At 29.9% G+C, this 189,842-nt stretch carries 180 protein-coding genes, 9 tRNA genes and 3 riboswitches (1 of these 192 cut by a window edge); of the genes, 83 read left to right on the top strand and 106 right to left on the bottom strand.

The window, feature by feature from the left end:
• Positions 1 to 135 precede the first annotated feature (135 nt).
• The 3 genes from BUA86_RS10625 to BUA86_RS10615 are packed head-to-tail and all read left to right on the top strand — an operon-like array spanning position 136 to position 4,701.
• Positions 136 to 1,215 carry an HlyD family secretion protein gene (locus BUA86_RS10625; protein WP_072932515.1) on the top strand — a complete coding sequence of 360 codons (1,080 nt, stop codon included), beginning with the start codon at positions 136 to 138 and terminating at the stop codon, positions 1,213 to 1,215.
• A 22-nt stretch (positions 1,216 to 1,237) separates the two neighbouring features.
• A complete protein-coding gene (locus BUA86_RS10620; RefSeq protein WP_072932513.1) occupies positions 1,238 to 3,397 on the top strand; it encodes a peptidase domain-containing ABC transporter in 2,160 nt (719 codons plus the stop codon).
• Between the two features lie 2 nt (positions 3,398 to 3,399).
• Positions 3,400 to 4,701, top strand: a complete 1,302-nt coding sequence (locus BUA86_RS10615; protein WP_072932511.1) for a TolC family protein — start codon at positions 3,400 to 3,402, stop codon at positions 4,699 to 4,701.
• 28 nt (positions 4,702 to 4,729) lie between these two features.
• Here BUA86_RS10615 and trxA read toward each other — a convergent pair whose 3' ends face one another.
• From trxA to BUA86_RS10590, 5 genes are all read right to left on the bottom strand, one after another.
• Positions 4,730 to 5,077, bottom strand: a complete 348-nt coding sequence (trxA, locus tag BUA86_RS10610) for a thioredoxin (RefSeq protein ID WP_072932510.1) — start codon at positions 5,075 to 5,077, stop codon at positions 4,730 to 4,732.
• A 227-nt stretch (positions 5,078 to 5,304) separates the two neighbouring features.
• Complete coding sequence (locus BUA86_RS10605) at positions 5,305 to 5,940, bottom strand: suppressor of fused domain protein (protein WP_072932508.1); 636 nt, start codon at positions 5,938 to 5,940, stop codon at positions 5,305 to 5,307.
• A 201-nt stretch (positions 5,941 to 6,141) separates the two neighbouring features.
• Positions 6,142 to 6,214, bottom strand: a tRNA-Met gene (locus BUA86_RS10600).
• A 6-nt stretch (positions 6,215 to 6,220) separates the two neighbouring features.
• Positions 6,221 to 6,293: transfer RNA gene (locus BUA86_RS10595), tRNA-Met, on the bottom strand.
• A 61-nt stretch (positions 6,294 to 6,354) separates the two neighbouring features.
• Positions 6,355 to 7,515, bottom strand: a complete 1,161-nt coding sequence (locus BUA86_RS10590) for an LOG family protein (protein ID WP_072932506.1) — start codon at positions 7,513 to 7,515, stop codon at positions 6,355 to 6,357.
• A gap of 112 nt (positions 7,516 to 7,627) precedes the next feature.
• Positions 7,628 to 7,773, top strand: a riboswitch (adenosylcobalamin (AdoCbl) riboswitch).
• Positions 7,774 to 7,852: 79 nt separating this feature from the next.
• Between BUA86_RS10590 and BUA86_RS10585 the strand changes: the two genes are divergently transcribed.
• On the top strand, positions 7,853 to 8,266 hold the full coding sequence (locus BUA86_RS10585; RefSeq protein ID WP_072932505.1) for an acyl-CoA thioesterase: 414 nt from the start codon (positions 7,853 to 7,855) through the stop codon (positions 8,264 to 8,266).
• A 71-nt stretch (positions 8,267 to 8,337) separates the two neighbouring features.
• Here BUA86_RS10585 and BUA86_RS10580 read toward each other — a convergent pair whose 3' ends face one another.
• Both BUA86_RS10580 and BUA86_RS10575 read right to left on the bottom strand, forming a co-directional pair.
• Positions 8,338 to 10,203: a GNAT family N-acyltransferase gene (locus BUA86_RS10580; protein ID WP_072932503.1), complete on the bottom strand. Its 1,866-nt coding sequence runs from the start codon at positions 10,201 to 10,203 to the stop codon at positions 8,338 to 8,340.
• Complete coding sequence (locus tag BUA86_RS10575) at positions 10,204 to 11,445, bottom strand: aspartate kinase (protein ID WP_072932502.1); 1,242 nt, start codon at positions 11,443 to 11,445, stop codon at positions 10,204 to 10,206. It abuts the gene before it with no gap.
• 192 nt (positions 11,446 to 11,637) lie between these two features.
• On the opposite strand from BUA86_RS10575, the gene fbp reads away from it, so the two are divergent.
• Complete coding sequence (gene fbp / locus BUA86_RS10570) at positions 11,638 to 12,654, top strand: class 1 fructose-bisphosphatase (RefSeq protein ID WP_072932501.1); 1,017 nt, start codon at positions 11,638 to 11,640, stop codon at positions 12,652 to 12,654.
• Positions 12,655 to 12,782: 128 nt separating this feature from the next.
• Here the strand turns inward: fbp and BUA86_RS10565 are convergent, their stop codons facing one another.
• Together BUA86_RS10565 and BUA86_RS10560 are read right to left on the bottom strand one after the other, a co-directional pair.
• The gene (locus tag BUA86_RS10565; RefSeq protein WP_072932500.1) at positions 12,783 to 14,165 is read right to left on the bottom strand and encodes a DUF5689 domain-containing protein; all 1,383 of its coding nucleotides are present in this window, start codon (positions 14,163 to 14,165) and stop codon (positions 12,783 to 12,785) included.
• Positions 14,166 to 14,192: 27 nt separating this feature from the next.
• Entirely contained in the window at positions 14,193 to 16,922 is a 2,730-nt protein-coding gene (locus BUA86_RS10560; protein WP_072932499.1) for a carboxypeptidase regulatory-like domain-containing protein, read from the bottom strand.
• A 109-nt stretch (positions 16,923 to 17,031) separates the two neighbouring features.
• Between BUA86_RS10560 and BUA86_RS10555 the strand changes: the two genes are divergently transcribed.
• On the top strand, positions 17,032 to 18,237 hold the full coding sequence (locus BUA86_RS10555) for an endonuclease/exonuclease/phosphatase family protein (RefSeq protein WP_072932498.1): 1,206 nt from the start codon (positions 17,032 to 17,034) through the stop codon (positions 18,235 to 18,237).
• 1 nt (position 18,238) lies between these two features.
• Entirely contained in the window at positions 18,239 to 19,006 is a 768-nt protein-coding gene (gene trpA / locus BUA86_RS10550) for a tryptophan synthase subunit alpha (RefSeq protein ID WP_072932497.1), read from the top strand.
• Positions 19,007 to 19,110: 104 nt separating this feature from the next.
• On the opposite strand, the gene tyrS is transcribed toward trpA, so the two are convergent.
• The 3 genes from tyrS to BUA86_RS10535 all read right to left on the bottom strand — a co-directional run bounded on the left by tyrS (position 19,111) and on the right by BUA86_RS10535 (position 24,824).
• On the bottom strand, positions 19,111 to 20,406 hold the full coding sequence (gene tyrS / locus BUA86_RS10545; RefSeq protein ID WP_072932496.1) for a tyrosine--tRNA ligase: 1,296 nt from the start codon (positions 20,404 to 20,406) through the stop codon (positions 19,111 to 19,113).
• Positions 20,407 to 20,569: 163 nt separating this feature from the next.
• The gene (locus tag BUA86_RS10540; RefSeq protein WP_072932538.1) at positions 20,570 to 22,069 is read right to left on the bottom strand and encodes a RagB/SusD family nutrient uptake outer membrane protein; all 1,500 of its coding nucleotides are present in this window, start codon (positions 22,067 to 22,069) and stop codon (positions 20,570 to 20,572) included.
• Positions 22,070 to 22,082: 13 nt separating this feature from the next.
• Positions 22,083 to 24,824, bottom strand: coding sequence for a SusC/RagA family TonB-linked outer membrane protein (locus BUA86_RS10535; protein ID WP_072932495.1), 2,742 nt, complete (start codon positions 24,822 to 24,824; stop codon positions 22,083 to 22,085).
• Between the two features lie 177 nt (positions 24,825 to 25,001).
• Here BUA86_RS10535 and BUA86_RS10530 point away from each other — a divergent pair, with 177 nt between their 5' ends.
• From BUA86_RS10530 to BUA86_RS10510, 5 genes are all read left to right on the top strand, one after another.
• On the top strand, positions 25,002 to 25,910 hold the full coding sequence (locus BUA86_RS10530) for a CorA family divalent cation transporter (protein ID WP_072932494.1): 909 nt from the start codon (positions 25,002 to 25,004) through the stop codon (positions 25,908 to 25,910).
• A 5-nt stretch (positions 25,911 to 25,915) separates the two neighbouring features.
• Positions 25,916 to 26,917: an NAD-dependent epimerase/dehydratase family protein gene (locus BUA86_RS10525; RefSeq protein ID WP_072932537.1), complete on the top strand. Its 1,002-nt coding sequence runs from the start codon at positions 25,916 to 25,918 to the stop codon at positions 26,915 to 26,917.
• Positions 26,918 to 26,931: 14 nt separating this feature from the next.
• On the top strand, positions 26,932 to 27,999 hold the full coding sequence (locus tag BUA86_RS10520) for a diphosphomevalonate decarboxylase (RefSeq protein ID WP_072932493.1): 1,068 nt from the start codon (positions 26,932 to 26,934) through the stop codon (positions 27,997 to 27,999).
• Positions 28,000 to 28,297: 298 nt separating this feature from the next.
• On the top strand, positions 28,298 to 28,735 hold the full coding sequence (locus BUA86_RS10515; protein ID WP_072932492.1) for a hypothetical protein: 438 nt from the start codon (positions 28,298 to 28,300) through the stop codon (positions 28,733 to 28,735).
• A gap of 178 nt (positions 28,736 to 28,913) precedes the next feature.
• Positions 28,914 to 29,324 carry a hypothetical protein gene (locus BUA86_RS10510; protein ID WP_143147301.1) on the top strand — a complete coding sequence of 137 codons (411 nt, stop codon included), beginning with the start codon at positions 28,914 to 28,916 and terminating at the stop codon, positions 29,322 to 29,324.
• Between the two features lie 66 nt (positions 29,325 to 29,390).
• On the opposite strand, the gene BUA86_RS10505 is transcribed toward BUA86_RS10510, so the two are convergent.
• The 9 genes from BUA86_RS10505 to BUA86_RS10465 all read right to left on the bottom strand — a co-directional run bounded on the left by BUA86_RS10505 (position 29,391) and on the right by BUA86_RS10465 (position 38,254).
• Positions 29,391 to 32,207, bottom strand: coding sequence for a TonB-dependent receptor (locus BUA86_RS10505; protein ID WP_072932489.1), 2,817 nt, complete (start codon positions 32,205 to 32,207; stop codon positions 29,391 to 29,393).
• A 4-nt stretch (positions 32,208 to 32,211) separates the two neighbouring features.
• A complete protein-coding gene (locus tag BUA86_RS10500) occupies positions 32,212 to 33,156 on the bottom strand; it encodes a hypothetical protein (RefSeq protein ID WP_143147300.1) in 945 nt (314 codons plus the stop codon).
• A 70-nt stretch (positions 33,157 to 33,226) separates the two neighbouring features.
• On the bottom strand, positions 33,227 to 34,036 hold the full coding sequence (locus BUA86_RS10495) for a fimbrial biogenesis chaperone (RefSeq protein ID WP_072932485.1): 810 nt from the start codon (positions 34,034 to 34,036) through the stop codon (positions 33,227 to 33,229).
• Between the two features lie 74 nt (positions 34,037 to 34,110).
• On the bottom strand, positions 34,111 to 34,650 hold the full coding sequence (locus BUA86_RS10490; protein WP_072932484.1) for a hypothetical protein: 540 nt from the start codon (positions 34,648 to 34,650) through the stop codon (positions 34,111 to 34,113).
• Positions 34,651 to 34,826: 176 nt separating this feature from the next.
• Positions 34,827 to 35,693, bottom strand: coding sequence for a helix-turn-helix transcriptional regulator (locus tag BUA86_RS10485; RefSeq protein WP_072932482.1), 867 nt, complete (start codon positions 35,691 to 35,693; stop codon positions 34,827 to 34,829).
• 192 nt (positions 35,694 to 35,885) lie between these two features.
• Positions 35,886 to 36,629 (bottom strand): deoxyribose-phosphate aldolase, encoded by a 744-nt coding sequence (deoC, locus tag BUA86_RS10480; protein ID WP_072932481.1) that lies wholly within the window; start codon positions 36,627 to 36,629, stop codon positions 35,886 to 35,888.
• Positions 36,630 to 36,635: 6 nt separating this feature from the next.
• Positions 36,636 to 37,109 carry an Lrp/AsnC ligand binding domain-containing protein gene (locus tag BUA86_RS10475; protein ID WP_072932479.1) on the bottom strand — a complete coding sequence of 158 codons (474 nt, stop codon included), beginning with the start codon at positions 37,107 to 37,109 and terminating at the stop codon, positions 36,636 to 36,638.
• Positions 37,110 to 37,133: 24 nt separating this feature from the next.
• Positions 37,134 to 38,081, bottom strand: a complete 948-nt coding sequence (locus BUA86_RS10470; RefSeq protein ID WP_072932478.1) for an endonuclease/exonuclease/phosphatase family protein — start codon at positions 38,079 to 38,081, stop codon at positions 37,134 to 37,136.
• 91 nt (positions 38,082 to 38,172) lie between these two features.
• Positions 38,173 to 38,254, bottom strand: a tRNA-Leu gene (locus BUA86_RS10465).
• Positions 38,255 to 38,371: 117 nt separating this feature from the next.
• Between BUA86_RS10465 and BUA86_RS10460 the strand changes: the two genes are divergently transcribed.
• Both BUA86_RS10460 and aat read left to right on the top strand, forming a co-directional pair.
• Entirely contained in the window at positions 38,372 to 38,743 is a 372-nt protein-coding gene (locus BUA86_RS10460) for a DUF3127 domain-containing protein (protein ID WP_072932476.1), read from the top strand.
• A 74-nt stretch (positions 38,744 to 38,817) separates the two neighbouring features.
• A complete protein-coding gene (gene aat, locus BUA86_RS10455) occupies positions 38,818 to 39,456 on the top strand; it encodes a leucyl/phenylalanyl-tRNA--protein transferase (RefSeq protein ID WP_072932475.1) in 639 nt (212 codons plus the stop codon).
• Between the two features lie 11 nt (positions 39,457 to 39,467).
• Here the strand turns inward: aat and BUA86_RS10450 are convergent, their stop codons facing one another.
• Together BUA86_RS10450 and BUA86_RS10445 are read right to left on the bottom strand one after the other, a co-directional pair.
• Positions 39,468 to 39,839: a MerR family transcriptional regulator gene (locus BUA86_RS10450; protein WP_072932473.1), complete on the bottom strand. Its 372-nt coding sequence runs from the start codon at positions 39,837 to 39,839 to the stop codon at positions 39,468 to 39,470.
• Positions 39,840 to 39,848: 9 nt separating this feature from the next.
• Entirely contained in the window at positions 39,849 to 40,799 is a 951-nt protein-coding gene (locus BUA86_RS10445) for a M23 family metallopeptidase (RefSeq protein ID WP_072932471.1), read from the bottom strand.
• 100 nt (positions 40,800 to 40,899) lie between these two features.
• Between BUA86_RS10445 and alaS the strand changes: the two genes are divergently transcribed.
• Positions 40,900 to 43,509 carry an alanine--tRNA ligase gene (gene alaS, locus BUA86_RS10440; protein WP_072932470.1) on the top strand — a complete coding sequence of 870 codons (2,610 nt, stop codon included), beginning with the start codon at positions 40,900 to 40,902 and terminating at the stop codon, positions 43,507 to 43,509.
• 117 nt (positions 43,510 to 43,626) lie between these two features.
• Here the strand turns inward: alaS and BUA86_RS10435 are convergent, their stop codons facing one another.
• From BUA86_RS10435 to BUA86_RS10425, 3 genes are read right to left on the bottom strand one after another with little or no spacing between them, the layout of a single operon-like run.
• Complete coding sequence (locus BUA86_RS10435; protein WP_072932468.1) at positions 43,627 to 45,471, bottom strand: LysM peptidoglycan-binding domain-containing protein; 1,845 nt, start codon at positions 45,469 to 45,471, stop codon at positions 43,627 to 43,629.
• Between the two features lie 42 nt (positions 45,472 to 45,513).
• Positions 45,514 to 47,112 carry a bacillithiol biosynthesis cysteine-adding enzyme BshC gene (gene bshC / locus BUA86_RS10430; RefSeq protein WP_143147299.1) on the bottom strand — a complete coding sequence of 533 codons (1,599 nt, stop codon included), beginning with the start codon at positions 47,110 to 47,112 and terminating at the stop codon, positions 45,514 to 45,516.
• A gap of 1 nt (position 47,113) precedes the next feature.
• A complete protein-coding gene (locus BUA86_RS10425; protein ID WP_072932466.1) occupies positions 47,114 to 48,010 on the bottom strand; it encodes a glycerophosphodiester phosphodiesterase family protein in 897 nt (298 codons plus the stop codon).
• Positions 48,011 to 48,089: 79 nt separating this feature from the next.
• On the opposite strand from BUA86_RS10425, the gene BUA86_RS16055 reads away from it, so the two are divergent.
• Both BUA86_RS16055 and BUA86_RS10415 read left to right on the top strand, forming a co-directional pair.
• Positions 48,090 to 49,022, top strand: coding sequence for a hypothetical protein (locus BUA86_RS16055; RefSeq protein ID WP_072932464.1), 933 nt, complete (start codon positions 48,090 to 48,092; stop codon positions 49,020 to 49,022).
• A 114-nt stretch (positions 49,023 to 49,136) separates the two neighbouring features.
• Complete coding sequence (locus tag BUA86_RS10415; RefSeq protein ID WP_072932462.1) at positions 49,137 to 50,111, top strand: hypothetical protein; 975 nt, start codon at positions 49,137 to 49,139, stop codon at positions 50,109 to 50,111.
• A 36-nt stretch (positions 50,112 to 50,147) separates the two neighbouring features.
• Here the strand turns inward: BUA86_RS10415 and BUA86_RS10410 are convergent, their stop codons facing one another.
• The gene (locus BUA86_RS10410; RefSeq protein ID WP_072932461.1) at positions 50,148 to 51,242 is read right to left on the bottom strand and encodes a mannose-1-phosphate guanylyltransferase; all 1,095 of its coding nucleotides are present in this window, start codon (positions 51,240 to 51,242) and stop codon (positions 50,148 to 50,150) included.
• Positions 51,235 to 51,843, bottom strand: coding sequence for a hypothetical protein (locus BUA86_RS10405; protein ID WP_072932459.1), 609 nt, complete (start codon positions 51,841 to 51,843; stop codon positions 51,235 to 51,237). The genes BUA86_RS10410 and BUA86_RS10405 overlap by 8 nt, the downstream gene beginning before the upstream one ends.
• A 53-nt stretch (positions 51,844 to 51,896) precedes the next feature.
• Between BUA86_RS10405 and BUA86_RS10400 the strand changes: the two genes are divergently transcribed.
• The 6 genes from BUA86_RS10400 (at position 51,897) to BUA86_RS10375 (ending at position 56,220) form a co-directional block, all read left to right on the top strand.
• Positions 51,897 to 52,643, top strand: coding sequence for an MlaE family ABC transporter permease (locus BUA86_RS10400; RefSeq protein ID WP_072932457.1), 747 nt, complete (start codon positions 51,897 to 51,899; stop codon positions 52,641 to 52,643).
• Positions 52,643 to 53,413: an ABC transporter ATP-binding protein gene (locus BUA86_RS10395; RefSeq protein WP_072932456.1), complete on the top strand. Its 771-nt coding sequence runs from the start codon at positions 52,643 to 52,645 to the stop codon at positions 53,411 to 53,413. The genes BUA86_RS10400 and BUA86_RS10395 overlap by 1 nt, the downstream gene beginning before the upstream one ends.
• 19 nt (positions 53,414 to 53,432) lie before the next feature.
• On the top strand, positions 53,433 to 54,056 hold the full coding sequence (locus tag BUA86_RS10390; protein ID WP_072932454.1) for a porin family protein: 624 nt from the start codon (positions 53,433 to 53,435) through the stop codon (positions 54,054 to 54,056).
• A 74-nt stretch (positions 54,057 to 54,130) separates the two neighbouring features.
• Complete coding sequence (locus BUA86_RS10385; RefSeq protein ID WP_072932452.1) at positions 54,131 to 54,838, top strand: tetratricopeptide repeat protein; 708 nt, start codon at positions 54,131 to 54,133, stop codon at positions 54,836 to 54,838.
• Between the two features lie 113 nt (positions 54,839 to 54,951).
• Positions 54,952 to 55,470: a 6,7-dimethyl-8-ribityllumazine synthase gene (ribH, locus tag BUA86_RS10380; RefSeq protein WP_072932450.1), complete on the top strand. Its 519-nt coding sequence runs from the start codon at positions 54,952 to 54,954 to the stop codon at positions 55,468 to 55,470.
• Between the two features lie 12 nt (positions 55,471 to 55,482).
• Positions 55,483 to 56,220: an acyl-[acyl-carrier-protein] thioesterase gene (locus BUA86_RS10375; protein WP_072932449.1), complete on the top strand. Its 738-nt coding sequence runs from the start codon at positions 55,483 to 55,485 to the stop codon at positions 56,218 to 56,220.
• A 103-nt stretch (positions 56,221 to 56,323) separates the two neighbouring features.
• Here the strand turns inward: BUA86_RS10375 and BUA86_RS10370 are convergent, their stop codons facing one another.
• From BUA86_RS10370 to BUA86_RS10360, 3 genes are all read right to left on the bottom strand, one after another.
• Complete coding sequence (locus BUA86_RS10370) at positions 56,324 to 56,773, bottom strand: copper resistance protein NlpE N-terminal domain-containing protein (protein ID WP_072932448.1); 450 nt, start codon at positions 56,771 to 56,773, stop codon at positions 56,324 to 56,326.
• Positions 56,774 to 56,874: 101 nt separating this feature from the next.
• On the bottom strand, positions 56,875 to 57,291 hold the full coding sequence (locus BUA86_RS10365; RefSeq protein ID WP_072932447.1) for a nucleoside-diphosphate kinase: 417 nt from the start codon (positions 57,289 to 57,291) through the stop codon (positions 56,875 to 56,877).
• A gap of 131 nt (positions 57,292 to 57,422) precedes the next feature.
• Positions 57,423 to 57,869, bottom strand: a complete 447-nt coding sequence (locus BUA86_RS10360) for a DUF805 domain-containing protein (protein WP_083580348.1) — start codon at positions 57,867 to 57,869, stop codon at positions 57,423 to 57,425.
• Positions 57,870 to 58,072: 203 nt separating this feature from the next.
• Between BUA86_RS10360 and BUA86_RS10355 the strand changes: the two genes are divergently transcribed.
• Positions 58,073 to 58,146 (top strand) — tRNA-Arg (locus BUA86_RS10355).
• Between the two features lie 170 nt (positions 58,147 to 58,316).
• On the opposite strand, the gene BUA86_RS10350 is transcribed toward BUA86_RS10355, so the two are convergent.
• Both BUA86_RS10350 and BUA86_RS10345 read right to left on the bottom strand, forming a co-directional pair.
• Positions 58,317 to 59,054, bottom strand: a complete 738-nt coding sequence (locus tag BUA86_RS10350) for an SDR family oxidoreductase (RefSeq protein ID WP_072932446.1) — start codon at positions 59,052 to 59,054, stop codon at positions 58,317 to 58,319.
• 63 nt (positions 59,055 to 59,117) lie between these two features.
• Positions 59,118 to 59,999 carry a helix-turn-helix domain-containing protein gene (locus BUA86_RS10345; RefSeq protein WP_072932445.1) on the bottom strand — a complete coding sequence of 294 codons (882 nt, stop codon included), beginning with the start codon at positions 59,997 to 59,999 and terminating at the stop codon, positions 59,118 to 59,120.
• A gap of 169 nt (positions 60,000 to 60,168) precedes the next feature.
• Here BUA86_RS10345 and BUA86_RS10340 point away from each other — a divergent pair, with 169 nt between their 5' ends.
• Both BUA86_RS10340 and BUA86_RS10335 read left to right on the top strand, forming a co-directional pair.
• Positions 60,169 to 60,978 carry an oxidoreductase gene (locus tag BUA86_RS10340; protein ID WP_072932444.1) on the top strand — a complete coding sequence of 270 codons (810 nt, stop codon included), beginning with the start codon at positions 60,169 to 60,171 and terminating at the stop codon, positions 60,976 to 60,978.
• A 2-nt stretch (positions 60,979 to 60,980) separates the two neighbouring features.
• The gene (locus BUA86_RS10335) at positions 60,981 to 61,550 is read left to right on the top strand and encodes a Crp/Fnr family transcriptional regulator (protein ID WP_072932443.1); all 570 of its coding nucleotides are present in this window, start codon (positions 60,981 to 60,983) and stop codon (positions 61,548 to 61,550) included.
• 55 nt (positions 61,551 to 61,605) lie between these two features.
• Here BUA86_RS10335 and der read toward each other — a convergent pair whose 3' ends face one another.
• The 4 genes from der to BUA86_RS10315 form a co-directional block, all read right to left on the bottom strand.
• Complete coding sequence (gene der / locus BUA86_RS10330) at positions 61,606 to 62,913, bottom strand: ribosome biogenesis GTPase Der (RefSeq protein WP_072932442.1); 1,308 nt, start codon at positions 62,911 to 62,913, stop codon at positions 61,606 to 61,608.
• 105 nt (positions 62,914 to 63,018) lie between these two features.
• Positions 63,019 to 63,447 carry an adenylyltransferase/cytidyltransferase family protein gene (locus BUA86_RS10325; protein ID WP_072932441.1) on the bottom strand — a complete coding sequence of 143 codons (429 nt, stop codon included), beginning with the start codon at positions 63,445 to 63,447 and terminating at the stop codon, positions 63,019 to 63,021.
• A 23-nt stretch (positions 63,448 to 63,470) separates the two neighbouring features.
• Entirely contained in the window at positions 63,471 to 63,821 is a 351-nt protein-coding gene (locus BUA86_RS10320) for a phosphomannose isomerase type II C-terminal cupin domain (protein WP_072932440.1), read from the bottom strand.
• A gap of 114 nt (positions 63,822 to 63,935) precedes the next feature.
• A tRNA-Phe gene (locus BUA86_RS10315) sits at positions 63,936 to 64,008 on the bottom strand.
• A gap of 335 nt (positions 64,009 to 64,343) precedes the next feature.
• Here BUA86_RS10315 and BUA86_RS10310 point away from each other — a divergent pair.
• The 3 genes from BUA86_RS10310 to BUA86_RS10300 all read left to right on the top strand — a co-directional run bounded on the left by BUA86_RS10310 (position 64,344) and on the right by BUA86_RS10300 (position 67,475).
• Positions 64,344 to 65,669 carry a hydroxymethylglutaryl-CoA synthase family protein gene (locus tag BUA86_RS10310; RefSeq protein ID WP_072932439.1) on the top strand — a complete coding sequence of 442 codons (1,326 nt, stop codon included), beginning with the start codon at positions 64,344 to 64,346 and terminating at the stop codon, positions 65,667 to 65,669.
• Between the two features lie 329 nt (positions 65,670 to 65,998).
• Positions 65,999 to 66,322, top strand: a complete 324-nt coding sequence (locus BUA86_RS16050; protein WP_143147298.1) for a hypothetical protein — start codon at positions 65,999 to 66,001, stop codon at positions 66,320 to 66,322.
• Positions 66,323 to 66,350: 28 nt separating this feature from the next.
• Complete coding sequence (locus BUA86_RS10300) at positions 66,351 to 67,475, top strand: hypothetical protein (protein ID WP_072932436.1); 1,125 nt, start codon at positions 66,351 to 66,353, stop codon at positions 67,473 to 67,475.
• Positions 67,476 to 67,562: 87 nt separating this feature from the next.
• Here BUA86_RS10300 and BUA86_RS10295 read toward each other — a convergent pair whose 3' ends face one another.
• The gene (locus BUA86_RS10295) at positions 67,563 to 68,354 is read right to left on the bottom strand and encodes a glucose 1-dehydrogenase (RefSeq protein WP_072932434.1); all 792 of its coding nucleotides are present in this window, start codon (positions 68,352 to 68,354) and stop codon (positions 67,563 to 67,565) included.
• Positions 68,355 to 68,515: 161 nt separating this feature from the next.
• On the opposite strand from BUA86_RS10295, the gene BUA86_RS10290 reads away from it, so the two are divergent.
• From BUA86_RS10290 to BUA86_RS10275, 4 genes are all read left to right on the top strand, one after another.
• On the top strand, positions 68,516 to 70,630 hold the full coding sequence (locus tag BUA86_RS10290) for a prolyl oligopeptidase family serine peptidase (RefSeq protein WP_072932432.1): 2,115 nt from the start codon (positions 68,516 to 68,518) through the stop codon (positions 70,628 to 70,630).
• 72 nt (positions 70,631 to 70,702) lie between these two features.
• Positions 70,703 to 71,560: a hypothetical protein gene (locus BUA86_RS10285; protein WP_072932431.1), complete on the top strand. Its 858-nt coding sequence runs from the start codon at positions 70,703 to 70,705 to the stop codon at positions 71,558 to 71,560.
• A gap of 53 nt (positions 71,561 to 71,613) precedes the next feature.
• Entirely contained in the window at positions 71,614 to 72,555 is a 942-nt protein-coding gene (locus BUA86_RS10280) for a hypothetical protein (RefSeq protein WP_143147297.1), read from the top strand.
• A 195-nt stretch (positions 72,556 to 72,750) separates the two neighbouring features.
• Entirely contained in the window at positions 72,751 to 73,800 is a 1,050-nt protein-coding gene (locus BUA86_RS10275) for an NAD(P)-dependent alcohol dehydrogenase (RefSeq protein ID WP_072932427.1), read from the top strand.
• A 67-nt stretch (positions 73,801 to 73,867) separates the two neighbouring features.
• Here BUA86_RS10275 and BUA86_RS10270 read toward each other — a convergent pair whose 3' ends face one another.
• Positions 73,868 to 74,068, bottom strand: a complete 201-nt coding sequence (locus BUA86_RS10270) for a hypothetical protein (protein ID WP_072932426.1) — start codon at positions 74,066 to 74,068, stop codon at positions 73,868 to 73,870.
• A 278-nt stretch (positions 74,069 to 74,346) separates the two neighbouring features.
• Between BUA86_RS10270 and BUA86_RS10265 the strand changes: the two genes are divergently transcribed.
• The gene (locus BUA86_RS10265; RefSeq protein ID WP_072932424.1) at positions 74,347 to 75,405 is read left to right on the top strand and encodes a hypothetical protein; all 1,059 of its coding nucleotides are present in this window, start codon (positions 74,347 to 74,349) and stop codon (positions 75,403 to 75,405) included.
• Entirely contained in the window at positions 75,395 to 76,018 is a 624-nt protein-coding gene (locus BUA86_RS10260) for a hypothetical protein (protein WP_072932422.1), read from the top strand. The genes BUA86_RS10265 and BUA86_RS10260 overlap by 11 nt, the downstream gene beginning before the upstream one ends.
• Here BUA86_RS10260 and BUA86_RS10255 read toward each other — a convergent pair.
• From BUA86_RS10255 to BUA86_RS10245, 4 genes are all read right to left on the bottom strand, one after another.
• Positions 75,955 to 76,515, bottom strand: coding sequence for a 5-formyltetrahydrofolate cyclo-ligase (locus tag BUA86_RS10255; RefSeq protein WP_072932420.1), 561 nt, complete (start codon positions 76,513 to 76,515; stop codon positions 75,955 to 75,957). The genes BUA86_RS10260 and BUA86_RS10255 overlap by 64 nt on opposite strands.
• A gap of 51 nt (positions 76,516 to 76,566) precedes the next feature.
• Complete coding sequence (locus BUA86_RS16360) at positions 76,567 to 76,701, bottom strand: hypothetical protein (protein ID WP_262891201.1); 135 nt, start codon at positions 76,699 to 76,701, stop codon at positions 76,567 to 76,569.
• 187 nt (positions 76,702 to 76,888) lie between these two features.
• The gene (locus BUA86_RS10250) at positions 76,889 to 77,119 is read right to left on the bottom strand and encodes a ferredoxin (RefSeq protein ID WP_072932418.1); all 231 of its coding nucleotides are present in this window, start codon (positions 77,117 to 77,119) and stop codon (positions 76,889 to 76,891) included.
• A 14-nt stretch (positions 77,120 to 77,133) separates the two neighbouring features.
• Positions 77,134 to 78,426 (bottom strand): peptidase U32 family protein, encoded by a 1,293-nt coding sequence (locus BUA86_RS10245; protein ID WP_072932416.1) that lies wholly within the window; start codon positions 78,424 to 78,426, stop codon positions 77,134 to 77,136.
• 154 nt (positions 78,427 to 78,580) lie between these two features.
• On the opposite strand from BUA86_RS10245, the gene BUA86_RS10240 reads away from it, so the two are divergent.
• Positions 78,581 to 79,354 carry a TrmH family RNA methyltransferase gene (locus BUA86_RS10240; protein ID WP_072932414.1) on the top strand — a complete coding sequence of 258 codons (774 nt, stop codon included), beginning with the start codon at positions 78,581 to 78,583 and terminating at the stop codon, positions 79,352 to 79,354.
• A 456-nt stretch (positions 79,355 to 79,810) separates the two neighbouring features.
• Here the strand turns inward: BUA86_RS10240 and BUA86_RS10235 are convergent, their stop codons facing one another.
• From BUA86_RS10235 to recF, 3 genes are read right to left on the bottom strand one after another with little or no spacing between them, the layout of a single operon-like run.
• On the bottom strand, positions 79,811 to 80,767 hold the full coding sequence (locus BUA86_RS10235) for a YheT family hydrolase (protein WP_072932412.1): 957 nt from the start codon (positions 80,765 to 80,767) through the stop codon (positions 79,811 to 79,813).
• A gap of 2 nt (positions 80,768 to 80,769) precedes the next feature.
• Positions 80,770 to 81,072, bottom strand: coding sequence for a DciA family protein (locus BUA86_RS10230; RefSeq protein WP_072932410.1), 303 nt, complete (start codon positions 81,070 to 81,072; stop codon positions 80,770 to 80,772).
• Positions 81,069 to 82,148, bottom strand: coding sequence for a DNA replication/repair protein RecF (gene recF, locus BUA86_RS10225; protein WP_072932408.1), 1,080 nt, complete (start codon positions 82,146 to 82,148; stop codon positions 81,069 to 81,071). Before recF ends, BUA86_RS10230 begins: the two co-directional genes overlap by 4 nt.
• A 396-nt stretch (positions 82,149 to 82,544) precedes the next feature.
• Between recF and BUA86_RS10220 the strand changes: the two genes are divergently transcribed.
• A complete protein-coding gene (locus BUA86_RS10220; RefSeq protein ID WP_072932406.1) occupies positions 82,545 to 83,408 on the top strand; it encodes a M12 family metallopeptidase in 864 nt (287 codons plus the stop codon).
• 60 nt (positions 83,409 to 83,468) lie between these two features.
• Here the strand turns inward: BUA86_RS10220 and BUA86_RS10215 are convergent, their stop codons facing one another.
• Positions 83,469 to 84,362, bottom strand: coding sequence for a DMT family transporter (locus tag BUA86_RS10215; RefSeq protein WP_072932405.1), 894 nt, complete (start codon positions 84,360 to 84,362; stop codon positions 83,469 to 83,471).
• A 91-nt stretch (positions 84,363 to 84,453) separates the two neighbouring features.
• Between BUA86_RS10215 and BUA86_RS10210 the strand changes: the two genes are divergently transcribed.
• The 9 genes from BUA86_RS10210 to BUA86_RS16270 all read left to right on the top strand — a co-directional run bounded on the left by BUA86_RS10210 (position 84,454) and on the right by BUA86_RS16270 (position 92,343).
• Positions 84,454 to 84,900 (top strand): Lrp/AsnC family transcriptional regulator, encoded by a 447-nt coding sequence (locus BUA86_RS10210; protein WP_072932404.1) that lies wholly within the window; start codon positions 84,454 to 84,456, stop codon positions 84,898 to 84,900.
• A gap of 57 nt (positions 84,901 to 84,957) precedes the next feature.
• Entirely contained in the window at positions 84,958 to 86,328 is a 1,371-nt protein-coding gene (gene hisS, locus BUA86_RS10205; protein ID WP_072932403.1) for a histidine--tRNA ligase, read from the top strand.
• Between the two features lie 50 nt (positions 86,329 to 86,378).
• Complete coding sequence (locus BUA86_RS10200; RefSeq protein WP_072932402.1) at positions 86,379 to 87,299, top strand: PfkB family carbohydrate kinase; 921 nt, start codon at positions 86,379 to 86,381, stop codon at positions 87,297 to 87,299.
• 154 nt (positions 87,300 to 87,453) lie between these two features.
• Positions 87,454 to 87,891 carry a hypothetical protein gene (locus BUA86_RS10195; RefSeq protein WP_072932401.1) on the top strand — a complete coding sequence of 146 codons (438 nt, stop codon included), beginning with the start codon at positions 87,454 to 87,456 and terminating at the stop codon, positions 87,889 to 87,891.
• A 162-nt stretch (positions 87,892 to 88,053) separates the two neighbouring features.
• Positions 88,054 to 88,932, top strand: coding sequence for a helix-turn-helix domain-containing protein (locus tag BUA86_RS10190; RefSeq protein ID WP_072932400.1), 879 nt, complete (start codon positions 88,054 to 88,056; stop codon positions 88,930 to 88,932).
• Between the two features lie 90 nt (positions 88,933 to 89,022).
• Complete coding sequence (locus BUA86_RS10185; RefSeq protein WP_072932399.1) at positions 89,023 to 90,069, top strand: alpha/beta hydrolase; 1,047 nt, start codon at positions 89,023 to 89,025, stop codon at positions 90,067 to 90,069.
• Positions 90,070 to 90,324: 255 nt separating this feature from the next.
• On the top strand, positions 90,325 to 90,708 hold the full coding sequence (locus tag BUA86_RS10180) for a DapH/DapD/GlmU-related protein (protein WP_308419239.1): 384 nt from the start codon (positions 90,325 to 90,327) through the stop codon (positions 90,706 to 90,708).
• A gap of 3 nt (positions 90,709 to 90,711) precedes the next feature.
• Positions 90,712 to 91,272: a cupin domain-containing protein gene (locus tag BUA86_RS10175; protein WP_221405195.1), complete on the top strand. Its 561-nt coding sequence runs from the start codon at positions 90,712 to 90,714 to the stop codon at positions 91,270 to 91,272.
• A 72-nt stretch (positions 91,273 to 91,344) separates the two neighbouring features.
• Positions 91,345 to 92,343 (top strand): carboxymuconolactone decarboxylase family protein, encoded by a 999-nt coding sequence (locus BUA86_RS16270; RefSeq protein ID WP_229731724.1) that lies wholly within the window; start codon positions 91,345 to 91,347, stop codon positions 92,341 to 92,343.
• A gap of 69 nt (positions 92,344 to 92,412) precedes the next feature.
• Here the strand turns inward: BUA86_RS16270 and BUA86_RS10165 are convergent, their stop codons facing one another.
• The gene (locus tag BUA86_RS10165) at positions 92,413 to 92,781 is read right to left on the bottom strand and encodes a winged helix-turn-helix transcriptional regulator (protein WP_072932395.1); all 369 of its coding nucleotides are present in this window, start codon (positions 92,779 to 92,781) and stop codon (positions 92,413 to 92,415) included.
• A 149-nt stretch (positions 92,782 to 92,930) separates the two neighbouring features.
• Here BUA86_RS10165 and BUA86_RS10160 point away from each other — a divergent pair, with 149 nt between their 5' ends.
• The gene (locus tag BUA86_RS10160; RefSeq protein ID WP_072932393.1) at positions 92,931 to 94,028 is read left to right on the top strand and encodes an NADH:flavin oxidoreductase; all 1,098 of its coding nucleotides are present in this window, start codon (positions 92,931 to 92,933) and stop codon (positions 94,026 to 94,028) included.
• 83 nt (positions 94,029 to 94,111) lie between these two features.
• Here BUA86_RS10160 and BUA86_RS10155 read toward each other — a convergent pair whose 3' ends face one another.
• Positions 94,112 to 94,933 carry an alpha/beta fold hydrolase gene (locus tag BUA86_RS10155; RefSeq protein WP_072932386.1) on the bottom strand — a complete coding sequence of 274 codons (822 nt, stop codon included), beginning with the start codon at positions 94,931 to 94,933 and terminating at the stop codon, positions 94,112 to 94,114.
• 311 nt (positions 94,934 to 95,244) lie between these two features.
• Between BUA86_RS10155 and BUA86_RS10150 the strand changes: the two genes are divergently transcribed.
• The 5 genes from BUA86_RS10150 to BUA86_RS10130 all read left to right on the top strand — a co-directional run bounded on the left by BUA86_RS10150 (position 95,245) and on the right by BUA86_RS10130 (position 99,577).
• Positions 95,245 to 96,177, top strand: coding sequence for a ring-cleaving dioxygenase (locus BUA86_RS10150; RefSeq protein ID WP_072932384.1), 933 nt, complete (start codon positions 95,245 to 95,247; stop codon positions 96,175 to 96,177).
• Positions 96,178 to 96,231: 54 nt separating this feature from the next.
• The gene (locus tag BUA86_RS10145) at positions 96,232 to 96,528 is read left to right on the top strand and encodes a GNAT family N-acetyltransferase (RefSeq protein WP_072932382.1); all 297 of its coding nucleotides are present in this window, start codon (positions 96,232 to 96,234) and stop codon (positions 96,526 to 96,528) included.
• A 63-nt stretch (positions 96,529 to 96,591) separates the two neighbouring features.
• Positions 96,592 to 97,212, top strand: coding sequence for an alpha/beta hydrolase (locus tag BUA86_RS10140; protein ID WP_072932380.1), 621 nt, complete (start codon positions 96,592 to 96,594; stop codon positions 97,210 to 97,212).
• A gap of 111 nt (positions 97,213 to 97,323) precedes the next feature.
• The gene (locus tag BUA86_RS10135; RefSeq protein ID WP_244891556.1) at positions 97,324 to 98,877 is read left to right on the top strand and encodes a Na+/H+ antiporter; all 1,554 of its coding nucleotides are present in this window, start codon (positions 97,324 to 97,326) and stop codon (positions 98,875 to 98,877) included.
• Between the two features lie 115 nt (positions 98,878 to 98,992).
• Entirely contained in the window at positions 98,993 to 99,577 is a 585-nt protein-coding gene (locus BUA86_RS10130; protein WP_072932376.1) for a Crp/Fnr family transcriptional regulator, read from the top strand.
• Between the two features lie 102 nt (positions 99,578 to 99,679).
• On the opposite strand, the gene BUA86_RS10125 is transcribed toward BUA86_RS10130, so the two are convergent.
• Positions 99,680 to 99,753, bottom strand: a tRNA-Arg gene (locus tag BUA86_RS10125).
• Positions 99,754 to 100,109: 356 nt separating this feature from the next.
• On the opposite strand from BUA86_RS10125, the gene BUA86_RS10120 reads away from it, so the two are divergent.
• The 3 genes from BUA86_RS10120 (at position 100,110) to BUA86_RS10110 (ending at position 102,875) form a co-directional block, all read left to right on the top strand.
• Positions 100,110 to 101,174 carry an ABC transporter substrate-binding protein gene (locus BUA86_RS10120; protein WP_072932374.1) on the top strand — a complete coding sequence of 355 codons (1,065 nt, stop codon included), beginning with the start codon at positions 100,110 to 100,112 and terminating at the stop codon, positions 101,172 to 101,174.
• 97 nt (positions 101,175 to 101,271) lie between these two features.
• Complete coding sequence (locus BUA86_RS10115; RefSeq protein WP_072932373.1) at positions 101,272 to 102,291, top strand: phenylalanine--tRNA ligase subunit alpha; 1,020 nt, start codon at positions 101,272 to 101,274, stop codon at positions 102,289 to 102,291.
• Positions 102,292 to 102,440: 149 nt separating this feature from the next.
• Positions 102,441 to 102,875: a hypothetical protein gene (locus BUA86_RS10110; RefSeq protein ID WP_072932371.1), complete on the top strand. Its 435-nt coding sequence runs from the start codon at positions 102,441 to 102,443 to the stop codon at positions 102,873 to 102,875.
• 69 nt (positions 102,876 to 102,944) lie between these two features.
• Here the strand turns inward: BUA86_RS10110 and BUA86_RS10105 are convergent, their stop codons facing one another.
• Positions 102,945 to 103,640 carry a hypothetical protein gene (locus BUA86_RS10105; protein WP_072932369.1) on the bottom strand — a complete coding sequence of 232 codons (696 nt, stop codon included), beginning with the start codon at positions 103,638 to 103,640 and terminating at the stop codon, positions 102,945 to 102,947.
• A gap of 123 nt (positions 103,641 to 103,763) precedes the next feature.
• Positions 103,764 to 103,967, bottom strand: coding sequence for a hypothetical protein (locus BUA86_RS10100; RefSeq protein WP_072932367.1), 204 nt, complete (start codon positions 103,965 to 103,967; stop codon positions 103,764 to 103,766).
• An 87-nt stretch (positions 103,968 to 104,054) separates the two neighbouring features.
• Between BUA86_RS10100 and metG the strand changes: the two genes are divergently transcribed.
• The gene (metG, locus tag BUA86_RS10095) at positions 104,055 to 106,091 is read left to right on the top strand and encodes a methionine--tRNA ligase (RefSeq protein WP_072932365.1); all 2,037 of its coding nucleotides are present in this window, start codon (positions 104,055 to 104,057) and stop codon (positions 106,089 to 106,091) included.
• A 159-nt stretch (positions 106,092 to 106,250) separates the two neighbouring features.
• Complete coding sequence (locus tag BUA86_RS10090) at positions 106,251 to 108,680, top strand: alpha/beta hydrolase family protein (RefSeq protein WP_072932363.1); 2,430 nt, start codon at positions 106,251 to 106,253, stop codon at positions 108,678 to 108,680.
• 47 nt (positions 108,681 to 108,727) lie between these two features.
• On the opposite strand, the gene BUA86_RS10085 is transcribed toward BUA86_RS10090, so the two are convergent.
• From BUA86_RS10085 to BUA86_RS10075, 3 genes are read right to left on the bottom strand one after another with little or no spacing between them, the layout of a single operon-like run.
• Positions 108,728 to 109,018, bottom strand: a complete 291-nt coding sequence (locus tag BUA86_RS10085; RefSeq protein ID WP_072932361.1) for a hypothetical protein — start codon at positions 109,016 to 109,018, stop codon at positions 108,728 to 108,730.
• A 10-nt stretch (positions 109,019 to 109,028) separates the two neighbouring features.
• On the bottom strand, positions 109,029 to 110,324 hold the full coding sequence (locus BUA86_RS10080) for a dicarboxylate/amino acid:cation symporter (RefSeq protein ID WP_072932359.1): 1,296 nt from the start codon (positions 110,322 to 110,324) through the stop codon (positions 109,029 to 109,031).
• Between the two features lie 31 nt (positions 110,325 to 110,355).
• Positions 110,356 to 111,699, bottom strand: a complete 1,344-nt coding sequence (locus BUA86_RS10075; RefSeq protein ID WP_072932357.1) for a putative porin — start codon at positions 111,697 to 111,699, stop codon at positions 110,356 to 110,358.
• Positions 111,700 to 112,078: 379 nt separating this feature from the next.
• On the opposite strand from BUA86_RS10075, the gene BUA86_RS10070 reads away from it, so the two are divergent.
• The 3 genes from BUA86_RS10070 to BUA86_RS10060 are packed head-to-tail and all read left to right on the top strand — an operon-like array spanning position 112,079 to position 113,834.
• Complete coding sequence (locus BUA86_RS10070; protein ID WP_072932355.1) at positions 112,079 to 112,924, top strand: DUF5777 family beta-barrel protein; 846 nt, start codon at positions 112,079 to 112,081, stop codon at positions 112,922 to 112,924.
• Between the two features lie 2 nt (positions 112,925 to 112,926).
• Positions 112,927 to 113,283 carry a hypothetical protein gene (locus tag BUA86_RS10065; RefSeq protein WP_072932353.1) on the top strand — a complete coding sequence of 119 codons (357 nt, stop codon included), beginning with the start codon at positions 112,927 to 112,929 and terminating at the stop codon, positions 113,281 to 113,283.
• Between the two features lie 5 nt (positions 113,284 to 113,288).
• Complete coding sequence (locus BUA86_RS10060) at positions 113,289 to 113,834, top strand: YceI family protein (RefSeq protein WP_072932351.1); 546 nt, start codon at positions 113,289 to 113,291, stop codon at positions 113,832 to 113,834.
• A 67-nt stretch (positions 113,835 to 113,901) separates the two neighbouring features.
• Here BUA86_RS10060 and BUA86_RS10055 read toward each other — a convergent pair whose 3' ends face one another.
• From BUA86_RS10055 to BUA86_RS10045, 3 genes are all read right to left on the bottom strand, one after another.
• A complete protein-coding gene (locus BUA86_RS10055) occupies positions 113,902 to 114,876 on the bottom strand; it encodes a DUF4421 family protein (protein WP_083580346.1) in 975 nt (324 codons plus the stop codon).
• Positions 114,877 to 115,062: 186 nt separating this feature from the next.
• Positions 115,063 to 115,566 carry a 5-(carboxyamino)imidazole ribonucleotide mutase gene (gene purE / locus BUA86_RS10050; RefSeq protein ID WP_072932348.1) on the bottom strand — a complete coding sequence of 168 codons (504 nt, stop codon included), beginning with the start codon at positions 115,564 to 115,566 and terminating at the stop codon, positions 115,063 to 115,065.
• Between the two features lie 6 nt (positions 115,567 to 115,572).
• On the bottom strand, positions 115,573 to 116,703 hold the full coding sequence (locus BUA86_RS10045; RefSeq protein WP_072932346.1) for a 5-(carboxyamino)imidazole ribonucleotide synthase: 1,131 nt from the start codon (positions 116,701 to 116,703) through the stop codon (positions 115,573 to 115,575).
• A 386-nt stretch (positions 116,704 to 117,089) separates the two neighbouring features.
• On the opposite strand from BUA86_RS10045, the gene BUA86_RS10040 reads away from it, so the two are divergent.
• Complete coding sequence (locus BUA86_RS10040; protein WP_229731725.1) at positions 117,090 to 117,797, top strand: endonuclease/exonuclease/phosphatase family protein; 708 nt, start codon at positions 117,090 to 117,092, stop codon at positions 117,795 to 117,797.
• Between the two features lie 60 nt (positions 117,798 to 117,857).
• Here BUA86_RS10040 and BUA86_RS10035 read toward each other — a convergent pair whose 3' ends face one another.
• From BUA86_RS10035 to BUA86_RS10010, 6 genes are all read right to left on the bottom strand, one after another.
• Positions 117,858 to 118,517, bottom strand: a complete 660-nt coding sequence (locus BUA86_RS10035; RefSeq protein ID WP_143147296.1) for a hypothetical protein — start codon at positions 118,515 to 118,517, stop codon at positions 117,858 to 117,860.
• Between the two features lie 208 nt (positions 118,518 to 118,725).
• Positions 118,726 to 120,240, bottom strand: coding sequence for a RagB/SusD family nutrient uptake outer membrane protein (locus BUA86_RS10030; RefSeq protein WP_072932338.1), 1,515 nt, complete (start codon positions 120,238 to 120,240; stop codon positions 118,726 to 118,728).
• An 11-nt stretch (positions 120,241 to 120,251) separates the two neighbouring features.
• Positions 120,252 to 123,257: a SusC/RagA family TonB-linked outer membrane protein gene (locus tag BUA86_RS10025; protein WP_072932336.1), complete on the bottom strand. Its 3,006-nt coding sequence runs from the start codon at positions 123,255 to 123,257 to the stop codon at positions 120,252 to 120,254.
• 392 nt (positions 123,258 to 123,649) lie between these two features.
• Positions 123,650 to 125,089 (bottom strand): RagB/SusD family nutrient uptake outer membrane protein, encoded by a 1,440-nt coding sequence (locus tag BUA86_RS10020; protein ID WP_072932530.1) that lies wholly within the window; start codon positions 125,087 to 125,089, stop codon positions 123,650 to 123,652.
• Between the two features lie 10 nt (positions 125,090 to 125,099).
• Positions 125,100 to 128,186, bottom strand: a complete 3,087-nt coding sequence (locus tag BUA86_RS10015; protein WP_072932334.1) for a SusC/RagA family TonB-linked outer membrane protein — start codon at positions 128,184 to 128,186, stop codon at positions 125,100 to 125,102.
• A gap of 388 nt (positions 128,187 to 128,574) precedes the next feature.
• Positions 128,575 to 129,270, bottom strand: coding sequence for a YjjG family noncanonical pyrimidine nucleotidase (locus BUA86_RS10010; RefSeq protein WP_072932330.1), 696 nt, complete (start codon positions 129,268 to 129,270; stop codon positions 128,575 to 128,577).
• Positions 129,271 to 129,322: 52 nt separating this feature from the next.
• Here BUA86_RS10010 and BUA86_RS10005 point away from each other — a divergent pair, with 52 nt between their 5' ends.
• The 5 genes from BUA86_RS10005 to BUA86_RS09985 are packed head-to-tail and all read left to right on the top strand — an operon-like array spanning position 129,323 to position 135,406.
• Positions 129,323 to 130,582 (top strand): lipopolysaccharide biosynthesis protein, encoded by a 1,260-nt coding sequence (locus BUA86_RS10005; RefSeq protein ID WP_072932328.1) that lies wholly within the window; start codon positions 129,323 to 129,325, stop codon positions 130,580 to 130,582.
• Positions 130,572 to 131,708, top strand: a complete 1,137-nt coding sequence (locus BUA86_RS10000) for a glycosyltransferase (protein ID WP_072932326.1) — start codon at positions 130,572 to 130,574, stop codon at positions 131,706 to 131,708. The genes BUA86_RS10005 and BUA86_RS10000 overlap by 11 nt, the downstream gene beginning before the upstream one ends.
• The gene (locus tag BUA86_RS09995; protein WP_072932324.1) at positions 131,705 to 133,318 is read left to right on the top strand and encodes an asparagine synthase-related protein; all 1,614 of its coding nucleotides are present in this window, start codon (positions 131,705 to 131,707) and stop codon (positions 133,316 to 133,318) included. The genes BUA86_RS10000 and BUA86_RS09995 overlap by 4 nt, the downstream gene beginning before the upstream one ends.
• Positions 133,311 to 134,558, top strand: a complete 1,248-nt coding sequence (locus BUA86_RS09990) for an oligosaccharide flippase family protein (RefSeq protein ID WP_072932322.1) — start codon at positions 133,311 to 133,313, stop codon at positions 134,556 to 134,558. Before BUA86_RS09995 ends, BUA86_RS09990 begins: the two co-directional genes overlap by 8 nt.
• A 44-nt stretch (positions 134,559 to 134,602) precedes the next feature.
• Positions 134,603 to 135,406, top strand: a complete 804-nt coding sequence (locus BUA86_RS09985; protein ID WP_072932320.1) for a class I SAM-dependent methyltransferase — start codon at positions 134,603 to 134,605, stop codon at positions 135,404 to 135,406.
• Here BUA86_RS09985 and BUA86_RS09980 read toward each other — a convergent pair.
• A complete protein-coding gene (locus BUA86_RS09980) occupies positions 135,403 to 136,278 on the bottom strand; it encodes a polysaccharide deacetylase family protein (RefSeq protein ID WP_072932318.1) in 876 nt (291 codons plus the stop codon). The two genes, BUA86_RS09985 and BUA86_RS09980, sit on opposite strands and share 4 nt — an antisense overlap.
• 28 nt (positions 136,279 to 136,306) lie before the next feature.
• Between BUA86_RS09980 and BUA86_RS09975 the strand changes: the two genes are divergently transcribed.
• Positions 136,307 to 137,089: a class I SAM-dependent methyltransferase gene (locus BUA86_RS09975; protein ID WP_072932316.1), complete on the top strand. Its 783-nt coding sequence runs from the start codon at positions 136,307 to 136,309 to the stop codon at positions 137,087 to 137,089.
• Here the strand turns inward: BUA86_RS09975 and BUA86_RS09970 are convergent.
• Both BUA86_RS09970 and nth read right to left on the bottom strand, forming a co-directional pair.
• Entirely contained in the window at positions 137,068 to 137,940 is an 873-nt protein-coding gene (locus tag BUA86_RS09970; protein WP_072932314.1) for a hypothetical protein, read from the bottom strand. The two genes, BUA86_RS09975 and BUA86_RS09970, sit on opposite strands and share 22 nt — an antisense overlap.
• Before the next feature lie 41 nt (positions 137,941 to 137,981).
• Complete coding sequence (nth, locus tag BUA86_RS09965) at positions 137,982 to 138,602, bottom strand: endonuclease III (protein ID WP_072932312.1); 621 nt, start codon at positions 138,600 to 138,602, stop codon at positions 137,982 to 137,984.
• Positions 138,603 to 138,770: 168 nt separating this feature from the next.
• Between nth and bcp the strand changes: the two genes are divergently transcribed.
• Positions 138,771 to 139,226 carry a thioredoxin-dependent thiol peroxidase gene (gene bcp / locus BUA86_RS09960; RefSeq protein ID WP_143147295.1) on the top strand — a complete coding sequence of 152 codons (456 nt, stop codon included), beginning with the start codon at positions 138,771 to 138,773 and terminating at the stop codon, positions 139,224 to 139,226.
• An 11-nt stretch (positions 139,227 to 139,237) separates the two neighbouring features.
• Positions 139,238 to 140,299 (top strand): recombinase RecA, encoded by a 1,062-nt coding sequence (recA, locus tag BUA86_RS09955; protein ID WP_072932309.1) that lies wholly within the window; start codon positions 139,238 to 139,240, stop codon positions 140,297 to 140,299.
• An 80-nt stretch (positions 140,300 to 140,379) separates the two neighbouring features.
• Here recA and BUA86_RS09950 read toward each other — a convergent pair whose 3' ends face one another.
• From BUA86_RS09950 to BUA86_RS09925, 6 genes are all read right to left on the bottom strand, one after another.
• Positions 140,380 to 141,318, bottom strand: coding sequence for a T9SS type A sorting domain-containing protein (locus BUA86_RS09950; protein ID WP_072932307.1), 939 nt, complete (start codon positions 141,316 to 141,318; stop codon positions 140,380 to 140,382).
• Positions 141,319 to 141,489: 171 nt separating this feature from the next.
• On the bottom strand, positions 141,490 to 142,773 hold the full coding sequence (locus BUA86_RS09945) for an APC family permease (protein WP_072932305.1): 1,284 nt from the start codon (positions 142,771 to 142,773) through the stop codon (positions 141,490 to 141,492).
• Between the two features lie 100 nt (positions 142,774 to 142,873).
• Entirely contained in the window at positions 142,874 to 145,267 is a 2,394-nt protein-coding gene (locus BUA86_RS09940) for a TonB-dependent receptor plug domain-containing protein (protein WP_072932304.1), read from the bottom strand.
• Positions 145,268 to 145,328: 61 nt separating this feature from the next.
• Positions 145,329 to 145,432, bottom strand: a riboswitch (SAM riboswitch).
• A 60-nt stretch (positions 145,433 to 145,492) separates the two neighbouring features.
• Positions 145,493 to 146,089 carry an aminotransferase class IV gene (locus BUA86_RS09935; RefSeq protein WP_072932302.1) on the bottom strand — a complete coding sequence of 199 codons (597 nt, stop codon included), beginning with the start codon at positions 146,087 to 146,089 and terminating at the stop codon, positions 145,493 to 145,495.
• Positions 146,073 to 147,002 (bottom strand): aminodeoxychorismate synthase component I, encoded by a 930-nt coding sequence (locus BUA86_RS09930; protein ID WP_244891555.1) that lies wholly within the window; start codon positions 147,000 to 147,002, stop codon positions 146,073 to 146,075. Before BUA86_RS09930 ends, BUA86_RS09935 begins: the two co-directional genes overlap by 17 nt.
• 45 nt (positions 147,003 to 147,047) lie before the next feature.
• Complete coding sequence (locus tag BUA86_RS09925; RefSeq protein WP_072932298.1) at positions 147,048 to 147,812, bottom strand: hypothetical protein; 765 nt, start codon at positions 147,810 to 147,812, stop codon at positions 147,048 to 147,050.
• Between the two features lie 75 nt (positions 147,813 to 147,887).
• On the opposite strand from BUA86_RS09925, the gene BUA86_RS09920 reads away from it, so the two are divergent.
• From BUA86_RS09920 to BUA86_RS09910, 3 genes are all read left to right on the top strand, one after another.
• Positions 147,888 to 148,460, top strand: a complete 573-nt coding sequence (locus tag BUA86_RS09920; protein ID WP_072932296.1) for a nitroreductase family protein — start codon at positions 147,888 to 147,890, stop codon at positions 148,458 to 148,460.
• A gap of 144 nt (positions 148,461 to 148,604) precedes the next feature.
• Positions 148,605 to 149,429, top strand: coding sequence for an alpha/beta hydrolase (locus BUA86_RS09915; RefSeq protein ID WP_072932294.1), 825 nt, complete (start codon positions 148,605 to 148,607; stop codon positions 149,427 to 149,429).
• A 21-nt stretch (positions 149,430 to 149,450) separates the two neighbouring features.
• Positions 149,451 to 150,518 carry a Kelch repeat-containing protein gene (locus BUA86_RS09910; protein WP_072932292.1) on the top strand — a complete coding sequence of 356 codons (1,068 nt, stop codon included), beginning with the start codon at positions 149,451 to 149,453 and terminating at the stop codon, positions 150,516 to 150,518.
• Here the strand turns inward: BUA86_RS09910 and BUA86_RS09905 are convergent.
• The gene (locus BUA86_RS09905) at positions 150,515 to 151,018 is read right to left on the bottom strand and encodes a GNAT family N-acetyltransferase (RefSeq protein ID WP_143147294.1); all 504 of its coding nucleotides are present in this window, start codon (positions 151,016 to 151,018) and stop codon (positions 150,515 to 150,517) included. The two genes, BUA86_RS09910 and BUA86_RS09905, sit on opposite strands and share 4 nt — an antisense overlap.
• A 3-nt stretch (positions 151,019 to 151,021) precedes the next feature.
• On the bottom strand, positions 151,022 to 151,483 hold the full coding sequence (locus BUA86_RS09900) for a DinB family protein (protein ID WP_072932291.1): 462 nt from the start codon (positions 151,481 to 151,483) through the stop codon (positions 151,022 to 151,024).
• 134 nt (positions 151,484 to 151,617) lie between these two features.
• On the opposite strand from BUA86_RS09900, the gene BUA86_RS09895 reads away from it, so the two are divergent.
• Entirely contained in the window at positions 151,618 to 152,718 is a 1,101-nt protein-coding gene (locus BUA86_RS09895) for an Mrp/NBP35 family ATP-binding protein (protein ID WP_072932290.1), read from the top strand.
• Between the two features lie 19 nt (positions 152,719 to 152,737).
• A complete protein-coding gene (locus BUA86_RS09890; protein ID WP_072932289.1) occupies positions 152,738 to 153,031 on the top strand; it encodes a NifU family protein in 294 nt (97 codons plus the stop codon).
• Between the two features lie 263 nt (positions 153,032 to 153,294).
• Here BUA86_RS09890 and BUA86_RS09885 read toward each other — a convergent pair whose 3' ends face one another.
• The 3 genes from BUA86_RS09885 to bamG all read right to left on the bottom strand — a co-directional run bounded on the left by BUA86_RS09885 (position 153,295) and on the right by bamG (position 157,450).
• Entirely contained in the window at positions 153,295 to 155,454 is a 2,160-nt protein-coding gene (locus BUA86_RS09885; RefSeq protein WP_072932288.1) for a peptidylprolyl isomerase, read from the bottom strand.
• A gap of 113 nt (positions 155,455 to 155,567) precedes the next feature.
• Positions 155,568 to 156,095 (bottom strand): LPS export ABC transporter periplasmic protein LptC, encoded by a 528-nt coding sequence (lptC, locus tag BUA86_RS09880; protein WP_229731726.1) that lies wholly within the window; start codon positions 156,093 to 156,095, stop codon positions 155,568 to 155,570.
• 74 nt (positions 156,096 to 156,169) lie between these two features.
• Complete coding sequence (gene bamG / locus BUA86_RS09875; RefSeq protein WP_229731727.1) at positions 156,170 to 157,450, bottom strand: BamG family beta-barrel-assembly machinery protein; 1,281 nt, start codon at positions 157,448 to 157,450, stop codon at positions 156,170 to 156,172.
• 249 nt (positions 157,451 to 157,699) lie between these two features.
• On the opposite strand from bamG, the gene BUA86_RS09870 reads away from it, so the two are divergent.
• Positions 157,700 to 157,772 (top strand) — tRNA-Phe (locus tag BUA86_RS09870).
• 143 nt (positions 157,773 to 157,915) lie between these two features.
• Here BUA86_RS09870 and BUA86_RS09865 read toward each other — a convergent pair.
• From BUA86_RS09865 to BUA86_RS09815, 11 genes are all read right to left on the bottom strand, one after another.
• On the bottom strand, positions 157,916 to 158,698 hold the full coding sequence (locus tag BUA86_RS09865; protein WP_072932285.1) for a nitrilase-related carbon-nitrogen hydrolase: 783 nt from the start codon (positions 158,696 to 158,698) through the stop codon (positions 157,916 to 157,918).
• Complete coding sequence (locus BUA86_RS09860; RefSeq protein ID WP_072932284.1) at positions 158,682 to 159,383, bottom strand: phosphatase PAP2 family protein; 702 nt, start codon at positions 159,381 to 159,383, stop codon at positions 158,682 to 158,684. The genes BUA86_RS09865 and BUA86_RS09860 overlap by 17 nt, the downstream gene beginning before the upstream one ends.
• Before the next feature lie 120 nt (positions 159,384 to 159,503).
• On the bottom strand, positions 159,504 to 159,848 hold the full coding sequence (gene rplT, locus BUA86_RS09855) for a 50S ribosomal protein L20 (protein ID WP_019976847.1): 345 nt from the start codon (positions 159,846 to 159,848) through the stop codon (positions 159,504 to 159,506).
• Between the two features lie 95 nt (positions 159,849 to 159,943).
• On the bottom strand, positions 159,944 to 160,141 hold the full coding sequence (rpmI, locus tag BUA86_RS09850) for a 50S ribosomal protein L35 (RefSeq protein ID WP_072932283.1): 198 nt from the start codon (positions 160,139 to 160,141) through the stop codon (positions 159,944 to 159,946).
• A gap of 57 nt (positions 160,142 to 160,198) precedes the next feature.
• Positions 160,199 to 160,708 (bottom strand): translation initiation factor IF-3, encoded by a 510-nt coding sequence (gene infC / locus BUA86_RS09845; RefSeq protein ID WP_072932282.1) that lies wholly within the window; start codon positions 160,706 to 160,708, stop codon positions 160,199 to 160,201.
• A 59-nt stretch (positions 160,709 to 160,767) separates the two neighbouring features.
• Positions 160,768 to 162,690, bottom strand: a complete 1,923-nt coding sequence (thrS, locus tag BUA86_RS09840) for a threonine--tRNA ligase (protein ID WP_072932281.1) — start codon at positions 162,688 to 162,690, stop codon at positions 160,768 to 160,770.
• A 144-nt stretch (positions 162,691 to 162,834) separates the two neighbouring features.
• Positions 162,835 to 164,397, bottom strand: coding sequence for an SGNH/GDSL hydrolase family protein (locus tag BUA86_RS09835; RefSeq protein ID WP_072932280.1), 1,563 nt, complete (start codon positions 164,395 to 164,397; stop codon positions 162,835 to 162,837).
• An 8-nt stretch (positions 164,398 to 164,405) separates the two neighbouring features.
• Positions 164,406 to 165,638 (bottom strand): OmpP1/FadL family transporter, encoded by a 1,233-nt coding sequence (locus tag BUA86_RS09830; protein ID WP_072932278.1) that lies wholly within the window; start codon positions 165,636 to 165,638, stop codon positions 164,406 to 164,408.
• A 137-nt stretch (positions 165,639 to 165,775) separates the two neighbouring features.
• Positions 165,776 to 166,987: a BaiN/RdsA family NAD(P)/FAD-dependent oxidoreductase gene (locus tag BUA86_RS09825; protein WP_072932277.1), complete on the bottom strand. Its 1,212-nt coding sequence runs from the start codon at positions 166,985 to 166,987 to the stop codon at positions 165,776 to 165,778.
• Positions 166,988 to 167,055: 68 nt separating this feature from the next.
• Positions 167,056 to 167,886: a universal stress protein gene (locus tag BUA86_RS09820; RefSeq protein ID WP_072932275.1), complete on the bottom strand. Its 831-nt coding sequence runs from the start codon at positions 167,884 to 167,886 to the stop codon at positions 167,056 to 167,058.
• Positions 167,887 to 167,988: 102 nt separating this feature from the next.
• On the bottom strand, positions 167,989 to 168,816 hold the full coding sequence (locus tag BUA86_RS09815) for a universal stress protein (RefSeq protein ID WP_072932273.1): 828 nt from the start codon (positions 168,814 to 168,816) through the stop codon (positions 167,989 to 167,991).
• 173 nt (positions 168,817 to 168,989) lie between these two features.
• On the opposite strand from BUA86_RS09815, the gene BUA86_RS09810 reads away from it, so the two are divergent.
• Entirely contained in the window at positions 168,990 to 169,493 is a 504-nt protein-coding gene (locus tag BUA86_RS09810; RefSeq protein ID WP_072932271.1) for an acyl-CoA thioesterase, read from the top strand.
• Between the two features lie 9 nt (positions 169,494 to 169,502).
• Positions 169,503 to 170,564: a thiamine-phosphate kinase gene (thiL, locus tag BUA86_RS09805; protein WP_072932269.1), complete on the top strand. Its 1,062-nt coding sequence runs from the start codon at positions 169,503 to 169,505 to the stop codon at positions 170,562 to 170,564.
• A 304-nt stretch (positions 170,565 to 170,868) separates the two neighbouring features.
• On the opposite strand, the gene rpmA is transcribed toward thiL, so the two are convergent.
• Positions 170,869 to 171,126 carry a 50S ribosomal protein L27 gene (gene rpmA / locus BUA86_RS09800; protein WP_072932267.1) on the bottom strand — a complete coding sequence of 86 codons (258 nt, stop codon included), beginning with the start codon at positions 171,124 to 171,126 and terminating at the stop codon, positions 170,869 to 170,871.
• Between the two features lie 43 nt (positions 171,127 to 171,169).
• Positions 171,170 to 171,475 (bottom strand): 50S ribosomal protein L21, encoded by a 306-nt coding sequence (gene rplU / locus BUA86_RS09795; protein ID WP_072932265.1) that lies wholly within the window; start codon positions 171,473 to 171,475, stop codon positions 171,170 to 171,172.
• Between the two features lie 170 nt (positions 171,476 to 171,645).
• Between rplU and BUA86_RS09790 the strand changes: the two genes are divergently transcribed.
• The 4 genes from BUA86_RS09790 to meaB all read left to right on the top strand — a co-directional run bounded on the left by BUA86_RS09790 (position 171,646) and on the right by meaB (position 175,937).
• Positions 171,646 to 171,894 (top strand): FeoA family protein, encoded by a 249-nt coding sequence (locus BUA86_RS09790; RefSeq protein ID WP_083580342.1) that lies wholly within the window; start codon positions 171,646 to 171,648, stop codon positions 171,892 to 171,894.
• Positions 171,894 to 173,993: a ferrous iron transport protein B gene (gene feoB, locus BUA86_RS09785; RefSeq protein ID WP_072932263.1), complete on the top strand. Its 2,100-nt coding sequence runs from the start codon at positions 171,894 to 171,896 to the stop codon at positions 173,991 to 173,993. Before BUA86_RS09790 ends, feoB begins: the two co-directional genes overlap by 1 nt.
• A 297-nt stretch (positions 173,994 to 174,290) precedes the next feature.
• Positions 174,291 to 174,890 carry a helix-turn-helix domain-containing protein gene (locus BUA86_RS09775; protein ID WP_072932259.1) on the top strand — a complete coding sequence of 200 codons (600 nt, stop codon included), beginning with the start codon at positions 174,291 to 174,293 and terminating at the stop codon, positions 174,888 to 174,890.
• Between the two features lie 87 nt (positions 174,891 to 174,977).
• Entirely contained in the window at positions 174,978 to 175,937 is a 960-nt protein-coding gene (gene meaB / locus BUA86_RS09770; protein WP_072932257.1) for a methylmalonyl Co-A mutase-associated GTPase MeaB, read from the top strand.
• Between the two features lie 10 nt (positions 175,938 to 175,947).
• On the opposite strand, the gene BUA86_RS09765 is transcribed toward meaB, so the two are convergent.
• The 11 genes from BUA86_RS09765 to mutY form a co-directional block, all read right to left on the bottom strand.
• Positions 175,948 to 176,889, bottom strand: coding sequence for an alpha/beta hydrolase (locus tag BUA86_RS09765; RefSeq protein WP_229731728.1), 942 nt, complete (start codon positions 176,887 to 176,889; stop codon positions 175,948 to 175,950).
• The gene (locus BUA86_RS09760; protein ID WP_072932255.1) at positions 176,882 to 177,754 is read right to left on the bottom strand and encodes a hypothetical protein; all 873 of its coding nucleotides are present in this window, start codon (positions 177,752 to 177,754) and stop codon (positions 176,882 to 176,884) included. The genes BUA86_RS09765 and BUA86_RS09760 overlap by 8 nt, the downstream gene beginning before the upstream one ends.
• Positions 177,751 to 178,338, bottom strand: a complete 588-nt coding sequence (locus tag BUA86_RS09755) for a hypothetical protein (protein WP_342351376.1) — start codon at positions 178,336 to 178,338, stop codon at positions 177,751 to 177,753. The genes BUA86_RS09760 and BUA86_RS09755 overlap by 4 nt, the downstream gene beginning before the upstream one ends.
• 391 nt (positions 178,339 to 178,729) lie before the next feature.
• On the bottom strand, positions 178,730 to 179,311 hold the full coding sequence (locus BUA86_RS09745) for a hypothetical protein (protein WP_072932250.1): 582 nt from the start codon (positions 179,309 to 179,311) through the stop codon (positions 178,730 to 178,732).
• A gap of 66 nt (positions 179,312 to 179,377) precedes the next feature.
• Complete coding sequence (locus tag BUA86_RS09740; protein WP_178300413.1) at positions 179,378 to 180,646, bottom strand: voltage-gated chloride channel family protein; 1,269 nt, start codon at positions 180,644 to 180,646, stop codon at positions 179,378 to 179,380.
• A gap of 30 nt (positions 180,647 to 180,676) precedes the next feature.
• Positions 180,677 to 180,745: riboswitch (Fluoride riboswitch) on the bottom strand.
• Positions 180,746 to 180,840: 95 nt separating this feature from the next.
• Positions 180,841 to 180,914: transfer RNA gene (locus BUA86_RS09735), tRNA-Asn, on the bottom strand.
• A gap of 52 nt (positions 180,915 to 180,966) precedes the next feature.
• Positions 180,967 to 181,040 (bottom strand) — tRNA-Asn (locus BUA86_RS09730).
• Between the two features lie 65 nt (positions 181,041 to 181,105).
• Complete coding sequence (gene rseP, locus BUA86_RS09725) at positions 181,106 to 182,416, bottom strand: RIP metalloprotease RseP (RefSeq protein WP_072932248.1); 1,311 nt, start codon at positions 182,414 to 182,416, stop codon at positions 181,106 to 181,108.
• A gap of 73 nt (positions 182,417 to 182,489) precedes the next feature.
• The gene (gene gldD, locus BUA86_RS09720; protein ID WP_083580341.1) at positions 182,490 to 183,098 is read right to left on the bottom strand and encodes a gliding motility lipoprotein GldD; all 609 of its coding nucleotides are present in this window, start codon (positions 183,096 to 183,098) and stop codon (positions 182,490 to 182,492) included.
• A gap of 12 nt (positions 183,099 to 183,110) precedes the next feature.
• Positions 183,111 to 183,560 (bottom strand): single-stranded DNA-binding protein, encoded by a 450-nt coding sequence (locus BUA86_RS09715; protein WP_072932246.1) that lies wholly within the window; start codon positions 183,558 to 183,560, stop codon positions 183,111 to 183,113.
• Positions 183,561 to 183,596: 36 nt separating this feature from the next.
• Positions 183,597 to 184,637 carry an A/G-specific adenine glycosylase gene (mutY, locus tag BUA86_RS09710; protein ID WP_072932244.1) on the bottom strand — a complete coding sequence of 347 codons (1,041 nt, stop codon included), beginning with the start codon at positions 184,635 to 184,637 and terminating at the stop codon, positions 183,597 to 183,599.
• Between the two features lie 83 nt (positions 184,638 to 184,720).
• Here mutY and BUA86_RS09705 point away from each other — a divergent pair, with 83 nt between their 5' ends.
• Together BUA86_RS09705 and BUA86_RS09700 are read left to right on the top strand one after the other, a co-directional pair.
• A complete protein-coding gene (locus BUA86_RS09705; protein WP_072932242.1) occupies positions 184,721 to 185,017 on the top strand; it encodes an HU family DNA-binding protein in 297 nt (98 codons plus the stop codon).
• Positions 185,018 to 185,231: 214 nt separating this feature from the next.
• Positions 185,232 to 186,803: an Rne/Rng family ribonuclease gene (locus BUA86_RS09700; RefSeq protein WP_072932240.1), complete on the top strand. Its 1,572-nt coding sequence runs from the start codon at positions 185,232 to 185,234 to the stop codon at positions 186,801 to 186,803.
• Between the two features lie 68 nt (positions 186,804 to 186,871).
• Here the strand turns inward: BUA86_RS09700 and rfbD are convergent, their stop codons facing one another.
• From rfbD to bamA, 4 genes are all read right to left on the bottom strand, one after another.
• Positions 186,872 to 187,729: a dTDP-4-dehydrorhamnose reductase gene (gene rfbD, locus BUA86_RS09695; RefSeq protein ID WP_072932238.1), complete on the bottom strand. Its 858-nt coding sequence runs from the start codon at positions 187,727 to 187,729 to the stop codon at positions 186,872 to 186,874.
• Positions 187,730 to 187,794: 65 nt separating this feature from the next.
• Entirely contained in the window at positions 187,795 to 188,310 is a 516-nt protein-coding gene (locus BUA86_RS09690) for an OmpH/Skp family outer membrane protein (protein WP_072932236.1), read from the bottom strand.
• 27 nt (positions 188,311 to 188,337) lie between these two features.
• Positions 188,338 to 188,919, bottom strand: coding sequence for an OmpH/Skp family outer membrane protein (locus BUA86_RS09685; protein ID WP_072932524.1), 582 nt, complete (start codon positions 188,917 to 188,919; stop codon positions 188,338 to 188,340).
• Between the two features lie 59 nt (positions 188,920 to 188,978).
• Positions 188,979 to 189,842, bottom strand: partial view of an outer membrane protein assembly factor BamA gene (gene bamA / locus BUA86_RS09680; protein WP_229731730.1) — the 3' end only. It continues 1,659 nt past the right edge of the window; only the last 864 of its 2,523 coding nucleotides appear in the window; its start codon lies off the right edge, out of view; the stop codon is at positions 188,979 to 188,981.

The following is a 189,842-nucleotide window of genomic DNA, read 5'->3' as shown; positions in this document are numbered from 1 at the left end:
ATTGTTCTTTGTTAAACTATCATACCAATTTATTATTCAGACTATTAAAAGCATTTAATAAAAAATGAAAGCTATTATTTACTAAAGCCATCCTATAACATAAATTAAAACTATAAGATAATTTTAATCTTAGTTATGAAAAAAATCTACCTACCTATTCTATTATTCATATTCGTAATACTTTTCCTATTACCTATAATTAGAATACCCATTACATCTTCCTCTCGTGGGATTGTACGTTCCTACACAGAAAATACAAAACTAACATCTGTAGTTAACGGAAGAATTATAAAAACTTCTCTTTCTCAAAATAATCAAATTGTTAATAAAGGAGATACACTTTTAGTTGTAACTGCAGAACAATTAGAAACACAAAAAAACTTACAGAATAATCAAGCGTCAGATTATCATGCTCAATTAGCTGATCTAAATAAACTGGTAATGGGAAATTACTCCTCATTGCAAACAGGACAATATCAACGAGAACTTTCTGCAATGAACGAAAAAATTGCGCAAATAAATGCACAATTAAAATTAGCTGAAAAAGATTTTAATCGAACAAAAAAATTATTTGAACAAGATATTTTTTCACAAGCTGAATATGATAAAAATTTATTTAATGTTGAAAATTTAAGACGACAAATAGCAACAATTAAAGAAGAACAAACTGCACAATGGCAAGCTCAAAAAAGAGAGATTGAACGTCAAATTCGTTCATTAAATGCAGAGTCTACAAGAATACATCAAGAATCAAAAAATTATATTGTAACAGCTCCTATGAATGGTAGGTTAGTTAACTTTTCTGGTATACAAAAAGGAAACTATATAATTCAAGGACAAGAGATAGGAAGTATTTCTCCCGATGAGTCTCTTATTATAGAAACTTATGTATCACCTAAAGATATTGGTTTTATTCATATTAATCAGCTCGTTAAAATACAAATGGATACTTATAATTACAATCAATGGGGTTTGTTAACAGGGAAAGTAATACAAGTAGATCAGAATATAACTGTAGATCAACAAACAGGAAATACTTTTTTTAGAGTGCTTTGCTCAATGGACAAGAATTATCTTCAACTAAAAAACGGTTATAAGGGAAATATTGAAAAGGGAATGACTTTAACCACACGCTTCCACTTAATAGACCGCACATTATGGCAACTTTTATTTGATAGAGTTGATAATTGGTTCAATCCGAGATTAAAAGAATAAAATACAACTAAACCAACAACTTATGAAAAAAGCAACTCTTGTTAAGCAACATGATTATAAGGATTGTGGTGCAGCTTGTTTAGCTTCTATTTGTGCACATTACGGGAGATTAATTCCTATTGCTAGAGTAAGACAAATATGTCATACTGATACAAGAGGAACCAATGTTTTAGGAATGATTCAGGGATTAAACGAACTTGGATTTAATGCCAAAGGCGTAAAAGGAGATATTTCTGCAATTCCTCAAATTCCTTTACCTGCCATTGCACATATTGTTGTAAATGGAACAATGCATCATTATGTAGTCATTTATAAAGTTCAGAAAGAGATTATATCTGTTATGGATCCAGGGACAGGAAAAATAGAGACTTATAGCTTAGAAGAATTCTCAAAAATATGGACTGGTGTTTTAATTCTTTTAGAACCAAATGAATATTTTGAACAACGAAATGAAAAAACAAGCATATATACTCGTTTTTGGCATCTAATACAACCGCATAAAACAGTTTTAATACAAGCATTACTAGGTGCAATAGTTTACACTTTACTTGGTTTATCTAGCTCTATTTATATTGAAAAAATAACAGATTATGTTTTAATAGATGGTAACACACGCTTATTAAACATCTTATCTATAGGAATGATTATCATTCTTATTTTTCAGATATACATTGGTTCTATGAAAAGTGTTTTAATGGTACATACAGGACAGAAAATTGATAAACATTTAATTTTAGGATACTATAAACATCTTTTAGATTTACCACAACGTTTTTTTGATACGATGAAAATTGGGGAAATTACCTCAAGAATAAATGATGCTGTAAAAATTAGAAGCTTTATTAACGATGCTTCAATTCAAATTTTTGTCAACATTTTTACAATAATTTTCTCTTTTGCTTTAATGTTTACCTACTATTGGAAACTCGCTTTAATTATCGCAATTGTTATTCCTTTCTATTTTATAATATATTGGATTACCAATAAACTGAATAAAAAAGTAGAACGTCAATTAATGGAGGATTCTGCGGACTTAGAGTCTCATTTAGTAGAATCCATTAATTCAGTTAGAACAATAAAGCAATTTGGTTTAGAAACATTTGAAAATAATAAAACAGATAATTTATTTTCAAAACTTTTAAAAACCATTTATAAGTCTATACTTAATTCTTTATTTTCTGGAAGTTCTACAGAATTTTTATCTAGAATTTTCACCATTATATTACTTTGGGTTGGATCTAGTTATGTTATCGATCAAACCATTACTCCTGGTGAATTATTGTCATTTTATGCTCTAATTGGTTATTTCACTTCTCCTGTAACAGAGTTAATAGGCTTAAATAAAACTGTTCAAAATGCAGTTATTGCAGCAGATCGTTTATTCGAAATAATGGATTTAGAAAGAGAAGAAATGACTGATAAATTCGAATTAACACGAGAAAATATTGGAGATATATCATTCAAAAATATAGAGTTTAGCTACGGAAGTAGAGTCGATGTTTTTAAAGACTTTAGTTGTTTTATTCCGAAAGGAAAAACAACTGCTATTGTAGGTGAAAGTGGATCTGGAAAAACAACTATAGCAGCATTATTACAAAATTTATATCCTCTGAAAAGTGGAAAAATAACTATTGGAAGTTATGATTTAAATTACATTTCGAATTATTCTCTTCGAAATTTAGTTTCTACCGTTGCCCAACAAATCGATTTATTTTCAGGAAATGTAATAGAAAATATTGCTTTAGGTGAAGATTTCCCAGATGTTCAACGAATTTTAGACATTTCAAAGTCGATTGGTATTTTAGAATTTATAGAAAATTTACCTAATGGATTTCAAACACATTTAGGTGAAAATGGAGCAATGCTATCTGGAGGTCAAAAGCAACGTATTGCAATTGCAAGAGCTCTATACAAAGACCCAGAAATATTAATTTTAGATGAAGCTACCTCAGCCTTAGATACAGAATCAGAACAAATTATTCAAAAAACTTTAATTGACTTTAAGAATAAAGGAAGAACAATGATAATTATTGCTCATCGATTAAGTACAATTGCTTTTGCTGATAATATTCTAGTATTAGAAAAAGGAAATTTAATTGAAGAAGGAAGTCACGAAGAACTGATTAAGGTTGATGGTAAATATGCTTCACTTTGGAAGAAACAAACATTAAGCATCAATTAATTATGTTAAGATTACTTATTTGTTGTTACTTTTTGACTTGTTCTTTTTTAAGTGCGCAAACATGGACTTTAAAAGACTGCGTAGAATATGCTTTAAAAAGCAATATTGATGTAAAAAAGAATAATATAGAACAACATATTAAACAAAAAGATGTAGAAATTAATAAAAGGGAGCGACTACCAAATGTTGCTGCCTCAAATACGAGCACATTTTCTTTTGGGCAACAGCAAGATATTTTTGGAACCAATAGAAGAAATGATAATTTAAATGCTTCAACTTCTATCTCTTCTGAATTTATTCTTTACAATCATAAACTAATTGATAAGAATGTAAAAAAATCAATTTATGAAACTGATGTTTCTTTCTACAAAGGAGAAACTTTTAAACAACAATTATCTATTAAAATTATTGAACATTATCTCTCTGTATTATTAAACAAAGAAATAGAGAAAGTTAATTATAATAATATGCTGTATGCTCAAGATATTTTTAAAAAAGTAGAAAAATCTCAAAAGGTTGGAGTAAGTTCTAAAAAGGATTTAAAAGAAGCTGAAGCAGAATTCATAAAAGAGAATTTTAATTATACAAAGGCAAAATTAGAAAAAAAAAAATCTATTCAAGCACTTACTCAAACGCTACAAATAGATTATTCAGACAATTTTGAAGTTGTGCCAATAGATGACGATATAAATATTCAATTAATCGATTTTGAGGAAATTATTCGCAAAGTAAAAGAGGATAATCCATCTATAAATCAATCAAAGTTGAATATCAATATTGAAGTGTTAAATAAAGAGATTATAAAAACAAGACAATATCCTAAATTATCTTTTAATGCAGGAGTAGGATCTTTTTATTTTAATTCTTTTGTAAATCAATCAATGAACAGAAATTTTTTAAAACAAAATTTAGATAATTTCACACAGCAATTAGCATTTAATCTTACCATTCCTATATACAGTAAAGGAATTATAAAAAATCAGATTGAACAAGCTGATATGAATCGTTTATATGCACAAGAATCTTATAAATTACAAACTCTAACTATCGAACAAGAACTTCGGAATATATTTTTGAATATTGAATTGTTTTATGAAACTTATCTCGCTTCAAAAAAATTGGTAGAAACTAGCCAAGTAACGCATGATTATGGTGTCATAAGTTTTGATGCGGGAGTGTCTACTATATATGATTTAAATATTTTACGAAATAATTTAAAACAAGCTGAAGCAGAATTAATAAAAGCTAAATATAGTTATTCATTTAATTTAGAGTTACTTAATATTTATTTAGGAAAACAATAAAAAAAGCGTCTCAAATGAGACGCTTTTTTTATATATGCTTTTTTAATTCGTTTACTAAATATTCTTTTGGTTTAGCACCACTCTCTTTCCAAAGTAATTGGCTATTTTTAAAAATAGCAAAAGTAGGAACACTTTGTACTTGGTATTTCGCAGCTAAATCTCTATACTTATCTATATCTACTTTTAATATTTTAACTTCATCTCCCAATTCTTCTTTTACTTGTTGTAAAATTGGTCCCATCATTTGACATGGTCCACACCATGTCGCAAAAAAGTCTAACAATATAGGTTGTTCCGAATCTATTATTTCTTCAAATGTCATGGTCTTTTGTTCTTGGTTAACTGAATTATTTTTCTTGAATAAATTTTTAAACATGGTCTTTTATATTCTCATCTAAAGATATAAAAAAAGCACTTCCGAAGAAGTGCTTCATAATTAGTTTTACCTAACTACTAACCTAACCTATGAAAAATTTACTCTACCGTTAGTGCTACTAACACTTTATATAAAGCAAAATAAATACCAAGTTTAATTAGTTGATAACGTTAAGTTTACATTTAACAATATTTAAGACAGAATACTATCTAGTGTTAAAAATTTAACTATAATTCTGTCACAAATTTTGGGTTAACTGACTTAATTTCATTTAGTACTGTCATTATTTCTTCTTTTGTAGAGTTATCTTCTAAACGCTTTAATTGTTTAGAATTTAGTCCTATCATTTGTAGAAAAATAACTTTACCATGCGGTGTATCTATTTCGTCTAAATCATCATCTTTTACAAAAGCAATTCCTACAATATCTGTATCAGAATCTGCACGGATTGGGCCTCCTAATGGTAAAAATTGATATTCCTCGAACCAAACTTTCGTTTCATTGACAAATCTTCCTAAGTTATTCATTAATTGAATTACCCAAAAAGGATCTTCACCTTCATCTTCTTTTACAGGTTTTACACGAAAGGAGAATTCAAATCCCCATTTGCTAAATTCTGCACCAGCACTTTCTTCTGAATAATATAAATGAGACATACCGTAACTTACTAAATGGTGATAACCATTTACATCAAAAACGGCAACACCATCAATTGGTTCCTCTCCACCTTGGAAAGACATCACTTGCGGTGAATAAAATCTTGGTTCCAAGTTACCATATACTTGTTTTAAGCGTTTTTCTATAGATAATGCTCCAACAGCTTGGTCTTTTTTATATTGTTCTTTATATTCTTCTATATTCATTTTACAAATATAGTGATTAAGGAAGTTTAAGACATAAGACTTGAGGATGTTGTGATGTTATGTTTTTATGTCTTTTAGTTTTTAAGCTAAATCAATATCTAATATCTAATATCTAATATCTAATATCTAATATCTAATATCTAATATCTAATATCTAATAATAAAAAAAGAGAGTTTCTAATTAAGAAACTCTCTTTGTAGTAGCGAGGACCGGACTCGAACCGATGACCTTCGGGTTATGAGCCCGACGAGCTACCTACTGCTCCACCTCGCGATTTAGTAGCGAGAACAGGACTCGAACCTGTGACCTTCGGGTTATGAGCCCGACGAGCTACCTACTGCTCCATCTCGCGTTATTGGATTGCAAATATACAAACTATTTTTAATCTACAAAATATTTTTTCATTTTTTTTATTAATCACCCAATTTTACTCTAATTGGAGGGTTTTTCTCAATAAAATCAATGACGTGTTCAGCATTGTCTGTTAAAAACAACAATTCTTTATACGGTTTACCTATCGCTAATTGATGCAAAACAGAATAAATTGATGTGTCTTCAACGTATCTTTTTTTACTTAAAAAAACCATTGGACTATAATAACCTGATGTTCCATAATGGTTTTGTGCAGCTTCCTGAAAAATTTCTTGGGTTGTTCCCGCACTTCCAGGTGCATAAACCAATCCAAATAAACTTATTGTTAATAACATATCCTCTCTTATACTGTTCGAGAAATATTTTGCAATATGTGTTGCAAATAAGTTACTTGGCTCATGTCCATAAAACCATGTCGGAATTGCTAAACTTTCTTGCCCATTAGGATAAATTTCTAAAACTCTTTTTGCATTTGTAATATAATTCGTAGCTAAATATTCGGTCTTATTTTCATCAGTGAAATCTAATTCAGATAAAATAAAAATAGCTTTCATTAAATCTTCATCAGAATAATTTGCCATGTAAGCACCTAAGTTTGCCGCTTCCATAATACCAGGTCCTCCACCAGAAACAACATAATATCCTTTTTCTGTTGCTCTTTTTGCTGCCAGTGCTGTCTCATTATAAAATACGGAATTTCTTGCAGTAGAATGTCCTCCCATAAAGCCTACGACTTTCTTCTTTGTCATTCCTAATTCATCATACTCTAAAATACGACGTAAACCATCATCAATAGACAAATCGTGTAAACGTTGTGCCATTGCTTCCGAAACAGATGGGTTATACTTATGTTTTACAAAATGTTTATAGATTTCTAAGTCTTTACTTTTATCAACAACTGGACTATATCCTTCCATCAATTCTTCCCAAGTATATAGTTTTCCTCTATATGGATTATAGGGTATATCTGAAAATTTAGGATAAACAAAAGCTCCTCTTTCTATTAAATGTATAGCTTCTCCTTGTTTAAATTTACACCCTAAAAAAGTTGTATTACATAAATTATATTCTTCCCAATTAATATTTTCTTTGATGAAATTAACGTCTTGAATGACTTTATTGGTTAAATCGGTTGTTTGAGAAATTAATTCTTTCCATTCACTTAAATTATGAATTAAATCTTTGATTGGTTTTATCTTCATTTTTATTTCTGCTTAGCAAAATTTATAAGATTTGAATTTACACGATTTATTCTAAATGAACGAATTCATTTTAATTAATCTCAAAAATTTCATTTTTCTAAATTATATTTGCACTTTATTAGAGCTCATTACTTTGGGGAATCGTGTGAAATTCACGAACTGTCGCGCAACTGTAAATCATATATTATGATAAGTCAGATTACCATTCTTGAGTTATTATTCACCTTTTAGCTTTCGCGAAAAAAGCAAAAAAATTATAAGTTATGAAACCATCAAACAACCACAAAAAACATTATCGACTGAATAATTTTGAAATGCAACGTGTAAAAATATGATAATGGAAGTGGAAAAAACAACAAGAGAAGAATTGATTGATAAACGCATTAATGATTCGGAAACAAGAGTTTCTAAAGCCGTTTTTCCTGGTGATACTAACCATCACAATACGATGTTTGGTGGAGCTGTAATGTACTTAATGGATGAAGTTGCTTTTATGACAGCAACTCGTTTCTGTCGTAAACCAATTGTTACTGTAAGTAGTGATAAAATTGATTTTAAACACGCTATTCCTGCTGGTACCTTGGTAGAGTTTGTGGGTAGAGTTGTTCGTGTAGGACGCACAAGTTTAGATGTACAAGTTGATGTTTACATAGAAAGTATGTACAGAGATGGAATAGACAAAGCTATTTCTGGAACGTTTACACTAGTAGCGATTAACGAAAACAAGCGCCCAGTTCCTGTTATTGATTAGTAATTGATAAAAAATTATACGAATAAAGCCTGCTAAAAGCAGGCTTTATTTATTTTTATATTTGGAAAAAGTTAGATGATACTACCATCAAATTTTCCTGATTTTATTTTCTTGTCTAATTCTGCTTGTATATCTTCTAAAACTGGACGAACAGTAGATTCTGGTATATCAGAAACTCGGATATACATTAAACCATCAATTGCATCATTAAATTTTGGATCAACATTAAATGCAATTACTTTCGCATTCTGTTTAATATACTTTTTAATTAAAACTGGTAAACGTAATACGTTTGGTTCTAATTCATCAATTAATTTATCAAATTTATTTAAGTCAGCTTCAGATTCATCAAAGATAAATTCTTTATCCTCTTCTTTTAATTTCACTTTAAATTCATTTTTTGCACGAACATATTGTGCAACCGTAGAATCATAATAATGAGATTTCATAAACTCAATCATTAACGATTTAGAAAAATCTGAAAATTGATTACTGATACTTACTCCTCCAATAATAAATTTTTGATGTGGATTTCTTAATGTAATATGTACAATTCCTCTCCATAATAAGAATAAAGGCATTGGTTTTTGCTGGTACTCTGATGTAACAAAAGCACGCCCCATTTCGATACACTTTTTAAAGAAAGGATGAATTTCTGGATCAAAGTTGAATAATTCATTCACATAAAAACCATTAATTCCATATTTTTCAAAAACCTCAGCACCGATTGCCATACGGTAAGCACCAACAATTTTAGAAGCATCTTTATCCCATAAAAATAAATGGTGATAATGATTATCAAAACGATCTAAATCTATTTCATCATTTGTTCCTTCACCAATTTCTCTAAACGTAATCTCTCGTAAACGACCTATCTCTCTTAAAATATTAGGTATACTTTCTGCTTTTGCAAAAAAGCATTCGTAATTATTATTTGTAAATAATAGGGCATCCTCATCTTTATGTAATCCTTGAATATCATTTAAAATTAAATCCAAAGAAGTTTCAGCTACAATTGGTTTTACTTTTTTGTTTGATGATGATAAACTTGGTAAAGTAGGCATTTTTAATTCGATATTCGATGGGTTTTTTAAGACCTCTGTAAAGCTTCTTTTCTTATTATAATAAGAAGAAAGCATATACGTTTTCTTTCTTAAAAAAGCAGTATAATCATTAATATCACAATGTTCGTCTTGTTGTTTTTGTAGAACTGGTTTACCAATACGGATTTGTATTGCTCGTGTTCTTTTTTTCATCATTTCAGATGGCAATAATGCTGTCTGAAAATCTGGATGAAGTTTTGCTAAACGGTAAAATACATTACTGTTTCTAGCTCTAAAAAACATAGGTACAACAGGAACTTTTGCTTTCTTTATTAACTTCATTGCTGTTTCTTGCCATTCTCTGTCGATAATATTTCTATCATCGTCACGATAAGAAACTTCTCCAGCAGGAAAAATACCCAAACATCCTCCAGAACGTAATAGTTGTAACGTTTCACGCATTCCAGTAAGACTATTATAAGCATCTTTTCGTGTTTCGAAAGGATTAACTGGAATAATCATTGGCTCTAATGGTTTTATTTTTTGTAATAAAAAATTTCCCATTATCTTAAAATCTGGACGAATCTTAGACATAAAATGCATCATAATAATTCCGTCCAATGCACCAAGAGGATGATTAGAAACTATTACAAAAGGACCTTCTTTCGGAATACGTTTTAAATCTTCTTCATGGATTTCATAATCCACTCCAAGGTCATCAATTAAATAATCCAAGAAAGGTTCACATGCTAAATCTTTCCCTCCATTGTATAGTTTATTCAATTGATCGATACTGAAAGCTTTTTTCAGTGCCCAAGCAATAGGCTTACCAAAAATTCCTATTTTTGAAAGTCCTGAAGCTGTATATATATCCTGTGTAGTAACTAAACTCATCTAAGCTTTAACAACAATTTGTAATGTTTCACGTACTGTTTGACGTAAAAGTTCTTTTTCAGTTGGAACAACTTTATCAGAGTTGTCATCAAAATGGCGAATTGTATACAATAAAACATCGTTTTCTTCTTGTACTTTATAGGCTTCGTTCATATCGGCAACAAACTTATCTAAGTTGTTGTATTTATCTTCTAGACATAAAGATAATGAAATTGCAGAATTTTGCATTAAATTAACTTTTATCTGATAATCATATAATTGATTAAATATCCCACTTAATTTATCTTCTGTTATAAAAGAAAAATCTTTACTTGATAATCGCACCAAATGTTGTTCTCTTTTTAAGATAAAACAAGGTACTTCTGGGCTTAATGCTTCCCCTTTGGCAACTTCTGTTCCGTTCTCTGTTGGATTGATAAAAGATTTCACAAAAAATGGAATTTCTTTTTGTTGTAAAGGTTGTAAAGTTTTTGGGTGAATAACAGAAGCTCCGTAATAAGCTAACTCTATTGCTTCTTCATAAGAAATATGATTTAACAATTGTGTTTCTTCAAAATAACGTGGATCTGCATTTAAAACACCAGGTACATCTTTCCAAATCGTCATACTTTCTGCATTAAAACAGTAAGCGAATATTGCAGCTGAATAATCTGATCCTTCTCTACCTAATGTTGTTGTGAAAAAATTAGAATCAGACCCTAAGAAACCTTGTGTAATAAATAACCCTTTTGGTGATATTTTTTTAATATTTTGTTCCGTTAAAGACCAATTTACTTTCCCCTCACGGTAAGTATCATCTGTCTTAATATAATCACGTACGTCTAACCAATCATTTTTAATGTTGATTGAATTAAGATACATACTGATTATTTTTGTAGAAATTAATTCTCCACAACAAACAACTTGATCATAAACATAACTGTAGTTTGGCGATTTATTTCTTCTTAAGAATGATACGATATCATCAAAAAATTGAGAAATCTCGTTTGATACATCTGTAGGATTCTCAAACAACTCTTTCGCCAAAGTAATATGTTGTTCTTTTACACCACTAATTGTCTTTTCGAAATCTTCATTTTCAAAATAGCGTTTGACTACTTCTTCCAATGCATTTGTTGTCTTGCCCATAGCAGAAACAATTACACATGTATTCTCGTAACCAACAGATTGTAATAAATCTGCTACATTTCTAACGCCAGCGGCATCTTTTACTGATGCTCCACCAAATTTGAAAACTTTCATTTCTTATAAAAATTTTTTTGTAAATAATAACTTGCAAATATAATTAAAGTAGAAGATTAATTATTGAACTTAATTAATTAAATTTGAAATAGAATTTATATGATGATATTCATGTTATTATAGCCATTTCAAACGTTTGAAATGATTGAATTTCTCATATTTATTCCGATATTTGACCACCAAAACACAATTATGACAAAAAATTCTCATCAAACTCTAGGAGAGTTTATTATAGAAAATCAAGCAGATTTTATTTACTCTACTGGAGAGCTATCTCGCTTGCTAAGCTCTATAAAATTAGCCACAAAAGTCGTAAACTATAAAGTAAACAAAGCAGGATTAGTTAACATCTTGGGTGAATTTGGAAACGAAAATGTACAAGGAGAAAAACAACAAAAATTAGATGTTTTTGCCAATGATACATTTATCGAAACATTATCTCAACGTGAAGTTGTTTGTGGAATCGCATCTGAAGAAAACGAAGATTTTATCTCGATTAAATCGACAGAAAATTCTAAAAACAGTAAATATGTTGTTTTAATTGATCCTTTAGATGGTTCATCTAATATTGATGTTAATGTTTCTGTAGGAACTATTTTTTCTATTTATCACCGTGTTACAGAACCAGGAACACCTGTTACAATAGAAGACTTTTTACAAGCAGGAAATAAACAAGTCGCTGCTGGATATGTAATTTACGGAACATCTACAATGTTAGTTTATACAACAGGAAATGGTGTAAATGGATTTACATTAAATCCGGGAATTGGGACATTCTATTTATCTCACCCGAATATGACAATTCCAGATGATGGGAATATTTATTCGGTGAATGAAGGAAATTATGTAAAATTCCCTCAAGGTGTAAAAGATTACATTAAGTATTGCCAAGCAGATGAAGGAGATCGTCCTTATACTTCTCGTTACATTGGTTCTCTTTGTTCTGATTTTCATCGTAATATGCTAAAAGGTGGAATTTACATTTATCCAAGTGGAACAAATAATCCTAATGGAAAATTACGTTTATTATACGAATGTAATCCGATGGCATTTATTGCTGAACAAGCTGGAGGAAAAGCTTCGGACGGTTTTAATCGTATTATGGACATTGAACCAACAGAATTACACCAACGCATCCCTTTCTTTTGTGGATCTAAAAACATGGTAGAAAAGGCTGAGGATTTTATGCGTCGCGAAGAATTAAAATAATCAAAAGAATAATATTTTAAAAGCTGGTTTTACAAATTGTAAAACCAGCTTTTTTTATTTCCATATAATAAAAAAAGCCAGAAGATAAATCTTCTGGCTTTAAATTATAATTTATTAAAATTAACTAATTAGTCAATTTTGATGTTGTCAATATGAATATCATATTTTGTGTTTGAACCTGCTTTTAAAGCAAATAAGTCACCTGTTTTTACTAATGTAAGTCCAGCAATATTAAGTGTTATTAAACGCCACTCTCCATTTGTATCAAATGTTCCGATATATGCATTACTAGATTGAGATGTGAATGTTGCATTTGCTGCACCAAAATCTCCAACATTATAAAATACACGTCCTGAAGTTGTATCAAGGTTAAATGATAAAGATTTAGCAGCACTTCCTTTCACCCACATTGTAATTTTTGTAGCATTTTCTGGAATAGTTAATGTACCTGCAGTAGCTGTGAAAACATAAGGGTTTGTAGTTCCAGTAGTTCCATTTAAATAGAAAGAATTAGATCCATCTCTACCTGTTCCTGTTCCTTGTACAGCTAAACCTGCTGTTACTTTGAAAGAGTTTAATGATGCTAAGAAATCAGTCCAGTTGTTAAAATCAGAACCTTTAAAGAATAAGTTTGCAGCTTCTTGATTATTTCCTTCTCCTGGATTTGTACCTCCACCAGTTTCAAAACGAGGTTGATCAAATTTAACATCGTTTGTATCACGGATGTATAATTGATAAGTAGAATTGTAAATACTAACTACAACTGTAATTGCTCCACTAGTTGTTGGTAATGCATCATTATACCATTTTGCATATCCTGAATTACGTAAATCTACTGTTTTACCTGATTTATCAATTAAAAGACGGTTTACAGTTGTTGCTGCAACACCATATGTTTTATCTCCTTCTGGATCTTGGAATTGTACATTGTTAATTGTAACTAATAAATTTAAATTTTCTGCTTTTAAAGCTTCTGTTAAATTAGCTACAACTTTAGGCTCTATAGTTTGAATTGGATCACAAGTTCTAACTAAATATTTCTTCATGTTTGCTGAAGGAATACGTCCTACTGCATAAGTAGGATCCACAGAACCAATTTTCATAATTCCTCTATCTCTAGCAACAACTAATCCTTTTAAGTTTACTTGAACTCTTGATCCTACAGCGTACTCTGTATATAAGTTTGTTCCATCAATTTCTATTTGGATACCTGCTGTTGGAGCTTTTACTTTATCTTGCATAGATATTGTTTTGTAAAAGTTTCCAGTTTCGTCACTAGAAATAACATAAGCATCAAATACTAAATCTTCTGCAACTGCTCCATTACTATCTAACTGAATTTGATTAGAATTTATTTTAGTAAGTAATTCAGGTAAAGTAATATTTGCGACTAATTTGTCTGCACATTCAATAGGTGGTGTAGCATAATCGTCATCCTGCACACACGATTGCGTGATAAATAAACCTAAGCTTAAAACTCCCGCTATTGTTAATTTTGAAATTGTATTCATTGTATTTTTTTTTATCTAACTAATTGATTAAAATCTGAAATAAATGTTTGCAAAATAAGTTGTCCCCATTCCGTAGAACATTCTAGAACCAAATAGTGTTCTGTAATCACTATTCATTGCATTGTTATAGTTACCTATTCTTAATTGTTCGAATCCTCCTGTAACGTAATTTCTGTTATTTAAAACATTGTTAACTGTTCCAGAAATACCTGCAGAATATTTACCTATACGGAAAGTTTTTCCTAGATTAACATTCAACATAAATTGGTCGTCTAATTTCTCCTGTTTTAAAACATTCTTTAAATCTTGTTCATTAACATTTAATAAATCTCCATTTGCATCAGTAAAGAAATTAACTGTTCTACGGAATGCAGCTGGATCAATATAATTATTTGCTAAGAAATTTCCAGAAACTCCAACCCACCAAAATTTAGGATCACGGTATTCCAATCCAAGAGAGAAACCAGATTGTGGTCCATTTCCTACTTTATAATTATTTAGATATGCCGTTCCGAAGTCTTTGTAAGGAACCCCTTCAAATCTCGCGAAGTCATCAGAATATAAATTATAATTAGGATTATCTTTATAAAGGTATTGACCAATAGACGCTACTGCAGAAACTGTTAATACAGGTAATATTTGTGCTTCTATTGCTAATTCCGTACCCATGTATTCTTTTCCTACTCCTGTCATTACTTCTGAAACAAAGACTTGATCATTAGCTCCATCAATGTAACCAAAAGCTTTTTCTATTTCATCTTTAGTTCTTGTATAGAAAGCTGTTGCACGTGCTTTTACACGAGGAGCTCTTAAAACATAAGATAAATCACTCGAGAAAATTTTCGCACTTTCTACACCCTCAACTGTAACATTATTTACACGAGCATTTGGAAAAATCTCATCAGAAGTTGGTGCCTCTGTTTGATACATTACATTTGCTTGAATAAAGTTACGTCCGTCTAATTTTACTAAGAAATTTGTTTTAACACCGTAGTTAATGAAATCGTATGTTTTACTTCTTCCATAAGAAGAATCTTGGTATAAACCATGCATCCATTTACTATCTCTGTAAAACTTAGTCATCGACGTTTTCATACCGATTGTTACATCTAAGTATTTACCTTTGATTTTAGATTGAGCATATAAATCTGCATAATCACGATTGATTTCATAGTTATACCCTTGCTTATCTCCTTTTCTTGCAACATAATCAGTATCTAAAACATTAAATGATGCTCCTGAAAAGTTATCTCTGTTTAGCACATATCCAGCACCTAACAAATCTTGAACTTCACGGTATAATTTTGAATTAGTTTTTTGATAAGATGCAGCAATCGTTACATCAATATTAGGAGCTAATTCTGTTTGAAAGTTAGTGTAAGCTGTTGCTGTTCTATCTTCATTTACATCAGCAGTTAACCAATAAACAGCTCTTTCTCCATGAAAAGCATTCGCTCTATATAAACTTCCCCAATCTAATTGAGATATTTGTCCACTAGTCCATAACTCTCTTTGAGCATCAACTTGTGATTGAGTACCTCCACTATATGCAATATAAGATGGTAAATTTCTGTAATAAACTGGTGAAGGATTATTTCCTGCAAACCAATCTAAACGAGAACCACTTTCTTTACCAAATTGATAAGATAAAGTTGTTGTTAACTTAGACTTATTGTTAATCGCCCAATGGTGCGTTAACATATTTACTGGCTCAAAAGTTTTCTTTATACGTTCGTTACGTTTTTCACCATCTTGCCATCCCCAAAAAGAATTGTAATATATTCCTTTCATATCAACAACCTCTTGTGTATTTGGCGAACCAGTTGCACGACGAGTTGGCGCACCAAAACTTGTGAAGTTTAAAGTATGATTATTATTAATCTTTTTCTCTATACCAACAAAATAAGCATAAGCATCATAAAAAGTTCCTTGAATAAGACCTTCATCTGCCCAACGTCTACTTCCTGAAACCATGAAAGCCCAACCGTTATCCATCATACCTGTGTTATAAGTTGCCATAACACGGTTTCTGTAAGATCTGTTTGTACTAGAATAAGCTAAGCTAGTTCCTTTACGCATAGTAGAAGGACGAGTATCAAAATTTGTTACACCTCCTAAATCTCCAAATGCATAATTTGAAGGCTCTATTCCGTAAGTTAATTCTTCTGGACGACGCGTTACATCATTTAAACCTCCCCAGTTGTTGAAGGTTGCACGACCGTTATCCATTTTATTCATTCTAACTCCATTAAAATGAATGTCATTGTATTTGTTATCTAAACCTCTTGGTTTAAACCAGTACGAACCTAATTCGTAAGCTGAAACTCGTGCAAATACATCACGAGAAGATTGTAAAATTCCTGAATTTGAAGCTGTTGTACTTTCATCATCAGATAATTCATCATCTGTTAATGTAATAATTCCAACTTCCGCTGTGTTTGGATTAAAAGTTAATTTAATATCACCTAGATCTAGCTCTTTTTCATCTGCTACAGTGATCTCTTTTTCATAAGGATCGTACCCTACTCCGTAAACCTGCAATTTGTATGTCCCATTAGGAATATCTACAAATTGAAAATAACCTATACGATCAGTTATTGCAGCATCACTAACTGCCACACCTTCCAATCGAACAGTGAGGTTATAAACCTCCTCTCCTGTAGCAGCATTCTTAGCTACTCCAGTAATCTTTGTTTGCGCTTGTGCCATAGCAACAGTCGCAGCAAAGAGTGAAAGACTTAACAATAATTTGTTCATTCAAACGAATTTTTATTTATAAATTAGCCATCTAAAAAATTAGCTCAGCTATGGATTCTCCTAAAAAAAATTAGGACAACAAATTTAATAAATCTTTAACTATTAACACATGTTTAAAATTAATAAATCTTTAACTTTATTATTGTTTTTTAATTTATTCTTAACATTAAACTTAAATGCACAGAATAAATATACCAGTGCAACTGTTGCATTTTATAATGTTGAAAATACATTTGACACTATAAAATCTGTTGGATACATTAATGGTACACTACCTTATAATGACCCTAACTATCATATTCAGATAGCAGAAAAAGATATTCCTAATTATAAAACAGAGGAATTTAACGAGGCTTATACTTATGAAAATATTAAAGGAAAAAAAATTATTCGTCCTTTAATTTTACAAGAAGAATTTCTTCCTAATGGAAATAAAAGATGGAACACAGAAAAATATTTCCAAAAAATTAATAATCTTTCAAAAGTAATTAGTGAACTTGGAACAGACGTAACTGGATCTGCTCCTGTTATTGTTGGTCTTTGTGAAATTGAAACGAAAGGTGTAATGGACGATATTGCGAACAGTAAAGCATTAAAAAAATACAATTATGGTGTTGTTCACTTTAATTCTTTTGATGCTCGTGGTGTTGATACAGGATTATTATACCAAAAATCTCGTTTTAGAGTAACTGAAGCGAAACCACATCCTATTTTTATTTACGGAACTGATGGTAGCAGAAAATATACGCGTGACATTTTACAAGTTACAGGTATATTAGATGGAGAAGAAATTACATTTTTAGTAAATCACTGGCCATCTAGAAGTGGTGGAGAATCATCTTCAAGACCATTTAGAATGGAAGCTGCAAAAACAATGAAAGCTATTTTTGAAGACTTAAAAGAGAAAAATCCTAATGCTAAAATTATTGCTATGGGAGATTTTAATGATGATCCAACATCTGCAAGTATTAAAGATGTTTTTAATCCTGCTGGTGATGTAAAAAGCACAAAAGAAAATGGTTATTACAATCCTATGTTACCTTTATTTAAAAAAGGTGTAGGAACATTATCTTATCGTGATGCTTGGAATTTATTCGATCAATTTATCTCTACATCTTCATTAGTTTCAAAAGATAAAGATTACTCATCTTACAGAATATACAAAACAGAAGTATACAATAAAGATTATTTAAAAGCAACAGAAGGTGCTTACAAAGGTTCACCAAATCGTATGTGGAGTGGAGATACTTATCGTGCAAATGGATATTCTGACCACTTCCCTGTTTATACTATTTTATTAAAAGAAGCAAAATAACATGAATAAATTAGAACAATTATTTAATTATAAAAATAAAAATCTAATTACAATATATACAACAGCAGGGTATCCAAATTTATTGGATACCCCTGTTATTTTAAAGGAATTAGATAAAAACAATATCGATATTATAGAAGTCGGAATTCCTTATTCCGATCCTCTAGCAGACGGTCCTACAATACAAGAAACAAGCGAGAAAGCTTTAGCAAATGGAATGACTTTAGACATTTTATTTGAACAATTAAATTCTGTAAAAGAGGAAATTTCAGCACCAATTGTTTTAATGGGTTATTACAACCAAGTAATGACATTTGGTTTAGAAAAATTCTTACAAAATTGTGAAGCATCGGGTGTTTCAGGTCTAATATTACCAGATATGCCTTATGAGATTTATTTAGCACAGCATAAAGCATTATTTGAAAAGTACAATCAGAAAGTAACTTTTTTAATTACACCATTAACAAGTGAGAAAAGAATTAAAGAAATTAATGATGCAACAAGTGGGTTTGTTTACATTGTTTCTAGTTCTGCAACAACTGGTGCTACAACATCTAATTATAACGAGGATTTCTTAGAAAATATAAAATCTTTAGGACTAACAAAACCTCATCAAATTGGGTTTGGAATTTCTACAAAGGAAGATGTGGAGAAAGCTTGGAATTATGCGAATGGAGCAATAATAGGAAGTGCTTTTCTAAGAGTATTAAAACAAGCAAATGGAAATATATCTCAAGCAATTAAAAGCTATATTGATAGTTTGAAATAAAATGTGATGAGTTTACGATTAACGCTTAAAGATCTTTAAACCTCATTAAGCGTTAACCGTAGAACGTAAGACTTAAAACTTACGACTCAAAACTTATTAATTAATTATTCTACAATTAAAATAAAATAATTCTTTTTACCTTTTTGTAACAAAACATACTTATCTGCAATTAAATGCTCTGTTGTTAACGAAAAATCTTCTCCAACTTTTTCTTTGTTTACAGAAATAGAATTAGCTTTCAACTCACGACGAGCTTCAGAATTCGATTTTAAAAAACCTGTTTTATCAGCTAAAGTAGCAATGATATCTAATCCTTCTTCAATTTCTGCTCTAGCAACTGTAGCTTGAGGAACACCTTCGAATACCGATAAAAAAGTATCTCCGTCTAATTCTTTTAAATCTTCCGAAGTTGATTTACCAAATAAAACTTGAGAAGCCTTTTCTGCTTTGCGTAATTCATCAACACCATGAACTAAGATCGTAATTTCAGTTGCCAATTTACGTTGTAATTCACGTAAATGAGGCTCTTGATGATGGCGTTCTATTAATTCATCAATTGTTTGCTTATCTAAGAATGTATAAATTTTAATGTAGCGCTCCGCATCAGCATCTGCTTGATTTAACCAAAACTGGTAAAATTTATATGGTGATGTTCTGTTTTTATCTAACCAAATATTTTCTCCTCCTTCAGACTTTCCAAATTTAGTTCCATCTGCTTTTGTAGTTAACGGACAAGTAAAAGCAAAAGCTTCCCCTTGTGCAGTACGACGAATTAATTCTGTTCCTGTTGTAATATTACCCCATTGATCAGATCCTCCCATTTGTAATTTAGCTCCAAGCTCTTTATACAAATGTACATAATCGTAACCTTGAATTAATTGGTACGTAAATTCTGTAAAAGACATTCCTACATTAGATTCTGAAGATAAACGAGATTTTACTGAATCCTTTGCCATCATGTAATTTACAGTGATATGCTTTCCTACATTACGTGCAAAATCAATAAATGAAAAATCTTTCATCCAATCATAATTATTCACCAAGATTGCAGAGTTTCCATTATTCGAGTCAAAATCTAAGAAACGAGCTAACTGCCCTTTAATTCCTTCTACATAATGATTAAGTGTTTCAACATCTAATAAACTTCTTTCTGCTGCTTTTCCTGTTGGATCTCCAATAAATCCTGTTGCTCCACCAACTAATGCGATTGGACGATGACCATGTCTTTGTAAATGAACCAATAAGAAAATAGGAACTAAACTTCCTACGTGAAGAGAATCTGCAGTAGGATCAAATCCTACATAACCAGAAGTCATTTCTTTATTTAGTTGTTCTTCTGTTCCTGGCATTATATTGTGAACCAGTCCTCTCCAAGTCAATTCTTCAATTAATGGATTCATAGTATTTTAAATATTTTTTTATTCGTTTTTAAGAGCGGTAAAGTTAAGATTTTTCAATTGAAATAGAAACATTAAAATAGTATATAAAAAATCAAGGTTTCCTTTAAAAAGAAAACCTTGATTTAGACATATAATTATATGAGGATAAAATTATATTAAAATGTTAAGAAGGATTTTGCGTAATCAAAGGATTAGCATTAATCTCTGCTTGTGGAATCATCCATTGCCATCTTGCATCTGTTGGTTCAATTGTATAAACATTGTTAATAACAGTAGCATTATGATTAGCACCAGTACGATCTAGTTTTTGGTTTAAACGTTTTAAATCATAAAATCTAAATCCTTCACCCCATAACTCTAAACGTCTGTTTAATAAAATCTGTTGGTAATAAGCATCTCCAGTTGTAGTAAACGCTGTAAAAGATGTATCTCTTGCTTTTACTAAAGTTGTTAAAACTGTTTTAGAATCTGCTTCTCTACCTAATCTATATAAAGCTTCTGCTTCTATTAAGTACATTTCTGCAGCACGCATAAATGGTACATCTCCTAAAGAAACTGATTGACTTACAGATAAGAATTTCTGAGATGTGTAAGGAAACTTAGAGTAGTTAGATGGCAAAGCTAAAGCTGTATGCGCACCTGTTGGATCTACTACTTGTACTCTAACATCTGTAGAAGGGAAAGCATTGTACAATTTTGTACTCATTACTTTTGGTGCCGTTCTAATCTGTGAAGAATTATAGTTTCTTGACATATAACCATGGAAATTACCAAAGAAATCTGATTGATCTGCTAAAATTGTAACTCCCCACATCCATTCTGGATTTGTATAATCATTAAAACCTGCTCTATACTGTGTTTGTGACATTAAAGCAATACTTGGCGTTAATGATGTTGCTCTTGCCTCATTCGCAAATTGAGCAGCTTTCGCATAATCTTGTTGTACTAATGCTACACGAGCCTTAAGACCTTTCACATTTGCTAATGTAAAATGAGATTTATTTGTAACAGTTTTACCTGTTAATAATGCTTGTGCTTTATCCAAATCACTCCAAATAAGTGCATAAGTTTCTTCAACTGTTGCTCTTTGTTTTGGTAAGATATCAGCTGGATCCTCTCTTAAAACAGGACCAAGATTAGAATTATTTCCCCCTGCTGTATATCTTATTCCATATAACTGCACCAATTGAAAGTTAGAAAATGCTCTGTAAGCATATGCTTCTCCAATAGCCTTATCCTTTAATATTTGATCTCCAGTTGCTGTAGCTCCATAAGTAATAATGTTATTTGCATTTCTTATCATTCCTGCCCAAAACGTCCATGGATATGATGCTGTACTTGAAGTTACTAAACCTGGTGTAATCCATCTTAGTTCATCTCTAAACCATCCATTTCCAGTAGTAGGAAAGATTAAATCTTCTCCCATTACATCAGAAATAATCATTTGACCTGTATATCCATTTTGTCCTTGAGATGAATTTTGTCTAACATACATATTTCTATGCATACCATTGATTGCAGCCATTAAGTTATCCGATGTAGAATATATAGTAGGCGCATCTACAGATTCCGTTGATTTTGTATCTAAGAAATCATCGTTACATGAAGTCAATAACAATGTTGTTATTGCTAATCCTGATATTAATAATTTTATATTTTTCATTTTATTTCTTTTTTTAGAATGAAACATTTAAACCTACACTTACCGTTCTAGATGGAGTATAACGATATGTCGTTGTTCCATTGAAAGATTGTCCTGGCTCTAAACCTTTTCTCGCTGTCCAAGAATATAAATTTTCTCCAGATGCATAAACTCTAAGATTTTTCAATCCTGCAGCTTCTAACGTTCTCTTGTTAAAATTGTAACCAATCGTAACGTTTCTTATTGATAAATAATCTGCTTTTGTTAACCAACGAGAGTTAGTACCGATTGAAGTTGCAGTTACATTAGCTGAACTCATAATTGGAACATTTGTAACATCTCCAGGATTCTTCCACGCACTTAACATATCTGTATGAATAGCTTGACCTTGTGGGTAAGTACTCATTAAAAGAGAGTAATTATTATCATATATTTGACCTCCTAATTGATAGTTTAACATCACAGAAGCATCAAAGTTTCCAAACTTGAAATTATTTGTGATACTACCAAATACATCAGGAATTGATGTCCCTGAGTATGCCATTAATGCATTATTTTGGTTTGTAGTTACTTTTACTCCATTTACAGTTCTAGTACTTACATCATCTGCTTTTGCATCATCTTGAATATATAAAGCCGCACCATCAGATGAATCTACTCCATACCATTGACGTAACCAATAACTATATAAAGATTGTCCTTCAGCTAATCTTTTTGTTCCATTTATAATTGCATCATCTTTACCTTTTGGCATCTTAAGAATCTCATTCTTAATAGTTGATGCTAAAACACTTAAATCCCAAGAGAATTTTTCGTTACGTACAATTCCTAAATTTAATGCTATCTCTAAACCACTGTTTCTCATTTTACCAATGTTCCCGTAAATCGCATTATTTGGTACACCAGCTGAATTTGGAGTAGGTACTTGGAAAATCATATCCACGATATCTTGTGAATAATATTCTACAGATCCTGTTACTCTTCTTTTAAAGAAAGCAAAATCAAGACCTAAATCAAGTTGATTCTTAGATTCCCATGTTAAATCAGGATTTCCTAATTGCCCTAATAATACACCAGATTCAGTTCCATTGTTGTAACCTAAAGAATATAAATCAAGATCTGTTTGAAAACCAGGTTCTGCTGAGATTCCCCCATCATTACCTACTTGTCCATAAGACGCTCTTAATTTCAATTCATTTACAACTGAAGATCCTTTTAAGAATCCTTCTTTATGAAGATTCCATCCTGCACCTGCAGACCAAAATATACCTTTATTGCTTTGTGGTGCAAAACGAGACGATTGATCTTGGCGAATAGACGCAGATAATAAATATTTACTTGCAAAATCATAATTTACACGAGCAAAATATCCTTCTTTTCTAACTATTTGATTGTATCCAGTAGTAGAAGTTGGCGTTAAAAAGTTAACTAATTCATAAACACCTGAAACAGCTTCACCTATTTTTCTTGTATATGTATAATCTCTTTGGTAACTAAATGACTCATGTCCTACTAATGCATCGAAATTATGTTGACCAAATGATTTTTGGTATTTCATAACTTGATTCCAAGTTACAGTCGTATATCTGTTAGTAGTAACCGCTAAAGCTGCTGTTCCAATAGCATCCCCAATTACTTTATTACCATAAAACTTAAGATTATAATTTCTTACATCGTATCCTAAATTAGTTGTAAACGTTAATCCTGGTAATAATTTAAACTCAGCAAAAAATCTTGAATTAATCGAGTTTGTATTTTGTAAATTATTATTTAATAATGTCTCTTGCAATACATTTCGTCCAGCACTTGCTGAAGATCCTCTACCTCTAGAAACATTACCATCGTAAGCTGGATTTCCTTCTGTGTCATATACTCTTTGCCCATTTGCATCGTACAAGAAAGGAGAATAGATAGGCCCCATTGCTCTTGTAGCATAGAATGGATTAACAAAAGATGAATCACCACTATCATTAGCTTGATTAGATTTAACTAAAGACCCTGATAAATTTGTACCCATTTTTAACCAGTCTGTTACTTGTGTATCAACACTAGCTCTTGCTGAATAACGTTCGAAATCAGATTTTATAACATATCCTGTTTCTTTAGTATAACCGAAACCTGCAAAATAAGATGTATTATCAGTAGCACCTGAATAATCTACATCATATTTTTGAAAAGATCCAGTACGTGTAATATAATCTTGCCAATTGAAATCGTTGTATAACATTGGAGAAGTTGTTAACTGCCCATCAACTACAACTTGATTATTTGGAACTCCGTAAATATTATTAACTAAATTGTTAGTTATAAAATTATTAGATGCGTAAGCATTCGCCGCAGCTAAACCTTCAGTTGGATTAGTTGCTAATCTTCCATTACGCATAGATTCCCATGTTGCAACATAATAATCTCCTGCACCAACTCTACTATATTCAGAACCAACTACAGTCTCTTTCTTTTGAACACCAAAAGCAGTTACAACTGTTTCTGCTAAATCTACGATTTCAGTTTTCTTAGGTTTTAAAACACCTAAATTATTACTAGCTACGATATATTCTGTTCCATTGATCACTAAAACGTCTCCTACTTTAGCATCAATATCAAAACTACCGTTTTCATCCGTGAACACTGTTTTGTTAGTACCCTTTACTGTTACCTCAACATCAGCTTCCGGAAAACCATTCTCATCATTCACTGTTCCTTTTGTTTGAGCAAATACTAACGTACCTAACCCTAGAAAAGCCAACAAGCTTAAAGAAGTTAATTTTTTTCTCATGTATCAATTTTATTATACTGCAATGATAAATATTATTTTTAACATTTTTTTATATTTTTTTTCATTTTGGTAACATTTTTTTTACATATTTATTTATTTATAATTATTTAAACTTTTATTTATCTTTATTTCAAAAATTTAACTTAATAATTATTAAGTATTTATTAAGAGAATATTATGAGTCAGCAAATATTTTTTGAGAATAAACAGTTTAAATGGATTAATTTACAGAATCCAACAAAACAAGAATTAGATAAAATAGCAGTAACCTATTCATTTCAGAAATTAACAATTGAAGATAGTTTAGAGCCAGGGCATTTGCCTAAATATGAATCTGATGAAAGTACTTCATCTTTTTTATTGGTACGCTTTTTTGATAAAGAGCATCGTACATTAAAAAATACGGTTAGAGAATTTAGTCATAAAATCAGTATTTATCTCGGCCCAAATTATATTATAACTGTTCATCAGAAGGAAACAGATATTTTTGATTTAATTCAACGAAAATATCTATCAAAATTAGATCCTGAAAAAGTAACCTCGAAAGGGATATTGTACAGAATAATTTCTGAAACAATTAAAACTTACGAAGAACCTGCTAACAAAATGGACGAAGAAGTTGATCAATTAGAACATTTAATTTTTACAGGAGATTTAAGAAAAATTAAAATTCCTACACTTTATAAAATAAAACGTGAAGCAACTGCATGTAAAAAAATATTAGATTATACTTTAGAAGCACTTAAAGAATATAGATTAGATAATAAAAGAACAAGCTCTTCTCAGGATTTGTATGAAGAAAATGTAAAAATGCTTCATCTGCATTCTCAAATTGTGGACGATGTACAAAATTTACTTTCTGTTTACCTTTCCATGAATGGACAAAAATCGAATGAAATTATGCAGACACTTACCATTTTTTCTGCATTTTTCTTACCACTTACATTTATCGCTGGTATTTATGGAATGAATTTCGATTTTATGCCAGAACTAGCATACAAATGGAGTTACCCTATTTGTTTACTTGTTATGTTAATAGTGGTATTTTTTATTTACTTTTGGTTCAAGAAAAAGAAATACTTATAAACAAGATGATTTTCGTAACAGGTGGAACAGGATTAGTTGGTAGTCATTTATTAGTTGAATTAGCAAGAAAACAACAGCCAATTCGTGCATTAAAACGACATACTTCTGATATAAAAAGTATTGAAAGATTTTTCGCAGATCAAAATGCTACCGAATTTTATAAATATATCACTTGGGTAGATGGCGATTTATCGGATATTACAAAACTTCCAGATTTATTAAAAGACATTAAAACTATTTATCATACAGCTGCATTTGTTTCTTTTGATAAAAAAGATGACGATGAAATTTTTGAAACTAATATTTTAGGAACCGAAGCTTTAGTGAATGAAGCAATAGATTCTAAAGTAAAAGAGTTTTTCTTTGTTAGTTCTATTGCTGCAATGGACGATTTAAATCCTGTTACAAAAAAAATTGACGAGCTTTCTGCTTGGAACAATAGTCTTACACATTCTTCTTATGCCATTTCTAAATTTAGAGCCGAGATGGAAGTATGGAGAGCTTCGCAAGAAGGAATAAATGTTATTATTGTAAATCCTGGAGTTATAATTGGTTCTATAAATGGGAGAAGAGCAAGTGAAAAATTATTTGATCAAAATTCTATCATCAGTAAATATGCTCCATCTGGCGGAACAGCTTTTGTTGATGTTCGCGACGTTGTGAAAGTTTTATTAGAATTGGTTCAACAGAAAATTTATAATCAAAAATTTATTTTAATTGCAGAAAACAGATCATATAAGGATGCTCTGAATTATGTTGCTAAAAAAAATAATGCTGAAATAAAATTAATTTCTAATTCTACTTTAAAAGCGATTAAAATCTTTTCATCCATCTCTAGAATTTTTGGAGGAAAATATCTTACAAAGGCTACTTATTATTCTTTAACAACTAAAATTAAATATGATAATTCTAAAATATGTAAAACATTAGATTATTCTTTTATTCCGATTGAAGAAGCTATAAATTATCATTATTCAAATTATCAAAAATTGATTTCTACAAAATAGTTTACTTTTGTTTTATGGAACAACAATTCATATCAAAACTTTCTACAAACGCTTTTTCTCTAGAAAAAGGAAGCGTAAATGCCAAAAGTCCTTCTAATATTGCATTAATAAAATATTGGGGAAAAAAGAAAAATCAAATTCCAACTAATAGTTCTATTAGTTACACATTAACTAATAGCTATACAGAAACTGAACTAAAATTTTCTCCAAAAACATCCGAAGAATTTGATGTTGAAGTTTATCTTGAAGGGGAATTAAAAGAAAGTTTTACACCAAAAATCATTACTTTTTTCGAAAGAATAACTGCTTATATTCCTTTCTTAAAACATTATAAATTTGAAGTTCACACACATAATTCATTTCCACACAGTTCTGGAATAGCATCTTCTGCATCAGGAATGTCAGCAATGGCATTATGCTTGGTTCAAATAGAAAATATACTTGGTGCTAACTTAACAGAAGATGAGTTATTACAAAAAGCATCTTTCTTAGCTCGATTAGGTTCTGGAAGTGCTTGTCGTTCTGTTTATAAAGGTTTGGTTGAATGGGGTGAAAATAATTTTATAGAGGGAAGTTCTGATTTATATGGAACAAAATTTCCAGACAATGAAATTCATGAAGTTTTTAAAACATTTCATGACACTATTTTGTTAATTCACGAAGGTCAGAAATCTGTTTCTTCTACAGTTGGTCATAATTTAATGAATGGTCATCCTTATGCTGAACAAAGATTCATAGAGGCAAACGATAATTTAAAAACATTAATCCCAATTCTAAAAAACGGAGATGTAAAAGCATTTGGTGAATTAGTAGAACATGAAGCGTTGACATTACATGCCATGATGATGATGTCCAATCCTGCATTTATACTTATGAAACCAAATACAGTTGCTGCCTTAGAAAAACTTTGGGAGTTCCGTAGAGAAACAGGAAAGCAATTATACTTTACATTAGATGCTGGTGCAAATGTGCATTTGTTATATCCAGCAATAGATGCAGAAGCTATCGAAGTTTTTATAGAAAATGAATTGAAAAAATTCTGTCAAAACGGGAACTATATAGAAGATAAAGTTACTTTCTAGAAATGAAGTTATATAAACATTCTGAGCCCGTTGAAGAATAGTAAAGAATTAAATAAATGTTTCGACAAGCTCAACATTACAGATTGTAGTAAAAACAAGATTATAATTGAAAATTATAGAGTAATATAATTAGTTTAAACAACTTCAATATACACAAAAAAGAGGTTATCAAAATTGATAACCTCTTTTTTGTTTTTCATTATATTACTTTTAATCATTATTGATTATTTAACATTTATTTTTTGACTTTTAAAATTTTATGATTTAGATTAGAGAAAATAACACATAAATTATAAATATGAAAAAAATTTTATTATTGACGACACTACTTCTGTCAACATTTGGTTTTTCTAAAGAAAATTTCAACACATCAATCCTTGATTTTCATCAAAAATTGAATTTAAATTACAGTAGTATTATAATTATTGAAGAAGTAAATAATGACGAAACTAGATGTGGTATAGAACAAATATGGGAAGAGTATTGTTATACTGTTCATATCACGTATTCATTCATAGAAAATGGTACAGAAGGTTCATGCAGAAGAGTTGAAATAAGAACTCCTAATGGAAATTGCACTGGAGGTGCCGCTGTACCTCCACCAACAATTACAAACTGTGATTACAATGCAGATGGCACAGGACCTGTAATTTGCACAACTGTTTCAGGACCTATGCCCGAAGATCCAGGAGAGTGTCATTGGGATCTTGATTTAGAGATGGAGATTTGTCCATAAACATACAATATATTTTTATACAAAAAAGGTTATCAAAATTGATAACCTTTTTTGTATTTCATTATATTACTTTTAATCATTATTGATTATTTAACATTTATTTTTTGACTTTAAAAATTTTATGATTTAGATTAGAGAAAATAACACATAAATTATAAATATGAAAAAGATTTTATTATTGACGGCACTACTTCTGTCAACATTTGGTTTTTCTAAAGAAAATTTCAACACATCAATCCTTGATTTTTATCAAAAACTAAATTTAAATTACAGCAGTATTATAATGATTGAAGAAGAAAATAATGACCCCACTATATGTGGAATTGAACAGATATGGTTAGAAGAATGCTATACTGCATACATAGTTTATTCTCATGACCCTGATACTGGTAGGTGTAAAAGAGTTGAAACAAGAATTCCTACTGGAATGTGCGGAGGCGCTGCAACACCTCCACCAACAATTACAAATTGTGATTACAATGCAGATGGTACAGGACCTGTAATTTGTACAACTGGTCCAGGACCTATGCCCGAAGATCCAGGAGAGTGCCATTGGGATCTTGATTTAGAGATGGAGATTTGTCCATAAACATACAATATATTTTTACACAAAAAAGGTTATCAAAATTGATAACCTTTTTTGGTTTATAGAAATTTAATTTCCGAAACGTTTAATGTTTACTTTTCTTTCTTTTATCTTCAAAACAAGTGGTTCATAATCTATATTATCTTCTTGATGAACTGTAACTTTGTTAGAAAATATTTTTGCATAAACATGTTCTGGCAAACTTTTCTCAAGAATAGAGAACGAATAATTTCCAACTGGTAAAAATGCAGTATACTCTCCTCTATCATTTGTTCTTACATTAAAAATTTGTCCATTATCACTTGTAAAAACTAATGTAAAACCTGACATACTTGCTGAAACTTGATACTCTAAATTAGATGTTAATTCATAAACAATTCTTCCTCTCACAATTCCTGTTTGTTGCATTGGAATAGCCAATGACATTGTTTTGTTATTTAAATGAATGGCATAATCTTGAGAAAACCATTTTTCTCCAGGTAGGTTTATTACATAGTCTCCATAAGGAACTTTTTTATATTTTATTTTACCATCAAGATCAGTTATAAATGTTGTCTCATTTATTTTTACAACACGATTATCTGCTATTTGATCTCCAGCATCAAAAACTCCATTTGCATTGTAATCATAATAAATAAACAAATCTAAATTTCCATTTTTAATATCGGTTACAGTTTTTTTAGCAGGTAAATTATACTGTACACCTACTTGGTAATATGATTGATCGTTTGTGAAAAAATTAGAATGAAACTTATTGTAATTAATTTGGGTATTAATGGTAAAATTATCAAATGGTTGATATTCTATTGTTCCACCAAACGTAAATGTGTTTCCAAAGTTTCTATCAAAATTATAATATCCACTTAATAATGTATTTAATCTTTTATGGAAAAAATCTTTCCTTAAACTTAAAGCTGCATTATAACGTTCTAAGTGATTGTTAATATTATTTCTTGAATATACTTCTGCAATCATTAAACTTCCTTTCTGATAAGATGTGTTTAACTGTAGAAATCTATAACTCCAAGTTAATTGTCCAAACAAAAGAAGGTTGATATCACTTCTTTCATCAAAAGTATAACCTCCAGCGTAAGTATTTAAAACTAACTGATGATTACGAGAATTAGACAACCAAGAAAAAGAACCATTTAAATAACTTGATTTAAAATGGATTGGTGAATAACTAAACGAATTAACATTGAAAACGTTTCCCTGTTCTACATTCAATTTTGGGGAAATTGATAAATTAAACTGATTTCCGATTCTAAAAGAAGTTCCTACCTCTGCTCTTAAAGCTTTAGATTGATTAGAATTCGTGTAATAGGTTAAATTATTGTCTACAGATTTAGGATTGTTATTGGTTAAAGTGAAGGCTGTCCAAAGAGAGAATTTTTTAAAAACTCGTTGAATACGTTGATTTAAGTACAATGCCCCACTCCTTACTCCTGGATAATATCCTGAACTAAAATAATTTGTACTGTAAATATCGTATTTTCCGACACTTCCTGAAACATTTGCTGCCAATGAAAGTGAATTCTCAAAACGATTTGTTTGATTTAATTTAGAAAATCCATATCCAAATCTTACCGAATGATTCCATTTATTTTTTGACGTCCATCTGTAATCATTTGTTAAAATAAAATTAGAAACGGAAACATTTCTATCGTATAAAACAGTAGACTCTAACTCATTATCTTCTCTAACTAAAAATCTTGTATTAGCGAATGCTGTATAATTATTTTTATATTGATTAGGATTAAAATTATCTAACAGATTATAATTTCTTTCAGCAGCACCAACAATTATTTTTTTATCAGTTTTGTCGAAATTATTAAAAAACATAACGCCACGACCGTTTATTGGCATATCGAAATCGTTGCTATTAATTGTTCCTAATAACACTCCCTTTCCATTACGTTGATACTTTAACCAAGAATCTGTTAATAACATATCTTGATTATTTTTCCATGAAGATGTATTTATATTATAAGCGAATTCATTTAAACCAACCGAAAACTCTTGATGAGCCATAAAATTTAAATTCTCATTCTGAGCGCCAACATCTCTCATCGTCATTCTTACGTAATTTGATGATTGTTGAATCCATGATTGATTAAAATTTGTTGGATCTACAAAACTACGGTTCGAACTTGCATTCTGAATATTAAAAAATACATTTCCTACAAATTCATCATTTGCTGTATAAGCAGAAACATTTGCTTGAAACTGCTCTACTTTTATCATGTCTCTACTTACAAATTTAGAAAAGCGAACTATCTTTTCTTTAAATGCATCAATATCAACTTTTCTATTTTCTGTTGTAAAATTCCCTCTAAAATCTGGTAAAACATTATTAATAAAAATCCTTGCTTTTTGATTTCCAGAATTAATTACTCTTAATTCGTAATGTACAGAATCACCTTCTTGTCTGTAAAATAAATTGGGTTGAACAGGAAAAACTTTTAATTCTCTTTTAGATAAAATACTAACTTGCGTCGTTGAATTTGCTAACTCTTGTTGAGTTTTAAGATCAATAATGGTAAAATTTAATGGTATTTTACCAGCAGTTTGTACCTTATTTACAGAAAACTTTAATGGTATAAAAGCCTTTTTATTTGGATTGATTTTTATTGTTAAATAATCCTGACTATATGATTTTATAGCCGATGGTAATTTTAGTTTTAATTGTGCATTTATAGTATCATTCGTCGTATTTTCAAACTGCATGATAACTGTAAAAACATAATCATCCTTTATTTCTATTTCTTTCTCTGTCTTAAAAATTAAAGGTTTTGATAAATTATTTTGAGCATAAATATTTAATCCGCTAAAAATTATTAGCAGAATAAAAAATATTCTTCTCCATTTATTTATCAAAAAACACATAAAATTATTGAGGGGAAATTGTGTATAAAAGAGTTGTACTATAATTCCCAGACTTGCTATTCATTATTTTTTGATCTGAAGCTGCTGTAGAATAAATTATAGTATATTTTTTCCCTGAAATAGCTTGAGAACTTGTAAGTAAAGTTTGATTATATGTAGATAACTTTATTTCGTTTGAAAGTTTGTTTGTTTCTGTATCTCTTAATTGAATTCTCACAGAATTTAAATCTAAATTATTTGACGAACTAGTACTTAAATATGCATTTTGAGAAGAAACTTGAATTTCACAAGCTGTATCTGATGAAACATTTAATCCATTTATATATTCTTTTCTCACTCCATTTATATAGTCACTCATTGTACTAAAAACAAGCTCTCCATTAGTTGCAGAACCATCTACAGAAATAGAAAATGAAGGCGTATTTGGATAGTTCCCTTGTGGACTAATTTGCATAGAAAATGTATTGGTAACAACGCTACTTATTACATTACTAAAACCATCTAACAAAGTAAGTTCTAATTGAATATTATAATTATTCCAAGATTTTAAATTATTTAAATAACTTCCACCTTCAATAATTAAATCATAATTTAATAAGATATTACCATATTCACCATTTGTATTGGTAGAAACCTGAGAGTTTTTGATAAAATATGATCTTGTAAAATTCATTGCAATATCTCCTTGTATCGCACCTAATTGAGCTGTAGTTGGATAATTCTTAGAATAATATTGTTGTGTAGTATAATTACCGAATTTAAACTTTAATTTATTTACAGGAAACTCTTTATTATCAGCATTTTTTATAGGAGAAATAACGCGAGCAACTATAGACCAATTCTTGTAATCTGTTCTAGATTGCATATCAAGCTGTATTTTCAGAAAATCTTTTATTGTTACTCCCGCACTAGAATTTACAGGAATCCATCCGCTATTGTATGAACCCATTTTAAATTCCTGTGCCGATAAAAACGTTGAAAATAACAACATTAATAGCAAGAAATAATTTAAGACGTTTTTATTTTTCATTCGAAAAACTTAATTCAGCAATTTTTATATTCTCTACATCATCTAAAGCTAAAGTTGCCGTAACAATGTAATTTCCTTTCTCTAAATCTTCTGGTAAAGACATTAGTACAATTCGTTTATCGTTTGGTAAGCTGTAAAAAACAACATCTTTTAAAATAGTCTGTTTTCCTGTTTCCTGATTAATTAATTCATTTTTAATCGTTCCTTCGCTCCAAACATTTCCATCATTCTGAACATTCAGAATTAATTGGTTATTTGCTTTATCAAATTTGAAATCTGTAAAATCAATATCTTGATTTCTACCAATATTTAATCTTTGATAAATCTTAACTCCAGTTCTTATTGAGATTTTGATATTTTCTCCACTTTTATTTTTACCCTCAACAGGATTAGTTTGTGTAATATACATCATTGCAGTATGTATATTCTCAGAATTAATCTTGTCTGGGACTTGCATCAGAACTTCAATCTCTTTCGATTCTTTTGGGCCAAGTTTAAAAACATTTCCAGATAAAACCGTAATCCATTTTGCTGCACTTATAGTCAGCGTATTAGGATCTGAGATTACATTAGAACCATAATTATCATATTTCCAATCGTTAAATGAAATTGATAATTCTAATGTACTCACATCACTTACATTGGTTACTAAGATCTTTTTTCTATCGCTTTCGCCTGGATTTAAAGTAAAATATGTCCTTGGTGGACTAACAGAAATTCCCGATTGAGCAAAAATTTGTGTACCTATCGAGAAAAAAAGAAGTAATAGAGGTTTATAAATAAGACAAAGCTTCTTCATAAGTTTAGGAGGTAGCACAGTGGTAAAATAAGCAATGCTATTCACATTGCTTATTTGTTATTTTATAATTAATATTATTGAGCTTCGATTGTGTAAGTAACGGTTGTCGTATAGACGTTAGGTGTTTCTACGTTGTAATACTTGTTTACATAGTCGTTATTTCCCTTACCGTTGTAAGCAATGTTGAACTTTAATTCTGTTCCTCCAACGTTACTAGAGATTAATTTTTTGTTAGAATTTTCTAAAACTACATTACTCATTGTTGAAGCGTTTAATGCATTTCCAGTTCCTAAACTTGCTTGTAAGTTAATTGTGTTAGCAGCAATTTTGCTTGTTAAACCGTCTTTAGTGTATATTAAATCTTCATTTTCAGACTTTACATTTACAGCGAAACCACCTGTACTGTAAACTACTAAATGATCTTTCATATTAGCTGTTACACCGTTTTGGTAGTCATCTTTAGTTTTATACTCTAAATTAACTGTGTTATCTCCTCCAATTAAGATAGTTTGAATTGGGTAAAGCTTTACGTTTAAAGTAGCTGTTGCTTGAGCAAATGAAACTCCTGATATTAATGCACAGAAAACTGTTAAAACGAATACTGCATTTTTCATAACTTTATTTTGTTTTTAATTTTTATGTTAAAGTTTTGCTTATATCAAATTTAATTACTAAATTTAATCCTCCTTTTTTCAAGAGTGCGGATGCAAAGTTATAGTACTAATCTTAACATTTGTGATTAAAAACTACAAAAAGATGATTAAAAAAGCACTTTTAATCGATTAAATATTTAATTCAGAGTGTTTTGTCTGAATACAGTTGGAGAGACACCTTCATTCTTTTTAAAGAAGGCAGTAAAATTTGTTTCCTGAAAAAAACTTAATTCAAAAGCTATTTCCTTTACAGTCATACCAGAGTTAGCTAACATAATTTTAGCATTTTTCATTAACTCTTCTGTTATTAATTGTTTAGCAGATTTATTGAACACAACCTGTGTCGCCTTGTCTAACCTACGTTTAGTAACAAATAGCTGATCAATATAAAAAGTAACCTGTCTATTTTCGTTGACATTAGATTGTAATAGTTTTTTAAATTTTGTTGCAATTTCAACATCATAATCATCATGGGCAGTTTTACTTTCAGAATCTTTTACAGCAATTTTTCCATTTAAAAGTATTCTTTCTAAAAGATTATGAACCAATTGAATAGAAAGAACATCATTAAAGGAATTAACAAAATATTCTATGAAGTTTTTAATAAAAAACGATTCTGAACAAATCTTATTCTCAATCGCATTAATAAAATTACGCGAAAAAAGTCTACTATTTTCCAATCGGATATTATCTTCTATAGATCTAGAATAAAATTCTTCTTTAAAAGCAATGTAATACGAGTCTACGTTTGTATCCTGAGGAATAAAATGTTGCGATAAATTAGGTGCTAAATATAAAAAGTGATTTTTCGGAATAACAACAATTTTCCCATTAACTTCATGTTCACAAGAAGTAGAACCCGACCAAATAATACCATAAAAGTTATTGTTCGAGAAGTGAATAAAACTATTCTCCTCACGATTAAAATCATTTAAACGAAGAGCTACTAAGCCCTCTTTGATATTCAACTTATCTTGATAAGTGTTATGATTATCTAATAACATATCCCTGATATATTAATGTGCAAATTAAGTACCTTAATTTATGAAAACTATTGATATAAATCAAGTTAAATTTTTACAAGGAGTACAAACATAAGAAAAATAAAAAACAACAACGTAGGGATTGGTTATTTTCTGACAAATAAAAAAAGCCTCTAAATGAGGCTTTTATATAGTACGTCTAATTATTATTGTTTAATAACCATCTGTCGCTTTTTCCCCATTAATTATTGCTAATGCAGAAGATGTTCCAATTCGTTGAACTCCTAACTGAATCATTTTCTCGGCATCTTCGGTCGTTTTAACACCTCCAGATGCTTTAACTGGTAATGATCCTGCATTTTCTAACATTAATTTTATTACATGTTCATTTGCTCCATTTGGTGCTCCGTTTTCTGTAACAAAAAAACCTGTAGAAGATTTTACAAAAACCTTAGATGCATATTCTTCACCGATTTTCTCTAGCACAATATCACGAATTAATTGTGTTATTTGTATAATTTGCTCATCAGTTAATGCAGCAGTCTCAATAATCCATTTTATTATTTTTCCTCCTCTTAACACGACTGAAGTTGCTGATTCTATTTCTTCTGCAACTTTTTTTACATCACCTTTCTTAAAAGCTTCATAATTAACAACAAAGTCTAATTCATCGGCTCCGTCAGCGATTGCTTTTTGTGCTTCTCTTAGTTTTTCATTCAAATCATTTGTTCCTTCAGGAAAACCTATTACAGTTCCTAAAACAACGTTAGATTGTTTTTTATCTAATATTTCACGTATTGATCGAACATAATCTGGACGAATCATTACAGCATAAATATCATTATCAATGGCTTCTTGTGTCAATTGATGTACAATATCCAAAGTATCTGAATTAGATATACCCACTTGTTCAGATGTTTTTAAATACGTCGAGTCTAAATACTTATTAATATTCATTGTATATTAAAGTTTTATTTGTCTTACTATTGGTTGTTCTAATGAAATTATTGTTTCTGTACGTGTTACGCCATCAATCTGCTGAATTTTTTGATTTAAAACATTCATTAAATGCAAATTATCACGACATAATATCTTTAAAAAAATACCATAATTACCCGTTGTAAAGTGAGCTTCTACAACTTCTGGAATTTGCTCCAGAGAATTAATTACTAATTTATAAGATGATGGTTTATCCATAAATACACCTACAAAAGACATGGTAGAGTAACCCAAAACAGTTGGGTTAACTATTGCTTTTGTAGCATCGATAACACCCGATGTTTCTAATTTTTTTATTCGTTGATGGACAGCAGTATTTGATATTCTCAACTCTTTTGCAAGCTGAGAAACAGGCATATTGGCATTCTCCATAAACGAATTTAAAATCAATTTATCGATTCCGTCAATTTCTATCTGTCCATTCTCGTGAATTCTCACTTTTTAATTTATTTAAAAACAAATTTACCACTTTAAAATGGTAAAAATGGGAAAATGATCACTATACCCACCGAAATATTTTCTACCAACAAATGTTCTAAACGGTAAACTAATTGATTTTCCGCTACTATTCTTTAAAAAACTCGCATCAAAAATATCTGTTTTTAACATTTCTAATGGAGAAGAATGATCAAAAAAGCCTTTTGAAAAAAGTTGTTGATCAAATAACATCCATTGTTTTTTAAACATTAAAGATCCTCTACTATAAGATTGTAAAGCAACCATAGGATTATATAATTCAAATTTCTTTAACTCGTTAACATTTGCCCTTGTATTAAGCTCTAATCGCAAATCTTCATTGGTTGGAGTATCATTAAAATCTCCCATTAAAACAATTCTCTCAGAGTGATTTTCGGATAGTATTTCATCAATTCTTTTTCTTATTGTTTGCATCATATACTGACGCTTAACTTGATTAATTTCTTTATCAATTTTAGATGGTAGATGTACAATAAAAAAGTGAATTTTATGACCGAATAATTTTCCGTTTACATATAAAATGTCTCTTGTATATGATTTTTCACCTAATTGATCTTTAAAAACAATTCGAATTGGTTCGCTTTTTTCAACTATAAAATCATCTTCTTTATAAATAAATCCAACATTAATTTTTCTTTCATCTAAAGACTGATAAATTAAGGATTTATATTTTCCTTCTTTTAAAAAGCTATTATCCGTTAAATCTTGTAGTACATCTTCATTTTCTATTTCTGCCAAGCCAACAACAGAAGGCAATTGATTCGTTTCTGATTTTCCGATTTTAGCAATACAAAAAGCTATTTTATTTAGTTTTTCATCATATCTACCAGCTTTCCATTTAATTAAATTACTTGGCAAAAATGATTCTTCAGAAGTTTTTGAATAAAAATTTTCTACATTATAAAAGGCAATTGTTGCTAAATTCTGTTTCAAAAGATTTTTTTGTAAAAATAGGAAAGAAAAATTTGTTTAAGAAAACATACAAAACAAAAAAGCTTCAACTAATTGAAGTTGAAGCTTTTAGTACGGGCGGAGAGACTCGAACTCTCACACCTTGCGGCACTAGATCCTAAGTCTAGCGTGTCTACCAATTCCACCACGCCCGCTTAAATCTTACTGATTTGGATTGCAAATATACATAAGTTTTCTTGCTAACAAAATTTACAAATAAATTTTTTTAATCTTTTTTTACATTTTAAATTTGTAGCAAAGCTTTTACAAATATGGAAATTACAGGAAGAATTAAAAAAGTGTTTGAAACACAAAATATTACAGCAAGTTTCAAGAAGAGAGAATTCGTTGTGACAACGCAAGAACAGTATCCTCAAGATATTTTAATTGAACTTACACAAGATAAGACAGATGTATTAAACGCTTACAAACCTGGTGATGAAGTGAAAGTTTCTATTAATATTCGTGGACGCGAATGGGTAAACCCAGAAGGTGTAGCAAGATATTTTAATACAATCCAAGCTTGGAGAATAGAAAATATGGCAAATGCAGCTCCTCAAGCTCCACAAGGATATGATAATTTTGCACCAGCTCCTCCAGTAGATACTTTCTCTAACGGAGATGATGACGATTTACCTTTCTAAGAAAAGAATTAAAATTTAATATCAAAACGTGTTCTTTTTAGAGCACGTTTTTTTAATCAAAAAAAGATATCAACATGTATTGGTTAAGTTCAGATTTAATTTTTCCAGATTACGAAGAAGTAAACGAAGATGGAATTATTGCCCTTGGTGGCGATCTATCAACAGAACGCTTAATTTTAGCTTATCAGAAAGGTATTTTTCCTTGGTTTAATGAAGATGAACCTATACTTTGGTGGTTCCCACATGATAGATTTGTATTGTTTCCAGAAAATTTAAAGGTTTCTAAATCGATGAAAAAAGTTTTCAAAGATCAAATTTTTACGTTTTCTGAAAATAAAGCTTTCAGAGAAGTAATTACAAATTGCTCTAAAGCTTATAGAAAAGATCAAGATGGAACATGGATTACAAATGATATGATAGAGGCTTACTGTCTACTTCATGAACAAGGAATTGCAAAAAGTATTGAGGTTTGGCAAAACGAAGAATTAGTTGGTGGTTTTTATGGAATAGAAATGGGTAATATTTTTTGTGGAGAAAGTATGTTTGCAAAAGTAAGCAATGCTTCTAAGGCAGGATTTATACAATTTGTTGCAAAATATCACAAGAAGTATGAATTAATTGATTGCCAAGTCTACACTGATCATTTAGCTAGTTTAGGAGCTATAGAAATTTCTTCTGATGTTTTCCTGGAGTATTTACATCACAAACAATAAAAAAAGATGAACTAATTAAGCTCATCTTTTTCTAATATTTCTTCTGAATCTTCAAAACTCATCTTTAGTTTTATCAATTCATTTTTTATTTCTTGTAATCGTTCTACAACATCTATTTCTTCGGTTGTAGTAACAATCCCTTTTTTTCCTATAACTTGTTTAGCTCCCTCTAAAGTGTAACCTTTTACTTTTACTAGATAGAATATGTTCTTAAAACACTCTATATCATCTTTCGTAAAAAGTCTATTACCTTTTTTATTCTTTTTGGGTTGAATAATCTCAAATTCCTTTTCCCAAAAACGAATTAATGACGCATTTACATCAAAAGCTTTGGCTACTTCGCCAATAGAGTAATATAATTTATCAGGTAATTCGACGTTCATTATCAGGGTTTAATCCAAAGATAATGACATTTTTTTAGAATTTTGATAGATTTTTATAAAATCATCTGGATCAACATCATTATAAAAATACATCACTGGATTTACGTGTTCTCCGTCCTTGTGAATCTCGTAATGTAAATGCGCTCCTGTCGATAATCCTGTAGATCCTACATAACCTATTACATCTCCACGTTTCACTTTTTGATTGTTGCGAACTTTTGTTTTAGACATATGTGCATACAAACTTTCGTATCCATTACCATGTTGTATTACGACCATATTTCCATAACCAGAGTTATAACCAGACATTTTAATTTTTCCGTTTCCTGTTGCATAAATTGGTGTTCCTGCAGCTGCTGCAAAATCTAATCCTTTATGCATTTTATTTACTTTTAAAATCGGATGAAAACGAGATCCGTAACCAGAAGCTAAACGATTTACATATTTATCTCCTACTGGTTTTAGAACTGGCATAGAAGATAAATTAGCATCTTTTACACCTGCAGATTTAAAAACCTCATCTAACGATTTAGATTCTATTTCTATTTTATCAATTAACTTCTCAATATCTTCTGCTGTAAAATTATTAACTTCATTATTTACAGAATCAATATTTTCATTAACTCGCATATCATAAATCTTACGATAAATGTTACGGTCTTTTTCTTTTATCTCTGATAAAGCAACTTCTACTTCTTTAAATTTTTGGTGTAGGGCTTGATTTTCATTTTCCATTCTTTCTAATTCTGCCAGAAGTTTGCTTTCGCTATTTTTAAACTTCCCTGCTTTAAAAGCATATTCAGAATCGTTGAAATGGTAACCTATCATTCCCGCAGAAATTGTAGATAAACATAAAAATAGGACTATATACAAAACTGTTTTTGATGTCTTCTTCACTCTCTTTTTCAACCAACATAAAACAAAATTTGCAGAATTATACTTATAGTTTTTATTTTCCATTACTTAACTAAGCTTTTTATTATCTTTGTAAAACGTTTGCAAAGTAACGAATATTGTGCGTGCAAACATGTTAATCAAATGATAAAAATATTTTAAATAAATGAAATCCAAAGATATAAGAAAAGAATTTCTGCATTTTTTTGAAACAAAAGGGCATTTAATTGTTGATTCAGCTCCAATTGTTTTAAAAGACGATCCCACATTAATGTTTAATAATTCGGGAATGGCGCAGTTCAAAGAATTCTTTTTGGGTAATGGAACTCCAAAAAATAACCGTATTGCAGATACTCAAAAATGTCTTCGTGTATCTGGAAAACATAATGACTTAGATGATGTAGGTAAAGATACTTATCACCATACAATGTTCGAAATGTTAGGAAACTGGTCTTTTGGTGATTATTTCAAGAAAGAAGCTATTGCTTGGGCTTGGGAATTATTAACTGACAAATATGGTATTTCTAAAGATCAAATTTATGTTACAGTTTTTGAAGGAGATAAAGGAGATGGAACATCTTTGGACGAAGAAGCTTTAGAGCTTTGGAAACAACATATTGCTGAAGATCGTATTTTATACGGAAATAAAAAAGATAACTTCTGGGAAATGGGAGATATCGGACCATGTGGACCATGTTCTGAAATTCATGTTGATATTCGCCCTGCAGATGAAAGAGCGAAAGTTGACGGTAAATCTTTGGTTAACATGGATCACCCGCAAGTTATTGAAATCTGGAATTTAGTATTCATGCAATATCAACGTAAAGCAGATGGTTCATTAGAATCTCTTCCTGCAAAACACATTGATACTGGAATGGGATTTGAGCGTTTAGCAATGGTATTGCAAGGGAAAAGCTCAAATTATGATACAGATGTTTTTCAACCAACTATTCAGAAGTTAGAAGAAATTTCAGGTATTAAATATGGTGCCGCAGAAAAAACGGATATTGCTATTCGTGTAATCGTTGACCATTTACGTGCTGTAGCATTTGCTATTGCAGATGGACAATTACCATCTAATACAGGTGCTGGTTATGTAATTCGTCGTATTTTACGTCGTGCAATCTCTTACGGTTACCGTTTCTTAGGATTAAATGAACCATTTATCTATCAATTATATCCTATCTTAAAAGCTGAAATGGGAGATTTCTTTCCAGAATTAGTAAAGCAAGAAACAATTGTTACTGGTGTAATTAGAGAAGAAGAAGCATCTTTCTTAAGAACAATAGAACAAGGATTAAGTAGATTAAATCAAATTATTGAACAATTGGGTGATTCTAAAATTATCCCTGGAGATATTGTTTTCGAATTATATGATACATTTGGTTTCCCTGCAGATTTATCTCGAATTGTAGCAGAAGATCATGGTTTCACAATTGATGAAGCTGGATTTGAAACTGAAATGGCAAAACAAAAAGAACGTTCTAAAAAAGCTACTGCTTTAGTTACGGACGATTGGGTTATTTTAGATGACAAAGGAAACGAAACTTCTATTGCTTATGATAATACAGAAGCAGATGTAAAAGTTACACGTTACCGTAAAGTAAAAAACAAGAAAGGAGAGTTTTACCAATTAGTATTTAATCAAACTCCATTTTATGCTGAATCTGGAGGACAAGTTGGTGATAAAGGTTCTATCGTTTCTGCAAACGAAACAATAGAAGTCGTAGATACAAAGAAAGAAAATAACTTAATTATTCATTTTGTAGAAACTTTACCAGAAAATATAGAAGGTGTTTTCCAAGCAAAAGTTGATATTTCTAAACGAAATGCAACAACTAAAAATCATACTGCTACACATTTAATGCACGAAGCTTTACGTGAGGTTTTAGGAAACCACGTAGAACAAAAAGGTTCTTATGTTGGTGATGATTACTTACGTTTTGACTTTTCTCATTTTTCTAAAATGACAGAAGAAGAAATTCAATTAGTTGAGCAAAAAGTAAACGAAAAGATTGCTGAAGCTTTACCTTTAATTGAAAAGAGAGAGGCTTCTATGGACGAAGCATTAGCAGAAGGTGCTATGGCTTTATTCGGAGAAAAATACGGCGATAAAGTTCGTATCATTCGTTTTGGTTCTTCTGTAGAGTTATGTGGTGGAACGCATGTGAAAAACACAGCTGATATTCGTTTATTTAAAATCTTATCAGAATCTTCTACAGCAGCAGGAATTCGTCGTATAGAAGCAATTACTGCTGATACTGCAATTAATGCTTTAAAAGATGCTGAGAAAAATTATAACGATGTTTTAGTTGCTTTAAAAACTAAGAATGACGCTTTAAAAGCTGTTCAATCTTTGTTAGATGAAAATGCTTCATTAAAAAAGCAAGTAGAAAAATTTGTTGCACAACAAGCTTCTGCTGAAAAAGCAACTTGGAAAGCTGCCATTAAAGAAATTAATGGAATTAATTTCTTAGCAATTAAAACGAATTTAGATACAGCTGCTGCAAAACAGAATGCGATTGACTTAACAAATGAAATAGAAAATGCTTTAATTGTTGTTGGAACTAATGACACTGTTAAACCTTCTATTACAATTTCTATCGCGAAGAATTTAGTAGCTGACAAAGGACTACATGCTGGTAATATGGTGAAAGAAATCGCGAAGCACATTAGTGGTAGCGGAGGTGGACAACCTTTCTTAGCGACAGCTGGAGGAAAAGATGTAAATGGTTTAGACGCTGCTTTAGTACAAGCAGAAGAATTTGCAAAATAAAATCTTTTAAAATAATCTGTTTCGTTACTTAAAACGAGACAGATTTTAAAATAATTAAAGGCGAACTCAAAATTGAGTTCGCCTTTTTTATGTTTTATTTCAAGTACTTTTAAAAAATTACTTTTTTGGTAAACGTACTATTCTACTAGCATCATTCGTGTATGCTTTACTACCACTTATTTTCTTATAAGAAAACTTAGAAGAAAGACGTGTATTTTCCGTTGTTATATTATTTGTTACATCTCCTTTGCTATTCATACGGTCTACAATGTCATACGTTACATCATACCCTAATTGTTCGTAACGAGTTGGGAAACCACAATAAATATCACTAAAGTCTTTTAAAACACTTTTAACTTCTTCATCTCTTGTATTGATTAATCGCGCTGTACTGTATACAAAACCAAACTCTCTAAATGCATCTATATTTTTTGCATTATCTGGATTATAAACATCATATACAGCAACAGATTTTATTCCGTAAGCTTTGATGTTATCTTTGTTAAATGTTTTTAATTTATCTAAATATTGTTTTCCTAAAGCATCATCATCACCTACAAGAACAGTTATAATTGGTGTATAATAATCCTGACCATTTACTTTATCATGTGGTTGAACAATTTTTGATACATTATCTACAATTACAACATTTGCTTTTACTTGTTTTTCTAATTGCTTTTTAGTGTAATTAGCTAACTCTTGATCTTCTCTATTTGTTAACAAATAAACTTGTTCTCCTGCAAAGTTTTTCCCTATTTCTTCGATAATTTGATCCGCAACAACTTCATCTTTTGGATTAGAGATTAATAAATCTGTAAAAGAATTTAAAGAATCCTCATTCGCATAAGGAGAAATTACAGCTATTCCAGAGTTACTAAAGAAATTAGCCACTTCTGTAACATCCGACGTTGTTAATGGTCCAATTACAGCATCTGTTTTAGTAAAATCGTTTGTTGATAAAATATCTTGTAGATTTCCATTTTTAGTATCAATAACTTTTACATTGATATTTTTACCAGTCTTTGCTAAACGAGTTAAGGCTAACTTAGCTCCAGTAAAAAACTGCATTGACTGAGAATTTTTTAACTGAGGATTATTTGCCACATCAAAAGGAAGCATAATTGCAACATTTATTTCGTTGTCATTTGCTCTTTTTAATTTACCAGCAGTTCCGTATTTAATGATTTTTGCATTTTTCTGTAACGGTAATTTTAATGTCATTCCCGCTTTTAATCCATTAATAACATCTGGATTTAAACGCAATAATTCATCTAAATTTGTATTATATTTTTGTAAAATTCCGTAAGCTGTATCATCTTTCTGAACAACATAATTAATCGTGTTATCTTCTATAACAACTGCACCAGATTTTTGAGGAATTGAAATTACCATTCCTTCTTTTACTCCACTTTGTAAAGATGGATTCTCCGCATATAAATCATCAACACTTACTTTATATTGTCTAGAAAGCGTATACATTGTCTCTCCTTTCAAAATTAAATGAGAACCTTTAGGAACTGAAAATGTATTTTTTGTTGTTGGTGATTTCGGTAATTTTATAATATCTCCAATCTCTAAACCTCTTTCTTTTATTTGAGGATTTAAAGAACTAATAGATTCCTCAGAAACTTTATATTTCTTACTTAAATTATAAAGCGTTTCTTTAGGTTGAATCGTAACATAGATAAAATTATCGTCCGTAAAAGTATCAGATACTTTAGACGCATCTTTCATTATTTCTTCTGTAATTGTATCTACTTTTCCTGGAATTACTAATAAATCTCCAGGATGAATTCCGTTCTGTTCTATTTTTGGATTTGCTTTATACAATTCGCTTTGGGAAATTCCGTATTGTTTAGAAATTCCGTAAACTGTTTCTTTTGCCTGAACTGTATGCGTTTTTTGTTGAGCATAGATAGATGTTGCACCAACAAACAACAATAAAGCTAATATTTTTTTCATTGAGATGAATTTTCGAAATCAAATATACAAATTATGTTTTGGTTAAAGCTCTTCATTTAACGTATTTATAACAAATTCGAACTCGAAAGGTTGTAAACTTTCTTCAATGAAATCTATAAAATTAGAAAGATCTACATAGTCAAAATCAGAAAAATTCTTTACACGTTCTTGTAATCCATTTTGTTGAGAAAGCGATTTTAAAAGCTGCTCAATTCTAATTAATAAATCTTCATTTTGTTTTACTTCTGCATGAACAAGACGCTTTTTTATTTTCTCAAAACCTTTTAATTGTTTTGTTCTTTGTGCCTGTATCATATTTGCAAAAGAAGTGGAAGTTAATGTGCTTAAATTCTCTAATCGATTAAAAATAGCTTTCAATTCTTCTTCTAATTTTGGTAATTCAGGAGCAATTTCAGAATCTTCAATTGAACGTTTTTTAGTTATTTTTAAACTGTTCGAAAATAAATCTTGATTAGATAAATTTAATTTTAATTGCTTATCGTGTTGTTTCTTCGTTCTAATTAATAATGAATTTCTCAAAACTAAAAGTGGAAAATCAACATTAAATTTATTAAACATTTCTTTTAACTGAAACCAATAAGCAATCTCTCCACCACCACCAACATAAGCAATATTTGGTAGTATTGTTTCTTGATATAAGGGGCGTAAAATTACATTTGGACTAAACTTATCTGGATTTTGGTGTAAATCTTTCAGAATTTCTTCTTGTGTAAATTTAATTGAAGTGTTGTTTACAAAATAAGTTCCGTCTTGTTCTATAATACGTTCTCTAGAATTATCTTCATTAATGTAAAATAAATTAATTTCTCTTGGATTTACTTGAATCGAATAACCCAATTTTTCTAATTTTTCATTCTGAGGAATTACATTATGATAAGATTTAGATTGTATCAACTCTTCTTCAAAAGTAGGAATCATCAACTTTTTTAATTCTTTGTCATCTCCATCAATCATTAATAAACCATGATCTTTGAAAAGTAAATGAACTAATTTTCTTGTTGCATCTGTTAAATTATCATGCGTTAAATAAGATTCATTAATTAATTCTTCTAACTTACTTTTCTTATTTCCATTTGGAATAAGCATTAAGAAATTTTCAAAAACATCTTTTAACCCTTCCGTAGAAAGACGCCCAACAGGACCACCGAATTCTTTTGTCCAATGAATTATTCTATCAGAATATTTATAATGATTTATTTCTTCAAAATCATGATCTTCTGTAGCCATCCAAAACATAGGAACATAATTAATTTCATCCTGTTCTTTATTTAGCTCTTTGCATGCTTTTATAACTTGTAATATTTTATAAAAGAAGAATATTGGTCCTGTAAACAGATTCAACTGATGTCCAGTTGTAATTGTTACAGTATTTTTTTCGCCAAGTTTCTTAAGATTCTTTTCTTGCTTTTTAGATAATTCTAAACCACTAAGTTGTTGTTTAATCTGTTGAACAAAAACTTCTCGGTTATGATAATTTTTAAGCTTATTATGAGCTTGTGTAATGTAATTATCTTTAGTTGGAAAAAGATGATAGAATTCTTTTAAGTTTTCTTCTTGGTTGATGTAATTTAACATCAGTTCAGAAAAATAATTTGAATCCTTTAGAGATATTGCTTCCATTTTAATTTTTATTAATTGTTTGATGAACAAAAATTGCTCTATCAGTTGCAAAAATATCAACCCCGTCTTTTTCTAAATCACGGTATAATTGACCATTTTTTGCCGCGCTACTTTTATCTAAGTTTCCTAATGTACCGAAAATTACTAAAATATTTTCTTCATGAATTTTCTTTAATAATGATGGATCATTTCTTTTTGTTCCAGTAAATGCAACCATTTTATCTTTTGCAATTCCACTGTTAATCATCTCATTAAATTCTCGTTCATTTCTCATCGAAACAGATAAAAGCATATTGGGTGCAAGTTGATGCATTTTTTTTGCTTGACCTATGGTATAAGTCACTAAAACAACCTGATTTTGCATAGTTGTTTCCTTTATTTCTTTTATGATATCATTATAATCAACTCCCTTTTTTATATCTACCATAAAATAAATAGGTTTATTCTTACCCCATTTTAAAGCTTCTTTAAAGGTTGGAATTTTAAATGATGTTTTATTGCCAAAATCATCAACCAAAAAATATTCCTTAAGTTGATTTAAAGTAACTTGGTTGACATCTTGTCTTCCTGTAGAAGTTCTTTGTAAAGAATTGTCATGCATTAAGACTAAATTTCCTTCTTTTGTCTCTGCAACATCAATTTCAAAAATCTGAATTCCGTTTTTAAATAGATAATCAAAAGTCTCAATGCAGTTTTCTGGATAGTTCTTTATTCCACTTCCTCCTCTATGTGCACTTACATAATTTTCATTTTTGGTCGAATATTTGAGTTGTGGTATATCAGATGACTGTTCTGAAACCGTTCTAATAGAATTATTTTTTGGAGAACAACTGTAAATGACTAATAATCCAACAATTAATATTTTAGAACAATATTTTTTAATATATTTATAAGGCATAATCTAAAACCAATTTTAAACGTTAAAATGTTTGACGCTGTAAATTTAAATCGAAAATAAACAACAAAAATAATTTATTATGGGACTTAAAGATTTTTTTAATCGACTTTTTGGAAAAACAGAAAACGCAATGGAAACAGCTGAAGAGAAATTTGATAATATTTCTGCTTCAATTAAGAAAACAGGTTCAGAAGTTGCCGATGATGTTTCAGACTTCACAAAGAATGCTATTAACAATTTAAAAGAAGCTTCTGAAGACTTAAAAGAAAAAGCAGGAGAAAAATTTGAAGAAATTAAAGATTTTGCAGAAAAGAAAGCAGAGAAAACAAACGATGCTGTTAAAGAAAAAGTTGCTGAAGCAAAAGATTTTATTGAAGAAAAGAAAAAAGATAGCGAAATAAAAGCAGAAGAGCTAAAAGAAAAAGCTGAGGAAAAATTTGAAGAAGTAAAAGATTTTGCAGAAAAAGAAACAAGTAAAACAAGTTCTGAATTTGATGAAAAGGTTGCTGGAGCAAAAGAATTTTTCGAAGAAAAGAAAACTGAGGCAGAAGTAAAGGCAGAAGAGCTTAAAAATAAAGCGGAAGAAAAATTTGAAGATGCAAAAGAGTTCGTTCAAGATAAAAAACAAGATTTCGAAGAGAAAAAAGATGAACTGAAAGAAAAAGCTGAAGATAAAATTGAGGACGCAAAAGACTTCATTCAAGACAAAAAGCAAGATGCTGAAGTAAAAGCAGAAGAATTAAAAGAAAAAGCGGAAGACAAGTTTGAAGATGCAAAAGATATTGTTCAAGATAAAAAACAAGACGCTGAAGTAAAAGCTGAAGAATTAAAAGAGAAAGCTGAAAACAAATTCGAAGAAGCAAAAGAGAAAGTTGTAGAAAATGTTTCTGATGCGAAAGACTATCTAGAGCAAAAGAAAGATGAGATTAAAGAAAAAGCTAGCGAAATTGAGCAAAAAGCTGAAGATAAGATCAACGAGATTTCTGATAACACTAAAAAAGACGAACAATAAAATTTTATTTACTTATTTATTTTTACTTCAAATATTTAAACCAAAATTAAAATCAAACCATGTAACATTGGTTTGATTTTTGATAAGTTAAATACCTTGTTGTAATTAAATAAAATGACTGATTATAAAAATTTAGAACCTACCAATAACTCTAAACATAAAAAAGATTTTATTAAAAATATTATTATTGCGACACTAGCAGTATGTTTACTTCTAGCCGTTTTCTATATTGTTTATACAGAAGAAGCTAATTCTAAAAATTCTGTAGAAATGCAAGGTAATATTAATGATCTGGAAAGATCGAGAGAAATCTTAAAACAAGAATTAAGAATTGTTAGAGCTGATTTTGATGATGCAAAAACTAGAGTTGTAAAAAGAGACTCTTCTTTGGGTTACCAAGATCGTATGATTTTAGAGAAGCAAAAAGAAATTCAATCTATTCTTAATAAAGAAGGAATAACGAGTGATGAATTACAACGTGCAAAACGTTTAATCGCATCTCTACAAGCAGATATAAAAGTTTTCAAAGAAGAAATTGTTAGATTAAAAGATGAAAATTTAAAATTAACAAATAAGAATACAGCTTTAGCTTCTGAGAATTCGAATTTATCTGATCAGAAAAAAACGGTAGAATCTGATCTTAATCAAGAAAAAGAAAATAAAAATAATTTAATTAAAGAAACGAATTCGACTTTATCTATTTCTAATTATTCAATAAAAGGTTTAGTAGTAAAATCTAGTGGACGAGAAGTTGAGACAAATAGAGCGAGAAGAATAGACAAGGTTCGTGTTACATTTGATTTAGATAAAAACTTAAATGCAACCTCTGAAAACAAAGAACTTTATGTTACGGTTTATAAACCAAACGGTGAAGTGGGTAAATTTGTAGGAGCTCATTCCGGAGACATTACATTACGTTCTGGTTCAGCCATTAGATATTCTGACCGTGTTAATGTTAACTACAATAATATGTCTGGTGCAAGAGTAAAATTTGACTGGGTGGATTATGAATTCCCTAAAGGAGAATATAAAATAGACATTTATCAAAATGGTTACAAGGTTGGTCAAAACACGATCACTTTAAAATAATAAAAAAAGCTACTTAAAATTAAGTAGCTTTTTTTATTAACAATAGTTTTCTCCGTTCTTCTGTAGCTTCAGATCACGAACATATGTTTTAATTGTCTGCACATTACTTCTAGGACAAATTAATAGTCCGTTTTCAGAATTAATTACGACATAATTTTCTAGTCCTTCAACAACAATTGCTTTATCTTGTGTAGAGTAGATGAAATTATTTTTGGTATTATAACCAGAAAAATGTTTACATAATAATGTATTCTCATTTTCATCTTGCCCCTCTCCTACATATTTATATTTTTCATTGATAATAGACCAAGTTCCAATATCACTCCAACCAAAAGTAGAAGGAATTACATAAACATTATCAGCTTTCTCTAAAATACCTTTATTTATAGTCGTAACATCTAATGTTGTATAAATAGGTTTTAGCGTCTTTATGTTTTGTAAACTCTTATCTAAATCAAAATAGCTCTTCAATGTTTCGTACATTGATGGTAAAAATTCTTGATAAGCTTTTAAGATACTATCAGTAGACCAAATTAAAATTTCGGTATTCCAAATAAATTCTCCACTTGTAATAAACGATTCTGCAAATTCAAAATCTGGTTTATCAACATATGATTTTACTTTTTTTACTGGATTTGTACTTTCTATAAACTGTATATAACTATACGTTACATCTGGTCTTGTTGGTGCTACACCTAATAAGGTAAGTTTATCTTCGTCAGAATTACGAAAAGCTAAATCTACTTTATCTACAAATTCTTCCTCATTAAAAATGAAGTGATCCGATGGACAAATAATCAACTTAGCGTTTGCATTAATTTGTTGAATTGTCATTGCTGCTAATAAATTACACGCAGCAGTATTCATTAATCTTGGCTCTATAATAAAATTAGTCGGATTAAACTCTGGTAATTGCTCCAAAACAATTTCTTCATAATCTGAAATTGTAACAATAAAAATGTTCTCTTTAGGAACAATTTTTTTTAATCTTTCATAAGTTAATTGAACAAATGTTTTACCGATTCCTAATAAATCGTGAAATTGTTTAGGCTTTTTCATTGTGCTTAAAGGCCATAAGCGCGCTCCGGTTCCACTTGCTAAAATAACAGCATAGTTATCTTGATCATTCATGGTTATTTTCTTGTAGTTTGTTTACTGTTGTTGTTGCGTTAATCAAGTATTTTTTCTTGCTTTTCAACTCCAAACAAAGGTATCTTAATTTTTGTTTGTTTTCTTTTTTAAAAACTCTATTTCCTATAGAAAATAGTGTGCCAAAATCTAAATCTTCTAAATACGACTGATTTGGCTTTAAATCATTAATCACAAATTTCGATATATTAATATCTGCGCCCAAACTAGCTTTTGGATGTCTTGCATGATGAAGAATATACGGTTTTAAATGATCTGGGTATATATGAAGAGAATCTAAAAGAAGGCTTCCAAAAATTGTTTTCCATTCTTTTCCATGTGGATTAATCGTTCTGGAATCAAACTGAACAAATGTTTTAAGATGAGCCACTTCATGTGTAAAGACAAAGAAAAAAGCAAATGGGTTTAAATCTCCATTTACAGTAATTTGATGACGGTCATTTTCCATCAATTTTCGATAATCTCCCAATTTTGTTTCGCGTCTTCTTGTTATTCGTAATAAAACATAATGATTTTCTAACCATTTTTTTACAAATAAGTCGCCATTAGTGGGCAGATAAGAAATTAAATGTTCTAAATTCACATTGTGCAAGATAAATAAAAACCCTTTCCAATAAAAATATTAATTTTGTCGTAATGAAACTGATTGAAAATTTAGGGTCGTACTTTATGCTTATGGCTAAAGTATTCAGTAAACCGCAAAAAATAGGTGTTTTCTGGAAATTGACTATTAGGGAAATATATGATTTAGGAGTTAATTCATTAGGAATAGTAACTTTTATTTCAACATTCATGGGAGCTGTTGTAGCAATACAGATGGCTCAAAACTTTCAAGGTGCTGCAATTCCAGTTCCTGATGCCTATATTGGTTATGCTACTAAAGTTGTTTTAGTTTTAGAATTTGCTCCAACAATTATGTCGCTTATACTTGTAGGTAAAGTAGGTTCTTACATTGCATCGAGTATTGGAACAATGAGAGTAACAGAACAAATTGATGCACTTGATGTAATGGGAATCAATTCGGCAAACTTTTTGATTCTTCCAAAAATTATAGCTTGTGTATTTTTCAACCCATTATTAGTTATGGTTTCTATTGGGTTTGGACTTTTAGGAGGTTATTATATTGGCGTTTTTTCAAATTTATGGTCGGCAGCAGATTTTATTACTGGTTTACAAATGAATATGGCTACTAAGCTATTTGTTTACACATTTGTAAAAACAATGGTATTCGCGTTTGTTATTGCAACAATACCTGCATACTATGGTTATAAAGTAAAAGGAGGATCATTAGAAGTTGGTCGTTCTGCAACAACAGCCGTAGTTTGGACATCTGTAACAATTATTGTGATCAATTTAATATTAACACAAACAATTTTAAGTTAATGATCGAAGTAAAAGAAATAAGAAAATCATTTGATGCTGTAGAAGTTTTAAAAGGTTTTTCTGTAACATTTGAAAAAGGAAATGTTAGCTTAATTATTGGACAAAGTGGATCTGGTAAAACCGTTTTTCTAAAAAACTTAATTGGTTTATTAACACCTACATCAGGGAAAATCTTGTATGAAGGAGATAATATGATTGAGTTTGATTATGCTGAAAAACAACGTTTACGTTCAGAAATTGGTGTTGTATTTCAAGGTTCTGCTTTGTATGACACTATGAATATTGTAGAAAATGTAAAATTCCCTTTGGATATGTTTTCTACGATGTCTAATGCAGATGCAGAAAAAAGAGCTCGTGAGGTTTTAGATCGTGTTGAAATTGCAAAAACAGCGTTAAAGAAATATCCATCAGAAATTTCTGGAGGAATGCAAAAACGTGTTGCAATTGCTCGTGCTATCGTAAATAACCCAAAGTATCTGTTTGCAGATGAACCAAATTCTGGATTAGATCCTAAAACAGCCTTGGTAATTGATCAGTTAATTTACGACATCACCAAAGAATATAATACCACTACAGTTGTTAATACACACGATATGAACTCGGTTATGGAAATTGGAGATCATATTGTTTTCTTAAAAAATGGATTTTTAGAATGGGAAGGAACTAAGGATGAAATTTTGGTTGCTGACAATCCAAATGTGATTGATTTTGTTTACTCATCAAACCTATTCAAAAAATTGAGAGAAGCTTTATTGAAAGAAAAAGAATAAATCAATAAAAATTTAAAAAATGAAAAAAGTAATTTTAACGGCAATTGTCGGATTAGCAGCAAATTTTGCTTCAGCTCAAAATATTAATTTTGGTATTAAAGGTGGTGCGGTATTCAATACAGACAAAGGTGAAGTTTGGAGAGACGCAGGAGATATTTTTAAAAGAGACGGAAAAGCGTCTGCTGGATTTCAAGCTGGGGTATTATCTAGAATATCTTTAGCGGGTATCTATATTCAACCTGAGTTATTATATACTCAATTTAAAAATGATTATGATGTTCCAGCTGATGCAACATCTAATGACGTAAATACAAGATTTTCTGTTACTAAGAAACGTATTGATGTTCCTGTAAATGTTGGAAAAAGATTTTTAGGTATAGCTAACGTTCAAGCAGGACCAGTATTCTCTTACTATTTCGACGATAAAATTTCTGTAAAAGAATTTACAGCAGCAAAGCAAGACGAATTTAACGTAGGAATGCAAATTGGTGCTGGTGTAGAAGTTTCTAAATTATTGTTCGATTTACGCTATGAATTTGGTTTAGGAAAACTAGGAACTGAGATTGTAAATGGTAATAATAGAGAATTTAATACACAAAATAGACCACAAATGTTAAACCTAACAGTGGCATATTTATTCTAAAAGGTTGTTTGTAAATAAATTTATTGGATATATTTGTTCCAAATTGTATTTTTGCAACCTCGTAAAACATTAAAATGGCGAAAAATAATAAAAAAGAAGAATTTGCTACAGAGCAATTCGTGGAAAAATTAGATAAAACAGCTTTCAACGTAGAATTTTTTGTTGAAAAATATGCTAAAGCAATTGGTATTGGTTTAGGATTAATTATTGTAGTTGTTTTAGGTTATTTTGCTTACTTAAAGTTAGTTGTAGAACCTAAATCTGAAGATGCTTTTAAAGAAATGGTACAAGCAGAACGTCTTTTTGATCAAGATTCTATTAACGTAGCACTTAATGGTAGTGCTGGAAGTTTTCAAGGATTGCAACAAATTGTTGACGAATATGGAAATACTGACGCAGGAAACTTAGCTCGTTTCAAAGCTGCTAGCTCATATTATAAATTAGGAGATTATGCTTCTGCTGTAAAATTACTAGAAGATTTTAAGACTGATGATAATGTAATGTTAGCTCAAAAATATGGAATGCTAGGAAATGCATTAGTTGCATCTAATAAATTAGAAGAAGGGTTGCCTTACTATGTAAAAGCAGCTGAAGCAACAGAAGTAGAAACTTTACAATCTACTTACTACACAAAAGCAGGACAAATCGCAATGGAATTAGGAAAAAATGCTGATGCATTAAAATATTTCCAAGCTTTAGAAGATAAATATCCAAATGCTAATAACGGTGAAAATGCAAAATTCATCGAGCGTTTAAAATATGCTTCTGAAACTGCAAAGTAATTAGATTAAAATAAATAATTAAAAGTCGAACAATTGTTCGACTTTTTTTTATTGATTCATATCAAAGATTTTACTAAATCATTTTTGTAAATTTGTTATTCAATTTTAAAAAAATGGCAACAGAAAATAAAAATTTATCACAATACAATAAGTCTGAGTTACCTAATGTAGCTGGATCAAAATTCGCAATTGTTACATCTGAATGGAACAATCACATCACATTTAATTTAAGAGATGGAGCAAAAGACACATTAATCGACTTGGGTGCTAATCCGGAAGATGTTTCTTTATTTCATGTTCCTGGAAGTTTCGAATTAATTTATGGAGCAGATAAAATAGCTAAAACTCAACCAGATTTAGACGGAATAATTGTTGTTGGTTGTGTGATTAGAGGAGCTACAGCTCATTTTGATTATGTTTGCGAAGGTGTTACACAAGGAATTAAAGACTTAAACATTAAACATGATATTCCAATTATCTTTTGTGTTTTAACGGATGAAAACGAGCAACAATCAATAGATCGCTCTGGAGGAAAACACGGAAATAAAGGTGTAGAAGCTGGTGTTGCTGCTGTAATGATGGTAGATTTAAGAAGACAATTAAATAAATTATCAACAGGAAAATTTGTTTAAAAATTCTTTTTAATGCCTATTTCTGAAAACTTTAAATCAATTCACACTAAAAAATGGGAAATCTTTTTTTCTCAATGTGATCCTACAGCTCAATTAAAATTAACTCAATTAGCTAATTTATTTCAGTTAACAGCTTCCGAACACGCTACAAAAGGTGGATTAGGTTTTGAAGATTTACAAAAAGACAATCAGTCTTGGGTAATGAATAGGATTAGAATAGAAATTGATGAATTACCTTTTTGGAATGATATTGTTGAAGTTGAAACTTGGATTGAAATTTTAAAAGGTGCAAAATCAATTCGAGATTTTTCTATTCTCAAAAACGGTAAGAAATTAGTAAATGCGACAAGTTTATGGGCTGTTTTTAATACGAATAAAAGGCGTCCAGATATTTTACAAATTGACTCATCTCATATTGAACGTTTTCCTGATAGAAAACCAACTAAACAAGAAATTTCAATTTTAGAAAAAGACTTCGAAGCAGATTTAAAAACAAATTATAAAGTAAAGTTTTCTGATTTAGACATTGTAAATCATGTGAACAATACAAAATATTTAGAATGGTGTTTAGATACAATTGAGCCAGAAGTTTTGCTTAATCATCAAATAAAAGCTATCGAAATGAATTTTCTAAAGGAATTAAATCTTTTTGACGAAATAGAAATTCATCAACAAAAGAATAAGAATGGAATTCTATTTAGAATTCAACATCAAGATAAAATAAACTTTCTTTGCAACATAGAGTTGTAAAGAAAGTTCTATAATAAAGTTTTTAATCTTTTTTCAAGGTAATAAATCGTTATTCTAAGCTTTCTGAAGAATAATTAAATGTTCCAACAAGCCCAACAACAAACTATTTTTCTTTATTTAATACAAACTTTGCAGAATCTGCAGTCGTAATTTTATTTTTGTTTCTATCTAAACGAACAATTTTACCATCTTCTAGTAAATATCCATTTGGCGCATCAGCAATTTCTGGTAAAACAATTATAGTCCCATCTTTCTCAAATTCGAAAACACCAGTTGTCTTTAAAGCCATTTTGTCGACTCCAGTTCGTTTCGTTGAATAAACATATCCATGATTAGGAAGTAACTTAATTTCCATTTCAACGTTCTTACAATCTCCTTTTTCACATGGAAAAACACCTTTGTAAACACCTTCGTAATTAATTAATTTCTCTGTTGGTCCCGAGGCTATAGTATCAGTAATTTCTACCTCTGTGTTTACATCCTCTTTTTCACTTTTACAACTAAAAATAACTAAAGTGGTTAAAGTAAATAGAGCTAAGAAATAATTCTTCATATTCTAGATTTTAATTTAAAGGTACTAAAATTATAAGCGCAAAAAAAATCCTCTCGAAATTACTTCGAAAGGATTGTATGTTTAGATTTACTTTAATCTTATTAGAAAATCTCTTTTGCAGCAAAATGGAAAGCAGCTTCAATAGCAGCATTCTCATCAGAATCTGATCCGTGAACAGCATTAGCATCAATAGATTCTGCATATTTAGCACGGATTGTTCCTTCAGCAGCTTCAGCTGGATTAGTAGCACCAATTAAAGTACGGAAATCAGCTACAGCATTGTCTTTTTCTAAAACCGCAGCGACGATTGGTCCAGAAGTCATAAACTCTACTAAATCCTTAAAGAAAGGACGCTCTTTATGAATAGCATAAAATGCTTCAGCATCTTGTTTTGCTAATTGAGTCATTTTAGCAGCTTTAATTTTGAAACCTGCATCTGTGATGTCTTTTAAAATATCTCCGATATGTCCTTTTGCAACTGCATCAGGCTTAATCATTGTAAATGTAATGTTTGCCATTTTATTATAATTGTATTTAATACTGATTCTATGGACTGCGAAAATACAAAAAATAGATGAATATAGCTAAGGCGCAATTTAAAATTACACTGTATAAAATAAATACTTATATATATTATTCAAAAAGGAAATTAGTAGTTTTGATTATTTGATAGAATGTGACCACTATCTGAAAATAAAACTTTTGGATCTTTCCCCCAACGATTTTCACTAGCATGTCCTTCTGTAACTAACCAAATCAATAATAAAATTGGACCAATTACTGGAATAAAAACTATAAAATAAAAAAGGCCACTTCTTCCTGTATCATGTAATCTTCTAACATTTACAGCCAATCTCGGCAATGCAGTTGCAAGACAATAAAGCGACCAAATCCCTATCATAGAAAATCCTAAAATTCCCATAGGAGTTGCATCTACTGAGAAAATTGAAAATCCAAAAAACATTATGAATAGACAAAATAAAATAAATTGAATTATCAAATCCATTAAAATAAAATACCAATATTCACTTCTTCTAGCTCTTCCATAGAAATTTGTGTAATTTTCGAAAACGACCTTTGTGTACCAGTCAATCATAGTTTAAAATTTTCCGCTAAACTATTTAAAAAATAAAAATTTAACAATAGTAAACACATCTTTTAATACATTATTGAAAAAAAATTACTTTCAAGTAACAATTAGGAAAAAGATTAAATTAATTATAAAAAATATTTGCACATAAAATAATTCTTTATATATTTGCAGTCCAAAATAAGAACGATATTTTTTTATTTTGAAATGGCCGAGTGGCGCAACTGAATAGCGCACTTGATTACGGCTCAAGAGGTTACAGGTTTGAATCCTGTCTCGGTCACTAAAATGCTCAACGTATGACGCTGAGCATTTTTTATGAATATTAAATTCTATTGTTATTAATAAGAAAGTCCATCTACATTATGTAAATGGACTTTTTGGATTTTATCACTCAGCTTCAAAAGGTAAAATTAAGCTATTAAGCTCTCTTTATCAAACAAATAATCTATTTTACCAAGGACAATTTGCTGGCGCAGGATAGTATTCTTCGCTAAAAAATTTTGCCGTTGGTCCTGTTTCATCTAGTAATACATATTTTGCAATTCTTTGCCCTGCTTCTTCGGGTGTACTTGTTCCTTGATGATTTGTAAAATCAGTTTTAGTCCATCCAGGACAAACAGCATTTACTTTAAATGGTAAATCTTTTAGTTCATAAGCCAATTGTAAAGTATACATATTAAGTGCAGACTTAGAAGACTGATAGATTGCGTATCGTTTTGGATAATTCTCATTATCTATTTCTGCTGCTAAGGAAAGCGATGCCATAGCTGTACTTACATTTACAATTCTTGGCTCGGGAGATTTTTCCATCATATCAAGAAAAGTTTGAGTAACACTTATAACTCCAAAAACATTTGTTTCATAAACCTTTTTATACTCGTCTATTTTAGATGAAATTGCTGATTGTTCAAATTCTCCAGATATTCCAGCATTGTTTACCAAAATATCTAAAACGTCTGTTGTCTTTAGAATTTCTTTTTTAGCTTCATCTATAGATTCTTGATTGGTAACATCTAACCGAATAATGGCAACATTATGAATACCTCCTGTATTTAATTCTTTTAATGCTTTTGTTCCATTATCAAGATTACGACAACCAATATATACATAGATTCCTTGTTTTGCCAATATTTTAGCAACCTCAAAACCAATCCCTTTATTTGCTCCTGTTATCAATGCTGTTTTCATTTCTCTTTATTTTGTTATCACAAAGCTAGCAGATGAAACAGCAACTAATAAGGACAAATCTATTTAATTGCTGGACAAATCTTGTATCTCGCTAAGGTAGTCGCGCACACTCATTCCTGTATTTTTTTTGAATAAACGAGAGAAATAACTAGGATCACTAAACCCAAGTTCATAAGCCAATTCTTTTACCGAAAGATTCGAATATTGAAGCTTTCGTTGCGCTTCCATCATAATTCGATTGGTTATCCATTCTTTAGGAGACAAACCGCCAAATTCTTTTACTATTGCATATAATGTATTCGAAGTTAGAGATAACTGATCGGCAATTCTTTGTACATCATGATGCTCATTTAATTGAGTCTCTACAGCGATTTTAAAAGCGATATATTTTTCTAATTTTGATCCTTTCAATTCTTTCTGATCTTGATATTGTTCAAAATATGCTGTATTATATTCTGTTAATAAAGTATGTAAATGAGCCAAAATAACTTCAGCTTTTTTCTGCTTGCCAGAACCATTTAAGAGCTGGAACAAACCAGAAAGTAAATTTTTTATTCTTTGTTGTGACTCTAAATCAAACTGAATTGAATTAGCTGCAAATGGATTAAATAAAAATGGATAATTACCAGGTAATAAACTAAGTGTGTGCTCGTCAAAAGAAAGAGCATATTGTAGCATATTTACATCGTAAGGTAACTTTGTAAAAATCTGATTTGGTACACCAAAAGCTAATTCACCATCAGCAATTGTAAACTCAGTTAAATCTGTTTTAAAAGTTGCCGAGCCTTTTTCCATGTACTGAAAATAATAAAACGAAAGTCGGTGAGGTTTTCTTAATACTTCTAAAACATCATCTGGTAAAGAAACTTTACAGTTTTCGTTTAAAGCAATCAGTAATTTATTATGTTGTCTTATCTTGTTTAATAATCCTACTGTCTCTTCCATTCTAAATTGATTATGAAACAAATGTAAAATAAAACAAGATGATAATAGTAGATTTTAACTACATCATTTTAAAACTAAAAATATAATATTGCTTTTGCCAAATGGCAAGTAATGAACTTTTTTTTACAAATAATTTTACATCATAATTAATTTAAATATAGATTAAAAAATGAAAAAAATAGTTTTAGTTACTGGTGCTACATCTGGTATAGGAAAAGCTACCGCGATATATTTAGCAAAAAAAGGATACATCGTATATGGTGCAGCAAGAAGAGTAGAATTATTAGAAGACTTAACATTATATGGAGTAAAACCCGTTGCTTTAGATGTAACAATTGATAGTAGTATAACGACTTGTATAGATATAATTTTAAAGCAAGAAAAAAGGATTGATATTTTGATTAACTGTGCTGGTTTAGGTTCTTATGGAGCCTTAGAAGATGTTTCGATAGCAGAAGCAAAAAATCAGATGGAAATTAATCTATTTGGAGTTTCACGCTTAATACAGCTAGTATTACCAGAAATGAGAAAAAATAGCTATGGAAAAATTGTAAATATATCTTCTATTGGTGGAAAAGTAGGATTACCACTAGGAAGCTGGTATCATGCTAGTAAATTTGCAATTGAAGGATTAAGTGATTGTTTAAGAAACGAAGTAAAACAATTCGGTATAGATGTAATTGTAATTGAACCAGGAGGAACAAAATCAGAAATGATTCAGAATGGAACTGACGATTTAATGCGTGTTTCGGGAAAAACAGTATATAAAGATTTAGCTAAAGCCGTAATTAAGTCTTATACAGCTCAAAAAGAAAAAGCAATTGAAGCTGTAGAAATTGCAAAATTAATTACAAAGTCTATAGAATCTAAATCTCCTAAAGCACGTTATGCAGCAAGCAATGCAAAACCTTTTTTATTTATAAGAAAGCTATTATCAGATAAGTTATTTGATAAATTAATTATGAGCCAAATGAAATAACAATGGAAATTTTAATTAACTATTTACAGCAATTTGGAAATTTAAACAGTCAACAGATTGAATTAATAAAAAGTAAAGTAACAAGTAGAAAAACTACTAAAGAAGAATTTTATCACGAAGCTGGAAAAATTCCGAATGAAATTATTTTTCTAACGGAAGGAATTATGCGTGTTTGTTATTACAATCATAAAGGAGATGAAATAACTAAATATTTCTTAAGTGAAAATAATTTTTTAGCTGATATCAACAGTTATAATCAAGAGATTCCGTCTACAGAATATATTCAAGCCATTACAAATTGCGAATATTTCGTGTTATCTAGACAAGCAATGAAAGAATTATCTGCGACAATAATTCAGTGGGATCAGATTATTGCTAAAATTACAGCGAAAGGATTAGCAGATAAAGTAAATAGAATAAGCCCTATGATGACAGAAAATGCAAAAGAGCGTTATGAAAATTTTTTAAATAGTTTTCCGTCAGCAAACAAGATACCTTTGTCCTATGTTGCATCATATCTTGGGATAACACAGTCTTCTTTAAGCAGAATAAGAAAAGATATTACTTTATAATCATAATCAATAAAAAAGTCCATTTAAAAAATTTAAATGGACTTTCTATTTTTTATTATTTCTTTCTGAAATAAATCTCAATCGGAACACCTTCAAAATTGAATTCCTTTCTCAATTGATTTTCGATAAATCGTTTATACGGATCTCTAATATATTGCGGCAAATTACAGAAAAATGCAAACTGAGGCGTTTTTGTAGGTAATTGCGTTACATATTTTATCTTCATATATTTTCCTTTCACCGCTGGTGGAGGAGTAATTTCAATAATCGGTAATAACGTTTCGTTTAATTTACTTGTTTTAATACGACGACTTCTGTTTTCGTAAACTTCTATAAACGTATCAACAGCTTTTAAAACACGTTGTTTTGTTAATGCAGAAATAAACAATACAGGAACATCTGTAAATGGAGCAATACGACGTAAAATAGCATCCTTGTACTCTTTCATCGTATTTGTTTCTTTTTCTAATAAATCCCATTTATTAATTAAGATAACAACTCCTTTACGGTTACGTTCTGCTAAATAAAGGATATTTAAATCTTGTGCTTCAATTCCACGCTCCGCATCAATCATTAACACACAAACATCACACTCCTCTATTGCACGAACTGAACGCATAACAGAATAAAACTCTAAGTCTTCACTTACTTTTCCTTTTTTACGCATTCCAGCAGTATCTACCAAAACAAATTCGTGTCCGAATTTATTATATAATGTTTCGATAGAATCACGTGTTGTACCTGCGATATCTGTTACAATGTTACGCTCTTCTCCAAGTAAAGCATTAATTAAAGTAGATTTTCCAGCATTTGGACGACCTACGATTGTAATTTTTGGTAAACCTTCAAATGGATCAATATGTTCTTCTTCTGTAAAACAATTAACCACATCATCTAATAATTCACCTGTACCACTACCACTCATTGCAGCGATTGTGTACATATTCTCGATTCCTAAGTTATAAAACTCATAGGTATCTTCTAAATTTTTGTTGGTATCGACCTTATTCACTACTAAAAATGTAGGCTTTTTAGAGCGTCTTAAAAGGTTGCCAACTTCCTTATCCATGTCCGTTAATCCAACTTGATTATCTACCATAAACAAAATAACGTTTGCTTCATCAATGGCTAATTCAACTTGTTTGCGGATCTCTTCTTCAAAGGTATCATCAGAACCAACGACATACCCTCCGGTATCTATTACGGTAAACTCTTTTCCATTCCAATCCGATTTTCCATAATGACGGTCACGTGTAACACCAGAAGTGTCATCTACGATGGCTTGTCTTTTTTGGATTAAACGATTGAAGAATGTAGATTTACCAACGTTTGGTCTTCCTACAATTGCAACTATATTTGACATTTTGCAAAGGTATGATATTTGTTAAATATTTTTGTATTAAATTTTTAAGATGTAAGTTTTAAAAAATAAAAAAGGTTAGAAATAATTTTCTAACCTTCTTGTATATTATTTTGCAACTTTAAAAAGTTCTTTTTCAGCAACAACTTTTCTTAATCCTGAACTAGAAAAACGATGATCTCTAGAATTGTAATATAATTCAATTCCTTTCTCTTCGCAATATTTTCTACCAGTAAAGTTTTTATCTTGATATTCTATTCCTAATATTCTAACATCAATATGGAATGATCTTAAAACATCTTCTAAATCTTGTTCTGTAGCATAAGGAATAATTTCATCTACAAACTTACATCCCTTTAATTGGATATAACGCTCTACTACTGTTTGAGTAGGTTTATTTTTTTCTGGTCTATCTAACGTTGGGTCAGTCTGTAGTCCAACAATTAAATAATCACATTTCTGTTTTGCATCTTCAAGCATCTTAATATGCCCTGCGTGCAAAAGGTCGAATGCACTAAAAGTTATTCCAATTTTCATAGTATTTTAGGTTTTAGTTATATCTAATCTTCACTAGATCGATTATAATCATCCTCTATACGAACAATATCTTCTTCTCCAAAATACGTGCCATGTTGTACTTCAATAAAAATCAACGTTTCGTCTCCGATGTTTTTAATACGATGTTTTGCCTTTAAAGGAATAATTACTACTTCTCCAGCTTTGTATTCATAATCTTTATCATCAAGTGTCACTAAAGCTTTACCTTGAACAATTGTCCAAACTTCAGCACGATGATTATGGTACTGGTAAGACAAACGTCCTCCAATATTTACCTCAATTCTTTTCAGCTTATAAAAGTCAGTATCTTCTAATACATAGTAAGATCCCCACGGTCTATTTCCTATTTCCATTTGCAATGCAATTTACAATTATTTAAAAACGTTTACAACAAATATTTGATTAAAAAAATGTTATATCGTATATAATAAAAAAAACCTCAAGCAATTGCTTGAGGTTTTAAAATGTGGTGCCTCCAGGAATCGAACCAGGGACACAAGGATTTTCAGTCCTTTGCTCTACCAACTGAGCTAAGGCACCGTTCATTTTGGATTGCAAATATAAGGATGTATTTTTTATAAATCCAAAATTATTTTCAAATATTTTTAAAATAATTTTTAATAAATTAATTATCAATACAATAAAAATAAAAAAGTTTAAATTTCAAAAAAATAATGGTGCATCAAACCTACTAATTCCGAAAATAGAATATTCAAATTGAGCCTCATTAATTTGAGAAATTTCAGAAAAACAACATCATAAATTGATTTATTGATAATGAAACAATGTTTCCTGAAATTCAAGATTTATTTTATACTACAATAAAATTAAATTACACTTAACTTTGGCGCTTGCTTTAAATAAATTAAAAAATAATGAAATATGGAATAGAGGCGGCTTCTATTTATGTTCCGCGTATATATTTGCCAATAAAAGATTTAGCTATAAAAAGAAATATAGATCCTGAAAAATTAGAATTAGGCTTAGGATTAAAGAAAATGGCTGTTTTGGATGTTCACGAAGATACAGCTACTATTGCAGCGAATGCTTTATTAAAACTTATCACAGATTTCAACATAAATCCTTCAGAGATTGGTCGTGTTTATCTAGGAACAGAAAGTGCCTTAGATGGAGCAAAACCAACTGCAACTTACGCAGTACAACTAGTAGAATCTGTTTTAGCAGAAAAACTTGGAGAAAGAGCATTTAAAAATACTGATGTTGTTGATATGACTTTTGCTTGTATCGGAGGTGTTGATGCCATGCATAATTCTATAGATTATGTGAAGGTAAATCCTGCTAAAAAAGCAATTGTAATTGCAGCTGATTATGCAAAATATGGTTTAGAATCTACGGGTGAATATACACAAGGAGCTGGAGCTGTTGCTTTACTTATTTCTAACCAGCCAGATGTAATAGCATTTGATGGTATTTGGGGAATTGGAATGGAATCTGTTTTTGATTTCTTTAAACCTCATCAATCAACAAAAAATCCTGCAATTTTACAAGCATTAGAAACTACAAAAACTGAAGTTGAAATTTTTTCTGACGAACCTGTTTTCGAAGGACAATACTCAAACGAATGTTATAAAGACCGCGTAAGAGAAGCCTACTTTAACTTTAAAGAAAAGGCTAATTTGCAAGGTAAATTATATGAAAATTGGCGTTATATAGCATTTCATCTACCTTATGCTTTTCAAGGTAAAAGAATGTTTTCTGATGTTTTTTCTTTGGAAAATGGAGAAGAAAACACAAACGATAATTTAAAAATTATAGCCAAATCTGATGCTTATAAGACATTAGTAAAAGAAAAAATTGAACCTACTCAACGCGCTTCTTCTGCTATCGGAAATATGTACACAGCTTCTATTTTTACTGCATTTTTATCGGCCTTACAAGTAAGCTCAGATAATGGTGAAGAACTAGAAGGAAAAGAAATAGGTTTTATTGCTTATGGATCTGGATCAAAATCTAAAGTATTCCAAGGTAAAGTTGGTAAAGAATGGAAAAAAGTAATTGATAAGATCAATTTATTTAACTATTTAGAAAATAGACAAGCCATTTCTTTTGAAGAATACCAAGATTTACATAATAAAAAATTAACTCAATCTATAGATGATTCTAAAGGTTTTGCCTTAGAAAGAATAGAAACTGATAATCCTGATTTAAAAGGAGCGAGATACTATACTTTTAAAAAATAAGTTAATTTATACACCATATAAAAAAAGGTTGCTTTATTTAAAAGCAACCTTTTTTTATGATCAATCGAGTATTAAATACTTATTAAATATGTCTTAAATACTTACTATGAATGAATAAAAATACATTATAATTTTAATAAAAAAAAGCTATACTATTATTAAATAATTGGCATATCGTTTGTTAATGTGGGAAATATTAATTAACACATCTTAAAACCTATTTCTTTTATATGAATATTTAAAATAACCATATAAATACATGTTTTCAAGCTATTTTATAAAAGTAATTTGGAAAAAAATTAACCAACCTTAACCAAATTTTAATAAATATGAAAAACCTCTTCAGTTTATTACTCCTATTCACTAATATCTGCATATTTGCGCAAATCGGAATAGGAACGTCAACTCCTCGAGGAGCTTTAGACATAAACTCTCCAACAGAAAGTATAGCAGGATTAGTTCTGCCATCTAATTTAGATGCAACAAATATCAAGAACCCTGAAACAAATAACAATCCAGTTCCAGGTACTATTTTTTACGACATAAAAAATAGCTGTATAAGATTATATAAACAAACAAATACATGGTCAGATTGTTTTTGTGAAGATTGCTCTAAACCCATAAATCCTACAATACCAATAATAACCCCTTAAGTTTTTTAACCAAATAAAAACAATTACTATGAAAAAATCATTTATCCTATCATTTTTATATATAGGATTACTTTCTTACGCTCAAGTGGGAGTAGGAACAACAACCCCTAGAGGGGCATTAGATATTAACAAACCAACTACAAACGATAATGGTTTAGTTCTACCAACAAATAGTAATGTTAGTAATATTATAAATCCACAAAACGGAGGAAGTCCAGTACCTGGAACAGTTATGTACGATTCTACATTAGACTGCGTACGTCTATATAAAACAGATAACTCATGGTCTAACTGTATTGGAGAAAAAAATTATTCTGATACAGCAAGAAAAGGAAAAGGTGTTTTTATGGCTACCTCTCATCTTACTACTTTTGATACTCAACCATGGTTAGAACATATTGTAAATCGTAAAAATTTTGGAGCTAATGAAGGTATATACGATAAATCTATTAGTTGGGTTAGAGCCGGTCAACCAGTACGTACTCATTCCATATCTAATCCTGGACAATCTTCAACGAATAGAGGAGGTACAGCTGTAGAAAATATGATTTCTGGAGAAGAAATCTATAGTAGATATAATATAGTGCATGCCGAAGGAGCTATTATTACTTCTATTTCATCAACATCAAATAATACTAGAGCAATTTTATTAGCCGATAAATTAAAAGATTATGTAAACAGAGGTGGAGTATTATTTATAAATTTAAGTCAAAGGAATGATACAGGTGGAAGAGTTTTGGCACAATCTCTATTCAAGGAATATACTGGACAAAATTTGAACTATACAAGTAGTAGATCTTTTCTCAATAAAGATGTAGTAATAACAAATCATGATGTAAATAATGGACCATTTGGCGACCAAAGAAATATTAAATATTTTACAAATAACAATGATAGCAGATCACGTGTAACATTACCTTATGAACTAATCTCTTCTACAGATTTACCTGAAGGTAGTGAAGTATATTTAGAAAACCTTGATACTAAAGAAGCTTTATTTTTCGCAACAGGTCCTGGAAATAGAGTTGTATTTTACTTTGGTCATACTATAAATATTTTGCCTAGAAACTTAACAACAGCATCTGATCTTCAAAAATTAAAATCGGTATTTTCTTTTAACCAAATGGTTAACTTAATAAATAAAACAAACTAATATGTTTGACTAAAATAGTTAGTTATTAAAAAAGCTAGTTCATAATAAATAATGAACTAGCTTTTGTATTAATTATATTATTCTTTTTTATGAATTTCCATACATGTTAGATTCACCTCCATCTATCGCAATAACTTGTCCTGATACATATCCATTTTCATCACTAAGAAGATAAGCAACTAAATTTCCTACATCTTTCGGATCACCTAACTTTCTTGTAGGATTTCTTGACGCATATTCTTTTTCAGCTACTTTAGGATCACTAGGATTTACTTGTTTAAAAGCCTCTGCAACCATTGGTGTTAAAATAGCACCTGGTGCTATAGCATTTGTTAAAATATTATCTTTCCCATACTCCAACGCAGCATTCTTTGTCATACCAGCAACCGCATGTTTTGTTGCCACATAAGCTGTCTGATTTAAAACACCTCTTATACCACCAACAGAAGCTACATTAACAATTTTTCCTCCTCCATTCTTTTGTAATTCAGGAATAACGTATTTCATTCCATAATGAACACCCATCAAATTAATGTCTACAACTTTTTTAAAAACATCTATATCATAATCAATTAATGGAGCTTGCTTCCCTTCTATTCCAGCATTATTATAAAGTCCATCTATCTTTCCGAATTCTTTTACAGTTTCTTCTACATATTTTTTCACATTCTCTTCAATAGAAACATCTGCAACTACAGTTAAAAATTTACTTTCTGGATATTTTTCTTTTAGCTCATTTTTTGCTTTTTCTAAACTATCATTATTATAATCTACCAATGTTAAGTTAGCTCCTTTTGAAGCTAATGCTTCAGCTGCTGCATATCCTAAACCCATTGCAGCACCAGTTATTATAATTGTTTTCCCTTTAAAATTTGACATATTATATTTATTTTTACTCTCATAAAGTTAGCTAATACGTTAATTGAAGTCTGTTAAGATGATATTAAATTTTAAATATTTAAACGTTTAAAAATGTATTTCGTATGCGATAATTATATGGTATGATTTGCTATCTTTACAGAAATAGTATAATCGGAAAGATGAAAAAAATAGCTTTTATTTTATTAAACTTAGCAGTTATGACTGGAGTTAATGCTCAGAGTTACAAGAAAAAGTATCCTGAAACAAAAAAAGGAGATCATGTAGATACTTATTTTGGAGAAAAAGTACAAGATCCATACCGTTGGTTAGAGAATGATTTGTCTCCAGAAACAAAAAAATGGGTTGTAGAGCAAAATAAAACAACTTATGCTTATTTAAATGACATTCCATTAAGAGCTCAATTAAAAAAATCTTTAACTGAAATATGGAATTACGAGAAAATTTCTACTCCATTTAAAGAAGGAGATTATACTTATTATTATAAAAATGACGGTTTACAACAACATTCTGTTTTATACCGTAAATTAGGAGAAGAAGGAATTGAAGAAATTTTCTTAGATCCAAATAAGTTTTCTAAAGATGGTTCTGTTTCTTTATCAGACGTTAGTTTTTCTAAAGATGGAAGCTTAGTTGCTTACTCAATTTCTGAAGGAGGTTCTGATTGGAGAAAAGTAATTATTTTAAATGCAAAAGATAAAAAACAAGTAGGAGAAACATTAATTGATGTTAAGTTTTCTGGAATCGCTTGGAAAGGAAACGATGGTTTTTATTATTCTTCTTACGATAAACCAAAAGGATCAGAATTATCAGAAAAAACAGATCAACATAAATTATATTATCACAAGTTAGGAACTTCTCAGAAAAAAGATCAAATGATTTTCGGAGGACAAGCAATTCCTCGTCGTTACGTTGGTGCTTACTTAACAGATGATGAACGTTTCTTAATCATTACTGCTGCTAATACGACGTCAGGAAACGAATTATATTATCAAGATTTATCTCAAGCAAATGGGAAAATAAATACAATTGTTGATAATTTTGAGACGAATACATCTATTATAGATAACGATGGTGAAACTTTCTATTTATTTACAAATAATAAAGCGCCAAATAATAAAGTTGTAAAAGCAACTACTGCAGATTTAAGCGAAAGTGCTTGGCAAACTGTTATTCCAGAAACAGAAAATGTATTAAATATTTCTACAGCTGGTGGATATTTATTCGCTAAATATTTAAAAGATGCCATTTCTGTTGTAGAACAATATAAATATGACGGTACGAAAGTTCGTCAAATAGAATTACCAGGAGTTGGTTCTGCATCTGGTTTCGGAGGAAAAAAATCTGAGAAAGATATTTATTTTGGTTTCTCAAATTATATTACACCTTCTACAAGTTATAAATACAATGTAGAAAGCGGGAAATTTGAAGTTTATATTAAACCAAATGTAAAATTTGATTCTGATGACTACATCTCTGAACAAATTTTTTACACATCAAAAGATGGAACAAAAGTTCCAATGATTATTACGTATAAAAAAGATCTTAAGAAAAATGGTAAAAACCCTACAATTGTTTACGGTTATGGAGGTTTCAATATTAGTTTAACACCAGGATTTAGCCCAGCAGTTGCTGCTTGGATAGAGAATGGAGGTATTTACGCTGTTCCAAATTTACGTGGAGGAGGTGAATATGGAAAAAAATGGCACGATGGAGGTCGTCAGTTTAATAAACTAAATGTATTCAACGATTTTATTGCTGCTGCAGAATACTTACAAAAAAATAAATATACTTCACCAGACTTTACAGCTTTATCTGGAGGTTCTAATGGAGGTTTATTAGTAGGTGCTACAGAAACTATAAATCCTAAAGTTGCAAAAGTTGCGTTACCAGCGGTTGGAGTTTTAGATATGTTACGTTACCATACATTTACTGCTGGTGCAGGTTGGGGATATGATTACGGAACAGCAGAGGATAGTAAAGAAATGTTTGAATATTTAAAATCTTATTCTCCTGTTCATAATGTAAAAGAGGGAACTTGTTATCCTGCAACATTAGTTACAACAGGAGATCATGATGATCGTGTTGTTCCTGCTCATTCATATAAATTTGCAGCAAATTTACAAGCTAAACAAGGTTGTGACAATCCTGTTTTAATTAGAATTGAGACAAAAGCTGGTCATGGAGCTGGTCGTTCTACAGAAGTTGTAATTAACGAAACAGCTGATAAATATGCATTTACATTATGGAATATGGGAATTAAAAAATTAAAATAATATCCAATATTAAATAAATATCAATCCATCTGAGCAATCAGATGGATTTTTTACATTTACAAAAAAATGAAAATGAAATACACATTTACTTTATTAACTCTACTTTCTTCATTTACTTTCGGACAATATGTTAAAAATGCAACCATTGTTTTAGATAATGGAAAAAAGATTGAAACAGAAGAAATTATTTACGGAGAGAAAGAATATCAATTTGTAGAAAAAGAGGTTCCTTATACTCTACAGACTGTAAAAATCAAAAAAGTTTCTAATATTGAATTTGATTCAATTAACTTTTCTAAAGAAATTCCTAAACTTAAAGAAACATATTTCGAAAATGATTTACCAGAAGGAATTTATGAAACAATTGAAGATTTTTATAATAGAAAACCTTCTTCTACTGAGAAATTAGCTGGCAGACCAGATGGAGAAGATTTTTTAGAAAGACCTAAAGATTTAATGACTTTTAAAAGAAGATCCGATGATGAAATTCTAAGAACTGCATTTGCAGTTGTATATTATAATGATTTATATTTTGGAGTAAAAGGAATTAATAAAAATGAATCGAAAAAAATGAAAGGTTCTGCTAATTTGGGAACACAAAGTATGAGATACGTTAGAGTTAAATTTAAAAATGATGACTATTATTATACGGATTTTCCAGTATCCTCAAATTCTACTTTTTGGATGGTTGCAGGAGGAGTTGCAGGAGGAATGATTGGTGGAGCTATTGCAGGAGCACTTTCTTCGAATCATAGTGGTTATGTACCTATTGTTTTACTGAACAGCGAAAAAAAGTTTTACAAAGTACAAGGCTGCAAGAAATTCAATGAATATTTCGGGACTAATCTCAATATGAATTTTGATTGTGAAAATAAGGAAGAATATAATATTCAGAATGTTAGAAAATTAATGATAAATAATATTAAATAATATCAATCCATCTGAGTAATCGGATGGATTTTTTACTTTTACAAAAAATTAAAATGAAATATACCTTTACCTTATTTACTCTACTTACCTCATTTGCATTTGGTCAATACATAAAGAAAGCAACAATTACTTCTAAAAAAACAAATGAAAAGTTTGAAATTACAAACGTACAATACTTAAAAGACGGTAAGTTTATTAAATTTAATACTGATAATTTTAAAAACGCATTAGTTTATGCTCGTTTAAAAGATATTGACTTAGAATTTGATTCTATTGATTATTCTAAAAGCATTCCTGATATAAAACAAACTTATTATGAAGGAACTTTAAACTATCCTGATGGACTATATTTAACGATAGAGAGTTTTATTAACAAGACTCCTGAGGCAATCACTTTCGAAAAGAAACCTAATATGCAGGCGGAGGCATTTGAATACTCTGATGATTTAGTTAATTTTTACGACAGGAAAGGAAAGTTCCCAGAGTTTCAGCAAAATAAATACTTTGCTATAGTACAAAATGGAGATGTTTATTTTAGTTTGAAGCAATTTTCTAAATTAACTAAAAAAAGTAAAACTAATCTTGGTAGTGGCATTCCTAGCTTTGCTTATGTTAGAGTGAAAGCAGGAAGTGAAAATCATTTATATTTTGAATTACCAAAGGGAATGGATAGTGATTTCACTTCAATATTTGCTATTGCTGGAGGTGCAATAGGAGCAGCGGTAGGAGCTGTTACTGATGCAATTGTATCAAACAATAAGAAAGAAGATTATTCTCAAAGCTATATTAATCTTGTTAAAAATAACTTTACATTTCATGATATCAATTATATGAAAGGAGTTATTTTTGATGTGAAGTCAAAAGAATTTTTCTTTCTAAAAGATTGTTCAGACTTAGATAATTACATAAAAATGTATAAATCAGAATTAACTATAGATTGTAAAACTGAATATACATTAGACAAACAAAGAGAAATTATAAATAATATTAAATAAACATCAATCCATCTGAGCAATCAGATGGATTTTTTTACTTTTTATAAAACAATATAAGTGAATAGACTAATAGCAAGTAGTAGAAAAATTATTTTTAATAATTAGAATTTATAAGGTATAAATAACATAACCTTTATACATTATTTTAGAAGTTTTTTCTAATTTTAAATACTTAAATAATTTAAATATATAAAAATGAGTACAAAAACATACGCAGCATTTAACGAAGTAGATGCATTAGCACCACATACAATAAAACGTCGTCAATTATCACCAAAAGACATCTTTATAGATATCGAATATTGTGGTGTTTGTCATAGTGATATTCATACTGCAAAAGGAGATTGGGGAAAACCAAATTATCCTGTTGTTCCTGGGCACGAAATTATTGGGCGAATTAAAGAAGTAGGTTCAGAAGTAACTAACTTTAAAGTTGGAGATTTAGTAGGTGTAGGTTGTATGGTAGAATCTTGTCAAGATTGTCATCCTTGCGAAGAAGGTTTAGAACAATATTGTGAAAATGGTTTTACAGGAACTTACAATTCTAAAAACTCTAAACATGGAGGTGTTACTTATGGTGGATATTCTGAAAACATCGTAGTAGAAGAAAAATTTGTTCTTCGTGTACCAGAAAACATCGATGTAAAAGCTGCTGCACCATTATTATGTGCTGGGATTACTACTTGGTCTCCATTACGTCATTGGAATGTAAAACCAGGAGATAAAGTTGGTGTTATTGGTCTTGGTGGATTAGGTCACATGGGAGTTAAATTTGCAAAAGCAATGGGTGCTCATGTTGTAATGATTACAACTTCTGAATCTAAAGGTGCAGATGCTAAAAAATTAGGAGCAGATGAGGTATTAATATCTAAAGATAATGCACAAATGGAAGCGCATAAAAATTCATTTGATTTTCTTTTAAATACAATCCCTGTAAAACACGATGCTAATCCATATTTAAATCTTTTAAAACTAGATAAAACAATGTGTATCGTTGGAGCAATAGAACCAATAGAAGCTGTAAACGGAGGTTTATTAGTAATGAAAAGAAAAAATTTAGCAGGATCATTAATCGGAGGTATTAAAGAAACACAAGAAATGTTAGATTTTTGTGGAGAACATAATATTGTTTCTGATGTTGAGGTAATTGATATTCAAACAATCAATACTGCTTACGAAAGAATGATGAAGTCTGATGTTAAATATCGATTTGTAATTGATATTAAATCATTAAAAGAAGCTTAAAATTATTTTTAAATACTAAAAAATCCGCTTTATAAGCGGATTTTTTTATGTCTAATAATATGTATAATTATTTAGCAACAGAATCTGTTTTAGCAGAATCAACTGTTACACTTTCTACAGAATCAGCTGTTTGAGCAGGAACTTCTGTTTGTTCTATATTTAAAGAATCCTCCGTTGGTGCTGAAGGTTCTGGCTGAGAAGCATTTTCTTTACAAGAAAATGTTGTAAATGAAATAGCTACAAAAGCGATTAATGCAATTTTTTTCATAACTTTAATTTTTTATGTTTTAAAGGACTATATTAATTAATGATTCAAAGTTAGATGAAGCAATCTAAAGATTGAAATAAAACTGTTGTAAGATTTTTGTAATTCAATCTCTTGTAATTTTTACAAAAATTTAACTTAATCAAAGTACGATAAAAAGCCTAAAGCAATGCTATTATCAGAAATAAATCATTTTATTTGTAGCGAAATTAAAACGGAAATTGTAAAATAGAATTCTATTTTACAAAACATTGATAAACAAATAGGTAAACAATATTTTTTTGAGCAAATTTACAGATATAGAAATTTTTGAGATTTTAAAAAAAGCGATTGCTAATCGTTTTTTAGAAGAAAACTCTGCTCAATCAGAAAATATATCAGATTGGAAGGGACAAGAAATAACAAGTTTTCAAGACGATTTATTTAATAAAACTAAATCCACTGTTAGTGAAAAATGGTTTTATACTTATTTTAAATCAGATTTTAAGAAACTTCCTCGCATAGACATGCTAAATTTACTAGCACAATATTGCGGATATAAGAATTGGGCACATTTTTTAAATGTTCAGAAAATAGAACATTTTGAGACAGATAAACCAAAAACTGATTCTATAATAGAAGAAAAAATTGAATTAGTTTCTTCTGATATAGACACTATTGATCATGATGAAAATATTGAGCAAAAAGTAAAAATAAAAGAAGTAGAAAAAAATAAAAAAACAAATTTTAAGCTACGTACAGCTTCTATGGTTGCTTTTGTTGTTATTCTACTTACTGTTATTGCAACGTCTGTTTACTTTGCTTTTTTTAGTCAAAGAGAATATGAATTTTGTTTTGTAGATGCGGATCGCCAAACTGCTGTAACAAACTCTGTTGAGATCACAATTTTAAGAGATGGTTTTACTCCACTCTATTTATCTACAAAAACTGGTTGTATTAAATTTAAATCTGAAACCGATACAATTAAAATGTTTGTGAGTTCGCCTTATTATAAACAAGATACTTTTAAGGTTAACCTTCATCAATATAATCAACCCGAAAAATTACTATTAGAACCAGATGATTATAAAATTATGCTGTACTACTACTCTAATTCTGCAAAGGATTTAAAGCAACGTATAGATAAACTAAATCAGATGATTGCTGATAACGCCTTAATTTATCAGGTGTATGATAACGATTTTTTTGGTGTAGAGATTCTTTCAAAACAGCAGTATATAAACTTGGTAACGATACCAACAACCTCTTTAAAGAATTTTTCTTTAATAGAATCAGAAAACAAAAATGGGAAAATTGTCAAATTAAAATTTAAAATCCAACAAGATGAGAATGATAAATAAAATTACTCAATTTAGCATGTTATTGCTATTAAGTGTTTGGATATTACTTTCGTGTAAAGACGAAAAGTACAAAGGTGATTATAATCCAGATACAATTAAAGGTTATAAGAACGAAGCCGCCACAGTAAGTAGTAAAATGGATTCTGTAGAAGCTGTAAATTTTATTACAAAACAGAAACTAAGAGAGTTGTATGAACTTTCTGCTTTGGCATCAAATTCTAATGATACTGTACTTAATAGTTTATTAAGAGAGCAATTATTAACCTATTTCCCGAAAAAAGATACTACAGAAATATTTTCATTGTTAAGAGATTTATCTTCTAAGAAAGTAACCTATACTTCTGTAACTAAATTTAAAATTTTAGCAAAAGATTCAATTACGCCAGATTCAATCAAAAAAGTTGCTTATTCTATAAATTATTTTAATGAAGATAAGAAACTAATAGAATCAAATGACAGAATTGGTATATTCGTTTTAAAACAAGAACCAATACAATTTAAAAGAGAGTTTAAGTTTTACTTTACATCTTTAAATGAGAATGACACCATTCAGGTAAACGATTCTATTCCGCCTGGTGTTACACAAAAGTCTATAGGAAAATCTCCGAAATAAACATCATCAATACTATCAATAGGTCTAAAATAAGTTAGGCCTATTTTTTTTGCATCAGGTCTACATCTCGATAAAAATTTATCGTAATATCCACCTCCATAACCAACACGATTACCTTTTTTATCGGCAACAAACATTGGTATAAAAATAACATCAATTGCTGTAGATTCTATTTCTTTATATACAATAGGTTCTGGAATATGAAGAGAATTTAATTGTGTCTCAAATCCTTTTTCAACTTTACAGTTTATCATATCATCACCAACAACAAGTGGTAAGGTAACAGTTTTGTTTTGGCTAAATAGCCACTCTATAATAGGGTAAGTATTAATTTCGTTATTTTTTTCTATTGGTAGAAAAATATGGAAAGTTTGATCCAACGAAAGGTCTAAAAACTGAAGTTGATCAGATATTTCTTTACTTAAACGTTCAACGTCTTGTTTAGAAAATTGTTTTCTGATATTTCTGTAATATTTCCTAACCTCAGCTTTTAGCATTACGTCTAAATTATTGTTTAAACTAATTTAGAAATAATTTTAAATAAGTGATTAATCTTTTAATAAAAAGAAAATAAATATCCCTCCAATAACAGCAGAAGCAAGTAAAATATCTACTAATTTAACATTTATTCCTAATCTCTTTAAAAAAGATTCTTTGTAGGTTTTATGAATTCTTTTTGACATAAGTTATAAGTTTATTTTATTGTCTATTATAAATAGGATGCAAAAATAAAAAAAGGTTGCGTTAAAAAATATGAAAATAGAATTTTAGAATTGTTTAAAACAATATTACTTAATAATAAATATTTAAAACAAAAATAAACCCCTATTAATCAAATAAATAGGGGTATTGTTAAATTTTTGTGAAATTTTATATTTCTTTTACTGTAATAATGTTTACTGGACAAGCTTTTGCTGCTCGATCACAATTGTCAGCAATTGTATGATCTGGATCTTTTAAAGTATGAAAACCTTTTTTATCAATTGATTTTAGCAAAACAGATTTACCATCTTTTTTAGACATACGAAAGCGTTCTGGTGCTAATTCGTAGCAATAGTTGCAGCCAATACATTTATCGCGTTGTAATGTAATAATAACCATTAATTAAGTAGTTTTTAGTGAGAATATGCTCCTTCTGCAACACTATTTTGCTGTGTTCCTGGCTCGTCTACTTTTACTAATTTATATAATTTATCTGAAGGGCGGATTCTAAATTCCATTGGAATTGTAATACTATCTCCTTTCTTAGCTGTATTGCTTTCTACATCTTCTACAAACATTGATGGAACAACCATTTCTTTTGCTCCTGTTGTAGGTCCTGTAACTAAAATTAAATCACCAACTTTTAAATCGTAAGCATCAATAACAAATTGTCCAATGTTAGCTTTTGGGAAAAAGTGAACACCTTTACCAATGTAAACTTTTTTCTGTGTTGCCATAGATCCTGGAACAGCAGACCATTCTCCTAATTTCTGACCTAAATAATACCCAGACCAAAAACCACGATTATAGACTGTTTGTAATAATCCCATCCAGTAATCTACTTTCTCTTTAGAATATGTCCCATCAGCAATAGAATCTATTGCTTCTCTGTAACAACGAATAACTGTTGCTACATATTCTGGAGAACGTCCACGACCTTCTATTTTTAATACTTTTACGCCAGCTTCAACAACCTCATCTAAAAATTCCATTGTACATAAATCTTTAGGAGACATCATGTACTCATTATCTAATTCGATCTCGAAACCAGTTTCTTGGTCAATAACTGTATACTTTTTACGACAATTTTGTTTACAAGCACCACGATTGGCAGATGAATTATGAGAATGTAAGCTTAAGTAACATTTCCCAGAAACAGCCATACACAATGCTCCGTGACCAAAAATTTCTATTTCTACTAAGTTTCCACTTGGTCCACGTACATCATCTTTTACAATTTGTTCGCAAATCTTATTAATTTGTTTCAAACTCAACTCACGCGATAATACCATTGTATCTGCAAACATTGCATAAAACTTAACAGTTTCTATATTTGTTACGTTAATTTGAGTTGAAATATGTATTTCGACACCAATTTGTCTTGCATAAGCAATAACCGATTGATCCATTGCAATAACAGCCGTAATATTAGCTTGTTTTGCACTGTCCAATAAGTTTTTAATTAAAGACAAATCGTGGTCATATATAATTGTATTTAATGTAAGATAAGAACGTACACCTTTCTCTTCACAACGTTGTACGATTTCTGGTAAATCTCCCATTGTAAAGTTAATTGATGCTCTCGCACGCATATTTAACTGATCAACTCCGAAGTATACAGAATCTGCTCCATTATCTAATGCTGCCTGCAACGATTCGAAATTCCCAGCAGGAGCCATTAACTCCATTCTTCCATTATTAGTCATACGAAAATTCTGATTTAAAGGTGCAAAGTTACAAAAAATATAAGTTTATACTGAATATAAATTGAATCAAATTGATAATGAGTTTTTTAAGAGGTATAATATGAATCGTAAAAAATCTATTTAATATTGAGTGAAAAAGAAGTAATTTTGCAGCATGCAAATAGAAAGTCTTCAAAATCCAAGGATTAAAAACTTGCTTAAACTGCAAGAAAAATCAAGAGAGCGTAAAAACCAAGGTTTATTTATTGTGGAAGGAACACAAGAAAATGAATTGGCTATAAAAGGGAATTACGAGGCTGTTGAAATCTATCTTTGCGAAGATATTTATCAGCATACTATAAATTTTGGAAACGCAAAGGTTTTTACCATCACTCGTCCTGTTTTTGAAAAATTGGCTTACAGAAAATCTACTGGAGGAATTATTGGTGTTTATAAAACGAAAGCTGTACAACTAGAGGACTTACATTTACCAGAAAATGCTTTAGTAATTGTTTTAGAAGCAGTAGAAAAACCAGGAAACCTTGGTGCTGTTTTAAGAACTGGTGATGGGGCAAAAGTTGACGCTGTAATTGTGTGCGATGAAACTGTAGATTTCTTTAATCCTAATGTTATTCGTTCTTCTGTAGGAACTCTTTTTACAAATAATATTGCTGCTGGAAAAAAAGAAGATGTTTTAAATTTTCTACAATCAAAAAATATTCAAATTGTTTCTACTTTCTTAAGAGATGAAACAAAGAGTTTATATGAAACTAATTTCACAAAATCATCTGCAATTATTTTAGGAACGGAGGCTACTGGTCTTTCAGACTTTTGGGCAGATAACTCAGATTCGTTAATCAAAATTCCGATGCTTGGTTTTGTAGATTCTTTAAACGTGAGTAATGCTGCTGCAATTTGTGTTTACGAAGCTGTTCGCCAAAGAGTGTAGATGATCTATTTAGATATAAGACTTAAGATTTTAAGACATAAGGTTTATTTTGTTAGATAGAATGTTTTTTCGGAATGACATTAAAATATCAATAAATAAACGACGAATGTTAAGCTTATCATGCTGATTTCTATGACAAAACTAAATATTATGTAATTATAAATTTAGTTTAAGTCTAGTATGTCATCTTGTTATTTCAGGATCTCATCACTACTTACACGATGTGAAGCTGAAATGAATTCCTTTAGATTTGAATTATCTTAAATTGGATAAAAAAGAAGAGAATAGAGTTGTAGTAAACTATAATGAGTTCAGAGCTGTTTACAATCTCAAATCCTGATTAAGACTCCACTCTATCTTATCAAATTCTCAAATAGAAATTCGGGTTAAAACCCCATTAGTAAGGAATCGAGTTATTGATAAGTTTCAGCTTGACAAACTGGGTGAATATGTAAATTATAATTCGTCAATAAACTTATATGCTCTCATTTCTGTCCAAGAATGATGATTATTTTTTAATGGAAAACCACAATGTCCACCATATTTTGGCATTTCGAATGTGCAAAAAGAATGTTTTTCAAAACGTTGAATTGGATAACATTCTTCCCCTAAGAATGGATCATTTTTGGCATTTACAATTAAGCATGGCGTTGTTATATTATCAATAACCGCCAAAGGAGATGCTTTATCATAATAATCTTCTTTAGAAGAATACCCATGTAAAGGCGCCGTAAAATATTCATCAATTTCATCAAATGTTTTGATTCTATCAATCATATCTTCATTTAATTTCCCAGGAAATTGATTTGCTTTCTCTTTGAATTTAGGAACAAGTGTGCGTTGAAAATTTTTAAAATAAACTTTATTAATTCCTTTTTTCAAACTATCCGAACAAGATTTTAAAGACAATGGAGCAGAAAAAACAATTCCACATTTTACACGTTCATCAATCGTATAACTTCCAAGATAATTTAAAACCAAAGCTCCTCCCATAGAGTAGCCAATTAAGTAAATTTCTTTATAATCTTCGCTTAATGCTTTTTCTACAACACTATTTACATCATTAATAGAACCATGGTGATATAATGTACATGTTTTGTTCATCTCTCCCCCACACGATCTGTGATTCCAAGCTAGAACAGAAAAGCCTTTTTGGTAAAAATAATCTGAACATGAGTTAAGATAAGTTCTTTTAGAATCTCCTTCTAAACCATGAAATAGAATGATTAATTTTTGTTTATGTGCTTGTTTTCTCCAATCTAAATTTAAAAAATCATGATCTGGTGTTTCTATCTTTTCTCTTGAATAATCAGGAACTGGATACTTTTTTATTTTCGCTGGATATATTGTAGAATAATGCGAATTTCTATTTAGAAAACTTGGTTTTGGATAAGCAGATTTTATATAAGGCATGATTAATAAATTTTGGCATCAATTAGAAAATCTTTTTTAATTTCTTCGTTGATGTTGGCAATAATTTTAGATTTCCCCATTAGTAATTCTTGTCGCATAGCTGGAGAATTAATTTTTACATATAAAATACGTTGTCTAACCTCAACACGATCGGTATACTTTTCGAAGAATTTACCCATCACTTTGTGCCAAGCTTCCTCTGCTTTTACCTCCCAAATTAATTCTTCTTTTCCACTTTGTTTTATAAAATGCTCTAAAGCCTGACCAAGCGTTTGTTGATTACTTCGTTTTTCATACTTTTTCATAATCGGAAGACTTTACTTTCAGAATTAATTTGTTTAATAATTTGTTCAGTTCTTTCGGAATGTGTATCGGTAATAAAAATTTGTCCGAAACGTTCCTCGTTTACCAACTTAATTAATTGTGTTACACGATGCTCATCTAATTTATCAAAAATATCGTCTAATAACAACAAGGGTGTTAAGTTTAACGCTTCTTTTATTACTTCTAATTGTGCTAATTTTAAAGCAATTAAATAAGATTTCTGTTGTCCTTGCGAACCAAATTTCTTAATCGGATAATTAGTAATCGTAAACAATAAATCGTCCTTATGTATTCCCGCTGTAGAATATTGTGCCGCTCTATCTTTATATAGCGCTTCTTTTAAAACTGATTCAAAAGGTGCATCATTCAGCTGAGAAATATATTCGATGTTCACTTTCTCTCGTCCTTCTGATATTTCATTGTAATATTTTAGAAAAGCTTCTAAAAAGTTTTCAACGAATTCTTTTCTTGTCTCATGTATTCTTTTTCCTAAATGAATTAATTCTTCGTCGTAAATTTCTAAAGATGTTGCATCAAATGTATTATTCGCCGTAAAATATTTTAACAACGCATTTCGTTGCATCAATACTTTATTATAGCGCATTAAATCTGCTAAATATTGCTTATTAGACTGCGAAATAATATTGTCTAAAAATTTACGTCTTACTTCACTCCCTTCTTTTATTAAATCACTATCATAAGGTGAAATCATCACCAAAGGATATTGACCAATATGATCTGAAATTCGGTCATAAGATTTTGAATTTCTTTTTAGTTGTTTGGGTTGACCGGGACGAACTAAGCAAAAAATAATATCATCTGATTCGTTTTTATCGAATGTTCCTTCGAGCGTGAAAAAATCACAATCGAATTGAATATTCATTGCATCGGAATGATTAAGATAAGATTTGCTTAAAGCTAGATAATGTATTGCATCTAAAACATTGGTTTTTCCTTTTCCATTTTGTCCTACAAATGCATTAATTTTTGGTGAAAATTCGAAATTATTTTCATCAAAATTCTTGAATTGTCTTGCTTTAAGTTCTTTTAAATACATAAAGCAAAATTACGAATTACGTTTGACAATTTACGATTAGAGATTTAGAATATATTGTTGTTTTTTAGATTTATGTTTCCTACATCCACATTTTAATTTAGATTAAAATGTGGATTATCTAAACAACAATTCTATTAAGATAGACTTATGTTAATTTTTTAAAATTTAACATAATTAAGGAGTTGAATATTTGATTGATAAATATATTTTTTCTAGTTTTAAATAAAAAAATAAACATTTACTACCTATTTATGAAACATTTAAAATTACAATTATTGAAGAAAAAGTTAATATTAATTAAATAGGTTGTTTCTATTCCATTGTGTAGTATTTAATATCTCTACTAAATCTAGTAATACTAAAAAACAATGATGAAATAACTCAAAATTAATTAATATGAAAAAACTTATGAATCAAAAACAAAGATTGGGATCAATACTTTCAAAAGGATTATTGTGTACAGTTGTATTATTATCATCTTGCGATACAAATGATGATAATAATGAAAAATTAGAAAAGCAAGTTACTAACAAAGACCTTAAAAAAGGATCTTTTCTGGGAGAGGAAATTATTTATATCAGAAAAGATGGAAAAAATATTTTCCAAGGTGATATGCTTATTACTGATGAACAGCTGAAAGAAAATCTACAAAACAGAGGTGCAGTTGCAAATAGACTAAGATGGCCAAATAACACCGTTTATTACACGATTTCTAATCAGATAAGAAATACAAATCTCCACAATAGAATTAATGCTGCAATTAGAGAGTATAATAGTAAAACGAATTTAAAATGGACAGAAGTTGGCTTTAATGCACCAACATATGTACAGTTTGTCCCTTCTGGTAGTAATGGTACAGATGGATCAGCAACAATTGGACGTCAAAATGGATCTAAATACATTTCACTTGATTGGAATATACCATTAGGATCTTTACTACACGAAATGGGACATACAATAGGTCTTTTTCATGAGCATACACGTAGAGATAGAGATAATTATGTTATAATAAATTGGAATAATATTCAAAATGGACAGCAACACAATTTTAACATTTATAGTAGTAATGGTATTGGTCGAGATGGAGTAGATATAGGAGAATTTAATGCTCAATCTATGATGATGTATTGGACTAATTCTTACTCTCGTAATGGACAACCAACTATTGTTCAAAGAAATGGAAGATCATACACTTACAATAGACAAAATTATTTAATACAGACTGATATTAACGCAATAAATAGAATGTATCCAAGATAGATAAATATTAGATAAAAACTCGGCTTTAGAAAAGTCGAGTTTTTATAATTTAATAGGTATCTATTTCAAACTGTACACCTTTTTTCTAGTAAAAGAAAAATTATAATTAAACTTTTCTTTTTTACCAATGTAAACACCTATTAGTATGATTATAATTCCTAAAATTTCTATAATTGTTAGTGTTTCATTAAAAATGATATAAGCATAAATAGCACTAAAAATAGGCTGTGTTAGAATAATGATTGAAGATAATGTAATGCTTATCTTTTTCATACTATAACTAAGTAGTCCTTGTCCTAATAATTGAGAAAATATAGTTAAGGCTAACAAGAAGAAAATATCATTTATAGAAGTTGGTATCTCAAATTTTTCAAAAACTGAAATTCCTAAAGCTAAAACTGGTAAAGATCCTAAACCACTAATAAACATTAAAGTTGATATTTTCATTTTTAATCGAACTTTATACACTGCGATTAAAAATAATCCGTAAAAAATAGAAGCTAAAAACGCTAATAAATCTCCTTTAATATTTCCTGACGATTGAAAGTTTTTAGACATTAAAACAAGTATCCCTACCATCGTAATAAGTATTCCTACTAAAAATGGTTTATTTATTTTTTCTTTAAAAAGATAGTAAGATAATGGGATGGTTGTAAAGGGAACTAAATTAACAAACAAATTAGCATTTGCTACCGTTGTAAATGAGAATGATTTATTCCATAAAATTAAATCTATTGCTAAAAATACGCCACTAAATAAAACAATAATCCAATCTTGTTTATTTATCTTTTTTAAATCTTTATAAACAAACGGAAAAAGAAGAATTACAGCAAACAAAATTCTGTAAAAAGCTGTATTTATTGGTGCTGTACTAGATAATTTTACAAATATACCTCCTGTTGCAAGACATATAACAGCGATAAAAGCTAAAAGTATAGATAGGTTAGATTTCATAATTTTTATTTATACAAAAGTCCTCCAATGTTAGAAATAAAGTACTTTAAATATTAATTTTATAACTTTAAATACTTTAATTATTAAAATAATGAACCTAGACAACTTAAATCTTTCAATTCTTAATGAATTGATGCATAATTCTCGCATCACAAATACTGAATTAGGTAAAAAAATTGGACTTACATCTCCAGCTGTAGCCGAGAGAATAAAAAAGATGGAAGAAGCTGGAATAATTAAATCTTATTCTATTGATGTGGATTATGAACAATTAGGAATAAATGAAAATGTGATTATCGGAATTGATATTCAGTATTGTAATATTCCGAAATTTATAGAAGAAGTTGAAAATATTAATGGTGTTATATCTGTCATGAAATCCACAGGAGATTTTTGTGTTATTGTTCACCTTATTGCGAAGAATATGTCGAAATTAGAAGAAGTGATTACAAAATTTAGTAAACATGGAAATACTTCTACATTTCGAATATTAGGAACGCCATATAAATCTGTTCCTAAAGTAAAAGATTTAAAATAAAGGTAGAAATTTCAAAAAAGCCTTATTTTTGTCACTTGTAAAAGAAACATTTAGAAAATGGCAATTCAAAAACCATCGATTCCAAAAGGAACAAGAGATTTCTCTCCTTTAGAAGTGAATCGTCGTCAATATATTATCAACACAATAAAAAAACAATTTGTGTTATTTGGATTTTCTCCAATAGAAACTCCATCATTCGAAAATTTATCAACATTAACTGGTAAATATGGAGAAGAAGGAGATCGTTTAATTTTTAAAATTCTTAATTCTGGAGATTATTTATCTAAAGTTGATGAGCAATTATTAGCAGAAAAAAATAGTCAAAAAGTAATTGCTAAAATCTCTGAAAAAGCATTACGTTACGATTTAACAGTGCCTTTTGCTCGTTACGTTGTACAACATCAGAATGATATTACATTTCCATTTAAGCGTTACCAAATTCAGCCAGTTTGGCGTGCAGATCGTCCGCAAAAAGGACGTTTTCGCGAGTTTTTTCAATGTGATGCAGATGTTGTTGGTTCAGACTCTTTATTACAAGAAGTAGATTTTGTTCAATTATACGATTCAGTTTTTACACAATTAAATGCGCCAGTTGAAATTCATATTAACAATCGTAAAATATTATCAGGATTAGCAGAAGTTGCAGATATTTCTGCTCAGTTAATCGATTTTACTGTTGCTTTAGATAAATTAGATAAAATTGGTGAAGAAGCTGTAAAAGAGGAAATGCGTGGAAAAGGAATTTCTGAATCTGCAATAGAAATATTATCGCCTTTATTTACAATGAATGGAGATTACAAAACACAATTTGCTCAATTAAAAGAAATCTTGAAAACATCGGAAACGGGATTAAAAGGAATTGAGGAATTAGAATTTGTTTTTGAAAATACAGAAAACATCGGATTACAATCTGCTGATTTAATCTTGAACTTAACTTTGGCTAGAGGATTAGATTATTACACAGGAGCTATTTTTGAAGTTAAAGCAAAAATTGGTGAATTTTCTTCGTCTATTGGTGGTGGTGGTCGCTATGACGATTTAACTGGAATTTTTGGATTAAAAGATATTTCTGGTGTTGGAATTTCTTTTGGTTTAGATCGTATTTACTTAGTTTTAGAAGATAATAACTTATTCCCTGCTTTAGAAGATTCAACTAATATTCAGGCATTATTCATTAATTTCGGAACAAAAGAAGCCGCTCATGCAATGAAATTGGTTAAACAATTACGTTCTCAAGGAATTAATACAGAAGTATATCCAGACGATGCTAAAATGAAAAAGCAAATGGGATATGCAGACAAAAAAGGAATTAAGAAAGTTATTCTTTTAGGAGAAAAAGAAATTGAAGAGCAAAAAGCGACTGTAAAAGATATGATTTCTGGTGAACAAACAGAAATTGCCTTCGCAGATTTAGCTAATGCCTTATAATTCAAATAAGTTCAATATATTTGCAAACTATTTAATTTAGAATATACAAAATGAGTTTATTAACCGTTGGTACAGTAGCCTTTGATAAATTAGAATCTCCATTCGGAAAAACAGATAAAATCTTAGGTGGTGCCGCTACATATATCGGTATGGCGTCTTCTTTATTAGGCGTAGATACAGGAATCGTTTCAGTTGTAGGAGGAGATTTTCCTCAAGAATACATCGACTTATTGACATCTAAAGGAATTAATTTAGATGGTATGGAAATCGTAAAAGAAGGGAAAACTTTCTTTTGGGAAGGAAGATATCACAACGATTTAAATACACGTGATACATTAGCAACAGAATTAAATGTATTAGAAACTTTTAATCCAGTTGTTCCTAATGATCGTAAATCTCCAAACGTTTTAATGTTAGGAAACTTACACCCATTGGTACAAAAAGGAGTTTTAACACAATTAGATAATCGTCCAGGATTAGTTGTTTTAGATACAATGAACTTTTGGATGGATTGTGCATTAAACGAATTAATGGACGTTATAAAAGATGTTGATGTAATTTCTATTAACGATGAAGAAGCTCGTCAATTATCAGGAGAATATAGCTTAGTAAAAGCAGCTAAGAAAATTATGTCTTTTGGACCAAAAACTGTTATCATCAAAAAAGGTGAACACGGTGCTTTATTATTCCAAGAAGAAAATGTTTTCTTTGCACCTGCATTACCATTAGAAGATGTATTTGATCCAACTGGAGCTGGTGATACATTTGCTGGAGGTTTCTCTGGATATTTAGCAAAAACAAACGATTTCTCTTTTGATAATATGAAACGTGCAATTGTTTATGGTTCTGCTTTAGCATCTGTAACATGTGAAAAATTTGGTACAGAATCTTTACAAAATTTAACACGTGAAGGATTAGCTGAACGTTTAAAAGAATTCAAAAAATTAATGGATTTTTCTATCAATTTATAAAATTTGATAGTTAAGATAAGAATTTGAAAAGCTTTGCTTAATTGCAAAGCTTTTTTTATTTAAATGATTTCTTTATTTGGTATATTTATATTAAGTAATTTGAATCTATTCTGGAGATTATTTTTTTGAATAATGTTTTTAATTTTAAGTAAGTATGAAAAATAGAATTATAGCCGTTTTGGTTTTAGCGTTTTCTTCTCTATTATCAGGAATTTTAATTTCGAAGATGTCATTTATTGGTCGAGTTGGTATCACCATCATTTACAATGAATATGCAATTCTTAAATCGTGGTGGAAAACAGCGCTATTGTTTTTTGTGATTCAAGTAATTCTATTTACAATTTTCAGTATTTGGCAAAAAAAGAACGTTTCTAAGCTAAAACAATTCATTTTACCTATGGTATTTCTTATAATGGGCTTTGGAGGATTGTATTATACTTATCATGATTTTACAGAAACATCTCACCGATTATTAAAAGCAAGTTTCCATTTCGGTTTCTATCTATTTTGGATGACATGGTTTGCAAACTGTATGTATTTCTTAATTATTAAACCAACTAATGAAAACGAAATACTGGAAGAAAATATATAGAAATATAAAAGCTCATCAAAATTGATGAGCTTTTTTTGTGAGTGATATTGTATATAATTATTTCACAAAAAAGTCAATTTAACTTTTAAACTATATAATTATTTAAGAGTTCTTACTTATAAAACTAAATTAAATATTATTTGATTTTCTTAACTTTAAAAAATGAAAGAAAAGGTAAAAAGAGTTGTTTCGGAGTTTAATACTGAATTAAAACTAAAAGGTTTCCGTGCATTCCAGATTGAGCAGGACGGAAGCGATACTCGCGTGTACAGCAGAAAAGAATTCTATAAAATATGCTTGACAACAGGGAAAAGTAAAATTCATTATTCTGATAAAAGCTTCGAGCAGGAAGGAACGGTTCTTTTTTTTGGAAATCCGCATATTCCGTATTCTTGGGAAACAATTTCAACGGCTTATAAAGGCTATACTATTCTTTTTTCTGAGGAGTTTTTTAAGAATTCTGAACGTTCTGAAAGCTTACAGCAGTCTTCTTTCTTTAAAATTGGCGGAACTCCCGTTCTGAAAATTACTGAAGAGCAGAGACTTTTTCTCAATACTCTTTTCCAAAAGATGATTGCTGAACAGGAAAGTGATTATGTTTATAAAGATGAGTTGATACGCAACTACATCAGCCTGATAATCCACGAATCTTTGAAACTGGAACCTGCCGAAGATTTCGACCAAAAGAAAAATGCTGCGTCAAGGTTATCTTCCGTTTTTCTTGAACTTTTGGAAAGACAATTTCCTATTGAAACTACAGATCAATCTTTGCAACTAAAATCTGCTCAAGAGTTTGCGAAAAACCTAAATGTACACGTCAATTATCTCAATCGTGCTGTAAAAGAAGTAACTGGAAAATCTACAACGACTCATATCTCGGAACGTATTCTTACAGAAGCAAAAGCATTGTTGCAGCACACCGACTGGAATATTTCAGAAATAGCATTCGCACTTGGGTTCGATTATCCAACGTATTTCAATAATTTTTTTAAAAAGCAAACTGGAACTAATCCAAAAGCATTTCGTTTAGCCGAAGTTTGATTTTCTTAATTTTTGGTTTGATTATCATTAACTGTTAGCGTTTCGCTGTTTTTAATTTTGTATCAGTAATTTTTTAAACAAAATTCAGATATGAAAATAATAACAACAGTGATGGCTTTATCCTTTCTTTTGATCGGACAAGCATTCGCACAGAATAAAAAATCAAATTCAAAGAAAATGGAAACTACAGAACATTATACATTCAAATTAAGTGATAAGGTTACACGAAAAGCAGTTACCTTTAAAAACCGTTACGGAATAACCCTTTCCGGAGATTTATATCTTCCAAAAAATACAGGAAACGAAAAATTGGCAGCGTTGGCAATCAGCGGACCTTTCGGTGCAGTGAAAGAGCAATCTTCTGGTTTGTATGCCAATCAAATGGCGGAAAGAGGTTTTGCAGTTATCGCTTTCGATCCTTCTTACACAGGCGAAAGTGGAGGAGAGCCGAGAGATATTGCTTCACCTGATATCAATACTGAAGACTTCAGTGCAGCAGTTGATTTCTTAGGACTTCAAAACAATGTGGATAGAAACAAAATCGGAATCATAGGAATTTGTGGTTTCGCAACTTTCGCCTTAAATGCAACCATTGCAGACAAACGAGTAAAAGCTGTCGCAACGACCAGTGCTTATGATATTTCGAGAGTAAATGCCAAAGGTTATTATGATAAAATGACTCAGGAAGAACGAACTAAAGCTTTTGAAACAATGAGTCTGCAACGTTGGATAGATGCCGAAAACGGAAAACCTGAATATCCGACAAGCCATTTACCAGAAAAATTAAACGGTGATGAACCTCAGTTTGTGAAAGATTATTTTGATTATTACAAAACGCCGAGAGGTTATCACAAACGTTCTTTAAATTCCAATAAAGGCTGGACAAAAACCAACTCTTTATCTTTTGCGAATTCAGTAATGCTGAGTTATATCAAAGAAATTTCGCCAAGACCAATGTTACTGATTGCTGGAGAGAATGCACATTCTAAATATATGAGCGAAGATATTTACAAAGTAGCTTCTGAACCGAAAGAATTGATGATTATCCCAAATGCAGTTCACGTCGATTTATATGATAAAGTGGATGTAATTCCATTTGAAAAACTGGATAATTTCTTCAGAATCAATTTAAAATAATTGATATTATTCCAATAGCTAAATCTGTTTAATAAAACTGCAGATTTAGCATTTTTTTTCTAAATATTAAAAATGAGATTTAAAGAAAATATTTTCACTAAACTAAAAAATGGCGAAACAATAATGCCAGACGACCCGGAAATTCACAAATTGAAAGAAGCTTCTTATCAAGTTAAGAAGCAATTGCTTCAACTCAATAATTCCAATGAACCGGATAATATTTTGAAAATATTAAGTGAAATTGTCGGTAAAAAATTGGAGAATGTAGCGGTGTTTACACCTATTTACATCAACTACGGAAAACATCTTAACATCGGTAAAAATGTATTCATCAACTTCGATTGTACTTTTCTGACCTTAGGCGGAATTACCATTGAAGACGATGTTTTAATCGGTCCGAAAGTTAGTCTGATAACTGAAAATCATCCTTTAGAACCTCAACACAGAAAAGGATTAATAGGTAAATCTATTCTCATCAAACGAAATGCGTGGATTGGAGCTAATGCGACAATTCTTCCAGGAATTACGATTGGCGAAAATGCAGTTATCGCTGCTGGAGCAGTCGTTTCCAAAGATGTTCCAGATAACGTGGTGGTAGGAGGAGTTCCTGCAAAAATCATCAAAACAATTGAATCATAAAACATGGAAGAAAACAACAATCAAAATTCGAGAAGAAAATTTATTGAGCAGACAGCTTTGGTTAGTGTAGGCTTAATGCTACTAAATCCTTTAGACATTTTAGCACAAAATGTAGTAAATTCAAACAAAATAAAATCTAAGAAAATGAGTACAAATATCCCTAAAATAAGTGACTTTCCGATAGGTGAAGAAAACACTGCTTTTGCAAAATATTTTATAGGCAAGTCCTATTTAGCACAACTTACAAATAATAAAGATTTAAGTATTCCTCTTTCTAATGTTACATTTGAACCAGGTTGTCGAAACAATTGGCACACTCACACTGGTGGACAACTTTTGATTGTTGTAGGTGGTGAAGGTTTATATCAAGAGAGAGGAAAACCTGCCCGTCGTTTAAAAGCTGGTGATATCGTAGAAATTGCTCCGAATGTTGAGCATTGGCATGGTGCGACTGCAGAAAGTTGGTTCTCGCATTTAGCTACAAATGGAAATCCGCAAACCAATCAGAATACATGGTTGGAAGCTGTGTCTGATGAAGAATTTAATGAAGCCAATAAAAAATAATTTTTTATGAAGAGCAAAAACAAGTTTCTACAATGGATCATTCTTTTTGTTCTCACATTTAGTATGACAAAAATGAATGCACAAGAAAATAAGACTCATCAAAATCTGAATGATAAAGAACAAAGCTTGGTGAAAATTTCTTCACTTACGGCAACTGGAAATCTTGAAAATTTGAAAGTTCAGCTGAATGCTGGATTAGATTCTGGTTTGACTATTAATGAAATTAAAGAAGTATTGGTTCAATTGTATGCGTATTGCGGTTTTCCGAGAAGTCTGAATGCTATTAATACTTTTAAAGTAGTTTTAGAAGAAAGAAAAACAAAAGGAATCAATGATGTTGAAGGAAAAAAAATTATCATTGAAAATAATGTTATTGATAAATACGAAAAAGGCAGAAAAACATTGGAAGCATTAACAAAAACGCCACAAACTAAACCAGCAACTGGTTTTGGAGAGTTTGCTCCAAGAATTGATGCTTTTCTAAAAGAACATTTATTTGCGGATATTTTTGTGAGTGATGTTCTCACTTATCAGCAAAGAGAATTAGTGACAGTTTCTGCTTTAGCTTCTTTAACAGGTGTTGAATCTCAATTGAAATCCCATATCGTCATGGGGAAAAATACAGGAATTACTGAAGATCAATTAGCGGAATTAGCTAATTTAATACAAGAATCTGTTAATAAAACTCAAGCCAATACTGTTAGGAAAATAATTGGAGAACCACTCATTCCTATTATCAAAAACGATATGATGATTCGTATTTCCGAAATAGACATTTTTCCTGAATTTTTGGAAGAATATAATTCAATTCTGAAAGAAGAAGCTTCGACTTCTATAAAATTAGAGAAAGGCGTGATTGCTATTTTTCCGATGTATCAAAAGGAAAATCCTGCTAGGATAAGAATTGTAGAAATTTATGCGGATGAAGAAGCGTATCAGTTTCATTTGCAGACACCACATTTTTTGAAATACAAAACATCAACTTTGAAAATGGTAAAATCTCTGAAATTAATAGATATGGAAAGTCTTGATAAAGAAACTATGTCTAAGATCTTTGAAAAAATAAATTAACATTCTCTTCATGGTTTTTGTCTTTGTATTAATTGATGAACTTAGAATTATTTACTCTAAGTTCATCAATTATAAATCTTCTTTCATAATCTCTTTATGACTTCCTCCCCATTCAATTAAAGAATTCCAAATCGGGATTAGTTTTTTTGCGTATTCAGTCAGTTCATATTCTGTTCTTGGCGGTACATCAGCATAGACTGTTCGTTTAACAAGTTTATCTTCTTCTAAGGCTTTTAACTGCAGTGTCAGCATTCTTTCAGTAATCGGATGAATCTCATCTCGTAGCTCTTTATAACGCATCTTTCTACCTTCTAATTTGCTCAGAATATAAAGTTTCCATCTTCCTCCCAATTTGTTAATAGCATAAATTAGGTCACATTCTTCGTGAACAATTTTTTCATTGATAGAATAAGTCGAATTTTCTTTTCTATTACTCATTTTCTCTAAATTATATACAAAGTTACAAAATCATGATTTGTATATCTTAATCGACGACAGACAAAATTGTTCGTAACAGACAAGTGGTTGTAATTAGCATTAATAAGTTTTTTCAAGTGTAATTTTGTACAAAATAAAGAGTTATTATTATGTTATTTCATGAATTTAAAATTGGAAATTTAAATGTAAAAAACAGATTTGCTTTAGCTCCAATGACCAGAATTAGTGCAACAGAAGATGGAATTCCTACTGAAAAAATGAAAAATTATTATACTAGTTTTGCAAAAGGAGGTTTTGGATTGATTATCACGAAAGGAAATTATATTGATACAAAATACAGTCAGACTTATAGATTACAACCGGGAATAGCTTTAGATACACACATTGATGGATGGAAAAATATTGTTGATGATGTGAAAGCTAATGGTGCAAAAATTATTATGCAAATTCAGCATTCAGGAGGTCTTTCTCAAGGCAATTATTATTTAAACGAAACAATTGCGCCTTCATCAGTACAACCAAAAGGGCAACAATTGGATTTCTATTTTGGAAATGGTAATTATGCTATACCTAAATCTGCTTCTAAAAATGATATTAATGAAATTATTCATTCTTTTGTTAAAGCTGCTAAGAACGCAGAGATTGCAGGTTTTGACGGAGTCGAGATTCATGGTGCAAATGGTTATCTTCTAGACCAATTTCTTACTCCATATAGTAATACCAGAAATGATGAGTATGGAGGCAATATTGAAAATAGATTGAGAATTTATGTTGATATTATTAAGGAAATTAAAAAGAATGTTAGCCATGATTTTGTTGTTGGAATAAGACTTTCTCAAGGAAAAGTTAATGATTATTTTCATAAATGGAAGAATGAAGAAGAAGCGGAGTTCATATTTAAAACTGTTGAAAAATCCGGAGTTGATTATGTTCATTTAACTGAATTTGATGCTACAGCTCCTGCTTTTGATACTAATAAATATAAAACCCTTGAAATTCTTTCATTGGCTCAGATTGCAAGAAAAACTTTGCAAATACCTATTTTATTAAATGGTAAAATTGATTCAGAAAATTCGGCAAAATCAATCATTTCAGAAGGAGTAGCAGATTTAGTGACGATTGGCAAATCTGCATTAGCAAACCACGACTTTCCATTAAAAATAAAGGAAGGACGTCCTTTAAAAGAATTTGACGCTGAGAAAACTTTAAGACCAACTGCGGAATTAAAAGATTTTGAGTTGTATTAAACCAACTAATGAAAACGAAATACTAGAAGAAAATATATAGAAATATAAAAGCTCATCAAAATTGATGAGCTTTTTATTTCTAATTACTCTTTAATAAACTCTAAAAGATCTTTATTAATCGTTTCGTGCTCCGTAGTTGGCATTCCATGAGAAAAACCTGGGTATGTAATCAATTTTGCATTTTTCAACAGTTTTGCAGATTTTATTGCAGAATTTTCAATTGGAACAATCTGGTCATCTTCACCATGAAGAACCAAAACAGGAATATCCACAGCTTTCAAATCTTCAGTAAAATCAGTTTCAGAAAATGCTTTTATTCCATCATAATGAGCTACGATACCACCCATCATTCCTTGTCTCCACCAATTTCTTTGTACACCTTCTTTTATATCGGCACCTTCTCTATTATAACCGTAGAAAGGGAAAGTTAAGTCAATATAAAATTGATTTCTATTGTTCAAGGTCTGCTCTCTTATTCCATCAAAAACTTCCATTGGAACTCCATCAGGATTGCTTTCACTTTTTACCATTACTGGAGGAACTGCACTTATTAAAACTGCTTTTTTAGCTCTTCCTTTAGAATATTTGTTAACATAACGAATAACTTCACCTCCTCCCGTAGAGTGACCGATGTGAACAACATCTTTCAAACCTAAGAATTCAACCAACTCTGCAACATCAGAAGCATATTGCTCTATTGTATGATTATAAATATCTTGACTAGAACGACCATGCCCTCTTCTGTCATGAGAAATTACTCTGTAACCTCTCTGAAGAAAGAAAATTACTTGTGCATCCCAATCGTCAGATGATAATGGCCACCCATGGTGAAACATTAATACTGGTCCTTCTCCTTGGTCTTTATAAAAAATCTCTGTTCCGTCTTTTAATTTTAATGTGCTCATAATAATATTTTTTAAATGTTAATTGTTTTAATTCTTTAGCAAATGTATAGCAGCCAAAACACGTAAAAATTAATCTAGTTTAATTTCGTATATTTTAATGGAAAAAAATTTTAAAAGCATTTTTCCAAAATTCGAACTACCTAAGATTATCTGTTTTAAAAAGTATCATTATAGTATTGAATATCGTTTTTATATAGAAGTAATATTCTTTCAAAATTAAATTCATAGAAATGTGATTTATTAAACTAGTTAAATGTGTAGCATTTTCACTCGTCATAAATTTGTCATATCAAAATTAAATAATAAACAAAATGGAAAATAGAATATTAGGATTGCACCACATTACAGCAATCGCAGGAAACGCAAATAGAAATTTAGCTTTTTACACTCAGGTTTTAGGATTAAGATTAGTAAAGAAAACTGTCAACTTTGACGATCCAACTACGTATCACTTTTATTTCGGAAACGAAGAAGGAACTCCAGGAACAATCCTAACTTTCTTTCCTTGGGAGAGAATTAGTAAAGGAACTAACGGATCGGGTTTGGCAACACATATCGGATATTCAGTTCCAAAAGGTAGCTTAGAATTTTGGAAAAATAGACTTCAAGAATTTCATGTAGATTTTGAAGAAGGAGAGATTTTTGGTGAAAAACTGATTTCATTTCAAGATCCAGACGGTTTACAATTACAGTTCATCGAATCTTCAACAGCAGATGACAGAAAACCTTGGGTAACTGATGATATTAAAGATGAAAATGGTTTGAAAGGTTTTCACAATATTACTTTAACACTGAAAAATGCAGCTCCTACCATCAAAGTATTGACAGATATTTTCGGATACGATTTACAAAAAAAGGAAGGTGACAGATACAGATTTGCAACCAATGCTATTGAAACAGCTAATATTGTTGATATTATTGAGAATGATGAAATCCAGTCAGGAAAAAACGCGGCAGGAACTAATCATCACGTTGCTTTTAGAGTAAAAGATGAAGAAGTTTTAATGGAATTTCGTGAAAAAGTAGTTGCAGCAGGATTAAATATCACGACTAAAATCGACAGAGATTATTTCTACTCATTATATTTCCGTGAGCCAGGAGGTATTTTATTCGAGATTGCAACTGACAATCCAGGATTCACTGTAGATGAGCCTTTAGATGAATTGGGGACTAACTTAAAACTTCCAAAACAGCACGAGCCATTACGTTCAAGAATCGAAGAAGTATTACCTAAGTTATCATAGGTCATTACGCAAATTTCACAAACAATATATCTTAGCAATAAGCAAAAAAATAGTATGGAAACAACAAAAGTAGTTTTAGGAAATGTAAGAGGTGAAGTTCAACTTTTCTCAGACGATAAAAAAGCAGGTAAAATGGATATCTCGGTTATAAAAGATAAATTAACTGTTTATCATACCGAGGTTGATGACGAATACGCAGGAAATGGTTTTGCGAAATTATTATTAAATCAACTGGTTTCTTATGCCAGAGAGAATAATTTAAAAATAGTTCCGCTTTGCCCATACGTTCATGCACAATTCAAACGAAATCCCGAAGAATACAAAGACGTTTGGTTCAAAGAAGAAGCTTAATAAGCTATAAATTAAATTATCAGCAGTTAACAAAATACCATCAACTAAAATAATACAGATAAAATGAGTCATATTTTAGATATAAAAACAGGAGGTAAATCATTGAATGAAGCAGAAAATGTTTTAATCATGATTCATGGAAGAGGCGGAAGTGCACAAGATATTTTGAGTTTATCTCAGCATTTGAATGTGGAAGATTATGCCTTATTGGCACCACAAGCTACGAACGGAACTTGGTATCCTTTTTCATTCATTGCACCAACAGAACAAAACGAACCTTGGTTATCATCAGCAATCGAGACAGTAGGAAAAACTGTCCAAACTGCTTTGGATGCAGGGATTAAAGCTGAAAACATTTACTTTTTCGGGTTTTCACAAGGAGCGTGTTTAACATTGGAATTTTTAGCAAGAAATGCTCAAAAATTTGGTGGTGCAGTTGCCATTATAGGTGGAGTTATTGGTGAAAAAATTAATCGTGAAAATTACAAAGGTGATTTTGCACAAACTCCAATTTTCTTAGGAACGAGCAACCCTGATTTCCACGTTCCAGTGGAACGAGTTTATGCTACAACCAATATTTTGAGAGAAATGAATGCTGATGTTACAGAGAAAGTCTATGTTAATTTTGGACATTCTATAAATCAAGAGCAAATTGAATTAGCTAATTCTATTATCTTTAAATAAACACTAAGTGTAAGTCTAGCATCTTGCCGTCTGACATCTAAAAAAAATAAAACTATGCACGAAAAACTCCTTTTAATTCTCGGACTTTTAATTGTCGTAATATTCCTAGTAATGTTGGCACAACGCATTAGAATTGCTTATCCTATATTTTTGGTATTAGCAGGTTTAGGAATCAGTTTTATTCCGGGAGTTCCGGTTTTACAACTAGATCCTGATATTATTTTTCTTATTTTTCTCCCTCCTTTATTGTATGAAGCTGCTTGGTATACCTCGTGGAATGATTTCTGGAAATGGAAACGTACCATTGGATCACTTGCTTTCGGATTGGTTTTTATAACCTCTATTGTTGTAGCATTCGCTTCACAAGCTTTAATTCCTGGATTTACATTGGCAATGGGGTTTTTATTAGGCGGAATTGTTTCTCCACCAGATGCCATTGCAGCAACAACGGTTTTAAAAGGTCTTAAAGTTCCGAAACGTACAATTGCAATGTTGGAAGGAGAAAGCCTTATAAATGATGCTTCATCTCTTATCGTTTTCAGATTTGCTTTAGTAGCTGTGATGACGGGAGTATTTTCGATGCAGGAAGCTACAGGACAATTCTTTTTAGTGGCTGGAATGGGAGTTGTTGTCGGAATTGCAGGAGCACACGTTTTTTACGCTATTCATCGGTTTTTGCCAACAACTCCTGCAATTGATGCTGCATTAACAGTAATTACACCTTATGTTTTATTTTTGGCTGCAGAGCATTTCCATTATTCTGGAGTAATGTCTGTAGTAAGTGGTGGACTGTTTATGTCGTTTCGTTCACATGAGATTTTCAAGACTGGAATAACGAGAATAAATATGACCGGTGTTTGGAACACATTGATTTTCGTAATGAATGTACTGGTTTTCGTCTTGATAGGTTTAGAACTTCCTGATATTATAAATGGTTTAGGTGAAACTTCTGTAATGGAAGGTATTAAATATGGTTTAATCATCAGTTTAATTGTAATTGTAGTGCGTCTTTTATGGATTTATCCTGTGGCTCATGTACCCAGATGGTTGAGCAAAAAAGAAAGAAAATCTCCAAATCCAGGATGGAAAAATCCTCTAATTATTGGGTGGGCAGGAATGCGTGGTGTTGTATCACTAGCAACTGCTTTGTCAATTCCTGTAATGATGAATAGCGAGACAGCTTTTCCTATGAGGAATCTGATTATTTTTATCACGTTTGTAGTTATTTTTGTGACATTAGTCTTTCAAGGTTTAACACTTCCGTTGATTATTAAATTGACTAAAATTGGTGAATTGGATCCTATTCTCCCGTCTCATGAACAGCAGGCAAGTATTCAAATCAGATTGAATAATCTTTCAATTAACCGATTAACTGAAAAGTATTCATCTAATCTAGAAACAAACAGTCTGGTAGAGAATTTTAAAAATACCGTTGAAAATGATATTCAACAACAACAAAGTCATCTAGAATCATTGGAAATGTGTACCAATAGACGAAACGATCTGAATGAATATCACGAAATTATGCTTGATATTTTTGCATTGCAACGAAAGGAACTTTTTAAAATTAAGCGCGAAAAGGAATTCAGTGATGATGAAATAAGAAAAGCTGAATCTCAATTGGATTTGAATGAGCTAAAAATTACTGGAAATAGACATATGTAATATAAACCAATTTTTTGACGGAATGGTGACTAGAAAACAAAAATACGGAGGAAGTGAACTTCTAAAGAATAAAGTTTACACACTTTTTCCTAATTTGCACCCGTAAAATAAATTTATGTTTCAAAATATCATTAAAAACATTTCTCGATTTGTTAGTTTAACGGCTGAGGAGGAAAAAATTTATGAAGATTTACTGACTCTTCAGACATTTCCTAAGAAAACACATCTTCTACGCGAAGGAGAAATTTGTCAGTTTGAAGGTTTTGTAAAAGAAGGTTGTATACGAACGTATTATCTTGATGAAAATGGATTTGAAGTAACACTTCTGTTCGCCGTTGAAGACTGGTGGATTACTGATATTGATTCTTTTAATAATAAAACACCTTCAAAGATTTTTATAGAAACGTTGGAAGATACTGAGATCTATATGTTAACTCCAGAAACGAAAGAGGAATTATTGCAGAGAGTACCGAAGTTTGAAAGAGCTTTCCGAATGATGATGCAACGTTATGTAGTAACACTTCAAAACCGTTTGGTAAAAACAATTTCGCAACCTGCTACAGATCGTTATCTTGAATTTATAAAAGTATATCCTACGATTCCGCAGCGTGTAGCGCAATATTATATTGCTTCATATTTAGGTGTTTCTAAGGAATTTGTAAGTACAATTAGAAAGCGTTTAGCGAATAAGCAACAATAAAATAATACATTTAAATTTATACCAAATGTCGAATATGAAAATATTTGACATTTTTTTTCTAAAATAAAAAGGCGTTAACTAAAATAGTTAACGCCTTTTTTGTGACCGAGACAGGATTCAAACCTGTAACCTCTTGAGCCGTAATCAAGTGCGCTATTCAGTTGCGCCACTCGGCCATTTAGAAAATTATGAATAGGTTTTCATTATTTTCGACTGCAAATATACAGCACTTTTCTGCTAAAAACCTAGTTTTTTAATAACTTTTTTTTAACTGAAATTTAATCAACAAGTTTTCAATTATTTAGAGCCTACTTAAATTTATATTATAAAACTGTTTATAGTTTATTTTGAGAAATAAATAGGCAAATTTTGCAAGGATAGCCGGAAGCTATCATGAGAAATTTAACGATTTTATCGCTAAAAAGAGACATAAACAAATTATTAGATGAATTTTAAGTAGGCTCCTAGATTATTATTTTTAGCAATTTTTCTAAAATTCATATCTTGCAGTTTAATTAATCAATTCAAAAAAATGATAAAAAATAGTGTTCTAAGTCTTCTTTTTCTCCTCCTAATATTTAATTGTAAACAATCTTCGGAAAATAAAACCATTGAAAATCCCAATTCTTTTCAATTTTCAAAAAATATTTCGATTGAAGAAAATGAGCAAACACTTACGATAAAATCATCTGGAAATACAATTTCTTTCAAGAAAGAAGAACTTCCTATAAAAAGCGTGATGGTAGAAACCTCTTCTGCTGTTTCATTTTTAACAGAGTTAGGAGAATTCAACTTAATAAAAGGTGTAACAGATGCCAGTTTTATGTATAATCCTAAAATAGATCAAGGAATTAAAAATAAGACGATTCTAGAAATTGGAAACTCGAACGAATTATTTACTGAGACAATTTTAAAAAATAAACCTCAACTAATTATTGCGAACTCCAACCCTGTTTTAGCAAAATACCATCAACAATTAGAACAAAACGGTATTAAGGTTTTATATCTTGACGAATACAAAGAACAAAATCCTTTGGGACAAATAGAATATTTAAAAGTTTTCGGAAAATTATTTAATAAAAATAATGAAGCCAATCAACAATTTGAGTTGGTAAAAAATAGATACGATTCTATAAAAAATATTATTCAAACGAAAGGAAAAGGTAATGTATCTACGCTTGTTAACACAATGTATGGAGATGTTTGGTATTTACCTACAAAAGACTTGTTACAAGCAAAATTAATTGAAGACGCAAAAGGAAATTATATTTTTAATGACAAAACAGGATTAAATAGCTTGAGCCTAACGTTTGAAGAAGTGTATAAAAAAGGTAAATCTGCTAATTATTGGATTAACGTTACAAGTGCAAATTCTTTAGCTGAGATGAAGGCTTCATATCCTAATTATACTTGGTTTGATGCATTTAAAAATGGAAATGTTTATGCTTATAATAAACGTATGAATATAAAAGGTGCCAATGATTATTTTGAGCAAGGAATTGTTCGCCCAGATATTATACTAAATGATTTAGGAAAGATTTTTTACCCCGATTTATTTCCGAATTATACCCTTTATTTTTATCAACAATTAAAGTAAAGGCCATTTATTAAACTCTTTTATAGATAAAAACTCACGAATAATTTGTTATAAATTGATTATCCGTTAAATTTGTATCCAAATTGATCAAAAAATTATGATTGACCAAATCAAACAATATATTGAGGAAGTAAAAAACTTTCATTCAACAAATGCTGCTGAAATTGAAGAATTCAGAATTAAATTTTTAGGAAAAAAAGGAATTTTAACCGATTTATTCACTCAGTTTAAATCTGTTCCAAACGAACAAAAAAAAGAATTTGGTCAAGTTGTAAATGAATTAAAAACATTAGCAACTGAAAAATCAACTGTTCTTAAAAATGAGATTTCTAATGAAGGAAAAACAGATACTTCTTTAGATTTAACTCGTCCAGGTGAACCTTTTCCATTAGGTTCTCGTCATCCGATTAATATTACAAAAAATCGAATTATTGAGATTTTTAATCGTATTGGATTTAGTGTTTCTGAAGGTCCAGAAATTGAAGACGATTGGCATAATTTTACAGCTTTAAATTTACCAACATATCACCCTGCTCGTGATATGCAAGATACTTTCTTCATTGAAAAAGATCCAGATATCGTTTTACGTACACATACATCATCTGTTCAGATTCGTCACATGGAGAACAATAAACCTCCTATGCGTTTCTTAGCTCCTGGTCGTGTTTACCGTAATGAGGCAATCTCATCTCGTTCTCATATGATGTTTCACCAAATAGAAGGTTTATATATTGACGAAGGTGTTTCTTTTGCAGATTTAAAACAAACATTAAGTTATTTTACAACAGAATTATTTGGGAAATCTGAAATCCGTTTACGTCCTTCTTACTTTCCATTTACAGAGCCTTCTGCAGAAGTTGATGTATATTGGGGATTAGAAACTGAAACAGACTATCGTATGACCAAAGGAACTGGTTGGTTAGAAATTATGGGATGTGGAATGGTTGACCCTAACGTATTAAGAAATGTAGATATTGATCCTGAGAAATATTCTGGATACGCATTTGGTATGGGGATAGAGCGTATTGCTTTATTATTATATCAAATTGGTGATATTCGTTTATACACAGAAAATGATAAACGTTTTATTGAGCAATTTCAAGCAGAATTATTCTAAAAAAATACACAAATTATATTTTAAAAATCTCACTTTAAATAAAGTGAGATTTTTTTATTTATTAATATTAAATCTAAGTTAACCTATCCGCTTAAAACCGAATAAATGAAAGTAATAGACATATTATTATATAATAAATTAAACGATATATGTCAAAAACTAAAACTTTAAGAAATTTTATTACATTATTTTCTATTCTTATTTTATCTACAAAAACCTATTCACAAATTTCAGCTTCATTTTACACAAATAGTTCAAATTCAAAATTTGCTATTGGTTATAATTTTAATGAAAAATTGTGGACTGATTTAAGAATTTATTCTGGAACAAACATCGATAATATTACTCCAGAATTGGTGTTAAATTATAATTTCATCAATAAAAATAAGTATGATTTATATGTCGGAGCAGGTATGATTTTTAATCAGATTAATGGTTTTGTACTTCCTGTTGGAGTCGCTGTAAAACCATTTGATAATTTTAAAAATTTATCATTAAATATAGAATTCACCCCTCTATATGAAATGGATGATAGAGATTTATATATAAGAGGATTTTTAGGAATTAGATATAAATTGAATTAAACTTTATAACATAAAAATAGGGACAAAATTTTGTCCATATTTTTATGTTATTTTGAAAATGAATGATTTCTATAAATTTTCTTTTGCTAAACGCTCCATTGCCTTTTCATGAGCAGTTTTTACGTCGTTTTTAATTTTCTTGTCTTGTGTAGATTTTCTTATTTTTTCGGCATGATAAGCCAAATCATCTAAAGTCATTTTATAGCTAATATAAAACCCTCTGTTAAATCTAGAATAAGAAGAAAGCCCCCAATCTGCAATTAATTTATTTTTAATTTTCTTGGTTTGATATTCATTAAGATAACGCTGTAAACTTGGTGAAAGTTCTTCTTTTGTAATTGATTTTGCAGAACCATTCATTCTACTAAACCAATACTTGTTATCTAATTTAATGTACGATTTTGCTCCTAAAATACTCTTAAAAGCTAAATCTCCTAATAGTAAAACTTTCTCAAAATCGGTTTTCTCATTCGTCATGTAATCCCAATACATTTCTGATGTCATTCCGACCATGGGACTTTTACTAATTGTTGCTTCGTATAAATCTTTTCCGTTTTGGTAAGCAGCCGCCACATTCTTAAATTCTATACCAAAATCATCACAAGCTTTTTGGTATCCTGTGAAAGATCCTGAATATTTTTCAAAATTATCAATAAAGACTCTGTATATGCAATAATGCGAAATATCAATTAAAACTTTTTTAGAATCGTCTAAAAAACCTTTAATTAACTGAATCGGAAAGTTGTAATACTCGTACGAACTCATAATAGTTAGATTTCCTAAATGTGTTAATTCTCGCCTAAGATAAGGTAGTTTTAAAGAATGAAAAAATCTTAAATGAATAGATTAGCGTTTAGATGACTAAAGTTGGTAAAATTTAAATAAAATTTAATTTTCATCGCCACTTCTAGCATATTCTTCTCGCTCTTTATCCAATTGTTTTTGTGCCTTCTTTTTCTTAAAATCTCTAATTGTCATATAAATTAATAAAACAACTAAAGCTGCAACTAAAAAATAATTAATATACGTAAAGATATTATTTATAGAATCCGAAACTAAATCTTCTGGTGTTGCGACAACTTGATCTTTCATAAAATAGAATTACTTTATAAAAATAAGAAAAAGGTTTAAGCAAAACAAACTACAAATCGTATCTTTGTCGTTTATAGATTTTAAGAAATGTTTCAACCAAAAAGATATACAATTACAGCAGCTTTACCTTATGCAAATGGACCTTTACATATTGGTCACATGGCAGGTGTTTATATTCCATCGGATATTTATGCTCGTTTTCTGAGAAGAAAAGGAAAAGATGTTGCATTTATTGGAGGTTCTGATGAACACGGAATTCCAATTACAATACGTGCAAAAAAAGAAGGTGTTACACCACAAGATATTGTAGATCGTTACCATGAGAATATCAAGAATACGTTAGAAAACTTTGGCGTAACATTTGACGTTTATTCTCGTACAACTTCTACAAAACATAAAGAAGTTTCTCAAGACTTCTTTAAAACTTTATACAACAATAATAAATTTACAGAAGACGTTACAGAACAGTTTTATGACGAAGAAGCTAAAGAGTTTTTAGCCGATCGTTATATACGTGGAGAATGTCCGAAGTGTGGAAATACGGATGCTTATGGTGATCAATGCGAAAAATGTGGATCTACTTTAAGCCCAGAAGAATTAATTAATCCTCGTTCTGCTTTATCTGGAAATACACCTATTAGAAAAGAAACAAAAAACTGGTATTTACCTTTAGATCAATACCAAGACTTTTTAAAAGAATGGATTTTAGATGGGCATAAAAATGATTGGAAATCGAGTGTTTATGGACAAGTAAAATCTTGGTTAGACGATGGTTTAAAACCTCGTGCAATGACACGTGATTTAAACTGGGGTATTCCTGTTCCTGTAGAAGGTGCTGAAGGAAAAGTAATGTATGTTTGGTTCGATGCACCAATTGGATACATCTCTTTTACACAAGAATGGGCAGAAAAGAATGGGAAAAATTGGAAAGATTATTGGCAAAATGAAGAAACTAAATTAGTTCACTTTATTGGAAAAGATAACATTGTTTTCCATTGTATTATTTTCCCTACAATGATGAAAGCTCATGGTGATTACATTATGCCAGACAATGTTCCTGCAAACGAATTCTTAAATTTAGAAGATGATAAAATATCTACTTCTAGAAACTGGGCTGTATGGGCACACGAATATTTAGAAGAATTTCCTAATCAACAAGATACTTTACGCTATGTTTTAACGGCTAATATGCCAGAAAACAAAGACAATAATTTTACTTGGAAAGATTTTCAAACAAAAAATAATTCAGAGTTAGTTGGGATTTTAGGAAACTTTATTAATCGTGTAATGGTTCTTTCTCACAAATATTATGAAGGAATTGTTCCTGAAAAAACAATCGAGTTTGAAGAACTAACACAAATTAAATACTTCGCTCAACGCATTGCAGAACATATTGAGAAATATGAATTCCGTGCAGCTTTAACAGAGTATATGAATTTAGCACGTTTAGGAAACCAGTTCTTACAAGCACAAGAACCTTGGAAAAAAGGTGATGAGCCAGAAGCTGTAAAAGGAATTATGTACACAGCAACACAAATTGCTGCTGCATTAGCACAATTTGGAGAGCCATTTATTCCGTTTGCTTCTGAAAAAATGTTAGCAATGATGAATATTGAAAAAGCGGATTGGAATGATTTAGAGTCAACAGACGAATATATTCCTACTGGACATCAATTAGGTGAATCAGCATTAATCTTTGCTAAAATAGAAGACGAGGCAATAGAGCATCAAATAAATAAATTAAACGACAGTAAAGTCAAAAATAATATGACAAACCCAAATGCAGAACCACAAAAAGAATTAATTTCTTTTGATGATTTCCAAAAAATGGACATTCGTATCGGAACAATTTTAGAAGCAAAAAAAGTAGAAAAAGCTGATAAATTATTCGAATTAAGAGTTGATACAGGAATGGATATTCGTACAATTGTTTCTGGAATCGCAGAACATTTTACTTTAGAAGAAATTGTTGGTAAACAAGCAATGGTTTTAGCTAATCTAGCTCCAAGAAAGATTCGTGGAATAGAATCTAACGGAATGTTATTATTTGCTGATAAAGCAGATGGTAAATTAACATTTGTAAATCCAGAAGCAGAGACTCCAAATGGTGTACAAGTTGGATAATTTGTATTAAATAATACGTAAAATATTCTCTATAAAAAAGCTGTTTTCGCAATTTGTGAAAACAGCTTTTGAATTTTTATAATTTTTACTACAAATTTAGGTTTTAAGCAACCTCAAATAATAACTAAATCCCTATCTTAGTAAAAATTAACAAACATCATGAAGAGAATAATTTATTCCTTAGTGTTTTTAGCGATGACATTAGGTTCTACGCTTTATGCACAAGAAAATGTTACCTACCAAAAACCTCCACAAGAAATTTTACAATTAGCAGATGCTGAAATGCCACCATCGATTTCTACAGATCGTAAGGCTGAGAATTCTTTTTTATCTTACAGAAGTCGCTACAAAACAATTGCAGAATTATCTGAAACAGAATTTAGATTAGCAGGATTACGTATTAATCCAGTAACAAATATAAATTCTCGTGAAGTTTTTAGTGAGAAAATTACTTTTTATGATTTAAAAACTTCAAAAGAAAAAACAATTGCAGGTTTACCATCTGTAGGGCGCTTTTCTAATCAGTCTTGGAATAAAAGTCAATCAAAATTTGCCGTAACTAATACAACTGAAAAAGGTGTAGAATTATGGATTATTGATGTAAAAACTTTAAACGCTACAAAGATTTACGAAGATAAATTAAATGCAAACTTAGGAAGACCATTTAGTTGGATTTCTGATAAAGAAGTAATGGTGAATGTTATTCCTGCTTCTAAAAAAGCATTAATTAATACAACAGATGCTATTCCTACAGGTCCTACAGTTTCTGTAGCAGACGGAAAAGAAGCTCAAAACAGAACATATCAAGATTTATTAAAAAATAAAAATGATGAGTTTAATTTTGAACAATTAGCTTTATCAGAATTGGTTAAAGTTGACATAGAAAGCGGGACAAAAACAAAATGGAAAGATGCTGCAATGTATACAGATGTTTCTGTTTCTCCTGATGGAAAATATGTTTTAACAAGCGAAATTCAGAAACCATTTTCTTACATCGTAACTTATAATAGTTTTCCTTCTGTAGATACTGTTTTTGATATCAACGGAAAATTAGTAAAAGAAGTAGATAAAAAAGCTTTACAAGAAGTTGTTCCTAAAGGATTTTCTTCTACTATTTTAGGAAAAAGAAGTTTATACTGGCGTGCTGATCAACCTTCTACATTATATTGGGTTGAAGCATTAGATGGTGGAGACGCAAACAAACCTGCAGAATACCGTGATGCTTTATATCAATTAGCAGCTCCTTTTACAGGGAAACAAGAATTATTAGTAAAAGTAAAAGACCGTTACCGTGGTGTAACTTGGGGAAATAATGATGTTGCATTAATAAGAGATTCTTGGTATAATACACGTAACGAAAGTTATTATATTTTTAATCCTTCAAATCCTTCGCAAGAAGCAAAAAGATTTTTTAGTCGTAATACACAAGATGCCTACAATGATCCTGGATCTTTTGTAACAGAGATGAATGATTATGGATATAATGTTCTTTCTTTTAACAAAGGAAAATTATTATTAACAGGTGAAGGTATTTCTGCTGAAGGTGTTTTACCATTTGTTGATGATTTTGATATCAAAACACAAAAAGTAACGCGTTTATGGAGAGCTCAGAAATCTGATAAATTAGAAGCTATTGTTCGTTTTATTGATACTAAGAAAGGTATTGTTTTAGAGCAAATTCAATCTAAATCTGATTATCCTAATTTATATATTCGTAATATTTTCCAAAAAGGAGGAAAAGCAAAACAAGTTACATTTACTAAAAATCCGTTCGAATCTTTAGATAATGTTTACAAGGAATTAATTACTTATAAGCGTGCAGATGGAGTAGAATTATCTGGAACATTGTACTTACCTCCAAATTATGATAAAACGAAAAAGGAGAAGTTACCAATGTTAATGTGGGCTTACCCTAGAGAGTTTAAAGATGCTGCTACAGCAGGACAAGTTACAACTTCAGAAAATAAATTTACATCTCCTTCTTACGGAGGTCCAGTTTTTTGGGCGTTAAGAGGATATGCTGTACTTGATAATGCTGCTTTCCCAATTATTGGAGAAGGAAAAGAAGAGCCAAATGATACATTTGTACCACAATTGGTTGCAAATGCAAAAGCTGCAATTGATGCTGTTGATGCTTTAGGATTTATAGATAGAGGACGTGTTGCTGTAGGAGGACATTCTTATGGAGCTTTTATGACAGCTAACTTATTAACACATTCTAATTTATTTGCTGCAGGAATTGCTCGTTCAGGAGCTTATAACCGTACATTAACTCCATTCGGATTTCAGTCGGAACAACGTAACTATTGGGAAGCTCCAGAAGTTTACAATACAATGTCTCCATTTATGAATGCAGAGAAAATGAAAACACCATTATTATTAATTCATGGTGAAGCAGATAACAATACAGGTACTTTCCCTATGCAATCTGAGCGTTATTTTAACGCCCTTAAAGGTTTAGGTGCAACAACTCGTTTTGTTCTTTTACCAAAAGAATCTCACGGTTATGCTGCCAAAGAAAATGTTCTACATATGTTATGGGAACAAGATCAATGGTTAGAAAAATATGTAAAGAATAAAGGAAAATAATTTTTTCTAAATAAAAAAGGTTGCAAATGCAACCTTTTTTATTTGAATTAAATAGAGTCGATTTGATTACTTCCTAAAAAGCTTTTATTTTCTCTTACAAGTTCAAAAGCTATTTCTATTAATTTTTCAAAAGTTGGTATACCACTAATAATGGATTTATTTACCGATATTCCAAATGTTTGACTATTTATTTGTTCATCATAACAAGTAAATAGCTTCATTTTAACACCATTTTCTGGGTTAATATATGTAGCAGAAAACATTTTGTGTCCTTTATAAACAAATGTGGCTGTTATACTTTCAAAAATGAATCTTTCTATAATTTTTGGTATTTTCATAAGTAGTGTTTTATTCAATTAAAATACTTTCTTCTAATTCTTCTTTATTCTTTTCTGATTTATTAATCACTATTGCTGCTGTGATATCTCCCCATACATTAATAGTTGTTCTAAATTGATCTAATAGTGCATCAACAGCAAGTATAATACCTATTGCCTCTAACGGCAAACCAACCGCAGATAATACAATTCCCATTGTTACTAAACCCGCTCCTGGAATTGCAGCTGCTCCCATTGCAGCTAATGAAGCTGTAAGAAAAATAACTACTTGTTGACCAAAATCTAAAGGAACACCTAATAAACCAGCAATAAAAATAACTGCTACTGATTCATAAAGAGCAGTTCCATCCATATTTATTGTTGCACCTAATGGCAATACAAAATTTGATATTTTTGGACTAACCCCTATTTTCTCTACAGTTTTCATCGTAACAGGTAAAGTTGCTGCAGATGATGATGTTGACCAAGCTGTTAATAAAGGTGTCATCATTTTAAGTAAATACTTATAAGGATTCTCTTTTGTAAAAATCCAGACAACTAATGGTAAAATGATAAATCCATGAACTAATAAACCTAGTAATACCGTAAAAGCATATTTTAATAAAGGAAGTAGAGCTTCTATACCTATTTGCATAAAAATTCCTCCCACTAAGAAAAATAAAAAGTATGGAGCTAACCCCATTATTGTAACAACTCCTTTTTGCATTAAAGCGTCAACAGATTTCATTAAATTATTAAATGGTTCAGATTTTTCTCGCATTGTTACAGCAATAATTGCTATAAAAATAGAGAAGAATATTACTTGAAGTACATTGGTAGTTGCCAAAGCATTAAATGGATTATCAGGGATCATTCCTACTAAAGTATCAACAACAATCTCAAAAGAGCTTTTGTCTCCCACTCCTGCACTCGATACCTTATCTGGAACATTCATTGCTTTCTTTAAAACACTTGCAGTTTCTACAGAAACATTTCCCGGTTGAATAATATTTACAACAACAATTCCCATTAAAACTGCTAAGGCTGTTGTTAACATATAATACATGATTGTCTTTTTCCCTATTTTTCCTATTTCTGCAATATTCTCTAGGCTAACAATAGACATGTAAATAGATGCCATTACCAATGGAACAACAAGCATCTTAAGTAATTTTACAAATACAGATCCTACATATTTAAAAAGAAATTTTATGTAGTAAAAAAAGTTATCATCAGGTTCGTTTCTAAAAAAATAATTTAATGAAATACCTAAGATAATCCCTGAAATTATCCCTATTAAAATTCTCCAGTGTAATGCTATTTTCATATCTAAAAAAGGTTTATGTGAGTTATTTTATCTAAAAATTAATATTCATATCAATTCTTATTCTTGTTCCAGATCTTTTAAAATCAGTATCTATAGCATTTAGTCCTTTTATTTCTTCTGCTATAAATAATCTAGACCGTAGTTTTAAATATTTATTTAATTTGTAAGCAAGAGAAAATTCTGGTCCTTTAATATTTGATGATGTCCAACGCGAAAAGTCATACTGAGCAAAATAGTCCATCGCAGCGTACTTTTCCATATATAGATAAGATATACCTGCATAAATTTGTTTTGCTATTGCTTGATCTCCTATTGCAATGGTTGCAACAAAACCTTGGGTTTGTTTTGTAAAATCTACACTTTTAGAAGAATCATATTCATTTCGATTCGAATAAGAATTGTTTCCATTTATATCGTAAATCATGTGAGAAATTGGGTTCTCATTATACTTTCTTAAATTATTATAATAATCTACTATTAATGATAAACCGTAAAATTGCTTAAATTTTATATTAAATTGACTTGCCCAAATAGAATAATCTGGTGCCAAATCACCATCATTATAGAGTGTTACTCCATTTCCTGTTTGTGCTAAATCATTTTTATATCTAGTTGGTAATGCCTCCGCTTTTATAATTCCACTAGATATTTTCCAAGGAATAGCATTCGCAATCGTAGAAGATAATTCTAAAGAAAAACCATACATTTTTCCTTGATCTTTTAAAGGAGCATTATTCGCATATCTTTCTACAAAGTAAGCAGCTTTAGATTTTAGATTTAAATCACTCCCTAATTTAAAATCAGATACAATAGTTGCCCCATCATGAGTTGGAATGTCGAACATTACGCCAGATTGATTATTCCAAATTCTAGATGCACTTTGCCTACCTATCCTTAAATCTGTAAATTTATAGGAATAGTTAAGCCAAAATTCGTCTAGTAAAACATTCAATCTTTCATCATCATTTCCTCCAAAAGAAATAAAAGAATACTGTTTGTTTCCGGTTCTTATACGAGCATGGAAATCGATATCTTTTGTTAATTTAATATCTGTTCCCAGATAAAAATTAAATCGACTCCAAAATCTATCTCTGTCTTTGTAATGTAAGCCTTTTTTGGGGTTTATTCTTTGTTGATTCACATCCCATTCACCAAATCGAAGAAGTCCTCCACCTGAAAATTTTATGCGAGCTGGTGATTTTAATTCGTCTGCAGGTATTGGATTATCCTGAATGTGTTTTATAGAAGTTGAATTGCTATCTATTTTCTCTTTTAATTGTTTTATTTCTTCTCTAAGTTCATCTATCTCACTCTTTTCTTGAGAATAAGAAAATGAACACAAAAGCAAAACAAATGCTAATAATTTATTCTTCATTTTTTAGGTAGTAGATTTAGGTACGCAATAATCAGTATTTTTCTTCTATATTCAAAATTTCACAGTTTTTTTAACATAAAAAATACTACAATTTTTACACTTTAAAAATTGAAAATCAATACTTAACCATTAAAAAAACACTCCTATCAATACTTAATCAACTATATATGCATTTAAAAATGTTTTATCGAAAAATGAAGTTTTTTTATGACTCTTAATCAATCATCATATACATACTAAATTAAAATTTTGAGAAAAATACTGCTTAAAAAGATTGTTGCTATATGAAGTTAATCTAAATAAATTCTTATTAAATATTAATTATTGATTTAGAGCTCATTGGTACTCTATTTGATGACGGGGCATTAAATCTATAAATATGAATAAGAATACTATTCTATTTCTTATGATGATATTTTCTCCTTTTATTTATGCACAGGAAGAAGATTTATTAGAAGAAATAGAGACTACTACCGAAACAGGATTTATTCCTCCTGCATTTAAGGGATTACAAATTGTAACAGGACAATCTACAAAATTAGCTTCAAAAGGAGATCTTTACTCTGTTGTCGCCCATAGATTTGGAGATGTTAGTCAAGGATTTGACAACTTTTTCGGTCTTGATAATGCTTCTACGAAAATTGGTTTTATTTACGGATTAACAGATAATTTATCTCTTAGTCTTTCTCGAGAAACACTTTTAAAAACTTACGAAGGAGGAATCAAGTATCGTATTGCTAAACAGTCCGAAAACTTCCCTGTAGAAATAGTTGGATACAATGTATTAGCTGTTAACTCTGATTTGAGTAAAGATGACTATCCTGGATTAAAATTTTCTAATCGATTATCTTATCTCTCTCAAGCATTAGTTTCTAGAAGATTCAGTGAAAGCTTTTCATTGCAGTTTTCTCCATCTTTTGTTCATAAAAATCTTTATGAGCCTAAAGAAGAAGAAAAAGATCAATTTCTTACAGGTTTAGGAGGTAGATACAAACTATCTAAAAGGATATCTGTAAATACAGAGTATTTCGTAAATTTTTCTAATTCTAGTATTTATAAAAATCCTTTCTCTTTAGGCTTGGACATTGAAACAGGAGGACATGTATTTCAACTTTTATTTTCTAACTCCAGATTCAATTCAGATATCGGTTACTTAACAAATGCTTCTGGTAATTGGGGAAAGGGAAATGTATTTTTTGGATTTAACTTATATAGAGTATTTTAATTATGAATAGTAAAATTTTAACAGTAATAATAGCAGTTATAGTAGCTGTTATATGGTCATGCGATAGCAACACTTTCGAAGATATTTCTACTGGAACTGTCATAACAGATACAATAAGTTATGAAGGACAAGTAAAAACAATTATTGAAACTAGATGTACAGGTTGTCATTCTCCAAGTGGAAGAGCATCATCGGTACCATTAAATAATTATCAACAAGTAACAAGGTCTATTGATCGTATTATAGATTTGATACAACGTCCAGCTGGTGATCCATTTCGTATGCCTCCTAATGGGATGCCAAATACAGAAATTAATACAATCATAGACTGGAAAAATAAAGGTTTAACAGAAAAATAAAAATTATGAAAAAACAAATTTTATTAGTTATTGCAATCTTATTTACAAGTTTATTATCTGCACAAAAGTACATTACGAAAACAGGAAACCTATCTTTCTCTGCATCTGTACCAATGTTTGAGGATATAAATGCTGTAGATAAAAATAACACAACAGTAATTGATGCTGAGACAGGAGCAATTGCTTCTGTAACTGTGGTGAATAATTTTAAGTTCTCTGTGAAATTAATGGAGGAACATTTTAACGAAAATTATGCAGAATCTGCAAAATATCCTAAAACAACTTTTAAAGGTAAAATTGTAACTTTTAAATTGTCTGATCTTTCAGCAACTCCAAAAAAATATAATATTAAAGGAACTCTAACATTTCATGGTGTTGCAAAAGAAATAAATACGTTGGCTTCTGTTTCACTAAAGGACAATAAAATAATTGTTAAAGGAGCATTTAAAGTTAAACCTGCAGATTATAAGGTAACTATTCCTAAAATGGTTATGAAAAAAATAGCAGAAGAAGTAGATGTCAAATATAACTTTGTATTATCAAAACAATAAGTAAGTAAATAAATATTTAGTGCATAATAAACTCTTTAAACCGTATTAGTTTTAGAGAGTTTATTTTTTACAAAAAAGGTACTTTTTTCTGTAAATTATCATAATTTTTAGAAATTACTTTAGGCGGTTTAAAACGAAACCCAATGTAAAATAATCCATTTATAATATCATTTTCAACCCTTTCTCCCGAATTAATTTTATAGCGTGAAAATGATAAGTTAATTTTTGATCCAAATAAAAATTTATCTGTATTATAACCCACAAATAAACCTCCACCAGTACGTTTATCTAAATACATATTATTCTCAGTTTCACTCTTTCCTCCTAAACCTACATAGATATGAGGAGAAATATTTACATTTTTAGAGACGATCCAATTATAATGATAACCAATATTAATCCCGAAATTAAATAAGTTGTCTCGATTTATTTTTCCATCTATTTTATCACGTGTTACAGTCAAATTATAATCCAAAGATGTTATCAAACTTCCACTACTTATCTTTTGCCATTCGTTCTGATAATAAATACTTTTTACAGAGAAATTTTTATTAAAAACATAAGAAGTACTTCCCAAAAATTCTTGTATTTCTAAATCTGGAAATTGTATATAGGGATCTATGCCTTCTCTCCAATTAGGATCATATTCTATTGTATTCGTCAAATAAAATCCTTTGTTTCTCTTATATCCAAAAGTTTGTATAAAATTCTTAGGGAACATACTGAAACTAATTTGAGTAAAAGAGCTTTTACCTTTTAAACTATCATTTTTATTTCTAGAAATAATATTAGGTGCAAAACCAATCGCTACACTAATTACTTCGTAATCTAATGATAGGGATGTATAAATTTTATTATTTGTAACTAGATGTATATTATTATTTTCGTACGTGTAAAAGTATGCTTCTCTATTTGTATAAAAATTAGAACGAATCATAATGTCTGATTCATAAGAAATAAAATTTGTACTATCACGTTTTGTTTGGGAGTTAGCTAAAACAGAACTCAGTATAAAAAAGAGATAATATGAATAAATTCTCATTTTAGGATTTTTATAATTAAGATTGGTGCGATAAATTTAATTAATATTATTCATTTTTTTATTTATATATAAGAAATAACAATATTATATTTAAGTCAATATATTATATAAAGCAACTTTTACATAAACTAAAACCCTGCAAATATTTGCAGGGTTTTAGTTTATGTAATACTTTGATGTAAAATTTTATTTATCAAATCCATTTGGATATTCTCCCTTAACAATCTCTATTTTAGCTTCAACAGCTTTTTGTAGATCTTGTTGATAACTAATCATTCTTTCTTGTATTTCAGGATTAGTAGCTCCTAATATACGAGCAGCCAATATTCCTGCATTTTTTGCTGCATTTACAGCAACTGTAGCAACTGGAATTCCATTTGGCATTTGTAAAATTGATAAAATAGAATCCCAACCATCAATAGAATTAGAAGATTTTATAGGAACACCTATTACAGGTAGTGGTGTAATAGAAGCAACCATTCCTGGTAAATGTGCAGCACCACCAGCTCCTGCTATTATAACATTAATTCCGCGTTCGTGAGCAGTTTTTGCATACTCAAACATACGTTCTGGTGTACGATGAGCAGAAACAATTGTTAATTCGAATGGAATATTCAAATCTGTTAAAATTTCAGCAGCTTGTTTCATGATAGGCAAATCGCTATCACTTCCCATTATAATTCCTACCATATTTGTTTACTTTTTTGCAACGACTTTCACCGTTGTATTAACTTGTTTTATGTTTTGTTTTAATTTTTCTAAATCATCATTTACTAAAGTTACATGTCCCATTTTACGACCAGGTTTTGTAATAGCTTTTGCATACCAATGCAAGAAAGCTCCTGGTATTTCCAATAACTTTTCGATGTTTTTAATCTCTGCTGTTCCCGTTTCCCCTTCTATTCCAATTAAATTAACCATTGCAGAGGTTGTAAATAATTTTGTTGATCCTAATGGTAGTTCCATTAGCGTTCTCAACATTTGATCGAACTGAGAAGAATAAGCAGCTTCTATTGTAGAATGTCCAGAGTTATGAACACGAGAAGCAGTTTCATTTACCCAAATAGAATTATCTTTATTTAAGAACATTTCTACTGCAAAAACACCAGGAGAATTTAGTGCCTTTACAACATCACGCGCAATTTCTTCTGCACGATCTGTAATCTCCTTAGATAAAGAAGATGGAATTAATAAATAATCTAATAAATTATATTCTTCATTTATGATAAATTCTACTGTAGGATATGTTACAATATTACCTAAATGGTCGGCAACTGTAACAACAGCAATTTCTCTATTTAAATCGGCTGGAGTTTCAAAAATAGATGGAGCTTGAAGCATTTTCTCTAAATCGGCTTCAGATTTTAAGAACTGTACACCTTTACCATCATAACCATCTTTTTTAGATTTTTGAAAAATAGGATAACTTAAATCTTGCTTAGATTTTAATTCTTCCCAATCCTCTAACTCAAAATAAGGTGCTGTCGGAATATTATTTGAAGTGTAAAAAGCTTTTTGAACTCCTTTATCTTGAATAATAGCCAAAGCTTCAGGATCTGGAACTACTTTTTTCCCAATTGATTTTAAATAGCGTAATGCTTCAACATTTACATGTTCTATTTCAATTCCAATTGCATCAAGATTTTTTCCAAATTCAACAACTGTATCATAGTCTTTAAAATCTCCTTGTACAAAATGATGAGCATGTGGTGCACATGGCGCATCGGCTGCTGGATCTAAAATACTAATCTCACAAGGATACTGTAATGCATTTTGCAAAAACATATAACCTAATTGCCCTCCTCCTAAAATTCCGATTTTTATCATAATGCAAAGTTAATGAATAATATAATTTTTTAAATGCCTCAAAAAGAATTAAGGTCAATTTTTATGTAAAGAATAATAGAATTAAGTATTTTTTGAGAGGCTTAGTAAGTATTATACATTACTTTTACAGCGAACTAAAACACCCTGATGAAATGTTAGCAAAATGGAGTAAAATATTATTTTTTGTATTTATAGGAATTTATTTAATCAGCAAAAGTTTTTATGAATATTTTATATTTGATATGCTGGTACATTATTCTATTTACGCTTTAATTATAGCGTTCTTTTTATGTTTACTTTATAATTATGCCATTAGAAAAAATGAGAAAAAAAATATACTTTTTTTACTTCCCATTTTTGTAATTCCTTACATAGTTTATCTTAATATGGGAAATTTTTATTTTGGAGAAAATGCGAAAGGAGAAAAGCCAAATTTTAAAATAATTTCGATTAATATTTTTTCTCAGAATAGCGAATTTCAAGAGCTTAAGAATTATTTAAAAACGGAGAAATCTGATGTTTTAGTTTTACAAGAATTAACTCCCGATTGGCAAAAAAATATTGATTTCATTAGAAAAGAATATCCTTATTTTAAAGAAGAAGTTCGAGATAATAATTTCGGAATAGCCATCTATTCTAAAACTCCCTTTGATACAATTGTTACAAAAAATTATATTGATGAAATGCATCCGTCATTAATTGGAGAATTAAAAATTAACGGTAAATCTCTTTCTATTTTGGCAACACACCCTGTTCCTCCATTACCAAATCAGGCACGATTTGAAAGAAGAAATAAGCAATATCAATTAATGAAAAAAGAGATTGATGAAATGAAAATTTCTAATATTATATTAATTGGAGATTTGAATTCGACAGTTTATTCACCCAATTTTAAATTAGTACAATCAGACAAAATGAAGGATGCTCGTTCTGGCTTCGGATTAAATAATTCTTGGAATGCTTTTATTCCTCTTTTTAGAACAAATATCGATCAGTGTTGGGTTTCCAAATCTATTAATGTGACAAATTTCTATCGTGGAGAAAACATTAAATCTGATCATTTCCCTATTATAGCTGAGTTGAGAATAGAATAGTTCTCTATACTCTTAAGAAGAATATATAAAATAAAAACCCCCTCGTCTTGAGGGGATTTTTTATTTATTTAAAAAATTAACCAGTTTGATTAAGTCTTGCTCTTTTGTAGAAGATATTTTATTCTTTTTTATAAAATCTTTTGATTCATTATCAGTAAATAAATCATTAAAATCTCCTTTTTTCTGAGGAACAGCAACTACCTTATCATTAAGTTTTAAGAAGTATTGTGGTTTTGAAGTAGAATACTCTTGTATTTTTTTTCCTACATCCATCACATCTTCTTTTACTAATTTTTCTTGTATGATTACAGCCTCTTTTTTATATAATGTAGACTTACTACCAGATAATAAAACTTGTAAATATCCAGATTTAGAATCATTTCCAACAAAATATTCATCTAAATATACATATGTTTTATTTCCATTTCTAAGCGATACAATCATATTATTTACTCTATCTAAATCATAAGAAGCCTTATCTTTCATATACTCCATTTGATCAGAATAATTATTGTATCTTAATGATGGTACATCATTCGTTTTATGACCAGTAATTGTGTATTGAGAAAAGTTTGCATCAATATATGGAGAGCCTACAATATCTTTCTTGTTATCTTTCATCTCAACTCCAAAAAATCCTGTTGTCATCTTAGAATCTTGATCTTGAGCTTCGGATTTTATAAATGATAAAACCAATAAGACTGTCATTAGATATTTCATAAATCTATTTTTTTAGTACTCTATAAATATAGAAAAAAATAAATCTATAGCGTTAAATTCATTATTGTTTTTTTATAAATAATCTATTAGTTAGCAGATTAACTCAAAAGTAATGATATAAAAAAAATCATAACAGAATAAATTCTGTTATGATTTTAGTTTTTTAATATTTAATAAAATTATCTTTTAAGATAACTTATAATATTTATTAATAACCCTCTGTTTGGCTAATCTTATCAATATTGATAATTGCTTGTGGAATTGGGAATTGCCATAAGTGAGATGATTTTGGTAAAGATTGAGTTGGTGAAACTGTTCCACTACCATCTGCTCTATGTCCATTACCTGCACGTTGTAATCCTTGAGCATATTTTGCAGGAATTCCTGATACACCCATTAAACGTTTAATAGTATAGAATCTATCTCCTTCGAAAGCTAACTCTTTACGTCTTTCAGTAATGATCGCTTCAAATAAAGCATCACCAGTTTCTCCTCCAGCGTAAGAAGTATATCTAGCATCTCTTAATTTATTTAAAGTAACTAAAGCACCTGCTTGGTTACCACTTAAATATTGAGCTTCTGCTAAAGTTAAAATAACATCTTCTACTCTTAAGTATCTTCCGTCGTTAACACCTGCATTATAACCTGTTCTACTAACCATATATTTAGCTACAGCGTGTTGAGGAGCTGTATCATAAATAGTTGGAGTTGTTATAATACTTGTTGATAAACGTTCTGGTTCTGTTGTTGGATTATATAAATCATATAATGCTTTATCAACAGAATACTCAAATCTATAGTTAGAAGGACTTGTTCCTTGGCTATAGTTAGTTCCTAATTGTAAATCATTTGTTCTAAAGAAAGGAAATACAATTAAAGCACCTTGATTAGTTTCTGTTTTCCAGAACTCATCTAATGAGTCTTTATTTGTAGGTACTACTGCATTTACTACAGGTGTAGCATGCTCAATAACTTTAGGATAATTTCCTACATATAAATAGATTTTAGCTAAAATACCTCTTAAAGATGTTTGATTTAATCTGTAGTAAGCATTAGAGTTTGACGCAGCAGACTGATAGTTAGCTGTTGGTAAACTTGGTAATACAGACTCTAAATCATTAATGATTTTAGTATAAACCTCATTTATTGTAGCATCTCTTGTTACTGTTCCTTTAGGATCGTAAGTATTGATAAATGGAATTCCTACAGAGTTTGCAGAACCTGCTGCTTGAGTAGGAATTTGAGCATAAGCTTTCGCTATTTCAAAATGAGCAATAGCTCTTAATGCTTTCGCTTCTGCAGCAAATTTATCTTTTGTTGCACCAGCAGGTAAATTATCAATTTTAGATAATATCATGTTAGCATTAGAGATAATTACATATCCATATTGATAAACATCTGTTGGAGTTGAGTTACTGTTGTAAGCAAAGTATGAAGATAAATAATTTGTTCTTCTTCCTCCTGGATTAAAAACTAAGTTATCAGATAATAAATCTCCAACAATAATCATATCTCTAGCATTAGATGAACCTCCATAAAAACCAAGAGATTTAAACCCATCATATACTCCTTTTACTGCTATTTCAAAATCTTGGTCTGTTTTCCAAAATGTATTGTCATTTAGATCATTTGGTGAATCTAATTGTAAATCATCCTCATTACATGAAGTAAAACTTAATGCGAATGATAACGTTAATAATGATAAAAATATTTTCTTTTTCATTGTTCTAAAATTTAAAATGATACATTAATTCCTAATGAATATGTTCTTGTCATTGGGTAACCAAATCCAGCAAATGAATTTGAAACGTATCCTGTACTTGATACTGTACTAGATTCTGATGAACCTGTTCCTTGAACTGGGTTTCCATGGAATTTAGTAAACATAGCTAAATTTTGCACTTGTCCGTAAATTCTTAAAGACTTTAAAGGTGTGTTATCTAACAATTTCTTATCAAGGTTATAACCTAAAGATAAACTTCTAAATAAGATGTAATCACTCTTCTCTAAGAATTGAGTAGAATATTGATGACCTGAAGCGTCTGGACGAGCAAATCTTGCATTATCACCTGGATTTCTCCAATAATCATTAGCAGAAACATCTTTATTTGTTATTCCATTTGGATCTGTTATCCACTGATAAACATTGTTATAAGAGTATCCACCTGCAGAATATGTAAAATCAGCATTTAAATCGAAACCGTATACTTTTGTATTTAATCCGAATCCCCCGAATACTTTAGGTAATGGTGTTTTCCCTGTAGCAACAGCATCTCCACCATCATAAGTAGTCGTAATGTTTCCATCAATATCATAGTATTGAGCTTCACCTGTTTGACTGTTTACTCCAGCCCAACGAACTAAATAAAATTGATATGGTGTTTGACCTTCAATATGAACTAAGTTTTCAGCACTTCCTGATACAAATAATTGACTTGTACCGTTCAACTGATTAACTTTATAATTTACATTTGTAATATTTCCATAAAGAGATAAGTCGAAGTTTTTAGTACGAACAACTTCATAATTTAAGTCTAACTCAAGTCCATTTGTAGTCAATTGCCCTGCATTCATGAAAGATCTGTATCCTCCATTTGTGTATGAAAATTGATTAGGGAAAATGAAGTTATTTCTCTTATCTTGGAAATATGCTGCAGATCCTGTAAGTTTATTTTTAAACAAAGCAAACTCAAGTCCTAAGTTTAATTTTTTATTCGTTTCCCAACTTACATCAGCGTTAGCGATATTTCTACTTGGAGTTCCTGAGAATTGTCCATTATAGAAACCTAAGCTAATTAAGTTTAAGTTAGAATATGTTGTTAAAGCAGAATCATCACCTACTTCTCCATAAGATCCTTTAATAACTAAACTGTTAACAACGTTACTTCCTTTTAAGAATTCTTCTCTAGCGATATCCCAACCAACAGAGAATCCCCAGAAAGTTCCATACATACTGTTCCATCCAGCTAATGAAGTTCCGTCACGACGAATATATGCATCTAACATATATTTTCTATCGTAATCATAAGATAATGCTCCAATGTAACCGTATCTTACAATTTGAGATCTGTTAGTGAAAGAAGATCCTCCTCCTAAAATTTCTTGCGCTAAATTTTGCGTAACTAAATCGTTATTAGGGAAACCTCTACCTGCAATTACCATTCGGTAATTATTGTATTTTTGAAACTCGCTCGCTACCGTTGCTCTAAGGTTGTGTTTATCCCAAGAGTTAACGTAGCTAATCTCATTTCTCCAGTTATAATTAAGATTATCTCTAGAATCGTCAGTTTTACTTGCTGGACTTCCTAATAATTGAGCCAAGTAAGTATTACCTCTATTAAAAATTTCTTGTTGTAATCTTACATAAGTAGCACCAAAAGTAGATCTAGCAGTAACATTTTTAAATAAATCAGCCTCTACATAAGCAGATCCAAATAATTTAAACTGTCTAGTTCTATTATACATTTTTGCCATCTCATCTAATGTAGGATATCCACCTCCATTATTTGGGTTGTAAACAGGATAACCCCATTGATCGTAAGTTATATTTCCTTGATCATCATAGATGTATACATCTGCATATGGTTGATTCTCTAAAACAGCGTTAAATACCGACTGTGCGTTGAATCTATCACGAGGAATATCTCTTGTTTGGTAAGAACCATTAACATTTGCACCTACTCTTAACCAATCTTTAGCTTTTGATGTAAAGTTATAAGATGATGTAATTCTTTCAAATCCTTTGTAATAAATTACAGCTCCTTGATCTTTATCATGACCAATACTAAAATTTTGACTTAAGTTACCTTCATTACTAGAAATAGAGATGTGGTTTGAAGTTAAAATTCCTGTTCTGTACGATTCGTCAGCCCAATTAGTATTTGTTTTTGATAATTCTGCAATTTCAGCAGGTGTCCAATCAATACCATAACCCGCAGTAGGATCTAAATCATATAAACCTCTTTGGAAATTTAAAAGTTGTGAAGAATTCATTACCTTAATATTTGGTAAATCCATCATATTCGTAACCCCAATTCTACTTGAATAACTTACAGTAGTTGCTCCTTTTTTAGCTGTTTTTGTCTTAACAATAACAACTCCATTCGCCCCTCTCGCACCATAAATAGCTAATTGTGATGCCTCTTTTAATACTTTGATAGTTTCAATATCAGAAGGATTAATCGAGTTCATATCTGTTTCAGACATGTAAGTTCCATCAACAACATATAACGGAGATTTTACACCTCCACTTAATCCTAAAGCTCCACGAATTGTAACGTTTGCAGTAGAACCTGGCGCTCCACTTTGAGCTTGAGAAATTAAACCAGAAACTTTTCCTCCTAACATTTGATCAACAGATAAACTAGGATTAAAATCCTTAATTTGATCTGAATTTACAATTGTTTGTCCTGCTTTTGCAGGAGCTTCGAAAATACTCGTAATAACTACCTCATCTAAGGCTACATTTTCAGTAGTTGAATACTTTAATGCACCTAAACTAGTAGATGTTACTTTAAATTCTTTTCCATTGATAACTAACGTATCACCTACTTTTGCATCAATGTTAAAATTTCCGTTTTCATCAGTAAACGCAACTTTATCAGTACCTTTCACAGTAACTTCTACGTCTGCCTCTGGGAAATCGTTAGCGTCGTTAACTACACCCGTAACCTGAGCAAAAGCTAATGTTCCTAACCCTAGGAAAGCTAGTAAGCTCAAAGATGTTAATCTTCTCCTCATAGTTTATAATTTTTATAACATTTTAAACAAAACTCTAACTTTTTTTTAAGATTTCCAAAAAGTTACATGTTTTTTTTCATTTATTAAGTGTTTGATGAACTACTCGTATTTATAGGGCTATTATATTATCAATATGTTAATTTTTTAACTTAATCTATTTTCTTATTGGTGATATTTTAAATTTTTTAATGAGGAATTAAGCTATTTTGTTTAGTTAATGAAATATAAAAAGGCTATTTCGCAATTAGCGAAATAGCCTTAAAATTAAAATCGTTTTTTATATTTTTTTATTAAAAAATAACTTCTATTTTAAATGATTCTAATTAATCAGAATCATGAATATTATTCTTATTCTAATCATACTATGTTATAGATAAAAATACAGAATAGATTTATCGATTATTATTTACTGATGCATCGATATGTTTATTATTATCAATTTCTACTTGTGGAACTTTCATAATAAATCGAATATCATTTGGTGCTAAATTAATTTTAACCGAATGATTTCCTGATCTTTCTATACCTTGTTGAAGTCTTTTTGCATCAAACCATTGGATTCCATTTTCTCCGTACATTTCTTTACGACGTTCAAGTAAAATTTCATCAATTAGAGCTGTTCCTGTTAAATTTTGATCGATATATTCCGTATATCGTGTTGTTTTAAATTGATTTAAAATTTGCTGAGCTTCTAAAGAATTTCCTTGTCTTGCAGCAGCTTCTGCAGCAACCAGAATAAATTCGGGAGTTCTATAAATTGGCATTGAGCCACCAAATGAGAAAACAAATTTATTTGAAGATAAGTATCTTATATCAGTAGCTTCAAAATTAGAATTTGTAATACTCATAGCCTCTTTTCTTCTATCATTTTCATCAAACGAATCATAAAAAGTTGTATTTACAAAAGCATTACCATAACCTGAGGGAGAGAAAAAAGCATGCGGTGCCATAAAATAATAATTAGATTGATCTGCTTGTTGCGACATAGACCATAACCATTCTTTATCTCCTGCATTATTAAAACCAGAAGGTTGATAAGTACTAATACTGTTTAAAGCTTCTGTAACATTACCTCCGTAAGCAAGTTTAGCCATTTCTTCTGCACCAGACCAATTTTCCATTGATAAATAAACATTTGCTAACATAGCTGCAGCTACTTGTTTATTCACCCAAGAATTATCTCTTCTAGAAGTTGAAGCATTTTCTACAGCATATTCTAAATCGGATATAATTTGTTTGTAAAGCTCCTCTAAAGTCCCCATTGGTTTACCGTCTAAATCTACCGCTGTGTAAACAGGTGGTGCTATAGCTTGAGGATTGTTTTTATATGCATGATTAAATTCTAAAGCTAATTGAAAATAATAAAATCCTCTAATTGCTCTTGCTTGTGCCAATAATGCTGGCTTGTCAGTATCAACAATTCCTTCCGAATCCTCTACCCCTTCTATAAAATAATTGCTTCTTCCAATCATCATATAAGGAAATCTCCATGTAAATCCAGACCTATTAGAAGTTGGTTCACGATCTTCATTTCTATAATCATCTCCATACCAGTTTTCATTTAACTGAATATCTGACCCTTTTACTGCTCTGGCAAAAAGTAACGAATACAATCCTCCTACATCAGTTCTATCATACTCATTCCATGGTCTTCTTTGTTGTCTCAACATACCTGCAATAACTCCTGTAGCATTACTTTTCGTTGAGAATGCTTCTTCTGGAGTAACTGATCCTTGTTGAGAAGGTGAAGGTTCATTTAAATAATCATCCATACATGCTGTAGATGTAAGAAGAGATAAGGTTGCAATTGATAAAATTATATATTTTTTCATTTTATTATTGTTATAATTTAACATTAAATCCTAGAGTGTAAACTCTTTGTTGATAAGATCTGTTATTAGTAACTCCTGTAACAGATTGCTCAGGATCGATACCTTTATGCGATTGAAAAGTCAACAAGTTGTCTCCTTGAAAATAAATTCTTAATCCTTTTATTCCCATCTGACGAACATTTTTATCCGAAAAATTGTACCCAATATTTAATGCTTTTAATCTTAGATAATCATTTTTAAACAAAAATCTTGTAGATCTTGAGATGTCATCGTTATTTGATATTGTCAATACTGGTACATTTGTAATATCTCCAGGATTTTGCCATCTATTCTCTATATCTTTCGACCATTGATTCCCTGCTCTATTACCAGATCTCATTAAATTAGCGTAAGTAAAATCATAAATATAAGAACCTACACTAAAGTTAAATAAGACATTTAAATCGAAGTTTTTGTATCTAAAATAATTGGTAAAACCTCCTTCAAAATCTGGTAAAGATGATTTATTTTGTTTGTAACGTTTAGCTGAAGCATAATTTTTTGTTGTTACTTTATTTCCATCTTCGTCATCAGTATACCACATTGCTTTTCCATCTGTAGGATCTACACCAGCCCATTCCCATAGGTAAAAATCATAGATACTACTTCCTACTTCTAAGCGTCTCATCTCAGTAGTAATACCATCTGAACCATTTAATTTTGTTAATTTATTTCTATAAGTCCCAACATTAATACTTGTTGTCCATTCAAAATCTTTCTTTCGAATATTTGCAGTTCTTAAATTAATATCAATACCATAATTCTTAACAACTCCAACATTTGTAGTATAACCAACAAAACCTGCACTACTTGAAGAAGGAATAGCAAAATCCATAATCAAGTCTTTAGAAACCTTATTGTAATACTCAATAGATCCCGAAATTCTATCATTAAAAAAGCCAAAATCTAATCCAATATTTGTAGTAACCTGTTTTTCCCAAGTAAGATTAGGATTTACAATTGGTGAAATATTTAATCCTATAGCACCTAAATTAGACCAACCAGCATTATAATTTTGTGAGTAAGGGAAGAAGCTTTGCGCATTTTCATCATTTGGATCTAATATTCTATTATTTCCTGTTTCTCCATAAGATCCTCTTAATTTTAAATTTGATACTACTTTAGATCCTTTTAAGAAATTCTCTCGAGAGATAATCCATCCTGCGCCTGCTGCATAAAATTCTCCCCACCTATGGTCTGGACCAAATCGTGATGAAGCTTCTTTCTTATATAATCCTTCTAAAAAGTATTTTTTACTATACTCGTAGCTTACACGCGACATATAACTTAAGTTACGCTCTCTAAAAACTCTTCCTAAAACACTCTCAGGATTAGTAGTACCACTAAGTACATCAATACCAGAAACAAAACCTGTACCTCGCGCTCTCATCGTTTCATAATTATAATCGTACAACTCCATAATTGCATCAATTTTTAAATTATGATCTCCAAAAGATTTATCAAAATTTAAGCTATTAATAATATTCTTCGTCGCTTGAGTATCTCTATTTTTTGTAACGCGTCCATTTACAGACGCTGCATTTCCATATAAATTACTAGACCAATTAGAATTATCCAATAAATAAGACTGATAAGAAATGTGTGTTTTTAAAGATAGAAAATCTGTGAAATTAATTTTTGCAAAACCACTAACACTAACGTTCGTTATTTTATTTGTTATTCTGTAATTTTCTAAAGCACCTAAAGCATTCTCTATACTAAGTATAGGTCTACTTTCATTTACACCTCTTCCATTATTTCCATAATCATAAATAAGATTACCTTGTATGTCTCTTATTAATTCTCCATTAGGATTTCTCCTGTGTAATGGATAAATACTAGACATATTGTTAATCCATTGAATAGGAGATTGAAAAGTATTACCTGATTGTGTAGGTCCGACTTCATGATTAAATGATATTAAAGAATTAAATCCTAATTCTAACCAATCTGTTGCTTTAGAAACAATATTAGCTCTAAGTGTTGTTCTCTCAAATCGAGACGTTCTAACAGAACCTTCTTGATTTAAATATCCTCCTCCAAAACTATAGGTTGTTTTTTCACTTCCTCCATCTACACTAAGAGAATACTCTCTTCTTGTTGCAGCATTATTAATTAATAAATTTTCCCAATCTGTATCCCATAATAGTTGTGCTCCTGGTAATAAATTACCATTAACATCAATCGGATTAGGAAAATTTGGTCCATAAGGATTATATCCTAATCTAGGAATTAACCCAGATGTAGCACTTTCTGCTCCATTGGTATTCTTTATAGCTTCCCAAGTATATTTCATGAAATCATCACTACTTACCCTTTTATGAAGTTTTACTGATTGATCTGCTACACCAAATTGTGACGAGAAAGAGACCTGTGGTGCCATATTCATTTTACCACTCTTTGTTTCTATCAAGATAACACCATTAGAGGCTCTAGCTCCATATAAAGCTGTAGAACCAGCATCTTTAAGAACTGTTATAGATTTTATCATATCTTGACTAATCATAGAAATATTACCATTAAATGGTACTCCGTCTACAACAATCAAAGGTTCTGCAGAAGCATTAATAGAACCAATTCCTCTAATTCTAATTGAAGGTGCAGCTCCTGGTTGCCCTCCGTTGTTTATTATACTAACCCCAGATGTTGAGCCTTGTAAGGCTGACAAAGGGTTTGTAGCAACTTGTTTTTCTAATACTTTTTCATCAATAACAGAAACAGAACCTACTATAGCCTCTTTTCGTTGTTTACCAAAAGCAACTACAACTACTTCATCTAATTCTTTGGATTCTACCGTATACTTTATAACGCCTAAATTACTAGAAGTTACTTTAAAATCTTTTCCATTAACAACTAAAATATCTCCTATTTTAGCGTCAATATCAAACTTTCCTTCAGCATCTGTATAAACAACATTTGATGTTCCTTTTATAGAAACTTCAACATCGGCTTCAGGGAAATTATTAGCATCGTTTACAACACCTGTTACTTGAGCAAAAACTACTGTTCCTAATCCTAGGAAAGCGAATAAACTCAAAGATGTAATTCTTTTCCTCATAGTCTTTTTATAAATAGGTTAGTTTACAAAACTCCGTAATATGTTCTATTTAAAAAAGTTAAGAGCTTAATAATTAATGCATTATTAAAATATTTAATATTTATTTTTTTTTACCAATTAAAATAATTCAATCGATTGTTTTTAATTAAAAAAGAATATAGCTTCCAAAAAATTAAATAATAAAATCATTATATATTATTCTATTAAAAAATATATAATCACAATAAAACTTAACATCAAAACGCAAGTATTTATTAAGTGTTTTACACTACTAAAATTGACAAAATAAATGATAATAATTTTTCAATTCTTTAACTTAAAATTAAAGAAGCCGACAAAAATATCATAAAATTTTTGTCGGCTTTCATCATATTGTTTAAAAATTATTCTATAAGTAATTCTTTACTTCATCCAAATGTGTAATTGTAGGAACATCATCCATAGAAAAATTATCATTTAATCGATCAAAGAAAATAGAAGACATTCCGAATTTTTTTGACCCTACTACATCTGCAATCCAATCGTCACCAATGTAAATCGATTCTTCTTTTTTAGCTTCAGATTTTTCTATAGCATGTGAAAAAATTCTTGGATCTGGTTTTAGTATTTTTAACTCATCTGCATAAGTAACTGTTTGAAAATAACCATTTAAAATAGAAGATTCAATTTTTCTTTTAGAAACTTCTATAAAACCATTTGTAATAATATGTAAAGAGTATTTTGGTTTTAAATAATCTAACAACTCCATAGCTCCGTCTACAACTTCATTATAATTTGTAATAGTTTCCATGTATTCTTCCTCGAAAATAGCAGCTAATTCATCATCATCAATTCCTAAATTATCAAAAGCTTGTTTAAAACGTCTTGCACGTAATTCTTCTTTCGTTATTTCTTTATCTCTAATTTGAGCCCATAATCCCTCATTACTTTGGTGATAATATGGATGAAATTCATCGAAAGAAAATCCATGTTTAGTTTCTACGTCATATTTTATATAGAGTTCTGCTAAAGCAAATTTTGCATTTTTTCTGAAATCCCAAAGCGTATTATCTAGGTCGAAAAAAACGTGTTTTATTGTGTTCATAAATGCAAAGCTAAGGATTTTGTGTAAATTTGCTAGGCATTAAAAAATTCAATTGAAAGGGAAGCTAGAAAAATTTAAAACAAAAAATGCCAAAGGTGTTTTATCATTGTTAGCAGGAAATACAATTGCGCAAGTAATTATGGTTTCTGGAGGATTAGTTTTGGCAAGATTTTATGGCCCAGAAGCTTCCGGTACTTATAATACTTTTTTAAGTTTTGTTGCTATACTTTCTATATTAACAACTTTCCGATTAGAGAATATTTTTGTAATTTCTAAATCTTCAAAAGCTATTCGAAATTTATTTTCCACTTTATTAATTTTAAGCACAATTGTTACTTTTTTATTCTTTTTGGGATATGTAACTCTCGAAGAAATTTTTTCTTTAAAAACATCTTTATTTATTGTTTTTTTAAGTTGTGTTGCAGGCCTATTTACAGCTTGGAATAACGTACAAACCTCTTTGTTTACTAAATATAAATTATTTAAAAGTATTTCGAATGGCATAATTATCAATGCAATTTTTTCTATTGGATTTCAGTATGTTTTTTATTTATTAGACTATAAAGAGACTGGTCTTATTTATGGAACTATTTTCGGAACTGTTTTGTCTTGTGTCTATTATTTTATGATTACAAAAGGAAGATTTACTTCTGTAAATTTTGGTTTGGCTAAAGAGACAATTCTCCAAAATAAAGAAATCATTCAGTATACGTTACCTTCTGAATCGTTAAATGCAATTGCGAATAATTTAATGACAATTTTAATTGCATTTTATTTTCTGAAAGAAGATGCTGGATTTTATGGAAATGCCGCAAAGGTTTTAGTTGTTCCATTGGTTTTATTATCTAATTCGATGTCAAAAGTTTTCTTTCAAAAATCTGCTGGAATGATTACTCATCGAGCACATCAATTATATGATTTATCTAAAAAAGTAATTTTGTATAATGTTGCGGCAATTGCCGTATTCTTGTTATTAATGAACTTTATTGGAATTTTTATATTAGAATGGATTCTTGGACCGGAGTGGAAAGGTTTACATGTGATGACTTGGATTCTTTCTTTTTGGATTTTATGTAGAGCAGCTCTTAATCCTATTCAACAAATTGTTGTTGTAATTAAAAAAAACCATTATGCTTTCTACTTCAATATTTACTTGGTATTAATCACTTTTATAACTTGTATTATTGGAGGACTAAATAAAAATATTCTTTTAACGTTATCTCTTTATTCTTTCTTTGCTGGAATTGGATATTTAATTCAATTATATTTTGTAATGAAGGAATTGAAACGTTATAAAAATATTGGAAAATAATAAGAAACATATTCTAGCATTAGCTTCTTGGTATCCTAGTAGAGTTTTTTTGGATAATGGAGATTTTATTCAAAGATATTTACGTGCAATTTCCACAAAAAATAATGTTACTTTAATTCATGCAATAAAAGACATTACTTTAAAAAATAATTTTGAGATCTCAGACAAAAACAACCATAATGTTAGAGAAATTATTATTTATTTTAAACCTTCTATTTTTCGTCCATTTAATTTAGTAAAACAAATAATTGCATATTTAAAAGGCGTAAAATTGGTTAAAAATTTTGATTTAATTCATCTTAACGTTACTTATCCTGCTGGTATTGTTGCTGTATACTTGAAAAAAAAATATAGAAAACCTATTGTTCTTACAGAGCATTGGACCATTTTTTCTCCTGAAAGATTTATTGAATTAGCTTTTTATAAGAAAATATTAATTAAACGAATTTTAGAACAAGTAGTTTTTTTGACAACCGTTTCAAAAGACTTAAGTGATAAAATGAGTCTAGTTTACAAAATAAAAAAAGTAAACATAATTCCAAATGTAGTAGATGTTGATTTATTTTCTGTGAAAGATCAACATATGTCAAGTGAGAAAACATTTTTACATCTTTCTCATTTAGGTAATGAACATAAAAATATTATCGGAATGCTAAATGTTGCAAAACGTTTAGTAGATGAAGGATATAATTTTAAATTTAAAATTGGAGGAAATGGAGATTTATCATTAATTGATAATTTTATTTCTCAGAATAATTTATCTAACTATATTCAATCTTTTGGAAGATTAAAGCATGAAGAAGTAAATGAAAAGATGAAACAAGCAGATTGTTTTGTGTTATTTAGCAATTACGAAAATCAACCTTGCGTACAAATAGAGGCATTCGCTTCTGGAATTCCTGTTATTGCAACTGATGTTGGAGGTATTTCAGAATTTTTCCCAGAAAATTTTGGTTTTATTATTTCTAAAAATAATGAAGAACAACTTTATTTAGCAATGAAAAAAGTCATTAATAATACTCAGTTTTCAAGTTCAAAAGAAATGAATTCTTATGCAAAGAAGAATTTCTCGACTGAAGTTATTTCAAAAAAAATTGATGATGTCTACAACAACGTTTTAAGATGAAAGGATTTAATTTAAATATTTTAAACGGACAATTAAATTATAATTTATATCTAAAAGAAGATCATTTTGACAATTTTAGTTATGACTCCGACGATGTATTAATTGTAATAGAGGGAGTTTTATTAAATCTAAAATCCTCTCAAATTTTTTCAAAGTATAAAGAGGAAGGAACTAGTTTTTTTAAAAATTTAGAAGGAGAGTTTGTAGGTTTTATAGTTGATAAAATTAAAAGTAAAATTTATTGTTTTACTAACTTTACAGCAACAAGAAAATTATTTTACACAAAAATAAATTCTACAATTTATGTAGATACGGATTTATTTAGGCTTTCAAGAACATTACAAGAAAACTCTACTCCATTTTCTATTGATGAAGATTCTATGTATAGTATTTTGGTTTTCGGAAATACATTAGAAAATAATACATCAATTAAAGAAGTAAAAAAACTATGTAATGCTGAATACATAGATATTGATGTCCTAAATACGAACTATTATTTAAAATCTTATCAAACAAATTTTGATCAATTTAAAGGAACAAAAAAAGAAGCAATCGAACAAATTGATGACTTTTTTAATCATGCTGTAAAATTAGAATTTGAAAAAGATAAAGAGATTAATAAAGATTCATTTGCATTACTAAGTGGAGGTTTAGATTCTAGAATGACCGTTTTAGCAGCATTAGAAAATCAATATAATATAGATGAAGTTTTTTGTTTTTCTCAGAAGGATTATTTTGATGAAAGAATTGCAAAAAGAATTGCAAAAGACTATCAACTACCATTTCATTTCGTTAAATTAAATGGAGGCGAATACATTACAAAAGTTGATGAAATCACTAAAATCTCAAATGGTTTAATTAATTATTATGGTGGTATTCATGTAAATTTCGCATACAAACACATAGATAAAAACAAATTTGGTTTAGTTCATAGCGGTCAACTAGGAGATGGAATTTTAGGAATGTTTAATATACATCCTATTAAACATCCTGTAACAAAGAGAAAAATTGTTACCAATGAACGTTTATTTAAATTTACAGAAGATTTTTTTAATAAAATTATAGCTTCATACGATTCTGAAGAATTATTCTTAACACGAAATGTTGGTTACAATCGTGCTGTAATGGGGTCATATCTTGCAGAAAAATTTAGTTATCAAACATCTCCATTTATGCATTCTGATTTTTTAAAATTTACTCAGAGCTTACCAGAAGAATGGAAATTTAATCAACAATTATATATTGAATGGATTAATGAGAAACATAAAAAAGCTACAAATTACATATGGGAAAGAACCCTTTTAAAACCTACTAATAATTCTAATACAATCATTGGAGATAAATTTGTAAAAAGAGGTTATAATATTTTCATGAAGAAAATTTTGAAAAATTTTGAAAAAAGTGACATGACTGCTTATGAATATTATTACCAAAAGAATTTAGAGTTAAAAGCTGAATTGCAAATATATTTTGATGAGAATATTAATTTAGTAGAATCTTTTGAATTAAAGAATAATCTTATTCTTCAATTCAAACAAGGGAATTTTAATGAAAAATCTGCTGTATTAACTGTTCTTTCAACTCTAAAACAGATTTATATTAATGAATAATTTTACTCTTTTTCTAAAAGATTTTTTTAAAAACAAAGGATTAATGGTATTCTCTTCAATGCTAATTGAAAAGCTTGTTGGGCTAATTAATGTAATTTTTGTTGTAAGAATGATTTCAGAAAAAGATTATGGTACTATTACATTAATTGCTTCACTTTTCGGAGTTTTAATTACAATGAATGGATTTGGTACAATTCAAGGATTATTACGTTATGGTTCATTAGAAAAAGAAGCAAAAGACAAGACCATTCTTGCAAATTTTATTTTTAAAGAAGGATTAAAAAGACACTTGCTTCTTATGCTATTATTTGTTTTCTGTTCAATATTTTATGAATTGAAATATGAAAACATATGGGTTATTATTGTCTTTTTCTTGATAAGAATGTTAGGAGTATATTTCTACAGTTTCATTTTATCCTACTATAGAATACAATATCAAAATAATAAATTTTCTATCATTTCAATTTTTATAAATTGTTTTGGTGTTTTAATTAGTATTTTTCTTACCTATTATACTGGAACAATGGGGTATCTAATCAGTTTAGCAATTACTCCTTGGTTAGCTCTCTTCTTTTATAAAAAAGAAATTTACTTACCGATGTCTTTACCATCATTAGACTTTGAGATAAAAGAGTTTTGGAATTACTGTCTTAATTCATCATTCACTTATCTTTTTTCAGAAACTCTTTTCATGATTGATGTTTTTTTAATAGGATATTTTTTAAATGAAGAAGCAGTTGCAAATTATAAAGTTGCCATTATTTTACCTATGAATTTAATGTTTATTCCTCTTATTTTTATACAGACAGATTTACCAAAAATAATTTCAAACTCTAGTAATAAATCCTATTTAAAATTTTATATTCATAACTATTATAAAATATTCATTCCTCTAACTATAATCATTCTGATCATAGGCTATTTTATAAAAGATTGGATTTTACAATTTGTTTTCGGAAATGAATACCAAGAAAATGGCTGGATTTTCTTCATTATATTGTTTTCTGTGTGTTGTAATATGTGCTTAAGAAATTTATATGGTAATTTACTATCTGCAATAGGTTACGTAAAACAAAATACAATCATTTCAATTATTTCTATCATTTTAATGGTCTTATTAAGTTTAATTACAATTCCTTTTTTTGGTATAATAGGGCTCGCAATATCGCTTGCTCTAACATTTATATCAATGGGTATTTGTTCTGCATTTATATTTCGCAGCTACTTAATGAAGATTTAAATTGAGAAGAGGAATTTATTTAATAATTAAAAAATAACTTAAAAATGTCTTTCATAAATAAAATAACAAAAACAGGTCAAGGAATTTTTAAAATAATAAAGAATCCTTGGTTATTAAATGATATTCTTAATAGAAATGAAAATTGGGAACATAAAACTCCTTCAGATTATAAAAAAGGATTAAGACAGATATCTTTACCTCAACTTTTTCCAGAATTTGATGGCAAATTAGAAACTGTTGCTTTTTTAGATGGAGGATCTCTTATTACAGATTTATTGTTAATAAAAAATGCTTGTAAAACTTTTGTTAGTTGCAAATATTTTGAGATAGGAACTTGGCGTGGAGAAAGCATTATAAATTTAGTAGATGTTGCTGAAGATCTGAATACATTAGATTTAGATATAAATGATTTTGAAAAATATCATTTTTCAGAAGATTATGCTAAAGCACATTCTTACTTCATCAAAGAAAATTCAAAAATAAAACAACATCTAGGCGATTCTACAAAATTTGATTTCGCTAAATTAAATAAGAAATTTGATGTTATTTTTATCGATGGAAATCATCATTTTGATTTTGTTGTATCTGATACTAAAAATATTTTCACACATTTAGTTCATGAAAATTCTATTGTGATTTGGCACGACTATGCTTATTCTCCTGAAAGAATTCGTTTCGAGATTTTGAATGCAATTTTAAAAGGAACTCCAGAAGAATTACATCAAAATATTTATCATGTAGAAAATACTATGTGTGCTATTTATATTCCAAAGAATTTCGAAACAAATCAATTAAAATTATACGATAATCCCAGAAGAACATTTTCTGTTGAACTGAAAGTAAATTAATGCACAACTATATGCTTATTGACAATTTTTTGTAAATAGTATTTAAAACGGTTTTTATTTATAAATAGTATAGGATTCATTAAACAATTGTCCATTGGCAATCTTTGAATGTTATTTGACAATTCATCATCTTTAATTCCAGCAGTTCCAAATGATAGGTCTAACTCAATACTATCAAAAAAGTTTTTTGATACATTATCATCTGTAAATGGAAAAGAAAAAACACGATAATCTAAATTAAATGTTTCTTGTAAAAAAGCTAAACTTTGTTCTGTTTCTTGTAATTGATTCTCCAAAGAAATATCCCTATAATATGGATGATTCATAGAATGAGCTCCAATAGAAAATCCTTTATTTATTAATTCTTGAATATCCTTTTCATTTAAGTAAATATCGAAATCCGATAAATTTATTTGATTTTCATTTACTAAATAATCAATCCATTTTGTATCATGGATAGTACAGTTTAATAATTTATTCTTAAGACTCTTATCTGTTATTTTCTCTAAAATTAAAGCAACTTTATATCTGTAAAAGATCGCTTTATTCCCTATAAAATTTGGATTAATAAAAAATGTAGCATCTAAGTTTCGTTCTTCTAAAATCGGCGAAATTATCGTTAAACATTCTTTTAATCCATCATCAAAGCTTAAATGAAAATAATTATTTTGTGGAATATATTGGTTTTCTTGCTCAAGTCGAATCAATTCTTTTAACGAAATTGTTTGATAATTTTTCTGTAAATAATCTAATTCTCGCTGAAATTGATCAATGGATTTCAAAGGATACAAATTATCAATATGAGGTAATCTTTGATTAGAAATTGTATGATAAAAAGGAAATATGTTTTTTTTTATTGAACTTATTATCATAAAGTTTTAGTTTAAACGTTTTCTTCTCATGAACATTGCCAAAGGAATTTACAAAAAAATATTTTCGGAAAAGATAAGAATTAATAATAGAAAGAGTTTAAATAAATTATCAAAATACTTTCTAAAAGGAAATGATTTTTATTGTAATTGTTGTGGTCAAAATTTTAGAAGTTTTTTAAAAAAATCAAATGGAATTGAAACTAGAAATAATGCAGAATGCCCAAATTGTGGGTCACTAGAACGAACAAGAGTTTTATTGGAGTTTCTTCGTAATGAAACTGATCTATTTTCAAAACCAAACTCTTTGTTGCATATTGCGCCAGAAGATGCGTTAAAAGATATTTTCAAAAAAAGCAAAACAATTGAATATATAAATGGTGATATCAATAAAAATTTTGCAGACGAAATAATTGATATTACAGCCATTAATTATCCTGACAATAAATTTGATTACATTATTTGTTCACACGTTTTAGGACACATTCCAGATGAAAAGTTGGCTATTGATGAATTATATCGTGTTCTAAAACCAAATGGAAAAGCATTTATTTTAACACCAATTCATCCTCTAAATAATACTTTTGAAGATAAAAATTTAATTGATGAACATGAGCGATTATTAAATTATGGCGAGAAAGATTTGTTAAGGCTTCATGGGCAAGATTTTGAAGAGAGGTTAAAAAGAGAACGTTTTAATATCTCAAAAATTGATTACAGACAATACATTCCTAAAGATTATGCTAAAAAATTATCGGTTGGCGATGGTTATAGAGAATTAATTTTTGTATCTCAGAAAGAGAAATTAGAATAATTTGTATAATTTTTTTCTTCAGTCCCAAATCCTTTAAAAAACTGATTAATCGAAGTAACCATTGACCCTTCGAAATCGAATAATAAATTTTTGTCAGAAGATTTTTCAATTAAAAAATCAATAATAAATGCCGAACATTGTTGATTTTTTTCGGATTGATTTCTAGCAAATGCAAAATTATAAATTCTGTTATTTGAAATCATTTCTAGCTGACAACCTAAAAGAACCTCATCTTCTGTATAGATTTCAAAAACATTAATGATATTTAAACCAACTAAGTTTATAATAGATTGAGTTAGCTTATGCTCTAACTGATCTTTTTTTAGATAATCATAATCCGCATTTATTCTAAAGAAATTATCTAGTTTATCAACTTTTACTACTTTATAATTAGATTTCTTAGCTTTTCTAACTTCATTTCTCCTATTCCTAGAATAGCTTGTAAAAGTTTCATCATAACTTTTACTAATATCCAAAACCTGATTTACTCTATGCTTTCCTTTCGGAGAAAACATAACCGTATTTTCTTCATTAAAATGATAACTTCTTACTAAGTTTCGATGAAGTTTTTTTTCGAATTGATGAAATACTTCTTTTGAAAAATTTTCGGCATGAAAAACACCTAGTTGCTGACAATAAATTGGTTGAATAATATATTTAATTCCTAACTTTTTTGCATAACAGATAGGCATTATTGCCTCATAATCATTCCAAACATAACATGCCCAATTTTCACCAACTAATGTATCTAAATACCAATATTCGGCATAAATACGATAATTGATAGCACTAGCAAGACAAGTTGAATATTTTTCTAAATCTAAATTCTTTCGCGAAATACGTTTTATCATTCCAAAGGAGTTGATGATTGATTAACGATGAAATCTAATATTTATTCGAACATTTGTCGTGTAATAAAATCTTTTTCTAAGCTCCAAGCTCTAGCAGGAGAATATTCTCGACCGTAGTAAATTATTTGTATATGAAGTTTATTCCATAAATCTTTAGGAAAAATTCTTTTAGCATCTTTTTCGGTTTCTTCCACATTTTTTCCTTTAGTTAATTTCCATAATTTCATTAATCTATGAATATGTGTATCTACAGGAAATGCTGGATGTCCAAACCATTGCGACATTACAACAGAAGCTGTTTTGTGACCAACTCCAGGTAAGGCTTCTAATTCTTCAAAACCTTCAGGAACTTCTCCATCATATTGTTCTACCAGAATTTCTGCTAATCTTTTTATGTTTTTAGCTTTTGTATTTGATAATCCTATTTGACGAATGTAATATTTTATTTCATCTACTTCTAACAAAGACATTGCTTTTGCGTTCGCAGCTTTTGCAAATAATTCTGGTGTAACTTCGTTTACTTTTTTATCAGTTGTTTGGGCTGATAATAAAACGGAAATTAATAATGTAAACGCATCCTGATGATCTAATGGAATTGGTGGAACTGGATATAGTTTTTCTAATTCATCAATAACAAATTTAATACGTTCATTCTTTAACATCATAGTTTCTGAAATTTTTGTAAAAGTATCATTTTTATACTTAATATTTTAAGGCGTCATATTTTGACGCTTACGTTTTATATATTTGTATCAGAATAAAGATTAACAGATTAAATCTATAAGGATTCAATATATAATCATTATTTTTACAATGAGTTCTAAAAGAAAATCAATATGTTAAAAATAGGAGATAAAGTTCCAGATTTTAAAGGAATTGATCAAGACGAAAAAGTTATTGCTTACAAGGATTACAAAGGAAAAAAATTAGTTGTTTTCTTTTATCCAAAAGCGAGTACTCCTGGTTGTACAGCAGAAGCTTGCGATTTAAGAGATAACGAAGAGGCTTTAAAAGCACAAGGATATGAATTAATTGGTGTTAGTGCAGATTCTGTTGTAAGACAAAAGAAATTTGCAGAGAAATACGATTTACCATTTCCTTTATTAGCAGATGAAAATCACGAAATTTTAAATGCATTTGGTGTTTGGGGTCCTAAGAAATTTATGGGAAAAGAATTTGATGGAATCCATCGTACAACTTTTATTATTGATGAAAAAGGAACAATAACAGATGTTATAGAAAAAGTAAAAACAAAAGAACACGCAAAACAAATTTTAGAAAAATAAAAAATACAATAATGAGCGATTTAGATAATAAAAAGAAAGCACTTCAGCTAATCTTAGATAAAATGGATAAGGCTTACGGTAAAGGTACTGTAATGCGTATGGGAGATTCTGCTGTAGATGATAAAATAGAAGTTATTCCTTCTGGATCTCTAGGTTTAGATTTAGCTTTAGGAGTTGGTGGATACCCAAGAGGACGTGTAATTGAAATTTACGGTCCTGAATCTTCTGGTAAAACAACATTAACTTTACATGCTATTGCAGAAGCGCAAAAAGCTGGTGGAATTGCTGCTTTTATTGATGCTGAACATGCATTTGATCGTTTCTATGCTGCTAAATTAGGTATTGATGTTGAGAACTTAATTATTTCTCAACCAGATAATGGAGAGCAAGCATTAGAAATTGCTGATAATTTAATTCGTTCTGGTGCAATAGATATTATTGTTATTGACTCTGTTGCTGCATTAACGCCAAAAGCTGAAATTGAAGGAGAAATGGGTGATTCTCGTATGGGATTACAAGCTCGTTTAATGTCTCAAGCTTTAAGAAAATTAACAGGAACAATTAATAAAACAAAATGTACTGCTATTTTCATTAACCAATTACGTGAAAAAATTGGTGTTATGTTCGGTAATCCAGAAACTACAACTGGTGGTAACGCATTAAAATTCTATGCTTCGGTTCGTATAGACATCCGTCGTTCTACACAAATAAAAAGTGGAGATGAAGTAATGGGTAACCATTCGAAAGTAAAAGTTGTTAAGAATAAAGTTGCTCCTCCATTCCGCCAAGCAGAATTTGATATTATGTATGGTGAAGGTATTTCTAAAGTAGGAGAAATATTAGATATGGGAGTTGAAAAAGGAATCGTAAATAAATCTGGTTCTTGGTATTCTTATAACGATAGCAAATTAGGACAAGGTCGTGATGCTGTAAAAGAAGTATTAAAAGACAATCCTGAATTAGCGGAAGAAATAGAAGCAAAAATTGTTGCTTTAATCAAGGGTGAACCTGTTGATGGAAAACCATCTGTTGACAATCCTGCTGATGAAGCTGAATTATTCTCTGAAAAATAATTCTAAAAATATTTAAAACAACAACCTTGTAAAGGTTGTTGTTTTGTTTTAAAATAAAAATTTGAGAAGAAACTTTCAATTTATTTTTTTAAAATCTTCTCGGTAAAAAATCCTCTATCTGTTTTTATTTTTAATAGATAAGTACCATTTGGTAATCCTCTTAAATCTATTTTACGATCTGTTGTCTTTATATGGCGTACGGTTTGTCCATTAATATTGCCTAAAGTAATTTGTTGTACTTCTCCTTCTATATTTTGAATTGTAATAATATCTGATGTAGGATTAGGATAAACTGCAACTTTAGTTTTATTTCTAGTTTCTGAAACAGATAAAACTAAATCATTTTTAAAAGATAAATCATCTATATACATTTTTGTGCCATTATTATTATGGGAAAATTTTATTTTTTTATAATCCATTTTACCACTTTTAACAGCTGTTTTTGTATAAACAACAACATCATCAAATTTATATTCTACTTTATTTTCTGCCTTATTATAATTAATATTTACTTTATACCATGTATCAGAAGATAATATAAAATCTGTTGTTATAAATTTTGGTAGCAATCTATCAAATACAGAAACGTAAGCGATACCGTTCGCATCTTTATTGAAACTTATATATTCACCACTAAATTCCTCAATTCCTTCGGTATCTATAACATACTCAGAGTTTACATCAAAAAAAGGTCTAATATAGAACTCAATATCTTTATCTTGAGCTGATGGTAAGTTATATTCTGCAGTTTGTGAATTGTAGGGAGGAATATCATGATCTTGAGCAATTAACAAAGAATGATTTCCATCATTAGCAAATTCATTTGTTACAACATGCGTCTTAACAGCACCATAAACTTCTGATACTTGATTAAAAGCAACTGTCCAATTACCTTGGCCATCTATATTTCCTAATCTATAGCCTTCTGTTGGTTCGAAACTTATATAGTTAGGTTGTTTTTGCGAGAATGCAAAAATTGATAGTGATAAACATGATAAAAGTGTAATACTTTTCTTCATAGGTAGTAGATTTTTTTATTAATATTTAGGTTTGTTAGAGCAAAATTAAAAAAATATTTTTAATTATTTTAATTAAGTCTAAATAAATATCAATAAAAACTTACTATTTGCTCTATAATATTATTGCTCTACTTTTAAATTTTCAGAAGTTATGAAAATAACATTATACATCTACTTTTTACTTGTATTCTTATCAAAGAAAAATATAATAATTCCTAGAGCAATTATTCCTAAACCAAATAAGCTTTCTTTTGGTTTTTGAATCAAAACAAAGTAACATATATATAAGCTAAATGCTAAAAATATTGTTGGTAAGACGTAGAAAAATCTACTTTTAATAATTGTTAATTGATCTTTCTTAATAAAAAAAGCTGTAGAAATTGCCAAGGTTGCAAGGATTTGTAAAACGAAAGAAGTGTAAGTAAAAATAACCTCAAAATCTCCAGAAAAAATTAAGAGAATACTAATTATTGCATGAACCCAAATAGCACGAACAGGAATTCTATTCTTATTCTCTTTCGCCATAAAACTCCATAACTTATTTTCTTTCGCTGTTGCTTGTGTTAAACGAGAGCCTATCCATAAATAACCACTAATAGTTGCTATTAATTGTAACGCAATAAAACAACTTACCCATTTTACATTTGTTCCTAAGATATTAGAAAAAGAAATATTAGCTACATCTTCTTTCCCTGAAAGGGCGTCTACAGATCCGTGTTTGAGTAATACGAAATTAATAAGCACGTAAGATAACGTAACAAAAATAACGCCTATAAAAAGTGCTTTAGGTAAGTTTTTTTTTGGTTGATTAATTTCTTCAATAATATAAGAAGCGGAATTCCAACCTGTGTAAGCAAACGTAACATAAACCAATGATGTTGCGAAAGCTGGTAACATTAATTCATTTGTCCAAGAAGAACCAAAATTAATCGCGTTTGGAGAAACTTCTGGTACAAAATAAAATCCAATTCCGATAAGTACAATAATAAATACAACTTTTAAAATTGTAAAAACATTCTGAAATCGACTACTTAAATTAATACTAAAAGATTGAAAAATAGCAACAATAAGAATCATTGCAATTGCAAACTCTCTACCTAAATTAAATCCAAAAATATTTAAATATTTACTCATAGCTAATGCAGCCAAAGAGATTGGCGCTGAAAAACCTACAAATAAAGAAATCCAACTAGAAAGATAACCAAATAATGGATGATATGTTCGTGATAAATAAATATAATCTCCACCCGATTGTTTGAATTTCGAAGCTAATTCCGAGTATATAAAAGCTCCTATTAAAGCCAAAAAACCACCTATTACCCATAGTAATAAAATGGTTTGTGTATTTTTTAAATCACTAATTTGATAACCTAAGCTTGTAAAAACTCCAGTTCCTATCATATTAGAAACTACTAAAGCAGCAGCGGTTTTCCAACCAATTTTATGTTGTGTCATACACCAAAAGTGTCTAAATGTTGTTGTTTTTAATCAACAACAATATAAAAAAATAAAATTCCGAATGGTAGTTAATATCATCCGGAATTTAAAAATAAACTTAAAATTTAAAACTTGCTCTCGCAAAGTAATAAGCACCTGTCATTCCCATTTGCACTGGTGCATAAGGGAATACACCGTAATATGAATTTTCTGCGACTTGTTTATCTGGAAAAACATCCAACAAGTTATTCGCTCCAATTGTGAAATTAAAATTCTTTGTTATATCATATCCAATAGAAGCATCTGTTACAACTTTTCCTGTATGTTCTTGTATACTTCCGTAAGGATGTCCATCTCTAATTACTTTTCCAAAATACGTATTACGTACCATAAAATTGAATCCAGAAATAGAATAATTTAATGCTAAAGTTGCTTTTGTTTTAGGACTTAATGATTCTATAATATTTACTTGATCTGGCCCAAAAAATTGTTCTCTTTCGATAGTTAAAGAAGCAGGGAAATGATAATCTACAATTTTTGTTTCATTAAGATTTCCAGATAAGCTAGCATTTAATTTTCCTTTTCCTAAACGAGTATCATAAGAGATTACAACATCTAAACCTTTTGTTTCTGTATCAATAGCATTTGTAAATATTCTTGCAGCAGTAATATTATATTGTTCCAATGCTGGATCGTAAATATCAGATGTTAAAACAATTCTATCGTTAACTCGTATAAAGTATCCATCTATTGTAATGAATAATTTTGAAGTTGGACGAAAAGTTAATCCTAAACTTGCATTAATAGACTTTTCTTGTTTTAATTGATCTAAACCTAACTCTCGAGATAAATCAGATTCATTTCTAATAATTCCTTTCGTTCCTAAAACTTGGTTTCCATTCTCATCTAAATAAAAATCGGTATAGGAATTACTAAAGTATTTTTGTTGTAAAGATGGTGCTCTAAATCCTGTAGAAATAGCTCCTCTAATAGAATATCCTTTTATATACTCATAGCGTAAAGCTAATTTACCATTTATGGTATTTCCGAAGTCTGAATAGTTCTCAAAACGACCTGCAACATCTGCTGAGAAATTACCAAATTTTAATTCTCCATCTACATAAGCAGCAAAAGAATTTCTATCTCCATTTATGCTATTAGTTGGTGCAAATCCTCTAAATGATTCTGATCCAGAACCTGTGTAAGATGCTTCATCACCTGCTCCAATCTTGTATTGTTCATAACGGTATTCACCTCCAAAAGCTAAACTAATGTTTTGATTGATTTTTTTTGAGAAATCTAAATTTACTGTGTTTTGTAAAAATTGATGTCTTCCTGCATAAAAATCTGTTGGTGAACTAAATCCTAATGATTGATTAATTGAATTCTCTACATTATATTTAAATGTATTTAAACCAAGTGTATTACTTAAATCAATATTCCAACCATCATAAGCATAACGTAATCCTGTAGAATTTGAAAAGTCATTTACATTCGATTTTAAGGTTGCTTGAAATCCATTAGGATAAACTTGTAAAGCTTCTCCAGATAAATCACTTGGTAAACGACGGAATCCATACCCATTTCCTTGTCGTAAACTAACTCCTCCAAACGAATAAAAATCTAATTTATCTGTTAATGCAGTTTCTGCATTAACAAAAAATTGTTGATTTTTTATTGCAGCGTCTCCAATCTGAAATCTAAAATCTTTACGAGAAAGTCCTAGAGCAGCTATCTTCGCATCATCGGCAGCTCGTGCAGCAGCAGGATCATCAGCAAAATCGTAGGCAAAGTTATCTCCAAAGATATCTAAACCATGATCTTTAGAACGATTCGTTTTTTTACGATCACTTATCACAGCAGAAAAAACAATAGAACCTTTATCTCCTAACTTAGTACCATAACTTCCGTTAAAATTATAAGTTTCTCCATCGTTACGAGAAGTCTGTCCATAAGTTAATGAAGCATCTCCTCCTGGTTTCGATTTTAATACAATGTTTACAACACCAGCAATTGCATCAGAACCATATTGTGCTGCTGCTCCGTCTCGTAAAACCTCAATTTTATCTATTGCTGAAATAGGAATTGCACTTAAATCTGTCCCAACAGATCCGTTTCCTACAGTATTTTGATAGTTAACTAGCGATGTAGTATGACGTCGTTTTCCATTAACCAATACTAAAACCTGATCTGGTCCCATTCCACGAAGTGTTACAGGATCTATATGTTCTGTTCCATCTGATGCAGATTGACGAACTGAATTAAAAGATGGAATAACGTAATTTAGGATATCATTTACAGACAATTGTGGAGATGAAGTTTTTAATTTCTCTATATCGATAATATCTACTGGAACAGATGAATTAACAACTGTTCTTTCGGAATTACGACCTCCAATTAATACAACTTCATTTAAGTTCGTTTGTTCTTCTTCTTCCTTAACTTCTTGTGCAAAAAGAGCCGAAGTTCCAAAAATTGCGAATGCTGCTAGTAAAAATTTGTTTCTTTTCATTTTAATTTTTCAAAAAATCATCAAGAAACCAACATACAAAAGTTAAACAAAATTTGTTTTCATCTCATCTATCCCTTTATAGGGTTGGATTTAGCACCTTTGATTATGAGTCATCTGGTTGCTAAGGTTTCTACAGGCCATTCCCTCCACCTTTCTTGATAAGTGATGCAAATATAATAGCAATAAATCAAAAAATAAAATAAACCTCTATTATTTTTATAGAGTTTAAAGAAGTGTGTTTATATCCAACTCCTGACTCTCATCTAAATTCATCATTGCATTGATTCTTTTAAATGATTTGAAGTTAATTAAATCGGATACTTTAATATTTTTTTCAACGATTTTACCCGTCTGTAACAAAGCTTCACGCATTGTTCCTTTTAACAAGACTGAACGAGGTGTTATCCAATTTTCTCCATCAAAAAATACTAGGTTAGAATAAATTCCATCTGTAATATAATTTGATTTAACTAAAACTAAATCGTCTGTTTGAGATTCTTTTAAATATTCATCAAAGAACCAACGGTCAAGATATTTGTAAGTGTAATTTATTTTTGGATCGATTTCGTAAAGTCGAATAGAATTTATTTCTTTAATTGTATAAGGTTGAAATTCGATAGATTGAATTTCTCTGTCATAAACAATTCTTACTTTATACTTTTCATTTGTTAAATCTGCAGGAAACTGAATAATATTTTCTAATACTATTGGTTGAGAATCAGAAAAATTATCATGTCTCGTTCTGTCAAATCTTGCTTGATGAAATCCTAAATTTCGAAGTTGTTTATTTTCACAACAAATCGACTCAATAAATTGGAACATATACTTTTTGTATTAATTCTTTATATTCTGAAAAAGAATCACTTTTTGCTGTTATTCCTCCTCCACTTTTAAAATATAAATGATTGTTTATTTGTTCTATAAAACGAATCATTACGGCACTATCTATATTTTCTCCGTCAAAAACTCCGAAAACTCCTGTGTAAAATTTACGTTCATAGTTCTCAGCTTCCAAAATAATCTCTATTGTTTTCTTTTTAGGAGCTCCACATATAGAACCAGCTGGCAAAAGTTGATCGAAGATTGTTCCTAGTTTTTCTTGATAATTATCTTCTAAATCTCCAGAAATCTCCGAACTAACTTGCAGCAAATTTTTATCATTTGTTTTTACTTTATCAAGGTAACGATATTTTGTAACATGAACATTATCTGCAACTAAACTTAAATCATTTCGAATTAAATCGACAATTGTTGCATGCTCTGCTGCTTCTTTCTCATCTTCTAAAACGAGTTTATCTGCATCAGTTATATCTGCATCAATTGTTCCTTTCATCGGATAAGAAAATATCTTTCTATTTTCTATTTTAACAAATCGCTCTGGAGAAAAACAAACAAACTCATCTTTATATTTTAGTTTAAATTTCGCTTGCGAGTATTCGTAAATTTCATCTAAAGATAAATCTGTTTCAATTTTTGTAGGAAAGGTAAGATTTGTTAAGTAAGAATTTCCGAATAATAAATTTTGATGAACAACCTCAAACCTTTTTAGATAGTCCTCGTAGTTAAGTGGAAATTTTTCGAACTTTATTTTCTTATTGATTGATTTTTTTTGAGAAGAATTAACTTCGAATAAAATATCATTATTTAATTCACTTAAAGGAATAACTTCTCCCTTTTCTTTCAAAAAGTCAATCATAAAGAAAAAAGGAACTTTTGCAGCTCCTAATTCATTCATTTTATTAAAAATCGAATGCGTTGTAAACATGCGATAAATTTAGTCTTATTCTTGGTTTGTTCCAAGTAAATCAATTTCAGATTCTATTTCATCACCCGTTAAAATCATATCTTTCAACATAAAATAAATAAAAATATACCCAACAGGAAATGAAACTAATGCTCCAATATAACAAGCAAAAGCTCCACAAGAAGAAATAAACCCACTTATAAATAAAAGTAATAACATCCACCAAAAATTCTTTTTTACAATAGCATAAGAAGTCTTAATAGCATCTCTTAAACTCATATCTCCATAATGAATTAAATAAGGTGTCAAGAAAATCAGAATTTGAAAAACAAATAAAAGTATTATCAATACAAACATAAATATGAAGACAAAAATTGATGATCCAAGTATTAAAAATGTATTGGTATCATTAGCCTCATCTACCATTAATGGAAGTAATGACATAAGAAAAAATGGTGTTACTAAAATCCCATAAAGTACGATAATACTTAATGCAAGTAAGGCGTAAGTTCCTATGTTTTTAAATCCTTTAAAAAAATCATTAAACTCTAAACTTAATCCATCATCAGCTCTTTCAGCCGCAACTAAATATCCCATTAATAAAGGATACATAATTATAAGTGATCCGATTATTGTAAAGTAGGAAACAAATAGAATAAGTACACTTACAAAAGAATATAGTACAAATTGTTGCCAATTATTTTTAAATAACTCTATCGACTGATTAAAATATTTCCCGATATCGAAATTAAATTTATTGTTTTTACAATACTCTATTTTATTATAATCTAATGTTCTCATGTTTATATATTTATTTCATTCAAATTAATGTAAATTTGTTTTATATAAGTGACAAACTTACTAAATAGTAATAACATGTATACAGAAGATTTATTATCAATAATAAAAAAAAGACGTTCAGTTTTTCCTCCACAATATAATCAAGAAGAGATTACAAGAGAAGAGTTAGCATTAATTTTTGAAGCTGCTAATTGGGCTCCTTCTCATAAAAAAACAGAACCATGGCGTTTTGTGGTTTTAGAAGGTCCTTCTAAAGATCGTTTTAGAGAATATGTGAAAAGAGTTTATGTACAAGGAACTCCTACAGATCAATTAAACGACAGAAAAATAAATGCATTAATTGAGAAATGCGACAAGTCTAACAAAATCGTATTAATCAATTTTATTAACCTAGAGAAAAACCCAGAATGGGAAGAATTGGCTGCTACATCTATGGCTGTTCAAAACATGTGGTTAATGGCTACTGCTCTTAATATTGGTGCATATTGGTCTTCACCTGCAAACGTAATTGCAAATGTAGACGAGTTTACGACAATGGAAGAAGGTGAAAAATGTGTAGGTGTTTTTTATATGGGAAAACATGACGGTGATTTACTAGAAGGTAGTAGACAACCAGCAGAAAGTAAAGTTAAATTTTTAGAATATTAATTCTTAATTAAAATAACAATTACATTGATCGCCTTTCATTCTTTTGAAAGGCGATTCTATTTTGACTTAATTAGATATATTTTAAAACAACAATAGAAATATAGTATATTCGTTATATTATATTTTTCCACATAAAATTTAGTTATGAAACACATGTTAAAAGTTTTTACTGTTCTAATTTCTACTCTTTTTATTTTACAAGGTTGCAAAATAAAAAGAGCAGCTCCTAGTGACTCTATTCCTCAACACGAAACATTTACAATAAACTCTGAAAAATTAAATGAAAAAAGAGTAATTAATGTTTGGGTGCCTAAAGATTATACTAAATCAACAGATTCTTTAACTGTTGTTTATATGCCAGATGGTGGAATACAAGAAGATTTTCCGCATGTTGCGAATACATTAAAAAAATTAATAAAGGATAAAAAAATTGAGCCAGTTATCTTAGTTGGAATAGAAAATATACAACGCAGAAAAGATTTAACGCCAAAAACAGAAGTTGAGGACGATAAAAAAGTTGCACCTATTGTTGGTGGTTCTTCTGATTTTAGAGATTTTATAAACGATGAACTTTTTCCTGAAATTGAGAAACGTTTTCGTACTAAAAATTATAAAGCAATTATTGGTGAATCCTTAGCAGGTCTATTTATTACAGAAACTTTCTTAGAAAGCCCACAAATGTTTGATGTTTACATTGCAATCGATCCATCTTTATGGTGGAATAACCAATATTCTGTTAAAACGGCAAAACAAAATTTAGAAAAACTATCTTCTAAACCAATAAAATATTGGTTCGCGGCTTCAGATGCTGGAGACATAAATAGAAATACAGTTCAGTTTGAAAATATATTAAAGACTACAAATCTTCCACAATTAAAATGGTTTTATTCTAATGAAGCAAAAGAAACTCATGCTACTATTTATAGAGCTACAGAAGAAAAAGCTCTTATTTGGGGCTTAGGGAAATAAATAACTTTTAAACTTCAATCTATGAAAAACATTCAGCAAATAACCTTGTGTAGCTTAATCATTTTTTTCTTCGGGTTTATAAATTGTTCTGCACAAGAGAAAATAGAATTAGAAGAAGTTAAGATAGATGCAAATAAGAAACTAAAAAATTCTGTTCAATATAAAGAATTAAAGAAAATGCCAGAACTTGGTGTTTATTCTTTTGGTTTTGCGATTGAAGAAGATATGCTGTATGTAATGAGTGGAGATGTTTCAAATGTTGGGGTTAGAACAGAATACAAAGGCTTTAGTGATAAAATTTATGCATATAATTTTAATACTGATTATTGGAGAACATTAAATTTAAAATCATCAACAGTTGCTAATAATACTATTATTAATCATGAAGGTAAATTATATAGTTTTGGCGGTAGAAAAGTTGGTCATAATAGAACTAGAGAGCTCTTAAATGATAAAATAGATATTTACGATATAAAAAATGATACAATGTTACTTGATGATGTAATGGCTCATCAGGCAGTAAATGCTGCTATTGTAAAAGTTGATGATAAAGTATTATTTTTTGGTGGTTCAACAAAAAAATACAATAACAATAGAAAGTTTTATACAAATAAAGTGAGTATGTATAATCTTACTAATGGTTATTGGTATGAATTAGATCCAATGCCAGAAGCAAAAGAATCTCCAGGAATTTTAGTTGATGGTAAAATTTATTTAATAGGTGGAAATAAAAATCAACCATTAAAAGATATTGAATCGTTTGATTTAACTAGTGGTAAGTGGACGAAGGAGTTTGAACTTCCTATTGCAATGAGTAAACCTTCTATTACAAAGAAAGAACATACCATTTACATTTATGAAAATGGGATATTCTACACTTTCGATTCCTATAATAAAATATTAAAAGAATATACTATAAACAATGTTTTAGGTGATAATAGTCAAATATTTATACATGATGACCATTTATATATACTTGGAGGAATCGTCGACAACAATAATATTGTAAATAGAATGTACAAACTAAATTTAAAAGAGTTTAATAATACAAAGGTAAAAAGAGAACTAAGAATAAAGAGTAATTCTTAACCTACTCTTTTTCCTAAAATAGATAACCCTCTTTCTATTCCATCTAATGTTGCAATATTTGGAAAATCGCCCCAAACCTCAAAACCAAAATGTTTAAATAATTTTAAACTTGGTTCGTTATGAGTAAAAATAAAACCAAGGATTGTTTTTACACCAAATTCTGGTGCTTTATCTATGCAATAAGCTAATACTTTTTTTCCTAGACCTTTCCCTCTCTGTTTATCATCTAAATAAATACTAATTTCTATTGTTGCATCATAAGCAGGTCTTCCATAAAAAGACTGAAAACTTACCCAACCAACAATTTCATTTTCTGTATTCTCTATCACCCAAAGCGGTCGTTTTTCTGATGAATGTTCATCAAACCATTTTTGTTTACTTTCTACAGAAACTGGCTCTGTATCTGCTGTCACCAATCGAGAAGAAACTGTAGAATTATAGATTTCTACAATTTTATCTAAATCAATTCTTTTAGCATCTCTATAAATCAATTCGGACATTTCTTAAAAAGGAATATTTTTTTTCATCGAAAGCATATAACCTAAATGCATTGCTTCGTGAATATTATTATATAAAATTGCTTCTTCTATAGAAGTTAAGTTAACACCAAAACTTGTATTATAAGAACGATAAAATGATAATTTTTCTGCCCTATAATCTTTAAATAATTGCATTGGTGTAGACTCTAGCATTTCTTTCAATTCTTTTACATCATCTTCGGTAACTTCAGTATTTCCTACTGTTCCTTTTTTATAATTTTGAATAAAATGTGTATCCACCAACATACGATTATCTGTAAGATAATAGTGTATTAATTGTTGAGTTGCGAGCACATGTGCTGCATTCCAAAATAAATTGTTTTTGTATCCGACAGGAATATAAAGCAGTTGTTTTAGAGAGTGTTGTTCAAGCTCATCAATAATCTGTTTTCTAATCGTTGTCAGATAAATAATATGCTCTTCCATAATGAGAATTAAAGTTTAAATATACATTAAATTAAATCTATTTATCAAATAATAAAGCAAAACAATTAAAATCACGTTTTTAGATTACATAAAGTCTTCGATTCTTTGTAATTTTGTAGTGTTAAATAAAAAAGATGGCTTACACAAGAGATCAAATATATCAAGTTTTAGAAGAATTAGGTATTCGTAACTGGATGCGTAATGCGCAAGTAATGGGGAATGATATTATATTAGATATCGTTTCGCCTTCGCCTGCAATGCACGAGCGTAAACGTTTAGAAGTTGCCTTAAAAAATGCTTTTAAGGAAAATTTACCAGAAGCAAAATTAAAATTAAATATCACGGTTGAGGTTGAAGAGAAAAACCCAAACGAAATTAAAGGTTCTGAATTACCAGGAGTAAAAAATATTATCGCTGTTGCCTCTGGTAAAGGTGGTGTTGGTAAATCTACTGTTTCTTCTAATTTAGCTGTTAGTTTAGCTAATATGGGATTTAAAGTTGGTTTATTAGATGCTGATATTTATGGTCCATCTATGCCAATTATGTTTGATTGTCAAGATGCGCGTCCTTATTCTGTTGAGGTTAATGGAAAAACAAAAATAAAACCTGTAGAATCTTACGGAATTAAATTGTTATCTATCGGTTTCTTTGCAGATACAGATCAAGCAATTGTTTGGAGAGGACCAATGGCTGCAAAAGCACTTAATCAAATGATTCGTGATGCGCATTGGGGAGAATTAGATTTCTTATTAATCGATTTACCTCCAGGAACAGGTGATATCCATTTATCTATTGTTCAACAAGTTCCAATTACTGGAGCTGTTGTAGTTTCTACACCTCAAAACATTGCATTAGCAGATGCTAGAAAAGGTGTTGGGATGTTCCAAATGGAGTCTATTAATGTTCCTGTATTAGGAATTGTAGAAAATATGGCGTATTTTACACCTGAAGAATTGCCAAATAATAAATATTATATTTTTGGACAAAATGGTGCTAAAAGTTTAGCTGATCAAATAGATGTTCCTTTCTTAGGTGAAATTCCAATTGTACAATCAATTAGAGAAGCTGCCGATGTAGGAAGACCTGCTGCTTTACAAGAAGGTACAGTAGTTGCAGAAGTTTATAAAAATATCGCTCGTAATACAGTACAAAGCTTAGTAGAGCGTAACAATACATTGCCTCCAACAGAAGCTGTTCGTATTACTACGATGGCTGGTTGTTCGGCAAAAAATTAATAATAAAAAGCATAAGATTATGACTCCAGAAGAAAAATATTCAGAAGTACAAAAGGCCTTAGCTGAAATTAGACCATTCTTAAATTCAGACGGAGGTGATATCGAATTAATTTCGGTAGAAGATAACATTGTAAAAGTTCGCTTAACAGGAGCTTGTACATCATGTTCTGTTAACCAAATGACGTTAAAGTCAGGTGTTGAAATGACAATTAAAAAATATGTACCAGAAATTGTATCTGTGATTAATGTTTCAGATTTTGAAACATCAACCGAAGCTGATCAATTATCGTCGTACGAGAAAGAAGAAAAGTAAATAATATAAAACATCAATGTAAAATTACATTGATGTTTTTTTTAGTTTTAAAACTAATTATTTTATTAAATTATCTTGTTTATACGCTGTTTAAGCTAACTTATCAAAGTACTTTATAAATTCTTTATTATTTTAAAAACAAGTACAGAGAAGCATAGATTAAGTAAAAGTTTAATCATTTAAAAAGTTTAAAACAACTTTAAAAAATAAAAAAGCTCCAAAGTTAACTTTGGAGCTTTTTGTTTAGAGATATATACTCTTATTTATTTTAATGCTTTTGCACGATTATCAACTACATCAGCAGCCTGAATTAAAGACTGTAATAATGTTTGTTGGAATTTACCTTGTAATTGGCGATTTAAGTTATCTAAAATCATAGAACCTTTTTGATTCTTTTGGATTTGTTGATTAGAAGGTATTACATAGAAAACTCCTGTATTACCAGCTATAGCTTTAGATGACTGATTAGCTTTTACTCCGAAAGAAGCTCCTACAACTTTAGGCTCTAATCCAACTCCATTTACATTAGAGTTAGAGAAGTTTACTGTAGCATTTCCTTTCTTAGCTGCAAATTTAGATACGAAAGCGTTTAAACCTCCATTACCAATTTGCTCGTCAACTAATTTTGTAATTTTTTCATGTAATAAAACTGGCTCAACATACTGACGAACTACACTTGGATGAGCTAATCCTTTGTCAAATCTTTCTACTAAATGAACTACAATATAATCTCCTGTAGAAGATGTAAACAAGTTTGTTGCTCCTTTATCAGTTTTCTTATCAAAAGCCCATTTTAAGATATCAGCATCTTGATCGTTCGGAATGTCTTGTGCTATTGCAGCAAAACGTTCTATCCCTTCAGTTGTATTATTTAAATAACCTCCTTTTTTAGCAATGTTTTTAAAATCGTTTAAAGATTTTCCTTCAACATTCTGAACATATGTTCTTGCACCTGTAAATGCTTTTTCTGTTGTTGCTTTAGAAGGCTCGATAGTTTTTACAATGTTAGCGATTTGATAAGCTGTTTTGTTTTTAACATCATCAACTTTAATAATATGGAAACCAAATTGAGTTTCTAATAATTCCACTGTTCCAACAGGTTTTGTAAAAATAAATCCATTAAATGTTTGATCTAATTGATTATTTTTTCCAACCCATCCAATACTTCCTTTTTGTAAAGAAGCAGTTTTGTCATCAGATTTTGTAGAAGCAACTTCTCCAAAAGAAGCAGGATTAGCTTTTACTTCTGCTAAAATTCCTTCAGCAACTTTCTTCGCTTCCTCTTTTGTTCTCTTGATTCCTGTTCCTCCAGCACTTCCTTGAAATGCAACTAAAATATGACTAGATTTTACAGAATCTCTTACTTCTCTAGCTTTAGAAAGTTTGTATAATTGGTAAGTGTTTCCAATTTTAAAAGGTCCTCCAATTTGTCCAACTGTAGCAGACTTTAAGAAAGCTGTAGTTTCTGGTCCTAATTGAGCTTGCTCTAATTCTGCTCTTGTAAAATAATTCGGAATAAATGGTTTCTCAGAATTTTGAGTTACATAAACAGAATCATTTTTAGTAGAACCAAAACCTTGTATTGTATCTGTAATATTATTTACTTCGTCGTGAACAATTTGTGTTCCTAAATATTTATTAATATTTGCTAACGCAACAGCCTCATCAGACTTAGAAGCTCCAGCAGGGAAATAAGTATAGCTTAATTTAACTAAACCTTCTGCTTTAAATAATTTTGGATATTTAGCTTCGTAAGCAGAAATTTCGTCGTCAGTTACTTTTACATTTAATTTTTTAGTTAAAGTTGGATAATCAACAAAAGCATACTGAATATTTGCATTAGAAATATTATAAGCTTGCTGAATGTCAGCTTCTTTATTTGTTACTACAGTTCCTGCCATTACATATCCAAAATATTTTTGAGATAATAATTGTAATTTTATTTGCTCTGCAGTTTGTAACCAACCTCTGTATTGTTGTTGTGCACCAGGATCTGAAGAAGCTTTTGCTTCTAATTCTGCAATTTGTTGTTGCGCTTCAGCTCCAGAAGACATTCCGAAGTTTTGTGCAACATAATTCCAAAATTCATCATCAGCAACTCTTAAACCTAAGTTTTCTGCATGTTGTGATAATACTTTTTGACTAACCAAGCTATTCCACGTTTGTTGTGCGATTTGGTTTGGTGTAGCAGATTGCCCTTGGTTTTCGTACATTTTTTGCGTTGCATCATATGCACTTTGATATTCTGCAATACCAATAGATTCTCCGTTTACTGTACCAACTACAGACGGATCTCCTGTAAATAATTGTTTTATTCTTGAGTTTTCTCCGAATAAATCTCCTGCAACGAAAGCTAACATTGCTACTCCGATTACTACGAAGACAAGCCAAGTTTTTTTACGAATTTCTCCTAAAACTGCCATTATTTTATTTTATGTTATTTCTATAATAGGTGGCGAAAATACGACAATACATTGAATAATAAAATAGAAGAAACCACAAAGAATGTGTTTTTTCTTTATTTTTTTAATGAAATTTAGAATTTTTGATTATCATCAACATACATATAACCTTGATTATTAAACAAGGTATAATGTTCTAAATCATCTGATGCTTGTAAACCATTTGTAGCTTTTAGGGAATCTCCTTTGCTATTAATTAAGTAAACTTCTTTCGATGTATAAACTGTTTTTCTTTTTTTATTCCAAAATAATTGATCGCTTTTCAACGAATCACCTTTCTCATTTACGACAATTACATTTCCTCTACCTTCGTAAATTCCTGTTCCATCATCAAGTTTTGCCCAATCTGCAATAAAATACCCCGGTTTTTCTTTTCCTTTCTCATAAAAATCTACATTCAATCCTTTCTTAAAAAGTGTATAAGGAGACTTTACAGTTGTAAATTCCTCTATTAAAGGAGAACGCAAATTCCAAGAAATTCTACCAGAATCATTATTGATGATATTTGCATTAATTAATGTACGCGTAGGAAAATCTACTTTCTTTTTATTGTTAGGAGGTGTTTCTCTACCACATGAAAAAAGCAAAATAAAAATGCTCATTAAACTGAAAATAAAATTCAATTTAACAACAACATTTTTATTTGCTTTTATGTTATTTTTTTGTTGATCCAAAATTAGTCAATAACTCTTTTTCTAAACCAAATATCATTAATATCGAAACCAACTTTTACACCAATGAAATTTTCTTTGATTAAGTTATTCGATGTTTTTCCTCTTTGACCATATTCTAACGAAACATTCATCATAGAAGCATCATTTTGTTTCCCGATAGGGAAACCAAAACCTAAAGTAGCTCCATAAGCATCTACATCCGTTCCATTAATAGAAAATTGTGCTGTTTGGTAATATGCACCTGCACGATAGATTACACGATTAAAATAGCTTTTATAACTGTTATAATCAGGAATCCAATATCCACCAACTCCTAAACGTACATTATTTTTATAATCTACATTAGATGATGTTGAACTATTACCTAATACTGGTTGTCTAAAGTCTGACCAAGTATTGTATTTTGCTTCAGCCCCAATAGACCAAGAATTATCTTTTGTATAAGAAGTTCCTAATGCAAATGTTTGTGGTAATTTTGTTTTCGCATTATCGCTACGGAAAATAGAAATCGTATCTACAGATGCTTTCGCAGATCCTACAAAAGTGTAAGAAGTCGTTAAATCTGTAACATCTGTTCTAAGATTAGTTCCTAACGTATAAGTTGCTCCAACATATAGATTTTTGGTCTTACCAATTCTTTTTGTATACATTGATCCTAATGTAAACTGAGCTCCTCTGTAATTCGACTTATTGCTATAATCTACAGCTAAACTTGCTCCGTCTACAGCTAGAATTTCATTTCTTGTTAATTCTCCAAATAGGTAATTAACACGTAAACCTAAAGAAAACCCTTTCGCTAAATTTCTAGAGTAAAAAGCATGAAGACTATTTAAACCTCCATTTCCTTTTAATTGTACATTTTGCTTTAAATCGTTTCTTTCTGTTGAATTTAAAATATCATATCCTAAAGCTGAAAAAGGTTGAAAACCTAATCCAAAGCTTCCTTTTTCTCCAACTGGGAAAGCTAATGATATATTAGAAATATTAAATCTTCCTGTATTCTCTTTATCTGTAAGAGATTTAAAAGTATAATTTGTACCACTTCCACTTGCATTAAAGTTTGTCATACGTAAACTTTGGTTTGCTGCCGGGTTAGAAAAATTAGCACTTTGTCCGAAAGGATTTGTTGGTACTGTTGAGATTCCGCCCATACCAGCTTGTTCAGTATTCCCATCGAATAGTTGTTCTCCTATTCCATAAGCTGAATAAGGAGACACTGATATTGATTGAGCTTTAATTGTTATCACGCTTAAAAGTGATAAACTGCAAATAATCCACTTCATTATGAATGTTATAATAGAATTCTAAGACGCAAATATGATGATTTGTTGCGAATTGTAAAAATTAGAATGCAAAAATGAGCTGTTAATTATCTATTAAAATATAAAAAACTCAATTTTTGTGTAAATATAAAAATATTTTAAAAATTTATTTATCGGTAAATGAAATAGATAGCCAAAGAACTAAAAAAATCTTTTTAAAAAGATTTGGTAGTATCAATTTTCACTCTATATTTGCATCACAATTAAGGCGGTGCCTTAGCTCAGTTGGTAGAGCAAAGGACTGAAAATCCTTGTGTCCCTGGTTCGATTCCTGGAGGCACCACTGCTAAAAAAATCCCTTACGAAAGTTTGGGATTTTTTATTTTCTATTGTTTAGAAATTGACAAATTATGATTTTTTAAACAGTTTATTTATTTAGAACATTAATGCTTAAATCTTATCATCTTAAGTCTTAAAACTAAAAAACTATCCAAAATAAAAATCGTCTCTATCTTCTAAAAAATTAAAATGTTCTCTTTCTTTATTTTGATTTTCTTTATCTATTTCAAATTGTAAAATCTCAGAATGATTATTAATTACTTTTAAGTCTTCTCCTAAAGTATCAAATAAATGAGAGTCGCCTGAATATTCTAATTTATATCCATCAACTCCTATTCTATTTACACCAGCCACAAATGCCATATTTTCTATAGCCCTTGCTTTTAACAGAGAAATCCATGCATTTCTTCTAGCTTTTGGCCAGTTTGCATTGCATAAAAGTAAATCGTAAGGATGTTCTTTTGTATTACGTATCCAAACAGGAAAACGCAGATCATAACATACTATAGGACGTATTTGCCATCCTTTATAATCTATTGTTACTATTTTGTCTCCTTCAGAATAAACAGTCGCTTCTTTCCCATAACTAAACAAATGTTTTTTATCGTAGATATAAATAGATCCTTTTGGACATACAAAATAAAAGCGATTAAGATAAATCCCATTTTCCTTTGTTGAAACACTACCCGCAATTGCTGCATTTAATTCTTTCGACTTTTCTTGCATCCATTTAAAAGATTCTCCAAATGGGGCTTCTCCAACATGTTCTACATTCATGGAAAAACCAGAAGCAAACATTTCTGGTAATAAAATAATATCAGTTTGATGGTTTTTTAGTAATTCATCTAAGTATTGATGATTCTTTTTAGCATCTTCCCAAATTAAATCATACTGAATAAGTGAAATTTTAAGTTTATTTTGATTTTCCATTCTTCAAAAATTTTTGATCTAATCTCCAGTCGGTGATAGAATTAATAATGTAATATGTAAAGATAAAAATAAAAAATCCGATTAAAGATCCTCCAACTGTATCTATCGCAAAATGTCTTGATAAGTAAATTCTACTTACTGCTATGCTAGGAAATAATAATGCAAAAACAAGCTGTACCCTACGATCTTTAGTAAGTAAACACAACGTCATAGAAAGTATTGTTGCTGTTAGTGAGTGTCCCGAAGGGAATGTAGAAGCCATTTGTACGGCATAATCTTTAACTAAAACAATATCTATTTTTTTCTGAGTAAAATAATAGCCTGGTCTAAGAACTTCGTTAAAATAAACATTTTTAAAGAATACACTAATTATTGACGCTGTAGACTCTGCTATTAGCAAATATAAGAAGCGTCTTTTGGTTTCTTTAAAGAACAAATAAGCAAGTAGTAATATAAATAGATATACAGTTCCGAAATCTGTATAATAAACGAAAAAACGATCTAAATAAGAATAGCTAAATTTATTAAAGTACAGATGTAGTTCATCTCTTCCAAAATATTGTGTTAATGCTACTGCTGCAAAATTATAGACAAAAAACACCACAAAGAATGGCCATATTCTTAAGAATAAATCTTTTTGTTGATGTATTGACGCTGTATTTATTTGTTTTTTAATTTCCTGCATTTTAAAGTATAATATTAGTTTCTTCCTAGTAGATATTATTTAGATTTTAAATCAAATTTAGGCAAAAAAAAACTTGGCTAAATAGCCAAGTTCTAAAACGTTTTAATATTGTTTAAAAAATTATTTTACTTTTTCTACGATAGCTTTGAAAGCTTCTGGATTGTTCATCGCTAAGTCCGCTAAAACTTTACGATTTAATTCAATACCTGCTTTGTGAACAGCTCCCATGAATTTAGAGTAAGATAATCCGTGTAATCTTGCTCCAGCGTTAATTCTTTGAATCCATAACGCACGGAAATTTCTTTTCTTTTGACGTCTATCACGGTAAGCGTATACTAAACCTTTTTCTACTGCATTTTTAGCAACAGTCCAAACATTTTTTCTTCTTCCGAAATATCCTTTTGCAAGTTTTAAAACTCTTTTTCTTCTAGCTCTTGACGCAACTGCGTTTACTGATCTTGGCATAATTTTTAATTTTTTTGTAGTGGGCGAGATTTCTCTACTTTAAGGCCCATCGACAGGGTTAATAATGAATTAATAAACCAAATAAGAACAAGTTCTTATTTTAATCTTAATTGTTGTTTTACTGATTTTTCGTCAGATTTGTCAACTAAACCAGTTTGAGTTAAATTTCTCTTTTGTTTAGTCTCTTTTTTTGTTAGGATGTGGCTTTTAAAAGCGTGTTTTCTTTTAATTTTACCTGTTCCTGTTAATTTGAAACGTTTTTTCGCTCCAGATTTTGTTTTTAATTTTGGCATGATTACAAATATTTAAAATTAAAACGTTTTATATTTTTTGAGACAATGAGAACCTAATTATTTTTTAGGTCCCATCATCATAATCATTCTTTTACCTTCAAGTTTTGGCATTTGTTCTACTTTTCCAACATCTTCCAATTCTTGTGCTAAACGTAACAATAGGATCTCTCCTTGATCTTTAAATATAATAGAACGTCCTTTAAAGAAAACATACGCTTTCAATTTAGAACCCTCTTCTAAGAAAGATCTTGCATGGCGTTTTTTAAATTCGTAATCGTGATCATCTGTCTGAGGACCAAAACGAATTTCTTTTACCACAACTTTTTGTTGTTTTGCTTTAAGTTCTTTCTCTTTCTTCTTTTGTTCGTATAAATATTTTTTATACTCTACTACACGACAAACAGGTGGAACGGCTTTCTCACTGATCATAACCAAATCTAAACCTTGCTCTTCTGCTAAGGCTAAAGCTTTTGTTATTGGATATACACCAGGTTCTATACCTTCTCCGACAACGCGAACTTCTTTTGCGTCAATCTTATCGTTGATCTTGTGTTGATCTTCCTTAATTACTCTGGCTGGACCTCTGCCGCCTTTTCTTCTAATTGCGATACTATTCTGTTTTTAAATTATTTTAATTTGATTTGTTCCTTCATGAAGTCGATGAATTCTTGAATTTTCATTTCTCCTAAATCTCCTTCTCCGTGTCTTCTTACAGAAACTGTACCGTTTTCTGCTTCTTTTTCACCGATAACAATCATGAAAGGAATCTTCTTGATTTCTGCATCACGGATTTTTTTACCAGTTTTCTCATTTCTACTGTCTATCAATCCGTTAATTTCTTCTTCAGCCAGCAAATTTAATACTTTTTCTCCATATTCCACATATTTTTCGCTAATTGGTAAAATTGTGAATAAATCTGGCGCTAACCAAAGTGGTAAATTACCTGCTGTATTTTCTAACAAGATCGCTATGAAACGCTCCATAGAACCAAATGGTGCACGGTGAATCATAACTGGTCTGTGTTTTTCGTTATCTGCTCCAGTATAAGTTAAATCGAAACGTTCTGGTAAATTATAGTCAACTTGGATTGTTCCTAATTGCCATTGACGCCCTAAAGCATCTTTCACCATAAAATCTAACTTAGGACCGTAAAATGCTGCTTCACCATATTCTACAACTGTTGGTAAACCTTTTTCGTTTGCAGCTGTAATAATTGCTTGTTCAGCTTTTGCCCAGTTTTCATCAGTTCCGATATATTTTTCTTTATTCTCAGGATCTCTTAAAGAAACTTGAGCAGAATAGTTATCAAAACCTAGATTTGTGAATACATATAAAACTAAATCAATTACTTTTTTAAATTCATCTAATAATTGATCTGATGTACAAAATAAGTGTGCATCATCTTGAGTAAACCCTCTTACACGAGTTAAACCATGTAATTCTCCTGATTGCTCGTAACGATAAACTGTACCAAATTCTGCATATCTTTTTGGTAAATCACGATAAGACCACTGAGATGTTTTATAAATTTCACAGTGATGAGGACAGTTCATTGGTTTTAATAAAAACTCTTCGTTCTCATTTGGTGTTTTAATTGGCTGAAAACTATCTGCACCATATTTTGCATAATGTCCAGATGTTACATACAATTCTTTTTGTCCAATATGAGGAGAAATCACCATTTCGTATCCCATTTTTTGTTGCTCTTTTAATAAGAAATTTTCTAATTTTCTTCTTAAAGATGCTCCTTTTGGTAACCATAATGGTAACCCTGCACCCACTTTTTCAGAGAATGCGAATAAACCTAATTCTTTTCCTAATTTACGGTGATCACGTTTTTTAGCTTCTTCTAATAACTCTAGATACTCTGTTAAATCTTTTTGTTTTGGGAATGTAATACCATAAACACGAGTCAACATTTTGTTGTTCTCGTTTCCACGCCAATACGCACCAGCAACATTTAAGATTTTTGCAGCTTTTACAATTCCTGTATTTGGAATGTGTCCACCACGACATAAATCTGTAAAGTTATCGTGTGTACAAAATGTAATATCTCCGTCTGTTAAGTTAGAGATTAATTCTACTTTGTATTCGTTATCTTTATATGTTTCTAATGCATCTGCTTTAGAAACTGAGTATAATTTAAATTCTGCTTTTTTCTTAGCATTTTCTAGCATTGCTTTTTCAACTTTGCTAAAATCTGCCTCTGTAAATTTATCTTCTCCAAAATCAACATCATAATAAAACCCTTTTTCAATTGCTGGTCCTATTGTTAATTTTGCATTTGGATAAAACTCTAAAATAGCTTGTGCTAATAAGTGAGCCGATGAATGCCAAAAAGCTTTTTTACCCATTTCATCATTCCAGGTTAACAATTTGATCGTTGCATCTGTGGTGATTGGGGTTGTTGTCTCAACTTGTTTATCGTTTACTAAAGCCGAAATTACATTACGTGCTAAACCTTCACTAATGCTCTGCGCCACCTCCATTGGAGTTACGCCACTCTCATACTGTCTTACACTTCCATCTGGAAGAGAAATGTTTATCATCTTTCTTTTAGAATTTGTACTAGTCTGCAAAATTACGAATTTTCTGTAAGTTGTGAAAGTTTTTTAAAACATCATTTTTGCCTCTAAAAATAAAAAAGGTGATCTCTAATTAGAGACCACCTTTTTTAAGTTGTATAAATTCTATTAAGGAATTGCAATTCCAGGATAATTACCTGGATATACATGTCTTAATGTTGATTTGTATTTTCTATTAATAGCATCTGCAAACATATTAGCAACAATTGCATAACCAGGACCTGTTAAGTGAACACCATCTAAAGAAAATGCTCCACCTGAAACAAATGTTGTTGTATACGTTTGTCCGTAATATTTAATTCCAGAAGCTGAACTTAATTTTTTCATTTCAGAATACGCATCAACAAATGCTAAATTGTGCTTTGTAGCTAATTCTGAAATTGCTGCATTAAATTTAGTAACAGCTGCTTCTGCTTTTGCAGTCTCTTTTTCTGTTAAAACATAATTATCTGTCATTGGATAACTAACACCTACAACAGATAATTTACCTGCTTGTTCTTGTGTTAATCCAGCTCCCATTAATTGAGCAACACGGTTTGTGTCGACTTTACCAATAACTGAAGAAGATGTTAAAACTAATAAATCTTTTGAAGTAGCTTGTCTAGCTTGTCCATAAGTAATTCCGAACAAAGTAGCTGTTGCTAATCCTAATCTAGGAGTTAAAGCTGTCGTTATTGCTGCTGATAAATCTGTTAAATCTTTATCTTTAATTACAACAGGACTTGCTGCTGTTTTAGAAAAAGAAATTTTTCTCTCTGGCACTTGCAATGCATCAAAGACCTGATTTAAAGCTGCATAAGTTGTATTTAACTCATCTATTAATGGCGCAAAACTAGGATTTGTTGGAGATAATGGTGCATAAGGCACTGTTGTAAAATATGGAATCGCAGTTACAGAAGGAATGTTTGCAATAACTCCTTTTGCTCCGTTAGCTGTCATAGCTGTTAAAATCCCATCTATAGAACCTTTAACAACAGCTACATTAGAGATATCTCCACTTGCATAAGTTGCAGCAGCAACATTACCTGTTTCGTTGTGATCTACTCCAACACCACCACTTGTTGCATAACCTAATACATCGTTATTACCAATCCATAAAGAGAAAAACGTAGGGCTTTGTGCTAATGCATCTTTCACAACAGAAGTTGTTCCACTTGTTGCAAAACGAACAAAGTATGGATTAGCTGTTCCTGTTGCTAAACCAGCTGGATTACCATAACCATCAACTCCTAAATGGAATGATTTTGCTCCAGGTACTCCCATGTTTTGGTATGGTCCTCCTGCCGCAACATTATCTAAAGCTGCAGCAGCTGTAGTAGGAACAGGTGATAAAGCTCCATTAACAATTTGTAATTCTAATTTACCAGGAAAACCAGGTAAATTTGTAAACCCTCCTGTATTATTTGGCATTAAAGGAGTTTTAAACTCTCCTCCACCTGCAGCTTTCATTAATCCTGCTAATATATTAGGATAAGAATTTTCTTGCCCTGATGAATATAAAGCATTATCTCTATAACCAGAAGTTAACGAATTTCCTAAAGCAATATATTTTGTAAAATTAGCTTCACCTGCAGAAATTTGAATATCCTCTATCGGATGTTCAAAATCATCATTACAACTAAATGTCGTAGCAGCTAAAGCAACCAGTATAATTTTATTTAAATGTTTCATTTTTTCTGTTATTTAAGGTTATAAGATACTCCAACACCAAAGTTGATTGCACGTAATTTTATATCTCCTTGGAAATTTTGTTCGATGTTATTAACATGTCTTTCGTCTCCTTGTACGTAAGATCCAAATAAATCAACATTAAATCCTGAAGAAAATCTAAATCCTAAACCTGCAGTAAGTGCATTTAAGTTTGTACTTGGTGTTTCTGAAGACCAGTAAGAACCAGGAACTGGAGATTTATCGTGGTAATAACCTAAACGTCCTGTAACTAAATCACTAAATGTATATTCTGCTCCAAAGCGGAATAATGTATTATCTGTCCAGTTTTTCTGTGAAGAAGAAGTAAACTGAGCGTTTGTTCCTTCGTTATATAAATTAATATCTAATGTTTTGTAACGAGACCAATTTTGCCAAACAACATCTCCAAATAATTCTAATTGAGGTAATACTTTGTATGACATACCGAAAGTAAATTCTGATGGTAATGGCAAGATTGTATTCCATTTATTCATGTTAAATGGTGCATTTCCTGAAATTCCATCAGGAACATTAGACCATGTCACTTTTCCTTTATTTGCAGACACATCTACATTAGAACGATAAGCTAAACCTACTCCTAATTTATCTGTTGGTTTAAACATTGCTCCAACATTAAATCCTAAACCATGAGCATCTTTATCCTCTAATTGTAATTTTATATCATTTCCGGCAACAGTATTAACGCGTTCTAATTTAGCTGATCCATGTGTATAAATAAATCCGAAACCAAGACTAAACCACTCATTAAATTTATATGCTACTGTTGGCTGAATATTAAAAGCTTTTAAATCGATATGTGTAATATTCGATTTATTTTGCCAATCTTCTGGCCAAGTTACAGAACTACCAAAAGGTGTAGTTACACTAAGACCAATCGCTAAATCATCTATTGGCTTATAACTAACAGCCAAATACATTGGTGTTCCCAATTTACTATCTGTTTCTGCTTTTTGAAGTGTTGTAGCATCTTGCCACTTTACATCGGTCTTTACACCAAAACCTCCAACAGCAATACTTAACTTACTTTTTACAAAAGCTAATCCCGCAGGATTATAAAACGCAACACTTGCATCGTGTGTTTGTGTAGCGGAAGTTCCTCCCAAAGCCGCTTGGCGAACTCCCTGTAAAGCAACACGGTAACCTCCTGCAAAAGCAGAAGATGATAATCCTATGAATGCTAAAGTCAAAATTAATTTCTTCATATTCTTTGTTCGTTTATTTACTTTCTTTTAAACAAAAATAACACAATTTTATGATAATGTTATGTTAACATAGTAAATTTTTATAAAGCCTTTTATTTAGAGGGTTTATAAAAAAAATCAATAGTGTAAAATATACACTATTGATAAATTTCTTTTAATTTTTCAGAGATAATAAAAGCTTCTGACCAGCAAGCCTGAAAGTTGAATCCTCCAGTTATTGCATCTATATTTAATACTTCTCCTGCTAAAAATAAATTTGGAGATTTTTTCGCTTGCATTGTTTGAAAATCGATTTCTTTTAAATCTACCCCACCCGCTGTAACAAACTCATCTTTAAAAGTACTCTTACCATTTATTTTATAAGCTCCTTGCGTTAATTCTGTTGCAATAGTTTCAATTTGTTTTTTTGATAAATCAGCATAGACTTTTTGTTCATCTATCTGACAATAGTTTAGAATACTAATCCAAAATCTTTTCGGAAAATCGAATGGATTATATTTATGTATATTCTTCTTCGCATCTTGCTGCTTCTTTGTATTAAGTAGTGAGATAACCTCATCTTTTGTTTGATTAACAAAATTAATTTCAATATCAAATTTATAAGCTGCATCATTTAATTTTAAAGCTCCCCAAGCGGAAAGTCTTAAAATAGCTGGCCCGCTAAATCCCCAATGTGTAATTAACAAAGGACCTTCGGCATCTAATTTTTGTTGATTGATTTTTACTTCTGCATTTTCAAAAGAAATCCCCATTAATCCTTCTATACGAGGATCTTTACAATTAAATGTAAACAAGGAAGGGACAGGCTCAATAATTTTTAAACCAAATCCTTTTAGGCTTTTCCAAAATTTTGGAGTACTACCAGTTGTAATTATAATACTTTCGAAAAATTGAGTTCCAGATTTTGTAGTGATTTGATAACCTCCATCAACTTTAGAAATATCTTGCACACCATCAGAAAAATTAAGTTGTACTTTATTTTCATCTGCTGCTTTTGTTAAAGCCTCAATAATTGATAAAGAAGAGTTACTTACGGGAAAAATTCGGTTATCATCTTCAATTTTCAGCTCTACTCCACGATCATCAAACCAAGCCATTGTATCTCCTGGTTGAAAAGTGTAGAAAACACTTAGTAATTCTTTTTTCCCTCGAGGATAAAATTCTACCAAATCCAATGGATCAAAACAAGCATGTGTAACATTACATCTACCTCCTCCAGAAATACGAACTTTCTGCAATGGTAAGTTTGCTTGTTCAAATAAAACAGTTTGTTGTCCTACTACTTTTCCTAGATTAGCTGCAACAAAATATCCTGCTGCTCCACCTCCAATTATCGCTATTTTTTTCACAAAACAAATTTAAAGGAATTAATCTTCAATCTTCCGAAGAATGAATTAAAACTATGATGAATTCTTAATTATTTTTCGTGAAAAACGAATAATGGTGTAAGATTTTTATTCGCTATTTTTTTAGTGAATCCTGGTGAAAATATTTTATCTAAAAATCCTTTATTACGACTTACTACCGAAAGCAAATCAATCTTTTTTTCCTTAATAAAATCTAACACAGCGTTTACGGGATCTGAATCATAAAAAATTTCGAACACAATAGGATCATTTTCAAATTCTTTTTGCCATAACGCCAGAGCATTTTCATTGTATTTTCCATCTTTTGAAACATGCATACAATGTATTGTTGCTTTATGTCTATTTGCTATTTCTATTAAATATTTTAAGGCTTCTTTATCTTTTTGTTCAAAAACAGTTGTGAATCCAATATTTTTATAAGCATCGAATTTCATTCCTCTTGGTACACTAAGAACAGGAATTTTCATAGAAGTAATAACATTAATTGTATTTGAACCAAATATCATCTTCTGCACGCCAGAATTTCCATCCGTTCCCATTACAACATAATCTATATTTTCTTCTGTAATTGTTTCTCTTAATATGTAAAGAAAGTTTCCTTCTTCTAGAATAAACTTTATTGTGATATCACTTAAATTATTGTCTTTTGCTATTTGTCTAAGCTGTGGAATATTATCTTTAAAATTTTCAAAACTTCCTAACTCCACGGTTTCATAAACGTTCTGTATTAAACCAGCACTTAAGCTACCCGTAATCATTGGCAACTCGTAAACATGTAAAACATAAACTTCTGCACCAATGCTTTTTGCTAAGTTAATGGCATATAAAAAAGCATTGTTTGCTGTTTCTGAGAAATCTGTCGGAAATAATATTTTTTTCATTTTTCGTGTTTTAATGCTTTAAGTTACAAAATTTTGTTGATAAACATAAAGCTCAATCTACAAAAGTAAATTGAGCTTTATTATGTAGGGATTGATATTTATTTATTCGTGGAAAACAAATAAAGGAACTACACTCTCTGAAAGAATTTTTTTAGTAAAACTTGATGAAAATAATTTTTCAAAAAATCCTTTATTTCTACTCACAACAGTTAATAAATCTATTTTTTCTGTTTTTATAAACTCTAAAACTGCATCAACAGACTCTTCTGCTACATAAATAGAAAAATCTATTGGCTCATCTTTGTAGTATTCTTTCCAATGATTAAGCGTTGGTACATCATAAGTTTCATCTTTAGAAACATGTAAACAATGTACATTTGCTTGATAACGGAAAGCAATTTCTAATAAATAATCTAATGCTTTACGGTCTTTATCTTCAAAAATTGTTGTGAATCCTATACTTTGTATTTTTTTGTATTTGTAACCATTTGGAATACTTAGAACTGGAATTTTTAAGCTTCTTATCGCATTCATTGTATTCGAACCAAAAATAACTTTATCGAAACCTGTGTTTCCCGTTGATCCCATTACAACAAAGTCAATTCCTTCTTCCTCTATAAAAGTTGGAAGAACAAAAGATAACATTCCCTCTTTTATAAAGAATTTAATATCTACGTTCGAAAAACCATTTTCTTCTGCCATTGTTCTCAAGAACGGAATATGATCTTTTAAATTTTCGAAATTACTTAACTCAATCGTATCATAAACATTCTGTAAAACAGCTGCATCAATTCCACCACTAATCATAGGGTATTGAAACGCGTGTAGAACACATAATTCAGCATTTTGATTCTCTGCTAAATTTAATGCATACAAAAACGCATTGTTTGCTGTTTCTGAGAAATCTGTTGGAAATAATATTTTTTTCATAAAAATTTTTTATTTGTTAGATATCATACTAAAGGTACAAATTAATATTTTGCCTAAAAATAATTTGATGTTAAATCGTATTGTGCTTTGTTATTTCATCTCATTAAAAATATTATCAATTTTAGTTCTGCTATCTAATTCATAACTTTGCCAAATAAATTAAGTTAATCATAATGAACAAGACATATTTTCAAGAAACAACTATCCGTTGGTCTGACTTAGATGCGAATAGACACTTAGCAAATGCTTCGTACATGAACTTTACAAGTTTTGCCAGAATTGCATTTTTAAGAGATTATGGTGTATCAATGAAAAATTTAGCTGAATATGGAATTGGACCTGCTATTTTACATGAACAATTTTCTTTCTTTAAAGAAGCAATGGAAGGTGAAAAAATCTATATTTCGGTAGAAATTGGAGGAATGTCAGAAGATGGAATGATTTATCAATTTATTCATAATTTATACAATCAAGATGGTGTTCATCTTTGTCATTCAGAATTAACTGGTGTTTGGTTTTCGATGACAGAACGCAAAATGAAAGCTCCGCCAACTGTTATGGTAGAAAATATTAAAAAATCTTTTGAAGGCAAAACAGTAAAAATATTATCTAAACAAGATATTATTAAATTACCTTTTCGATCAGAGAATGTAGATCCTTCAATATTCAATCAATAAAATAAAAAAATGTTAGAAGATAAAAATGTTTCAAAAACAAGCTTAGCCGAAGTTGGCGAGTTTGGTTTAATTAATCAGATAAAAGAAGGGTTTCCAATTAAATTAGAAAGTTCTATTAAAGGAATTGGAGATGATGCTGCGGTTATTGATTATAAAAAAGAAAAAGTTGTTATTTCTACAGATATGTTAGTAGAAGGTGTAAGCTTTAGTTGGTCTTATATGCCTTTACGTCATTTAGGATATAAAGCTGTAGTAACTGCAATTAGCGATATTTTAGCAATGAATGCAATTCCGAAACAATTGTTAGTTTCTATTGCTCTTTCTAACAGATTTACAATAGAAGCTGTAGATGAAATCTACAACGGAATGAAATACGCTTGTGATAAATATAACATCGATATTGTAGGTGGAGACACTACCTCTTCTCTTAGTGGGTTAGTAATTAGTTTAACAGCTATTGGTTCTGCACCAGAGAAAGAGATAACATATAGAAATGGTGCAAAAGAAAATGATTTAATTGTTCTTTCTGGAGATTTAGGTGCTTCTTTTTTAGGTTTACAAGTTTTAGAACGCGAAGCACAAGTAAATAAAGTAAATCCTAACAATCAACCAGATTTCGAACAATACTCTTATTTAATAGAACGCCAATTAAAACCAGAAGCTCGTTTAGATATTATTAATCTTTTAAAAGAATTAAAAGTACAACCTACTTCTATGATTGATATTTCGGACGGATTATCTTCTGAAATTATTCATTTATCAAAAGAGAGTGGACATGGATTTAGTCTATATGAAGAAAAAATTCCTTTAGATTCTTCTGTTATAAAAGCAGCCGAAGAATTTAAAATAAATCCTATTACTTGTGCTTTAAGTGGTGGAGAAGATTATGAATTATTATTTACGATTAATCAAAAAGATTTTGAGAAAATAAAAGGTAATCCACATTTAACTGTAATTGGACATGTAACTGGTAAAAATGAAGAAAACTATCTAATTACTCGTGGTAGTGAACAAATGGTTCCATTAACTGCACAAGGTTGGGGAGTTGAAAAAGAAGAAGAGGAAAATTAATTTGTGAATTAGCTGATTTGATAATTAGTAAATTAAAGTTGTTTAAACTAATTATTTTTATTCTGTAATTTTCAATTATAATCTTGTTTTTACTACAATCTGTCATGTTGAGCTTGTCGAAATATTTTATATAATTCTTTATTATTCTTTCGACAGGCTAAGAATGACAATTCTTATTAATAAGAATAATCAAAATATACAATAAATAATATTTTATAAATTATTTCAGATTTATAAAAAATAAAAAAAGCTCATCCAATGGATGAGCTTTTATATTTTTAGCGTTTTCGAATTGAATTAGCGATTAAGCTAATGGTTCAATAGAAACGTAAGATCTATCGTTACGTTTTTTTGTGAAAACTACTTTTCCGTCAACTAATGCGAATAATGTGTGATCTTTACCGATTCCTACATTATCACCAGGATGATGTTGAGTACCTCTTTGACGAACAATAATGTTACCAGCGATTGCTGCTTGTCCACCAAAAATTTTAACACCTAAACGTTTCGAATGTGATTCACGACCATTTTTCGAACTTCCGACCCCTTTCTTATGTGCCATTTCGTTTTGTTTTTACGAGTTAATAATTAATAAAAGCTTAATCTTATCCGATTGAAGCTACTTCAATTTTAGTGAATTGTTGACGATGACCGTTAGACTTTTGGTAACCTTTTCTTCTTTTCTTTTTGAAAACGATTACTTTGTCTCCTTTCACGTGTTCAACGATTTTAGCTACTACGGTAACTCCGTCTATAACTGGGGCGCCAACATTGATTGTTCCGTTATCAGTTAATAAAACACGGTCGAATTTTACTTCGTCACCAGCTTCACCAGCTAAACGGTTTACAAACAATTGTTGATCTTTTTCAACTTTGTATTGAAGCCCTGCTATCTCTACAATTGCGTACATAAATTAATGTTTATAAATAATAAATTGAGTGCAAAGATAATCATTTTTTTGATTAAAAAAACTTGAATTGATTGAAATTTAATAAGAAAGAACAATTAATATGATATTTCTTCTATTTGGATTAATTAAAAATTGGGTATCTTTGCAGTTATATCAATACATAAACTATAATGACAAATTTAATTAAAGAACTTTCTTTAAAAGATTTAAAAACAGGAGAAGTTGCAGAAATTATCGGATTTAAAGATGAAGAAATTCCTGTAAAACTATATGAAATGGGGTTTACTCCTGGAACTAAATTGTTGGTTAAAAACAAGGCTCCATTTGGAGGTCCTATATGTATTAGTATCGTATCTAATAAATCTGTTTTAGCTTTACGTAGAAGCGAAGCAGATCAAATCTTGATTAATAAAAAATAATGAGTCAGTACAAAATTGCCTTAATTGGTAATCCTAATGTAGGAAAAACATCTTTATTTAATAAGCTTACAAATCTTCGTCAAAAAGTTGGTAATTATCCAGGAGTAACGGTAGAAAAACGTGAAGGAAATATAGAACGTAACGGAAATAAATTTTCTATTACAGATTTACCAGGTACATATAGTATATATCCTAGTTCTTTAGATGAAGAAGTAGTTTTAAAAGTTTTAGGTGACCCATCAAACAAACTTTATCCAGATTTAGCCGTTGTAATTGGTGAACCATCAAATTTAAAAAGATCTATCCTACTTTATTTACAAGTAAGAGATTTAGGTGTTCCTGCTATTTTCGTCATCAATATGAAAGATGAAATAGAAAGTAAAGGTCTATCTATTGATTTAAAAAAATTAGAAGTTTTTTTACAGACTAAAATATATTTAACAAATGCTAGAACAAGCGAAGGATTAAATGAATTGGTTGAAGCATTTACAAAACCTGCTAATTCATATTCTCCTAAATTTGTTGTCCCTAATGACTATTTAGCAGCAGTAGCAAATATTAAAGAAAACTTTAATCTTGATTCTGATTACATTGCATGGCAATATCTTTCTCAAAAAACTATTCCTTTTTTAGATGATGAACAACAAGTTCAGTTAGATAAAATAAAGAGTGAATTAAATATAATTCCAAAGCGTTTACAAGTAAAAGAAACATTAGATAGAAATAAACTTCTTGAAGAGAAATTACAAGATATTGTTTCTTACAACTTTAAACAAAAAGAAACTTTTACAGATAAAATAGATAAAACTTTAATTCATCCGGTTTTTGGATACGTCATATTTTTAGGAATATTATTATTGATATTTCAAGCAGTTTATGCTTGGTCTGCTCCATTAATGACAATGGTTGAAGATTTATTTGGTTGGATAGACGAAACTGCTATTAGTCTGATTCCTGCAGGACCAATTAATGATATTATTACAGGTGCTGTTATTCCAGGTATTGAAGGAGTTGTAGTATTTGTTCCGCAAATTGCTATTTTATTTCTATTCATTTCCATAATGGAAGAAACTGGTTATATGAGCCGTGTTGTTTTTTTAATGGATAGATGGTTAAAACCTTTCGGGTTAAGCGGAAAAAGTGTTGTCCCTCTTGTTTCTGGTGCTGCATGTGCCATACCAGCAGTTATGTCTGCAAGAAATATAGAAAATGACAAAGAGCGTTTACTTACAATTTTAGTTACGCCTTTCATGACATGTTCTGCTCGTTTACCAATTTACATTGTTCTTATCTCTTTAGTTATTCCTGACGAAACATTTTTAGGGTTAAGCTATCAAGCAATAGCTTTATTCGTTATGTATCTTCTTGGAGTTGTAGGAGCATTAGGAAGCGCTGTTATTTTAAATTTAATTATAAAATCTAAACATAAGAGTTTCCTTATTATGGAAATGCCAACTTATAAACTTCCAGACTGGAAAAATGTTATTCTGAATGTTTGGGAAAAGACGTTAGGTTTCTTAATAAATGCAGGTAAAATTATTTTTGCAATATCTATTATATTATGGGTTTTAGGAACATTTGGTCCTGGAGAACAATTTAATAATGCAGAAGAAATTGTGACAGCCAATAATCCTAAAATGGATGAAGGAGATTTAGAAAATGAAATTGCTTCTTATAAATTAGAGCACTCTTATTTAGGAAAATTAGGTACCTTTATAGAACCAGTTGTAGAACCATTAGGTTACGATTGGAAGATGGGAATCGGTTTAATATCATCTTTTGCTGCACGTGAAGTGTTTGTTGGTACAATGTCTACAGTATATAGCTTAGGAGAAGTAGATGTTGAAGACAATCAAGAAAAAAACACTTTATTAAAAAGAATGAAGTCTGAAATAAACCGAAATACAGGAGGACCAGCATATAATCTTGCATCTGGAGTTTCTTTGTTATTATTTTATGCTTTTGCAATGCAATGTATGAGTACAATTGCGATTGTAAAAAAGGAAACAAATTCATGGAAATGGACGTTGATACAGACTGGATTTATGACTGGATTGGCTTACGTAGTAGCATTTATTGCTTATCAAATTTTAAAATAAAAAAATGGACAATATCTGGATTCAATATATTTTTATTGCTTTTCTATTCGGATTTGCAGTTTGGTATATTTTCAAAATGATAAAAAATTCTTTTGGCTCAAAAGCAGGCTCATGCTCAAAAGGTTGCGGATGTGCAACTGATCAAAAGATTTCAAATAAAAAAGGTTAGCAAATTGCTAACCTTTTTTATTTGAAAATTTCGAAGTATTTTTACTGAAATAAACTACATGTTAATCAATTACATTACTGATAATCATGTGGTTATTTTTTATTAATTCAGAAAATTATATTTTATAAATGGATAGTTGGATTATTGTTATCGGAATTATTATTTTATTAATTATTGTAGGTCTAGTCTATTTACTCTTTTTTAAGAAAAAGAAGAAAACAGAAGATAAAGATTTAACTACTTTCCAAGAAATTAAAATAGAGGAGAAAGAAGAAACTATTAATACTAAAATAGAAGTTTCTGAACCAATAATTATTCCTCAAAAAAAAGCGGAAGAACCACAGTTAAACATCAGTATTTCATCTAAAACAGAAAAAGAAATATTAAGAAAATTAGATCTATTCGAAAAAAATAGAGGCTTTTTAAGGAAAGATGTTACGTTAAATTCTCTCTCAAAACAATTCCAAACCAACACTAAATACCTTTCTGAAATTATTAAAATTCATCGCAACAAGCAATTTAATAACTATCTTAATGAATTAAGAATTGATTATATTGTAAATAGATTACTTACAGAACCACAGTATATTAATACTAAAATAGGTTATTTAGCTAGCGATTGCGGATTTACATCTCACAGTACATTTACTACAATATTCACCCAAATAATGGACGAATCTCCTTCTGTATATATCAAAAAAATAAAAGAAGAAAGAAAAAGGAACTAAAACGAACTATATAAAATAACCGAATTTAAAACTGAATATTTTTTTATTTGTTTTGGAGCACTTATCTTTAAAAGTAGATTTATTCTTATGCAAAAAATTGATGCTGAACTTCTTGCTCAAAAAATTATTAATGGAGATCGTTTTGCTCTTTCCAGAGCAATTACACTTGCAGAAAGTAGTCGTATAGAACATTTAGAATTAGCTCATAAAATTATTCATCTTTTACCAACTTCTAAAACATCTAAAAGAATTGCCATAACTGGAACTCCAGGTGTTGGAAAAAGTACATTTATAGAATCTTTAGGAAAATACATCATTCAACAAGGTAAAAAAGTAGCCATTTTAGCTGTAGATCCAAGTAGTTCTCTTTCTAAAGGAAGTATTTTGGGAGACAAAACAAGAATGGAAGATTTGGCACGAGAAGAAAATGCATTTATTCGTCCTAGCGCTTCTAATGGATCGTTGGGTGGAATTACTTCTCGAACTTACGAAGCTATCCTATTATGCGAAGCTGCTGGCTTTGATACGGTAATTATAGAAACTGTTGGCGTTGGACAATCAGAAACTTTAGTAAATGAAATAACAGATTTATTTGTTTTTTTACAACTTCCTGGTTCTGGTGACGATTTACAAGGAATAAAAAGAGGCATAATGGAAATGGCGGATTTAATTTTTGTAAACAAAGCAGATACTTTTCAGGAAAAATTAGTAAAAGATGCAAAGCTGGATATTGTGCGTTCATTACAATTTCTTCCTACAAAAGCTTCTCAATGGAAAAGAAAATCTATTATTGGTTCTGGGTTAATAGGTAAAGGAATTCCCGAACTATGGGATTTGATAAATGAATATTATTTATTTATTTATGAAAATAACTACTTTCAAAAAAATAGAGAAGAGCAACAATTAAAACAAGCCGAGCGTTATGCTTTTGATTTGATTCAGCAAAAGTTTATTAAAAAATTGAAAGAGCATCCAATTAGTCAAGATAAAACTATTTCAGCGTTCGAAATGGCTAAGAATTGGTTGAATAATCAACATCTTGAATAAATTTTTCGAATTAATTAGTTACAAAGTTTGATATCGATTCTTCCCATTCATCACAAAATCGATTAAGATAATTTTCATGACCAGCAGACTTAAATATCTTTAATTTTTTATCTTTCGATTTAATATTCTTAAAAATATTTTCTGTTTCAAAAGTTTTCACATTTTTGTCTTTTGCTCCATACATTAATAATATAGGTTGAGAGATATTTTTAGCATATTCTTCTGGATTATGGTCAAAAGCCCAAAATCCGTTTATAACTCCTCCCCAAAACGTCAACATATATGCCATAGGAAATGTAGGAACATTCATATTCTCAAATCTATTTTCAACTGTTTGATACATTGTTCCAAAAGGACATTCTATAATTACTTTTTTAGGTTGAATATCGAAATCTGAGATTGCTTTCATTATAGAAACGGCACCCATAGAATTTCCATATAGAATAATGTTTTCAGTTTTAAGATGTGCATAATTGTAAACCGCTTTTACATTTTCAGCTTCATAAAACCCAATAGTAGTCGTATTTCCTTCAGAATTTCCGCATCCCATAAAGTCAGTTAAAACAGTAGAATATCCTAACTCATTAAAATATGCCGCATTCTTTAGTAGTGATGATTTTTCTGAAGAATAGCCATGAAAAAGTAAAACTGTTCCTTTGGAATTAGGGATAATATTTTCCCATATTTCTAACTCAACATTACTATTAATTTTTTTACTGCTATAATTTGCAGGAATTTCTCCTTTAAAATTTGGTTTTGGATTATTAACTCCAAAAAATAATAATGGAATTTTCTCTAAAATACTTAGCTCAGCAGGTGATTTGGTTCTGTTCGAATCATCTTTTTGTAAAAAATGAGTGAATTTATATGCATGGAATATTGTAATTACATTAAGCAAAACAAATGATACCAATAAACTATAAATTAAATATTTTAGTATTCTTTTAATCATTTTTAAGAATTATTTTATAGGTAAATGTTGCAACATTATTCTTCCATATTTCTAAATTTTGTTTTGCATATAAAGAACCATTCTCATCTTCATAGACAACTAATTTATCTTTAAAAGTTGATACAAATCTGCTCCAATAATTTCCTCCTCTATCATTCAATAAAAAATAGAAACCTGCATCACCATATTTCTTACCAGAAGAATCTAAAATCAATTCACCATTATTCCCAACTGATGGATTTAAAATTACAGTAGCATTACCTTTTGGTAAAGGAAAAACTGCTTTTATACATGTTCTACCTGAAGGAAGTTTACAAGTTCCATAAACACCTGAATAAATAATTCTATTTGAGCTTTTAAATTTTCTTAACCAAATGGTATATTTAACTTGCTGATTATCTGGAGAAATTAACGATATAATTTCACTTGTAATTGCTTCTGAATTTTTAAGATTACGAATGGGAATATTTAATTGATTTATTCTTTTACTAAATAGTCTATTTACAATGTAACCAAATGGTATAAAAAATGGGTTCCATTTTACTAAAAATTGAAGTTCATAATCTGATGTATTTTCATAAAAATCAATTACTTTTCTTGACAGATTATTCAATTCATCTTCTTTAAAATCAAGTAATTGAATTGAAGATAATAAACCTGTTGATTCAGTATTTCTTTTAATGATTAAATTTTCAGTTGCAGCTAATTCATTAATAAAAACTTCTCCAATTCCGTTAAGGTTACCAAATGGACCAATTAGCCATGAATAATTGATTGGATCAAATTGTCTACCAGATAAGATTACCCATTGCTGAGTAAACCAATCTTGAAACTGTTGCATGGTGTATGCTAAATTCACTTTCATTTTTGAGTATAAGTACTTTTCCCCTTCCAACTTCCATACTCTTCTAATGGTTGAAACCTTAGAGTTGTAAATTCTACATGAAAATCTTTTCTATTTCTTTCTTTCATCGCATCAAGATGTCTTTTTGGTTTTTCGACTTTACTATGTCCACTAACCATTTCAAGCATTTCTTGTTGAGTTTTCCATATAGAAAAAGTAGAAATTGTTCTAGGAAAACGTATTGAAGCTAGAGACAATGTTGTCCCTTTATGATCGCGAACTAATTTTTCTACAGGAATTCCCCAACGAATAAATCGAGGTATTTCTAAAAGTTTCATTCGTGCAATTGTTACAGCAACAACAGTTGTATCCATTTTTTCAATTTCAATTTCATGTTTAGGAATTTCGAATCCAGAAATCGTTCCCCATTGTCTTAGAAATAACAATTTTACATACCATCCTTTTGTTAACTTTTTTCCAAAAGGTTTTGTTTGTAAAAAATGTTCAAGACTTTCTTCATCTTTCCATTGGGCAAACATCACAATTTGTCTTGTCAAAATTCTAGAAATTGAATAAACAGGAGCTCCTAAAGTCATTCCAGACATTATTTCTGCCTGTATTAACCCATTAGTATGTTTAGGCGGAAAAAAAAGAATTCTTATCGCCGAGATTAAAGGTAGTTTTACAATGTGATAAGTAAACAACATTCGATTATCTATTTCTGTAAATTCTTTTTATATGAATATAGCATCAAAAATAATGTAAGTAGAAGCGTGAAAATATATAAAATTCCTAACCAAAATTTTTCAAATTTCATGGTCTCAAAATTGAAATTCCTATAAATTGCACTTCCAATAATTATTAAGATAATTAGTAAGGGTATACTCAATTTCTTTTTCATATAATAATGTGTTAATCATCACAAACAAATATAATTGAGTTTTTTAGTATATTGAAAAAACACACTCTGTTTTATTATTGTTTTACGCAAGTTTTTTAACAATCATAATCATACATTGAAATAAACAGGACTCGATCATCTTTAAAAAGGATTGTAAATCCTAAATCTAATCTTACATCTTTGTAATAAAAAAATTCTGGACTAAAATACGCATCATAATCTAAATTATAAGCCCGTCCTTTTTCATAAGTAATAGGTTTAAAATCGTTGTATGCTCCACTTTTATCGAATTTATTTATATCAACTCGAGTATAATTAAATTCTTTTATTTTATCTCCAACCTTTAATTGAAATTTATTTATAATACCAAAAGCTATCGTATCATCATAAACTGAAATACTGTTTATTTGATTATTTATAACATAAATTTCATTACTCTGGTAACAGTAGATTTCTCCATAGGCATCATCTATTGCAAAAAATTCAGTAATTATATCATCTGGTTTTCCTATTACCTTTATCATAACATCAACAGAATCACCACGAGAGAACCCATTCTTGATATCTCCAGGCTTCATAAAAAGAACTTCTCCCGATTGAAAGATTGTTTGGGCATTAGTTTTAACAAAAAACAAACTAATAATAATTAATAGTGTAGAGAATAATTTATGATTCATAAAATGATTTTTAAATCGTTTTATAAATTTAAAGCTATCCTATTCTTTTAAACGGTAGATAATTATTTAGAATTTTGACTCTTCTATTCTTTGTGAAGAATAAATCCCTTTTTCTCCAGATAGTAAATAAGAAACAACACAAGCAATTGCAACATATACTCCACACTCAGATCCAAAAAGTTCTATCGCCATAAGAATACATGCTAATGGTGTATTTGTTGCACCGGCAAAAACAGCTACAAATCCCATACCAGCCAAAAGCGCTGTTGGTAATGGAATAAATAAAGATAATGCACTTCCTAACGTAGCACCAATAAAAAACAAAGGCGTTACTTCTCCTCCTTTAAAACCTGCCGAAAGTGTTATAATCGTAAGCATCATTTTTATTGCAAAGTCGTAAACAGGAAGTTGTTCATGAAAAGATTGCTGAATTGTTGGAATTCCCAAACCAATGTACTTTGTTGTTCCTAGTATTAAAACTGCAAGAGCCACAATAATTCCACCTACAAATGGGCGAAGTGGTGGATATGATATTTTTGATTTAAATAACTTAGTTGAAAAATGAATAATCTTACTAAAAGATGCTGCACATAGCCCGAATAAACATCCTGCTATTACACTATAGAAAATTGGCAGTATACTTAATTTGGGAACAAAATCTATCGCATAATGAGTATGATCTACTTGCCATATATTAGTTACTAAATCTGCTAAAATTGCCGATGCAAAAGCAGGAAAAATAGCATTGTATCTAATTCTACCAATTAAAAATAATTCTAATCCAAAAATTGCTCCCGCCAAGGGCGTTCCAAATACAGACCCAAATCCAGCAGCAATAGAACATATAAGAAGTGTTATACGATCCTCTTTATTTAGCTTGAATAATTTACCAAACTGATCTCCTATTGCTCCAGCCATTTGTATTGCTGTCCCTTCCCTACCAGCAGAACCACCAAAAAGATGGGTAATAATAGTTCCAAGATAAACATAAGGAGCCATTTTAAAAGGAATTGTTTCTTTAGGATGATGGATTGTATCAATAATTAAATTATTTCCTCCTTCTATATCTTTACCAGAGTAATAATAGGCTAATCCTATTAATAAACCTGCTAAAGGAAGTAAAGCAATTATCCATAAATGTTCTTCTCTAAAGTTGGTAACCCAATTTAGCGATACTAAGAACCCTGCAGATGCTGAACCTATAAAAATACCTAATATACTACTTATTAAGCTCCACTTGATGATAAAGAGAATTGCTGGGTATTTTTTAAAAAATAACTTAAAATAAAGTTGTGATTTTTTTGTTGCTGATTCTTTTTGTTGAAAATTTGACATAACTCTCCTGATTAATAGTGTTTATTTTATTAATAATCAGGCGTCATCAGCTATTATAAAGCGGTTTGGTTTAGGAAGAACACCATTTCCTATTTTGTTATGTAAAGCTAATCAATATTTTTTTATTGCAAAAATATTCTAACTTATTTAGTTACAAGACATAAAAAAAGACAATCAATTTGATTGTCTTTTTGCTCCTCCTCTTGGGCTCGAACCAAGGACCCTCTGATTAACAGTCAGATGCTCTAACCAACTGAGCTAAGGAGGAAAATCCGATATTTTTTATTTTTAAGTCTTTGTTTGACTTTTCACTAAAAAAGCTCCTCCTCTTGGGCTCGAACCAAGGACCCTCTGATTAACAGTCAGATGCTCTAACCAACTGAGCTAAGGAGGAATGTTGCTTAATTGTGGGTGCAAATATAATAGGATTTTTGACACCCACAAAAAATATTTTAAATTTTATTTAAAAATCATATTTACAATATCATTCCCAAAAATGAATACCATTAAGGCTAAGATAATTACAACTCCAACCATCTGCGCTTTTTCTAAAACTTTTTCGCTAGGTTTTTTACCCGTTACCATTTCGTAGATAGCAAAAACAGCATGTCCTCCATCTAAACCAGGAATTGGTAATAAGTTAATAAATGCTAGCCAAGCAGAAATCATAGCTGTAAAAGACCAAAAGAATAACCAACTCCATTTTGTAGGCATTTGTTTTACCATTCCAATAGGACCAGCAACTTGTTTACGTCCGTCTTTTACTTTGAACAATGTTCCGATACCACGAACTTGTGTTGCAATAGATTCAAAAGGCTCAGTAAGTCCCATTGTAATACCTTCTGCAATTGTATAGTCTCTGTGAACTTCTAAAGAATTTAAATAAGCTGATGTAGTAGTAAATCCTAACTTTCCGTCTTTATTTACATTTGTCATTAACTCTATCGCTTCACCTTTACGAACAACGCTTAGAGGAACAGTTTTTCCTTTATACTCAGATAATTTTCTTTTAAAATCTGAATACAATGGTGTTGTAAAACCATCAACAGCAATAATTTTATCTCCTTTTAATAAACCTGCTTTTTGTGCAGCGCTATTATCTACAACAGAGTCTACTTCGAAAGTGATTTGTGGAATAAAAAAGCTACTTTTCGAATTTAAAATCTCTGTTCTAAAGTTTTCACTTATTGGTAAAGAAACTTCTTTACCATCACGTTTAACTTCTAAAGTATTCCCTCCTAAAAGAGCTTCTTTATTGATATTTCTTAAAGAATTATATTTAATTCCGTCAACACCAACTGGAATATCCCCGTTCTGTAAACCAAGTTTTTCTTGTTTAGCATCTACCTCTATTCCGTATTGCATTTTGTTAACATCTACATACGTCTCTCCTTGAGAAATGAATAAAGCTGCATAAATAATCATTGCTAAAATGATATTAACTATAATACCACCTAACATAATAATTAATCTTTGCCAAGCTGGCTTTACACGAAATTCGTATGGTTGAGGCTCTTGTTTCATTTGTTCAAGATCCATACTTTCGTCTATCATACCAGATAGTTTTACATATCCTCCAAGAGGTAACCATCCGATACCATATACTGTATCACCAATTTTCTTTTTCCAGATTGCAAATTTTACATCGAAAAAACAAAAGAAACGTTCTACACGAACGCCAAACCATCTTGCTGTTACGTAATGTCCAAGTTCGTGCAACATTACTAAAAGCATCAAACTAAGCATTAGGGTAGCTATTTGTATTAACATATTTTATTAAATTTGATTATGTTCTATTTTTATAATGGATACAAAATTAATTGTTTTTATTTACCAGTCACGTTTATTTTTTCCATTCTAACGTTTCTATCAATTTTTTTACATCAGCTTTTAAATAATCAATAGCTGGTGCTAGTGAATCTGGCTTTGGTTGACTTTTAAAATAAACTGATCCTGAAAGGAAATTATTAGTGCTATCTGTCGCGTGAAACTGAATATTAATTGCAGATTCTCCTCCTAACTCAAACATTGTCCCGAAAACTCTTTTTTTAGGAAATGTAAACTCTTGTGGAGAAATAAAGCTAGCTTTTACTGTTTGATCTTGAACAAACTTTTCGCTCTCTTTAATATGTATCGCTAAATCTTCTGAAGATTTTACAGGAAAGTAAGTTAAAAAGATTGTAGCATTCATTTTAGGGTAAACAATATTAAAAGAATTTGTTGTTCTTCCTTCTATTATTTTTCCGAAATTAGAATACTGGAATGTATAAGGAACATCTTTTGCAAACTTAACATAAGTTTGTTGAGGATACTCTAAGCGAACTTGCCCCATTGGTTTCGCTGTTTCATCATTTTTATTACATGACACAAAAAAAATAGCACTACTACATAATGCTATTATAGTTTTTAAATTCATTTTCTTACGTAAATCGTAAAAGTGTATAAAATTCATTTATATTTTATTCTAAAAAGGTAAATCATCTTCTCCGTCTTCAATAAAAGGAGGCTCAACAATTGGTGTATTTTGTGAAGATGCAGTTTTATTTGAATCCTCTTGGGTTGATTGACGATTTTCATTTTCAACTTTTGGCGTTAAAAATTCTATCGAATTAGCTACAATTTCTGTTGTATATCTAGTTTGTCCGTTATCGTCCCACTTACGTGTTTTGATACGTCCTTCTACAAAAACTTTATCTCCTTTTTTAAGGTAACGATCACATAATTCTGCTAATTTATTTCTTGTAACAATATTATGCCATTCTGTTTCTGTAATACGTTCTCCTGTTCTAGAGATATAAGACTCAGTTGTTGCGATAGGAAATCTTCCGATGCAATTTTGCTCATCAAAATTATGCAATTTTACATCATCTCCTAAATTCCCTATTAAAAGTACTTTATTTGTTGTTCCATTCATAGTTTAAAAGGTTTTAGTGGCTTGTTATATACAAAGTTAATGCAAATAATATTTATTTAAATATTTTTCTATTGGTTTTGGCAATGGGTAATCATCAATATTACTTCTATCAATTATTTCAAAACCTATTTTATCTTGTAAATTAAGCATTTTATCTAAAGATACGTTTAATTTCCAATATTTTATAAATAAATTTTGATGAGATAGAATATGTTTTTCTTCAGAAATAAAAATTAAATCCTTCTGTAAATCTTCATCAATAACCCATCCTTTGTCTAATAAATCTGTATCAGTTTCAATTTTTGGCAAAGTATATAAGTTTTTCCATACATCATTTCCAACTCTTTTTGACATAGCAATACCATTATCACATTCAATATCAATAAAATGAAGAAAACGATTAGAAACTTTCGTTTTTTTAAGTTTTACAGGAAGCTTTTCAACTTTGTTTAGATGTAAAGCTTCGCAAGATTCATTTAATGGGCATTCTTCACATTTAGGTTTTTTAGGTAAACAAATTGTTGCTCCTAAATCCATAACTGCCTGATTAAAATCACCTGGTCTTTTCTGATCGATGACTTCTAAGCCTAAATCCCAAAAGATTTTTTTTGTTTTAGGACTACTAATATCATCATTAATATTAAAATATCGCGCAAATACACGAAACATATTTCCATCTACAGCAGGTACAGGCTCGTTATATACAATAGAAGCAATTGCTGCAGCTGTATAATCTCCTATTCCTTTTAATTTTTTTAACTCTTTAAAACTAGTTGGAAATACACCATTTAGTTCTTCTGAAATATACTTCGCAGTATAATGTAAATTTCTGGCACGGGAATAATAACCCAGTCCTTGCCAGAGTTTTAAGACTTTTTGTTCATCTGCATTTGCTAAATCAAAAATTGTCTCAAATTCTTGTGTGAAATTATTGTAAAATTTCATACCTTGGTCAACCCTTGTTTGTTGGAGAATTATTTCCGACAACCAAATGCAAAACGGGTCTTTTGTATGACGCCAAGGTAAATCTCTTTTATTTTCGTCAAAATATGACAAAATCAGGTAGTTGAAGTTCATAAAAACTGAAAAAATCTTTTTTTGTTAAGATACAATCGTTATATTTGCACCCGCTTTCAAATTTAAGAATAATAAGAGGAATTATGACAAAGGCAGAAATAGTAAATAATATTTCAAGTAAATTAGGACTTGAAAAGAGCGATACTCAAAGAGTAGTAGAATCGTTTATGGAGGAGGTGATTAAATCATTAGTAGAAGGAGAAAATGTATACTTAAGAGGATTCGGATCTTTTACTATTAAAACTAGAGCTGAAAAAACAGGAAGAAACATTACTAAAGGTACTTCTATTATTATCCCAGCACACAACGTTCCTACATTTAAACCAGCTAAGACTTTCATCGAAGAAGTGAAAACTAGCGACGCAAACGTAATCAAATAACAATAAAATAATCGTATCATGCCAAGCGGAAAAAAACGTAAAAGACATAAGGTAGCGACACACAAACGTAAAAAACGTCGTCGTCTTAACAGACACAAAAAGAAAAAATAATTAATAGCTAAGCTATTAATAGATTTATCTTTTTTAAAAGTTAGCACTTTTCAATGGAAATTTTGGAAAGTGCTTTTATCATTTTTAATAACATAATTTTTTGATGAGTAAAGAATTAGTAATTTCAGCACAAGCTGAACAAGTACGCATCGCAGTTCTAGACGACGGTAGATTGATGGAGTTCCATCAGGATACTGAAAACGATGGTTTTGCTGTTGGTGATATTTACTTGGGAAAAATCAAAAAATTAGCTCCTAGTTTAAATGCAACTTTTGTAGACATTGGTTATTCCAAAGATGCATTTTTACATTATCATGACTTAGGTCCACAAGTACGTTCTTCTAATGCTTACAACAAAATTGTAGCTAACAAAACGTATAAAACCGAAAAGTTGAAAAGCTTTCGTATGGAAAAACCTATAGAAAAAGATGGCCTTATAACGGAAATCTTTGCTCCTGGTGATTCTGTTCTGGTTCAGATTACAAAAGAACCAATACATACGAAAGGACCAAGAATTACTTCTGAAATATCTATTGCTGGTCGATATTTGGTATTAGTTCCATTCTCGGAACGTGTTTCGATTTCACAAAAAATCAAACAAAAACCAGAAAGAGATCGCTTAATTAAAATTTTAGAAGGATTAACTCCAGAAGGCTTTGGAGTTATCATCAGAACTGTTGCTGAGGAAAAAAATGCTGAAGAATTACAAGCAGATTTAAGCTATTTGTTAAACAAATGGACACAGATCTTTAAAAATCTTCAGAAAAAGAAAGCTCCAGCAAAAATATTAAGTGAAATGGATAGAGCTTCTTCTATTTTACGAGATAATTTTAACGATGATTTTGTTAAAATTTCTGTTGATGATAGCGAATTAGCAGATGAAATGCGCGAATATTTGGAAGTTATTGCTCCAGACAAAATTAGTTTGGTAAAAGAATATGAAGACCAATTTGTTCCCATTTTTGAAAAGTTTAATGTTGAAAGACAAATTAAACAAGCTTTTGGAAAAACGGTAACTATTCCACAATCTAAAGGAGCTTACCTTGTGATTGAACATACTGAAGCGTTACATGTAATCGACGTAAACTCGGGAAATATTTCTCGAAACTCTAAAAATCAGGAAGATTCTGCTTTTGCGGTAAACAAAATTGCAGCTTCTGAAATTGCACGTCAGTTACGTTTACGCGATATGGGAGGAATTGTTGTGGTCGATTTTATTGATATGACCGATGTTGAACATAAGAAAGAACTGTTTGAACATCTAAGAGCTGAAATGTCGAAAGATAAAGCAAAACACAAAATTTTGCCCCCAAGTAAATTTGGATTAATTCAGATTACAAGACAACGTGTTCGCCCAGAAGTGAATTTCGTTACGACTGAAGAAAATCCAAACCAAGAATCGAATGAAGTTGAGGCACCTATCGTTACAATTGATAAAATTGAACAAGTGCTCTTGAATATCCTTGATCGAAAAGATAAAGACTTACGAAAAATGTCCTTACATGTTCATCCTTTTGTAGCTTCATATTTACAACACGGATTGCCAAGCATTCAGATGAAATGGTTTTTTAAGCATAAAAAGTGGATTAAGATTGTACCAAGAGATGCGTATAAGTATTTACAATTTAATTTCTTGGACAAAGATCATAATACACTTTACAATGAATCAAACTAAAATTAATTAGTTATGATTTTCATCAAAAAAGGTTGTTTTTACATGTAAAAACAACCTTTTTTTTATTATTAATATTCTATATGTTTCATTTCTTCTTTTAAACTGTCTTCCCAATTTGGAACATCAACTTCATAAACAGTTTTTATTTTTGTTTTATCTAATAAACTGTAAGCAGGTCTTTTTGCTTTAGTAGGAAATGCTGCACTGTCTACAGGATTTATTTGTACTGATAAACCAGAAAACTCTTTTATCTTATTTGCAAAATCAAACCAAGAACATTCTCCTTCATTTGAATAATTATATATACCAAAAATAGATTCATCTTTCATTACAATAGTAAGAATAGCATCTGCTAAATTAATTGCATTTGTAGGCGATCCTATTTGATCATTAACAACTCCTAAAGAATCTCTTTCTTTAAACAGTTTAAGCATCGTTTTAACGAAGTTATTCCCAAAACGAGAATAAACCCATGCTGTTCTTATAATAATTGTTCTAAAGTTGTTTTCTGAGGCTAATTTTTCTCCATCTAGTTTCGTTTGTCCGTAAACACCAATTGGATTAGTTTCATCGGTTTCTATTCTAGGTTTAGAGTCTTTTCCATCAAATACATAATCCGTAGAAATGTGGATAAATGGAATGTTATGCTCATTTGTTGCTTTGGCTAAAAATTCCGTTGCTTTTGCATTTACTAAAAATGCATCGTCAGGGTGGTCTTCTGCTTTATCTACTGCTGTATAAGCAGCACAATTTACTACAAAATCAAATGTTTTATCTTGAAAATAATTCTTAACTAAATCTTCATTCGTAATATCCAATTCATTTCTGGTTACGAAAAAACATTCTATTTCTTTGTAATTTTTAGACTGTTCTAAAATTGCTTGCCCAAGCTGCCCATTTGCTCCGGTAATTAAAATTTTTTTCATGATAATTTTTTATATAAAAAAAGCCACTAATAATAGTGGCTCTAAAATATGAATTATTTTAAATATTATAATCCTAATTCTTTTTTAACATCGTTTAATAAGTCGTATCCTCCGTTTTTGTAAACTAATACTCCAGCAGGTAAAACATATTTAACTCCTTTTTTAGCAGCAGCAGCGTTGATAGCTTCTGTTACTCTTTTTTCAATAGGATCCATTAATGCTTTTTCTTTCGCTTGTACTTCTTCTTGTGCAGCTTTTGCATAAGTTTCGTAAGCTTTTTGCATTTCTTGTTCTTTTTCTTGATACTTATTAGCAGCAATTAATTTTTGAGCTTCTTCTTGAGATTTTCCAGCTAAATCTTTTTGAGCTGTCTCCATAAAAGTTTTGTAGCTAGCTTGTAAAGATGCAATTTTATCTTGGTGCTTTTTACCTAAAGCTTCTAATTCTGCCTCAGCTTTTTTGTAAGCAGGTAAAGATTCTATTACTGCTTGAGTATCGATATGAGCGATTTCTTGTGCGAAAGATAAAACACTTCCGAAAACCATCATTGTGAATACTGCTATCAATCTAATTTGTTTCATTTCTAGTTCTATTTGTTGTATTAAAATTTATTTTCTTTTTTTACTATTTGTGTTTTTATTGTTGTTCTTCGAATTTGAGTTTGAATTATTTGGTTTTAAATCTGGTCTCAAAGTTTGTAGAACTTCTCTACTGATATCAAATTTTGGATCCGTGTAAATCATGATTAAATCACTTCCTTTATCAAAAACAAAACCATAACCACGTTTGTCCGCAACTTCTTTTGTTGCATTATAAATTTGATCTTGTAAAGGTTTAACCAAAGATCTTCTTAGATTAACTAAATCTCCTTTTGGTCCGTATCTTTTATCTTGTAAATCTTTTACACCTTTTACTTCTTCAAAAACCTTTTTTTCTTGCTCCTTTACTTGCTCTGCAGTAAGTAAAATTTTCTCTGCTTCGAATTCGGCTTGTAATTTAGCTAAATTTTCTTGTTTTTGCTCAATTTCTTTTTGCCAAGATTCTGTTTGCGATTTTAATTTGCTTTGAGACGAAGTATATTCTGGTAAATTTTCTAGAATATACTGAGAATCTACATAAGCAAATCTCTGTGCAAAAGTAATAGTTGCTAATCCAAAGAACAATGCTATAAAGCTAATCCATTTTTTCATATAGTTATGTTGTTTTAATCCTAAAATTATCCTAAACGAATCTAAAAAAACATTTATAATTAGAATTGTTGTCCAATAATAAAGTGTGTTTGCCATCCAGAACGTTCCGTTTGACCAAGTCCTTTATCAAATCCATAACCAAAGTCGAATCCTAATAATCCGAATGCTGGCATAAAGATACGAACACCAAGTCCTGCAGAACGTTTTAATTCAAACGGTTTAAATTCACTTGTATTGTTCCAAACATTTCCTCCTTCAGCAAAAGTTAACGCATAAATTTTTGCTGTCTGGCTCATTGTGATTGGGTAACGTAACTCTAACGAATATTTATTATAAATAGTACCTCCTCCTTCTGGTGTAATATCAGAAGCTTGTCCTCCAGAGTTTGTCGCATCTTCATAACCTCTTAACGAAACGATTTCACGTCCATCAAAACGGTTTTGCATTAATCCTGTTCCTCCTAAATAAAATCTTTCGAAAGGAATAGTTCCTATTTTACGGTTGTAAGTTCCTAAAACTCCAAACTCACCACCTGCTTTAAGGACTAATTTACCTGTTAATTCTTTGTAGAAATAAGCTTTAGCTTTGAATTTGTAATATTCTAACCATTTAAATTTTTCTACATCAGAAATATTTGCATAATCTCTTTTATTTACAGCAGAATATGGAAATGTTGTTGTAAATGATAAACTAATTTCTGATCCTGACTGTGGAAATATTGGATCTGGACCAGCAGAATTACGAGTTAAACCTAATGTATAATTTAAGTTATTAGAAGAACCATTTTCATAATTTAAATTACCTACATTCAACGAATAGTTATCAAAATTATAACGTTGGTATGAAATTGTATTAGATAATCTAAAGTAATCATCTGGCCAAGTTAATAATTTTGTTAAACCAACTGTTCCTCCAATGATATC

This window comes from Chishuiella changwenlii (genome assembly GCF_900142565.1).
Taxonomy (GTDB): domain Bacteria; phylum Bacteroidota; class Bacteroidia; order Flavobacteriales; family Weeksellaceae; genus Empedobacter; species Empedobacter changwenlii.
Note: the sequence above shows the minus strand (reverse complement) of the source record. Positions and strands in the feature narration are given on the sequence as shown.

Excerpts from the sequence above, each read along its gene's own strand:
- BUA86_RS10625 (WP_072932515.1), top strand. The coding sequence starts at position 136 with ATGAAAAAAATCTACCTACCTATTCTATTATTCATATTCGTAATACTT.
- BUA86_RS10620 (WP_072932513.1), top strand. The coding sequence starts at position 1,238 with ATGAAAAAAGCAACTCTTGTTAAGCAACATGATTATAAGGATTGTGGT.
- BUA86_RS10615 (WP_072932511.1), top strand. The coding sequence starts at position 3,400 with ATGTTAAGATTACTTATTTGTTGTTACTTTTTGACTTGTTCTTTTTTA.
- trxA (WP_072932510.1), bottom strand. The coding sequence starts at position 5,077 with ATGTTTAAAAATTTATTCAAGAAAAATAATTCAGTTAACCAAGAACAA.
- BUA86_RS10605 (WP_072932508.1), bottom strand. The coding sequence starts at position 5,940 with ATGAATATAGAAGAATATAAAGAACAATATAAAAAAGACCAAGCTGTT.
- BUA86_RS10590 (WP_072932506.1), bottom strand. The coding sequence starts at position 7,515 with ATGAAGATAAAACCAATCAAAGATTTAATTCATAATTTAAGTGAATGG.
- BUA86_RS10585 (WP_072932505.1), top strand. The coding sequence starts at position 7,853 with ATGGAAGTGGAAAAAACAACAAGAGAAGAATTGATTGATAAACGCATT.
- BUA86_RS10580 (WP_072932503.1), bottom strand. The coding sequence starts at position 10,203 with ATGAGTTTAGTTACTACACAGGATATATATACAGCTTCAGGACTTTCA.
- BUA86_RS10575 (WP_072932502.1), bottom strand. The coding sequence starts at position 11,445 with ATGAAAGTTTTCAAATTTGGTGGAGCATCAGTAAAAGATGCCGCTGGC.
- fbp (WP_072932501.1), top strand. The coding sequence starts at position 11,638 with ATGACAAAAAATTCTCATCAAACTCTAGGAGAGTTTATTATAGAAAAT.
- BUA86_RS10565 (WP_072932500.1), bottom strand. The coding sequence starts at position 14,165 with ATGAATACAATTTCAAAATTAACAATAGCGGGAGTTTTAAGCTTAGGT.
- BUA86_RS10560 (WP_072932499.1), bottom strand. The coding sequence starts at position 16,922 with ATGAACAAATTATTGTTAAGTCTTTCACTCTTTGCTGCGACTGTTGCT.
- BUA86_RS10555 (WP_072932498.1), top strand. The coding sequence starts at position 17,032 with ATGTTTAAAATTAATAAATCTTTAACTTTATTATTGTTTTTTAATTTA.
- trpA (WP_072932497.1), top strand. The coding sequence starts at position 18,239 with ATGAATAAATTAGAACAATTATTTAATTATAAAAATAAAAATCTAATT.
- tyrS (WP_072932496.1), bottom strand. The coding sequence starts at position 20,406 with ATGAATCCATTAATTGAAGAATTGACTTGGAGAGGACTGGTTCACAAT.
- BUA86_RS10540 (WP_072932538.1), bottom strand. The coding sequence starts at position 22,069 with ATGAAAAATATAAAATTATTAATATCAGGATTAGCAATAACAACATTG.
- BUA86_RS10535 (WP_072932495.1), bottom strand. The coding sequence starts at position 24,824 with ATGAGAAAAAAATTAACTTCTTTAAGCTTGTTGGCTTTTCTAGGGTTA.
- BUA86_RS10530 (WP_072932494.1), top strand. The coding sequence starts at position 25,002 with ATGAGTCAGCAAATATTTTTTGAGAATAAACAGTTTAAATGGATTAAT.
- BUA86_RS10525 (WP_072932537.1), top strand. The coding sequence starts at position 25,916 with ATGATTTTCGTAACAGGTGGAACAGGATTAGTTGGTAGTCATTTATTA.
- BUA86_RS10520 (WP_072932493.1), top strand. The coding sequence starts at position 26,932 with ATGGAACAACAATTCATATCAAAACTTTCTACAAACGCTTTTTCTCTA.
- BUA86_RS10515 (WP_072932492.1), top strand. The coding sequence starts at position 28,298 with ATGAAAAAAATTTTATTATTGACGACACTACTTCTGTCAACATTTGGT.
- BUA86_RS10505 (WP_072932489.1), bottom strand. The coding sequence starts at position 32,207 with ATGTGTTTTTTGATAAATAAATGGAGAAGAATATTTTTTATTCTGCTA.
- BUA86_RS10500 (WP_143147300.1), bottom strand. The coding sequence starts at position 33,156 with ATGGGTTCATACAATAGCGGATGGATTCCTGTAAATTCTAGTGCGGGA.
- BUA86_RS10495 (WP_072932485.1), bottom strand. The coding sequence starts at position 34,036 with ATGAAGAAGCTTTGTCTTATTTATAAACCTCTATTACTTCTTTTTTTC.
- BUA86_RS10490 (WP_072932484.1), bottom strand. The coding sequence starts at position 34,650 with ATGAAAAATGCAGTATTCGTTTTAACAGTTTTCTGTGCATTAATATCA.
- BUA86_RS10485 (WP_072932482.1), bottom strand. The coding sequence starts at position 35,693 with ATGTTATTAGATAATCATAACACTTATCAAGATAAGTTGAATATCAAA.
- deoC (WP_072932481.1), bottom strand. The coding sequence starts at position 36,629 with ATGAATATTAATAAGTATTTAGACTCGACGTATTTAAAAACATCTGAA.
- BUA86_RS10460 (WP_072932476.1), top strand. The coding sequence starts at position 38,372 with ATGGAAATTACAGGAAGAATTAAAAAAGTGTTTGAAACACAAAATATT.
- aat (WP_072932475.1), top strand. The coding sequence starts at position 38,818 with ATGTATTGGTTAAGTTCAGATTTAATTTTTCCAGATTACGAAGAAGTA.
- BUA86_RS10450 (WP_072932473.1), bottom strand. The coding sequence starts at position 39,839 with ATGAACGTCGAATTACCTGATAAATTATATTACTCTATTGGCGAAGTA.
- BUA86_RS10445 (WP_072932471.1), bottom strand. The coding sequence starts at position 40,799 with ATGGAAAATAAAAACTATAAGTATAATTCTGCAAATTTTGTTTTATGT.
- alaS (WP_072932470.1), top strand. The coding sequence starts at position 40,900 with ATGAAATCCAAAGATATAAGAAAAGAATTTCTGCATTTTTTTGAAACA.
- BUA86_RS10435 (WP_072932468.1), bottom strand. The coding sequence starts at position 45,471 with ATGAAAAAAATATTAGCTTTATTGTTGTTTGTTGGTGCAACATCTATC.
- bshC (WP_143147299.1), bottom strand. The coding sequence starts at position 47,112 with ATGGAAGCAATATCTCTAAAGGATTCAAATTATTTTTCTGAACTGATG.
- BUA86_RS10425 (WP_072932466.1), bottom strand. The coding sequence starts at position 48,010 with ATGCCTTATAAATATATTAAAAAATATTGTTCTAAAATATTAATTGTT.
- BUA86_RS16055 (WP_072932464.1), top strand. The coding sequence starts at position 48,090 with ATGGGACTTAAAGATTTTTTTAATCGACTTTTTGGAAAAACAGAAAAC.
- BUA86_RS10415 (WP_072932462.1), top strand. The coding sequence starts at position 49,137 with ATGACTGATTATAAAAATTTAGAACCTACCAATAACTCTAAACATAAA.
- BUA86_RS10410 (WP_072932461.1), bottom strand. The coding sequence starts at position 51,242 with ATGAATGATCAAGATAACTATGCTGTTATTTTAGCAAGTGGAACCGGA.
- BUA86_RS10400 (WP_072932457.1), top strand. The coding sequence starts at position 51,897 with ATGAAACTGATTGAAAATTTAGGGTCGTACTTTATGCTTATGGCTAAA.
- BUA86_RS10395 (WP_072932456.1), top strand. The coding sequence starts at position 52,643 with ATGATCGAAGTAAAAGAAATAAGAAAATCATTTGATGCTGTAGAAGTT.
- BUA86_RS10390 (WP_072932454.1), top strand. The coding sequence starts at position 53,433 with ATGAAAAAAGTAATTTTAACGGCAATTGTCGGATTAGCAGCAAATTTT.
- BUA86_RS10385 (WP_072932452.1), top strand. The coding sequence starts at position 54,131 with ATGGCGAAAAATAATAAAAAAGAAGAATTTGCTACAGAGCAATTCGTG.
- ribH (WP_072932450.1), top strand. The coding sequence starts at position 54,952 with ATGGCAACAGAAAATAAAAATTTATCACAATACAATAAGTCTGAGTTA.
- BUA86_RS10375 (WP_072932449.1), top strand. The coding sequence starts at position 55,483 with ATGCCTATTTCTGAAAACTTTAAATCAATTCACACTAAAAAATGGGAA.
- BUA86_RS10370 (WP_072932448.1), bottom strand. The coding sequence starts at position 56,773 with ATGAAGAATTATTTCTTAGCTCTATTTACTTTAACCACTTTAGTTATT.
- BUA86_RS10365 (WP_072932447.1), bottom strand. The coding sequence starts at position 57,291 with ATGGCAAACATTACATTTACAATGATTAAGCCTGATGCAGTTGCAAAA.
- BUA86_RS10360 (WP_083580348.1), bottom strand. The coding sequence starts at position 57,869 with ATGATTGACTGGTACACAAAGGTCGTTTTCGAAAATTACACAAATTTC.
- BUA86_RS10350 (WP_072932446.1), bottom strand. The coding sequence starts at position 59,054 with ATGAAAACAGCATTGATAACAGGAGCAAATAAAGGGATTGGTTTTGAG.
- BUA86_RS10345 (WP_072932445.1), bottom strand. The coding sequence starts at position 59,999 with ATGGAAGAGACAGTAGGATTATTAAACAAGATAAGACAACATAATAAA.
- BUA86_RS10340 (WP_072932444.1), top strand. The coding sequence starts at position 60,169 with ATGAAAAAAATAGTTTTAGTTACTGGTGCTACATCTGGTATAGGAAAA.
- BUA86_RS10335 (WP_072932443.1), top strand. The coding sequence starts at position 60,981 with ATGGAAATTTTAATTAACTATTTACAGCAATTTGGAAATTTAAACAGT.
- der (WP_072932442.1), bottom strand. The coding sequence starts at position 62,913 with ATGTCAAATATAGTTGCAATTGTAGGAAGACCAAACGTTGGTAAATCT.
- BUA86_RS10325 (WP_072932441.1), bottom strand. The coding sequence starts at position 63,447 with ATGAAAATTGGAATAACTTTTAGTGCATTCGACCTTTTGCACGCAGGG.
- BUA86_RS10320 (WP_072932440.1), bottom strand. The coding sequence starts at position 63,821 with ATGGAAATAGGAAATAGACCGTGGGGATCTTACTATGTATTAGAAGAT.
- BUA86_RS10310 (WP_072932439.1), top strand. The coding sequence starts at position 64,344 with ATGAAATATGGAATAGAGGCGGCTTCTATTTATGTTCCGCGTATATAT.
- BUA86_RS16050 (WP_143147298.1), top strand. The coding sequence starts at position 65,999 with ATGAAAAACCTCTTCAGTTTATTACTCCTATTCACTAATATCTGCATA.
- BUA86_RS10300 (WP_072932436.1), top strand. The coding sequence starts at position 66,351 with ATGAAAAAATCATTTATCCTATCATTTTTATATATAGGATTACTTTCT.
- BUA86_RS10295 (WP_072932434.1), bottom strand. The coding sequence starts at position 68,354 with ATGTCAAATTTTAAAGGGAAAACAATTATAATAACTGGTGCTGCAATG.
- BUA86_RS10290 (WP_072932432.1), top strand. The coding sequence starts at position 68,516 with ATGAAAAAAATAGCTTTTATTTTATTAAACTTAGCAGTTATGACTGGA.
- BUA86_RS10285 (WP_072932431.1), top strand. The coding sequence starts at position 70,703 with ATGAAATACACATTTACTTTATTAACTCTACTTTCTTCATTTACTTTC.
- BUA86_RS10280 (WP_143147297.1), top strand. The coding sequence starts at position 71,614 with ATGAAATATACCTTTACCTTATTTACTCTACTTACCTCATTTGCATTT.
- BUA86_RS10275 (WP_072932427.1), top strand. The coding sequence starts at position 72,751 with ATGAGTACAAAAACATACGCAGCATTTAACGAAGTAGATGCATTAGCA.
- BUA86_RS10270 (WP_072932426.1), bottom strand. The coding sequence starts at position 74,068 with ATGAAAAAAATTGCATTAATCGCTTTTGTAGCTATTTCATTTACAACA.
- BUA86_RS10260 (WP_072932422.1), top strand. The coding sequence starts at position 75,395 with ATGATAAATAAAATTACTCAATTTAGCATGTTATTGCTATTAAGTGTT.
- BUA86_RS10255 (WP_072932420.1), bottom strand. The coding sequence starts at position 76,515 with ATGCTAAAAGCTGAGGTTAGGAAATATTACAGAAATATCAGAAAACAA.
- BUA86_RS16360 (WP_262891201.1), bottom strand. The coding sequence starts at position 76,701 with ATGTCAAAAAGAATTCATAAAACCTACAAAGAATCTTTTTTAAAGAGA.
- BUA86_RS10250 (WP_072932418.1), bottom strand. The coding sequence starts at position 77,119 with ATGGTTATTATTACATTACAACGCGATAAATGTATTGGCTGCAACTAT.
- BUA86_RS10245 (WP_072932416.1), bottom strand. The coding sequence starts at position 78,426 with ATGACTAATAATGGAAGAATGGAGTTAATGGCTCCTGCTGGGAATTTC.
- BUA86_RS10240 (WP_072932414.1), top strand. The coding sequence starts at position 78,581 with ATGCAAATAGAAAGTCTTCAAAATCCAAGGATTAAAAACTTGCTTAAA.
- BUA86_RS10235 (WP_072932412.1), bottom strand. The coding sequence starts at position 80,767 with ATGCCTTATATAAAATCTGCTTATCCAAAACCAAGTTTTCTAAATAGA.
- BUA86_RS10230 (WP_072932410.1), bottom strand. The coding sequence starts at position 81,072 with ATGAAAAAGTATGAAAAACGAAGTAATCAACAAACGCTTGGTCAGGCT.
- recF (WP_072932408.1), bottom strand. The coding sequence starts at position 82,148 with ATGTATTTAAAAGAACTTAAAGCAAGACAATTCAAGAATTTTGATGAA.
- BUA86_RS10220 (WP_072932406.1), top strand. The coding sequence starts at position 82,545 with ATGAAAAAACTTATGAATCAAAAACAAAGATTGGGATCAATACTTTCA.
- BUA86_RS10215 (WP_072932405.1), bottom strand. The coding sequence starts at position 84,362 with ATGAAATCTAACCTATCTATACTTTTAGCTTTTATCGCTGTTATATGT.
- BUA86_RS10210 (WP_072932404.1), top strand. The coding sequence starts at position 84,454 with ATGAACCTAGACAACTTAAATCTTTCAATTCTTAATGAATTGATGCAT.
- hisS (WP_072932403.1), top strand. The coding sequence starts at position 84,958 with ATGGCAATTCAAAAACCATCGATTCCAAAAGGAACAAGAGATTTCTCT.
- BUA86_RS10200 (WP_072932402.1), top strand. The coding sequence starts at position 86,379 with ATGAGTTTATTAACCGTTGGTACAGTAGCCTTTGATAAATTAGAATCT.
- BUA86_RS10195 (WP_072932401.1), top strand. The coding sequence starts at position 87,454 with ATGAAAAATAGAATTATAGCCGTTTTGGTTTTAGCGTTTTCTTCTCTA.
- BUA86_RS10190 (WP_072932400.1), top strand. The coding sequence starts at position 88,054 with ATGAAAGAAAAGGTAAAAAGAGTTGTTTCGGAGTTTAATACTGAATTA.
- BUA86_RS10185 (WP_072932399.1), top strand. The coding sequence starts at position 89,023 with ATGAAAATAATAACAACAGTGATGGCTTTATCCTTTCTTTTGATCGGA.
- BUA86_RS10175 (WP_221405195.1), top strand. The coding sequence starts at position 90,712 with ATGGAAGAAAACAACAATCAAAATTCGAGAAGAAAATTTATTGAGCAG.
- BUA86_RS16270 (WP_229731724.1), top strand. The coding sequence starts at position 91,345 with ATGAATGCACAAGAAAATAAGACTCATCAAAATCTGAATGATAAAGAA.
- BUA86_RS10165 (WP_072932395.1), bottom strand. The coding sequence starts at position 92,781 with ATGAGTAATAGAAAAGAAAATTCGACTTATTCTATCAATGAAAAAATT.
- BUA86_RS10160 (WP_072932393.1), top strand. The coding sequence starts at position 92,931 with ATGTTATTTCATGAATTTAAAATTGGAAATTTAAATGTAAAAAACAGA.
- BUA86_RS10155 (WP_072932386.1), bottom strand. The coding sequence starts at position 94,933 with ATGAGCACATTAAAATTAAAAGACGGAACAGAGATTTTTTATAAAGAC.
- BUA86_RS10150 (WP_072932384.1), top strand. The coding sequence starts at position 95,245 with ATGGAAAATAGAATATTAGGATTGCACCACATTACAGCAATCGCAGGA.
- BUA86_RS10145 (WP_072932382.1), top strand. The coding sequence starts at position 96,232 with ATGGAAACAACAAAAGTAGTTTTAGGAAATGTAAGAGGTGAAGTTCAA.
- BUA86_RS10140 (WP_072932380.1), top strand. The coding sequence starts at position 96,592 with ATGAGTCATATTTTAGATATAAAAACAGGAGGTAAATCATTGAATGAA.
- BUA86_RS10135 (WP_244891556.1), top strand. The coding sequence starts at position 97,324 with ATGTTGGCACAACGCATTAGAATTGCTTATCCTATATTTTTGGTATTA.
- BUA86_RS10130 (WP_072932376.1), top strand. The coding sequence starts at position 98,993 with ATGTTTCAAAATATCATTAAAAACATTTCTCGATTTGTTAGTTTAACG.
- BUA86_RS10120 (WP_072932374.1), top strand. The coding sequence starts at position 100,110 with ATGATAAAAAATAGTGTTCTAAGTCTTCTTTTTCTCCTCCTAATATTT.
- BUA86_RS10115 (WP_072932373.1), top strand. The coding sequence starts at position 101,272 with ATGATTGACCAAATCAAACAATATATTGAGGAAGTAAAAAACTTTCAT.
- BUA86_RS10110 (WP_072932371.1), top strand. The coding sequence starts at position 102,441 with ATGTCAAAAACTAAAACTTTAAGAAATTTTATTACATTATTTTCTATT.
- BUA86_RS10105 (WP_072932369.1), bottom strand. The coding sequence starts at position 103,640 with ATGAGTTCGTACGAGTATTACAACTTTCCGATTCAGTTAATTAAAGGT.
- BUA86_RS10100 (WP_072932367.1), bottom strand. The coding sequence starts at position 103,967 with ATGAAAGATCAAGTTGTCGCAACACCAGAAGATTTAGTTTCGGATTCT.
- metG (WP_072932365.1), top strand. The coding sequence starts at position 104,055 with ATGTTTCAACCAAAAAGATATACAATTACAGCAGCTTTACCTTATGCA.
- BUA86_RS10090 (WP_072932363.1), top strand. The coding sequence starts at position 106,251 with ATGAAGAGAATAATTTATTCCTTAGTGTTTTTAGCGATGACATTAGGT.
- BUA86_RS10085 (WP_072932361.1), bottom strand. The coding sequence starts at position 109,018 with ATGAAAATACCAAAAATTATAGAAAGATTCATTTTTGAAAGTATAACA.
- BUA86_RS10080 (WP_072932359.1), bottom strand. The coding sequence starts at position 110,324 with ATGAAAATAGCATTACACTGGAGAATTTTAATAGGGATAATTTCAGGG.
- BUA86_RS10075 (WP_072932357.1), bottom strand. The coding sequence starts at position 111,699 with ATGAAGAATAAATTATTAGCATTTGTTTTGCTTTTGTGTTCATTTTCT.
- BUA86_RS10070 (WP_072932355.1), top strand. The coding sequence starts at position 112,079 with ATGAATAAGAATACTATTCTATTTCTTATGATGATATTTTCTCCTTTT.
- BUA86_RS10065 (WP_072932353.1), top strand. The coding sequence starts at position 112,927 with ATGAATAGTAAAATTTTAACAGTAATAATAGCAGTTATAGTAGCTGTT.
- BUA86_RS10060 (WP_072932351.1), top strand. The coding sequence starts at position 113,289 with ATGAAAAAACAAATTTTATTAGTTATTGCAATCTTATTTACAAGTTTA.
- BUA86_RS10055 (WP_083580346.1), bottom strand. The coding sequence starts at position 114,876 with ATGAGAATTTATTCATATTATCTCTTTTTTATACTGAGTTCTGTTTTA.
- purE (WP_072932348.1), bottom strand. The coding sequence starts at position 115,566 with ATGGTAGGAATTATAATGGGAAGTGATAGCGATTTGCCTATCATGAAA.
- BUA86_RS10045 (WP_072932346.1), bottom strand. The coding sequence starts at position 116,703 with ATGATAAAAATCGGAATTTTAGGAGGAGGGCAATTAGGTTATATGTTT.
- BUA86_RS10040 (WP_229731725.1), top strand. The coding sequence starts at position 117,090 with ATGGGAAATTTTTATTTTGGAGAAAATGCGAAAGGAGAAAAGCCAAAT.
- BUA86_RS10035 (WP_143147296.1), bottom strand. The coding sequence starts at position 118,517 with ATGAAATATCTAATGACAGTCTTATTGGTTTTATCATTTATAAAATCC.
- BUA86_RS10030 (WP_072932338.1), bottom strand. The coding sequence starts at position 120,240 with ATGAAAAAGAAAATATTTTTATCATTATTAACGTTATCATTCGCATTA.
- BUA86_RS10025 (WP_072932336.1), bottom strand. The coding sequence starts at position 123,257 with ATGAGGAGAAGATTAACATCTTTGAGCTTACTAGCTTTCCTAGGGTTA.
- BUA86_RS10020 (WP_072932530.1), bottom strand. The coding sequence starts at position 125,089 with ATGAAAAAATATATAATTTTATCAATTGCAACCTTATCTCTTCTTACA.
- BUA86_RS10015 (WP_072932334.1), bottom strand. The coding sequence starts at position 128,186 with ATGAGGAAAAGAATTACATCTTTGAGTTTATTCGCTTTCCTAGGATTA.
- BUA86_RS10010 (WP_072932330.1), bottom strand. The coding sequence starts at position 129,270 with ATGAACACAATAAAACACGTTTTTTTCGACCTAGATAATACGCTTTGG.
- BUA86_RS09995 (WP_072932324.1), top strand. The coding sequence starts at position 131,705 with ATGAAAGGATTTAATTTAAATATTTTAAACGGACAATTAAATTATAAT.
- BUA86_RS09990 (WP_072932322.1), top strand. The coding sequence starts at position 133,311 with ATGAATAATTTTACTCTTTTTCTAAAAGATTTTTTTAAAAACAAAGGA.
- BUA86_RS09985 (WP_072932320.1), top strand. The coding sequence starts at position 134,603 with ATGTCTTTCATAAATAAAATAACAAAAACAGGTCAAGGAATTTTTAAA.
- BUA86_RS09980 (WP_072932318.1), bottom strand. The coding sequence starts at position 136,278 with ATGATAATAAGTTCAATAAAAAAAAACATATTTCCTTTTTATCATACA.
- BUA86_RS09975 (WP_072932316.1), top strand. The coding sequence starts at position 136,307 with ATGAACATTGCCAAAGGAATTTACAAAAAAATATTTTCGGAAAAGATA.
- BUA86_RS09970 (WP_072932314.1), bottom strand. The coding sequence starts at position 137,940 with ATGATAAAACGTATTTCGCGAAAGAATTTAGATTTAGAAAAATATTCA.
- nth (WP_072932312.1), bottom strand. The coding sequence starts at position 138,602 with ATGTTAAAGAATGAACGTATTAAATTTGTTATTGATGAATTAGAAAAA.
- recA (WP_072932309.1), top strand. The coding sequence starts at position 139,238 with ATGAGCGATTTAGATAATAAAAAGAAAGCACTTCAGCTAATCTTAGAT.
- BUA86_RS09950 (WP_072932307.1), bottom strand. The coding sequence starts at position 141,318 with ATGAAGAAAAGTATTACACTTTTATCATGTTTATCACTATCAATTTTT.
- BUA86_RS09945 (WP_072932305.1), bottom strand. The coding sequence starts at position 142,773 with ATGACACAACATAAAATTGGTTGGAAAACCGCTGCTGCTTTAGTAGTT.
- BUA86_RS09940 (WP_072932304.1), bottom strand. The coding sequence starts at position 145,267 with ATGAAAAGAAACAAATTTTTACTAGCAGCATTCGCAATTTTTGGAACT.
- BUA86_RS09935 (WP_072932302.1), bottom strand. The coding sequence starts at position 146,089 with ATGTTCCAATTTATTGAGTCGATTTGTTGTGAAAATAAACAACTTCGA.
- BUA86_RS09930 (WP_244891555.1), bottom strand. The coding sequence starts at position 147,002 with ATGAATGAATTAGGAGCTGCAAAAGTTCCTTTTTTCTTTATGATTGAC.
- BUA86_RS09925 (WP_072932298.1), bottom strand. The coding sequence starts at position 147,812 with ATGAGAACATTAGATTATAATAAAATAGAGTATTGTAAAAACAATAAA.
- BUA86_RS09920 (WP_072932296.1), top strand. The coding sequence starts at position 147,888 with ATGTATACAGAAGATTTATTATCAATAATAAAAAAAAGACGTTCAGTT.
- BUA86_RS09915 (WP_072932294.1), top strand. The coding sequence starts at position 148,605 with ATGAAACACATGTTAAAAGTTTTTACTGTTCTAATTTCTACTCTTTTT.
- BUA86_RS09910 (WP_072932292.1), top strand. The coding sequence starts at position 149,451 with ATGAAAAACATTCAGCAAATAACCTTGTGTAGCTTAATCATTTTTTTC.
- BUA86_RS09905 (WP_143147294.1), bottom strand. The coding sequence starts at position 151,018 with ATGTCCGAATTGATTTATAGAGATGCTAAAAGAATTGATTTAGATAAA.
- BUA86_RS09900 (WP_072932291.1), bottom strand. The coding sequence starts at position 151,483 with ATGGAAGAGCATATTATTTATCTGACAACGATTAGAAAACAGATTATT.
- BUA86_RS09895 (WP_072932290.1), top strand. The coding sequence starts at position 151,618 with ATGGCTTACACAAGAGATCAAATATATCAAGTTTTAGAAGAATTAGGT.
- BUA86_RS09890 (WP_072932289.1), top strand. The coding sequence starts at position 152,738 with ATGACTCCAGAAGAAAAATATTCAGAAGTACAAAAGGCCTTAGCTGAA.
- BUA86_RS09885 (WP_072932288.1), bottom strand. The coding sequence starts at position 155,454 with ATGGCAGTTTTAGGAGAAATTCGTAAAAAAACTTGGCTTGTCTTCGTA.
- lptC (WP_229731726.1), bottom strand. The coding sequence starts at position 156,095 with ATGAGCATTTTTATTTTGCTTTTTTCATGTGGTAGAGAAACACCTCCT.
- bamG (WP_229731727.1), bottom strand. The coding sequence starts at position 157,450 with ATGAAGTGGATTATTTGCAGTTTATCACTTTTAAGCGTGATAACAATT.
- BUA86_RS09865 (WP_072932285.1), bottom strand. The coding sequence starts at position 158,698 with ATGGAAAATCAAAATAAACTTAAAATTTCACTTATTCAGTATGATTTA.
- BUA86_RS09860 (WP_072932284.1), bottom strand. The coding sequence starts at position 159,383 with ATGCAGGAAATTAAAAAACAAATAAATACAGCGTCAATACATCAACAA.
- rplT (WP_019976847.1), bottom strand. The coding sequence starts at position 159,848 with ATGCCAAGATCAGTAAACGCAGTTGCGTCAAGAGCTAGAAGAAAAAGA.
- rpmI (WP_072932283.1), bottom strand. The coding sequence starts at position 160,141 with ATGCCAAAATTAAAAACAAAATCTGGAGCGAAAAAACGTTTCAAATTA.
- thrS (WP_072932281.1), bottom strand. The coding sequence starts at position 162,690 with ATGATAAACATTTCTCTTCCAGATGGAAGTGTAAGACAGTATGAGAGT.
- BUA86_RS09835 (WP_072932280.1), bottom strand. The coding sequence starts at position 164,397 with ATGAAACATTTAAATAAAATTATACTGGTTGCTTTAGCTGCTACGACA.
- BUA86_RS09830 (WP_072932278.1), bottom strand. The coding sequence starts at position 165,638 with ATGAAGAAATTAATTTTGACTTTAGCATTCATAGGATTATCATCTTCT.
- BUA86_RS09820 (WP_072932275.1), bottom strand. The coding sequence starts at position 167,886 with ATGAAAAAAATATTATTTCCGACAGATTTCTCAGAAACAGCAAACAAT.
- BUA86_RS09815 (WP_072932273.1), bottom strand. The coding sequence starts at position 168,816 with ATGAAAAAAATATTATTTCCAACAGATTTCTCAGAAACAGCAAACAAT.
- BUA86_RS09810 (WP_072932271.1), top strand. The coding sequence starts at position 168,990 with ATGAACAAGACATATTTTCAAGAAACAACTATCCGTTGGTCTGACTTA.
- thiL (WP_072932269.1), top strand. The coding sequence starts at position 169,503 with ATGTTAGAAGATAAAAATGTTTCAAAAACAAGCTTAGCCGAAGTTGGC.
- rpmA (WP_072932267.1), bottom strand. The coding sequence starts at position 171,126 with ATGGCACATAAGAAAGGGGTCGGAAGTTCGAAAAATGGTCGTGAATCA.
- rplU (WP_072932265.1), bottom strand. The coding sequence starts at position 171,475 with ATGTACGCAATTGTAGAGATAGCAGGGCTTCAATACAAAGTTGAAAAA.
- BUA86_RS09790 (WP_083580342.1), top strand. The coding sequence starts at position 171,646 with ATGACAAATTTAATTAAAGAACTTTCTTTAAAAGATTTAAAAACAGGA.
- feoB (WP_072932263.1), top strand. The coding sequence starts at position 171,894 with ATGAGTCAGTACAAAATTGCCTTAATTGGTAATCCTAATGTAGGAAAA.
- BUA86_RS09775 (WP_072932259.1), top strand. The coding sequence starts at position 174,291 with ATGGATAGTTGGATTATTGTTATCGGAATTATTATTTTATTAATTATT.
- meaB (WP_072932257.1), top strand. The coding sequence starts at position 174,978 with ATGCAAAAAATTGATGCTGAACTTCTTGCTCAAAAAATTATTAATGGA.
- BUA86_RS09765 (WP_229731728.1), bottom strand. The coding sequence starts at position 176,889 with ATGATTAAAAGAATACTAAAATATTTAATTTATAGTTTATTGGTATCA.
- BUA86_RS09760 (WP_072932255.1), bottom strand. The coding sequence starts at position 177,754 with ATGAAAGTGAATTTAGCATACACCATGCAACAGTTTCAAGATTGGTTT.
- BUA86_RS09755 (WP_342351376.1), bottom strand. The coding sequence starts at position 178,338 with ATGTCTGGAATGACTTTAGGAGCTCCTGTTTATTCAATTTCTAGAATT.
- BUA86_RS09745 (WP_072932250.1), bottom strand. The coding sequence starts at position 179,311 with ATGAATCATAAATTATTCTCTACACTATTAATTATTATTAGTTTGTTT.
- BUA86_RS09740 (WP_178300413.1), bottom strand. The coding sequence starts at position 180,646 with ATGTCAAATTTTCAACAAAAAGAATCAGCAACAAAAAAATCACAACTT.
- rseP (WP_072932248.1), bottom strand. The coding sequence starts at position 182,416 with ATGTTAATACAAATAGCTACCCTAATGCTTAGTTTGATGCTTTTAGTA.
- gldD (WP_083580341.1), bottom strand. The coding sequence starts at position 183,098 with ATGAATTTTATACACTTTTACGATTTACGTAAGAAAATGAATTTAAAA.
- BUA86_RS09715 (WP_072932246.1), bottom strand. The coding sequence starts at position 183,560 with ATGAATGGAACAACAAATAAAGTACTTTTAATAGGGAATTTAGGAGAT.
- mutY (WP_072932244.1), bottom strand. The coding sequence starts at position 184,637 with ATGAACTTCAACTACCTGATTTTGTCATATTTTGACGAAAATAAAAGA.
- BUA86_RS09705 (WP_072932242.1), top strand. The coding sequence starts at position 184,721 with ATGACAAAGGCAGAAATAGTAAATAATATTTCAAGTAAATTAGGACTT.
- BUA86_RS09700 (WP_072932240.1), top strand. The coding sequence starts at position 185,232 with ATGAGTAAAGAATTAGTAATTTCAGCACAAGCTGAACAAGTACGCATC.
- rfbD (WP_072932238.1), bottom strand. The coding sequence starts at position 187,729 with ATGAAAAAAATTTTAATTACCGGAGCAAATGGGCAGCTTGGGCAAGCA.
- BUA86_RS09690 (WP_072932236.1), bottom strand. The coding sequence starts at position 188,310 with ATGAAACAAATTAGATTGATAGCAGTATTCACAATGATGGTTTTCGGA.
- BUA86_RS09685 (WP_072932524.1), bottom strand. The coding sequence starts at position 188,919 with ATGAAAAAATGGATTAGCTTTATAGCATTGTTCTTTGGATTAGCAACT.